This is a genomic window from Streptomyces sp. NPDC091280 (genome assembly GCF_044768565.1).
In the GTDB taxonomy this organism is placed as follows: domain Bacteria; phylum Actinomycetota; class Actinomycetes; order Streptomycetales; family Streptomycetaceae; genus Streptomyces.
This window is the reverse complement of sequence record NZ_JBIVUZ010000007.1, coordinates 288,135-514,637: the sequence shown is the minus strand read 5'-3', so window position 1 is coordinate 514,637 and position 226,503 is coordinate 288,135. Positions and strand designations below refer to the sequence as shown.

Genomic DNA, 226,503 nt, shown 5'->3' with positions numbered 1-226,503 from the left:
GCGCCGCGATCGTCAACCAGTCCTCCGCCGCCGCCTACATGGCCAGCGGCTACTACGGCCTGGCCAAGATCGGCATCAACCACCTCACCGCGTCGCTGGCCGCCGAACTCGGCGGCCGGGGCATCCGCGTCAACGGCATCGCACCCGGCCCCACCGACACCGAGGCCACCGCCACCGTCGTACCGGTCGAGTTCCAGCAGCGGATGACCCAGGCCCTGGCCATCAAACGGATGGGCACCCCCGGCGACCTGACCCCGACCGTGCTCTTCCTGCTCTCCGACGACGCCGGCTGGCTGACCGGACAGACCATCAGCGTGGACGGCGGACAGGTGGTGCGGCTGTGACCCGACTGCTCATCAACGGCGAACTGGTCGACGGGCAGGGGACGTTCCCCTCCCTCAACCCCGCCACCGGCGAGGTCTACGGCCACGCCCCCGAGGCCACCACCGCCCAGGCCGAAGCCGCCGTGGCCGCCGCGCGGACCGCCTTCGACACCACCGCCTGGTCCACGGACGTACAGCTGCGCATCCGCTGCCTCGACCAGCTGCACCAGGCGCTCCTCGACCACGCCGAGGAACTGCGCGAGCTGACCATCGCCGAGGTCGGCGCGCCCCGCATGCTCACCTACGGCCCCCAACTCGACGACCCCGTCAAGCTGGTGCGCTACTACGCGGACCTGCTGCGCAAGTACCCGCTCACCGAGGAGCTGGGCGAGGTCGAGATCCGCGGCCAGCGCCACCGCCGCTGGACGGAGAAGGAGGCCGTGGGGGTCGTCACCGCGATCACCGCGTACAACTACCCCAACCAGCTCGCCCTGGCCAAGCTCGCCCCCTCGCTCGCCGCCGGCTGCACGGTCGTCCTCAAGGGCGCCCCCGACACCCCGCTGACCACCCTGTTCCTCGGCCAACTCATCGCCGAGCACACGGAGTTCCCGCCGGGTGTGGTCAACGTCCTCACCTCCTCCGGTGCCGACGTGGGAGAGACGCTCACCACGCACCCGGACGTCGACATGATCACCTTCACCGGTTCCACCGCGACCGGCCGCCGCGTGATGGAGGCGGCGAGCCGTACGGTGAAGAAGGTCTTCCTCGAACTCGGCGGAAAATCCGCGATGATCATCCTCGACGACGCCGACTTCGCCACCGCCGCGATGTTCGCGGCCGGCACCATCTGCTCCCACTCCGGACAGGGCTGCGCGCTCACCTCCCGGCTGCTGGTGCCCAGGGAGCACCACGACGAGATCGTCGAGAAGGTGGCCGCGGGCCTCGCCCGCATCCCGCTCGGCGACCCCGCCGACCCCAAGACCTTCGCGGGCCCGCTCATCAGCGAGGTCCAGCGCGAGAAGGTCGACGGGATGGTGAAGCGGGCCGTGGCGGCGGGAGCGACCCTCGTCACCGGCGGCGAGAAGGTCGATCCCGGCTTCTTCTACAAGCCGACCCTCCTCACGGGCGTCGACCCGGACAGCGAGATCGCCCAGGACGAGATCTTCGGCCCGGTCCTCGTGGTCATCCCCTACGACGACGAGGACGACGCCGTACGCATCGCCAACAACTCCGTCTTCGGTCTCTCCGGAGGCATCCAGAGCGGTGACGACGAGCGGGCCGTCGCCCTCGCCCGCCGGATCCGCACCGGCACCTTCAGCGTCAACGGCGGCAACTACTTCTCCGCCGACGTGCCGTTCGGCGGCTACAAGCAGTCGGGCATCGGCAGGGAGAGCGGACCCGCGGGACTTGAGGAGTTCCTGGAGACCAAGTCCTTCGCGATCGTGGTGCGGTCATGATGCCCCTCGACGGGATCCGCGTCCTCGAAGTCGCCATGTACGGCTTCGTGCCCTCGGCGGGAGCCGTCCTCTCCGACTGGGGAGCGGATGTCATCAAGGTCGAGCACGCCGTCACCGGCGACCCGCAACGCGGCCTCCGGCAGACCGGCACCATGCGCGTCGAGGGCGACCCCAACCCCAACGTCGAGCACTCCAACCGCGGCAAGCGCAGCCTCGGCCTCGACATCTCCAAGCCCGAGGGCAAGGAGGTGCTCTACGAACTCGCCCGGCACGCCGACGTGTTCCTGACCAGCTTCCTTCCCGGCCACCGGGACAAGTTCGGCATCGACGTCGACGACATCCGTACCGTCAACCCCCGCATCGTCTACGCCCGAGGCAGCGCCTTCGGACCGCGCGGACCGGAAGCGGGGAAGGGTGGCTACGACATGACGGCGTTCTGGGCCCGCGCCGGCACCGCCGCGAGCATCACGCCCGAGGGCACCGACGGCATCATCAACCCGCCGTCACCGGCCTACGGCGACACCATCTCCGGCACCAACCTCGCCGGAGGCATCGCGGCGGCGCTCCTGAAGCGCGAACGCACCGGCGAACCCTCGGTCGTGGACGTCTCCCTGCTCGGCAGCGGACTGTGGGCGATGGGCCACGCCACCGCGCTCTCCCTGCACCTCGGCAAGCCCTGGATCCCGCCGCCCGTCGGCACCCACGGCTCCGTCGCCAACCCCCTGTCCGGGCTGTACGAGACCTCCGACGGCCACCACCTGGCGTTCGTCATGATGCAGCCCGGCAAGTTCTGGGCCGATGTGTGCCGGCACATCGACCGGCCCGAACTCGTCGACGACCCCCGCTTCGACACGGCCGAGCATCTCGTGGCCAACACGGCGGAGGCCGTCAAGATCCTGCGCGAAGTCATCGCCACCCGCACCCTCGCGGAGTGGAGCCGGCGCTTCGCCACCCTCGCCGGGCCCTGGGCCCCGGTGCAGGACTCCCTGCAAGTGGGCGACGACCCGCAGATCAGAGCCAACGAGTACCTGCTGCCGGCCGGAGAACTCGAACTGGTCAGCAGCCCCGTGCAGTTCGACGTGGCGCCGCCTCAACTCGGCCCCGCACCCGAGTTCGCCGCCCAGACCGAGGAGATCCTCCTCGAACTGGGCCTCGACTGGGACCGCATCCTCGCGCTCAAGGCGGCCGGCGCCGTCACCTGACCACCCGACAGCGGGACTCACATTCTCAACGAGGAGAACCGATGAGACGCTTGCTCATCCCCGCGCTCGTCCTGGCCCTCGCGGCCGCGGCCGGATGTTCCGGCCGCACCAAGTCCGCGGACACCAGCAGCCCTTCGACCACCGGAGCCGCCGACACGGCGAGCGCCGACTTCGGCTCGCTGAAGTCCGTCTGCGGCAAGGGCACCGCCAAGTCCGTCACCAGCCAGGGCGTCACCAGCTCCGACATCAAGGTCGGCGTCTTCACCGACGTCGGGTTCACCAAGAACCCGGAGTTCGAGAACGCGGCGAAGGTCTTCACCTCCTGGTGCAACGCGGCCGGCGGCATCAACGGCCGCAAGATCACGCCCGTGACGCACGACTCGGCGCTCATGCAGGTCAACCAGCAGATGATCTCGGCCTGCCGCACCGACTTCTTCGAGGTGGGCGGCGGCGCCGCCCTCGACGGCCTCGGCGTCAAGACCCGGCTGAAGTGCCTGCTGCCCGAATTCCCCGCCCAGGTGACCTCCGAACTCGGCGCGGACCTCCAGGTGCTGACCCAGGGCGCCTCGGTCGGCTACTCGCCCTACGCCGGCTACTACTCCTGGCTGCTCAAGGAGGCGTACCCGGCCTCGGCGAGCGGTATCGGCATCATCTCCGGAGACGTACCCATCACCAAGGCACTCTCCGCCCAGGACGGGGAGACCCTGGTCGCGATGGGCGGCAAGGTCACCTACTCGGACCTCTACCCGGCCCAGGGTGTCTCCGACTGGACGCCGTACGCCCAGTCCATCAAGTCGAAGAAGGTCAAGGGGCTCGTCTTCCTCGGCGACTTCACCCAGTTGTCGAAGCTGGAACAGGCGCTCACCAACATCGACTACAAGCTCGACTGGATCGACGCCAACAACAACGCCTACGGCCCCGCCTTCCTCAAGCTGGCCGGTACCGCGCTGGGCACCCAGACCAACTTCGCCTCCATCGACGGCACTTACCCGCTGGAGAAGGCCGACGAGAACCCGGCGACGAAGCAGATGGTCGCCCTGTTCAAGAAGTACGCGCCCGACGCGCAGATCACCCTGCCCGCCGTGCACGCCTTCTCCGCCTGGCTGTTGTTCGCCACCTCGGCCCGCGACTGCGCCGAGCTGACCCGCAGCTGCGTCCTGGCCAACGCGAAGAAGCAGACCGAGTGGACCGGCGGCGGACTCCAGGCTCCGGTCGACCTGGCATCGCCCGACCAGCCGGTGAAGTGCTTCAACGTCGAGAAGGCCACCACCAGCGGCTGGGTGCCCGCCGACTTCAAGCCCACCGACGGCGCCTACCGGTGCGACGCGCCCGCCTACAAGTTCAAGGGGAACTACGGCAAGCCGCCGACCCTGGCCGACGTGGGCAAGTCGCTGTCCGACCTCAAGTAACCACGCCACACCCCCCGTTCACCAGGCAGGAAGGAAGGACCGTGAAGGTACGAGTCGACCCGGAGCGCTGTCAGGGCCACACGCTCTGCGCGATGCGCGCACCGGACACCTTCGAACTCAGCGAGATCGACGGACACTCCTCGGTGGTGGCGGAGGAAGTCCCCGCCGACCAGGAGGCGGACGTCCGCGAGGCGGTCCTGTCCTGCCCGGAGCGGGCGATCTCCCTCATCTCCTGACCCCCCACGTCATCCACCGAGCAGGAGAGGACTCCGCATGACCACGGAAGAAGCGGCCGTCGACGACGACGGTGGCCGCAAACACCACCTGGTGCACTTCGACCGGCACACCCCCGACTACCGCGACCGGTTCGAGGACATCACCCACGAACTCCACGGCACCTGCCCGATCGCCTGGACGGAGGCCCACGGCGGCCACTGGGTCGCCAGCGGCAACCGCGAGGTGTTCGAACTCGCCAGGTCCGCCGAGTTCCTCTCCAACGACCACGACGTGAAGGGGGAACGGCGCGGCTACAAGGGCATCTCCATCCCCCCGCCGCCCCGCGCCCGCGAGGCCCAGGGCGGCTTCCTGGAGATGGACCCGCCCGACCAGCGGCACTACCGGCAGACCCTCAACCCGTATCTGTCGCCGGCCGCGATCCAGCGCTGGATCCCGTTCGTCGACGAGGTCGTGCGCGCCAGCATCGACGAGAAGATCGAGTCCGGGTCCATCGACTTCGTCGACGACCTCGCCAACATCGTCCCCGCCGTACTCACCCTGGCGATGATGGGCATCCCGCTGGAGCACTGGACCATCTACAACGAACCGGCCCACGCCTCCGTCTACACACCGCCCAACTCACCCGACATGCAACGGGTGCTGGAGCTGAGCCGCAAGATGGGCATGGACCTCATGGCCCAGCTCGCGGAGATCCGCAAGAACCCCCGCCCCGGTCTGGTGGACGCGCTGGTGCGCGCCGACATCAACGGCCGCAACCCGGACGACGGCGAACTCCTCGGCGTCTGCGCCCTGTTGATCGGCGGCGGCTTCGACACCACCACCGCGCTCACCGCGCACTCCCTGGAATGGCTCTCCCAACACCCGGAGGAGCGCGCCCGGTTGAGCAGGGACCGCAAGACCCTGCTGGACTCCGCGACCGAGGAGTTCCTGCGCTTCTACACCCCGGCGCCCGGCGACGGCCGTACCATCACCGCCGACTGCGAGATCGCCGGCACCCGGTTCAAGGAGGGCGAACGCCTCTGGCTGTCCTGGGCGATGGCCAACCGCGACCCGTCGGTCTTCCCCGACCCGGACCGCATCGACATGGAACGCAAGGGCAACCGGCACAGCAGCTTCGGCCTCGGCATCCACCGCTGCATCGGCTCCAACGTCGCCCGCACCGTGTTCAAGCGGATGGTGACGGCCGTCCTGGACCGCATGCCCGACTACGCGTGCGAGCCCGCGGGCGCCGTGCACTACGAGACCATCGGCGTCATCCAGGGCATGCGCCACCTCCCGGCCACCTTCACCCCGGGCCCGCGGCTCGGCGCCGGACTCGACGAGACCCTCGCCGAACTCCAGAAGGTCTGCGACGAACAGCGCCTCGCCGAACCGGTCACCGTCCGCAAGTCCACGGCCCGGATCGACACATGACGGACACTCAGCGCCCCGGCCCGGTGATCACGGAGGAGAACGCCTTCTTCTGGACCTCCGGCGCGGACGGCCGGCTGCGGCTGACGGAGTGCGGGTCCTGCGCGGCCCTCATCCACCCGCCGCAGCCGGTCTGCCGGTACTGCCACGGCCACGACATGGGCGTCCGGGCCGTCTCCGGCCGCGCGACGCTGATCGGCTTCACCGTCAACCACCGCTTCGCCCTGCCCGGCCTGCCCGCACCGTACGTGGTCGCGCAGGTCGCGGTGGAGGAGGACCCCCGGGTCCGGCTCACCACCAACGCCGTCCAGTGCGAGCCGGACGAGCTGGAGTTGGGCATGCTGATGGAGGTCGTCTTCGAACAGGTCGAGGACGCCTGGCTGCCCCTGTTCCGCCCGGCCGCCGACCGGCCACCGCCCCGCCCACTGCCGCTCGGCGAGGAGGAGACCCTTCAACTGCCGCGCCGCGTACGGCCGATGGTGACCACCGAGAAGTTCGAGGACAAGGTCGCGATCACCGGAGTGGGCGCCTCCGAACTGGGGCGCCGTCTGCTGGTCCCGCCGATCTCCCTCACGGTCCAGGCCTGCGAACGCGCCATCGCGGACGCGGGACTCACCGCGGCCGACATCGACGGCCTGGCGACCTACCCCGGCCCCACTCCGCACGGCGGGTTCAGCGAGGGCGGGGTCACCGCCCTGGAATCCGCCCTCGGCCTCGAACCCACCTGGTACAACGGCGGCGGAGAGACCTTCGGCCCCGGCGGTTCACTGGTCTCCGCGATGCTCGCCGTCGCCGGCGGCCTCGCCCGCCATGTGCTGTGCTTCCGTACGGTCTGGGAGGCGTCGTACGGCGAACTCGTGCGGCGCGGACGCATCGCGCAGGACCCGCCGCGCCAACTCGACGGCTGGATCAAGCCGTTCGGCGGCATCTCGGCGGCACACACCCTCGCCCAGAACGCGCAACGCCACTTCCACCGCTACGGCACCACCCGCGAGACCCTCGGCTGGATCGCCCTCAACCAGCGGGCCAACGCGGCGCTCAACCCCACGGCGGTCTACCGCGACCCGCTCACCATGGACGACTACCTGGGCGCCCGCCCCATCACCACACCCTTCGGCCTCTACGACTGCGACGTGCCCTGCGACGGCGCGGTCGCCGTGATCGTGTCGGCCGTGGACACCGCCCGCGACCTGGCCCAGCCGCCGGTCTTCGTCGAGGCCGTCGGCACCCAGCTCCTGGAACGGCTCGAATGGGACCAGAGCACCCTCACCCACGAGCCCCAGGTCCTGGGCCAGTCGGCCCACATGTGGTCGCGCACCACGCTGCGCCCGCAGGACGTCGACGTGGCCGAACTCTACGACGGCTTCACCTTCAACTGCCTGTCCTGGCTGGAGGGGCTGGGCTTCTGCGGGATCGGCGAGGCCAAGGACTTCCTGGACGGCGGCAAGAACATCGCCCGGGACGGCGTACTGCCCCTGAACACCCACGGCGGACAGCTCTCCCACGGCCGTACCCACGGGCTGGGCCTGGTCGAGGAGGCGATCGTCCAACTGCGCGGCACGGCCGGGCCACGGCAGGTGCCGGGCGCGCGGATCGCCGCGGTCAGCACCGGCGGCCTCGCCCCGAGCGGTGTGCTCCTCCTGCGGGCGGACGGATGAACCCACGCACCACGGAGGTCGGTTCGCACGTCGTCGACGTCGACGGCATCCCCATGTCGGCGCTGCTGTGCGAGGTCCCCGAACCACGCGCGGTCCTCGTCGCGCTGCACGGGGGAGCCGTGACCTCCCGCTACTTCGACTACCCCGGCCGGCCCCGCCTGTCCCTGCTGCGCACCGCGGCGGCACTCGGCTTCACCACCGTCGCCATCGACCGTCCCGGATACGGGAGTTCGGCCCCGCACGGCGCGGGCATGGCCTCCCCCGCGCGACGCGTCGACCTCGCCTACGGAGCGGTGGACCGGCTGCTCGCCTCCCGGCCGCGCGGAGCGGGACTGTTCCTGTGGGCGCACTCGATCGGCTGCGCGCTGGGCGTCGGCATGGCGGGCGACGAACGGCGCGGCGACCTGCTCGGCCTGGAGATCGCCGGCACCGGACGCCACCACGCGCCCACCGCCGTCGAGATCCTGGACTTCAGACGGCGCGACCCGGCCGAGCCGAGGCCGCCCGGACCCGGACTGCGCGACCTGCTGTGGGAGCCCTCGCGGCTGTACCCGGCCGAGGTCGTCGGCGCCGCCCCCATCCAGTCGCCGGGCCCGCCGTACGAGGCGACCGTGGCGCGCCGCTGGCCGAAGGAGTTCGCCGAGGCCGCCGCCCGCGTGCGGGTCCCCGTGCACTACACGCTCGGCGACCACGAGCGGGTGTGGCGCTCGGGGCCCGAGGCCATGGCCGACATCGCGGGACTGTTCACCGCCTCGCCCCGGGTCGTCACCGACGAACAGGCCGAGAGCGGCCACAACCTGAGCATCGGGCGCACCGCGACCGGATACCACCTGAAGATCCTCTCGTTCGTCGAGGAGTGCGTCCTTGGCCAGGAGGACGACGGGATCGACCGTCTGCCGAGGAGGGCCGGATGAGTGACGCCGACAACGCCGTACTGCTGCTCGTACGCGTGGCCGTCGGACTCGTGATGATCATGCACGGGCTGAACCACTGGCGCGGCGGCGGCCGGATCGCGGGCACCGCCCGCTGGTTCACCGGTCTCGGCCTGCGGCAGGGGGTGCTCCAGGCGTGGATGAGCGTGCTCACCGAGGTCGGCGCGGGCCTGTTGCTGGTCCTCGGCCTCCTCACCCCGCTGGCCTGCGCCGCCGTGATCTCCGTGATGCTGGTGGCCGGCCTGCTCGCCCACCGGCCCAACGGGTTCTTCGTCTTCAAGGACGGCTACGAGTACGTCCTCACCCTCGCCGTCGTCGCCCTGGCCCTCGCGGTCCTCGGCCCCGGCCGCTGGTCCCTCGACCACGCCGCCGGTGTCGGGTCGACCGGCTGGACCGGTGGAGGGATCGCGCTCGCCGTGGCCGTCGTGGCGACCGGGGGACTGCTGGGCACGTTCTGGCGACCGGAGCCGAAGGCGGCCACGGCGGAAGCGGCGGCCGACGACACCCCCGAGGACGTCGACCAGGAGGCCCGCTGATGCGCGTCGGATTCATCGGGCTGGGCAACCAGGGCGCCCCCATGGCACGCCGGATCATCGAGGCGGGCCACCCCACGACGCTCTGGGCGCGCCGCCCGGCCACCCTCGCCGCCTTCGCGGACACCGGAGCGCAACGGGCCGCGTCCCCCGTCGAACTGGCCGCGGCCAGCGACCTGGTGTGCGTCTGTGTCGTCGACGACGCCGACGTCGAACAGGTCGTCACCGGCGAACAGGGCGTACTGACCGGCCTGCGCCGGGGCGGAGTCGTCGCCGTGCACAGCACGATCCACCCCGACACCTGCCGGCGGCTGGCCGAACGCGCCAAGGTCCACGGCGTGTCCGTGGTCGACGCACCGGTCAGCGGCGGCGGACGAGCCGCCGCGGAAGGCCGGCTGCTGGTGATGGCGGGCGGCGAGTCCGGCACGGTCGCCTACTGCCGCAAGGTGTTCGAGACCTTCGGCGACCCCGTCGTCCACATGGGCCCGCTCGGCTCGGGACAGATCGCCAAACTCCTCAACAACCTGCTGTTCACCGCGAACCTGGCGACCTCGGCCGACACGCTCGCGCTCGCGCCGCGGTTCGGCATCGACCGCGCCGCCCTCGCCGAGGTCGTGCTGCACGGCAGCGGGGCGAGCTTCGCGCTCGACCGGGTGAAGGCCGGCGGCGGCAGCCTGGACCGACTCGCGGAGCGCGCCGGACCGCTGCTCCACAAGGACGTCAGGCTGCTGGCCGACCTCGCCGACACGGCGGGCGCCCCGACCGGCACCGTACTGGCGGCGGCCGACGGGGCCCTCGCCCAGATGGGACAGGAGCGCCTCACCGGCCCCGCAAGTCCCGCTCCACGAAAGTGAAAACGACCTTCTTGCGACTAGAGAAGATTGATATCGTCGCTCGTCGTCAGACTGGTGACGGAAGGGAACCGTGCACACCGTGAAGGACTTCGAGGCGATCGACTTCTTCCAGGACGACGAGGTCGTCGCGGACCCCTATCCCTATCTGGAGGCCATGCGCGGCAAGTGCCCGGTGCTGCGCGAACGCCATCACGACGTGACGATGGTGACCGGGTACGACGAGGCGATCCAGGTCCTCAACGACGCCGACACCTACTCGTCCTGCCTCTCCGTCACCGGGCCCTTCCCCGGGTTCCCGGTCCCGCTCGACGGCGACGTCGACGTCAGCGCGCTGATCGAGCAGTACCGCGACCGGCTCCCGATGAGCGACCAGCTGCCGACGCTCGACGCGCCGCTGCACACGGACCACCGCGGACTGCTGATGCGGCTGATCACCCCGAGGCGCCTCAAGGAGAACGAGGCGTCGATGTGGCACCTCGCCGACGCCCAGCTGGACGAGTATCTCGCCCCGGGCGAGGGCGACTTCATCTCGGGGTTCGCCGGCCCCTTCACCCTGCGGGTCATCGCCGACCTGCTCGGCGTGCCCGACGAGGACCGCAACTCCTTCGTCGAAGGACTCGAACACCAGCCGCGGGGCGGCATCGGAAGCACGGACGGCGAGGTGGCGTACTCGCCGCTGGAGTACCTGTACGGGCAGTTCTCGGCCTACGTCGAGGAGCGCCGGCGCGCACCCCGCGAGGACGTGATCACCGGTCTCGCCACCGCGAAGTTCGCCGACGGCTCGACCCCCGACGTCGCCGACGTGGCCCGCGTCGCCACCAACCTCTTCGCCGCGGGCCAGGAGACCACCGTCCGGCTGCTGAGCAACGCCCTCAAGCTGATCGCCGAAGACCCCGAATTGCAGCGGCTGTTGCGCACCGAACGCGACCGCATCCCGAACTTCATCGAGGAGACGCTGCGCACCGAGAGCCCCATCAAGGGCGACTTCCGGCTCTCCCGCGTCCCCAGCACGGTGGGCGGTGTCGACGTCCCCGCCGGCACCACCCTCATGGTCCTCAACGGCGCCGCCAACCGCGACCCGCGCCACTTCGAGGACCCCGAGACCTTCGACCCGGCCCGCGCCAACGCCCGCCACCACCTCGCCTTCGGCCGCGGCCCGCACACCTGCCCCGGCGCCCCGCTGGCCCGCGCCGAGGCCCGCGTGGGCATCGAGCGCATCCTCGACCGGACGACCGACATCAGGATCTCGGAGCGCGCGCACGGACCCGCCGAGGCACGGAACTACCGCTACCTGCCGACGTACATCCTGCGCGGGCTGACCCATCTGAACCTGGAGTTCACGCTCACCGAGGAGTCCGCGCGATGAAGGCCTCCGTCGACCCGGACCGCTGCCGGGGCCACGGAATCTGCTGGTCGATCTGCCCCGAGGTGTTCGACCTGACCGACGACGGATACGCCGAGGTCCTGCTGCCCGAGGTCCCCGCGGAGCATCAGGACGCGGTCCGTTCGGCTCTGGGCAGCTGCCCGGAGCGTGCGATCACCCTGAGTTGAGGAGAACAGGCACATGCCCAAGGGCTACGTGATCGTGACCGAGGCCATCAAGGACCCGGCCGGGATGGCCGCCTACGGCCGGGCGGCGGGTGCGTCGATCGTCCAGGCCGGCGCGTCCGTCCTGGCGGTCGACGCCGGGCCGGAGGTCCTGGAGGGCGAATGGCACGGCGACCAGACCGTCATCCTCGAATTTGAATCCGTGGAAGCCGCGCGGGCCTGGTACGAGTCGGCGGAGTACCAGCGGGCGAAGCCCCTGCGGCACGCCGCGGCCGAGTCGCACGCCGTGCTCGTCACCGGCTTCGAGATGCCCTCTCCGGGCGCCTGAGATGGAACTGTCCTGCGGCCTGCCGCCGGGCCCGGACTTCACGGAACTCGTCGTGCTGGCCGAGGAGTTGGGCTATTCCCGGGCGTGGATCCACGAGTCGGCCCCGGTGTGGGAGGACCCGTTCGTCCATCTCGCGCTGGCCGCCGGACGGACCACGCGCATCGGCCTGGGCGCGGCCGTCCTCGTGCCCGAGCAGCGCTCGGTGATGGCGATGGCGTCCGGGATCGCGACGATCGCCCGGGTCTCGGACGGACGCTTCCGGGCCTGCTTCGGCACGGGCTTCAGCGCCCGTCTCGCCATCGGCCGACGCCCCATGCCGATCACGGCGCTCGGCGAGTACGTCCGGGCGCTGCGCGGCCTGCTCGCGGGCCGTACCGTGACCGTGGACGGCCGCCCGGTCCGCATGCTGCACGCGGCCGACCGGGCCGCCGCCCGCCCCCTGGACGTCCCCCTGTGGCTCAGCGTGTTCGGCCCCCGGGGCGCGGCGCTGGCCGGTGAGGTCGCCGACGGTGTCATCGGGCCGGTCCATCCGACGCTGCCGACCGCCACGATCGTGTCCGGGACCGTGCTCGACCCCGGCGAGGACCGGGGATCGCCCCGGGTGCGCGAGGCGATCGGCCCACGACGACTCGGCGCCTGGCACGGTGCCTACGCCACGCACGGTGCCGAGGCCGTGGACGCGCTGCCGGGCGGCGCGGCCTGGCGGAAGGCGCTGGAGGCGCTGGCGCCCGAAGGCGAACGCCATCTGCTGGTCTTCGAGGGCCATGACACCGAACTCACCGAACGCGACCGCGAACTCCTCCCGTACATCGACGTCGACTCGATGGTCGCGGAGGCGTCCGGCATCGACGCCCAGCTCGCCTCGCTCGCCGCGAGCGGATTCCAGGAGATCGTCTACACGCCCTCCGGACCCGACGTGGCACGCGAACTGCGCGCCTTCGCCGCGGCCCACCGGCCGGCCGCCCGCTAGACATCCCGTCCCGGATGGCCGGAAGGGTCGCCCCACCGCCACGGCAACCGTAGGGTCACCACCGTGTTGCCGAGGTGGAAGGGGTTCTCAATGACGACGACCCGACACGAGGAGATCCTGGTGGCCGCGCTCGCGGTGTTCGCCGAGCGCGGCTACAAGAAGGCATCCATCGACGCCGTCGCCGAGCGGGCCGGGCTGACCCGCCAGGGCGTCCTGCACTACTTCCCGAGCAAGAAGCGGCTGCTCCTGGCCCTCGTCCAGCTCCGCGAGGACCTGGCCCGCGAACACCTCGCCGCCCTCCACGCGGACGCCGGCAAGGACCTGCCCGGGCTGCTCGCCGAGGTCATCACCTACGACCACAAGAACCCCGGTCTCGCCCAGATCCACAGCGTCCTGGTCGCCGAGGGGGTCACCGGCAGCGACGAGGCCCAGCGGTTCTGTCACGACTACTACCGGTCGATCCGGGACCACACCGTCGGGCACCTCACCGCCCTCTACGGCGACCGGCTGCCCAGCGGACTGACTCCCCGGGCAGCCGCCACGGCCGTGGTCGCCATGCTGGAGGGGGTCCAGCAGCAGTGGCTGCTCGACGGGGAGCAGACCGACTACCCGGAGATCGTCCGCGAGGTCATGGGCGTGCTGCTGGGGCCCAGGCCTGTATGAAATCGGCCATCGCCGTGACGCTCTCGGGATGCAGGCTCACCGCGTCCGGTCGCACCCGGAGATCCACGGTGACACCGGAGCGGGCCGCGCGGGCGGCGAACGACAGCGAGTCGTCCAGCAGCGGATCGGTCCCCGCCACCAGGAGCTGGATCGGCGGCAGCCCGTGCAGATTGGCGTGCAGCGGGCTCAGCAGCGGGTTGGTCCGGTCGGCGCCGGCCGCGAACCGGGCCGCGTGCAGCCGCAGTTCGTCGAAGTCGAAGCCGGGGTCGGCGGCGGCGTTGAGCAGCAGACTCGGCGCGTCCAGCGTCAGGTCGAGCAACGCCGAACTCAGCACCGCGCACTCCGGCTCGCGCGCCCCCATGTCCCGCAGCCGTACCAGCAGGGAGGCCGCGAGTCCGGCCCCCAGCCGCTCACCGGCCAGCGCCACCGGGCCGCGGGCCTGGCAGGAGCCGTACACGGCGTGCACGTCGTCGAGCGCGCCCGGGAACGACGACCGGTAGCGCGGGCAGACCACGACCGCCCCCGTGCGCAGCGCGAGTCGCTCGGCGAGGTCCACCGCCGACTCGGGCGAACCCGACAACTGCCGGTCCCCGTGCAGATACAGGATGACGAGATCGCTCGGGTCCGGCGGCCGGACGATCGGCCCGACCGGACTCGACTCGACCCGCACCCGCCCGTCGTCGGCCCCCGCCCGAGCCGTCCGGGCTCGTACGTCGGTCAGGTCCGCGCTCGCTCCGGTCGCCCCAACTCGTGTGTCACCCACGGGACATCACCCTCTCCGCTGCCTGCCAGTGCTCGTCGGACACCCAGAGCCGGGCGAAGGCGCGGGCCGCCTCCTCCTCCGGGACGGCTCCGCTCATCACGCGCTTGATCTCCCGCGCCGGGTTGGTCGCCAGCGACCGGGCCAGGGTGCGCCAGCCCTCGGCGAACTCCGCCCGGGGCAGCACCAGATCGAGCAGTCCGACCCGCTGCGCCTCGGCCGCGCCGAGCACGGTCCCGGCGCCGGCGAGCATCAACGCCCGTCCCCTGCCGACCAGTCGGGCCAGCCGCTCGGCCCCGCCCCACGCCGGCATGATGGCCAGGGCCGTCTGGTTGAAGCCGATCCTGATGTCGTCGGCGGCGACCCGGATGTCGGCGGCCACCGCGACCTCGGCGCCGCCGCCGAACGCGTGCCCGTTCAACGCGGCGATCACCGGCCCGGGGAAGTCCGCGATGCGGTCGCAGATCCCCCGCATCCGCAGGGCCATGGCCATGGCGTCCTCCTCGGTCCGGATCGTGCTCAGCTGCTTGAGGTCGCCGCCGGAGACGAACGCCCGGTCGCCGGCGCCCGTGACGACCAGCGCCTTGGCGCCCGAGGCCGCGTCGAGCACCTTGTCCAGTTCGTCCATCGTGGTCGGCGCGATGGCGTTGCGGGCCTGCGGGCGGTCTATGGTGATGACCGCAAGACCCTCGTCGAGTTCGAGATCTACGTCCATGGCCTCAGTCCTCGTATACGACAGTGACGTGCGGCGCGGTCGGCTCGCCCTGGCAGGTCAGGACCCAGCCCTCGGCGATCTCGTCCTCGTCGAGCGCGTTGTTGACACGCATCTTGGCCTCGCCTTCGGTGACTTGGGCGATACAGGTGGCGCAGTTGCCGGCCTCGCACGAGAACGGCGGGGCCAGACCTGCCCGACGCGCGCTCTCCAGAAACGTCTCGCCGGAACGCTGGGCGAGCGTGTGCCGCCTGCCGGAGAGCACGAGCGTGAGCGTCCCCTCCCGCTCGGGGGTGTCCGCGGGCGGTGGATCGGCGGCCTGCGCGAACCGCTCGACGAAGATCCGCTCCGGGGCGACGCCGTGGGCGAGCAGCGCGTTCTCCACCAGCTCCATGAAGGGCGCGGGCCCGCAGAGGTAGAAGTCCGCGTCCGTGTCGCCGCCCGTGAACTCCCGTATCCGCTCGGGCGTGACGAAGCCCTCCCGGTCGTCGAGATGGTGCCGGACCTCGAACCGTCCGGGGTGGCGCCGCGCCAGCTCGTCCAGCGCGGGGCCGAAGATGACGGCGTCCGCGTCCCGGTCGGCGGAGAGCACCCGCACCGGGCGGCCGGTGCCGGCCAGCGCGGACTTGGCGAGCGAGAGGACCGGGGTGATCCCGCTGCCCCCGCAGAACGCCACCACCGGCACGGCGCCCGCCGGGTCCGTGCCCGTCCGGCCCGCCTCCGCCCCGCCGTCCTCCCGCAGACAGAACACCCCTGCGGGCAGCGTCGTTTCGAGGACGTCACCGGGGGCCAGATGGTCGTGCATCCAGTTGGACACCAGACCGCCCGGGACCCGCTTCACCGTGGTCATCAACTCGGCGTCCACCTCCGGCGAACTGGACATCGAGTAACTGCGCAGCGTGCCGCAGGCCTTGATCGTCACGAACTGGCCCGCCCGGTACGGGAAGGGCGCGTCGAGTACGTACGTCCGGGTGTCGGGCGTCTCCTGGATGATCCGGGTGATCCGGACCGGGTGGAACCCGTGGTCTCGTCCCATGTATGGAATTTACCTTCTCGCTCTGAGAGAGTGCAATTCTCAATGACGAGAGGAAGTTCCTGTCGTGCGAACTGTCCCCGCTGAACTGGTCAGGCGCTACGAGGCGGAGGGGTGGTGGACCGGGGAGACGATCGGTGACCTGCTCGCGCGGGGACTGGAGGCCGCCCCGGGAACCGCGTTCCGGGTGCACTCGGCGGTACGGCCCTGGGAAGGCACCTTCGCCGAGGTCGAGCTGACGGCCCGCAGGCTGGCCGCCGGACTGCGCGAGCGGGGCGTGGGCCCCGGCGACGCGGTGGCGCTGCAACTGCCCAACTGGATGGAGGCCGCCGCCGTCTTCTGGGCCTCGGCGTTCCTCGGCGCGGTCGTGGTGCCGATCGTCCACTTCTACGGACGCAAGGAGGTCGGCTACATCCTGGACACGGTCGATCCCAAGGTCTTCGTGACGGCCGACCGGTTCGGGCATCTGCGCCACGACCCCGAACTCAGCGCGAAGATCCCCGTGGTCGGCGTCGTCGGGCGGGACTTCGAGGACCTGCTCGCCGACGGACCGCTGGCCGGCGTCCTGCCCGCCGACCCGTCCGGACCCGTGCTGATCGCCTTCACCTCCGGAACGACCCGGGATCCCAAGGGAGTCGTGCACAGCCACCGCACCCTGGGCTTCGAGACCCGCCAGCTGGCCGGCCGCTACCCGCCCGACCGCGGCGACCAGCTCACCTCCGCGCCGGTCGGTCACTTCATCGGCATGGTGAACGCCTTCCTGATCCCCGTCCTCGACGGCAGTCCGGTCAACCTCGCCGACACCTGGGACCCGGGCCGGGCCCTGGAGCTGATGGCCCGCGACGGACTCACGGTCGGCGGCGGCGCGGCCTACTACATGACGAGCCTGCTCGACCACCCCGACTTCACGCCCGCCCACCTCCGGCACATGAAGTACGCGGGCCTCGGCGGCGCGGCCGTCCCCAACGCGGTCACCAGACGCCTCGCGGACTTCGGCATCACGGTCTTCCGCGCCTACGGCAGCACCGAGCACCCCTCGATCACCGCCTCCAGCCACACCGCGCCCGAGGCCAAGCGGCTCTACACCGACGGGGACGCGCTGACCGGAGTGGAGATCCGGCTCGCCGAGGACGGCGAGATCCTCAGCCGCGGCCCCGACCTCTGCCTCGGCTACACCGACGACGCCCTCACCGAGCGCGCCTTCGACGCCGACGGCTGGTACCGCACCGGCGACATCGGCGTGCTCGACGAGGACGGCTATCTCACCATCACCGACCGCAAGGCGGACATCATCATCCGGGGCGGCGAGAACATCGGCGCGCTGGAGGTGGAGGAGGTCCTCCTCGCCCTGCCGGCCGTCGCCGAGGCCGCCGTCGTGGCGGCGCCGGACGCCCGCCTGGGCGAGCACGCGGCGGCCGTCGTACGACTGCGCCCCGGGCACCCCGAGCCCGGACTCGACGACCTGCGCGCCCACTTCGCGGCGGCGGGCCTGGCCCGGCAGAAGTGGCCCGAGGAACTGCACGTCGTCGACGACTTCCCGCGCACCGCAAGCGGCAAGGTCCAGAAGTTCGTTCTCCGCAAGGATATTGCCGCGCATCAAGAGTGAGAATAGGATTCTCGCAATCTGCGAAGGAGGATCTCATGCCATCGCGTGTGCCGCCGTATCCGCTGTTCGACGCGGACAACCACCTGTACGAGACCGAGGACGCGCTCACCCGGTACCTGCCCAAGCAGTACGCGGGCGCCATCCAGTACGTGCAGGTCAAGGGGCGTACGAAGATCGCCATCCGCGGTCAGATCAGCGACTACATCCCCAACCCCACCTTCGAGGTCGTCGCCCGTCCCGGCGCCTGGGAGGACTACTTCCGCGAGGGCAACCCGGAGGGCAAGTCCCACCGGGAGCTGTTCGGCGAGCCGATGCGGTCGATCCCCGCGTTCCGCGAGCCGGGACCGCGCCTGGAACTCATGGACGACCTGGGCATCCAGCAGACCCTGATGTTCCCGACCCTCGCCAGCCTGGTTGAGGAACGCATGCGGGACGACCCGGAGCTGATCCACGTCGTCGTGCACGCCCTGAACCAGTGGCTGCACGAGACCTGGCAGTTCAACTACAAGGACCGCATCTTCACCACCCCGGTGATCAGCCTGCCGATCCTCGACAAGGCCATCGCCGAACTGGAGTGGTGCCTGGAGCGCGGAGCACGGGCCATCCTCGTCCGGCCCGCCCCGGTCCCCGGCTACGGCGGCTCGCGGTCCTTCGCGCTGCCGGAGTTCGACCCCTTCTGGAAGCGGGTCGAGGAGGCGGGCGTACTGGTCGCCATGCACTCCTCCGACAGCGGCTACTCCCGCTACTCCAGCGACTGGGAGGGCAAGAGCCAGGAGATGACGCCGTTCCAGGCGCAGGTCTTCCGGATGATGTCCGAGTGGCGCCCGGTCACCGACGCCGTGGCCTCCTGGGTGTGCCACGGAGCCCTGTTCCGCTTCCCGGAACTGAAGGTCTCCGTCATCGAGAACGGCTCCTCCTGGCTGCTCCCGCTGCTCGACCAGCTGGCGAGCACCTACAAGAAGCAGCCCAGGGGCTTCCTCGGCGACCCGGTGGAAGAGGTCAGGAACCGCATCCACATCAGCCCGTTCTGGGAGGAGGACATGGCCGCCCTCTCCGAGGTCGTCGGGGTGGAGCGGGTCCTGTTCGGGTCCGACTACCCCCACCCCGAGGGACTGGCCGACCCGGTCTCCTACATCGACGCCCTCCAGGGCATGAAGCAGGCCGACCAGGCCAAGATCATGGGCGGCAACCTCGCCCGTCTGATCGGCGTATGACCTGGGAGAGCATCCCGCAGATGGTACTGAGCGCGGCCGACCGCTTCGGTGACGCCGAAGCCGTGGTGGACGGCCCGCTGCGCCTCACGTTCGGCGAGCTGGTCGAACGGGTGCGTGTGGCTGCGGGAGCGTTCGCGTCGGCCGGGGTGGAGCAGGGCGACCGGGTCGCCATCTGGGCGCCCAACTCCGCCGAGTGGATCGTCGCCGCCTTCGGTCTGATGACCGCGGGCGGTGTGGTGGTGCCGGTCAACACCCGCTTCAAGGCCGACGAGGCGCACGACATCATCGTGCGCAGCGGCGCGAAGGCCCTCCTCGTCCAGGAGGGCTTCCTCGGCCTGGACTTCAAGGCGCCGCCCGGCGTGCCGGTCATCGACCTCAAGTCCGGCTTCCTGGCGAGCGGTTCACCCTTCGAGCGCAAGGTGACCGGCGACCAGGTCAGCGACATCGTCTTCACCTCGGGCACCACCGGCCGCCCCAAGGGCGTCCTGATGACCCACGCCCAGACACTCCGCCTGTACGCGGAGTGGTGCGACCTCGCCGGGGTCAGGGAGGGCGACCGCTATCTGATCGTCAACCCGTTCTTCCACATCTTCGGCTTCAAGGCGGGCATGGTCGCGTCGCTCATCCGCGGCATGACCATCCTGCCCGTACCGGTCTTCGACGTGGACCACGTCCTCGACCTGGTCGAGCGCGAGCGGGTGACGGTCCTGCCCGGCCCGCCCACGCTCTACCACTCCCTGCTCAACGACCGCGGCTCAAGGGACCTGTCCTCGCTGCGCGTCGCGGTGACCGGGGCGGCCGACATCCCCGTCGAACTCGTCCGCCGGGTGATGACCGAACTGCCCTTCACCTCGATCATGACGGGCTACGGCCTGACCGAGGCGGGCACCGCGACCGCCACCCGCCCCGGCGACTCCTTCGAGGACATCGCCACCACCGTCGGCACCCCCTGCGACGGCGTCGAGGTCCGCATCGCCGACGACGGCGAGGTGCTGGTCCGCGGCTACAGCGTGATGCGCGGCTACTTCAACGACCCCGAGGCGACCGCCCAGGCCATCGACCAGGACGGCTGGTTGCACACCGGCGACCTCGGCACGCTCGACGAGCGCGGCTATCTGCGGATCGTCGGCCGCAAGAAGGACATGTTCATCGTCGGCGGCTTCAACGCCTACCCGGCCGAGATCGAGGGCTTCCTGATGGAACACCCGGCGGTCGCCCAGGCCGCCGTGATCGGCGTCCCCGACGAACGGCTGGGACAGGTCGGCAAGGCCTTCGTCGTCCTCCGACAGCCGCTGGGCGCCGACGAGTTGATCGAGTGGAGCCGGCGCCGGATGGCCGGGTTCAAGGTGCCCCGGACCGTGGAGTTCCTGACGGAACTGCCGCTGAACGCCACCGGAAAGGTGATGAAGGACCTCCTGCGATGACGCCTCCCACACCGCCCCAGGGCGACGCCCAGGTCCGGACCGCGTCCGGCCTGCCCCTCAAACCGGTCTACGGCCCCGACGACGTCGGGGCGAAGCCGCCCGCGCCGGGCGACTTCCCCTTCACCCGCGGCAACTACGCCACCGGCTACCGGGGACGGCTGTGGACCCTGCGCCAGTACTCCGGCTTCGGCACCGCCGAGTCCTCCAACCGCCGCTACCACTACCTCCTCCAACAGGGCGGCACCGGCCTCTCGGTGGCCCTCGACCTGCCCACCCAGTGCGGCTACGACTCCGACGACCCCGAAGTGGGCGAGGAGGTCGGCCGGGTCGGCGTCGCCGTCGACACCCTCGCCGACGCCGAAGTCCTCTTCGAGGGCATCCCGTTGGACCGGATCAGCACCAGCTTCACCATCAACGGCACCGCCGCGATCCTGCTCGCCTTCTACGTCGCCGCCGCCGAACGGGCGGGCGTGCCACGGGCGAAACTCACCGGCACGATCCAGAACGACATCCTCAAGGAGTACGCCTCCAGGGGCACTTGGATCTGGCCCGCCGACCCCTCCCTCCGCCTGATCGCCGACACCATCGAGTTCTGCGCCGCCGAAGTCCCGCGCTTCAACGCCATCTCGGTCGCCGGCTCGCACTTCCGCGACGCGGGCGCCAACGCCGTCCAAGAGATGGCGTTCACGCTCGCCGACGGGGTCACGTACTGCGACACGGTGCTCGCCCGGGGCCGGATGACGATCGACCAGTTCGCCCCGCAGGTCTCCTTCTTCTTCTACACGCACGGCGACTTCTTCGAGGAGATCGCCAAGTACCGCGCCGGACGCAGGCGTTGGGCGACCATCGTGCGCGAGCGGTACGGCGCCGACAGCGACAAGGCGGCCATGTTCCGCTTCGGCTGCGTCGCCGGAGGCGCCTCCCTCTACGCACCCCAGGCCCAGAACAACACCGTCCGCGTGGCCTACGAAGCCCTCGCCTCGGTCCTCGGCGGAGTCCAGTCGATGTTCACCGCCGCCTGGGACGAGCCCTTCGCGCTGCCCAGCGAGGAGTCGGCGACACTCGCGCTGCGCACCCAGCAGATCCTCGCCCACGAGACGGGAGTCGCCAGGGTCGCCGACCCGCTCGGCGGCTCGTACTTCGTCGAGGCGCTCACCGACGCCACCGAGGCGCGCATCGTCGAGATCATGGAGGACCTGGAGCGGTACGGGGGCATGGTCCGGGCCATCGAGGACGGCTATCTCCAGACCCTCATCGCCGACGAGGCCTACCAGACGCACCGCGAGGTCGAGGCGGGCACCCGGCCGGTGGTCGGCGTCAACCGCTTCGTCTCCGACGAACCGCCGCCCGACCTCGCCACCTACGAACTCGACGCGGAGGGCCGCGACCGGCAGCTCAAGCGCCTCGCCGACGTCAAGGCCACCCGCGACGCGGCCCTCGTCCGCACCCGCCTGACCGAACTGGCCCGCGCCGCGGAAGGCACCGACAACCTCATGCCCGTCCTGATCGACTGCGCCAACGCCTACTGCACGGTGGGCGAGATGGTCGCCGCGCTCAAGGCGGTCTGGGGCGAGTTCCAGCAGCCGGTGGTGTACTGATGAACTCCCGTGTACTGGTGGCCAAACCGGGCCTCGACGGACACGACCGCGGAGCCAAGATCGTCGCCAGGACCCTGCGCGACGCGGGCTTCGAGGTGATCTTCACCGGGATCCGGCAGCGCGTCGACGACATCGTGGCCGTCGCCGTCCAGGAGGACGTGGCCGTCGTCGGACTCAGCATCCTCTCCGGCGCGCACCTGGCCCTCACCACCCGCGTGATCGAGGCACTGCGCGCCACGGGCGCCGAGGACATCGCCGTCGTGGTGGGCGGCACCATCCCACCGGCCGACGTACCGAAACTGCTGTCGGCCGGAGCCGCCGCCGTGTTCCCCACGGGCACACCGCTCGACGCCCTCGTCACCGGGATGCGCGCCCTGACATCCGTCACCTCGCCATGACCCGGCGGCAACCCGAAAACCTGGAGGCAGCGTGCGCATCGGAGTGATGATCGGGCCCGAGCGCGGGGACCCGGTCCGCAAGGTCACGCGCATGATCGACGACGTGACATGGGCCGAGAAGGCCGGCTTCGACACCGTGTGGGTGCCGCAGATCCCCACCGACTTCGACGCCCTCACCGCGGTCGCGCTGATGGGCGCGCGCACCGAGCGGATCGAACTGGGCACCGCTGTCGTGCCGTTGCAGGCCCAGCACCCCATCGCGCTGGCCCGGCAGGCCATGTCGGCCCAGGCCGCGGCCGGCGGCCGGCTCGCGCTCGGCCTCGGACCGTCCCACCACTGGATCGTCCGGGACATGCTCGGGCTGCCCTACGAGAAACCGGCCGCGCTCACCCGCGACCATCTCGACGTCCTGGACGCCGCCTTCGCCGCGACGGGCGGCGTCGACGTCGAGAACGACTCCTTCACCGTCCACAACCCGCTCACCCTCACCCCCGTCTCCCGGCTCCCGGTCCTGCTCGCGGCCCTCGGCCCGGTCATGCTGCGGCTCGCCGGGGAACGGGCCGACGGAACCGTGCTGTGGATGGCCGACGAACGCGCCGTCGCCGAACACGTCGTGCCCCGCATCACCAAGGCCGCCGAGAGCGCCGGCCGTCCGGCACCCCGGATCGTCGCGGGTATCCCGGTCTGCCTGTGCGGCCCCGATCAGGTGGAGGAGGCCCGCGAGCGCGCCAACCGCATCCTCGGCGAGGCGGAGATCTCGCCCAACTACCAGCGCCTGCTGGACTACGGCGACGCCCGCGACATCGGCGACCTGTGCGCGGCCGGCGACGAGAAGGCCATCGCCGCCCGCTTCAAACGGTTCGCGGACGCCGGGGTCACCGACCTGTCCGTACGGCTGCTGCCCATCGGCGACACCCGCGAGGAACTGGTCGCCTCCAAGTACCGCACCCGCGACATGCTCGCCGCCCTCGCCGCGGACCTGCGATGACCGCCGGACCGCTGGACGGCATCCGCGTCCTGGAGGTAGGCCACATGCTGGCCGGCCCCTACGCCACGATGATGCTCGCCGACCTCGGCGCCGAGGTCACCAAGATCGAGCCGCCCGGCGGGGACATCTCGCGCCAGGTGAGCGACGCCTACTTCGCCAGCCTCAACCGCGGCAAACGCAGCGTCCGCCTCGACCTCACGACCGCCGATGGACAGGCCGCACTCGGTGAACTCGTCAGCGGCGCGCACGCGTTGCTCGTCAACCTCAAGCCGTCGGCGATCCACCGGCTGGGCCTGACGTACGACGTGCTGCGGAAGTGGAACGAGCGGATCGTGTGCGTCGCGCTCACCGGGTACGGACTGGCGGCCGGCGACGAACCCGCCTTCGACTACGTGGTGCAGGCGGCCACCGGCGTCGCGGCCCTCACCGGCGACCCGGACGGTCCGCCCACCCTCCCCGGCTACTCCTCCGCCGACAACTCCTCAGGCCTGACGGCCGCGTTGGGGCTGCTCGCGCACATCATCTCCGGGCGCGGCGGCCAAGTGGAGGTGTCCCTGCGGGATGTGATGCTGTCCCAGCTCAACTACCGCGCCTCCGCCTACCTCAACGAAGGGGCCGAACCGCGCCGACTGCCGCTCGGCGCCCACTCCTTCTACGTACCGGCCCAGCTCTTCCCCACGGCCGAGGGCTACTTGGCGCTGTTCATCACCCACGACGGCTTCTGGAAGTCCTTCTCCGCCGAGGCGGGCCTCCAGGGATTTCCCACCATGGCCGAACGGGCGGAGCGCCGTGCGGACGTGCTCGCCGCCGTCACCGCCGCCCTGGCCGCCGACACGGCCGCCAACTGGGAGGCGCGGCTGCGTCCCCTCGGGGTACCGGCCGCCGCCGTACGGACGCTGCCGCAGGCGCTGGCGGCCACCCCGGAGGCCGTGGTGCGGGCCGGGGACTTCCGGCTGGTGCGCAGCCCGGTCCGGGTGGCCGGGTACGAGCCCGAGTACGGGCCGCCGCCGCGCCTCGGCGAGCACGACGTCTCCGGGGCGGTGGGGGAGTCATGAGGGCCGAGGACCAGTTCCATCTCGGGCTCGTCGTCGAGGACTTCGAGGCGACCCTGGCCGAACTCACGGCCGCCTTCGGGTACGAGTGGTGCGCCGAGATCGGAGGCGCGGTGCCGCTGACGCTGCCGACCGGGAACGCCGTGCTCGACATCAGCTGCGCCTACTCCCGGACCCTCCCGCGACTGGAGATCGTCCGCCGGATACCGGGCACCCTGTGGGAGCCGGTGGCCGGCGGCGTGCACCACGTCGGCTACTGGTCGGACGACGTGGACGAGGACACCGCCGAACTCACCCGTCAGGGCTTCGTGATCGAGGCGCGCCGGGCCGGGTCCGGCGGCGCGCCCTTCGCCTTCCTGCGCGGTCCGAGCGGTCTGCTCGTGGAACTTGTGGACCGGGTGGCCCGGCCGGGACTGGAGAGGTACTGGACGCACACAGGAGGCACCGCATGACGACCGTGGGCATCGCCACCGGGGCCGGGCGCGGGATGGGACTCGCCTGCGCCCGGCGTCTGACCGACCTGGTGGACACGCTGCTGCTGGTGGACCGGGACGAAGCGGCGGTGACCGCCGCGGCGAAGGAACTGTCCGCCGCGGACGGGGAGGTGCGGGTCGAACCCTTCGTCCTCGACGTCACCGACCCGGCCGGACTCGCCCGACTCGCCGCCCGCACAGCCGACTTGGGTACCCTCAGGGCCGTTTCCCACGCCGCCGGGATCTCGCCCACGATGGCCGACTGGCGGCGCGTCCTCGACGTCGACCTGGTCGGCACCGCCCGTCTTGCACAGGCCCTGCGCCCGCTCGCCACCGAGGGAACGGCACTGGTGTGCTTCGCCTCGATGGCCCCGCTGCTCGGCGACCTGGAGCCCGATCCCGCCGTCGCGGCGCTCCTCGACGACCCGCTCCAGGACGGCTTCCCCGACCGGCTCCGGGACGCGCTCGGACCCGCCGTCGAGAACACCGGGCTCGCCTACGCGTGGGCCAAGCACGGAGTGCACCGGTTCGTACGGCGGGAGGCGGTGCGGCTCGGGCCGTACGGCGCCCGTGCCTGTTCCGTCTCGCCGGGGGTCATCGACACCCCGCAGGGGCGGCAGGAGGCCTCGGCCCAGCCCGCCATGGCCGCGCTGGTGGAACGGACGCCGCTCGGCCGGACGGGACGCGCCGAGGAGGTCGCGGCGGCGGTGGCGTTCCTGCTGTCGGACGAGGCCGCCTTCATCTCCGGGATCGACGTCCTCGTCGACGGCGGGGTGTGCGCGGCGGTCCGCTGACACCCTGCCCCGACCCGCCGCGTCAGCGCCGACGCCCGCTGCGGCGGGCGGACCAGCCGGTCCCGAGGCCGGCCGAGTGCGCGGCGAGGAAGGCCAGCCCGAGGAGCATGAGGCTCGTCGGGGTGAAGACCAACTGGGTCGACGTCTCGGTGACCCGGATCAGGAAGGCGATGACGAAGAGCGCGGCAGCCGCGAAGGCAAGCATCTGAGAACCCCTAGGAATGGACGACGAGCCACCGGTGACCCCGGCGGCTCGTCGTTCCATGTGCCCCCGACACGGCCGATCAGTCGTGCCCGGCACGCACCGCGCGTCCGGGCCCGACCGCCCTTTCAGACCAGGGACTCCGAGCGCTGGACGGTACCGGTGAGGCCGGTGGCGTCCTGGCCCGCCAGCAGGACCGCGGCCCGCGCCATCGCCTCCGGCGGCTCCACCATCTCCGGCGGGATGTCCCGGCCCCCGGAGCCCGCCTGCCATCCCTCCGTCAGCACCACCCGCGACGGAGCGAGGCAGTTGACCGCGATGTTGTCCTTCCGCAGGTCGGCGGCGAGCCCCAGATAGAGGCGCTCGACCGCCGCCTTGGACACCCAGTACGCGTTGGCGCCCCGGTCCGTCATGCCGACCCCGCCGGTCGTCACGGCCACCAACGACCCACCGCCGCGCGCCCGTACGTGCGGAATCACCGCCTTCGTCACCAGGAACACCCCGGTCAGATTGACGTCCAGACACAGCTGCCAGCGCTTGAGCGGGGTCGACTCGACCGGGCCGAGCCACAGCACCCCGGCGTTGGCGACGAGGATGTCGATCCCGCCGAACTCCGCGACCGCGGCGGCGACGGCCGAGTCGACCGACGCCTCGTCGCTCACATCGCAGGGCACCGGCAGCGCCCGCCCGCCGGCCGCCGTGATCCGGTCCGCGACCGAGTGGATCGTGCCGGGCAGCCGGCCCTCCCGCTCGGAGCGCGCGGCGACCGCGACCGAGGCGCCCGCCTCGGCGAGCGCCAGCGCGACCGTACGGCCGATGCCCCGGCTGGCGCCCGCGACGAAGGCGACCTTGCCCTTCAACGAGCCGTCCACGCCCGCGAGTTCACCCACGCCGGTCACTTCGGCGGGAACCGGAGGGCGCCGTCGAGCCGGACGACCTCGCCGTTGAGATAGTCGTTCTCGACGATGTGCTGCACCAGGCCCGCGTACTCGGCCGGCAGCCCCATGCGCTTCGGGTACGGGATCTGCGGCCCCCAGTAGGCCTCCAACTGGTCGCCCGCCTTGCCGTAGGCCGGTGTGTTGAAGGTGCCCGGCGCGATCGTGACGACCCGGATGCCGAGCGGGGAGAGGTCGCGCGCGGCGACGAGGGTCATGCTGACGACCCCGCCCTTGGCCGCGGCGTAGGGGAGTTGGCCGATCTGCCCCTCGTACGCGGCGATCGACGCCGTGCTGACGATGACACCTCGGCCGCCGTCCCGCGGCTCCTGGCGGGCCATCGCGGCGGCGGCCAGGCGCAGCACGTTGAACACACCGGTCAGGTACACGTCGATCGTCTTGCGGAAACCCGCGAGGTCCAGGGGGGAGCCGTCCTTGCCGACCAGCCGGCCGCCGCTCGCCGGGCCGCCGTGCGCGTCCACCGAGATCCTGAGCGGTCCCGCCGACTCGGCCTCGGCCAGCGCCGCCTGGACGTCGTCCTCGACGGTGGCGTCGGTGCGCACATAGCGCACCCCCAGCTCCTGCTCCAGGGCCTTGCCCTTCTCGTCGGCCAGATCGGCCACGACGACCTTCGCTCCCGCCGCGTGCAGGCGACGGACGGTGGCCTCGCCCAGGCCACCCGCTCCGCCGACGACGACCGCGGAGCTCCCACTGATCTGCATCAAGGATTTCCTCTCTTGCGAACAGCGCTCTAGTGAGAAGAGAATAGCATTCTCATGAACATAACCATGATTCTGGAGATGGTGGCCTCGGGCGGCGACCGACTCGTGGTCACGGCGAACGGCCGCTCGCTGACCGCCTCGGAACTGCTCGCCCGTGCCCGTACCGCCGCGCACCGCTTCCGAGGGGTCCCGGCCGTGCTCTATCTGAGCCCCAGTCACCTCGCCTACCCGGTGGCCCTGTTCGGCGCCGCCCTGGCGGGGATCCCGTTCATCCCCCTCAACTACCGCCTCGGCGGACATCAGTTGGACCGCCTCCTGGCCCGCCATCCCGGTGCCCTCGTGCTGCGCCCGGCCGACCTCGACGCCCTGCTGAGCGCCGAAGAGGACGCCGCCGTAACGGAGTTGCCCGAGGCCCAGGACCAGGACCACGACGCGGTCGCGGTGGTCCTCTACACCAGCGGCACGACCGCCGAGCCCAAGGCGGCCCTGCTGCGCCACCGCCACCTGATGGCCTACGTGCTCAACACCCAGGAGTTCGGCTCCGCCGACGAGGACGACGCGGCACTGGTGGCCGTACCGCCGTACCACGTGGCCGGGTTGATGAACCTGCTGACGAACCTCTACTCGGGCCGCCGCCTCGTGTACCTCTCCGCCTTCGACGCGGGGGAGTGGCTGGCGACCGCGCGCCGCGAGCGCGTCACGCACGCGCTCGTCGTCCCCACCATGCTGGCCCGCATAGTCGCCGAGGTCCCGGCGGACGACGCCGGCACACCCACCCTCCGCAGCCTGGCCTACGGCGGTGCCAGGACCCCGCGCCCCGTGGTGGAACGGGCGCTGCGGATCTTCCCCGAAACCGGGTTCGTGAACGCCTACGGCCTGACCGAGACGGCCTCCTCGGTCGCGGTGCTCGGGCCCGACGACCACCGCGCGGCACTGGCGGCGGCCGACCCGGCCGTACGGGACCGGCTCGGTTCCGTCGGGCGGCCGTTGCCCGGAGTGGAGATCGAGATCCGCGATGCCGACGGACGACCGGCCGGTGCCGGGGACACCGGGCTGGTCTTCGTGCGCGGCGAGCAGATCTCCGGCGAGTACGGCGGACGCAGCGCACTCGACGCGGCGGGCTGGTTCCCCACCCGGGACCGGGGCCGGCTGGACGCCGACGGCTACCTCTTCATCGAGGGCCGCGCCGACGACACCATCATCCGGGGCGGCGAGAACATCGCTCCCGCGGAGATCGAGGACGTCCTCGTCGCCCACCCAGGGATCGTGGAGGCCGCGGTGATCGGCGTGCCCGACCCCGAGTGGGGGCAGCGGATCGTGGCCGTCGTGGTCGGCGAGGGCGACCCGGCGGAGGTCCGCCAGTGGGTCAGGGACCGGCTGCGCTCCTCCAAGACCCCCGACACGATCGTGTTCCGCGCCGAACTGCCCAAGACCGAGACCGGAAAGCTGCTGCGCCGCACCCTGCTGGCCGAGTTGGAGACCACCCATGCCTGAAGCAGTCCTCGTGTCCGCCCTGCGTACCCCCGTCGGCACCGCCGTCAAGGGCACCCTCCGCGACACCACCGCGTTCGACCTGGCCCACCACATCGTCGCCGCCGCCGCGGCGGGGCTCGACCCGGACGCCGTCGACGACGTGATCCTCGGCGAGGGCCTGTACGGCGGCGGGGTCGTGGCCCGGCACGCGGCACTGACCGTCGGACTCACCGCCGTACCCGGTCTCGCCCACAACCGGCACTGCGCCGCCGGTCTCGCGGCCGTGCAGAGCGCGGCGGGCAGCATCCGCGCGGGCATGGACGAACTCGTCGTCGCCGGCGGCGTCAACTCGGCCTCCACCTCCCCGAAGCAGCGGTTCCGGGTGGACGGGGAGTGGGTCGAGCCGTGGAGCCCGCCCACGCACCCCGACCGCCCCGACGCGCCCAACCTCGACATGTCGATCACGGTCGGCTGGAACACCGCCGTACGAGCGGGCCTGAGCCGCGCCGACATGGATGCCTGGGCGCTGCGCTCGCACCGGAACGCGATCCGCGCGATCGACGAAGGCCGTTTCGACGCCGAGCTGGTGCCCATCGACACACCGCACGGCCTGTTCTCCGTCGACGAACACCCCCGCCGCACCACGAGCCTGGAGAAGCTGGCCTCGCTCAAGCCGCTGCACCCCGAGATAGACGGCTTCTCCATCACGGCGGGCAACGCCGGCGGCGCCAACGACGGTGCCGCGGCGCTGGTGGTGGCCAGCGACCGGCTCGGTCTGCCCGCGCTCGCCGTCGTGCGCTCCTGGGCCTCGGTCGGCGCCGACCCCGCCGAGACGGGCCTCACCCCTGTGAAGGTCATCCCCAAAGCCCTTGCCCGCGCGGGACTTTCGACGTCCGACGTCGACCTCTTCGAGATCAACGAGGCCTTCGCCGCCGTACCCGTCGCCGCGGTGAAACTCCTCGGGCTCGACCCCGACCGGGTGAACGTCAACGGCAGCGGCTGCTCCCTCGGCCACCCGGTCGCCGCGACCGGCGCCCGGATGCTGGTCACGCTGGTGCACGAACTGCGCCGCCGGGGCGGTGGCATCGGCGTCGCCGCGATGTGCGCGGGCGGCGGCATGGGCTCGGCCACGGTCATCGAGGTGCCCGCGCCGTAGCGCCCCGGTACCCGGACGCCGTGCGGACGTACGCCGTACGGACGGACAGCCGACGCGATGGATCCGATGGAGGGGAATTCCGTGGTGAGTCTGAAGGACAAGGTCGTGCTCGTCGCCGGCGCGGCCACCGGGCTGGGCGCCGCGTCCGCCCGGCGGCTGGCGGACGCGGGCGCCAGGGTGGTCGTCGCCGACCTGGACCCGGACGGCGCGCGGGCGACCGCCTCGGCCATCGGTGCCGCCGGCGGCGAGGCGGTCGCGGCGGGCTTCGACATCGCCGACGAGACCTCGGTCGGCGACCTCGTGCGGACCACCGTGCGGACGTACGGCGGTCTGGACGCCGTGCACGTCAACGCGGGCGACATGGGCGCGGTCTCCAAGGACACCGACGTCGTCGACATGGACCTCGCGGTCTGGGACCGGACCTTCGCCGTCAATCTGCGGGGCCACATGCTCGTCACCCGGTACGCGGTGCCCGAACTCCTCGCCAGGGGCGGCGGCGCGATCGTCTACACCTCGTCCATCGCCGCCTTCACCGGCGAGGCAGCGCGTCCCGCCTACTCGGCGACCAAGGCGGGCATCAACGCCCTCGCCCGCCATGTCGCCTCCCGCTGGGGCAGGGAGGGCATCCGCGCCAACGCCGTCGCGCCGGGCCTGATCCTGACGCCCGCCATCCAGGAGGGCGCCGAACCGGCCCTCCTGGAGAGCCTGCTCTCCCGCACCCGCAGCACCCGGCACGGCCGCGCCGACGACATCGCCGCCATGGTGGTCCACCTCGTGTCCGACGCGGGAGAGTGGATCAACGGGCAGGTCATCAACGTCGACGGCGGCACGGTGATGCGCTGAAGTCCCTTACGGGGAAGGGCTGTCAGGCGGCGTCGCGGAACCGCAGCAGGGCCTCCTGCGCGAACGAGGCGACCAGGGAGCCCCGCGCGGTGAGGACGTCGCCGCGGCCGTAGCAGCGGCCGTGGGCGAGCAGCGGGCTCTGCTGGCGCAGGAGCAGCCAGTCGTCCGTCGTGAACGGGCGGTGGAACCACACCGTGTGCGCGGTCACGGCGGACGAGAACGCCGTCCCCGAGTCGCGCTGGGTGACCCCTTCCAGGGGGCGCAGCGCCGTGCCGATCAGGCTCAGATCGCTCGCGTACGCCGTCAGCGCCGGGGCGAGTTCCGGGGCGACGGCCGGGGTGCGCATCCACAGGTCGTACTCGGGCGGCTCCGACTTCGGCGAGTCCACATCCGCGATGGCCCGGGTGTCCCACGGGAGCAGCGAGAGGTCCACGTCGTGCTCGGCCCTCGGCACCGGCGGCATCGGGAAGGCGAGTTGCTGGTCGGGACCCTCCTCGTGCGCGTGCAGCGACACGGCCGCCACGGCCGCGACCCCCTGCGTCTGACGCGCCACCACCGTCAACGTGGCGAAGGAGCCGCCCTCATGATGGCGCGTCACCTCGTAGCGCACCGGCTCCTGCGGCCGTCCCGCCCGCGCGAACTGCACATGCAGGCTCTTGACCGCCTTGCCGGGGCAGGCCAGTTGGGCGGCCCGGACGCTCTGCGCGAGCAACTGGCCGCCGAAGATCCGGTGATAGCCGAGTTGTTGGTTGCCGCCCTCGAAGACGTCACCGGGCCGGGCGTCGAGGTCCAGGCAGGAGAGCAGGTCGCTCCACAGATCGGTCACTGATGTCACTCCTCGGGTCGGTCAGAGGTGGACGAGCCGGGGCGCGGACCGTCCGGTCCGCAGCAGCGCGCCCGCCTCGCGCGTCAACTCGCGTGCGCTGCCCAGCAGTCCGTCCAGCACCATGGCCCGCCGTACATGGCGGTGCAGTTCGTGCTCGGCGGTGAATCCGATGCCGCCCAGGACCTGCTGGCAGTGCCGGGCCGCCGTCAGCGCCGCCTGCCCGGTCGCGGCCTTGGCCAGTAGGGCGCCCAGTTCGTCGGTGCCGGCCACGAGGGTGGCCTCGGCGCCGTCGAGCGCCACCAGGGTCTCGGCGAGCCGGTGCCGCACGGCCTGGAAGGAGGCCAGCGGGCGGCCGAACTGGGTCCGGTCCACGGCGTGTTGGCGGGCCAGCGCGAGCATGGCGCGGCCGGTCCCGAGCAGCCACCAGCCCAGCGCCACCCGCCCGGCGGCGAGCGGGACGGGGGCCCCGGCGGGCACGGGACGCAGGGGCAGCTCGGCGTCCAGGGCAGCCCCCGCCACACGGTCCTGGCGCTCCCAGAGGACCCACGTACCGCCGGTGTACGGCAGCGGGAGCGTGCCGCCCACCGGACGGCCCGCCGCACTCAGCAGGACGTCGTTGAGGAGCGGTGCCTGGGCGCCCGTCTCGCCGAGCAGGCGGAAGGCGAGCGGTACGGCGGTGTCCGGCTGCTCGGCGAGCAGTTCGGCCCAGCCCAGGTCGGCCAGGGCCGCGTCCAGCGTCTGCCCCGACGCGGCCGTCATCGTCTTGCGGAGCGTCTCGGCGAGCAGGTCCCGTTCGGCCGCGTCCACGGCTACTCCCTCCCCAGGTCGAGCAGTCGGCGCGCGATGATGTTCCGCTGGATCTCGGCCGTACCGCCGTAGATGGTCGCCGCCTTCGCGTACAGGTACTCCGAGCGCCACGGCGTGTCCGTCAACTCCAGTACGCCGGGCAGCAGATCGCGCACCGTCTCGAAGAGGCGCTGCTCGGCGGTGGCCAGCAGCACCTTGTCGACCGAGGTCTCCGCGCCCAGGTGCCGGCCCTCGGCCAGGCGTCGCTGGGTGGCGTGGGAGCGGCAGCGGACGGTGTGCAACGCCAGGTAGGCGGCGCCGAGTTCGGCGTCGTCCGGGACGCTGGTCTCGGCCAGCAGGCGGTCGAGTCGCGTGTAGAGATGGGCGATCCGGTGCCAGAAGCAGGTGGAGCGCTCGTGCGGCAGCAGGTCCATCGCGAGCCGCCAGCCGTCGCCGGGGCGGCCGAGCATCCGCTCGGCGGGCACGGCCACGTCGTCGAAGAACACCTCGGCGAACTCGTCCACGCCGTGCATCGTGCGCAGCGGCCGGACGGTGATGCCGGGGGTGTCCATGTCGACGAAGAACGCGGTGATGCCGTTGTGGCCCGGCGCGGTGCGGGTCAACAGGACGCAGCGGGCCGCGAATTGAGCCAGGCTCGTCCACACCTTCTGGCCGCTGATCACCCAGTGGTCGCCCTGCGGGACCGCCCGTGTGGTGAGGGAGGCGAGGTCGCTGCCGGAGCCCGGTTCGGAGAAGCCCTGGCACCACTGCTCCCGGCCGCCGAGCAGACGCGGGACCATCTCGGCGGCGAGCGCGGGAGGGGCGTAGGAGATCATCGTCGGGGCGAGGACCTCGATCATCGAGTAGATGCCCGGCTCGGCCAGCTGCCTGGTGGCGACCTCCTCGCCGAGCACCGCTCTCAGCACCGCGGGCCCGCCGAGCCCCCTCACCTCGGCGGGCCAGCCGTACCGCATCCAGTCCGCGTCGTACAACGCCCGGCGGACCCGGGCGAGTTGGGCGACCTGGGCGTCCAGGGAGTGGTCCGGGCCGGGGGACAGGTCGTGCTCGTCCAGCCAGCCGCGCAGGTCCGAGCGGAAGTCGGCGGCGTTCGAGTAGCCGGGTGGCGAGGGGGTGTTCATGTTCCCGGACGCTGATAGGCGTGCGGGCGGCCCGAGTCGTGCGCTCCGCTGCGGCGGATGAACGTCATCGCGCGGGTGCGCAGCCGCCATCCCTCGTCGGTGCGGACGTAGGTGTCGTTGTAGTAGCCGATCCGCATGTCGTGCGTGGCGTGGTCGACGAAGCACAGCGGCTGGGTGCCGGTGGCCGTGTCGCCGGACAGGTCGACGGCCGGCGTGCCCGTGAGGAACAGCCCCTTGGGGGCGGCGGCCACCAGCGCGGGGAACTCGTCGAGGCCGTAGGAGTCCCCGAAGGCGCTGTAGGTGCCGTCGGGTGTGAAGACCGCCAGCACTCCGTCCAGGTCGCCGCGGGTGATGCACACCGCGTAGCGGGCCAGGAGCTGCTGGATCTCCATGAGGTCGTCGGTCGGACCGGGCGGAAGAGCCGGGACAGGCAAGGAGGACAAGGACTTTCCACCCTTCACCATGAGCGAGAATGGCATTCTCTCAGATGAGTGGCAGATTTCCATGCTGCGTGAGCCGTCGTCAACAGTCTCTGTCTGAATGGTTGATTCTCCGTAGATGAGAAGCTAGTTTCCAGCGATGGAGAGGGGAGATCCGACGCGATGGACCAGTTCCTCACCTTCGGAATCGTCGGCCTGAGCACGGCCGCGATCTATGCCGTCATCGGCAGTGGGCTCGTGCTCACCTACACCACCACCGGTGTGTTCAACTTCGCGCACGGCGCGGCCGGCATGCTGTCCGCGTTCATGTACTGGCAGCTGACCGTCGGCTGGGGCTGGCCCGTTCCGGTCGCCCTGGCCGTGGTGCTGCTCGTGCTCGCCCCGGGCTTCGGGCTGCTCGTCGAGCGCTTCGTGCTGCGTCCCGTCCAGGCCCTCGGCGAAGCCGAACGCCTGGTCATGACCGTCGCGCTGCTCAGCGGACTGATCGCGGCGGCGCGCTGGATCTGGGACCCGAACGTGGCCCGCCCGCTGCCGATGTTCTTCGCCGACCGCAAGCCCTTCCACCTCGGGCCGGCCGTCATCACCTGGCACCAGGCGATCACCATGGCGGTGGCCGTCGCCGTCGCGATCGGCCTGCGTGTGCTGCTCTACCGCACCCGCGCCGGAGCCGAGATGCGCGCGGCCGTCGACGACCGGGCCCTCGTCGGCCTCACCGGCGCCGACCCGGTCCGCGCGGGCCGGGTCTCCTGGATCCTGGGCACCCAACTGGCCGCGATCGGCGGCATCCTCATCGCGCCGACCGTCACCCTCGACGCCGCCCAGCTCTCCCTGCTGATCGTCAGCGCCTACACCGCAGCGGTCTTCGGCAGACTCCGCAGCCTGCCGCTCACCTTCCTCGGCGCCGTCGTCGTCGGCTGCATGGAGAGCTATCTGACCGGCTACCTCCCGCAGAACCAATACCTCCCCGGCCTGCGGCTCGCCGCCCCCGCCCTCCTGCTCTTCCTCGCCCTGCTGGTGTTCCCGCACCGGCGCCTGCGCGGCCGGGAACGGCGGCTCGCCCGGGTACCCGTGCCGAGCGCGCGCGGCACCCTGGTGTTCGCGGCGGCCGTCGTCGCCTTCGGCGCGATCCTGGCCTCCCTCCTGGGAGAGGCCGACCTCATCACCTACGGCGCGATCTTCTCGCTGGGCGTGGTGGCCCTCTCCTACGTGCCGCTCACCGGCTACGCCGGACAGGTCTCCCTGTGCCAGCTCAGCATGGCCGGCATCGGCGCGGTCGTCTGGGGACACCTCGGCGCCCACGGCCAACTGTGGGCACTGGGCGCCGCGATCCTCGTCTCGGCGGCGGCGGGAGCACTGGTCGCACTGCCCGCGCTGCGCCTCTCCGGCGTGTATCTGGCCCTGGGCACCGCCGCGTTCGCCGTCATCCTCGACCGCTGGATCTTCACCATCCCGGCCTTCCACGTCCTCGGCCTGCGGATCGCCCTGTTCGACCAGGGCTCGGTGGACATCTCGGGACCCCACCTCCTGGGCCTACGGCTGGACAGCGGACGGGACTCGATGGTGTTCGCCGCCGTCTGCCTCGCCCTCGCCTCCATCGGGGTGGCCGCCCTGCGCCGCAGCCGCTTCGGCCGACGGCTGATCGCCCTGCGCGACAGCGAGGCCGCGTACGCCACCCTCGGCGGCAACCTCCTGGTCGCGAAGGTCGCGGTGTTCGCCCTGGCCTCGGGCATCGCCGGGCTCGGCGGGGCGCTGTACGGAATGCAGCAACGCACCGTCACCGCCGACCAGTTCAGCCTCATCGCGGGACTGCCGATCTTCCTGGTCGCCGTGGTCGGCGGACTCGGCGCGGTCGGCAACGGCCTCTTCGCCGGCACCGCCTTCGCCGGCCCCACCAACGCCCTGATCGCCGTCGCCCCCGGCACCGCGAACCTGGTCGCCCTGCTCCCCGGGCTGGCCGGTATCGGACTCGGCCACAACCCCGACGGCATCGTCTCCCGCTTCCGCCGCCAGTGGGAGCCCCTGGCCCGCGACCGCATCGCCCTGCCGGCACTGCTCTGCGCCCTCGCCCTGGCCTGGGCGCTGCGCTTCGGCGGGGTGATCAACGACTGGACGTACTACGGCGGTTCACTCCTGCTCGCCGTGGCGCTGCGCACCTGGGCCGACGCCCGGCAGAGCGCTCCGGCCGAGCCGGAGATCCCCGTCGAGTGGTGGGGCGTGCGGCGTGCGTGGCGCCCCGAGGACAAGGAGGTGCTGGCCCGTGGCGTCACTGCAGGTTAGTGGAGTGACCGTGTCCTTCGGCGGCAACCGTGCCCTCGACGGGGTCGCGCTGACCGCCGAGGCGGGCCGGGTCACCGGGCTCATCGGCCCCAACGGGGCAGGGAAGAGCACCCTGTTCGACGTCGCCTCGGGACTGCGCAGGCCCTCCTCCGGACAGGTCCGCCTCGACGGCCGGGACGTCACCCGGTCCCGGCCCTCCGCGCGCGCCCGGCACGGACTCGCCCGCACCTTCCAACGCCTGGAACTCTTCGGCCGGTTGAGCGTGCGCGACAACCTCCTCGTCGCCGCCGAACTGGGCCCCGAACGCCGTCGCGCCGACCGGGTCGTCAGCGAGATCCTGCACCGCCTCGATCTCACCGGCATCGCGGACACCTCACCCGACGCCCTCCCCACCGGAGTCGGCCGCCTGGTCGAGGTCGGCCGGGCGCTCGCGATCCGTCCGAAGGTGCTCCTCCTCGACGAACCCGCCGCCGGACAGGACGCCGAGGAGACCGAACGCTTCGCGCAGCTCCTGCGCGCCCTCACCGAGGACGGCACCGCCGTCGTCCTCGTCGAGCACGACATGAGCCTGGTGATGGCCGTCTGCGACGAGGTGTACGTCCTCGACCTCGGCAAGATCATCGCCGTGGGACCGCCCGAAGTGATCCGCAGCGACGAAACGGTACTCGCCGCCTATCTGGGGGACGCGTGAGCGCACTTCTCGAACTGCGCGGCATCCGCGCCGCCCATGAACGCATCACCGTCCTGCACGGCGTCGACCTCGACGTCGCCGCCGGACAGGTGGTCGCGCTGCTCGGGCCGAACGGCGCCGGAAAGACCACCACGTTGCGCGTCGCCGCCGGGGTCCACCCCGCCGAATCGGGCCAACTCGTCCTCGGCGGAAGGGACATGACCGGCGCCGACCCCCGCGACCTGGCCCGCGCCGGAGTCTGCCTCATCCCCGAAGGACGAGGCGTCTTCCCGAACCTGTCCGTCCGCGACAACCTCCTCATGATGACCTTCACCGGCCGCGGCCGGGAGGAGATCGAGGAGATCGCGTTCGCCCGCTTCCCCGTCCTGGCCCGGCGCGCCGGGCAGGCGGCGGGCACCCTCTCCGGGGGCGAGCAGCAGATGCTCGCCCTCGCCCGCGGCCTCGCCACCGACCCTGCCGTCCTGCTGCTCGACGAACTCTCCATGGGACTGGCCCCGTTGATCGTCGGCCGCCTCTACGAACAGGTCGCCGAGATCGCCCGGCAGGGCGTGGCGGTCCTGGTGGTCGAGCAGTTCGCCGCCGCGGTCCTCGACATCTGCGACCACGCCGCCGTCCTCGTACGCGGCCGGGTCGAACGGCAGGGCCACCCCGACGGCGGCCTGCGCGCCGAACTGTCCGCTCTCTACCTGGGGAGTTCCACATGACGTCCACCGAGACGCGAGCGGACCGCTTCGTCCGCGAACTCACCGTCCTGAAAATCCCGGACCCGGCCGCCGGAAGGGCCGCCCTCTGGCTGCGCCTGGGCGCCGCCCTGATGACGATCGGCGTCGTCCTCGGCGTGTGCGCCTACTTCATCTCGCACAACACCAGCGACCCGCTCGTGCAGAACGACGCGCTCACCCTGGGCCTCGCCGCGGTCGCCGGCAGCGTCGTCGGCTCCGCCCTCTTCCTGCGGTACTCGCTCACCGGCTTCCTGCGGTACTGGATGGCACGCCAGTCCTACGACGTGGAACTCCTCGCCGACCGCCTGCTCGAAAGGGAACTCCGCCATGACCCCACCGGCACCGACGCCGCGCCCCGGTGACCAACTCGCCAGCACCGTCTGCGGCACCCGCGTGGTCGTCATCCGCGCCCCCGCCGACACGCACCCGCGACTGACCTGCGGCGGCAGCCCGTTGGTGCCCGCGGCCGACGCGCCCGCGGCGCGGCCCGGACCGGCCGGCACCACCACCCTCATCGGCAAGCGGTACGTCGACGCCACCGGGACGCTCGAACTGCTCTGTACCGCCTCCGGAGCGGGCGAACTCACCTGTGACGGCGCCCCCATGACCCTGAAGGCCGCCAAGCCGCTGCCCGCCTCCGACTGACCGACCCACCCCCGTAAGGAGCCGTCATGGACCGCGACGACCTCATCCTCATCAGCGTCGACGACCACATCATCGAGCCGCCCGACATGTTCGTGAACCACCTCCCCGAGCGCTACAAGAAAGACGCGCCCCAACTGGTCCACCGGGACGACGGAACCGACGTGTGGCAGTTCCGCGGCACGACCATCACCAACTCGGCGCTCAACGCCGTGGCCGGCCGCCCCAAGGAGGAGTACGGCGTCGAACCGCAGGGCCTCGACGAGATCCGCCCCGGCTGTTACGACGTGCACGAACGCGTCAAGGACATGAACGCGGGCGGCATCCTCGCGCAGATGAACTTCCCCTCCTTCCCCGGCTTCTCGGCCCGGCTCTTCGCCACCGAGGACGCCGACTTCTCCCTCGCGCTGGTCCGCGCCTACAACGACTGGCACATCGACGAGTGGTGCGCCGCCTACCCGGGCCGCTTCATCCCGATGGCGCTGCCCGCGATCTGGGACGCGGAACTGTGCGCGGCCGAGGTGCGAAGGGTCGCCGAGAAGGGCGTCCACTCGCTCACCTTCACCGAGAACCCCGCCGTCCTCGGCTACCCGAGCTTCCACGACCCGTACTGGAACCCGCTGTGGCACGCGCTGTCCGACACGGACACCGTCATGTCGGTGCACATCGGCTCCTCCGGCCGGCTCGCCGTCCCGGCCGCGGACTCGCCGCCCGACGTGATGATCACGCTCCAGCCGATGAACATCGTCTCCGCCGCCGCGGACCTCCTCTGGTCACCCCCGGTCAAGGAGTTCCCGAACCTGAAGATCGCCCTCTCCGAGGGCGGAACGGGCTGGATCCCGTACTTCCTTGAGCGCCTCGACCGCACCTTCGAGATGCACTCGACCTGGACCCTCCAGGACTTCGGCGGCAAGCTGCCCTCCGAGGTCTTCCGCGAGCACTTCCTGACCTGCTTCATCACCGACAAGCTGGGCGTACGGCTGCGGCACGACATCGGCATCGACAACATCTGCTGGGAGGGCGACTACCCGCACAGCGACTCCCTGTGGCCGGACGCCCCCGAGCAGCTGCACGACGTGATGACGAGCTGCGACGTCTCCGACGAGGACACCCGGAAGATCACCTTCGAGAACGCCATGCGCTGGTACTCCTTCGACCCCTTCGCGCACATCCCGCGCGAACAGGCCACCGTGGGCGCCCTCCGCAAGGCGGCCGAGGGGCACGACGTCACCACCCGTTCGCGCAGTCACCAACTCATCGAGCCCGCCGAGAAGTTGGAGGCGTTCCGCTCCAAGGCCCGGGCGGCCGTGGCGGCGGCCCGATGAGCGACCTGGTCCTGACGGAACGGGTCGGCGCCGTGCTGGTGGCGACCCTGAACCGTCCCGAGGCCCGCAACGCCATGAGCCCGGAGCTGATCGACGACCTGTCGGACGTGCTGCGCGAGGCGGACGCCGACCCGGCGGTCCGGGCGATCGTCCTCACGGGCGCCGGAACGGTCTTCTGCTCCGGCATGGACCTCAAGGCGTTCGCGAAGGGCGGCGGCCGGTTCGACGGCCTGGTGTGGTTCTTCCGCGAGGGCATCGCCACCCCGGTGATCGCCGCCCTCAACGGCTCGGCCCTCGCCGGCGGCTTCGAACTCGCCCTGGCCTGCGACCTGGTGGTCGCCGCCGAGGACGCCAAGCTGGGCATCGCCGAGGTCAGGCGCGGCCTGTTCGCGGCCGGCGGAGGCACGACCCTCGCCGACCGGGTGCCGTTGGCCGTGGCCCTGGAGATGGGGCTGACCGGCGACCTCGTCACCGCGACGGACGCCGGCCGGTTCGGCCTGGTGAACCGGGCCGTACCGGCCGCAGAGGTGCGGGAGACGGCGCTCGCCCTGGCCGGACGCATCGCCGAGAACGGCCCGCTCGGCGTCGCGATGACCAAGAAGCTGATGCGGGAACGCCGTTGGGCCGAACCGGAAGAGGTCGAGTCGGTGTTCAGAAGCGCCGACGCGGCGGAAGGGGCGCGGGCCTTCGCCGAACGCCGTCCTCCGGTGTGGACCGGGAAGTGAGGCTCAGGACCGGACCGCCTCCTGCGGGCCGGCGGTCACGTCCTCACCGCGACTGATCCCGTCACTGTCGCCGATCTCGTCGACCAGCCCCCAGCGCAGTGCCTGTCCGGCGCTCAACTCCGCGCCGGACAGGGCGAGATAGGCGGCGCGCTCCCTGCCGATCCGGACCGGGACGCTCGCCGTGCCACCCGCGCCCGGGATCAGCCCCATCCCGATCTCCGGCAGCCGGATCACCGTGTCCGGCGCGGCGACCACCCGGCCCGCGAAGGCCGCGAGCTCTATCCCCGCGCCGACACACGCCCCGTGCAGATGCGCGGTCACGCGCGGAGCGCACCGGTGCAGCAGCGCGGCCGGGCTGCGGCCCACCCGCACCAGATGGGCCCGCGCCGGATCACGGGACGTACCGAACTCGGCGAGGTCGCCCCCGCTGCAGAACGCGGGACCGTTGCCGTACAGGTCGACGCGGGTGATCGACGGGTCGGCCACGGCCACGTGGAGCGCCTCGCACAGCGCGTCCCGGGTCGCCGCGTCGAACGCGTTGCGCACCCAGGGCCGGTCCAGCGTGACGGCCAGCCGCGAACCCTCGCGGGCGAGTCGGACGGGAGTCTCGGCCGGGCGGTGGGCGCGTCGGGGAGCGGCGGCCAGCCAGGACCGGAAGTCCGCTCCGCCCTGGAGGGTCGAATAGGCCAGGGATTCGAGCACCAGCCGGTCCGGGACCGCGAGCCCGCCGCCCATGCGCAGCACCTGCACCAGCGCGAGGGACGCGGCGGGCCGACTCGCGACGATCCGCCCCAGCTCGCGAGCCGTCGCACGCGGATCCGCGCACCCCACCCATGGCGCGGGAGGTTCGGGGGCGCCGGTGAGCAGGACGTCGTACCCGTCGATCGGGTCCTTGGGGGCGGTGGCCACGCCGATCACGACACGGTCGCGGGCCTCCGGTTCCCGGGCGGGGGCGCGGTCGAGGTCGACGATCACGAAGGGCGACTCCACGGTGATCTCCCTCCAGGTGTGGACCGGAGTGTAATTTGAGATCACCTGTGGAGAGAAGGGGGTTCGGATGAGCGAGAACCACACTCTCCGCGCCTGGACGGACACGGTCGAGCCGTACCTGGCCCCCCTCTCCGCCGCCGCCCGCTCGTTCACCGCGCTGACGGGCGTACCGGTGGATCTGCCCGACGCCCTGTTCCTCCGGGCCCGACTGGCCGGTCTGGAACGCCCGGGGAGGACGTCGGCCAACGGTTCCTGCCGGCTTCTGCGAGCCGCCGACGGGTGGACCGCGGTGAACCTGGCCCGCCCCGACGACCTCGCCGCCGTACCCGCGCTGCTGGCCCTCCTCGGCTCACCGGACGACCCCGAGGGGCTGCGTGCGGCCGTACGACGGGTCGCCGCCGCCGAGGCGGCCGAGGCGGCGCAGTCGCTGGGCATCGCCGCCTCGGTACCCGGATCGGTCGCCGCCGACGCACGGCCCGCGGTGCGCGCCGAGCGGTGGGGCGAGCGTCGGACGCGCGCACTGGCCGGTCTGCGGGTCGTCGACTTCTCCGCGCTCTGGGCGGGACCGCTGTGCGCGCGGCTGCTGGGGCTGGCGGGCGCGCGGGTGGTCAAGGTGGAGAGCGCGACACGACCGGACGGCGCGCGCCTCGGGTCGCCCGCCTTCTACCGCTGGCTGCACGACGGCCACGACAACGCGGTCGTGGACTTCGTCCCCGGCGCGCTGGACGCACTCGTCGCCGAGGCCGACGTCGTCATCGAGGCGTCACGCCCGCGCGCGCTGCGTCGACTCGGGCTCCGGGCCGAGGAGTTCCTCGCCGCGCGCCCCGGCCGCGTCTGGGTCGGCATCACCGGCTACGGACGCGAGAGCGACCGGATCGCCTTCGGGGACGACGCGGCCGTCGCCGGCGGACTGACCGGCCTCGACCCGGACGGCGACCCCGTCTTCCTCGGTGACGCGCTCGCCGACCCCGTCACCGGCGTCTTCGCCGCCCACGCCGTGGCCCGTTCCCTTGCCGGGGGCGGCGGGGAACTCCTCTGCGCCTCCATGGCGGCCTGCGCCGCGACCCTCGCCGCGACGCGCCGACCGGTCCGCCCGCCGTGCTGATCAGGAACGTCGAGGTGGCGGGCCACGGACCGGCGGTGGACGTACGGATCGAGGGCGGGCGGATCGCCGGGATCGGGACCGGGCTGACGGGGCGGGCCGAACTCGACGGCCGGGGCGGTGCGTTGCTGCCCGGTCTGCACGACCATCACATCCACCTCGCCGCACTGGCCGCCGAAGCCGCCTCCGTGCGGGTCGGGCCGGCGGACGTCCGGGGCCGCACGGCGTTCGCGGCGGCCCTGACGTGCGGGCGGCCGGGGGAGTGGGTGCGGGCCGTCGGCTATCACGAGGCCGTGGCGGGGGAGTTGGACCGGTGGACGCTGGACGCGCTCGTCGCCGACCGGCCGGTCCGGGTGCAGCATCGCACCGGCGCGCTGTGGGTGTGGAACAGCGCCGCGCTCCGGGCGGCAGGCCTGGAGGGCGACGGACGGTTCTGGCGCGAGGACGAGCGGCTGCGCGGCTTCGTGCCGCCCGTACGGCTGGACCTGGAGGGCGTGGGGCGCCGGGCGGCGGCACTGGGTGTCACGGGGTTCACCAACGCCGATCCGCACCCCGCCGCCGGGCTCACCCAGCTGCTGTCGGTGCTCCCGCAACGGCTGCTGGTGATGGGCGTCGACGAGCCCGTGAAGCTGATGCTCGACGATCCGACCCTCCCCACACCCGCCCAACTCGCCCGCACCATCGCGGAGATCAGACCCAGACCGGTCGCCGTGCACTGCGTGACCCGGGTGCAGCTGCTGGTGACCCTCCTCGCCCTGGACGAGGCGGGTCCCGTCGACGGCGACCGCGTCGAGCACGGGTCGGTGATCCCCGCCGAGACCATTCCCTGGCTGCGACGGCTCGGGGTGACGGTGGTGACCCAGCCGCACTTCCCGGTCGAGCGACGCGAGGCGTACGCCACCGACGTGGACGCCGACGACCGTCCCCACCTCTACCGCTGCCGCACCCTGATCGAGGCCGGCATCCCCGTCGCGGCCGGCACCGACGCGCCGTACGGGACCGCGGACCCCTGGGCGGTCATGCGGGCGGCGACCCGGCGCGACGACGGCGAACGGCTCCGACCCGAGGCGGCGCTACGGCTGTTCACGGGTGAACCCCGACACCCCGCCCGCACCCGCCGGTTGACGGTCGGCGCGGTCGCCGATCTGTGCCTGCTCCATGTGCCGCTGCGCGAGGCGCTGCGCACGCTCTCCGGTGAACTGGTGCGCGCCGCCTACGTGTCGGGCCGCCCCGTCACGCCCGAGTGACCTACACGCTGTACCCGCCGTCGACCCCCAGCGCCTGCCCGGTGATGAACCCGGCCCGGTCGGAGGCGAGGAACGCGACCGCCTCCGCGATGTCCGTCGCGTCGCCGAAGCGCCGCAGCGGAATATTGCGCCGGGTGACGGCGAGCGCGGCCTCGTCCAGTTCGCCGGAGCTGATCAGCCGGCCCGCGATACCGTCGTTGAGCATGCCGGGCGCCACACAGTTCACGCGGACGCCGTAGCGGCCCTCCTCGGCGGCGAGCGCCCGGGCGACTGCCTCTACGGCGCCCTTCGCGCCCGAGGACAGTCCGTCGCGTACCGGGAAACGGCGGGTGGCGACGGTCGTCACGGCGACGATGCTGCCCCGGCTCGCCCGCAGCGACGGCAGCGCGGGATGCGCCAGATTGAAGAACGCCACGGCGTCGCCTTCGAGTTGGGCGCGGTACTCGCCCGGCGTCACCCTGCTCAGGTGCCGCATCGGCACGTGCGGGCCCGAGGCGTACACCAGGGTGTGGATGCCCCCGGCCGCCTCGGACACGGCCTCGGCCGTGGCGGACTCGTCGGTCAGGTCCAGCCGCATGGACCGCACTCGACGGCCCAGCTTGGTCACCTCGGCGGCGACGGCGTCGGCCGCCTCCTGGTTGGCCCGGTAGGTGAGGACGATGTCGCTGCCCCGCTCGGCGAGGAGCCGGACGACCGCCGCCCCGATACCGCCCGAGCCGCCCGCCACGAACGCGACACCTGCTCTGCTGGAGAAGTCCGGCACCGTGACCGCCTCACAATCCGAGGGACTTGGCGATGATGACCTTCATGACCTCGCTGGTTCCGGCGTAGATGCGGGTGATGCGCGCGTCCGCGTAGAGCCGGGCGATGGGGTATTCCAGCATGTAGCCGTAGCCGCCGAACAGTTGCAGGCAGCGGTCGACCGCGCGGGCCTGCATCTCGGTGCAGAAGAGCTTGACCTTGGCGGCGTCCGGTCCGCTCAGCGCACCGGCGACGAGTTCGAGCACGGCCCGGTCCAGCATGGCCTGCGCGGCCTCGATGTCGGCGGCCACCGCGGCGAGTTCGAACTTGGTGTTCTGGAAGGACGCGACCGGTTTCCCGAACGCCTTGCGCTCCTTGACGTAGGAGATCGTGGCGTCCAGGGCCGCCCGCGCCTGCGCGACCGAACCCACCGCCACCGTCATCCGCTCCTGCGGCAGGTTGTGCCCGAGGTAGCCGAACGCGGCGCCCTCCTCGCCGAGCCGGTTGGCGACCGGGACCCGCACGTCGTCGAAGGCCAGCTCCACCGTGTCCTGCACCTTGATGCCCAGCTTGTGCAGCACCCGGCCCCGGGTGAAACCGGGCATGCCGTCCTCGACGACCAGCAGGGTGAGCCCCGCGCGGCGGTCGTCCGGGTCGGTCGACGTCCGGGCCACGACGATCACCAGGTCGGCGAGGAGTCCGCCGGTGATGAAGGTCTTCGCGCCGTTGAGGACGTAGGAGTCCCCGTCGCGCACGGCCGTCGTGCGGATCCCGGCGAGATCGGAGCCCGTGCCCGGCTCGGTCATCGCCACGGCCGTCAGCAGCTTCCCGGAGGCCAGGCCCGGGAACCAGCGGGCCCGCTGCTCGTCGTCGGCGTAGGTGAGGAAGTACGGCAGGACGACGTCGAGTTGGGTGCGGACCGTGCCCAGCGTCACCAGGGCGCGGGCCGCCTCCTCCTGGAGGACGACGTTGTAGCGGTAGTCGGCGAGGCCCGCTCCGCCGTACTCCTCGGGCACGGCCGTGCCCAACAGGCCGAGCGCGCCCAGCTGTTCGAAGAGGGTGCGGGGGAGCTTGCCGGTCTCCTCCCACTCGGCGTAGTGCGGGACCACCTCCTTGCCGATGAAGTCCCGGGCGAGCCGGCGGAAGGCCTCGTGGTCGTCGGTGAAGACGTCTCGGCGCACAACAACCCCTGTCAGGAAGCGAGTTCGACGACGGTGGCGTTGGCGGTGCCGCCGCCCTCGCACATGGTCTGAAGGCCGTAGCGGATGCCGTGGTCCCGCATGTGGTGCAGCATGCGGGTCATCAGGACGGCGCCCGACGCGCCGAGCGGATGCCCGAGCGCGATGGCGCCCCCGAGCGGATTGAGGAGGGCGGGGTCCGCTCCGGTCTCGGCCAGCCAGGCGAGCGGGATCGGCGCGAAGGCCTCGTTGACCTCGAAGACACCCACGTCGGAGAGCGCCACTCCGGCCCTGCGCAGCACCTTCTCGGTCGCCGGGATCGGCCCGGTCAGCATCAGGACCGGATCCGAACCGGTGACCACGCCCGCCCGGTAGCGGGCGATCGGCGTCAGCCCCAGCTCACGGGCCTTCTCCGGCGTCGTCACCAGCAGGGCCGCCGCGCCGTCGGAGATCTGCGAGGAGTTGCCCGCGTGGATCACCCCGTCCTCCTGGAAGGACGGCTTCAGCTTCGCGAGAGTGGCACCGCTGGTGCCTCGGCGTACACCCTCGTCCGCGCCCACCGCCCCCGCGCCGGTGGCCACCGGCACGATCTGCGCGTCGAACGCCCCGCCGTCCTGCGCCGCAGCCGCCCGCTCGTGGGACAGCGCGGCGAACTCGTCGAGGACACTCCGGCCCAGTCCCCATTTCCGGGCGATCAGCTCGGCCGAGACACCTTGGTTGAAGGAGAAGTCCGCGTAACGGGCGAGGACTTGGGGACCGTACGGCGTCCCGCCGGCCCGGGAGGCGCCGAGCGGCACCCGGCTCATCACCTCGACGCCGCCCGCCACCACGACGTCCTGCTGACCGGACATGACCGCCTGGGCGGCGAAGTCCAACGCCTGCTGGCTCGATCCGCAGGCCCGGTTCACCGTGGTCCCCGGGACGGTCTCCGGCCAGCCGGCGGCCAGCACCGCGTAGCGGGCGATGTTGCTCGACTGGTCGCCCAGCTGACCCACGCAGCCCCACACCACGTCGTCGACGACCTCGGGATCGATGCCCGTGCGGTCGACGAGGGCCCTGAGGACGAGCGCGGAGAGGTCGGCCGCGTGCACACCGGCCAGTCCGCCGTTCCGTTTGCCGACGGCGGTGCGGACCGCCTCCACCACCACTGCCTCACGCATCACGTGTCCTGTCCTCCGTCGCTCTGGGCGCCGGGGTCCGGGGAACCGCCCAGCGGCCGGTGTAGTGCGGCGCGCGCCGCTCCGTGAACGCGGCGTACGCCTCCGGGACGTCCGCCGTCGCGAAGTTCATGGCCTGCGCCCGCGCCTCACCGGCGAGGGCCTCGCGCAGTGTGCGGTCGGCGCCCTCGTTCAGGAGCGCCTTGTTCTGCGCGAGCGCGACCGGGGCCCCGGCGACCAGCCGGGCGGCCAGGTCGTCCACGAAGGCGTCGATCTTGTCGGCGTCCACCACCCAGGTCACCAGGTTCAGGGCGCGGGCCTCCTCGGCGTCGATGGTCTCCGCGAGCAGCGCCAGCCGTTTCGCCTGCTGGAGGCCCACCAGCTTCGGCAGCAGCCAGGAGCCGCCGCAGTCCAGGGACAGGGCACGGCGGGCGAAGATCTGCGAGAACGTGCTGTCCGGCGTCGCCACGACGAAGTCGCAGCCCAGGGCGAGGTTCCAGCCCGCGCCGACCGCCACGCCGCCCACCTTGGCGATCGTGGGGATCGGCAGCTCGTGCAGCAGCAGCGTGACGTCGGTCAGGGTCCGCATCCGGTACAGCGGATGCTCGTCGCTGACGCCCTTGCGGATGTCGGCCCCGGAGCAGAACGCGCCGCCCGCACCGGCCAGGACCAGCGCGCGTACCGTACGGTCGCCGCCCGCCGAAGCGAGCGCCGCCCGCAGGGCCTCCCACAGCTCGGCGTCGATGGCGTTCTTGCGCTCCGGCCGGTTCAGCGTCAGCGTCCGTACGCCGTCGGCGTCGCTCGTCAGCAGCACCGGCGGCCCGCTCATCGCACCGCTCCCGCCGCCCGCAGAGCGGCGATCTCCCCGCCGGTGAGGCCGAGTTCGGCGAGTACGGCGTCGGTGTGCTCGCCGAGCGCGGGAATCGCGCCCATCGGCGGGTCGTACCCGTCGATGACCGGGGGCGGCAGCAGCGCCGGTACCGGACCGGACGGTGTGTCGATCTCCCGCCACCGGTTCCGGGCCTGGAGATGCGGGTGGGCGATGACGTCGCGGGGTGTGTTGTAGCGGGAGTTGCCGATCCCGGCCGCGTCCGCGCGGGACTGCACCTCGGCGAGGTCGTGCCGGGCGCACCAGGCGCTGATCTCCGGCTCCAGCAGGGCGCGGTGCTCCACCCGGCCGGCGTTGCTCCGGAAGCGGGCGTCGTCCGCGAGATCGGGCCGGTCGAGCAACTCCCGTGCCAGGCGCTGCCATTCACGGTCGTTCGTGGTCCCCAGGATCACCGTGTGGCCGTCGGCGGTGCGATGGGCGCCGTACGGCGCGACGGCCGGCGAACTCAGGCCGAGCGGCTGCTGCTCGATCCCGGAGTGGCGGGTGTAGGTGAGCGGATAGCCCATCAGCTCCGTCATCGTGTCGAACAGGCTCACCGCGACCGACGAGGCCGCCGGACCCACCCCGCGTTCCCTGCCGCACAGCAGCGCGACGACCGACAGCGCGGCGTAGAGGCCGCTGCACACGTCGGCCATCGGCGGGCCGGGCTTGGCCGGTGCGCCCGGGTTCCCGGTGACCGCGCACGCTCCCGACTCGGCCTGCACCAGCAGGTCGTAGGCCCGTTTGTGGGAGAGGGGGCCGCCGGGGCCGTAGCCGTCGATCTCCACGGCGACGAGTTCGGGGTGACGGGTCGTCAAGTCGGCGGGGGAGATGCCGAGTTTGGCCGTGGTGCCGGGCGTGAGGTTGGAGACGAGGACGTCGGCGCGCGCCAGCAGGCGGTGCAGGACGTCCATCCCGCCGGGTGTCTTCAGGTCCAGGGCCACCGACTCCTTGCCCCGGTTGACCCAGACGAAGTGCGCCCCCAGCCCCTTGACGACGTCGTCGTAGTGGCGGGCGAAGTCGCCGCCCTGGGGGTTCTCCACCTTGATGACGCGGGCGCCGAAGTCGCCCAGCGTACGGGTGCACATCGGGGCGGAGATCGCCTGTTCCAGCGCGACCACGGTGATTCCGGCCAGCGGCCCGGTTGTCGTCGTCATCTCAGCCCACGGCCGTGAAGCCGGCGCGGAGTTCGTCCTTCAGCACCTTCTGGCTCGCGTTGCGCGGGAGTTGACCGATGAAGCGGACGTGCCGGGGCACCTTGAAGTTGGCCATGTGCTCCCGCGCCCAGGCGATGACGTCGGCCTCGGTCGGGGCGCGGTCCGGCGGCGCGACCACGAAGGCGCAGCCGACCTCGCCGAGGCGTTCGTCGGGAACGCCGATCACGGCGACCTGCTGGACGCTCGCGCAGCCGAGCAGCAGCTTCTCTATCTCCGCCGGATAGGCGTTGAAGCCGCCCACGATGTACATCTCCTTCTTGCGGTCGACGACGGCGAGGTTGCCGTCGTCGTCGAGCCGTCCGATGTCCCCGGTGTGCAGCCAGCCCTCGGCGTCGATCGTCGATGCGGTCGCTTCGGGGTCGTCCCAGTAGCCGCGGGTGACGTTGTAGCCGCGCACGAGGATCTCGCCGTCGAGCCCGATCGGGACGTCGAGCCCGTCGTCGGCGACGATGCGGACCTCGACGTCCGGGATGGCGTGTCCCGTGGTGCGGGCGACCGTCTCCTCCGCGTCACCGACCCTCGTCGTGGTCACCAGCGCCGTGGACTCGGTGAGGCCGTAGGCGCTCATCACGATGTCGAACGACAACTCCGACTTCATGGCGCGGATCAGCGACTCCGGGATCGTCGTCCCGCCCGTCATGGAGACCCGCAGCGAGGTCAGGTCGTGTGCGGCGCGGTCCGGGTGGTTGACCAGGTCGTGGAAGATCGTCGGCGGCCCGAGGAGGATGCTCACCCGCTCGCGGGCGATGAGGTCCAGGGCCCGGCCCGCGTCGAAGACGGCCATGGGAATGACGGTCACCCCGTGCATCAGGGAGGCCAGCCACCCCGCCTTGTAGCCGAAGCAGTGGAAGAACGGCGGGATCACCAGGAAGGTGTCGGTGGCCCGGAACGTGTACTCCTCGGCCATCCACCCATAGGCGCGCAGCGACTGGCCGTGCGTGAGCATCACCCCCTTGGGGTGGCCCGTCGTGCCGGACGTGAACATCACGTCGGACACGTCGTCCGGCGTCAGGCGGCCGATCGACTCGTGGGCGGCCGACGCGGGGACGCCCTCTCCCGCGCGGAGGAAGTCGTCCCAGGCCAGTTCGGCGGCTCCTCGCGGGCCGAGCACGGACACCGTCCTGCGCAGGGCCGGCAGATCCGGATCGGCCTTGCGGAGTTCGCCGATGTAGTCGTTGCCGAGGAAGGGCGAGGCGAACACGGCGGACGCCCCCGACTTCCGCAGGATGTACGAGATCTCCCGCGCCTTGAACCGGGTGTTGAGCGGCACCAGCACGCCCCCGGCGCCGTGGATGCCCAGCGCGGCGAAGATCCACTCCGCCGAGTTGGGGGCGCACAACCCGACCCGGTCCCCGGGCTCGATGCCGAGCGCGACGGTCGCGCGGACCGCGTCGACCATCCGCTCCGCCAGCTCCCGGAACGTCCACCTGCGGTCCCCGTCGATGAGTGCCGTGGCGTCCCCGAACCGTTCGGCCGCGAGCCTGATGACGTGCGGGATGCTCAGGAATTCCTCGTCGTAGCGCATCAGTTGGCTCCAGGGCTAGCCGTTCGAAGGGAGATGCAGGATCCGCTTGGCGATGATGTTCCGCTGGATCTGCGACGTGCCGCCGTAGACGGAGGCGGCTCGGGAGTAGAGGTAGTCGCCGAACAACTCGCCGCCCTCCGAAGCCAGTTCGGCCGGGAACACCTCAAGGGCCGTGTCGTAGAGCCGTTGTTCGGTCCTCGTCATCAGCAGCTTGTCGACGGACGACTCCGGGCCGGCGACCTTCCCGGCGAGCCGTTCGGCGGTACGGCGGCGGGCGTGCGCCACCAGGACCTCGTAGTCCACGACACACCGCCCGATCCGCGACAACAGCCCGTCGGGCAGCGACCCCCGGTGCTCCGAGGCATGGCGCCGCAACCGCTCCACGAGCAGCCCGTACTTCGAGATGTGCCCGGTGTCGAGAGCGTTGCGCTCGTACGACACCGTCGTCATCGCCAGCGCCCAGCCGACGCCCTCGGCGCCGACCCGCTCGGCCTCCTCGATACGGACGTCGTCGAGGAACAGCTCGCAGAACTCGTCGTCGCCGTTGGCCGCGCGCAGCGGCCGTACCGTCACCCCTGGGCGGTCCAGGGGCAGGACGAACGCCGAGATCGACCGGTGGGACGGTGCCGCGCGGTCGGTGCGGGCCAGCAGCAGACACAGGCCGGAGTACTGGGCGTAGCTGGTCCACAGCTTCTGGCCGCGCACCGTGTAGTGGCCGTCGTGCCGCGCGGCGAAGGTGGTCATGCCCGCCAGGTCGGAGCCGGCGCCCGGTTCGCTGAAGCCCTGGCACCACACGTCGTCACCGGCCAACATCCTCGGCAGGAAACGCAGTCGCTGCTCCTCCGAGCCGAACTCCAGGAGGGCGTGCGCGAGATAGCCGATCCGGGGGACGCCCGGGGCCCGGCAGGCACCGAGTTCGTCGCTGATCGCGACCTGGTGCAGCGCGGTCAGGCCTCGGCCGCCATACCGCTCGGGGACGTCGAGGCCGACCCAGCCGCCCGAGTGCAGCAGTTGGTGCCAGCGGTGCAGGAACACCGGTACCGGTTCGCCCGACTGCCGTTCGGGGAGCGGGTGTTCGGCCAGCCAGGCACGGAACTCCCGGCGCAGCCGGTCCAGGTCGGCCGGGTCGCCGAAGTCCAGCGGGGTGTCGGTCATCGCGGCACCTCCGGTGCGGCCAGCGCGGGCAGCAGGTCGTCCGTCGTGGCGAGCAGCGTCGCGCCCAGGCGGACCTTGCGCAGATACAGGTGCGCGATGTGCTCCCAGGTCTGGGCGATGCCGCCGAAGACCTGCATCCCGGCGTACACCGCCTCCAGCGCCGAGGAGTTGACCTCCGCCTTGGCGACGCGCGCCGCCCGCAGGGCCCGTTCCGGCGGTTCGTTGTCGAGGCTCCAGGCCGCGTAGTGCGTGACACTGGTGCCCGCCTCCACCAGGACCGTCGCGTCCGCGAGGAGATGCTGCACGGCCTGGAAGGAGCCGATGGTCCGCCCGTACTGGCGGCGGACGCGGGCGTACTGGACCGCCTGCTCCAGCAACGAGCCCGCCGCGCCCACGAGTTCGGCGGTCACGAGGACGAGTGCGTAGGCCTCCCAGCGGAGCCGGTCCGGTGCGGTCAGCCGGCCGAGGACCTGGACCGGGGCATCGGAGGGCACCGCGCGCACCGAGCGGACCAGGTCCGTGCTCGGTGCCGCCGGACCCAACCCGACGCGGGAGACGGTCCCGTCGGCGGTGACGCACAGCGCGCTGTCGGCTCCCTCGCTGTCCCACGCCACGAGGTCCGCGAACTCCGTATCTGGGAAGCGGAGTTCGCGGGTGAGCGCGACGGTGGGCGTTCCTGGCGAGGTGTCGTCGCCGAGCAGCCGGAGCAGCTCCGGAGCGAGCAGGACCGTACCGAGCAGGGACGTCGTGAGCGGGTGGCGGCCGTGGTCCTGCGCGAGCAGCGCGCACTCCTGGGTGGTCGCCGCCGGGGGAGTGGAGCGTCGCAGCTCGCTCAGACCCATGTCGTCCAGGGCCTGTTGGGCGGCCGTGCGGGTCGCCGGCTTCACCTCGTCGGCCGAGGTCACGCCGTACCGGGGTGCCAGCGAGCGCACCGTCTCGCGGACGAGGGCGAACTCCTCGCGGTCCACGCTCAGCGCTCCTCAGGGGGGTTCGCGCGCCGCTCGGCGCGGGCCGCCAGCTCGGTGATGATGCGGATGTGGTCCGGGTTGGTCATCGTGGCCCGCTCGGCCATCAGGGCCGCCTCCATGCCCCCGCGCGAGACCTGCTCGACGACCGCCGCGAGGGCCAGCTTGGTGGCGCGCAGGGCCTCGGCGGGCTGGGCGGCGAGCCGGTGGGCCAGGGCGAGCGCCTCGCGCATCAGCTCGTCGGGCGGGACCGTGCGGTTGGCGAGGCCGAACTCGACCGCCTTGGCCGCGGGGATGCGGTCGCCGGTGAAGAGGTACTCCTTGACCCGCAGCAGGCTGGTGAGCAGCGGCCACAGGGTGACCCCGCCGTCGCCCGCCACCAGGCCGACCGACACGTGCGGGTCCGCGAAGTAGGCGTCCTCGGCGATCAGTACGAGGTCGCAGGCCAGGGCGAGGCTGCATCCCAGGCCCACCGCCGGGCCGTTGACGGCGGCGATCACCGGCAGCGGGAAGCGGATCATCTCGGTCTGGATGGTGCGGTCGATCCGGATGGACCGCTCCCGCAGCTCCGGGTCGGTGTGGTGGCGCAGGAGATGGTCGAAGTCGCCGCCGGCGCTGAACGCCCGTCCCGCGCCCGTGAGGACGACGGCCCTGGCCTTGGGGTCGTCCGCGAGTTCGCGCCACACCTCCGACAGGCGCCGGTGCAGCTCCTCGGACACGCCGTTCAGCCGGTCGGGGCGGTTCAGGGTGACGATGCGGACGTCTCCGTCGGCGGCCACGGTCAGCGCGGAACTCACCTTGCTCATACCGTGATGGTATTAAAGGTCAGACCGAAACTGTCAATGGTGTTGCACGAAGAAGAGAATCACATTCTCATCATGGATGGGTTCGCTTCTCGGATTCAGTTCCCGGGATCGGTCAGCTCCACGCCGTCCCGGCGGTCCACCTCGGCCGCCGCCCGGGCGAAGCCGCACACGTGGCGGGTCATCCGTCGCAGCGCCGCCTCGCTGTCGCGGTCCCGGATCGCCTCGGTGATCCGGGCGTGCGCACGGGCCGTGAGCTCGCGGATGTCCGCGTCCATGAACTGCTCGATGTCGGTGGCCGCGTGGATCGACTGCGAGAGGGCGCTCATGAAACCGATGAGAAGCTCGTTCTCGCCCGCCCGTGCCACGGCGTTGTGCCAGTGGACGTTCGCGCGCAGGAACCGCTGGATGTCGTCCCCGGCCGCGACCAACTCCTCGTGCGCGCCGTCCAGTTCGGCGAGGTCGGCGTCGGTGCGGCGCCTGGCGGCCAGCGCGGCGCACGCCGGCTCGATCGCCTCGCGCGTCTCGTGCAGGTCCTCCAGCCGGATCCGCTGTCCCCGGATCACCAGCCGCACGGTGCTGGCGAGCGATTCACGGCCGGGCCGGTGCACGAAGGCGCCGCCCCCGCGCCCCGGCCTGATCTCCAGGAGCCGTTCGACCTCCAGGACGCGCAGCGCCTCGCGGACCGTCGCGCGGCTCAGTCCCGTCTGCTCGACCAGTTGGCGTTCCGGCGGCAGCGCCATGCCCTCGGTGAACTCCCCGGAGAGGATCCGCTCGCGCACCTCGGCCGCCAGCACGTCCGACGCCTTGGGGACGGTGAGCGGATCGAAGCGCGGCCGGGGCGCACCGGCCGCGGCGCGCCCCCGGGCGGTGCGGGAAGGGTGTTCGGCGCTCTGCACAGGTTCGGGCCTCTCGTCGCGGGCCGCGCTCTTCGGCCACTTTGGCTGAACCATTCAACACAGCACGCCCGCCCCCTGTCATCTCACCGAGCCGCCGCTCACATCACCATGCCGCCGTCCACCGGCAGCACCTGACCGGTGATGAAGGAGGCCGCGTCCGAGGCCAGGAACACGAAACTCCCCGCGATCTCGGCGGGCTCCGCCCACCGGCCCAGGGGGATCCGGGCGAGCATCTGGGCCGCGAACCTCTCGTCGGTCCGGATGGTCCGCGTCATGGGCGTGGCCGCCAGCGGGGCGAGCGCGTTCACGAGGACGTGCCGGCGCGCCAGTTCACGTGCCAGGGACTTCGTCAGACCGATGATTCCGGCCTTCGCCGCCGAGTAGTTGACCTGCCCCAGCGTGCCGACCAGGCCCGCCGAGGAGGTGACGTTGATGATCCGCCCCTTGCCGTCCTCGGGCAGGAACGGCAGCGCGGCCTGCGCGCAGTGGAAGCTCCCCATCACATGGATGTCGAGGACCCGCCGGAACGCCTCCTCCTCCAGCTTGTCGAACATGGCCGGGGCGATCACCCCGGCGTTGTTGACCAGGATGTGCAGTGTCCCGTCGGCGAGCGCCGCCGCGCGCGCCACCGCCGTGTCGGCCGCGGCCCGGTCCCGTACGTCGAGGGCGGCGCTGTCGGCCGTCAGGCCCGCGGCGGTGAGCTTTTCGGCGACGGCCGCCGCGGCCGACCCGTCCACGTCGGTGACCAGCACCGCGGCACCCGCGCGGGCCAGCGCCTCGGCGACCGCGGAACCGATGCCGCCCCCGGCGCCGGTGACCAGCGCCGAGCGGCCGGTGAGGTCGAACAGCCCTGTGCTGTCGGTCATTCAGTAGCTCCTCGGGAGTCCCAGCGTGTGCGATCCCAGGTAGTTCAGGATCATTTCCTGACTGATCGGCGCGATGCGCATGAGGCGGGCCTCGCGGAAGTAGCGGGACACGCCGTACTCCTCGGAGTAGCCCATGCCCCCGTGGGTCTGGAGCGCCCGGTCGGCGGCCGTGAACCCGGCGTCCGCGCACAGGTACTTGGCGGTGTTCGCCTCCCGCCCGCAGGGCTTCCCGTTGTCGTAGAGCCAGGTCGCCTTGCGCAGGACGAGTTCGGCGGCGTCGAGGCGGGTCAGGGAGTCCGCCAGCGGGAACTGGATGCCCTGGTTCATGCCGATGGGGCGGCCGAAGACGACCCGCTCCTTCGCGTACCGGACGGCCTTGTCGAGCGCGGCCCGGCCGATGCCGAGGGCCTCGGCCGCGATCAGCATGCGCTCCGGGTTGAGGCCGTCCAGGAGGTAGCGGAAGCCCTGGCCCTCCTCGCCGACGCGGTCCTCGACGGGGATGCGCAGGTCGTCGATGAAGAGTTCGTTCGAGGTGACGGCGTTGCGGCCCATCTTCGGGATGGGCCGGACGTCGATCCGGTCGCGGTCGATGTCCGTCAGGAACAGGGTCATCCCGTCGGTCTTCTTCGCGACCTCGTCGGCCCTGCTGGTGCGGGTCAGAAGGAGGATCTTCTCCGACTCCATCGCCTTGGAGATCCACACCTTGCGGCCGCTCGCGACGTAGTGGTCGCCCTCGCGTCGCGCGTACGTCGTGATGCTCGCCGTGTCGAGCCCGGCGCCGGGCTCGGTGACGCCGAAGCAGACGTGCAGGTCACCGTCGGCGATGCGCGGGAGTGTCCGCCGCTTCAGTTCCTCGGAGCCGTGCACCACCACGGGATGCATGCCGAAGATGGACAGATGGATGGCGCTGGCGGCGTTCATGCCGCCGCCCGACCGTGCCACCTCTTCGAGGAGCAGGCTCGCCTCGGTGATGCCGAGGCCGTGGCCGCCGTACTCCTCCGGGATCGTGATGCCGAGCCAGCCGCCGCCCGCGACGGTCTCGTAGAACTCCGTCGGGAACTGGTGCGCCTGGTCCTTCTCCATCCAGTACTGGTCGTCGAAGTCGCGCAGCAGTCCGGCCACGGACTTGCGGATCGTTTCCTGGTCCTCGGTCAGTTCGAAGTCCATGCACGGAACCCTTCTCCGTTTAGGATGCGAAACATATCAAAGGTCAGACCGAAACTGTAGAGGTCCGCCGAGGGGGTGACAGCCGGCCGCTTACCGTCGAGTAATATCGCGCGGCAGGCCACTGGAGGAGGAACCGTGCCACGGTCCGAACGCTCGTCCCTGCTGCTCGCCGGTCTGCTGGCGACCGCGGGAGTCGCCCACTTCGCCGCACCGAGACAGTTCGACGCGATCGTCCCGCGCGCCCTGCCGGGATCACCCCGGTCCTGGACGTACGCGAGCGGCGCCGTCGAACTGGCGCTGGCCGCCGGGATCGCCGTACCGCGCACCCGGCGCACGGCGGCGCTCGCCGCGGCGGCGTTCTTCGTGGGCGTCTTCCCCGCCAACGCGCAGATGGCGCTGGACTGGCGGGACCGCCCGGCCCCGCAGAAGGCGGTGGCCCTCGGCCGGCTGCCCCTTCAAGTGCCCCTCGTACTGTGGGCACGCAAGGTCGCGAAGAATGGGGAGGAACGGTCATGAGTGATCGCTTGAACGTCGGCGACAAGGTCGAGGACTTCACGCTGCCGGACGAGACCGGCACGGAACGCAGCCTCACGGAACTGCTCGCCGAAGGGCCCGTGGTGTTCTTCTTCTACCCGGCCGCCCTGTCCCCCGGCTGCACCGCCGAGGCCTGCCACTTCCGCGATCTGGCCGCCGAGTTCGCGGCCGTCGGCGCCCGGCCCGTCGGCATCAGCGGCGACACCGTCGACAAGCAGAACGAGTTCGCCGGGAAGAACACCCTCGGCATGCCGCTCCTCTCGGACGTCGACGGCACCGTCCGGACGCTGTTCGGGGTCAAGCGCGGCTTCTCGCTGGCACCCACCAAGCGGGCCACCTTCGTCATCGGCGAGGACCGCACCGTCCTGGAGGTCGTCTCCAGCGAACTGCGGATGAACACCCACGCCGACCGCGCCCTCGCCGCCCTGCGCGCCCACCGGAAGTGACACCGGGGCCGCAAATGCCGTATCGCGGTTGATGCGGCGCCGTACAGGGACCATCCTGGACGATATGGAGCAGGCCTGCGCCACGGCGGTCGTCGATGCCCGGGGCATCGTCAGGGGGTGGAGCGAGGGCGCCCGCGCGCTGACGGGATACCCGGCCGAGGAGGCCGTGGGCCGGCCGGCCGCGGCACTGCTCGCCGAACCCCCCGCCGCCGCGGTCCTGGCCGCGCTGGCGGGCCCGGTGGTCCTGCGACACCGCGCCGGCTCCCCGCTCCCGGTCCACCTGCGGGCCTGCGCGGTGCTCGGCGCGGACGGCGCGCCGGACGGCTACGTCCTCACCGCCGAGACCCCCGCACCCGGACCGGACCTCGCCGCGCGGGCCTTCGAACAGGCCTCGATGTCCCTGTCCGTCTTCGACACCCGGCAGCGCTACCTCCGCCTCAACGACGCCGCCTGCCGCGTGATGGGAGTCCCGGAGGACGTCCTCCTCGGCCGCTACTTCCCCGAGAGCGTCGAGGACGCCGAACACAGCCGGGGCTTCCTCCGCAATCTGCGCCAGGTCGTCGAGACGGGCAGACCCGTCCGCTACGACAGCTGGGCGGGCGCCCCCGCCATGAACCGGGAACACGCCTGGAGCATCGAGATGTGGCCCCTCCGGGACCCCTCCGGCGAGCTGACGGCGGTCGCCCTCGCCGCGTTCGACAGCACCGAGCAGTACCTCGCCCGGCAGCGGCTGGCCCTGCTCAACGAGGCGGCGACCCGCATCGGCACCACTCTCGACGTGGTGCGCACCGCCGAGGAACTGGTCGAGCTGCTCGTGCCGCGCTACGCCGACTTCGCCAGCGTGGACCTGCTGCCGTGGGTGCTCGGCGCCGACGAACCGCCGCAGGACCCGGACAGCGAGATCGTGCTGCGCCGCGTCGCCCACGGCTCCGTCACCGAGGGCGCCCCGGACGCCGCCGTGCCCCTCGGCCAGGCCGATGTCTACCCGGTCTCCTCACCGCCCGTACGGGCCCTGCGCGAGGGACGGGCGGTGCGCGGCCAGGCGGGTGAACCCGACTTCGTCCGCTGGGTGGAGGACCGCAACGCCCGCTCCCCGGAAGGCCGTTCGTACCGCGAGGGCGTCCATTCGATGATGGCGGTGCCGCTGCGGGCGCGCGGCACCACCCTCGGTGTCGCGGTGGCCGTCCGCATGGCGCACCCGGACGACTACGCGGAGGACGACGCCGTACTCGCCGAGGAACTGGCCAGCCGGGCCGCCGTCTGCATCGACAACGCCCGCCGCTTCGCCCGCGAACGCAGCACCGCCCTCGCGTTGCAGCACACCCTGCTGCCCAGAGGCCTGCCCGGACAGGCCGCGGTCGAGGTGGCCCACCGCTACCGGCCCTCCGGTTCGCTCGCGGGCATCGGCGGCGACTGGTTCGACGTGATCCCGCTCTCCGGCAGCCGGGTCGCCCTCGTCGTCGGTGACGTGGTCGGCCACGGCATCGCCTCCTCGGCGACCATGGGCCGCCTGTGCACGGCCGTGCGCACCCTCGCCGACGTGGACCTGCCGCCCGACGAACTCCTCACCCACCTCGACGACCTGGTCACCCACCTCGCGACCGACGACACCGGCGACGAGGTCGCGGAACTCGGCGCGACCTGCCTCTACGCCGTCTACGACCCCGTGTCGCGCCGTATCGCCATGGCCGCCGCCGGACACCCGCCGCCCGCGCTCGTCCTGCCCGACGGAAGTGCGAGCATCGTCCCCATGACGGCCGGACCGCCCCTCGGTGTCGGCGGACTCCCTTTCGAGGCAGTGGAGTTGGAGCTGCCGGAGGGTGCGATCGTGGCGCTGTACACGGACGGTCTGATCGAGGACCGGGACCGCGACGTCGACCACGCCACCGCCGAACTGTGCGGCGCGCTCACCGCCTCCGCCGAATCCCTGGACGCGCTCTGCGACTCGGTGCTGAAGGCCGTGATGCCGGAGGAACCGAGCGACGACGTGGCCCTGCTGCTGGCCCGCACCCGCGCCCTGGGCGGCGACCGCGTCGCCACCTGGGACATCGAACCGGACCCCGCCCATGTGGCCGGAGCCCGGCAGGCCGCCACCGACCAACTCGCCGCGTGGGGACTGGAGGAGGAGGCCTTCGTCACCGAACTCGTCGTCAGTGAACTGGTCACCAACGCCATCCGCTACGGCCAACCGCCCATCCAGCTCCGCCTGATCCGCGACCGCGCCCTCATCTGCGAGGTCTCCGACGGCAGTTCGACCTCACCGCATCTGCGCCGCGCCCACGCCTACGACGAGGGCGGACGCGGACTGCTCCTCGTCGCCCAGCTCACCCAGCGCTGGGGCAGCAGACAGACCGGCGGCGGCAAGACCATCTGGGCGGAGCAGCCGCTGCCGCCCGACTGACCGGACCGCTCACTCGAAGGGGCAGCCCGGATTCGGCGCGTCCTCCGAGAACGGCGCTCCGTGCGGCAGGACGTACAGCACGTCCAGGACGAGCGGAGTGCTCCCCAGGTTGCGGCCGATGTGCACGTTGCCCGCCCCGGCCGGCTCCTGGATGGTGCTGCCCCTGCGGTAGACGCCGTCGGAGGCGCAGCTGGAGTCGAAGTGGCTGAGCGTGCCCTGCTTGACGATGCCGTACAGGGGGCCGTCGTGGTAGTGCCAGCCGGTGGCCTGACCGGGCGGAATGGTGATCTCGCGGACCGTGTAGTCGGTGTCGCCGATCGTGGTCTGGCTGATCAGCCGGGCGGTGACCCCGGGTCCGGCGGGGGTCGCCTGGGCGGTGCCACCGGCCAGCAGGGCGGCGGTGGTCACCGCTCCGGTCACGGCGGTGCGGAACGCGGTGCGCATACGGGAACCTTCCGGTGGGATCTTGTGTCTCCGCCGTGAACATAGAGGCAGGGAAGGCGAGTTGGGGGCGGAAACACGCGACTTCCCCGGGGAGTCTCAGAATTCCTCGTGCGTCTCCGGGTCCCCGCCCAGGCGCTGCGGCGCGTGCTCGCCGAGGGCCGCCAGCTGGGCCGGGCCGAGTTCGAAGCCGAAGATGTCGAGGTTGGCGCGCTGCCGTCGCGCGTCGGCCGACTTGGGGATCGGGACGGCCCCCAGCTGGGTGTGCCAGCGCAGCACCACCTGCGCTGGGGTGACACCGAAGGCCTCCGCGACCGTCACCACGGTCGGGTCGTTCAGCAGCTCGGAACCGCGGCCGAGCGGACTCCAGCTCTCGGTCAGAACACCCTTCGCCGCGCCGAAAGCGCGCAACTCGTCCTGCGGGAACAGCGGATGCAGCTCGATCTGGTTCACGGAGGGCAGCACACCGGTCTCCTTCTCCAGCCGCTCGATGTGGCCGGGCGTGAAGTTCGAGACACCGATCGACCGGACGAGACCGTCCTCACGGAGCTTGATCATCGCCTTCCAGGAATCGACGAACTTGCCGACGCGGGGCAGCGGCCAGTGGATCAGATACAGGTCCACGTACTCCACGCCGAGCCGGGCCCGGGACTCCTCGAAGGACGCGAGGGTCTCGTCGTGGCCGTGGTGGCGCCCCGGCAGCTTCGTCGTCACGACGATCTCCTCGCGCGGCACACCGCTGCGCGCGATGCCCCGCCCGACACCGGTCTCGTTGCGGTAGTTCGTCGCCGTGTCCACCAGGCGGTAGCCCATGCGCAACGCGCCGTCGACGGCCTCCTCGGCCGTCGCGTCGTCCATCGGCCAGGTGCCCAGACCGATGGCGGGGAGCTTCGTTCCGTCGTTGAGCGTGTGCGCCGGGATGCTGATCACGGTCGACCTTCCCTTGGATGTGCGGTACAGCCAGTATGGGCGAGCGGGGGTCGGGCCGCCTCGTGCGGTGATCGCCGTCACGATCTTCCTTGGAACCCGTACGGCCTGGGTACGACCCGATACGGACGACCGACCGGGCAGGGACGACGACGGAGCGCGCATGACGACGGACAACGGCAGCGGTACGACACCCAGCGGCAGCGGTACGACAGCCGGCGGCGGCGGTTCCGGTACGGCGGACGAGCGGGCGCGGGCGGCCGGCGTGGAGGTCAGGCCGGCCGCCGGGCACATCGGGGCCGAGATCACCGGGGTCGATCTGGCCGGTGACCTCGACGACGCGGTGGTGGCCGCGATCCGGGCGGCCGTGCTGCGCTGGAAGGTCGTGTTCTTCCGGGACCAACGGCTCGACCACGCCGCTCATGTGGCGTTCGCGCGCAGGTTCGGCGAACCGGTCGTCCTCGGCCGGCGCGGCAGCGCCTCACCGGCCGGTTTCCCCGAGGTCGAGACCACCGCGGACCGGCTGGAGCTGGGCGGCCGGTTCGGCATGGAACACGAGGAGTGGCTGGAGCGGCGCCGGCACACCCTGCTGCGCGGCTGGCACTGCGACCACGGCGCCCGCATCGACCCACCGGCCGCGACGATCCTGCGCGCCGAGACCGTCCCGCCGTACGGCGGCGACACCACCTGGTCGAACCTGGCCGCCGCCTACGCCGGACTGTCGCAGCCCGTAAGGGAGTTCGTGGACGGGCTGCGGGCCGAGCACCGGCTCGGCGTCGGCTACCAGCCCCGGCCCGGCGACGACGCCTACGTCCGGCATCTGCTCGACCACCAGGTCGCCTCGGAACACCCGCTGGTCCGGGTGCACCCCGAGACGGGGGAGCGGGTGCTGTTCGTCAACGGCTACTACCTGGAGCAGATCACCGGGATCTCGCGCGCGGAGAGCGCCGCGGTCCTGGAGCTGCTGCTCGCGCAGGCGACCCGCCCCGAGTACACCGTCCGGTTCCGCTGGGAGCCGGGCAGCGTGGCCTTCTGGGACAACCGGGCCACCATCCACCTCGCTCCCGGCGACAACGCCCACCTCGGCTTCCCCCGGACCATGCACCGGGTGATGCTCACCGGCGACATCCCGGTCGGCGTCGACGGCAAGCCGTCCGAGCCGGTCGTCGGCACCGAGCCCGGCCGCTGGTGACACCGCGGGGTCAGCCGGCCGGCTTCCAGCCGAGCGCCGGTCCCAGCACGGTCGCCATGTCGGTGAGGATCTGCACGTAGTCCTCGTGCTCGAAGGTGAACGGCAGCGCGAACGCCACCTCGTCGACCTCCCTGAACGCGGCGTGCGCGCCCAGCAGTTCGGCGATCTCCTCGGAGGTGCCGACGATGTCCGGCGCGAACATCAGCCGGGCCGGGCCCTGCGGCGACGTGGTACGGGGAGTGCGCCTGCGGGCGAACTCCTCGTACTTCAGGCGCTGTTCGGGCGAGGCGGAGTCGGTGGGGATGACCACCAGCCCCTGGGAGACGCGGGCGGCCTCCCCGTCCGGGTGGTGGGCGCGGAACGTGCGGATGTGGGAGAGCTGGATCTCGGCGAAGTCCCTTGACTCGTCCGGCCCTTCGGCCTTGACGACACTGCTCGTCAGGAAGTTCATGCCGTGCTCGCCGGCCCACCGCGCCGAACTCGCGCTGCCGCCGCCGTACCACAGGCGGCGGCCCAGCCCGGGGGAGTGCGGCTGCACCCGGTCGGAGAACACCTCGAAGCCCTCGACGCCGCTGAAGTCGGTGGCCGGTTCGCCCCGGACGAGGTCGAGCAGCCGCCGCACCCGCTCGTAGCTGAAGTCCTCGCTGTCGGCCGTGTCGGGGTACAGCGCCTCCTTGACCTGTGCGTAGTGCATCGGCGGGCCGACGCTGACGCCCGGGTTGATCCGGCCGCCGGACAGGATGTCGACGGTCGCCAGGTCCTCGGCCAGGCGCAGCGGGTTCTCCCAGCCGAGCGGGATCACCGCCGTGCCCAGCTCGATCCGGCTGGTGCGCTGGGAGGCCGCCGCCATCACCGCGACGGGGGAGGAGATGCCGTACTGGAGATGGCGGTGGCGCAGCCAGGCGCTGTCGAAGCCGAGCCGCTCGCCGAGTTCGATGATCTCCAGCGTCGACTCGTGGCCCCGGCGCGGATCGGCCTCGTCGAAGAGGCCGATGGTCAGGAAGCCCAGCTTCCGCAACGGGCGTGAGGTGGGCGGCACGGGCTCCTCCGGCGGTCGTACGTCAGTTCTGTTCTGTCCTGATTGTGGCAGGTGAACATTGCGGGAGTGTGATCAGCGCAGCGGGATGACGACCTCGTCCTCGACCGGCGGGTCGATCTCCTGGGCGCGGTTGCCGGTGGCCGCGAAGCAGCGCAGCCGTATCGCCTCCGGGGTGACGTCCAGCCGGAGGAAGCATTTGAAGAACGGCGGGCTGTACGTCACCGAGCCGGGCGAGAAGAGCTGCGTGTAGATCTTGCGCACCGGGAGCCGGAAGCGCGAGGTGCGGTCGGGACGGCCGCCCGCGCCCAGCAGGCTCGCGACCAGCCGGATCCGCCGGGTGATCCGGACCGGCGGGCCCGGGGCGCGGGTCGGCGGGATGCCGAGCCGCTCGCGGATCACGGCCGACGCCTCGGCCTCGGTGAGGGTGAAGAAGCGGCGCAGCCGCAGCCGCCGGCCGTACAGCCGGCTGTAGAAGGCCAGCGAGTCGCCGCGCAGCGGATAGCAGCGGAAGTCCGCCTCGGTGACGTTGCCGATGTCGACGCGCGGCACGGTGTGGGTCGCGTGCATGAACGCGCCGCCGCCGCCCGAGACCACGTACTGGAGGACCCGTCCGTCGTCCAACCGCACCGGATAGCGCTGGTAGTTGTGGATGTCGCCGCCGATCGCCGCCACGAAGTGATGGTCCGGATCGCGGACGACGTCGTCCACCGTGCCGCCGCCCTCGATGGCACAGGGGTCGTACTTTCCGTCCACGTACAGGGGCGAGCCGGTGACGAGGATCTTCGGCGTCGGTCCCTTCGCCACCTCCCGCAGCCAGGCGCCCTGTTCGGCGTCGATCGTGCCCAGCAGACCGGTGTCGATACCGATGATCCGCACCGGCCCCGCGTCGATCGCCCAGTACGGGCCCGGCTGGATTGCCTGTTGGAGCGGCGAGGAGCGCAACTCCCGTTCCTTGTTGAGGTGTTCGCCGTCGGTCTGGCGGGGGTGGTGCCACAGCAGCGAGCGCCACCAGGCCCGGGTGAGCGGGCGCGGCCCCGACTCCGGCGCGGGCAGCGCGGGCGCGTCGTCGCAGAAGACGCGCATGAAGCCGCCGAGGCCCTCGTACCAGTCGTGGTTGCCGGGTATCGCGTAGATCGGCGCGGGATAGTCCTGGTACGGGCGGAAGAACTTCGTGCCGTAGTCGTCGGCGGTGCCCACCGGATAGATGACGTCGCTGGCGACGACCGCGAAGTCCGTGCCCTGACTGACCTTCAGAAACCCCGGCACGACGGCGTACTGGGGATCGTCGCCCTCGCCCGTGTCACCGATGACCATGAACGAGAAGGTGTCCGCGTCGTCGCGCCGGATCACCTTGTCGGCGGGGGCGCCGGCGGCCGTGCGCTGCGCCACCCAGCGGCTGCGGGTGTCACCGGTCGGGTCCCCGAACCAGGAGGCCAGCACACCGTTGCGCGCGGACCACAGGGTCCTCGGGTCGAGCCACGAGACCTTCTTGACATGGGTCGGCATCAACTGCCGGTACGCGCCGCGTTCCGCGCCGCCCCAGCCGGCGCCTTCGGGGGTGTCGCGTGAGGATTCAACCACCTGTGCACCGTAACAACGGGCCACGGCCGGTCCGGCGGCAGGGGCCTGACAACATCAACGCGACGACGCTCAACCGAAAGGCCCCCGCATGCCCGGCGAAGCCGACTTCATCGATCTGCTCCCCGACCCCGAACTCCGGTCGGACCGGCTGCTGTTGGGCATCCGTCACTTCGACGAACCCTTCCTCGTCACCGTCTCCCTCTCGCAGGGCCTCGGCTCCAGCGACCTGTGGCTGGACCGGGGGCGGGCGGGCAAGGCGCGGCTCGCGGAGTTCCGGCGGATCGGCGACCGGGTCCTGTTCGCCGTCCGCAACAAGCACTTCCGCACCTCCGGAGACGAGGCCGCCGTACGGGCCGGGGACGAGTCGTTCGCGCTGTCCGTGGTGTGGAGCGGACCCGTCCTGCGGGAGGAGAACGGCGCGGTGGTCGTCGACGCGACCGGCCTGGTCCTCGCCGACCACGACCGGGTCGCCGAGCATCTGCGCGCACAGGAGCAGGGCGACCACACGATCGACGCGTCCGCGAGCCTCCCGCTCCTCGCCGACAGCCGCACCGGCCCGCGCGCCGTCCGGCTGCCCGCGCTCCTCACCTTCCGGGGCCCGGGGCGGGGCAAGGCCCTCCAGGCGGTGGCCGCCGACCCGCGCGCCGTCACCGTCGTCCAGCAGCTCAACCTGATGCGGCTGCCCGCGACCCCGCTGCCCGTCCGCCGCTACCACCCGGCCTCCGGCGGCTACGGCATCGGCTACGCCGACCACGGCCTCGTCGGCCGCGCGGGCACCCAGGTCAAGATGCAGCCCCGCTTCCGCGCGGAACCCGGCGGCGCCCCGATCGTCTTCCAGGTCGACCCGGCCGTCCCCGAACCGTTCCGTTCGGCGGTCGTCGAGGGCGGCAACTGGTGGCAGCCGGCCTTCGCCCGGATCGGACTCCCGGACGCCTACCGCGTAGAGCCCGGCGGCGCCGGCTTCGACCCCTACGACCCCGAGGTCAACGGCGTGGTCTGGGTGCACCGTTCGGGCCGCGGCTGGTCCCTCGGACAGGGGCTGACCGACCCGCGCACCGGCGAGATCCTGCACGCCCGGGTACGGCTCGGCTCCCAGCGCGTCGAGCAGGTCCGCGCGCTCGGCGAGGCCCTCCTCGCCCCCTACGGCCACCCTGACGAGGCCGAACGACTGGCCGCCGTGGAGGAGTTGGTGCTAGCCAGGCTGCGCCAGCTCGCGGCGCACGAGATCGGCCACGCCCTCGGCTTCATGCACAACTTCGCCGGTACGGGGCACCCCGAGCCGTCCGTCATGGACTATCCGCACGCCCGGGTCCGTGTCACGGAGCAGGGCGATCTCGATCTCTCCGCCGCGTACGGCACGGAACTCGGGCCGTGGGACCACTACTTGGTCGCGCACGCCTACGGACGGTTCGGTGAAGGCGAAGGCGAAGGCGAAGGCGAAGGACAAGCTGAGGGCGAGGGCGAGGCCGTCGCGCTCGCCGCACTGCGCCGCTCAGCCGCCGAGGCCGGGCTCGCCTACGTCTCCGACGAGGACGCCCAGGGCCCGCACGCCGCGCACGCCGACGCCGTGCCCTGGGTCGGCGGAGGGGACGCCCTCCAGTCGCTGGAGACGATGCTGAGGGTCCGCCGTATCGCCCTGGACGGCTTCTGCGCCGGGGTGCTGCCGCCCGACCGGCAGACCGGCGAACTGGAGGAACGCGCCGCGCTGTTGCACCTGCTGCACCGGCACGAGGTGGCGGCCGTGGCCAGGCTGGTGGGCGGGGTGCGCTACGCCTACGGCCTGGCGGGCGAGACCGGCCGGGGCGCCGAAGCCGTCGACGCGGCCACTCAGCACACAGCGCTCGCCCGCCTCGCCGGACTGCTGCGCGCCGAACAACTCGCCCTGCCCCAGGCGGTGTTGGACACGCTCACCCCGCCCGCCATCCGCTACGGCCGGACGGAGCAGTACCTCGACACGGGCGCCGGGCGGGTCTTCGACCCCTTCGAGGCGGTACGGGCCGCGACCGCCCTGGTGACCGAGCAGTTGCTGGACCCGGCCCGGCTCAACCGGGTCGCCTGGCAGCACGCGGCGGACCCCGCCGTGCCCGGTGCCGCGGACATCGTCGACGCGCTCCTCGCCACGACATGGCGCCGCGGCGACCCGGTGTCCGGCGAACTGCCCGGCGGGGCGGCCGTGCAGCACACGGCGGACTGGACCCTCCTGAACCACCTGCTGACCTTGCTCGGCGACACGGCGTTGCACACCCCGGTGCGTATGGCGGTGCGCGGCGCCGTGCGGCGGCTCGCGACCGAGCTGCGCTGCCAGGGCGACGAACACGCCGATGAGGCGGGGGAGTTGATCCGCGCCTTCCTGGCCGATCCCGGCTCGGTACGGCTCGATCCGCCGCCTCGGGTGCCGCCGGGCGCGCCCAACTGAGTCCGGCGTCTACCGGGGTCGGCGGCGGCCGGTGCTCGCACGCGGCGTGAAGGCCGCTTCGGGCTCCGGTGCCGTGTGCGTGTCGGCGGTTCGGGGGCCGACGGGATGGCGGGCGAAGGACCGGTCCCAGGTGCCCTCGCCCATCACCAGCAGCGGGTCGAACATCACGACGACCCCGGCCAGCAGCAGGAAGATGACCGGCCCCAGCAGCATGGGCAGCAGCAGCGAGGTGGCGGAGTCACCCGTCCACGCCCCGCCGGTGCCGTGCAGATGGACCCGCACGGCGGCCATCGCCGTGTAGTGCATTCCGGACACGGCCACGCCCATCACCAGGCTGGCGCCCAGACTCGCCAGGAAGCCCCGGATGGAGACCGCCGCCCACAGGGCCGCCGTCGCGGCGACGATCGCGATCGCCACGGACAGCGCGACCGTGCCGGTCCGGTACTCGATGGTGCCGTCCAACCGCAGGGCGGCCATGCCCAGATAGTGCATCGCGGCGACCCCGAGGCCGGTGATCACGCCCGCCGCCGAGAGCGTGCCGGGGGTGGCGCCGCGATAGCCCACGGCGAACACCCCGACGGCGACCATGACGATCGCCACGGCCAGACTCAGCACCGTGAGGCCGGCGTCGTAGCCGATGCGGGTCTCCTCGACCTGGAAGCCGATCATGGCGATGAAGTGCATCGTCCAGATGCCGCAGCCGATCGAGGTCGCGCCCAGTGCGAGCCAACCCGCCTTCCAGGAATGTTGGTTGTGCAGGGACCGCACCACGCAGCGCAGTCCCAGGGCACCTCCCAGGCAGGCCATCAGATAGGCCGCCACCGGAGTCACCGCGCCGTAGCGGAACCCGTCGATCGTGCCGTTCATGAGCCAACTCCCCCCAGAGTCCCGGCTTCCTGTGGGGGGAGTATGTACGAACCGGGGCCGGGCCGCGCACCTCTTTCACAGCTGTTCTTGACGAAGTCTCTAATTTCAGGGCCCACTTGCGACCCATCGGGGGAGATACGCGGACAGATCCGTCCGGTGGCCGGTGGCCGGTGGTCAGGGCTGCTGCGGCTTCTCGCGGTCGATGAAGTCCTTGGCCTTGTCCTGCGCCATGTCGACCTGCTTGGCGTGCTTGCCGCCGGTGCGCTCGTCGATCATGTCACCCGCCTTGTCGACGGCCTGCTTGGCCTTGTCGGAATTCTGGCCGAGCATTCCCTTGACCTTGTCCATGAACGACATGGCTGTCCTCCTTCGGACGTGCGTTGGCCCTCTCAGCATCCCCCGCGTGCGCGTGGGCCGCATTTCGGTGCCGACGGGGGCCGATCGTCACAGATCGTGAGTGGCCGGTCCGCGACGCCGGCCGGGCCGGGTGACAGAGGGAAAACCCTTGAGTGCCCCGGGCTCGCGTGACATGGACGGGTCAACGCTGTCATCCTCCACGCAGTTACCCCACGGATCCTCCATGGATCGGTCAAAGTTCGGTCGGCCCCGCACAGCTCAGCTCTCCCGGACAGCAGACCCGGCTGTCCGGTCTGTCACCGGCCGCGTCCGCGGCCGTCGCAGGAGGAGTACGAGTGAGACGCATCCCCCGCAAGCGGACCGCGGTTGGAGCCCTGATCTCCACCGCCGCGCTGCTCGCCGTCGGCATCCAGTCGGTTCCGGCGAGCGCGAAGCCCGCGTCCCCCCACCCCAGCCCGCTGCGCACCGGCAGCCTGGAGGCGAAACTCACCCCGGCGCAGCGCACCGCCCTGGTGAAGAGCGCCTCGGCGAACAGCACGAAGACCGCCCGCACCCTCGGCCTCGGCGCCAAGGAGAAGCTGGTCGTCAAGGACGTCGTCAAGGACAACGACGGCACCGTCCACACCCGCTACGAGCGCACCTACGCTGGTCTCCCCGTCCTCGGCGGCGACCTCGTCGTGCACACCCCGCCCGCCGCGCAGGCGACCGGCACGGTGAGCGCGACCTTCAACAACAAGCACACCCTCGCGGTGCCCTCCACCACCGCGTCCGTCGCCAAGTCGGCCGCCGAGACCAAGGCCCTCACCACCGCGAAGGCCCTCGACGCCAAGGCGCCGAGCACCGACAGCGCCCGGAAGGTCATCTGGGCGGGTGACGGCACCCCGAAGCTCGCCTGGGAGACGGTGATCGGCGGCTTCCAGGACGACGGCACCCCCAGCCAGCTGCACGTCATCACCGACGCCACCACCGGCAAGGAACTCTCCCGCTTCCAGGGCATCCAGACCGGCACCGGCAACACCCAGTACAGCGGCACGGTCTCGCTGAGCACCACGCTGTCGGGTTCGACGTACCAGCTGTACGACACCACGCGCGGCGGCCACAAGACGTACAGCCTCAACAACGGCACGTCCGGCACCGGCACCCTGATGACGGACTCCGACGACGTGTGGGGCACCGGCTCGGGCTCCAACACCCAGACCGCGGGCGCCGACGCGGCCTACGGCGCCCAGGAGACCTGGGACTTCTACAAGGACACGTTCGGCCGCAGCGGCATCAAGAACGACGGCGTCGCCGCGTACTCGCGCGTCCACTACAGCACGGCGTACGTCAACGCCTTCTGGGACGACAGCTGCTTCTGCATGACGTACGGCGACGGCTCGGGCTCCACGCACGCGCTGACCTCGCTGGACGTGGCGGGCCACGAGATGAGCCACGGTGTCACCTCGAACACCGCCGGGCTCAACTACACCGGTGAGTCGGGCGGGTTGAACGAGGCGACCTCCGACATCTTCGGCACCGGCGTCGAGTTCTACGCCAACAACTCCACCGATGTCGGCGACTACCTCATCGGCGAGAAGATCGACATCAACGGCGACGGCACGCCGCTGCGTTACATGGACAAGCCGAGCAAGGACGGCTCCTCGGCCGACAGTTGGTACTCTGGGGTCGGCAACCTCGACGTGCACTACTCCTCGGGCCCGGCGAACCACATGTTCTACCTGCTCTCCGAGGGCAGCGGCACCAAGGTCATCAACGGCACCACCTACACCAGCAGCACCTCCGACGGCGTGGCCGTCGCGGGCATCGGCCGGGCCGCGGCCCTGCAGATCTGGTACAAGGCGCTGACGACGTACATGACGTCCAGCACGAACTACGCCGCCGCCCGCACCGCCGCGCTCAACGCGGCGGCGGCGCTGTACGGCACGAGTTCCGTGCAGTACGCGGGAGTCGGCAACGCCTTCGCCGGCATCAACGTCGGCAGCCACATCACCGTGCCGACCAGCGGTGTCACGGTCACCAACCCGGGCAGCCAGTCCTCCACCGTGGGCACGGCGGTCAGCCTCCAGGTCGCGGCCAGCTCCACCAACAGCGGCTCGCTGACCTACGCGGCGACCGGACTGCCGACCGGCCTGTCGATCAGCAGCTCCACGGGCGCCATCACCGGCACCCCGACGACGGCGGGCACCTACAGCACCACCGTGACCGTCACCGACAGCACCGGGGCGACCGGCACCGCGTCCTTCACCTGGACCGTCAGTTCCAGTGGCGGGGGCGGCAGTTGCACCTCCACGCAGCTGCTGGGCAACGCCGGCTTCGAGTCGGGCAACACCACCTGGACCGCGACGAGCGGGGTCATCACCAGCTCCAGCAGCCAGGCGGCCCGCACCGGTTCGTACAAGGCCTGGCTCGACGGCTACGGCTCGACCCACACCGACACGCTGTCCCAGTCGGTGACGATCCCGAGCGGCTGCACCGGGACGACGTTCACCTTCTACATCCACATCGACACGGCCGAGACCACCACCAGCACCGCGTACGACAAGCTGACGGTCACCGCCGGTTCGACCACCCTGGCCACCTACTCCAACCTCAACGCGGCCAGCGGCTACGTCGCGAAGTCCTTCAGCCTGTCGGCCTTCGCGGGCACCACGGTGGCCCTGAAGTTCAGCGGGGTCGAGGACTCCTCGCTCCAGACCAGCTTCGTGATCGACGACACCGCCGTCACCACCAGCTGACCGGTTCCACCTGTTCCGTCCGGCACCCCGCACGCGCCCCCAGGCGTGCGGGGTGCCTCCGGTTCGTCCGGCTCAGCTCAGCGGGTCCAGCGTCAGATAGGCCTGCTGCGGGTTCCCGTCGTTGACGAGGGACTCGTGGGCGCCGACGTCGTCGAACGCGAAGGCGTACGCCTTGCCGTCGGCCATCTGCGCGTGGACGTCGCGCGCGTACTGGTTGGTGACCGGGTCCACGTAGAAGTTCGCCGAGGTGGTGTCCGGCTGGTTCGCGTTGACCAGGAGCGTGGAGCGGTTGAAGCCCGCGCACAGCGTGCGTGAAATCGGGCCGCGTACCAGGTCGTTGGGCGCGTCGAGGTTTTTGTAGCAGCCGAAGACGCTGGCCGCGTCCGGCTTCTGGAACGTGGTGACCACCGCCCCCGAACCGTTGGTGAAGTTCATGACGCCGCCCGACACCCGGCCGTAGTACTTGGTGTTCGGCTGGTCGGCGAACGGTGTCACGGTCAGGGTCGACGACGCGTACTTCGCCCAGACGCGGTTGATGTAGTCGTCCAGCACGGTGCTGGGCAGGGCACCCGTCTCGATGCCGTATCCCGGTGCGAGCGCGCGCAGCACCGTGCCGTCGGAGCGGGTCTGGATCAGGCCGGCCCAGCCGCCGGACTGTCCGCGCAGCGCGTTGAAGAACCCCGTGTAGCCGCCGGACTTGAGGTGCCCGGTGGTGGCGGTGCTCCCGTCCGACCGCTGCACCCCGACCGCGTAGGGGGCCGAGAACATGTCCACCTGGGTGCTGTTGATCCACAGCCCGGAGTCGTTGAGCGTGTACTCGGACCAGTTGAAGAGGATGTCGCGGTTGGGGTCGGTCGGGTTCTGCACGGCCGGCTGCACCAGGCCGCCCGTGGTCAGCTTGAACACCAGTTTCCGGCCGTAGGAGAAGTAGAGGCGGCCGGAGAACTTGGGGATCCGGATCGTGGTGGACTGCCCGGCCGCCGGTCCCGGGATCGAGGCGTCCGGTGCCGGGGTGGGCGGGTTGCCGCCGGCGGGCCAGGCGTGGAAGGTGCCGTTCGCGTCGGCCCAACCCTGTTGTCCGGTCGCGAGGTTGGTGCCGAGGTCGTAGAGGTAGACCGCGTCCCCGCGCCCCGAGTTGTTGGTGATCTTGAGCGGGATCGTGGCGGGCACCGCCGCGTCCGCCGTCAGGGGTGTGGCCAGCGCGAGCATCGTGGCCACCGCGGTCGCGGTTCCGAGTCGGCGCAGGATTCTGCCGAGCACTGCTCACCTCCGTGTGGGGGTGTACGGATGATTGGTCCGTACCTGTTTGAGAGCGCTCTCAGAGTCCCGCCGGGTCGCGTGCATGTCAATGAGCGGGGCGAAAGGTGCCCACGGCGACTCGCGCCGTGGGCACCAGGGTCGGATCAGGAGACGCGGTCCTCGTTCAGAAGGTGCGCGCCAGCAGATCGAGCAGCGCGGCCCAGTGCCGCTCGTCGGCCTCCGCGCTGTACGACGAGGTGTCGGCCTGCGTGTAGCCGTGGTGCGCGCCCGGATAGACCTCGCAGCGGTGCCGGACGCCCGCCGCGGTGAGCGCGTCGTCGAACCGCTTGATCTGGTCCTCGGGCAGCCCCGGGTCCTGGTCGGCGTGGCCGAAGTACACCTCGGCGGTGATGTGCGCGGCGGCCAGGTGCGGGCTGTTGGGGTCGTCGGTGGCCAGCCGCGCGCCGTGGAAGCCGCCCACCGCCGCCACCCGGTCCGGGTGGGCGCCCGCGGTGTAGACCGCGAGCCGGGCCCCCATGCAGTACCCGGTGACCGCGACCGGACCGTCGGCGGCCACGGGGGACTCGGCCAGCCAGCGCAGATAGGCGCCCGCGTCCCGCTCGACCAGGTCGGGCGTCAGCCCCTGCATCAGCGGGCCGACCAGCCGGAAGATCTCCGGCCGCGCCTCGGGGTCGATGAACTCGGGCAGCTCCACCACCGGCGCCCGGCCGTTGCGGTAGAACACGTTCGGCACGAGGACCGTGTAACCGGCCGCGGCCAGCCGGTCGGCCATCGACTTCAGGTGCGGACGCAGTCCGAAGGCGTCCTGGTAGAGCAGCACGGCCGGATGCGGGCGCCCGTCACCGGGATGCGCCAGATAGGCGTCGGCGACGCCGTCCTCGGTGGGGATGTCCACGGCGGTGCCCTGTACTGCGGTCATGGCGGGGATGCCTCCCGGCGGTTCGGCTCCGGGCCGGCAGCCGGCCCGGAGCGGCGTGTTCCGGTCATCGTGGCACGCCTGCCCGCGGCCCCGCCGCCGGGGTCACTCGAAGCGGGAGACGTCCCCCGCGCCCTTGCGGACGATCTCGGCCTCGCCGCTGGAGAAGTCGATGACCGTCGTCGGTTCCGTACCGCAGTCCCCGGAGTCCACCACCGCGTCCACCACGTGGTCGAGCCGGTCCTTGATCTCCCAGCCCTGGGTCATCGGCTCCTCCTCGTCGGGCAGCAGCAGCGTGCTCGACAGCAGCGGCTCGCCCAGCTCGGCGAGCAGCGCCTGGGTGACGACATGGTCGGGGATGCGCACGCCCACGGTCTTCTTCTTCGCGTTCAGCAACTGGCGCGGCACCTCCTTCGTCGCCGGGAGGATGAAGGTGTAACTGCCGGGCGTGGACGCCTTGATGGCCCGGAACACGTCGTTGTCGATGTGCACGAACTGGCCCAGCTGGGCGAAGTTCTGGCACACCAGCGTGAAGTGGTGCCGGTCGTTGAGCTGCCGGATCGTACGGATCCGCTCCATGCCGTCGCGGTTGCCGAGCTGGCAGCCCAGCGCGTAGCAGGAGTCGGTCGGGTACGCGATCAGCGCACCCGAGCGGACACTGTCCGCGATCTGCGAGACGGTGCGCGGCTGCGGGTTGTCCGGGTGCACGTCGAAGTACTTGGCCACCCGCCGAGCTTATGCCGTACGGCCACGGGTCGCCGCGCGGGCCCTCATGTCACCCGGTTCGCACGGGCGTACCCCGGCGAAACCGGGGAAGCCGACAAGTGCGCTCGGGGCTCTCCCCCGAACCCGGGCGGCACGGCTCCGCCTGCGGCTCCCCTCCGAGGCCGCGGCGGAGCCGTTCCAGCACCCGGCGTGCGTAGGCCACGGCCGCGGGGACGCGCCCGGCACCCGTACAGGCCGTCCCCGTTCAGCCGCGCAGCCGTACCGGGATCTCCTGCCAGCCGAAGGCGATGAAGGACGGCACCTGGCGCAGGGCGTCCGGGGCGACGGCCAGGCGGGCCCCCGGGAAGCGGTCGAAGAACGCGGGGAGCGCGGTCAGCGCCTCCACCCGGGCGAGCGGCGCGCCGATGCAGCGGTGCACCCCGATGCCGAAGGACAGATGGTCGTCGGCGCCGCGGGCCGCGTCGAAGACATCGGCGTCGGGGCCGTAGTGCGCGGGATCGAGCCCGGCCGCCGCGTACGTCGTGATGATGGCGTCCCCGGCCGGGACGGTGACGCCGCCGACGGTGAGGTCACTGACCGCGAACCGGAGCGGCAGCGAGGCGATGGACGGGTGCACACGCAGCGTCTCGTCCACGACCGCGTCCCAGGCGATCTTCCCGGCCCGCGCCTCCGCCAGCTGCTCGGGCCGCCCGAGCAGGGCGACGATCGCGTTGCCGATGAGGTTGACCGTCGTCTCGAAGCCCGCGCCGATCACCAGCAGCAGGGTGTACAGCAGCTCCTCGTCGCTGAGCCGGTCGCCGTCCTCGTCGCGCACCCGGATCAGTTCCGTGGTCAGGTCGTCGCCGGGATGCTCGCTGCGATGGGCGATCAGCGCGGGCAGTACGGTGCCGATCTGCCGCTGGACGGACGCCGCGTGCTCCGGGCTCGGGTCGGAGGTGTCCATGATGGCCGCGATCAGCCGCCCGGTGTCGTCCACCAACTCGTCCGGCACACCGAAGAGTTCGCAGATGATCCGCATGGGCAGGGGCTGGGCGAGCGCCGCGCGGATGTCGACCACCTCGGCGTCGTCCGAGGCCACCGCGTCCAGCAGCTCCGTCGTGATCGCCTCCACCCGGGCCCGCATCGCCTCGGTGCGCCGGTGGGTGAAGCTCGGCGCCACGAGCTTGCGCAGGCGGGCGTGGTCGGCGCCGTACGTGGAGAGCATGTTGACGACGCCGATCCAGCCCAACACCCAGCCCCAGGAGGGGTGTTCACCCATCTCGGGCCACAGGCGCCAGTGCAGCCGCGGATCCCGGCTGACCCGCGGGTCGAGGATCAGCTCCTTGAGGGTGTCGTAGCCGGTGGGCGCCCAGGCGGGGATGCCGCCGGGCAGTTCGACGGGCACGATCGGGCCGAGGGCACGCAGCGTGGCGGTCTCGGCGGCCATGTCGGCGCCGAACGGGTCGAGGGCGATGCGGTCGGACACGGTCACGACGGGTCTCCTGGCTGGTCGGGGGTGCGCGGGCCGAACCGGACGGGCAGCGAGGTGAGCGAACGGTGGAAGGGGCCGGGACGCCAGGTCAACTCCGCGCGCTCCACCAGGGGTTCGAGGTCCGGCAGCCACTGCGTGAGCCGCTCGATCGCCTCCGTCGCGATGAGCAGCGTGTGCCGCTTGACCGGGCAGGCGTGCGGACCCGCCGACCAGGAGAGGTGCGAGGCGTCCTGGGGATGCCGACCGGTGACCACCTCCTGCTCGGCGAAGTGCGCGAGCGCGCCGTACGAGACGACGACCGGGGTCGTCGGCCTGATCCACGCGCCGTGGAAGGTGACGGGTGAACGGGCGTAGTGGATGCCGTAGTTGGCGAGCGGCGTCTCGTGGTGCAGGACCTCCACGACGGCGTCCATGACCGGGCGGGCGCCACTGGTGAGCGTGGAGTAGTAGACCGAGGTGCCGAGGATGCGGGACAGCGCGTTGGACACCAGGTTCGCGGTCGGCTCGTGACCCGCGCCCAGGGTGAGGAACACCTGCCAGGTGACCTCCTCCGGGTCCAGCCCGGCCGGATGGTCGAGCAGCCAGCTCGTCAGGTCGTCGCCGCGCGTCTTCGCCTTGGCGGCGATGAGTTCGAGGACGTAACCGCCGAACTCGGCCTCGCCCGCGGCTGCCTGGGCCCCGCCCTCGATCATCATGCCCAGCGCCCGGTCCAGCCGCTCGCTCTGGCTCTCGGGCAGTCCGAAGAGGCTGTTGAAGACCAGCGCCATCAGCGGCCGGGCGAACTCGCCCACCAGGTCGGCCTGTCCGCGCGGCCCGAACCGGCTCACCAGGACATGGACCGCCCGGTGCACCCGGGCCCGCAGGTCGTGCGGTTCGATCCGGTCGAAGGCGTCGATCAGCGCGGCCCGGTAGCGGATGTGCGCGGCGCCGTCCGCGAACAGGGAGTTGGGCCGCCAGCGCATCATCCCGAGGACCGGCGAGTCCTCGGCGACCGTCGTCTCCCACGGCCGGGGATCGTGCGAGAACGTCTCGGTGTCGCGCAGCAGGTCCAGCGCCGCCCGCCGCTCGGTGACCACGTACGCCGGTACGCCCGGGGCGAGTTCGGCCCAGCCGACCGGACCCTGGGCGCGCAGGGCGGCGTAGTAGCCGTAGGGGTCCAGCGCGAAGCCGTCCTCCCACAGCCGGACGGGGCGGGTCGGGGATGCAGTGGTCACCGGGGCTCCGGGGGGTCGCGGTCGATCAGGTGCTGGACCAGGGCGAGCAGCGCGTCCATCGCGGAGTTCGCGTCCCGGGCGTCGCAGGTCACCAGCGGAGTGCCGGGCGCCAGGTCCAGGGCGGCGCGCAGTTGCTCCTCGCTGTGGTGGCGGGGCGCGTCCGGGAAGGTGTTGAGGGCGACGGCGTACGGCAGCCCGCTCTCCTCGACCAGCCCGAGCATGTCGAAGGAGGCGTCGACGCGTCGGCTGTCGACCAGCACCAGCGCCCCGAGCGCGCCGTGGGCGATGTCCTCCCACAGCGCCCGGAACCGCTCCTGCCCGGGTGTGCCGAAGAGGTACAGCACGATCCCGCCCGGCAGGCTGAGCCGCCCGAAGTCGATGGCGACGGTCGTCGTCGACTTCTCCCGCACCCCGTCGAGATCGTCCACGTGGACGGACGCCTCGGTCAGCCGCTCCTCGGTGTGCAGCGGCCGGATCTCCGACACCGCGTCGATCAGCGTGGTCTTGCCCACCCCGAACGGGCCGGCGATCAGGATCTTCACCAACTCCCTGGCGGTGTCCGGCAGATGGATGCCGCTAGTCGTGCTTGAGGGCGCGTAGGCCATCGGCCACTCTCTTCAGCAGGTCGGGGTCGAAGGTCTCGGCGGGCGGGATCGGGGCGCGCGCGAGCACCAGGTTCAGATCGAGGAGACCGGCGGCCAGCACCCGCACGGCGGAGACCGGCAGCTCCAGCAGGGCCGCCGCCTCCAGCACCGTCAGCGAACCGCCGTACAGGGCGTCCAGCAGGGCGAGTTGGGCCGCCGGCAACCCGGCCGGCACGGGCTCGCCGCTGCCGGAGAGCACCGTCAGCCGCTCCAGTTGCGAGCGGCTGGGCCGGGCCACCCCGCCGGTCGACAGATACGCGGGGACCAGGGGACGGCCGCCGCGGCGGCCCGTCATGCCGACGCGCCGCCGTCAACTCCCCGCGGAGCGGCGGCCATCGCCTTCTCGCCCAGGCGCGCCACCTGCGAGTGCACCCGGTGCGCGAGCAGATCGAGCCGCACCTCGGTGTCGCCGTAGGCCGCCACACACGTCCCGTGATCCGTGGGGACGATGAGCACGTACCCGTGGTCCGACTCGATCACCACCTGCCGGATCTCGGCGTCCTCCCGGTCGGCGAAGGCCGCCGCCGCGGTACGGCACGCGCCCTGCACCGTGCTGGTGATCGCCGCCACCCGCTCGCCCGAGGCCTGGGACAGCGCGTCGGTGTACCCGCGCACCAGCCCGTCCCGGGTCAGCAGCACCGCGGCCACCACGTGCGGCACCTCCAGGATCGGATCGAGCACCCAGGCCGTGTCGCCCCCATCGCGGCTGATCATCTAGCCGCTCCCCCCTCGTAGTCGTTCCCGTGATCGTCCTGATCGACATCGTGCGCCGCCGGTCTGGGCCCGGCGGAGTCCTCGGCCGCGGCGCCCTGGCTCGCGGCGCGCGCGGAGGCGGTGCCGGACTGGAGCGCGCCGAGCGCGGCGGCGGCCTCCTCCGGGCCCCGCTCCGGTGGTGCCGGGGCGGTCGGCGTCTTCCGGGCGGCGGGGGCGCTCCGCGCGCTCGCGGCGGCGACCGCGTCGCGCCGGCGGCGGCGCGGGAGTCCGCCGGTGTCGGGCACCGCCTGGTGCCCGGGTACGTCGGCCGGGGCCCGTTCGTCCGGCTCGGAGCCGTAGGAGTGCGTCGGCGCGGGCGTGGGCGCCCGGGTGGGAGCGGGGGCCGGGCGGGTGGAGCGCGCCGCGCCCGCCGCGGCCGGTCGCCGCTCGGGGTCGATCCGGCTCAGGAGGTGGCTGTCGATCCGCAGGACCGCGCGCACACCGCCGTAGGGGGAGGGCGAGGACACGTCGACACCGAGGTCGAACTGCCGGGTGAGGCGGCCGATCGCGGCGAAGCCCATGCGCGGCGGATCGCCCAGGTCGGTGAGCAGGACCGGGTCGCTGCCCGCCACCGTCCGCCGGGCGTGCTCGCGCTCGTCCGGGGTCATGCCCAGGCCCGCGTCGTCGACGGTGACACAGACGCCGTGGTGGACGTGCTCCAGGTTGACCACGACCTCGGTGTCCGGAGCGGAGTGCCGCAGCGCGTTGTCGAGCAGCTCGGCGGCGATGATCGCGACCGGTTCGACGGCGTGCGAGACCAGCGCGGTACCGGCTTCGAGATGGTTGTACACCCGCACCCGGTGGTATCCGGCGAGCCGGGCCTGCCCGCCGGTCACCGCCTCCACGAGATGCGAGTCCTCCCGGGCCAGTCCGACCCAGGCCCCGCACACGACGGCCGTCACCTGCGCGCGGCGCAGCGACTGCTCGTTCTCGTGGTCGAGCATGAACAGGGTCTGCGCCAACTCCGGGTCGTCGTAGCGCTGTTGGAGCGCGCGCAGGGCGTCCTGCAAGCGGTACAGCGCGGCCTGGATCTCCCGGGTGGCCCCGCGCATCCCGGCCTGCGCGGCGGCGTCGATCCGGGTGCGCTGCGAGGTCAGCTCGGAGCGCACCGCGCCGAGCACGTTCTCCAGGGCGATCCCGAGGGGCGAACCGACGAACTGCGGCTGCGCCGGTCCCGGCACGGTCACCCGTGGATGCGTCAGCTGCCGGGCGACGGCCGGAATCCGCTGGACGGCCAGATGCTCGGCCTCCGCCGCCAACGCCGCCTGGACACCGGCCAGTCGGTCCCGCAGCTCCGCGATCTCCGCGTGCTGCACGGCGCGCCTGCGCCGCGACCGCAGCAGACCGGCGCCCAGAGCGAGCGCGGACAGCGTTCCGGCGGCGAGCGCACCGGTCACCAGGTCCGGTAATTCGGTCATCGAATCGAGTCCAAGCGCAGTCGGGCAGGGCTGAGTTCGAGCCCCTGAGGCGGGGTGCCCGGAGCACAGTACACACCGTCATCGACCGCTCTCGCACGGTGTAACAGGAGTTCCCTCCGAAACTGACAGACCTCTGTTCACTTCTGTGCCAACTGTCTGAAATGGCGTGTGGACAAAGGGAGTTGAGGGACCTCAGCCGTTCGGCAGAATCACCGCGCGGCCCTTGACCGTCCCGGCGTGCAGGCGTTCGTAGGCGAGCGGGGCCTCGTCCAGCGAGAACGTCTCCGTGTGCACGGACACGACGCCGGACCGGGCCAGCGCCAGCACTTCGGCGAGTTCGCCGCGGCTGCCCCAGTAGGGCGCGTGGACCGACACCTCGAAGGCCGACTGCCCGAACCCCACGGGCAGGGTTCCGCCGCCGATGCCGACGATCGCCACCTCGCCCTCGACGGCCGCGACCGCGCCCGCCGTCCGGACGGTGGGCTCCGCGCCGACGAAGTCGAACACCGCCTCCGCGCCGAGGCCCGCGGTCAGTTCGCGGACCGCCTTCACGGCGTTCGCATCCGACAACACCGTCTCGTGCGCGCCGACTTCACGGGCGAGGCGCAGCTTGTCCTCACTGACGTCCAGCGCGATCACCCGCGCCGACGTCAGCGCGCGCAGCAACTGCACCGCCACATGGCCCAGTCCGCCGGTGCCGATGACGACCGCCGTCGAACCGGGCACCAGCTTGGGCAGCGCCCGCTTGATCGCGTGGTACGGCGTCAGACCCGCGTCCGTGAGCGGCACCGCGGCGACCGGGTCGAGCCCGTCGAGCGGGACCAGGTGCCGGGGGTCGTCCACGAGGAGGTACTCGGCCATCGCACCCGGGGCGCCGAGTCCCGGCGGCCGGATTCCCAATTTGTCGGCGCGCAGGCAGTAGTTCTCCTTGCCCTCCGCGCACTTGGCGCACCTGCCGCAGCCCCAGGGCCCGTACACCGCGACCGGGTCGCCCTCCCGGACGCCGGTGACTCCGGCGCCCAGCGCGGCGACCGTGCCCACGCCCTCGTGGCCCAGGGTGAGCGGAAGGTCGTAGGGGAAGCTCTCGGCGGGCCAGCTCATCACGGCGATGTCGGAGTGGCAGACGCCGGCGGCGGTGACCTTCAACAGGACCTGGCCGGGGCCGGGTTCGGGGTCGGGGACGGTGACCACCTCGGGGGCGGCGCCGATCGCGCGGTACTGAAGTGCCTTCATGACAGGGCTCCTTTCCGGGGCTCAGACGGCGGTGTAGGCGCCGTCGACCAGGTGGTAGCCGCCGTGCACGAACGAGGCGCGGTCGGAGAGCAGGAACACGATCAGCTCGGCGACCTCCTCGGGGCGCCCGAGGCGGCCCGCGGGGTGCAGGGCGACGAGACCGTCGTAGGCGGACCGGTCCATGCCCTGGAGCAGCGGGGTCTCGATGAAACCGGGGCCGACCGCGTTGACGCGGATGTTCTTCGCCGCGTATTCGGCGGCGGCCGTCTTGGTGAGGCCGACCACGCCGTGCTTGGCGGCGACATACGCGGCGGAGCCCGCGAAGCCCGTGGAGCCGAGGATGGAGGAGACGTTGACGATCGCGCCGCCCCGGCCGCCCGCCTCGATGGCCGGGAGTTCGTGGCGCAGCGAGTAGAACACGCCGTCGAGGTTGGTGCGGACCACGCGGTCGTAGGCCTCGATGTCGTACGCGCCGGTCGGAGCGCTCGGGCCGCCGATCCCCGCGTTGTTCACGGCCAGGTCGAGGCCGCCGAAGGTGGCGATCGCGAAGCGGACGGCCGCTTCGACGGACTCCGGGCGGGTCACGTCCAGTTCGACCGCCGCGGCGGCGAGGCCCTCCGCCGTCAGCTCGGCGGCGGCCTTCTCGGCGCCCTCCGCATTGAAGTCGGCGACGACGACACTCGCGCCGCCCGCGGCGAGGCGGCGGGCGGTGGCCAGGCCGATGCCGGAGGCGGCGCCGGTGACGAGGGCGGTCTTGCCGGAGAACTCGCTCGCGTAGTCGGTGATGGTGCTCATGGTGTGCTCACTGTTCGGTAGTGCTTCGGGAGGCCGCGTCGACGGCCTCCCCGATCAGGGCGTCGTAGGCCCGCTCCACCAGGGCGGCGAGGTCTGCGGCTCCCGAGTCGTGCTCGTCCGCGCGGCGGGCCCAGATGCGCAGGGCGGCCGTGAGGACTCCGGCGGCGGCGTCGACCACGACGGCCGGGCGCACGTCCCGGACGTCGTCGGTGCCGAGCCGGTCGGCGAGGATGCGGATCGACTCCTCCTGGGCGTCGACCCGGATGCGTTCGTAGGCGGCGAACAGGGCGGGCTCGCGGTCCACCAGGGCCAGCAGCCGCCGCATGCGCGGCCGTAGGTGCCAGGCCGGGTTCTCCCGGTCGGCGAGCCAGGCGCGCACGGCCCGGCGATAGGCCAGCAGCGGGGGCTCGGCCGCCGGGCGGGACCGCAGCAGGGCGTTGATGCGGTCGCCGTCGCCCCGGACGAAGTCGAGCGCCGCGTCCTCCTTGCCGGTGAAGTGCCGGCTGAAGGTGCGCCGCGTGACGTCCGCGCGCTCCGCGACGGCCTCGACCGTGGTCGCGGCCAGACCGCTCTCCAGGATCAGGTCCAGGGCGGCGGTGGCCAGCGCGTCACGGGTCTGGCGTGCCTTGCGCTGCCGCCGGTCCACCGAGGCGGTGGCGGCCGGTCCGGTGGGGGGCTCCGTTGCCTTCATGCTCCCGACCGTACACCCATGATGTCCCATGGGGACATGAGGCCCGGTGAGACTTGTGTCCCAATGGGACGTGAGCGTGAATCGATTGCTCTCACGCTCGATTCCGCTGCCATCTCTTGCCCCGGCGGAACTTTCGGTCGTATGGTCCGGACATTCCGTCGCCGACCTCACCGGGGTGTTCCATGGACCGCACTCGCCTGAAGGACCTGCTCGCCCGGGAGAGCGCCGAGGCCGAGCGGCGCAACCCCCGCTCGAAGGCCGCCTACGCGCGTGCCGAGCACCTCTTCGGGCGGGTGCCGATGACCTGGATGAACAAGACCGCCGGAGCCTTCCCCCGCTACCTCGACACCGCCCGGGGCGCCCGCGTCACCGACATCGACGGCCACGAGTACATCGACTTCAGCCTCGGCGACACCGGAGCCATGGCCGGGCACTCGCCCGCCGTGGTCGCCGAGGCCGTGCGCCGCAGGTTCGCCGAGCAGGGCGGAGCCACGGCGATGCTGCCCACGGAGGACGCCGAATGGGTCGGCGCGGAACTCACCCGCCGCTTCGGGCTCGCCCGTTGGAGCTTCTCGCTGACCGCGACGGACGCCAACCGCTGGGCGATCCGGCTCGCCCGCGCCGTCACCGACCGCCCCAAGATCCTGGTGAACAGCTACAGCTACCACGGCAGCGTCGACGAGTCGCTCATCGTCGTCGGACCCGACGGCCGGGGCGCGGCCCGCCCCGGCAACGTCGGCGCCCCCTGCGACGTCACCCTCACCAGCCGTGTCGCCGAGTTCAACGATCCCGCCCAGCTGGAGCGGGAGTTGGCGCACGGCGACGTCGCCGCCGTCCTCATGGAACCCGCGCTCACCAACATCGGCATCGTGCTGCCCGAGCCCGGCTACCTGACCGCCGTCCGCGAACTGACCGCGAAATACGGCACGTTGCTCATCATCGACGAGACCCACACCTTCTCGGCCGGGCCGGGCGGCTGCACCGCGGCCTGGGACCTCGCACCCGATCTGCTCACCATCGGCAAGGCGATCGGCGGCGGCATCCCGGCCGGTGCCTACGGCCTCTCCGCCGAACTCGCCGACCGGCTGCTCGGCCGCGCCGACCTCGACCTCGTCGACATGGGCGGGGTCGGCGGCACCCTCGCGGGCAACGCGCTCTCCGTCGCCGCGATGCGCGCCACCCTCGAACACGTGCTGACCGACGCGGCGTTCGCCCACATGGCGAAGCTCTCCGAACGCTTCGCGGCCGGAGTGCAGCAGGGCATCGACGCCCACGCGCTGCCCTGGACGGTGAGCCGCCTCGGCGCCCGCAGCGAGTACCGCTTCGCGTCCCCGGCGCCCCGCACCGGAACCGAGTCCGAGGCGGCCGGCGACCCCGAGCTGGAGGACTTCCTCCACCTCTACCTCGCCAACCGGGGCATCCTGCTCACCCCGTTCCACAGCATGGCGCTGATGTGCCCCGACACCACCGAACAGGACGTCGACACCCACACCCGGGTGTTCGCCGAAGCCCTCGCCGAACTGGTCGGCTGACACAGGGAGTTGGAGAACAAGCACGTGGACGACATCGACCGGGCCATCCTGCGCGAGCTCCAGACCGACGGACGTATCGCCTACGCCGATCTCGGACCGAGGGTCGGCCTGTCCGCGTCGGCCGCCCGGCAGCGGCTCCAACGCCTCCTGGACTCCAAGGCGGTTCAGGTCGTCGGGGTGACCGACCCGATGGCCATGGGCGGGCAGGCCATGGCCATGCTCGGCATCGAGACGGACGGCGACCCGCGCGCGGTCGCCGACCAACTCGCCCTGCGCGACGAGGTGGTGTACTCCGTGCTCACCTCCGGGGGCTTCGACCTGTTCGCGGAGGTGGTCGCCCCGGGGCCGCGCGACCTGCTGGACTTCGTGAACGACGTGGTGCGGCCGATCGAGGGGGTCGCGAGCGTCCGGTCGTTCCCGTACTTCGGCATCCACACCCACCGGTTCCTGTGGGACGTGGGGTGAGCGCCGACTGAACGCGGGCCCGAGATGCCGGAGCGTTCCCGCGGGCGTCTAATGGGGATGTCCGAAATGTCCCCTGGCGGAAAAGGCCGAGGTCATGACGCCCACGGATTCCAGTGCAGGGGGCAGCGGAGCCGCAGCCAAGGGGGTGCTGCGGCGGCTGGGGGAGTGGTGCGCGCGGCACTTCGTGATCGTGATCGTGGCCTGGCTCGTCGCGCTGGCCGCGCTCCAGGTCCTCAACAGGTCCTTCGGGGGCGACTATTCGGACGACTTCTCGCTGTCCGGCGTACAGTCCCAGCACGGTCTCCAGGTCCTGAAGGACCACGACCCGGCGGCCGGCGGCTACAGCAGCCAGATCGTCCTGCACGACAAGGACAAACAGCTCACCTCGCTGAGTTCCCAGATGTCCGAGACGGTCGGCGACCTCCAGAAGCTCCCGCACGTCCTGTCGGTGCAGAACCCGCTGCCGCAGCCCGGCACACAGGCACCGGCGTCCTCCGGCCCCAACGTCGGCCCGCTGTCCTCCGACGCCAAGACCGGGTACATCACCATCCGCTTCGACGTCCAGCCGTCCACTCTCGGTGACGGCTACCTCCACGGCGTCGACACCTCCGTCCAGCCGCTGCGCGCCGCCGGCGCCCAGGTCGAGTACGGCGGACCGCTCGGCGAACTCGCCCGGCCCGCAGCCGACGACAAGATCAGCGAACTCATCGGGTTCGCCGTGGCGATCGTCGTCCTGCTGATCGGCTTCGGCAGCGTGATCGCCGCCGCGATGCCCCTGGTGACCGCGCTGATCAGCGTGATCGGCGGGCTCGCCTGCCTCGGACTGCTGGCGGCGGCGTTCACCTTCGCGACGGTGTCACCGACCCTCGCGACCATGATCGGCATCGGGGTCGGCATCGACTACGCCCTGTTCCTGATCACCCGGCACCGGCAGAACCTCATGAACGGCGGCGACCCCGTGCGCGCCGCCGGACAGGCCACCGCCACCAGCGGCCGGGCCGTCCTCGTCTCCGGCTGCACGGTGATCATCGCGCTCGCCGGACTGTTCGTGTCCGGCGTGCCCTTCATCGGCAAACTCGGGCTCGCGGCGGCCGTGACGGTCGTCTCCGCGGTGATCGGCGCGCTCACCCTCGTGCCCGCCCTGCTCGGGCTCATCGGCAGCCGCATCGACCGCTACCGGGTGCGTCGCCCGGTCGCCGAGACCGACGCCGAACCGGGCAGCGAGCCCACCGGCACCTGGCACCGCTACGCGCAACGCGTGGAACACCGGCCGTGGACCTTCCTCGCGGCGGGCATCGCGACCGTGGTCGTCCTCGCCATCCCGGTCTTCTCGATCCAGCTCGGCCACATCGGCGACGGCGCCGACCCCACCTCGTTCACCGACCGGCGCGCCTACGACCTGATGACCGACGCCTTCGGGCCCGGCTCCAACGGCCCGCTCACCGTCGTCATCGACCAGACGTCCGTCCCCTCCGCCCAGCGCCAGGACCTCGCCACCCAGGCGCAGAAGACCCTCGACGGCGTGCAGGGCGCGGCCAAGGTCACCTCCCTGACGGCCACCAAGGACGGCGACGTCCTGGTCGGCACCGTCTACTCCCAGCAGTCCCCGCAGAGCGCCACCACCACCGACCTCACCAACCGGCTCGTCCACGACACCCTCCCGGACGCCGTCCACGGCACCTCCGCGAAGGGGTACGTCACCGGCACGACGGCCGCACAGGTCGACTTCCGGGACATCGTGTCGAGCCGGCTGCCCCTGATCATCGGCGTGGTCGTCGCGCTGGCCTTCCTGATCATCCTGGCCGTCTTCCGCGGCCTCCTCGTCGCCCTGAAGGCCGCCGTCCTCAACGTCCTCTCGATCGCGGCCTCCTACGGTGTCGTCGTCGCCGTCTTCCAGTGGGGCTGGGGAGGCCCCGCGCTGGGCGTCTCCGGCAAGGTCCCCATCGAGAGCTACGTCCCGATGATGATGTTCGCGATCATCTTCGGCCTGAGCATGGACTACGAGATCTTCCTGCTCTCCCGCGTCCACGAGGCCTGGCTGCGCACCGGAGACGCCGAGGCCTCCGTCGCCCACGCCCTGGAGATCACCGCGCGGGTCATCACCTGCGCCGCGCTGATCATGGTGAGCGTCTTCGCGGCCTTCGTCCTCAGCGACAACATCGTGGTCAAGATGCTCGGACTCGGCCTGGCGGTGAGCGTGCTCATCGACGCCACGGTCGTACGGCTGCTCATGGTGCCCGCCGTGATGACGCTGCTGGGCCGGCACGCGTGGTGGACACCGCGCTTCCTGGACCGGATCCTGCCGCACATCGACGCGGAGGGGGAGCACGAGGGGGCCTGAGGGGCTGAGCGGCCGAGGCCCGAGGGGCTGCGAGCCTGAGGCCCGAGGGTCACTCGCCGGGCGTCAGGACGAGCATGGTGACGTCGTCCCGGATCTCCTCCGAGTGGCTCAGCACATCGGCCCACACCCGCTCGGCCAGGTCGGCCGGGTCCGAGTCGGCGAGCGCGGCCAGCCGCCCGGTGAACGGGTAGAAGGCGCCGGAGGTGTCCCGTGCCTCCCACACCCCGTCGGACGCCAGGAACAGCCGGTCCCCGGGCAGCAGCGGCACGGTGACCGCGCCGAGCGGCCCCGAGTCGGCCAGACCGAGACCGAGCGGGGTCCACGGCACGATGTCGATCTCGGTGACCCGCCCCGCGCGCAGCAGCACCGGAGCCGGATGCCCGCACGCCACGATCCGCACCGCCCGCGCGTCCGCCGAGAACTCCAGCAGCACGGCCGTGGCGAACAGCTCCGCGTGCGGCGACCGCGCGGAGTCCACCACCAGCCTGCGGTCGAGCCGCGCCGCCACCGACTCCAGCTCCGGCCGGTCGAGGACCGCCTCGCGGAACGCCCCCAGCAGCGAGGCCACCGTCGCCACGGCCGACAGCCCGTGCCCCTGCACATCGCCCATCACCGCCCGCACCCCGAACGGCCCGTCCCGCACGTCGAAGAAGTCACCCCCGACCAGCGTCCCGCGCTGCGCCGCCCGGTACAGCCCCGCGCACCGCACCCGCCCCACCCGCTCCGGCAGCGGCGGCACCACGGCCCGCTGCGCGGCCTCGGCGACCGTGCGCTCCAGATCGAGCTGGGCGTCGCGACGGCTGCGTACGAAGGAGATGAACACGCTCAGCATCGCGACGAAGCAGATCGTCAGCACGTCCGTGTTGCCCGGATCGTTGAGCTGGAAGGCCGGAACGGTCAGCAGGGCCACGCTCAGCACGCCGAACAGGACGGTCGCCAGGGGGCCGTACGACAGCCCGGCCAGCGGTGGAATGGCGCCCAGCACGAAGCCGATGTCCAGCGGGCCGGGGCTGACCAGCGTCGCCACCCCGACCCCCGCCACCAGCACGCTCGGCAGCGCCCGCACCCACAGCGGCGCGGGCGCGCCCCGCAGCCACCCCCGCCGGGCCGGCTCCCGGTTCCGGCGCGACACCGGCACACGCACCTTTCCCACACCACCACGCTCCTACGACCGGACCCGGCCCGCACGCCGAGCGCCCGACCGGCCCCCGGAAGGGCGTGAACGCGGGTGGTCAGCCGCCGACCATCTCCTCGGCCCGCGCCAGGATCTCCGTGACCCGCTGTCCGAACGCCGCGTCGCACGGGTGCGGCCGGCCCGTGCGGACGGCCTCGCCCAGCGCGTCGGCGGCCCGGACCAGGGCGGACACCGCGTCGCCGGAGCTGTCCGGAAGGCCGCTCACGCCGGTCGCGCCCCGGAGTTCGACGGCGACGCCCGCCGCCTCGGGCGGTGCGGTGAGGCTCAGCGTGAGGGTGCTCGTCGCACCGTCCGTGTGGTCGAGGACCAGGACGGCCGTGTCCCCGGGACCGCGCACGGCCGCCGCCACCGTGCGGACGTCACCGAGCACCGGCAGCAGCACCGACAGCGCGTGCGGGCCTACGTCCCACAGCGCGCCCTTCTCCTGCCGCCAGGGCGAGGCGGCGAACGGACTGTCGCTGGTGAACACCGAGCCCAGCCACTCGGCCCGCGCGGTGAACCAGCCCCCGGCGGCGGCCTGTTCGGCGATCCACGCCTCCGTCTCCGGCTGGAAGCGGGAGGTGAAGAACACGACCGACGCGACCCCGGCCTCCCGCACCGCGTCGACCACCGCCCGCCCCTGCTCCACGGTCGGCGCGAGCGGCTTGTCCAGCAGCAGGTGACGGCCCGCCCGCGCGGCCCGCACCGCCAACTCGGCCTGCACGGACGGCGGAAGGGCCACGGCGACGGCGTCCACGTCCGCGATGAGGGCGTCGGCGTCGTCGTAGGCCGGTACGCCGTACTGGTCCGCCAGTTCCTTGGCGGCATCGGGGCGGCGGCCCCACACGCCCGCGAACTCCCATTCCGCGTGCCCGGCGAGGGCGGGGGCGTGGGCCAGCTGTGCCCAAGGGCCGGTGCCGAGCAGTCCGATGCGCATGGCGCTGCCTCTCCACGGGTCGGGTCCGACGAGCGGACCTGGTGGCGGCCGGAGTCGGTGCGACCGGCCGGTCGCCGGTGAGCGTGCCACACGAACCGGGCAGGCGCGCAAGCCCTTCCCGCGACGCACCGATTGAGCAGTTCCGCTGCTGGATGCGTTCGATTTCTTCTATTGGACCTGCGGACCCGGGCCGGAGAGGCTGGAGGGTGCGTCCTGTTCCGCCGCGGCCCGACCGGTCGCCGGGCGGTGCGGGACGGCACGGTTCTGTGTGACGGCCGGACGACCGGAAGAGGAGCACGAGCAATGGACACCCGCCGTATCGGTGACGTCGAGGTCGGAGCGATCGGCCTGGGCGGTATGCCCATGTCGATCGAGGGACGCCCGGACGAGGCCCGCTCCCTCGCCACCGTCCACGCCGCCCTGGACGCGGGCGTGACGCTGATCGACACCGCGGACGCCTACCACCTGCACGCCGACGAGGTCGGACACAACGAGACCCTGATCGCCAAGGCCCTCGCCACCCACGACCGCGGGGCCGACGTCCTGGTCGCCACCAAGGGCGGCCATCTGCGCCCCGGGGACGGCAGTTGGACCCTCGACGGCAGCCCCGAGCACCTCAAGGAGGCCTGCGAGGCGTCCCTGCGCCGGCTCGGCGTGGAGGCCATCGGGCTCTACCAGTTCCACCGCCCCGACCCGAGGGTCCCCTACGCGGACTCCGTCGGCGCGATCCGGGACCTGCTCGACGCGGGCAAGATCCGGCTGGCCGGGATCTCGAACGCGAACCCGGAGCAGATCCGGCTCGCCGACGACATCCTCGGCGGACGGCTGGTCTCGGTGCAGAACCAGTTCTCCCCGGCCTTCCGCTCCAGCGAACCGGAGCTGAAGCTGTGCGACGAACTCGGCATCGCGTTCCTGCCCTGGAGCCCGCTCGGCGGTATCGCCCGCGCCGGTGAACTCGGCTCCGCCTACGCGCCGTTCGCCCGCGTCGCCGAGCGGCACGGCGTCAGCCCGCAGCGGGTGTGCCTGGCCTGGATGCTCGCCAAGTCCCCGGTCGTCGTCCCGATCCCGGGCGCCAGCCGCCCCGAGACGATCCGCGACTCGGCCGCCGCGCCCGAACTGGTCCTGTCCGCCGCCGAGTTCGCGGAACTGGACGCCGTCTGAGAAGACCCGGCACGAGAGGCACGGGCAGGCGGGCAAGACGCTCAGAAAGCGCTTGTCCGCCGGCCGGTCGCAGGGGGAGCATCACCGTCCATGGCGTCCTTCACCGAGAAACCGCTCGACCACCGCTACCGCGACGAACACCCGATCCGCACACTCGCCTACCTGTTCCGCGCCGACCGCCGCCGACTGTCCGTGGCCGTCGTCGTGTTCACGGTCAAGCACAGCCCGATCTGGCTGCTCCCGCTGATCACCGCCTCCATCATCGACACGGTCGTCCAGCACCAGCCGGTCAGCAGACTCTGGATCAGCACCGGCGTCATCCTGTTCATCCTGCTGATCAACTACCCGCTGCACGTCCTCTACGTCCGCCTCCTCTACGGCAGCGTCCGCCGCATGGGCACCGATCTGCGCTCGGCCCTGTGCACCCGGATGCAGCAGCTCTCCATCGGCTACCACTCGCGGGTCAGCGCCGGAGTGCTCCAGGCCAAGGTCGTACGGGACGTGGAGACCGTCGAGCAGATGGTCCAGCAGACCGCCGAGACCGGGCTCGGCGCGATCACCGTGCTCACCGGCGGCCTGGTCATCATCGCCTTCCGCACCCCGGAGTTCGTGCCCGTCTTCGTGATCGTCGTGCCGGTCGCCGCGCTCCTGGTGTCCCGGCTGCGGGCCCGCCTCCGCACCCACAACGAGCACTTCCGTCACGAGGTCGAGACCCTGTCCTCGCGCGTCACGGAGATGACCCGCCTCATCCCGGTCACCCGCGCCCACGGCCTGGAGGGCAAGGCGCTGCGCCGCATGGACGGCACCCTGCGGCGCCTGCTCACCTCAGGAAACCGCCTCGACCTCCTCAACGGCCGCTTCGGCTCGCTGGCCTGGGTCGTCCTCAACGTGGTCGGCGTCCTGGTCCTGGCCGGCGCGGCCCTGGTGTCGTACTACGGCGTCTGGGGCGTCACCGCCGGTGACGTCGTCATGCTCAGCGCCTTCCTGACCACCCTCACCAACTCCACCACCACCCTCACGGGCCTGGCCCCCGTCATCACCAAGGGCCTGGAATCGGTCCGTTCGGTCGGCGAGGTGCTCCAGGCACCGGAGCTGGAGGACAACGAGGGCCGGACGGAGGTCACCGCGGTGCGCGGAGCGGTCACCTTCCAGAGCGTCGGCCACGCCTACGACGGCGACCAACTCCGGCCCGCCGTGCACGACTTCACCCTCACCGTCGCACCCGGCGAGACCATCGCCCTGGTCGGCGCGTCCGGTGCGGGCAAGTCCACCGTCCTCAACCTCGTCATCGGCTTCATCCGCCCCACGACCGGCCGCATCCTGCTCGACGGCACCGACATGAACACCCTCGACCTGCGCACCTACCGCCGCTTCGTCTCGGTCGTCCCCCAGGAGTCGATCCTCTTCGACGGCACGATCCGCGACAACGTCGCCTACGGCATGGACGACGCCGACGAGGAGTCGGTGCGCGCGGCGCTGCGGGACGCCAACGCCCTTGAGTTCGTGGACAAGTTGCCCCAGGGACTGGAAACCCTGGTGGGTGAGCGCGGGGCCCGGCTGTCCGGTGGCCAGCGCCAACGGCTCGCCATCGCGCGGGCGTTGATCCGCGACCCGAAGGTGCTCGTGCTGGACGAGGCGACCTCGGCCCTCGACACCCGCTCGGAGGCACTCGTCCAACAGGCCCTCGCGCGGCTGCTGCACGGCCGTACGACCTTCGTCGTGGCGCACCGGCTGTCCACCGTCCGGGGCGCCGACCGGATCGTGGTCATGGGCGACGGGGAGATCCTCGAAGTCGGCACGCACGACGAACTCCTGCGCCGGGGCGGGGCGTACACGGCGCTGCACAGCGGGCAGGTCGCCTGAGCTGATCTCGTGGCCGGGTGAGTGATCCGGTGTCGGCCGGGTACCCGGAGCGCACAACGAGAGAGGGGCGCTCCGTGCTCGTGCCGGACCCGAAGGCCGTCAGGAAACTGCTCACCCGGTACGCGGTGCTCCGCATCGCCCACGCGGAGCGGCAACGCCCGCAGACGGCGGCCGAGTTGAACGACGTCAGCTACACCCTGTGCGTGATGACGGCCACCACCGACATCCGGGCGGCCATCGCCAAGGCCGACGCCCTGCTGGCGGCGGCCCGCGACACGACCGCCGCCGACCGCGCCCTCGCTTAGGTCGTGTCCGCGAAGTCCCGCCTGCCTCGCGACGCCCGGCACGCACGCTCGCCGCACCGCCCGAAAGCCCAAGTACGTCCAGTACGAGGGCTTCCGGGCGGCGCAGCGATCGCACGCACCGGACGCCGCGAGGCCCGCCCTCCGGGCGGACGACGGGACTTCGCGGACACGACCTAGCCCCCTCAGGACAGCGCCCCTTCGCGTGCCGCCCTGCCGTGGAACGCCGAGCGGTACGCCTGCGGGCTGGTGCCGACCACCTTGCGGAAGCGTTCGCGGAACGCGGTGGGGGAGCCGAACCCGGCCTGCTGGGCGACCCGTTCGATCGGATGGTCGCTGTTCTCCAGCAGGTACTGGGCGCGCCGGACCCGGGCGCGCAGCAGCCACTGGAGCGGTGTGCTGCCCGTCTGTTCGCGGAAGCGGCGGCTGAACGTCCGCTCGCTCATGCCTGATCGCGCCGCCAGCGCGCCCAGGGTGACTTCGTGGGAGAGGTTGTCCTCGATCCACCGGAGGAGCGGTTCCAGGGTCGAGCCCTGCGGGACGGGTGGGTGCGAGTGCACGATGAACTGGGCCTGCCCGCCCTCGCGTTCGAGCGGCATGACCGAGAGGCGGGCCGCGTCGGCGGCGACGGCCGAGCCGAAGTCCCGGCGGACGAGGTGCAGACACAGATCGAGCCCGGCGGCGGCCCCGGCCGAGGTGAGGATCTGTCCGTTGTCGACGTACAGCACGTCCGGTTCCACCTCGACCAGCGGGTACGAGCGGGCCAGCAGGTCGGCCGCGATCCAGTGGGTGGTGGCGCGCAGTCCGTCCAGCAGCCCGGCCTCGGCGAGCACGAAGGCACCCGCGCAGATCGACACGATGCGGGTGCCCGCCGCTGCCGCCTCCCGCAGCGCCGCCAGCACCCGCGCGGAGGGCGGCCCGGCCCGCTCCGAGCAGCCGGGCACGACGACGGTGTCGGCGTCCGCCAGCGCCTCCAGCCCGTGCTCGACCCGCAGCGCGAGCCCGTCCGTCCGCACCTCCGGCGTCTCGCCGCACACCCGGACGCGGTACGCGCGACGGCCGTCGGGCAGCCGGGTGCGGCCGAACACCTCCATGGGGGTCGCCATGTCGAACGGCACCACATGATCGAGGACGAGGATCGCGACGGAGTGCATGAACATCACGATAGACAGATTCCCGCCAGCGCGGTGACGCAGGTTTCGGTCCCCAGGGCCTGATCACAGCGGCTGGCGGGAATCCGTCGGAAGCTGTCGATCCAGCCTCTGTCGAAGGCCGCCGGGACATCCCTAGCCTGGGCCGGTGACCAAGATCCTTCTCACTCTGCACGTGCTGGCCGCCATCGTCGCGGTCGGCCCCGTGACCGTGGCCGCCAGCATGTTCCCGCCGGCGGCCCGCCGCGCCCTCACCGGCGGCGACGGTCCCGACGCGGGGGTGACGACCGTACGACTCCTGCACCGCATCTGCCGCCTCTACGGCGCGGTCGGCCTCGCCGTGCCCCTCTTCGGCTTCGCCACCGCCGCCGCGATGGGCGTCCTGGGCAGCGGCTGGCTCATCGCCTCCATCACCCTCACCGCCGTGGCCGCCGGTCTCCTGATCGCCTTCGTGCTGCCGCGACAGGACGAACTCCTGGAGGAACTCGGCGCGGGCAGGTCCGTGGAGCGGGCCGCGACCGTGCGTCTGGCCATGTTCACCGGCATCTTCAACCTGCTGTGGGCCACCGTCACCGTCCTCATGATCGTCCGCCCCGGCTCGACCACCGGCGCCTGACCGGTCAGCCCGTGGCGCGGACCAGCAGGAGTGCCACGTCGTCGTCCGGCTCCGGGCGCAGCGCGCCCAGCAGCATGTCGCTCGTCTGCTCCAGCGGGCGCCGGGAACTCTGGAGCAGCCGCGTCAGCGTGCGCAGCCCCACGTCGATCGACTCGCCCCGGTTCTCCACCAGCCCGTCGGAGTACAGGGCGAGCAACGCGCCCGTGGTGAAGGGCACTTCGGCGGTCCCGAAGTCCACCCCGCCGACACCGAGCGGTACTCCGCCGGGGATGTCGAGGAGTTCCGCGCCGCCGTCCGGGCGGATCAGGACCGGCGGCAGATGGCCCGCGCTGGACAGGGCGCAGGTGCCCCGGCCGAGGTCGACCACGCCGTACGCGCAGGTCGCCATCGTGTCCAGGGAGCCGGTGAGATCGTCGAGGTGGTGCAGCAACTCGGCGGGCGGCAGGTCGAGTCGGGCCAGCGCGCGGGTCGCGGTGCTCAACTGCCCCATGATGGCGGCGGCTTGGACCCCCTTCCCCATCACGTCCCCCACCACGAGCCCGGTCCGCCCCGGCCCCAGCGGCAGCACGTCGTACCAGTCGCCCCCGACCTCGCTCAGGGCCGGCAGATAGCGGGCGGCGATGTCGAGCCCCTCCTGCCGGGCCGGGGCCGGCGGCAGCAGGCTGCGTTGCAGGGTCAGCGCGGTGGTGCGCTCACGGCCGTAGAGACGGGCGTTGTCGATGCAGATGGCGGCGCGCGCGGCGAGTTCCGAGGCGAGGACGCGGTCCTGTTCGTCGAAGGGCCGCTCGTTGACGGTGCGGTAGAGGCTCAGCGTGCCGAGCACCTCGCCGCGGGCGATCAGCGGGACCGCGAGGTAGGAGTGGACGCCCGCCGCGCGCAGCGTCTGGGCGGCGCGCGCGTCCCTGGCGATGCGCCGCATCATCGGCGGATCCACCCGCGCCAGCAGGACGGGACCGGCCTCGCGCACGCACTGGGTGATGACGCGGTGCGGGCCGTAGGTGGCCAGTTCGCCGACCGGGTCCGCCGCGTGGATCGCGTCGGTGAGGTATCCGGCGGCGACGGCCAGCGCCCGGAACTCGACCTGCGCGTCCCCGGTCACCGGAGTGATCCCGCCGTGCGCCACGACCGACTCCAGTACGTCGACGGCCGCCAGGTCGGCCACCTGCGGCACCGCCACGTCGGCCAGCTCCCGCGCGGTCTGCTGGAGGTCCAGCGTCGTCCCGATCCGCACCCCGGCCTCCGCCACCACGGACAGGTGCTGGCGCGCCTGCGCGACCTCGGCCGCCGCCTGCTCCCGCTCGCTGACGTCCAGGACGGCCATCGCGAGACCGAGCACCCGCCCCTGGGCGTCCTCGATGCGGTGGTACGACTCCGAGTACGCCCGATCCACGACATCGGCCGCGGTACGGCCCACGGTCTGCTGGTCGAGCAGCGGCTTGCCGGTGATCAGCACATGCCGCATCCGCGACTCGATGGCCGCCACGTCCAGGTCCGGCAGCACCTCGCCGACCCGGCGCCCGACGACGTCCGACGCCGGGACGCCGTTCATGCGCTCCAGCGCCGGGTTGACCGTGACCCACCGCAGATCGGTGTCGAAGACCGCGATGCCCACCGGTGTCTGCCGCACCAAACTGTGGGACAGCGCCAGGTCCCGTTCCACGCCCCGTACCGTCGTGGCATCCGCCGCGAGACCCAGCAGATGCGCGTGGCCGTGGCTGTCGCGCAGCCGCATGGTACGGAACTCCACGGGCCGCTCCGTGCCGTCCCGGTGCAGCAGCGGGAAGACCCCCGCCCAACGGGCACCGGAGCCCACCTGGGCGAACAGCTCGCGCGCCCGGGCCCGGTCGTCGGGCGACACCAGCAGCAGGTCGGCGCGCTGCGTCAGCGCCTCCTCGGGGGAGTAGCCGAGCAGCTGCTCCGCCTCCGGACTCCACAGGGCGATGTACCCGCCGGCGTCCAGCACCACGGCCGCGACCCGCAACAGGTCCAGCAGCCCTCCCGAGGCGGTGCTGACACCGTCCCCGGCACCGTAAGCGTCCATCCCGGCCGCTCCTTCCGACGGGGCACGGCACCGTCAGGATCCGAACCGCGGGTCATCCGATTACGGCACAGCCCGGCGCACCCGGCAACACCGTGAGCAGGGGGACCGCACGGGGCCGGATGGAGCACGTACCCGTGCGGACGCCGACGGGCCCCCGGATTCTGGTCGTGCCCTGCCCCCACTGCCCCAGGACACCCGATGCCCCTGCCGCTCCGTCTCGTCTCCCTCCTGGTCGCCGGCTGTGTCGGCGGCCTCGTGCCCGCGTCGCCCGCCGCGGCCGACGACCACTCCTTGCAGCGCGGCCTCGACGCGCTGGTCGCCGCCCCGGACGGCCCGCCCGGCGTGATCGTCGTGCTGCGCGACGGCGACCGGCAGCGCGTCCTGCGCGCGGGCACCGCCGACCTCGCCACCGGCCGCCCGCTCGAACCGGCCGACCACACCCGCACCGCGAGCACCAGCAAGGCGTTCAGCGGGGCGGTGGCCCTGAGCCTCGTACGACAGCACCGGCTCTCCCTCGACGACACGATCCGCCGGCGGCTGCCCCGACTGCCCGCCGCCTGGGGGTCGGTGACCCTGCGGCAGCTGCTCCAGCACACCAGCGGGCTCCCGGACTTCAGCCAGAGCCCGAAGTTCCGCAGCATCATCCAGGCCGACCCGCACCACCACTTCGACTCGCGGCGCCTGCTCGACTTCGTGGCGGGCGAACCGCTGCGGTTCCCGCCCGGCTCGACGTACCAGTACTCCAACTCCGACAACATCGCCGTCGCGCTGATGGCGGAGGCCGCGACCGGCGCGCGCTACGAGGACCTGCTGCGCCACGACGTGTACCGGCCGCTGGGCCTGCGCGACACGAGCCTGCCGCAGGGGTACCGGATGCCGGAGCCGTACATGCGCGGCTACGCGGTCGGCGGAGCGTCGGGCCCCGAGGACGTCAGCGAGACGATCGGCATGTCGGGCGTGTGGGCGTCCGGCGGCATCACCTCCTCACCCCGCGACCTGGCCACGTTCATCGGCGGCTACGCGGCCGGAGCGCTCACCTCACCGGCGGCGGTGCGGGAGCAGCGGCACTGGATCCCCGGCGCCTCCGAACCGGCCGGACCCGGCCGCAACAGCGCCGGGCTGGCCCTCTTCCGCTACGAGACCCGCTGCGGGGTCGTACTGGGACATACCGGCAACACCCTTGGTTACACACAGTTGATGGCGGCGACCCCGGACGGCCGGCGGGCGCTCACTTTCTCATTGACAACTCAGGTGAACGAGACGGGGAACGCCGCTCTGCTGCGCCAGGTGCGCGCGGTCGAGGAGGACGCCGTGTGCGCCCTGCTCGGGACATACGGGTCATAGCGCCTCGTGGCGCCGCTCCTGACCCGGGAGGTGCGCCGCGCCCGCCTCAGGCGAACCGTTACTGCTCAACCGGCCGTACTGTCCGCCCCGTTGACGAGCCCCTCCCGCTCCGGGGCGGCGGGCAGGGCCAGCCACTCCGCGATGGTGCGGGCGATCGGCTGGCCGGTGTCCGCCTCCACGAAGCCGAACTGGCCCGACTGGTTGCATTCGAGGAACCACCAGGTCCCGTCGGCGTCCTCGGCGAAGTCGAAAGCGCCGTAGGCGAGTTCGGCCTCGCGCAGATACGTCCGCACGGCCTCGGCGATACGCGCGGGGACCTCGGTGGGGTGCCAGGGCTGCGCGGGGGTGGCGAAGCGGACGTCGACCTCGGCCGGGTCGGCGTCCGGGGCGGTGGCCGTGCGGGCGGCCAGCATCCGGTTGCCCACCGCGGTGAGCCGGATGTCGGCGCGCTTGGCGACCCGCCGCTGGAGCAGGGTGGGCCCGAAGGCCACGGCCGCGAAATCGGTGTCCGGCGCGACCCGGCTGGTCGGCACCGCGCGGGGCGGATCCTGCGGGTGGGCGCCGGAGACCGGTTTGACCACCAGGTCCGGGAAGCGGCGCGAGAACTCGCGGGCGGCCTGCGGGAACGTGGTGATCAGGGTGGCGGGCACCGGCAGTCCGCTGCGCTGGGCCAGCCGCAGCTGCCAGGGCTTGTGCCGGGCGCGGCGGGCCGCGTCGGGGTGGTTCATCCAGCGCGCGCCGGAGCCGCGCAGCATGCCGTACAGCGCCTGGGAGGCTTCCTCGGTGAGCCACGCGGAGGGCTGCGGTGCGCGGGTCGCCGGGGTGCCGGGTCTGCGCACCCAGATGGAACGCAGTCCGCTCACGCTCACCAGCCGTCCGCCGGCCGCGAGATGGCCGCGGAAGGCTCCGTGGACGTACTCGCCGGAGAGCGCGACCCCGCCGGTGAGGTCGGCGGGATCGATGCGGACCACGGGGACACCGGCCGCGTGCAGATGCACCATCACCAGGTCCGCGGTGACGTCCTCTTCGCAGGTAAGGACCAACACGGTCATTTTCGTCGTTCCGTGTTCAGTCGTCGAAGTGAGTCTTCGATCCCGCGGTGGACGTCGTGGTCCCCAGTTCTCTCAGCAGAGCGAGATCATGGGCGGCGACCCGTCCGTCGGCGAGCACGTTCAACTGCAGTCCGGAGTCGTAGCTGTACGGAGTGGTGAGCTCCAACTGTGCTGCCGGGCGAGCGTAGTTGAGCGCGAACGGTTGCATCGTCTCTCCCTCGTCGGTACTGCCTCGTGCAAGCGGTGGCCACCCCGCGAGGTCGCTTGGCCCGCTGACTTCCGTCTGCTTCCAGAGACTTATACGAATCGAACGAGTGAATGGTTTCCTTACTCTGCGTAGTCAAAGTAAGAAAGGTAAGGCGCGCGCCGGGTTCAGCCGAGGTCTCCCGGCCGCCCCTCCTCCTGCTCCCCGAGGGACTTGCGCATCGAGCGCAGGGCCAGGAGGAGGACGGCGATGTCGTCCAGGTACACGGGATCGGGCATCAGGTCGGTCGGCAGCACGAAGTAGAGGACGGCACCCCAGAAAACCCATTTGGGGCCGGTCGGAAGCCCTGCGCGCCGCAGTCCGCGGCGCATCCGGACGAGCCGTACGAGCACTCCGACGGCCACGGCGAGCAGCGCCACCGCGAGCACCACGGCGACGACGATCACGGTTGTGGTCGAATCCACGGGCTCCCCTTTTCCGGTCCGGCCGCACGACATGTGCCCCTATCCGGATGCCCTGTTCGGGCTCCGGTATTGCCGACGAGGGGAACATCACACCCGAACGCCCGGAACGGTCTTGACAGTCGAGTCCGCCCGGTCGGGCGCTGGTACGTTTTCACCATGAGCGCGACCGCCGGGGCGGGACCGGGAACCCATGTACGGATCGCTCTCGACGCCCCGCCGCGCGTCGCGAGCCTCGGCGTCGGTGTGCACGGCACGGTGAGCCCGCGTGACGTGTTCCGGCTGCCCGACCTCTGGCAGCTCCATCTCTACCGGTACGAGGCGGAGTTGACCGTCGACGGGGTGCCGCACGCGATTCGGCCGGGCCATGTGAGCCTGGTGCCGCCGGGCGCGCTGGTGCGCTTCCACTACCGGGGGCGCTCCGAGCATCTCTTCGCCCACCTGGAACTCCCCTCCGCCGGTGAGCGGTTGACCGTTCCGGTCATGCAGGACGCCGGTACGCAGACCCCCGTGCTCACCGACCTGATGCTGCGGGCCGTCGCGGCGGCGCCGCGCAACTCCGCCCGCGCGGCGGCCGAGTTGTGGACCGTGCTGTGGCGTGTGGCCGACCTCGCGACCCCGGCCGCCGGCGACGCACCCGGCCCCCACCCCGCGCTGGCCCTCGCCGTCGCGTACGTCGAATCGCACCTGGCGACGCCGTTGACGGTGCCCGAGGTGGCCCGCGCGGCCGGCGTCTCGCACAACCACCTCACCCGCGTGTTCCGCGCGGAACTCGGCACCACGGTCGTCGCCTACATCAGGCACCGCCGCCTGGAACGCGCACGGCACCTGCTCCGCGAGTCCACCCTGTCCGTTCCGGCTATCGCGGCGGCCGTCGGCATCGGCGACCTCCAGGCCTTCAACAAGGCGTGCCGACGCGAACTGGGCGCCTCGCCGCGGGCGGTGCGCGGCGGCGGTGGGTGAACGCGGTCCACCGTGGTGCGGGCCGGTGCCGCGCGCCCCGGCCCGGCGCCGCGCGGCCATGTGCGGGTGCCGTGCGGTCAGTCCCGACCCGCCCCCCGGTACAGCTCCAGCTCGCCGTCCAGCTCCACCGCCAGCACCGTCGCCCGCTCGTCCACGTCGGTGGCGCCCGGGGCGTCGATCCACGTCACGCCCGGGACCTCGCCGAGGCCGCCGATCACGTCGTGGCCGAGTTCGGTGCCCGTGCCGAGCACCGTGACGCGCTTGACGGGTGTCCGCAGGCCGCGGACCGAGACCGACTCGCGCGGCGGGTCGAAGCACACGAGGTAGAGGGTGCGGCGGTCGGCGGACAGGGTGCTCGGTCCGTAGTGGTGTCCGGCGGGCAGACCGGCCGTCGTGCCGTAGACCGACTCGGAGTGCCGGGCGATCCACACGCCGAGACCTTCGAGGCGCTCCGCCTGCGCGGGCGGGATCGTCCCGTCCTCCATCGGGCCCACGTCGAGGAGCAGGTTGCCGCCCATCCCGATGGTCTCCGTGAAGTAACGCACCAGCTGCCGCACCGACTTGTGGTGCTCGTCGGCGTGCTGGAAACCCCATGAGTCGTTGACCGTGAGGCACAACTCCCAGGGCCCGTCCGGGGCTTGCAGCGGAACCCCCTGTTCGGGCGTCGCGTAGTCGCCGTGGCTCAGCATGCGGGCGTTCAGGACGATGTCGGGGTTCCCGGCGAGGATCAGCTCCGCCAACTTCCCCATGCCCCACTGCTCTTCGGCGCGCTCCCACTCGCCGTCGAACCACAGCAGGTCGGGCCGGTAGCGGGACACCAGCTCGCCGACCTGGCCGTCGCGGTAGGCGAGGTAGCGTGCCCAGGCGGCCGGGTCCTCCTCGCCGGGCCGGGCGGAGGCGTAGGGGTTGGCGCGCAGTTCCTCGTCCGGCGGTCGCGGGTGCGTCGTACTGGCGTAGTCGGGGTGGTTCCAGTCGGAGTGGGAGTAGTAGAGCCCGACCTTGAGGCCCTCCTCCCGCAGCGCGTCGGCGTAGGGGCCGAGCAGATCGCGGCCGGCCGGGGTGCGGTTGACCACGTTCAGGTCGCCGTGGGCCGAGTCCCACAGGGCCACCCCGTCGTGGTGCCGTGCGGTGAGGACCGCGTACCGGGCTCCGGCTCGCGCGAACAACCGTGCCCAGTCGCGCGGTTCGTAGCGCGCGGCGGTGAAGCCCGCCAGCTGGCGCATGTATCGGTCGTGCGGGACCTCGCCCGTGTAGAACGACCAGGACTCCGGCACACCGTCGACGGCGTAGATCCCGTAGTGGACGAAGATGCCCAACTTGGCATCGCGGAACCAGGGTTGCATCGGCATACCGCCAAGCTAGGCCGCGGGACGCCTCGGCGCGTGGGCGGTGATCACCACTGGTGGTCCATTCTCACCCGTGTCGGTGCGCGGCCCCCACCACTCGCGTGACGGGGGCCCAAGGCCGGAGGGCGACCGCCTACCGGCCCTCCGGCGAGCGGTCGTCGTCCCGCGACGGGTCGACCCGGTCGCCGTCGGCCGGTGGTGTCGCGGGGCGCAGTGCCTTCGTCGCGTCCCGCAGCCGGCCGAAGGTCCGCTGGAACGGGGAGCCCGCGGGCGGGGGAGCCGCGCCGGGCACGACAGCGCCGCCGGACTCGCGCAGCGCGGCCAGTGCCTCGTTGGCGCGGTCGGCGGACTCCCGGTACAGGTCGCGGGACTTCGTCATCGCTTCGAGCGCCTCGGCGTACATGGCCACGAGCCTGCGCTCCCGGGCCAGTTCCTCCTCCAGCGTCATCAGGCTCCACTGCTCGCGCAGCGCGGTGAGCGCCTCCGCGCCGCCCTCCGGCAGGAGGCGCGCGGAGGCCGCGTAACGGCACAGCACGTCCACGAGTTCGGTGGGCTCGGAGCCGTCGAGGAAGACGCTGCGCACGGAGAAGTCGCTGACGTCGTAGCCGGGCGCGGCCGGGTGGGTGGGCAGCACCACGGCACCGCCGCGCGGCACCTGGAAGTCGAACTCGCGCAGCAACGCCCAGTTGACGGAGCGTAGTTGGTCGGGTGTGGCCCGGTGCTCCACCACGCGGTCCCGCAGACTCGCCGGCAGCAGTCCGGCCAGCGGGCGACGGCCGCGCGCGTCCGGGGTCATCGCCTCGTGCACGACGAGGTGCACGCTCCAGCCGTCCTGCGCGCAACCGCGGAACAGCCGCCGTAGATCCTTCTCCTCGGACGGCAGTGGATTGACCGCCCGCAGGCGCAGCCCCGGGACCGGAGCGTGGTCCCAGCCGGCGTCCGCGTCCTCGGGCCAGAACACGGTCGCGGGGGAGGGCCACCGGGGGTCCCAGGCCCGCTCGGCCTCCGCGACCAGGACCCATTCGCGCCCCTCGGCCGAGGTCGGGGCGGCCGTGGGCGAGCCCGGTTCCGGCCGCGCCGGAAACGTGAGCCGCGCCCGCACGGTCACCGTCCCCTCGACCCGCCACCGGGCCTCGAAGACCAGTTCCCCGGGATCATGGCCCTGGTCCTCGTCCGGTTCCATGTGGTCGTCGATGACCTCGCGGTCCTTGAGTCGCTGCAACTGTCGCCGTACGACACCGGCCGCGTCCTGGGACCCGACGTGGCGGCCACGAGCCAGCCACACCGTGTGGGGGATCGTGGGCGGAGCTGTGGAGGAGTTCGACATAGGCCAATCTGCCGGCGGGGGCGGGGCTGACCCACCAGTATGGGCGTCGGAGATCTTGGTGGGTCAAGCGGGGGTCGGAGAGTCCCGTATGCCCGGAATTCTCGCGCTCCGGCGTGAGCGTACGCGCGGGGTGTGATCGGTCCACTCCGGGTGGCGGGGTTTCACACGTGCCTTTGACATGGCCCGGTCCCCAGAATGGTGGCGCGGACGGGACCCGCCCACCATCCGCTCGGGGTGGGTCCCGCCCGTATGTCCCGCACCGCACCCGTCACCGCCGCCGGCGGTCCGGCCGCGACGGCACGCCCGGCCCGGCCGGCGGCGCGCTGAATCCGGCCGGCACCGACCGCGCGCCCGCCGGGGCGGACGCCTCCAGCGGGACGACCGTCTCCTGGCGCGGCGGCCGGGTACGGGGCACGGGCTTGCCGACGACCCGGGTGTGCGTCATCAGCGAGGCACAGGCCGCGCAGACCTCGGCCAGGGTCCACACCTGGCCGACCGCCGGATCGTGCCGCAGCACGAGCAGCACCGAGCCCGAACAGTCGACCCGGGTCCCCTCGTGCGCCGCACACCGCTGGCGACGGCAGCCGCAGGCCGCGTCGGGGCGTACGGTCGCCGCTCGGACATGGGCCGCCGCATGCGCTTCGGCGAAACGGCGCAGGGCCGGGATGTCACGCGACCGGACGGGCATGCCGCACCCGGAGGAGCAGCTGACCGACGCGGTGCGGTCGCGGTGACCTGTGATGCGAATAGTCCAGGTACGCCCTGGTCGACGGGCTGACGGGGCGTCAGGGTACGCGAGAGCCAAGACCACAGTTCCTTTGAGTGGAGGTGTTCACGCGGAAGAGGCGCTGAGTTAAGAACTACCCGTCGTGGGTCACTTCACAGCATTTACGGACCCCGAGTATTCGTTCGATCCCGTCGGCCCCCTGCGCCCGCCCCGGCGCCCGGTTGTTGGCCTCCGGGTGCGGGAGCACACTGATCCCATGGATCCGGCCCGCGGGGACGACGACGAGCGCGCGCTGATCGAGCGCGCGTTCCGGCAGGCGTCGTTCTCGATGTCGGTGTTCGACGCCGCCCAGCGGTACCTGCGGCTCAACGCCGTGGCCTGCGAGGTCATGGGGCTCGGTGAGGAGGTGCTGCGCGGCCACGCCTTCCCCTACGGCCTGCCGCCGGACGTCGACCAGCTGGGCACCCTCCAGGCACTGCGCGATGTCGCGGCCACGGGCAAACCCGCCCACTACGAGAGCTACACCCGCGCCCCCTCCGGAATCCGCGAGCACGCCTGGAACCTGGAGCTGTGGCCGGTCCGGGACGAGCGGGGCGAGGTCCGCGCCGTGGGCATGGCCGGCTTCGACAGCAGCGAGCAGCACTGGGCCCGGCAGCGGCTCGCGGTGCTCGACGAGGCCGCCGTCTCCGTCGGCACCACCCTCGACCTCGACCGCACCGCGCGGGAACTCGCCGAACTGGTCGTCCCGCGGTTCGCCGACTTCGCGAGCGTGGACCTGCTGGAGGCGGTGATGCACGGCGACGAGCCCGAGGCGGGCGGCCCGGACACCGACGTCGTGCTGCGCCGGGTCGCGCACCTGTCCACCGAGGAGGGGACCCCGGAGGCCGTGATCGGCCTGGGCGCCAGCGACGCCTACCCGCCGTACTCGCCCCCCGCCCGCGCCCTGCACACCGGCCGTCCGGTGCTCAGCGGGAGCGGCGACCCGGACTTCGACCGGTGGATCGCGGGCGTCCCGGCGCGGGCCGCGCGGATGGGGGGAGCCGTCGTGACCTCACTGCTGGCGGTGCCGCTGATCGCGCGCGGCACCACGCTCGGGGTCGCCGTGCTGCTGCGCACCCGGCCCGACGCCTTCACACAGGACGACACCGCGCTGGCCCGGGAGATCACCGGCCGGGCCGCCCTCTGCGTCGACAACGCGCGCCGCTACACCCGGGAGCGCTCCACCGCGCTCACCCTCCAGGAGAGCCTGCTGCCGCGCGGCACGTCCCCGCAGTCGGCGGTCGACGTCGCCTGCCGCTATCTGCCCACCGACTCGCGCGCCGGGGTCGGCGGCGACTGGTTCGACATCATCCCGCTCTCCGGAGCCCGGGTGGGCCTGGTGGTCGGTGACGTGGTCGGCCACGGCATCCAGGCCTCCGCGACCATGGGACGGCTGCGCACCGCCGTCCAGACCCTCGCCGACGTCGACCTTCCGCCCGACGAACTGCTGGCCCACCTCGACGACCTGGTGCTGCGGCTCGGCGACGACGAGAACGGCGGGCGGGCCGGTGTCGGCGGCACCGGGGCGACCTGCCTGTACGCCGTCTACGACCCGGTGTCACGGACGCTGAGCGCCGCCAGCGCCGGTCACCCCCCGCCCGTCCTCGTGCTGCCGGACGGCACCACGGACGTGGTCGACATCGGCGTCGGCCCGGTCCTGGGCGTGGGCGGCCTGCCCTTCGAGACCACCGAACTCGAAGTGCCGGAGGGCACCCTCGTCGCCCTGTACACGGACGGACTCGTGGAGGCCGCCGACCGGGACCCGGACCTCGGCATCTCCCGGCTGCGCGAGGCCCTGGCCGGATCGCGGTCCACCCTGGAGGACCGCTGCGACCAGGTGCTCTCCGCGCTGCTGCCCCAGCACCCGGCCGACGACGTGGCCCTGGTGCTCGCCCGCACCAAGGCACTCGACGCCGAGCACGTCCAAGTCTGGGACCTGGCAGCCGACTTCGAGGGCGTCGCCCAGGCCCGACGCCTGGCAACCGCCCAACTCGACGCCTGGGGACTGACGGAGGAGGCCTTCGTCACCGAACTGGTCGTCAGCGAACTCGTCACCAACGCGATCCGCTACGGCGCCGAACCGATCCAACTCCGCCTGATCCACGACCGTACGCTCATCTGCGAGGTCTCCGACGGCAACTCCACCTCGCCCCATCTGCGCCGGGCCCGGATCTACGACGAGGGCGGCCGGGGCCTGCTGCTGGTCGCCCAGCTCACCGCCGACTGGGGCACCCGGCACACCGCGACCGGCAAGACCATCTGGGCCGAACAGACGCTGACACCGCCCGCCTGACCGTTCCGCACGGTCAGTGGGGATAGGCGCGCGGTGGCCGCTGCCGGGGCAGCTCGTCGCGGAACTCCGCGATACGGGAGCTGACTTGGCGGATCAGCGCGGTCGGCGCCAGCCGGTCGAGGTAGAGGTTGCGGCGGGCGAGCCCCGGGGCGTCGACGCAGAAGTACAGGGACATCAGCGGATTGATGAACAGCTCGCTGCCGCGCGTGCGTTCGGTGAAGCGGACATCGCCGAAATCCCCGCGTACGGCGGCGGCGACGGAACCGTTGACAATGCTCGGGTACTCCGGCGTGGACTCCTGCGCGTGGGCCACCGCGTCCAGGTACAACCGCCCCTCGCGGCTCTCGCGCGGGAGGGAGAACGCGCCGAGGTAGGCGCCCGCGCGCTCCAGCGCGGCCAGATTCTCCAGCACCAGCGCGTGGTTGACCCCGTGGTACGCGTCGACGCCGAAGCCCAGGCACGCCACCAGCCGCACCGGCACGTCGTCGAGCCCGTCCACGGCGGCGAGGCTGACCATGTCCTCCTCCGGTGTGCCGAGCCCGTGCTCGTCGCCGCGCATCAGGATGTCGGTCCCGCCGTCGACCAGCACCACGGCGTCGACACCGCCCAGGTGGTCGATCAGCGCCCGGTAGGCCGCCCGCAGCGGCTGCGCCCCGGTGCGCGGGAAGGCGTAGACGGTGGACGGCATGTCGTGCAGCCGGAGCCACCGGGCGAGGGAACGCTCGGGGAAGTAGTCCCCCCGGGCCTCCGTGTCGGGGCCCACCGCAGCGACGTCCGGTTCCACCCACACGTCCTGGTCGAGGCCGTACAGATCGGCGAAGGACAGGTTTGCCAGGTGCACCTGCTTGCCGGCCGCGCGCAGGGCGAGCGCCAGGGGCAGCCCCGCGTACACGTCGAAGCCGCCGCCGGCCCCGGCGACGAGGATGCGGCGCGCGTCGCGCAGACGGGAGAAGAACGGGGGTTCGAGGAGGGAGAACACCGGAGGACGTTAACAGCCCCGTACGCCATGATGGACGGGTGGACTTCGAGCCGTACCGGGGCGAGTTGGTGGCGTACTGCTATCGCATGCTGGGCTCGTTCCACGAGGCCGAGGACCTGGTGCAGGACACGATGCTGCGCGCGTGGAAGGCCCGCGAGCGCTACGACCCGAGCCGCGCGTCCGTCCGCACCTGGCTGTACCGCATCGCCACGAACGTCTGCCTCACCGCCCTCGAAGGCCGCGCCCGCCGCCCCCTCCCGTCCGGCCTCGGCGCGCCGGGCGACGACCCCGGGACCCCGCTCACCCCGGCGGCCGACATCCCCTGGCTCCAGCCCTTCCCCGACGCGCGCCACGACATGGAGGCGCGCACCGACATGCGGCTCGCCCTGGTCGTGGCCCTGCAAGAGCTCCCGGCGCGGCAGCGGGCCGTGCTCGTGCTCCGCGAGGTGCTCCAGTTCAGCGCCGCCGAGGTCGCCGACCAGCTCGACACCACCGTCCCGGCCGTCAACAGCGCACTCCAGCGGGCCCGCGCCGCCCTCCCGGACATCGGCGACGGCCTCGCGGTCGCCGAACCCGACGACCGGGAGGCGCGCGAGGTCGTCGACCGCTACCTGCGGGCCTTCGAGGCGGCCGACGTCCCCGCCCTCGTACGGCTCCTGGCCGACGCGGTCGTCCTGGAGATGCCGCCGATCCCGCTCTGGTTCCGGGGCACCGGGCACTACGGCGCGTTCATGCGTCGCGTCTTCGAACTCCGGGGCACCGACTGGGCGTTGCGACCGCTCACGGCCAACTCGCAGCCCGCGCTGGCCGCTTACGCGAGCGATCCGGACGGGGGCCGGTGGCTGCACAGCGTCCAGGTGTTCACGGTCGCCGGCGGCCGGGTCACCCGCAATGTCGTGTTCACCGAACCGCGCGTCCTGGCGTCCTTCGGGCTCCCGCCGCGCATCTCCGCGGACCTGCCGCCCGTTCCGCGATGAGTTCGGCCGAGCCCGCCGGTAGGTACCGGTGAGCATCGACCGAAAGGACATGGACCATGAGCGTCACCGTCATTCAGTTCACCACCCTGGACGGGGTGGTCTCCGACCCCGACGGGTCCGACGGCACCCCGTACGGCGGCTGGCTCCTCCGCTACGGCCGTGCGGAGATCGAGGGCGACAGGTTCCGGCTGGCCGGCCTGCTGGACGAGGGCGTGCTGCTGCTCGGCTGCGGCACGTGGGAGGCGTTCGCGCGGCTGTGGCCGGGCCGCGAGGGCCCGTTCGCCGACCGCATGAACGCCGTCGCGAAACGGGTCGCCTCCCGCACCCTGACCGATGTGTCGGCCTGGGCGAACTCGACCGTCCTCGACGGGGATCTCCTCGACGCGGTGAAGCGCGAGCAGCGGGAGGTGATCGTCATGGGCAGCCTGAGCGTCGTCCGCACCCTGATGGCACAAGACCTGGTCGACGAGTACCGGCTCATCACCTTCCCCACCGTCCTCGGCGCCGGCGAACGGCTCTTCGCCCCGGACGGCCCGGCCGCGCACCTGGAGTGCCTGGAGGTGGAGAAGCCGGGGGCCACCGTGTTCGCCCGGTACGGCAGGGCCGCGCGCTGAGATGCGAAGGGCCCGGCGGTCAGCCCGCCGGGCCCTTCGACGTCAACCGCTCAAGGCTTACGCGCCGCTCGCCCGGAGCATGTCCTCGCGCTCGACGATCTTCACGCGCTCACGGCCCTGCGGCTCGCCCAGCGCCTTTTCGGCGGCGTCCAGCCGGTACCAGCCGTCCCAGGTGGTGAAGCGGACGTTCCGCTCGGCGAGGAACGCCTCCACGGCCTCCGGGTCGGGCGCGACGGGCGTGTGCAGCCGGCCGCCCGCGTGGTCGGCGAGCAGATTCGCGACCGTCTCGTTGGCATCGCCCTTGGTGTGGCCGATCAGACCGACCGGGCCGCGCCGGATCCAGCCCGTCACATACGTCGACTGGAGGTGCTCGCCGGTCTCCTGAATGACCCGGCCGCCCTCGTCCGGGACCGTGCCCGAGTCGATGTCCCAGGGCAGCTTGGGGAGCCGGTCGGAGAGGTAGCCGACCGCGCGGTAGACGGCGGTGACGTCCCAGTCCTTGAACTCGCCGGTGCCCTTGACGTTGCCGGTGCCGTCGAGGGCGGTGCGCTCGGTGCGCAGCCCGACGACCCTGCCGTCCTCGCCGAGGATCTCCGCCGGGGACTCGAAGAAGTGCAGGAACAGCTTGTGCGGGCGGTCGCCGACATCGCGGATCGCCCAGTTCTCCAGCGTCTTGGCGACCATGTCGGCCTGCTTGTTGCCACGCCGGGTGGCGATCGAGCCCTCGTCGTAGTCGATGTCCTCGGGGTCGACGACGACCTCGATGTTGGGGGAGTGGTCCAGCTCGCGCAGCTCCATCGGGGAGAACTTCGCCTGCGCGGGGCCGCGGCGGCCGAAGACGTGGACTTCGAGGGCCTTGTTCGCCTTGAGGCCCTCGTGGACGTTCGGCGGGATCTCGGTCGGCAGCAGTTCGTCGCCGGTCTTGGCGAGCACGCGGGCCACGTCGAGGGCCACGTTGCCGACACCGAGGACGGCGACCTTCTCGGCCTCCAGCGGCCAGGTGCGCGGGACGTCCGGGTGGCCGTCGTACCAGGAGACGAAGTCGGCGGCGCCGTAGGAGCCGTCGAGCTCGATCCCCGGTATGGACATCTCGCGGTCGGCGGTGGCCCCGGTGGAGAAGATCACGGCGTCGTAGAAGGAGCGCAGGTCGTCGAGGCTGATGTCGGTCGGGTAGTCGACGTTGCCGAAGAGGCGGATCTGCGGCTTGTCCAGGACCTGGTGGAGGGCGGTGATGATGCCCTTGATGCGCGGGTGGTCGGGGGCGACGCCGTACCGGATCAGGCCGAAGGGCGCGGGCATCCGCTCGAAGAGGTCGATGGACACGCCGGGTTCGGCGGCCACCTCGGACTTGAGCAGGGCGTCGGCGGCGTAGATCCCGGCGGGGCCGGCTCCGACGATGGCTACCCGCAGGGGGCGCGGCATGATCAGGTTCCCTTCGAGTGAGGACAGGCGACTCGACGGGAAGCCTAAGCTAAGGCATGCCTAACCCAGTACACGGGTCCGATCTATGACCTCATAAGACCGACTTATGGGGTGTCCAAAGCGGTCGCATGATGCGGGCCGGGGTCCTCAGCCGGCGGGCCGGATGTGCACCACGTCCTGCGCGACCTCGGGCGGGGTGGCGAGCAGCTGCACCATCACCCGGGCGACGGTCGCCGAGGGGAGCGGCTTCATGGCGCCCACCCTGGTCAGATAGCCGTCCGCCTCCCACACCGGCGCGGCACGCTGGCGGTCCTCGCCGGGGAAGTTCTCGATGAAGGCGCTGTCCGAGATGGAGCCCAGGATCACCAGGGAGACCCGGATGCCGTCGCCGCGCAGCTCCTTGTGCATCGCGGCGGTGAAGCCGTTCAGGCCGTGCTTGCTCGCCGCGTACATGGCCATCAGGGGCATGTGGTCGAGAGTGATCTCGGAGGAGATGTTCAGGATGTCGCCGCCCCCGGCCGCCCGCAGCAGGGGCACGGCCGAGCGGATCGTGTGGATCGGGCCGAGCAGATTCGTGCCGACACAGGCGTGGATGTCCTCGTCGGCGGTCTCCTCGATGGCGCGGATGCGGGCGACACCGGCGCTGTTCACCAGGATGTCCACCCGCCCGAACCGCTCCTCGACCTGAGCGAAGGCGGCCCGCACGCTGTCGCCGCTGCTGACGTCGGTCGGGATGGTCAGCACCTGCCCCGCCATCTCCCGCGCGGCCGACTCCAGCCGGTCGGCACGCCGGGCGAGCAGCACCACCCGCGCCCCGCTCTCCGCGAGCTGCGCCCCGACGGCCCTCCCCACACCGGTCGAACCCCCGCTGATCACCGCGACCTTGCCCTGCATCGTGCCTGCCATGACGGCCTCCCCGGCGAGACGTGACGATCGGTTGAGAGGCTACCTCTCGCGAATTGAGAATGCCATATCCGTACGTCGGGGTGCGGGCCCCGAGCTACGGGCGGGCGCGGCGGAGCCGCTCTGGTGACGGGGCGGCCGGGTCGCTAGGCTGCGCGCCGGAAGCGGGATCGTCGACGCGTGGGTGGCTGGGCAGCGCGTCCCTCCGACGTGCCCACGGGAGACGCCGATGGCGTACCGATCCCTTCTCCGCGTGCCCGGAGCGGGCTTCTTCCCGCTCGGATTCCTCGCCCGCCTGCCCTACGCGACCTCCTCGCTCGCCACGCTCGTCCTCGTCCGGGCCGCCTTCGACAGTTACGCCTTCGCCGGGCTCGCCGCCGCCGCCCAGGGCATCGCCAACGCGCTAGGCCGTGTCCGCGAAGTCCCGCCTGCCTCGCGACGCCCGGCACGCACGCTCGCCGCACCGCCCGAAAGCCCGAGTACGCCCAGTACGAGGGCTTCCGGGCGGCACGCCGATCGCACGCACCGGACGCCGCGAGGCCCGCCCTCCGGGCGAACGACGGGACTTCGCGGACACGACCTAGGCTCCCCGGCCGCCGGAGCGCTGGCCGACCGCTACGGCCACCGGCTCGTCGGCGCCCTCTGCGCACTCGCCAACGCCGGTGCCCTGACCGGCCTCGTCGTCGCGAGCCACACCGGTCGCCCGTCCACCATCGCCGCCGCTGCCCTGGCCGGACTCACCCAACCGCCGGTCGGCTCCCTGGTCCGCGTCCACTGGTCCCGCCTGCTGCGCGCCCGCGAGCGGACCGACCTCGTCCCCACCGCGCTGTCCTACGAGGCGAGCGTCGACGAGATCAGCTTCGTCGCGGGCCCGGCGCTCGTCGGACTGCTCACGGCCCTCGGCCCCACGGCACCGACCCTGGCGGCCGTCGCCCTGCTCCTCCTGGCCACCCTGCCCTTCGCCCTGTCCCTCGCCCCCGGCCGGACCGCTCCCCGACCGGTGCCGGGCACCTCACGAACTCCCTTGCCCCGCCTGCCCCTTGCGGTCATGTTCCTCGCCATGGCCGCGATGGGCACCGTCTTCGGCGCCGTACAGACCGGTGTCACCGCCTACGCGGAGGCCCGCGGACACCCCGGCGGCGCGGGACTCCTCTACGCCCTCTTCGGCGTCGGCAGCGCCCTGGCCGGTGCCGCCTGCGCCTGGCTCCCCGCCCGCTTCACACCCCACCACCGGTACGTGACCTTCGCGGCGACCCTGCTGCTGGGCACCCTCGTCCTCCTCGCCGGGTACGACCTGCACGCCGTCCCCGCCGCGATGGCCGTCGCCGGTGTCACGGTCGCCCCGTACATGATCAGCCTGTACGCGCTCACCGAACGCCTCGCACCGGCCGACCGCGCGACCGCCGCCCTGACGATCCTGTGCGCGGGCGGCCCGCTCGGCACCGCCACCGGGCAGGCGCTGAGCGGTCATCTGGCCGACCGGCACGGCCCGGCCGGAGCCTTCCTGCCGGCGCCGCTCGCGGCGGGAGCCGCGCTGCTGCTCGCCGTCACGGTGGTTCTCGCGGACCGGCGGCGCACCTCCCGTCCGGGCCCGGCGACCGAACGGCGCGCGACGGGCGGATGACCATCGACGCGGGGCGTTGCGGTCGGGTCCAGGACGCCTGAGGCTGAGGGAATGCGCCCGGCCACGAGGAGGACACACGATGGCGACGAACGGTGACGCGCCGGACGCCGAACGGCGACGGCTGGCCGAGGCCGACGACTCCGGGGTGCCCTGGCGCCGTTGGGGCCCCTACCTGAGCGAGCGCCAGTGGGGCACCGTACGGGAGGACTACAGCCACAGCGGTGACGCCTGGTCCTACTTCACCCACGACCAGGCCCGCTCCCGCGCCTACCGCTGGGGCGAGGACGGCATCGCGGGCGTCAGCGACGACAAACAGCGGCTGTGCTTCGCGCTCGCGCTGTGGAACGGCCGCGACCCGATCCTCAAGGAGCGGATGTTCGGCCTCACCAACTCCGAGGGAAACCACGGCGAGGACGTCAAGGAGTACTACTTCCACCTCGACAGCACACCCACCCACTCGTACATGAAGTACCTCTACAAATATCCGCAGGCGGAGTACCCCTACGAAGACCTCAAGGCCACCAACAGGGCACGCGGGCGCGGCGACTTCGAGTACGAGCTCCTCGACACCGGCATCTTCGACGAGGACCGCTACTTCGACGTGTTCGTCGAGTACGCCAAGGCGGGCCCCGAGGACCTGCTGATCGAGATCACCGCCCACAACCGGGGCCCCGACGAAGCCCCGTTGCATCTGCTGCCGACCCTGTGGTTCCGGCACACCTGGTCCTGGGCGGGCGGCACCGCCGTCCCGTCCCTGCGGCAGGAACACGACGGCACAGTCCGCGCGGACCACGCCGAGTTGGGCCCGCACCGGCTGTACCACGACGCCGGGGCACAGGCCCTGTTCACCGAGAACGACACCAACAACGAGAAGATCTTCGGCAGTCCGAACGCCTCCCCGTACGTCAAGGACGGCATCGACCGGTACGTCGTCCAGGGCGAGAGCGCCGCGGTCAACCCCGACCGGACCGGCACCAAGGCCGCCGTCCACCACGTGCTCACCGTCCCGGCCGGGCAGAGCGCGACCGTCCGCCTGCGCCTCACCGCCACCGAACTCCCCGACTGGACCGGCGACTTCGACACGGTCATGGACCAACGCCGTGCCGAGGCCGATGAGTTCTACGACGGCTGCACCCCGGCCGACGCGGGAGCCGACGAACGGCGGCTGGTGCGGCAGGCCTTGGCCGGGATGCTGTGGAGCAAGCAGTACTACTACCTCGACGTCGAGCGCTGGCTGTCCGAGCACGGCGTCGACCCGCTCGCCTCCGACCCCCGGGTGCGGAACAGCAACTGGTACCACATGGTCAACGACGAGATCATGTCGATGCCGGACACCTGGGAGTACCCGTGGTTCGCGGCCTGGGACCTCGCCTTCCACACCGTCGCCCTGTCGATGGTCGATCTCACCTTCGCCAAGGGCCAGTTGGACCTGCTGCTGCGCCGTCTCTACCTCCACCCCAACGGCCAGATCCCGGCCTACGAATGGAACTTCGGGGACGTCAACCCGCCCGTCCACGCCTGGGCCACCCTGTTCCTCTACGAGTTGGAGAAGCACCGCACCGGCAAGGGCGACCGCGCCTTCCTGGAGAACGCCTTCCAGAAGCTGATGAAGAACTTCAGCTGGTGGCTCAACCGCAAGGACACCGACGGCAACAACGTCTTCCAGGGCGGCTTCCTCGGCCTCGACAACATCGGCGTCTTCGACCGCAGCGCGCCGCTCCCCACCGGCGGCCATCTCGACCAGGCCGACGGCACCGCGTGGATGGCGCTGTACTGCCAGAACCTCCTTGAGATCGCCATAGAACTGGCCGTCGACAACCCCGTCTACGTCGAGCAGGCGCAGTCCCTGTTCGAGCACTTCGCGTGGATCGCCGTCGCCATGAACCGCATCGGCACGGACAACGCGAGCCTCTGGGACGAGGAGGACGGCTTCTTCTACGACGTGCTGCGGCTGCCGGACGGCACGGCGACCCGGCTCAAGGTGCGCTCCCTCGTCGGTCTGATCCCCCTCGCGGCCACCAGCCTGGTCGGTGGCTGGGCGGACCAGCGCTTCCCCGAACTGGTCGCGGGAGCAATGGAGTTCATCGAACGCCACCCGGCCGTGGAGGCCACCATCTCCTCGCACGAGGCCATGGGCCCGAACGCGGACGGCCGCTATCTGTTCGCCCTCTTCGGCGAGGACCGGCTGCGCCGCGTGCTGTCCCGGATGCTCGACGAGGACGAGTTCCTCGGCCCGCACGGCATCCGCTCGCTCTCCCGCCACCACGCCGAGCACCCGTACACCTTCGACGTGCACGGGGAGACCTACGGCGTCCGCTATCTGCCGGCCGAGTCCGACTCCGGGATGTTCGGCGGCAACTCCAACTGGCGCGGCCCGGTGTGGTTCCCGGTCAACCTGCTCCTCATCCGCGCCCTGCTCAACCTGCACGCCTTCCACGGCCCGGAGTTCACCGTCGAATGCCCCACCGGCTCGGGCCGGCGGCTCACGCTCTACGAGGTCGCCCGCGAGATCGCCGACCGCCTCACCGCCACCTTCCTCAGCGACGCCGACGGACACCGGCCGGTGCACGGCGCCCAGGCCAAGTTCGCCAAGGACCCGCACTGGAAGGACCTGATCCTCTTCTACGAGTACTTCCACGGCGACAACGGCGCCGGCCTCGGCGCCTCCCACCAGACCGGCTGGACCGGCCTGTCCGCCGTCACCGCCACCCTCTTCCACACCCTGGGCGACGCCGAGTGGTCGGCCCGGGGCCGCGAGAGCCTGCGCCCGACCGGCGACCGGGAGGAGCCACTGTCATGACCGCCTGGCCCGAGCACCCCGTCATCTACGAGATCAACACCCTTGTCTGGCTGGGCGAGTTGAGCACCCGCTACGGCCACCCGATGACCCTCGGCGAGGTGCCCGCGCCCGCCTGGGACGAGGTCGCCCTCCGAGGTGTCGACGCCGTCTGGCTGATGGGCGTGTGGGAGCGCAGCCCGGCCGGACTGGAGATCGCCCTGCGCGACGAGTCGTTGCAGGCATCTTTCCGGGCGGCGCTGCCCGACCTCCGCCCGCAGGACGTGGCCGGCTCGCCCTACTGCGTCCGCGACTACGTCGTCGACGCGTCGCTCGGCGGGCCGCCGGGACTGGCCGAGGCCCGGGCCCAACTGGCCGCGCGCGGCGTCCGGTTGATCCTCGACCACGTCCCCAACCATGTGGCCCCCGACCACCCCTGGCTGACCGAACGCCCGGACTGCCTGATCCAGGGCACCCCGGACGACCTCGCCCGCGACCCCGGCGCCTTCCTGGAGGCGGGCGGGAGGGTGTTCGCGCGGGGCCGCGACCCCTACTTCGCGCCCTGGCCCGACGTCGTCCAACTCAACGCGTTCAGCCCGGAGTTGCGCACGGCGGCCGTGGACACCCTGGCCGCGATCGGCGACCAGGCGGACGGCGTGCGCTGCGACATGGCGATGCTGCTGATGACCGACGTCTTCGCCAAGACCTGGGGCACACGCGCGGGCCCGGCACCCGCCGAGGACTTCTGGCCGTACGTCGTCCCCAGGGTCCGCGAGCGCCACCCCGACCTGCTCTTCGTCGCCGAGGCGTACTGGGACCTCGAATGGGCCTTGCAGCACCAGGGGTTCGACCACTGCTACGACAAACGGCTCTACGACCGGCTGCTGCACGAGGGAGCTGACTCGGTGCGCGGTCATCTGCGGGCCGACCTCGGCTACCAGCGCGGCCTGGTCCGCTTCCTGGAGAACCACGACGAACCCCGGGCCGCCGCGACGCTGTCACCCGAGCGGGAACGGGTGGCGGCGGTCACGATCGCCACGCTGCCCGGCGCGACCCTCTGGCACGAGGGGCAGTTCGAGGGACGCCGGGTACGCCCGCCGGTCTTTCTCGCCCGCCGCCCCGACGAGCCGGTCGACACCCAACTTCAGTCCTTCTACCGCGAGTTGATCGCCGCCGTCGGCTCCTCCGGGATGCGTGCGGGAGGGGAGTGGCAGTTGCTCGACTGCACCGGCTGGCCCGACAACCCCTCCCACGAGAACCTGATCGCCTGGTCCTGGACGAACGATTCCAGCCGCCAGCTGATCGTCGTCAACCTCTCCGAGCAACCGGCCCAGGGCAGAGTCCGCCTCCCGTGGAGCGACCTGCGCGGCGGCACCCACCACCTCACCGAACTGATGTCCGGCACGACCTACGACCGGGACGGCGACGAACTCCTCGACCTCGGGCTCTACGTCGAGCTGGCGGGCCTGGGCCGGCATCTGCTCGCGGTGCTGCCCGGATCTTGACCTGTGGCCAACTGGTGAAGGATTGACGGGAGTTGTGAAAGGTGACAAGAATTCAGCTTGCTTCGCTGTGGCTTCGCTGAGCGAAGCATTCGCGGGCGGTCCGGTCGCGCACACCCTCGATCGTCTCCTCGGCGTGCGCCCACCGTCCGCGCTCTGCCACCTCCCACACCTTTCACCATCGTCGAGGCTCACTTTGTCACGTTCGAGACACCTCCCCACCCTGTCCGCCCTCGCAGCAAGCGCGTTCATAGCCGCCGCCACCCCCGTGCTCGCGGCCGGTACGGCGAGCGCCACCGAGAACGACGCGTGCCAGTCCGCCACCGTGCAGTACCGCATCGTCGGCAGCGACGGAAACGTGGTCGGCGCCGACTGGACCTCGCAGGGCGGCTTCCACCAGTGGAACACCGTCCCCGGCACCGTCGAGGTCCGGCTCGCACCCGGCCAGAGCGTCGGCGCCGGCTGCAAGTACCCCGTCTCCCTCGCCGAATACACCACCGAGGGACCCAGCTGGTACAACTCCGGCCACCAGACCATGGTCGACAAGTCCACGGTCTACCTCACCGCCAAGGACGTCGCCGGCGCGGACGACTCGGGGCGCACCTGGCAGAAGCTCAACGTCAAGTCGCCCGACTGCTACGGCCAGATCGACCTCTACGGCGACGACGTGGCCTACGACGGCGGCACGGGCGAGGGCCACGGCCCGCTCCCCTACGAGCCCGACAACATCGTGACCCCGTACCACCTCATCGCGGCCTGGAACGGCGGCGACAAGGCGTGCACGCCCAGCACCCCGGACTCGCCCACCCCGACGCCGACCCAGCCGGCCTCGGCCCCGCCCGCGACGCCCTCGACCCCGGCCGGCAGCACGCCGCCCGCCGACGAGACCACCCCGCCGCCCAGCCCCAAGCCGTCGACGACACCGCCCACCTCCGCGCACGTCCCGCCGCTGAAGTCGACGCCCTCGCCCTCGCCGAAGCCCACGCCCGAGGGCGGCAAGCAGCCGCTGGCGGAGACCGGTTCCAACGCGCCGGTCGGCCTGCTCGCCGGTGGCGCGGCCCTCGTCATCGTCCTGGGCGGCGGTGTGGTCTACGCGGCCAGCCGCGCGCGTCGCTCCTCCTGACCCGGCCGATCCGGGCACGCCCGGTGTGAACCGGGAGCCCCGCCCCGTGGAACGCCACGGGGCGGGGCTCACTCGACAGGGCCCGGCTCACTCACGGCCGGGGCCAGGGCCGCCCGCCGAGCCTCTCGATGTCGGTGTTGAAGCGTCGTAGAAACGCGGCGAAGGCGGCGATGTCCGTCTCCGACCAGTCGTCCATGATCTCGTCCAGGGACCGCACGAGACCCTCGCGCTCCTCGTCGAGCATGCGCGCGCCCAGCTCCGTGATGCGGAACTTGCGGGCCATGCCGCCCCGCGGGTCGGGGATGCGCTCCACCAGTCCGGAGCGCATGGCTGCTGCCGTCTGCCGGTTGAGGGTGGACGTGTCGAGCCCGAAGGCATCGCTCAACTCGCCGATCGACATGGGTCCTTGGACGCGGATGCGGCTGAGCAGGATGTAGGCGCTGCGCTCCAGTACGCCGTCCTTGCGGCGCCCGCCCTTGTGCGAGAGCAGTCCGTGCCGGCTGAGGAGCATCTGCTCGTACTCGATCTCGCGCGTACGCCTGTCCATCGGTCCGCTGCCTCCTGCTTCCCGCCGATACCGCCACCGGGTCCTGCGGTCCGGGGCGGGCCGGCCCATCCTCCCACGACGATATGCATCATCCCGATCACATGGTCGATACATATGATGTGTACGATGCATACTCCTTCACCTCCCGACTGAACAGACATGCCGAGGAGTCCCGTCATGGACGCCCCCCAGCCCACAGCCCGCGCAGGCGGAGTGGTCGCCACGCTGGCCTTCGCCGGCACCACGGCCGCGATCATGCAGACGCTGGTCACCCCGCTCATCGCCGACCTCCCGGAGATGCTGCACACCTCGTCCTCGAACGCCGCGTGGGTGATCACCGCCACCCTGCTGGTGGCCGCGGTCTGTGTGCCGGTGGTCGGCCGCCTCGGCGACCTGGTGGGCAAGCGCCGCATGCTGCTCGCCTGCTCCGTCCCGCTGATCGTGGGCTCGGTGGTGTGCGCGCTCTCCTCCTCCGTCGTCCCGATGATCGTCGGACGCGGACTCCAGGGCATGGGGATGGGCATGGTCCCGCTCGGCATCGCCCTGCTGCGGGACGTCGTGCCGCAGGAGCGGCTCAGTCCCTCCATCGCGCTCGTCAGCGCCTCCATGGGCATCGGCGGCGGTCTCGGTCTGCCGATCGCCGCGGCCATCGCCCAGTACGCCAACTGGCGTGCCCTGTTCTGGGGTTCGGCCGCCCTCGCCCTGGTGGTCGCGGCGCTGATCTGGTTCCTGATCCCGGACGTACCGGCCGCCGCCAAGGGTCAGCGCTTCGACGCCCCCGGCGCGCTCGGCCTCGCCGTCGGCCTCGTCTGCCTGCTGCTGGGCATCTCCAAGGGCGCCGACTGGGGCTGGGGCTCGGCCACCGTGCTCGGCCTGTTCGCCGTCGCGATCGTTGCCTTCCTGGCCTGGGGCGTATGGGAACTGCGCACCAGCGACCCGCTGATCGACCTGCGCACCACCGCCCGGCCCCGGGTCCTGATCACCAACATCGCCTCGGTGTTCGTCGGCGTCGGCATGTACTCCAGCATGCTGGTCGTGCCGCAGCTGCTCCAGTTCCCCGCGGCCACCGGCTACGGCCTGGGCCAGTCGATGCTGGCGGCCGGCCTCTGGATGGCCCCCGGCGGCATCATGATGATGATCGTCTCCCCGCTCGGCGGAAAGCTCACCAACGCCCGCGGCCCGAAGTTCACCCTCATCAGCGGCGTCCTCGTCATCACCGCCGGCTACGCCCTCTCGATGGGCCTGATGGGCTCCGCCTGGGGCCTGATGCTCGTCTGCATCGTCATCAACAGCGGCGTCGGCCTCGCCTACGGCGCCATGCCCGCGCTCATCATGAGCTCGGTCCCGCTCTCCGAGACCGCCGCCGCCAACGGCTTCAACACCCTCATGCGCTCGCTCGGCACGTCGATCGGCGCGGCCGTCATCGGTGTCGTCCTGGCCCAGCTCACCGACACGGCGGGCGGCTACACCTTCACCTCCGAGAGCGGCTTCCGCACCGGCCTGCTCATCGGCGGCGGCGTCGCCCTCCTCGCGGCCCTGGTCGCGGCCATGATCCCGGCCGTACGCCAGACCGCGCCGGACGACGAGAAGCAGCCCGAACAGCCGGTCACCGCGCTCAAGGGCGCCGGGGTCGAATCCTGACCCGAGCGGTCCGAACCCACGGGGGACACACCGCCCGGCACCGAGCGACCGGAAGACCGGTCATCGGCGCCGGGCGGCGCACTGTGCGGTGCGCTGCTCAGACCACGGTCAGGACATCGGCGGGGAGCACGGGAGGCGGCCGGTCGGACGCGGAGCGCCAGTCGCGCAGACCCCGGTCGAAGGCGAACGGTCCGGCACCCGCGCCGATCATGGCCAGCACCTCCTCGCGGGCCTCGCCCACCGCCCGGTGATCGGCCTCGCCGACCACCCCGAGCCGCCGGCCGTGGGCGTACTCGTCCTCGTCCTTCCAGTCACAGCGCGACAGATCGGGCGCGACCACCAGGTCCAGCAGGAGGTCGAAGGTGTCGAAGCCGACGGGCGTGCGGCGCATCGGCCGTTGGAAGTTGACGTACCAGTGGCGCAGCCGGTGCTTGCCCGGGACGTCGTCGTAGAAGGCGTTGACGCTGAACCACCGGTCGGGCGGGACCCATTGGAGGTGGGCGGTGTCGCGCCAGGTCCAGTGGCCGAGCCGCCAGGTGCCGGTCGCCAGGTTCGGCAGGGCCCGCAGGCGGACGCTCTCGTCGCCCGTCGTCATCCAGTCGATCCACGTCGTGGGGACCAGCAGCTCCGCGCCCGGGCGGCACCCGAGCACGAGCGCCTCCGAGGTGTCCTCCAAGACCCGTAGGGCGTGGGCGCTCCACACCTTCCGGCGGAAGACGTCCCGTCGTACGGCCGTCTCGCCCGGCTGGAATACCGGCATGCCCGTCTCCGCGCTGCCGGCCCGGGCCGGTCAGATCGCCAGGATCGCGCGCACCCGCTTGCCGCCCCCGGTGAGTGGGGTGACGTCGAGGCGGTGCGCCAGGCAGCGGACCATGGCGAGGCCGCGTCCGCTCTCGGCCTCGGCCGTCAGCGGCCGTACGCGGGGCGGGGCCGGGTTGTCGTCGTAGACCTCGACCGTGACGCGCTCGTCGGACAGTTGCAGGCGCAGCCGGCACTCGCCGCGGCCGTGCTCGGTCGCGTTGGCGACCAGCTCGGACACGATGAGTGTCGCGTCGTCGATCTGCTCCTCGTCGACCCGCGCCATCCGGCTGCGCGAGCGGGCGAGGAACTCCGACGTCAGCCTCCGTGCCTGACCCGCAGCCGCGGCCTCGTCCGGCAGCAGGTACTCCACGCGTACGGAACGCCTATGGGTACGCCGATGCGCACGCATGGCGAATCACTTCCCCTCCTAGGACACCCGGTATCCCCGCGGTGTCACCGCACCGGGGCCGCTGCATGTCTTGCGCGGCGGGTCCTGCACTCTTCATGTGCCCGGAGTCGATGATCGCCAACCGGCCCGCGTCCGATGGTTGTCGCCGATCAGGAAATGTCAGTTCTCGGAATCAATTGGGTAAAGGGGCGGACACTTCCGAGGGGTTGCCTGGCAGCCTTGCGATGTCCAAGGTGGGGGAGGGACCCCTGCGCGGAAGGCGAGGGCGGCTCCGGATGCCGCGACGCCGTTGGAGTGGACCATGGCCGCAACGAAGCCACAGCGCAGTCTCTCCGTGCTGACCTGGCTGCCCGCCGCGGTGATGGCGGTCGTCGCCGTCGGGGACCTCGTCACCGGCCCCGGCATCGGCTTCCTCCCGCTGGCCTCCCTCGGACCGGCCTTCGCCGGACTCGTCGGCGGCTGGCGCCGCACCGCGTGGTTCGGCGCGGCGGCCCTCGCGCTCTGCGTCGGACTCGGCCTCTACGACGGCCTCTTCCAGGAACGCAGAGGTTTCCTGGCGATGGTGTCGGTGGTCGGCGTGACCGGCGCGGGCATCGCCGCCGCCGTGATGCGCGGTCGCCGCGAGGCCGAACTGGCCAGCGTGCGGTCCATCGCGGAGGTCGCGCAACGCGTCCTGCTGCGCCCGGTGCCGCTGACCGCGGGACCGCTCCAGGCCGCCGTGTCCTACACCTCCGCCGTCGCGGAGGCCCGGATCGGCGGTGACCTCTACGAGGTGGTCGCCTCCCCGCACGGCGTGCGCGTCATCGTCGGCGACGTACAGGGCAAGGGCCTGGCCGCGGTCGAGACGGCCGCCGTGGTGCTCGGCGCGTTCCGGGAGGCCGCCCACGACGAACCCGACCTGGTGGGACTCGGCGAACGCCTGGAACGCAGCGTCTCGCGCGTCCTGTCCGACGAGAAGTTCGTGACCGCCGTCCTCGCCGAGATCGGCACCGACCACGAGGTGATCTTCCTCAACTACGGCCACCCGCCCCCGATGGTCGTCCGACGCAACGGCACCGCGGACTTCCCGGCCCCGCCCGCCTACGCCCCGCCGCTCGGCCTCGGCGGCGCCCACGGCAGCGAGACCCCGAAGCCGTTCTCCGTGCGCTTCGCGCCGGGCGAGCAACTGCTGCTCTACACCGACGGCGTCACCGAGGCCCGCGACGAGGAAGGCACCTTCTATCCGCTCGGTGAGCGGGCGCACCTGCTGAAGGAACCCGACGCGCAGAGCGCGCTGGACTCACTGCGCGAGGACCTGGTCCGTCACACCGCCGGCCCCCTCCACGACGACGCCGCGATGCTCCTGCTGCGCTATCACGGGCACGCGGAGACGACGGAGACGGCACGGCAGACCACGGGAGGGGCGTCGCCCCTCGGGTGAGCTCCGCGGTACGGGAGGACCGCCCCAGGGGCGCGAAAACTCCGTTGCGGGCCGGGTGCCGTCACCCGACAGTGGATCCATGACCGCACCCACCCCCGCGCCGCCCGGCCCGCGCGTCCGCCCGGCGACACCCGACGACGCGGCGGCGGTGTGCGCCCTGCTCAACGAGGTCGACCTGCTGGAGATCGGCCGCCCGGACACCGAACTCGCCGAGGTCCAGGCCGACCTGAAGCACCCCGAGGTGGACCTGGAGCACGATTCCTGGCTGCTGTTCGAGGGCGCCCGCCTGATCGGCTACGGCCTGCTGTGGGACGACTCGGGCGGCGAGCGCATCGACATCGACCACTACATCCTCCCGGGCCGACTGCCGGGCGCCCTGCACCTGTTCGACGTGATGGAGGCCAGGGCCGCGGCACGCGCCGCCGCGAACGGGGCGTCCCGCGCGGTGGTGCATCTGCACCTCACCCTGGCCCCCACCATGGACCTCCCCGCACTGCGCGACCGGGGCTGGAAGCCGGTCCGCCGCTACAACGTGATGACCCGTCAACTCTCAGCCGAGGCGGACGTGTTGCCCGCCCCACCGCCCGGCGTGACGCTGCGCCCCTGCCTGGAGGAGGCGGACCGCCGACGCGCCCACGCGATCCTCCAGGAGGCCATGACCGAGCACTTCGACTTCCAGTACCGCACGTACCCGCAGTGGCTGGACGACATCGACGCCGGGCGCGTCGACTGGTCGCTGATCTGGATCGCCCACGTCGACGGCATCGGGGACGCCGCGATGCTGCGCACCCACGACGACCGCGCCTCCATGGCCTGGATCGGCAACCTCGCCGTCCTGCGCCAGGCCCGCGGCCGGGGCCTGGGCAGTCACCTCCTGCGGTACGGCTTCGGCCACTACGCGACGCTGGGCCGCGACCGCGTCGGCCTGGGCGTCGACACCGACAACACGAGCAACGCGCTCGCGCTGTACGAACGGCACGGCATGACCCTCGACTTCGGCGTCGACACCTGGGAGTTGACCCTCCCCGTCACCCGCGGGTGAACGACTTGAAGGCGTGGCTGAAGTACCAGGTGTCCTGGGCGATCCCGGAGCAGTCGTTGGCGCCGCCGGTGCCCACGCAGCCGCCGTTGTCGCGCTGGAGCGCCCAGAAGGAGAGCGTGTTGATGCCCCGGGCCTCGGCCCACTTTCGCACCGTGACGGCGTTCTGAGTGGTGAAGGTCTCCGCCGGGCCGAAGTCGTCGATGCCGGGCATCTCGGTGACGCCGATCGACTTCCACAGCCTCGCCGGGTTCTGCTTCGGGTGGAGCGCGGCGAGTTGGGCGTGCAGTCCGGCGGCGGCCGTCTCGGTGTCCTTGGCCATGTCGTGGGTCGCGCCGTCGTAGTAGTCGAACGTCATGATGTTGACGACGTCGACGCGCGCGCCGTTGTCGACGGCGTTCTGGAGCAGCGCCACGCCGTTGGGCGCGAGACCGGTGGTGGTGGTCGGCAGCGTGTAGGAGAACTCCACGCTGCGGCCCGTGCGTTGGGCCCAGCGCTGCACCTTGGCGATCGCCTTGTTGCGACGGTCGATGCCCGCGGTGTTGTTGATGGAGTCGGCCTCGATGTCGAGGTCGATGCGGCTCACGCCGTAGGTGGTGACCAGGCTCTCGTAGACCTTGGCGATGGCGTCGACATCGGTGCAGCTGTCGGCCAGTTCGGTGTTGGTGGTGTCCGCGCCGTAGCCGCCGAAGGACGGGATGACGTTGCCGCCGCGCGCCTGGATCGTGGCGATGTCCTTGCCGAAGGTCGACTTGGCGATCGGCTGGGCGGGCTGGCCGTTCCAGTACGCCGTGCACGAGCCGGGCGCCTCTGTCTGCAGGAACGCCATCGTCAGGTACTTGTTGCCCGAGGCCGCGGCGAGCGCGGCCGGGCTCTCGCCGGTCCACGCCTCGAAGTACGGCGCCGCGACATGATCGGGCATGGGCCGCGCGCGATGGTCCGCGTTCGCGGCACTCCCACCGAGGGCGACGAGCCCCGTGGACAGGGCGGTTACGGCCGCGCAGGACAGCGACGCGCGAAGAGGCCCAGGTCGTCTCATATGACGCTCCCATGTCGAAAGGAGAGAAGCCGCCCCGGACCGGGGCGAACAGCGACCATATTTGGTTTAGACCAATCGTCTGTCAAGGTTCTTTACAGTGAACTGACCTGGAGGGCGCGGGAATTCGGCGTGGGCCGTCCCGGGTCAGTGGTGGTGCCCGTGGTCCTCGTGCTGCTCGCCGTGCTCGGGCGAACCGCCCATCATCCGCAGCATCGCCGGGCCGCCGCTGCGCAGGAACCGTACGACCAGACTGGCGGCCAGCAGCAGGAAGGCGATGTTCAGCCAGGTCGTGTAGTTCCAGGTGATCCCGTCGTCCGGGATCCTCGCGTCGGCCTGGTCGGGGATCAACCCCAGCCCGCCGAAGGCGAATTCCACGACATAGCCGGCGAAGGCCATCGCGGCGAAGAAGGTGACCAACAGGAAGCCGGCCGTGCGGGCGCCGTAGTACTTCCGGTAGATGTTCAGGATCGGCAGGATCAGCAGATCGGCGTAGAGGAAGGCGATCACCCCGCCGAAGCTGATGCCGCCCTTCCAGAGGACCACCGCGAGCGGCACGTTGCCGATCGAGCAGACGAAGGTCGCGACGGCCACCAGGGGGCCGACGAGCGGGCCGACCAGCTTCGCGGCGAGCGGGTGGTCCGCGAGGAAGAACGTGTGCCAGAAGCCGTCCGGCACCCAGGCGGCGATGGCCCCCGCGATCAACAGGCCCGCCACCAGGTCGCGCAGGATCGCCGCCCACTCCATCACGAAGATGTGCGCGACGGACGTGAACCCGTCCCGCGAGAACAGCCGTCGGACGAAGCTTCCCTCGCCGCCGATCGACATGTCCATCGCGGCATGTCCCTCCATGGATCCGGCCAGCCCGCGCTCGGCCTGCTCCCGCGCCTGGTCCAGCAGTCGCCGGCGCAGGAAGAGCCGGAACAGCACGGCGAGGACGACGATCATGATCGGTCCGCCGACGAACTCGGCGGCGGTGAACTGCCAGCCCATCAACAGGGCCAGGATCACGCCGAGTTCGACGACCAGATTGGTGGAGGCGATCTCGAAGGCCATGGCCGCGGTGAAGTTCGCGCCCTTGCGGAACAGGGAGCGGGCGAGTGCCACGGCCGCGTACGAACAGGACGACGAGGCCGCACCGAGCCCGGCGGCCAGCGCGAGCGTGCGCGGCCGGTCGTCACCGAGCAGCCGTACGACCGTCGACCGGCGCACCACCGCCTGCACGACGGCGGAGAGCGTGAAGCCGAGGACGAGCGCCCAGGTCACCTCCCACGTCATCGAACCGGCAATGGACAACGCGTGCCCGATCGCTCCCATGAACCGCCCCTCTCCGGAGTGCGCCTGGCCCGGACTATACCCCTAGGGGGTATTGAGCGCACGTGAGGTGACGGTGGTGGCGCGGCGTGGGGTGTGGGGTGTGGGGTGTGCCGGGCGCGTGAGTGCCGTACGCACTCACGCGCCCGGACGTCAGTTCGCCGGGCGGCGGATCACCGCGACGTCCCTGGGGGAGAGGAGCGGGAAGCCGTCCTCGCCCGCGGTGCCGACCAGGAGTTCGCCGGACAGGCCCGTCAACGGCACTGTGCGGTCGGTGCGGTTGACCAGGAACAGGTAGCGGCTGTCGGCGTCGCGGCGCACCGTCAGTTCGACGTCTCCCCGTGCTCCGTCCGGGAGTTCGCTGCCGACGCTGGCCGGTGCCAGCAGCTGGGGGAGGAGGCCGGTGAGGCCCTCGCGGCCCAGTCGGGTGGAGACGTAGGCGGCCGAACCGCCGCCCACCGTACGGCGGGTGACGGCGGGGCGGCCGGCGTAGGCGCCGCTGCGGTAGTGGGCCAGCACCTCCACCTCCGGGTCGGTCACCGTGATCCGGTCGGTCCACAGGGAGCCGTCGGCGGTGCCGTCGAGGTCCAGCTCGACCGTGTCGCCGTCGAGCAGCGGGCCGAACTCCTCGATGCGGATGCCCAACAGGTCGCGCAGGGCGCCCGGGTAGCCGCCGAGCCAGATGTGGTCGTTCTCGTCCACGACACCGGAGAAGTACGTGGAGACCAGGTGGCCGCCCTGCTCGACGTAGCGCGTGAGTTCCTTGGACAGGGCCGCCGGGACCATGTGCAGGACGGGTGTGATGACCACGTCGTAGCGGTCGAGGGCGGTCTGCGCGGTGACGACGTCGGCCCGTACGCCGAGGTCGAGGAGGGCGGAGTACCAGTCCAGCGCCTCCTGGCGGTAGTCGAGCCGGTCGGTGGGGTGCGAGTCCTGCTCGCTGGCCCACCAGGACTCCCAGTCGAAGACGATGCCGACCCGGGCCGTCTCCCGGTCCGTGCCCGCGATCGGGGCCAACGTCCGCAGGGTGCGGCCGAGTTCGGCCACCGCGCGGAAGACCTCGCTGTCCGCGCCGGCGTGCGGGACCATCGCGGAGTGGTACTTCTCGGCACCGGCCGCCGACTGGCGCCACTGGAAGTAGCAGACGGCGTCCGCGCCGTGCGCGACGTGCAGCAGCGAGTCGCGGGCCAGGTCGCCGGGGCGCTTGGCCACGTTGACGGGCTGCCAGTTGACCGCGCTGGTGGAGTGCTCCATCAGGAACCACGGGCGTCCGGCGGAGATCCCGCTGACGAGGTTCGCGGAGAAGGACAGCTCGTCGCGGTCCTGCGAACCGGGCGTCACATAGTGGTCGTTGGAGACGAAGTCGATCTCGGCGGCCCAGTCGGCGTAGTTCATGCCCTTGGTGTTGCCCATCACCATGAAGTTCGTGGTGACCGGCACGTCCGGCGTGATCTCGCGCAACAGGTCGCGCTCCGCGCGCAGATGGTCCTTGAGCGCGTCGGAGGAGAAGCGCTTGAAGTCGAGCTGCTGGGTCGGGTTCGGGAACGACGCGGCCAGCCGGGGCGGCAGTATCTGCTCCCAGTCGCTGTACCGCTGCGACCAGAAGGCCGTGCCCCAGGCCTGGTTGAGCGTGTCGACCGTGGCGTAGCGGGCGCGCAGCCAGTCGCGGAAGGCGCGGGCCGCGTCGTCGGAGTAGTCGTAGATGTTGTGGCAGCCGAGCTCGTTGGAGACGTGCCAGGCCACCAGCGCGGGGTGGTCCGCGTAGCGCTCGGCCAACTTCCGTACCAGGCGCAGCGCGTGCTCGCGGAAGACCGGCGAGGTGGGACGCCAGTGCTGACGGCCGCCGGGCCACAGGGTCTCGCCGGAGGCGGTCACCGGCAGGATCTCCGGGTGCTCCGTGCTCAGCCACGGCGGCGGGGACGCGGTCGCGGTGGCCAGGTCGACGCCGATGCCGCCCGCGTGCAGCAGGTCCATGACCTCGTCGAGCCAGCCGAAGTCCCATACGTCCCGGCCGGGTTGGATGCGGGCCCAGGAGAAGATCCCCAGCGAGACGATGTTGACACCGGCCTCGCGCATCAGCCGGATGTCGTCGTCCCACACCTCGCGAGGCCACTGCTCCGGGTTGTAGTCGGCGCCGTAGGCGAGGCGGGGCGTGGCGTCACCGTCCGGCCCGTGCCGCAGGTTGGACAGGAGGGTGGAGATCATGGCGGTCCTTCCGGAACTGCACGGGTGGGACGAGTCGATGGTGGATCCGGGCCGGCCGCCGCCGGGCGAGTGCTGCCCGGCGGCGGCTCCCGAGAAGGTGCCGGTCAGGTGCGACCGGCTACTTCGAGCGGGTCACTTGGAGACCGTGAAGCCCTGCTCGTTGCCGTACTTGATGGAGGCGTCCTGCCAGCTCTTCAGACCCTGGGCCAGCGTGGTGCCCGAGATGTAGGCCTTGCCGACGGTGTCGTTGAAGATCGAGTTGGCGTACTGCTGGAAGGGCAGGTACGACCAGTCGGAGGAGACCTCGGCCGCGGACTGGGCGAAGATCTGGTTGGCCTTCTGCCCGCCGAAGTACGCGAACTCCTTGTTCAGGAACGCGGAGGACTGGAGCTGCGCCTTGGTCGCCGGGAAGGCGCCCTGGTCGACCCGGGTCTGGACACCGGCACCCGAGTTGGCGTACTCGACGAACGCGTAGGCGAGTTCCTTGTTCTTGCCCAGCGCGGGCAGGGTGAGGGAGCTGCCGCCGTTCTCCGCGCTGGCCTTGGCGCCCGCGGTCCACTGCGGCATCGGCGCCGCGCGCCAGTCGCCGGAGGCACCGGCCACACCGCTGACGAAGTTGGCGGGCATCCAGGCACCGGTGGTCAGGGTGGCGATGGTGCCGTCACCGAGGCCCTTGTACCAGTCGTCGGTCCAGCCGTTGATGGGCGAGACGAGCTTCTCGTCGAGGAGCTTCTGCCAGGTGTCGGTGTACTTCTTGGCGCCCGCGTCCTCGAAGTTGACCGTCACCTTGGTGCCGTCGACCTTGTAGGGGCGCGAACCGGCCTGCCACAGCATGCTGGTGGTGAAGCCCGCGTCACCGGCGTCGTTGGCGATGTACGCCTTGGGGTCGGCCTTGTGCAGCTTGCGGGCCGCGTCGACGTACTCGTCCCAGGTGGTCGGGACGGCGATCTTGTACTTGTCGAAGACCTTCTTGTTGTAGAACATCGCCATCGGGCCCGAGTCCATCGGCAGGCCGTAGACCTTGTCGCCGTCGCTCACCGCGTTCCACGGGCCGGCCGTGTACTTGGAGGCCAGCTTGTCGGCGCCGTAGGGGGCCAGGTCGGTGAGGCCCTTGGTCAGGGAGTACTGGCTGACCGCGAAGTACTCGACCTGGGCGACGTCCGGGACGCCCTTGCCGGCCGAGATCGCGTTCGACAGCGCGGTGTAGTGCTTGTCACCGGACCGGTCGCTGACCAGGTTGATCTTGACCTTCGGGTACTTCTTCTCGAAGTCGGCCGCGACCGTCTTCAGCGTGGGCTCCCAGGCCCAGACCGTGACCGTGCCGCCCTTCTTCAGGGCCGCCTGGATGTCCGAGGCGGAGACGGCCTTGGTGCTGGAGCTGTCGTCGTCCGAGCTGCCGCACGCGGTCGCGCCCAGGGAGAGGACGGACAGGAGGGCGAGGCCGCGCAGCAGGCGGCCGGTGGTTCTGCGCATGGAGGTGCTTCCACTTCTTCGTGGTGGGACTTTTCGAGGGTTGGGTTATTCCTTGACGCTTCCGGCCGCGAGACCGGACTGCCAGTACTTCTGGAGCAGCAGGAAGGCCGCGATCAGCGGCACGATGGTGAGCAGCGAACCGGTGATCACCAGGTTGAAGATGACGTCACCGCCGATCGTCTGGGCCTGCGAGTTCCAGGCGTCCAGGCCCAGGGTCAGCGGGTACCAGTCGGGGTTCTTGAGCATGATCAGCGGCAGGAAGTAGTTGTTCCAGGTCGCGACCGTGGTGAACAGCAGGACCGTGACGACACCGGGGGCGAGCAGCGGCAGCGAGACCTGGAAGAAGGTGCGGATCTCGCCCGCTCCGTCGATCCGGGCGGCTTCGAGGAGTTCGCCGGGGATGGCCTCGGTGGCGAAGACCCACATCAGGTACAGGCCGAACGGCGACACCAGGGACGGGATGATCACCGCCCACGGGGTGTCGGTCAGGCCCATCTTGCTGAACATCAGGAACGTCGGCACCGCGAGGGCCGTACCGGGGACCGCGACGGCGCCGATGACCACGGCGAAGATGCCGCGCTTGCCGGGGAAGTTGAACTTCGCCAGCGCGTAGCCGCCGAGGATCGCCAGGAAGGTGGCCCCGCCGGCGCCGAGCACGACGTAGAGCAGGGTGTTCAGCAGCCACCGTACGAAGATGCCGTCGTGGTAGGTGAACGTGTCGTGGATGTTCGACCAGAGGGCGAAGTGGTGCGCGAACCACAGGCCGTTGGAGTCGGCGAGCCCCGACTGGGTCTTGGTGGAGCTGATGACCAGCCAGATCAGCGGCACCACGGCGTAGACCATGATCAGACCGGTGAGAACGGTCAGCAGCACGCTGCGCCTGGGGCGCCCGGGGCTGTGCTTCTTGCGGGGGGTGCGCAGCCGGGGCGCGCTCCGGGAGCCGCCGCCGGACGGTGCCGTCGCCGAGGCGGAGGCGGTGGTGACGGGGGTGCTCATGGTCAGGCTCCCTTGCGCATGCCGCGAAGCTGCACGACATAGGCGATGACCATGGTGATCAGGCCCATGATGATCGCGACCGCCGCGGAGTAGTTGTGCTGCTGGCCGTTGAAGGACAGCGAGTACGTGTAGAAGTTCGGGGTGTAGTCCGTGGTGATGGCGTTGCGCGCGATCGGCCGCAGGATGCTCGGCTCGTTGAAGAGCTGGAAGCTGCCGATGATCGAGAAGATCGTCGCGATGACCAGCGCGCCGCGGATCGCGGGGAGCTTGATGGCGGTGATGACGCGGAACTGCCCGGCGCCGTCGATCTCCGCGGCCTCGTACAGCGAGTTCGGGATGACCCGCAGCGCGGAGTAGAAGATCAGCATGTTGTAGCCGACGAACTCCCAGGTCACGATGTTGCCGATCGACGCCAGCACCAGGTGGGTGGAGAGCGGGTCGGGCAGTGTGACGCCGAAGGCGCTGTTGATGTCGCCCACCAGACCGAACTGGGTGCCGTACATGAAGCCCCACATCAGGGTGGCGACCACCGCGGGCACGGCGTACGGCAGGAAGATCGTGATCCGGAAGAAGTCCCGGCCGAAGAGCCGGCCGCTGTCCAGGGCGAGGGCCACGAACAGGGCGATGCCGAGCATGATCGGCACCTGGACCAGCAGGAACAGCGAGACCCGCTCCAGGGAGGACCAGAACTGGTCGTCCTGGAAGGCCTGGGTGTAGTTGTCCAGGCCGACGAAGTGGTTTCCGCCGATGAGCTGGTCCCGGTACAGGCTGAGATAGATCGAGTACACGATCGGAGCCAGGAAGACGAAGGCGAAGACCGCCGCGAAGGGGCCGATGAAACCCCACCCGGTCCAGGAGCGGCGGTCCCGTTTGGCCGTTGGCCGGACCGGGGGCCGTGTCTCGGCCACGGGGGGCTGAAGCGTCGTCATGTAGTTCCTCGCTCGTCCATCTCGGAACCGGCGTCACACGCCGTCGCGATGGTTGCGTAAACATCCAGGTCCGAGACGGTCTCGGCCTGTTATGTTTACGTAAACATCTGATGGCGGCATGTCTACACTGCCCCAATGTCGGTGGTCAAGGGCCGTTTGGTGAAACGTGCCCCACGCAATCGGATCGATAGGGGAGGGAGACGGGTGGACACAGCGCAGAGTGCCTCGGCCGGCACCGAGGAGCCCCGCAGACGCGGCGGAAAACGGTCCGTACGGCGCGCCCCGAGCGCGTCCATGGCCGATGTCGCACGACTGGCCGGCGTTTCCTCGCAGACCGTGTCGCGGGTGTCCAACGGTTACGCGGGTGTGAACGAGGAGACCCGGCAGCAGGTTCTCGCCGCCATGAAGGAACTCGGCTACCGGCCCAACAGCGCGGCCCGCGCCCTCAAGCGCGGTGAGTTCCGCACCATCGGCGTGATCACGTTCAACCTCTCCACCACCGGCAACATGCGCACCCTGGAGGCCATCGCCACCTCCGCCGCGCACGAGGGCTACGCCGTCACGCTGCTGCCGGTCGCCGTCCCCACTCAGGACGAGGTGCGCGGCGCCTTCTCCCGGCTCGGCGAACTCGCCGTGGACGCCGTCATCGCGATCATGGAGGTCCACCTCCTCGACGCGGCGACCATCTCGCTGCCGCCACACGTCCAGGTCGTCGTCGCCGACTCCGACGCGGGCGACCGCTACAGCGTGGTCGACACCGACCAGAACGGCGGGGCACGCGCGGCCGTACGCCATCTCCTCGACCTCGGCCACCGCACCGTCTGGCACCTCGCCGGACCCCAGGAGTCCTTCGCCGCCCAGCGCCGCGCCGACGCCTGGCGCGCCGAACTCACCGACGCGGGACGGCCCGTGCCCGCCGTGGTGCGCGGCGACTGGTCCGCCGAGTCCGGCTACCGCGTGGGCCTGGACCTCGCCCAACAGACCGACTGCACAGCGGTGTTCGCGGCCAACGACCAGATGGCCCTGGGCCTGCTGCGGGCCCTGCACGAGCGCGGGCGGCGCATCCCCGAGGACGTCAGCGTGATCGGCTTCGACGACATCCCCGAGGCCGGTTCCTTCCTGCCGCCCCTGACCACCGTCCACCAGGACTTCGCCGAGGTCGGCCGGCTGTGCGTGCAGGGTGTGCTGCGGCGCATGCGGGAGCGCGGCGACCAGCACGGCACCACCCTGGTGCCGACCGAACTCGTGGTGCGCGCCAGCACGGCGGCGCCCGCTCTCGCCGGGGACGAGTAGCGGGCGCGGGATCGCTCCGGCCCGCCTGAACGGGCGGGCCGGACAAGGGAGTTGCTCAGGCCGTCGTCTCCGGGCGGCCGGGCCGGGACCAGTGGGTGTGGAAGCTGCCGGAGCGGTCGGTGCGCCCGTAGGTGTGGGCGCCGAAGAAGTCGCGCTGCCCCTGGAGCAGGGCGGCCGGCAGCCGTTCGGCGCGCAGCGTGTCGTAGTGCGACAGCGCGGCGGAGAACGCCGGGACCGGGATGCCCCGGCGGGCCGCCGAGGCGACGACCTCGCGCCACGGGACCTGCGCGTCGCCGATCTCGCGCGCGAAGGTCTCCTCGCCGAGCAGGCTGACCAGCCCCGGGTCGGCCGTGTAGGCGGCGCGGATGCGGTTCAGGAAGGAGGCGCGGATGATGCAGCCGCCGCGCCAGATCCCGGCGACCGCGGCGAGGTCGATCGACCAGCCGTACTCGGTGGCCGCGTCCTGGATCATCTTCCAGCCCTGGTCGTAGGCGATGACCTTCGAGGCGTACAGCGCCTGCTCGACCTGGGCGGTGAAGCGCTCGGCCTCGGTGCGGCTGAGCGGGGGAGTGGTGCCGCCGGGCAGCCCCCGGTAGGCGGCGCGCAGGTCCGCCTGGCTGGAGGAGGCGCGGGCGAAGGTGGCCTGGGCGATGGCGGTGACCGGCGAACCCAGCTCCAGTGCGGTCTGCACGGTCCAGCGCCCGGTGCCCTTCTGGCCCGCCGCGTCCTTGACGATGTCGACGAACGCCCCGCCGGTCTCCGCGTCGGTGTGCGCCAGGACCTCGGCGGTGATCTCGATCAGGTACGAGCCGAGCCGCCCCTCGTTCCAGCGGCGGAAGACGTCCGCGATCTCGGCGGGCGGGTAGCCGCCGACCTGGCGCAGCAGGTCGTAGGCCTCGGCGATGAGCTGCATGTCCGCGTACTCGATGCCGTTGTGCACCATCTTCACGAAGTGCCCGGCGCCGTCCGTCCCGATGTGCGTGGAACAGGGCTCGCCGTCGACCTTCGCGCTGACCGACTCGAACATCGGACCCAGCACGGCGTACGACTCCGCCGAGCCGCCCGGCATGATCGACGGGCCGTTGAGCGCGCCCTCCTCGCCGCCGGATACCCCGGCGCCGACGAAGTGCAGGCCCTGTTCGCGCAGGGCGGCCTCACGGCGGCGGGTGTCGGCGAAGTGCGCGTTGCCGCCGTCGATGATCATGTCGCCGGGCTCCATCAGCGCGGCGAACTCGTCGATGACGGCGTCGGTGGCCGGACCGGCCTGCACCATGATCATCAGGCGGCGGGGGCGTTCGAGGGCGGCCACGAACTCCTCGGCCGTCTCGGCCGGGACGAAGGCACCCTCGTCGCCGTACTCCTTCATCAACTCGTGGGTGCGGTGCGGCGAGCGGTTGTGGACGGCGACCGTGTAGCCGTTGCGGGCGAAGTTGCGGGCCAGATTGCGGCCCATCACACCCAGGCCGGTGACGCCGATCTGCGCGGTGGCGTCGGCGGCGGAGCTGTTCGGTGCGGATGCGTTCATGGGGTGCCTGTTCTCCGAATTGGTGACGTGGCGGGTCGGCGCGGGGCGCCCATGACCGCTGGTACGTGCGCGATGGCGGATTGACTCGAAATTCCGCGTGATTGGGAGCGATCTTGTCGACCGCCGCACGGCGCGGACCGCCGGATGCGAAGATCGCTGCCCTGGGAGGGAGCGGCCATGGGCGAGACACGGGTGCGGTGCGCGACGTTCAACGTGCTGCACGGTCAGCTGATCCGTCCCGACGGCCGTCCGGCGGCCACCCGCCCCGAGGACCCCGCGGAGCCCCTCGCCGAGGCCGTCGCGTCCCTGGACGCCGATGTGCTGGCCCTCCAGGAGGTCGACCGCTTCCAGGAACGCTCCGGCCGCCTCGACCAGGCGGCGGTCGCCGCCGAGGCGCTGGGCGCCCGCGACTGGCGCTACGCGACGGCCCTGCACAGCCGTTTCGTACCGGACCGCGGCTGGGTAACCGACCCGTCCCAACCCGCGCTGCGCGTCCACGGCCCCGACGCCCTGGAGCCCGAACTCCCTTCCCAGGGTGTCGCGTTGCTCACCCGGCTGCCGGTCCGCGAATGGCGGGTGCTACGGCTCTCCCCGGGCCCGCTGGCCGTGCCGCTGAGGGTCGCCGGGCGGGCCGCTCCCGTGCTGGCCCGCGATCAGCCCCGGGCCGCGCTGGCCGCCGTACTGGAAGGCCCGCAGGGGCCGTTCACCGCGGTGGCGGTGCATCTGTCCTTCGTGCCGGGCTGGAACATCGGCCAGCTCCGCGCCGTGCGCCGCTGGATCGAGGAGCTGCCCCGACCCCGGGTGCTGATGGGCGACTTCAACTTCTTCGGCGCCCTTCCCCGGCTCACCCTGAACGCGACCGCGCCACGCGGCTGGCGGAGTGCGGCCCGGCAGGCGACCTTCCCCTCGCACCGGCCGCTCGTCCAGCTCGACCACATCATGACGGCGGGGCTCGGCGCGGACGCGGTGGGGGCGGTGGACGTGCCGCGGGCGGAGATCTCCGATCACCGGCCGCTGGTGGTGGACCTGTCGCTGTGAGTCAGTTCCACAGCGGGTAGGTCACGGTGTGCTGGAACTTGTCCGGCCGCGCCCCGGGGTACGTGAGGGTGATCTCGCCGTACTGCCGCAGCCCCGGATGCCGCTTCCAGGTCTGCGCGGAGTCCAGCCGCACGGTCACCGGGAAGGAGTGGAACCTGCCTGCCGCGCAATAGGGTTTGCAGTCGTTCACCACGTTCACGCCCGTGGCCGTCGCGGAGTCGGCGTTCCAGTCCGTCCAACGCAGCTGTGTCAGACGGCTGTTGCCGTCGCCGCAGGCCAGCATGAAGTCGGTGGGACGCACCTCGGGATGCCACAGGCAGTCGACCAGCACGGTGTCCCGGAACTGCCGGTGGGCGGTCACCGGCGCCGTGTCCTGGGCCGCCGACGAGGTGCCGACGGCCGGCCCGAGCAGGGCGGCGGCACAGAGCGTGACGACTCCGACCATGGTGTGCTTGTACATGTCCGCTCCCGGCCGCCCGATCGTCCTCGTCGCCCCGCACCCGCACCGGCGGTGGCCCGCCTGCCGGGGCGCGGTCGTCGTGTCCCTCTCGACGCTACGACCGTGCTCCAGGATGCACCACTCGTACGGGCCGCCGGCACGGTTGGCCGGGAGTGATCCGAGGTGTGCGGTCGGGGCCGGGAAATGCCCGGCCCCGACCGGATCACGCGGGGCGTACGGCGCCCCGGATGGCGGCGGAACCGGCGTAGAAGATCGACTCCTCGCGGATCGGAGTGCCGGGGCTCGGCGCGTGGATCATCAGTCCGTTGCCGGTGTAGAGGCCGACGTGGTCGACGCTGTCGTAGAAGAAGATCAGGTCGCCGGCGCGGATGTCCGTGAGCGGGACGAGGGCGCCCGAGCCCGACTGTTCCTGGGCGGTGCGCGGGAGCAGGACGCCCGCGGCCTTCCAGGCGGCCTGGGTGAGGCTGGAGCAGTCGTACGCGTCCGGTCCCGCCGCGCCCCACAGGCAGGGCCTGCCGATCTGTGCGCGCGCGAAGGCGAGGGCGGTGGCGGTCTTGCTCTGGGTGCCGGCGTCCGGTGCGGTGGGGGCGGGAGCGGGGATCACCGCGACGGGCGCCGGGGCCTGGACCGGAGGGAGCGTGACTTCCGGCGCCGGGGGCGCGAGCGTGGGGGCGACGGACGGTGCCGCGGCGAACGAGACCTCGGGGGCGGGGGCGGTCGGCTGCCACTGCTGCTCCGGCGGGCGCCAGGACGGCTCCGGCGCGGGCTGCCAGGCGGGCTGGGGCGAGGGCTGCTGCGGGATCAGCGGTATCTGCCCGGTGGACCAGACCGGTTGCTCGGCCACGACCGGCATCTGCCCCGTCGACCAGAGCTGTTGCTCGGTCACCGCAGGGAACTGACCGGTGGACCAAGTCTGTTGCTCCGCCACCACCGGCATCTGGCCGGTCGCCCAAGGCTGTTGCTCGGTCACCACGGGCATCTGGCCTGTCGACCAGGGCTGTTGCTGGGTCACCACGGGCATCTGCCCCGTGGACAACGCGGCCTCCGGGGTGGACCAGGCCGTCTCCGGGGGCGGCCAGGTGGCGCCCGTCGGCGTGGCCTCGGTGCGCGGCGAGCCGATCGACGGGAGCAGATCCAGGCTCGCGGTGAGCGGGTCGAACGCCGCCGCGGGGGCGGTCGCGAACTGCTGTGGTGCCATGACGCGCGAGGCCGGCATCTCGACGGCCGGAGCGGGCGGTACCGGCGGCAGGTCGAGGACGGTCGCCGTCGGCGTCTGCGCCATCTGGGCCTGAGCCATCTGTGCCATCTGGGCGAGCTGCGACATCTGCGGCGGCTGCGGTGCTTGCGCCTGCGGCACCTGCGTCTGCGTCATCTGTGCCAGCTGCGGCATCTGTGCCGTCATGGGCGACTGCTGAGCCTGCGGTGCGGCGGGCGGCAGCGCGGCGATGGGTGCCGGGGCCGACTCCGGTGCGGAGGGCGTGAGTTGAGGTGCGGTGGTGGTGCCCATGGTCAGCTCGGCCATGGCGCGGCCGGACTGCGCTTCGAGCGCACGGCCGGCGCCCTCGGGCTCAGGACGCCGTTCGGGCCGCTCGGAGCGTTCGGGGCGGGACTCGGCCGGGCGGGCCTGCGCCCTGCCGGGCGGCAGGGCCGCCGGTACGGTCGGGCCCAGCTGGGTGCGGGCGCGGTCGAACAGCTGCCGGGTGACGGCTTCGACGGCGGGGTCGGAAGGACGTGACGCGCTGGGGCGGGATTCGACGCGCTTGCGCGGTTTCCCCGACATCGCACGCGTGGCGTTGTAGGTCCCGGTGGCCGTCTCGGCCCTGTCGTAAAGGGAGTTGATCCGCCGCTGGACTTCGTCACGGCTGGGTCGGTCTTCCACGGTGGGGCCACTGCCTCCGGTGCGCGTACCTCGTTCTGCCGGCATGGCAGACGTGCTCCTTCCGTATCGCGCCTACCGGGTTAGCTGTCGGGTTCGGGCGGCGATCACGGAAGGTTTGCCCTACGACCCTTGCCCACAGGGGCAGTTGGGTCGATTCACCCCAAGTCGGTTGGGTCCCCGGCTCCGGTTGCCGCGAGCGGCGCGCCGGACTCAACGCAAGCCGCGCGGCCCGGCGCTGATCGCCGGAGTAGGTCGTACGGCCTGAGCGTCAACTTAGCCAACGTGTGTGCCTCGTGTGAAGGTTGAAGCGCGATATGTCCGATACGTTTTTGTGACCTTTACCTCGCCCTGGTGCACCGAAGGGCCGGGTGGCCGCCGGGTCGGGTGATCCATAAGAGGTCGCTATGAATTTCTGGGACGGTTGAACACACCGGGTTCCGGCTCCGTATTGGGTCGGGGGATTTCCATGCCGGGACGAGCCGGGCCGACCGATACGCGTAGGAGCAACTTCCTTGGCACGCAACACGCGCAGACGCCCCACGGGCGCACGACGCGCGACGATGGCAGCAGTCGCCCTGATGCTGGGCGGCGGAGGACTGGTGGCGGCGAACGTCTACGCGTCGGCGTCCGAAGGCGGTTGGGGCGGTGACTCCGCCCAGCAAGGGTCTCCGGACGCGGCGTCGCGCGGCGCGACGATCGACTGCCCGGACATCGGCACCCAGTTGACGACGGTGCCCGCCGGGGCGAAGACCGACGTCGACAAGGAACTCGCGCTTCTGGACCAGCAGATAACCGAGGCCTACCAGAAACTCCAGGACTCCAGGGACGCCATCCGGCAGGACGCGTCCTTCGCCGACAACGCGATCATGAATCCGCTGAAGGAGAAGCGGGCCGCGACCATCGGGCGGATCGACGACGCCATCGGGCGCGTCGGGGACCGGCCGCAGGGACTCGACGCGCTCGCCGCGTGCACCCTGATCGCACCCAAGAACGACACCGGCGACCAGGGTGACCAGGGTGGCGACGGCGGCGATCAGAGCGCCGGTTCCAGCGCGAGTGCCAGTGCCGGCGGCCAGGGCGGTCAGGGCCAGCAGGGCAACGGGCAGTCCACCAACGGGCCCGTCGCCTCGGACTACGCGGACATCACCTCCGTACAGCCGAACGTGAACGCTCCGCAGGAGCAGGCCAACGCCTCGCGCGGTACGTTCGTCACCGCCTGCGGGGTGAACGCCAACGGCCTGTTCAACTCGGACAACGTGATCGTCGCGCCCGGTGTCTCCAACGGCGCGCACCACTTCCACGACTACATCGGCAACCAGTCCAACAACGCCTTCGCGAGCGACCAGGATCTGGCGAACGCCGACACGAGCTGTGAGAACCCGGGCGACAAGTCCACTTACTACTGGCCCGTGTTGCGCCTCCAGAACGGCAAGCAGGAGAGCGACGCCGACAAGCCCGGCGGCGGCACCGAGGGCAACTCCGGTGAGATCGTCACGGCCAAGCAGGTCACGCTGACCTTCGAGGGCAACCCGCAGAGCAAGGTCGTCGCGATGCCGCGCCTGCTACGCATCATCACCGGCGACGCGAAGGCCTTCGTCAACGGCCCGGCCAACGCCAACGCCTCCTGGAGCTGCACCGGGTTCGAGGACCGGCAGCTCAAGGACAAGTACCCGCTGTGCCCGGCGGGCAGCGACGTGGTGCGCACCTTCAAGTTCCAGAGCTGCTGGGACGGCCGCAACATCGACAGCGCCAACCACCGCACCCACGTGGCCTTCGAGGCCGCGGACGGCGCCTGCCCGGCCGGCTTCGAGGCCATTCCGCAGCTGGTGCAGCGGATCGTCTACGCCGTCGACGCGCCGAGCCTCCAGGACGGCGGCAAGACGACCCCGCTGTTCGCGGTGGACTCCTTCCCCGAGCAGCAGCACAAGCCCGTCACCGACCACGGCGACTTCATCAACGTCTTCGACGAGGGCCTGATGAACGACATGGTCACCTGCATCAACAACGGCCAGAAGTGCGGCGCCGGCACGGACAACGACCCGGGATCGGGCGGCGGTTCGGGCAACGGTGGTGGCAATGGCGGCGGCAACGGCAACGGCAACGGCAATGGTGCGGGCGGCGGTTCGGGTGAGCCGCAGGAGTCCCCGACGGCCACTGAGTCCGCTACGCCGACGGCCACCGCGACCGCGTCCGACGAGCCCGCGGGGAACGGCGGCAACGGCGGGAATGGTGGGAACAGCGGAAACGGCGGCAATGGCGGCAACGGTGGCGGCGACGACCAGCCCACCGCCGAGCCCACCACGAGCGCTCCGGACACCGCGACCACCGACCCCGGTTCACTGACCACCGCGGTCGCGATCCCCAAGGCCGACACGAAGACCGAGGGCGCCAAGTCGACGCCGACGCAAGGCGGTTCGGACGACAACGCGGCCACCGGCGGTGAGGTCGGGAGCGCCGTGCAGACACCGCCCGACACGTCCTCGGGCGGCGAGAGCTACGCGGCCGTGGGCCCGAACCAGCCGCAGGCGCAGGGCGGTCTGGCCGAGACGGGCGCGAACCTGTGGCCGGCGATGGCCGGAGCGCTGCTGCTCGTCGCCGGATTCGTGGTGCTGTACCGGGGCAAGCGCAGCACTCGCTGACACCCCCGCCCGGCTGTGACCGACGACGGCCCGGCCGCCCCCTCACGGGGGTGGCCGGGCCGTCGTGCGTACCGCGTGGCCGGACGGTCAGACGGCCGGTGCCGGGTACGTCGGGTACTCGACCCCGGAGACGTGCTGCACGACCCGGACGACCTGGCAGGAGTAGCCGAACTCGTTGTCGTACCAGAGGTAGAGGATGGCGTTGTCGCCGTCGACCTTGGTGGCGCCCGCGTCGATGATCGAGGCGTGGCGCGAGCCCATGAAGTCGCTCGACACGGCGTCGGGGGCGGTGGTGAAGTCGATCTGCCGCTTGAGCGGGGACTTCAGCGAGACGTCGCGCAGGTGGTCCAGGACCTCGGTGCGGGTGGTCTCGCGGCCGAGCCGCAGGCTGAGGATGGCGATCGAGACGTCCGGCACCGGGACCCGGATCGAGCTGCCGGTGATCGGCGCCTTGAGGTCCGGCAGCGCCTTGGCGACGGCGGACGCGGCACCGGTCTCGGTGATCACCATGTTCAGCGGCGCCGAACGGCCGCGACGGTCGGCCTTGTGGTAATTGTCCAGCAGGTTCTGGTCGTTGGTGAACGAGTGCACGGTCTCCACATGGCCGCGCAGCACACCGTACTCGTCGGCCATCGCCTTCAGCGGCGGCACGATCGCGTTGGTGGTGCAGGACGCGCAGGACAGGATCTGCTCGTCCGGCTTGATCGTGTCGTGGTTGACGCCGTGCACGATGTTGGGGACGTCGCCCTTGCCGGGCGCGGTCAGCACGACCTTGTCGATCCCGGGCCGCAGATGCTGCGAAAGCCCTTCCCGGTCACGCCACTTGCCGGTGTTGTCGATGAGGATGGCGTCCTTGACGCCGTACGCCGTGTAGTCGACCTCGGAGGGGTCGTTGGCGTAGATCACCTTGATCTCGTTGCCGTTGGCGACGATCGTGCCGCTGGCCTCGTCGACGGTGATCGTGCCCTGGAACTGGCCGTGGATCGAGTCGCGGCGCAGCAGCGAGGCGCGCTTGACGATGTCCTGCTCGCCGCCCCGCCGTACGACGATGGCGCGCAGCCGCAGTCCGTTGCCCGAGCCGGCCTTCTCGATGAGCAGGCGGGCGACGAGACGCCCGATGCGGCCGAAGCCGTACAGGACGACGTCACGTCCCTCACGGAACGCGATCTTGTTGGCGCCGGTGGCACCCGCGACGGCCTCGGCGGTGAACTGCTCGGCGGTCAGGCCGCGTTCGTCGCCCCGGTGGGTCGCGGCGAGCATGCCGATGTCGATCTGGGAGGGACCCAGGTCGAGCGTGGTGAGGGCCCGCAGATACGGCAGGGTCTCGGTGACGGAGAGTTCCTCGCCGTCGATCTGGCGGGCGAACCGGTGGGTCTTGAGGATGCTGACCACCGACTTGTTGACCAGGGAGCGGCTGTGCAGCAGGACCGTGACGTCCCGCTCGCGGTGCAGCTTCCCGATCATCGGGATCATCGACTCCGCGATCTCCTCACGGTTCTTCCAGTTGGTGAACGAGTCCTCGTTGACAGGCACAGGTTTCTCTTTCGAGCTAGACGGCGCTCATATGCTAACCCGCTGTTCATCCGTTCTTCGGACGGGGGTGCCGCCCGGCCCCTGGGCCGCCGCCAGAAATGCCGTGAGGGCCCTGCCGACGCTCGTCGGCAGGGCCCTCACGGGGGTGGTACTGGTGTCGCTCAGTGCTGGTGCCGGCCCCTACGAGTCCTGGGGCACGCTGCCGCCCAGCAGCGCCGACGCGTTCTCGAACGGCGTGAGCGTGTGCACCGGCACGGCCTCGGGCACGGCGTGGCAGGTGAAGCCGAGCCGGGTCATGGCCCGGACGACCTCGCCGCTGGTGAAGTCGCGCGGGTCCTGCCGGGTGACGAGCCGCCCCACCTGCTTCACGGGGTAGCGGCGCCGCCCGATGGTCACGGACTCACCCGTGACCAGCTCGGGCTTGATGCCCTTCATCGTCTCCAGCACGCCCTGCTTGGTGAGCTCGAAGGGATACCGGGCGATGACACAACGCATGTTGCCTCACAGAGAGAAGGAGTGACCGTCCGAACAGGCCCGTGGAGAGCCGGAGTTGAGCGCTGCGAGCCTCAGGCCGCCGGGCCGAACGACGAGCGTCGCTGCCCTCGGCCCGCGCCGCCGCCGGCACTGTTGCCGCCGTTGCCGCGACGGGCCGTGCCGCCGCCGGTCCGGCCCTCGGTGGAGGGACGGCCGCCACGACGGCCGCGCGACGACGAGGAGGTGCCGCGGCGGGTGCGCTCGCGCTGCTCCACGACCGGTGCGGCGATGACGACCGGGACGCCGGAGGGGGCCTGGGCGCCCGTGATCCGGGTCAGCTCCTCCTCGCCCGACCGCACCGAGGTGACCTCCGGGGTGACACCGGCCGCGGTCATCAGGCGGGTGAAGTCACGGCGCTGGTCGGGAGTGACCAGCGTGACGACACTGCCGGACTCGCCCGCACGGGCCGTACGGCCGCCGCGGTGCAGATAGTCCTTGGGGTCGGTGGGCGGGTCGACGTTGACGACCAGGTCGAGGTTGTCGACGTGGATGCCGCGGGCCGCGACATTGGTCGCCACCAGCGCCGTCACGTGCCCGTCCTTGAACTGGGCGAGGGTGCGGGTGCGCTGCGGCTGGGACTTGCCGCCGTGCAGCCCGGCCGCGCGGACGCCGTTGTTCAGCAGGTGCTTGACCAGCTTGTCCACCGCGTGCTTGGTGTCCAGGAACATGATGACGCGGCCGTCGCGTGCCGCGATCTCGGTGGTCGCCCGCTGCTTGTCCGTGCCGTGGATGTGCAGGACGTGGTGCTCCATCGTGGTGACCGCGCCCGCGGAGGGGTCGACGGAGTGCACGACGGGGTCGGTCAGGTAGCGGCGGACCAGGAGGTCCACATTGCGGTCCAGGGTGGCCGAGAACAGCATCCGCTGCCCGCCCGGCTGCACCTGGTTCAGCAGGCCGGTGACCTGGGGCATGAAGCCCATGTCGGCCATCTGGTCGGCCTCGTCGAGGACGGTGATGGTGACGTTGTCCAGCCGGCAGTCGCCGCGGTCGATCAGGTCCTTGAGCCGTCCCGGCGTGGCGACCACGACCTCCGCGCCACCGCGCAGCGCCCCGGCCTGGCGGCCGATCGACATACCGCCGACGACGGTCGTCATCCGCACGCTGACGGCGCGGGCGTACGGGGTGAGCGCGTCGGTGACCTGCTGGGCCAGCTCGCGGGTCGGGACGAGGACGAGCGCGAGCGGCTGACGCGGCTCGGCCCGGCGGCCCGCCGTACGGGCCAGCATCGCGAGGCCGAAGGCGAGGGTCTTGCCCGAGCCGGTCCGGCCGCGGCCGAGAACGTCGCGCCCGGCAAGGGAATTGGGGAGAGTGGTCGCCTGGATCGGGAACGGGACGGTGACGCCCTCGTGGCCGAGCGCGGCCAACAGCTTGGCGGGCATGTCGAGTTCGGCGAACGACTCCACGGCGGGCAGACCCGGGGTCACCGTCTTCGGGAGCGCGAACTCGCCCTGCGGCGCGACCGGTCGGCCGCTGCCGCCCTTGGAGCGACGCGGAGCGCCGGAGCGACTGCCGGCCGGAGCCGCCGAACGGTAGCCGGCGCTCTTTCCGGATTCCGGATTTCCATTGCGCTTTCGCGCGAAGCGATCATTCGTACGTGCGCGGTTCAATGTGGAACCTTCCTTGATATGGCACGTATCAAGGAATTCCCGCGGTGATTGAGCGGCGCAGAGAATCGCAAGAACGAGCCGGTGGCTTCGGCGGAATAAGGCCGAAGCATGGAAAATGCAGCGAGCTGGGGCCCGCACCCCAAGGTGCGGGCCCCAGCTGCGAAGTCGATGTCCGTGTTACGCAGGGACGATGTTCTCGGCCGTCGGGCCCTTCTGGCCCTGCGCGATGTCGAAGGTCACCTTCTGACCCTCCTGGAGCTCACGGAAGCCCTGGGCGACGATGTTGGAGTAGTGGGCGAAGACGTCGGCGCCGCCGCCGTCCTGCTCGATGAAGCCGAAACCCTTTTCCGAGTTGAACCACTTCACGGTGCCGCTGGCCATTTTGTTCTCCTTCGGGGCGGTCAGCGGAGTCCGCACTGTGCGGGCTCCGTGTCGCCGTGATGATCACCCCGCCGGAAAAGAATCCGGACACACAAAAAAATGCTCCACCGCTTCGGAGGGCGGTGTGGGCATCTGAAGGGTTTGGCAACCACAACTGCAACTGAGATCAAGAGTAGCACGGCGCGATCGTGAGTGTGCGGCCGTGAATTCCGTTTCTCATGCCGCGAACATAGATATTCGCTGATCCGGGCGCGATGCGGGAGTGCGGCCGATGCGGCCCGGACCCCTTCGAGGAGTTCGTCGAAGGGGTCCGGGCCGCACACCGTGTGGACGGCTCACCACGGCCGTTCACCGTGCGCCGGGTGCCGCTGCGGTCTCAGGGCTTGACGGGACGCCCCCGGCCCCACGCCCACGCGAGCCGGTCCGCGCCGGACTGGTTGGTCGTCGCGAGCCAGGGACGGGCCGCGTCGCCGATGAGCTTCTGGATCGAGTACGTGTCGTCGGTGCGCAGACCGGGCCAGTACACGGAACCCATGCCGAGCTTGCGGAAGGTGTCGGTGTCGGCCTGGATGAAGTTGACCGAATTGTCGGTGGGCGTGGGCACGTTGTAGTTCAGGCCCGTGGTCATCGGGGCGCCGAACTCGTCGGCCACCGTACGGTTCGCGCAGGTGCCGAGCCGCTCCTTGAGGTCGCTCACCCACTGGTCGTAGGTCGCGTAGTCCTTCCAGAAGCCGTAGTGGTGCAGGGAGAGGTAGGTGCCCTTCAGGCGCGGGTCGGCGCAGACCGTGGTGACGTGGTCGTTGTAGCCGGCGCCGCTCACGAACACCCGGTCGCGCGGCACTTGGGAGTAGGTGTCGAGCCACTTGGCGGCGATGTCGGCCCACTCGGTGTCGGTGTAGCCGTGCGGCTCGTTCATCGGCTCGAAGTAGACCCGCTGGTTGTGCTGGTACGCCTTCACCACGGTGTTCCACATGGGCCAGTACGTGGCCTGGTCGTCGATGAAGCCGTCCTTGTTGGCGCCCGTCCCCTCCCAGTACGACACGATGACCTTGAAGCCCTGGGCCGTCGCCGCGTCGATGACACCGCGGTACGACTTCCAGTAACTGCCGTTCACCGTGTACGGGTTGATGGGCAGCCGCACCGTGTTGGCGCCGAGGTTGGCGCGGAAGGCCGCGATGACACGGGTCGCCTTGGTGTACGTCTGGGCGTAGGTGTCGGTGAGCGACAGACCGGACAGGACGACCGGGTCGTCGGCGTAATTGTCGCGCGGGTCGGCCCAGTTGACGCCCTTGAACTGGGACGTGTTCTTGCTCGGCGCGGCGGAGGCGGGAGTGCCGGCCAGCGTGGTGCCGGTGACCGCGGCGATCGCGACGGCCACGAAGGTGGCGCGCAGACGGGTTCTGGCGGGGATGGTGCGCATCGACTTGCCCTTTCAGGTATGGCGGCTCGGCGCATGGCGGGGCATGCGTGCGGCTGAGCGGCCGTCGGAACAGAGACCGGGCGGGACGGCGGTGTCGGCTCACCGTCTCCGGGCCCGGTGGGCTCGGTGTGGGGGAGTAGGGGAGTGGGGTGCGGCTGTCCCGCTGCTCGCTGGGAGCCTCCTGTTCTCCGTCCAGCACCGGCCGCGTCGAGATGTTTGCGTAAACATCCTTGGGTCGGAAGCCTGACCGGATCTGTCGGCCGGCTCGGCCCTGGAGATGTTTACGCAAACATGGCGGCGCCGGAATCGTGGCATCCGGCACCGCCGTCGTCAAGGTTTCCCGCACGTAACGTCGTTGGAGGTGCGCGGAGCCGCTACGGCTTGATGCCCACCCCGGTCCACAGGCTGACCTTGGCGTCCGTGGGCGCGTCCGCCTCGGAACGTTCCTCGCTCACGGGCTCGGGGCGCCAGCGGTGCGCGACCGCGACGCCCGGGTCGAGCAGCTCCAGCCCGGTGAAGAAACGCGCGACCTCGTCCTGGGTGCGGACCTTGACCGGTGTCCCGCCCGCCTCGTAGATCGCGACGACCTTCGCCCAGGCCTCCGGGTCGAAGTCCGCGGTGACGTGGCTGATGGCCAGGGCGCTGCCCGAGGGGAGGACCGACAGCAGCCGCTCCACGATGCCGTACGGGTCCTGTTCGTCGGTGACGAAGTGCAGCAGCGCGTTGAGGGACAGCGCGATCGGCTGGTCGAAGTCGAGTATCTCGGCCACTTCGGGGGAGTTGAGCAGCATGTCGGGGGAGTTGACGTCCGCCTGCACATACGCGGTGCGGCCCTGCTTGGTGCTGCGCATCAGACGCTCGGCGTACTTCAGCACCAGCGGGTCGTTGTCGGCGTAGACCACCCGGGCCTCGGGCACCACGGACTGGGCGACCTGGTGCAGGTTCGGCTCGGTGGGTATGCCGGTGCCGATGTCGAGCCACTGGCGGATGCCGTGCTCCCGGGCCAGGGCGCGGGTGGCGCGGTGCATGAACGCGCGGTTCTCCCGGGCGGCGACGAAGACGCCGGTGAAGACACCCGAGACCGACTCGGCCGCCTGCTTGTCGACCTCGAAGTGGTCCTTGCCGCCCAGGTAGTAGTCGTACATGCGGGCGGAGTGCGGCCTGCTGGTGTCGATGTCCCGCGTGGCGTGGGGGTTGGTCATGCTGTCCCTCTCAAGTGGTGTTCATCGGCGTCTCGGGCAGGTCGCAGCCGGGCCGGCTCCAGGTCCTCTCGCCCGTGGTTCTGGTTCAGCCGGCCATCAGATGGTCGGCCAGGCCGCGCTTGACCCCGGCGACGAACGCGGCCATCTCCTGCGGCGTGTAGATCAGCGCGGGTCCGGCGGGGTCCGTCGACTGGCGCAACGCGACGCGGCCGTCGGCGAGTTGCTTCGTCTCCACGCACTGACCTCCGTTGGGACCGCTCCAGGGGCATTCCCAGCCCTGCTCCCCGAGGTTCGAGGCGGGCATCCCGTTGTAGACCGTGTCGTCGGTGGTGGTCATGAGTACTCCTTGCGCATGCGGTTCAAGAGCGCCCTGCTGTCCGCGGACGAGGTCAGCAGCGCCATCCTGTTGTGCGCCTCCAGATGGGCCGCGACGTCGGATCGCTGGTCCAGGTACATGGAGGCGGAGAGGATCTCGCTGTAGACGATGTCGGGCAGCTCCGGTTCCTCGAACCGGAAATAGGTGAAGGGTGCGCACGCCCCCACGTGGGCACCCGCCGAGAACGGGACGATGTCGACACTGACGTGGTCCAGTTCCGAGACTTCGAGGAGCCGGTCTATCTGGTCCCGCATCACGGCGGGACCGCCCACCACCCGGTGGAGCACGGCTTCTTCCAGCACCGCCCACAGCGTGGGCGAGTCCGGCCTCTCCAGCAGACTCTGGCGGCGCAGACGTAACTGCACCCGCCGTTCGAGATCTTCGTCGTTGTCGTTCGGGAACCCGCCGCTCAGTACGGCACGCGCGTAGTCGTACGTCTGGAGAAGCCCCGTGACGTAGTGAGGTTCATAGGTGCGCAGGGTCTTGGCGCCGGTCTCCAGGCTCACATAGGCGGTGAACCAGCCGGGCAGCACATCACGGAAGTCGTGCCACCAGCCGGGCCGGTTGGCGCGCTCGGCGAGGGCGACGAACTCCTCGATCTCCTGCTCGTCGGCGCCGTAGGTCTCCAGGAGCTTCTCTACGTAGAGCGGTTTGAGGCCGACCTCGGCCTTCTCCAGGCGGCGGATGGTCAGGGACGTGACCCGCAGGGCCCTGGCGGCGTCGTCCAGGGACACGCCCGCGCCCTGCCGCCGGTCCTGGAGCCGACGGCCGAGGATCATGCGCAGAACCGTGGGAGCACCGGCGCCGGTGCTGCCCGAACGAGTTTCGCTCACGCCCAACCTCCTGAGGGACTGTCACCGGCGCCAGTCTGACAGCGACTTGCTGTTGTCGCCAGACAGAAATCGGCGTTCTGTAATTATCAGGGAGCCGGTTGCAGCTTGAACTGACCTATGGGCATAGTTACTTGTGTCAGTGATCTAGGCCTCCTGCCGGAACACCCCTATTCCGGCACGCCTGTTGCCGATGAACCGCGTCTCCCGCCTGCGCCCGCCCCCGATGGAAGGCGAACCACCGTGTCCCCCCACACGACTCCCTCCCCGCAGCTCTTAGACGTCGTCAGTCCCGACCTGGCGCACTGGCTGGAACTCCCGGCGCACCGCTCGGGCGTCCGGGTCGCCCGCCACTCGATGGGCGCGCACCTGGCCAAGTGGGACCTCCCCGAGAGCGTGCGCGACGACGCGGTGCTGCTCGTCTCCGAGCTGGCCACCAACGGCGTGTGCCACACACCCAGCGCGCGGCTCCTGTGCGGGGTCGGGCTGGTCGACGAGCGCTCGCTGCGCATCGAGGTGCACGACCACGACTACACCGGCCGCGGCCTGCCCCGCCGCGAGCCGTGTGCCGACGACGAGAGCGGGCGGGGGCTGTTCATCGTGCAGGCGCTCGCGGACACCTGGGGGGTCGACCGCTCGGGCCTCACCGGCGGCAAGGCCGTCTGGGCCATGCTGTCGACCGGGCGCTGATCGCGGGCCATGGAGGGGGAGGGGACGTCCGCGGCCTGTTCAGGTGGCCGCGGGCGTCAACTCGGCCAGCAGCAGGGTGCGGTCGTCGGCTCCGGGCGCCGCGCCGGGGGAGTGCAGCAGCCGTCCGCACAGCGTGGTGAAGGCGTCCGGGCCGCCGGGCGGCGCGGGTTCGGCGGCGGCCGTGTCGAGCGCCTTGGCCAGCCGGGCGATCTCCTGGTCTATGTCGGCGTGCCGGGACTCCACCAGCCCGTCGCTGTAGAGCAGCAGCAGGGACGGCTCGGAGACGGTCAGTACCGCGGCCTCGTAGTTGCCCGTGCCGAGTCCCAACGGCAGTCCCGCGCTGGCGAGTACGGCGGGCGCCGCCGGTCCCCCGGGACCGCGCAGCAGCGGCGGCGGATGCCCGGCGCCCACCAGGGTGCAGGTGTGCGAGCGCGCGTCCCACTCGGCGTAGATGCAGGTGGCGAAGGACGCGCCCGGGGTGTCGCAGGCCAACTCGTCCAGACGGCGCATCAGTTCGGCCGGTTCCATGTCGAGCCGGGCCAAGGTGCGCACGGCGGTGCGCAGTTGGATCATGGCGACGGCGGAGTCCGGACCGTGCCCCATCGCGTCGCCGACCACCAGACCGACCCGGCCGCCGGGGCGGGGCAGGACGTCGAACCAGTCGCCGCCGATGATGTTGCCCTGCCCGGCGGGAAGATAGCCGTGGGCGATACGGCAGCCGGTGAACTCCTGGGCCGGGTCCGGGAGCAGGCTGTTGCGGATCGCCAGCGCGGTGCGGCGCTCGCGTTCGTAGCGGCGCGCGTTGTCCAGGGCCACCCCCGCCCGGGCCGCCAGCGACTCCACGGCCACGGCCTCGCCGGGCAGGAACGGCTCCCGCTGCGGGCCGCGGGTACAGGCGATGAACCCCACGATGGAGCCGCGCAGTTGGAGCGGGACCACGAGGAAGGACGCGGTGCGCAGCAGATCGTCTATGCGCCGCGCGTCCCCGCCCGCGGAGGCCAGCAGCCGCTGCGAGGTGTGCGTGTCCACCCCGTCGAGCACCTGGGTGTGCCCGGTGGCGAGAGCGCGCGCGTACGGCGTCTCGCGCGGGAAGACGATCACCTCGCCGACCGGCAGCACACCGTCCCAGGTCTCCTGCGCCTCCGCGCCCACCCGCACCGCGAGTCGACGCGCCTCGATCTGGGCCGGTTCCCCGGACGGCGCGGTGTTCTCCTCAAGCACCCACCGCTCCAGCAGATACACCGACGCCGCGTCGCAGAACCCCGGGGTCAGCGCGTGCACGACATGCGTGCCGGTCAGCCGCAGATCGAGCTCCGAGCCGATCACGTCCGCGGCCGGGGCGAAGGCCTGTCTGCGGCGTGGGGGGCCGGCAGGGAGTGCGTCACCGTGGTGACTGCGCGGTTCGTTGCGCAGGGTCGTGCCTTTCCGGGTGGGGACCGGCCGCGTGGCATGAGGCATGCGGTCTGCCGTGCGTTCGACGGCAATCATATGATGACTCGTCAAGGATCTTCGGATGAAGAGGAGTTGAGGTGCCGGGTAGCGCGGGTCTGCCGCAGGGGATCGACCCCGACAAAGCGAGTGTCGCCCGGATGTACGACGCGATGCTGGGCGGTGAACACAACTTCGCCATAGACCGCGAGGCGTTGGCCGCGTTCACCGCGATCGACCCCCAGGTGCGCACCCTGGCCCGGGCCAACCGCGACTTCCTCGGCCGGGCCGTGCGCTTCCTCGTCGCCTCCGGGGTACGGCAGTTCATCGACCTGGGCTCGGGCATCCCCACCCAGGGCAACGTCCACGAGGTCGCCCAGGCGGCCGGGCCCGGCGCCCGCGTGGTCTACGTCGACAACGACCCGGTGGCCGTCGCGCACAGCGCCTCCCTGCTCGCCGACAACCCGGACGCGGACATCGTGGACGGCGACATCCGGCGACCGGAGGAGGTCCTGTCCGCCCCGCAGCTGCGGAAGCTGATCGACTTCGACCAGCCGGTCGCCGTCCTGATGATCACGATCCTGCACTTCATCACGCCCGACGAGGACCCGGCCGGCATCGTCGCCGCGTTCCGTGACGCGCTGCCCGGCGAGGGCTGGCTGGCGCTGAGCCACGCCACCAACCAGGACCGGCCGGACACCGCCGCCGCCGTGGGCAAGCTGTACCGCTCCAAGGCGACCTCGCCCGTCACCGCCCGCTCCCGCGACGAGATCAGCGGCCTGTTCGACGGCTTCGACCTCGTCGAACCCGGGCTGACCTACGTCCCTCTGTGGCGCCCGGACGCCGAGGACGAGATCCCGGAGAACCCCTCGGAATACTGGGTCTACGCGGGCGTCGGCCGCAAGGCCGGGTGAGGCGGCGCGGGCCGCGGCGCCCGACGGCGGACCGAACGGCATATGCCCGTTCCGGATTTGACCGAACGAGGAGGAATGAGCCGCGAGAACCGGGGCAGGGGCCTCTTGTCGGTAGTTCGTTCGAGCGAATGGGGTGGGCGTTATGGGAGCCGTGACGGCAGCGAAGGCACCGGCCACGGCAGGGCGGCGGGTGGCGGCCGAGGAGTCACTCCCGTTGATCGCGGAGCCGTCGAAGGTGAGCCCGAAGGACGCGCGTGAGCTGTCGCGCCAGTTCTTCGACCGGCTGACCTCGCTGGAGGAGGGCACCCACGAGTTCCAGTACGTGCGCAACACCCTGATCGAGATGAACCTCTCCCTCGTGCGCTACGCGGCGGCCCGCTTCCGCAGCCGCAGCAACAACGAGATGGAGGACATCGTCCAGGTCGGCACGATCGGACTCATCAAGGCGATCGACCGCTTCGAACTCAGCCGGCAGGTCGAGTTCACCTCGTTCGCCGTCCCCTACATCGTCGGCGAGATCAAGCGCTTCTTCCGTGACACCAGTTGGGCCGTCCATGTGCCGCGCCGGCTCCAGGAGGCCCGCGTCGAACTGGCCAAGGCGACCGAGGAACTCCGCTCCCGCCTCGGCCGTACGCCCACCACCCGCGAACTGTCCGAGCTGATGTGCCTGACCGAGGAAGAGGTCATCGAGGCGCGCAAGGCGTCCAACGGCTACACCTCCTCCTCGCTCGACGCCGCGCTCAGCTCCGACGCCGGCGCCGAGGGCGAGACCGTCCTCGCCGACGTCATCGGCGAGGACGACCCGGGCCTCGAACTGGTCGACGACCTCAACTCGTTGGCCCCGCTGATCGCCCAACTCGACGAGCGGGAGCGGCGGATCATCCACATGCGCTACGTCGAGGAGCGCACCCAGGCCGAGATCGGCGAGGAACTCGGCATCTCCCAGATGCATGTGTCCCGCCTGATCAGCCGGATGCTGCGGCGCCTGCGCGCGGGGCTGCTCGACCCCGCGGTCGCCTGACGGGTCCTGCTGCCCAACAATCCGGTCTGTTGGGTGAAATCACCCTCCCCGGACACCCGTTCCGCGGGACTCTCTTACTGTGACCGGACCGGCACCCTGGGTGCCGGTCCGGCTGTGACAGGGTGTCGGAAGGGGGAGCCGTGGCGTGGCGGAGCGAGGAGTTCGGGGAGTCGCACGAGGGCATCGTGGGGGCGACACTCGCCGATGGCAGTGAGCCCAAACCCGTGTATCTGGACGTGGGCAGTGGCACCAACGGATTCCACACGCAGGAGTGGTGGGCGTATAACGGCTGGCTGGGCCGCCCCAAGGCGGCGGCCTGGCGGGCCTCTTGTGTGTGCGGCTGGCGCGGCGAGAGCCATCCCATCGACTGGGACCAGGTGGACCACCGCGACCTGGACGACCTGGACACGTCCGACGCGTACGAGGACTGGTGGGAGCACATCAACGCGGTCGAACGCCGTACGGTCCCGCTGCCGGAGGAACTCTCCGATCTCATGGAGCAGTTGGAGGAACGGCTCGACGCGCTCGCCGAGACGGCGCCGGTGGCCGCGCTGAAGGCGGTGGCCATGCTGGAGCGGATGGCGGTCCGGGTCGGCAGGGAGGCCGCGTACGGGGTGCGGGCCGACGACGTCTCGGGCGAGGCGCTCGGCAAGGCACTGGGCCTCAGCGTGAGCCGGGCCCGCTCCCGGCTCGACCGCTACCTCCGCCCTTACTGAACCCGCACACCTCCGGCTCCTACTGAACCGGAACGGAGCGGGGGCGGGGACGCAGGGCAGCCGCCGGGCCGTGCCAGACTTGGCGCGCCGCTCGCCCTGGCACCGTCGTTCCCGCACCACACCGAGGTTGTCCGTGACCAAGCCCCCGGCCCGCGTCCCCCGGCGGAGCAACGCGCGCTCCAACCGCGAACGCATCCTGGCCACGGCCCGCCGGGAACTGGGCCGGAACCCGGACATCACCCTCGAAGAACTCGCCCGTGCCTCCGGTGTGGTGCGGCGCACCCTGTTCGGGCACTTCCCGGGCCGGGAGGCGCTGTTGGAGGCACTGGCAGAGGAGGCCGCGCAGACGCTGCGGGCAGCGCTGCCGGGCGACCCGGAACCGGGGGAGCCGGAGTCGGCCGACCGGGCGTTCGCGCGCTTCGTCCTGTCCATGTGGACCGTCGGCGACCGCTACCGGCTCCTGCTGGCCCTGGCCCGCCGCGACCTGGGTGTCGAGCGGGTGACCGGGATCCTGGCACCGGCCCGCCGCACCGCCACCGCCGTCCTGGACCGGGGCCAGCGCGACGGCGTCTTCCACACCCAGCTGCCCGCCGCCGTACTCAGCGCGGGAGTCGAGGCCATGACGATCGCGCTGCTCGAAGAGGTCAACTCCGGGCGGCTGGAGGACGACGGCACCCACGCGGCCGTCGCCACGCTGATCGCGGCCGGTGTGCCGGAGAAGCGGGCGCGTGACGTGGTGGACGAGATCGCGGGGGCGACCCGTACCGCCACGGACGACTGAGCCCGCGCTCCGTCGACGCACGCGCGCCGAGTCCTGGGGCACATCGCGGCCGGTCGGACCATCGTGGATAAACTGGCACAGTTCCGCCTCGGCGCCCGCTCCCTCGTCCGCTCGGAGAACACCGTGGCCGCCCCGCGCGGTGCCGGGATCGCCGGCGGTTGAAGCCCACTTCACGAAATCGACGGTCCTGCCTGTGCACGCTCCGGACACCGCCCTCACCCCCGAACCGGCCGACACGGCGCCGCGCCGCACCCGGCGCCTGCTGCGCGCGGTGGTGATCACGGTCCTGCTGGCGCTGTTCTCCACCGAACTGGTGCTGGGCTGGCCGTCACTCGCCGCCGCCCTGTCTCAGCTGCGCGCGCCCCGGCTGAACTGGTTCGCCGTCGCGCTCGTCGCCGAGGTCGCCGCCATGGGCTCCTACGCGCGCATGCAGCGCAGGCTGCTGCGCTCGGCCGGGGTGAACGTGCCGATCCAACGCCATGTCGCCCTCGCCTACGCGGCGCACTCGCTCAGCGTCACACTGCCCGGCGGCCCGGCGTTCTCTACCCACTTCAACTACCAGCAGATGCGCCGCTTCGGGGCCACGCCCGCCATCGCCTCCTGGTGCATCGCACTGTCCGGCATCCTCTCCGCGGCGGCCCTGGCCGTCGTCACCGCGGTCTCCGCCATCGCCTCCGACGGCAGCCTCCAGTGGCACAGCCTGCTCACCCTCGGTCTGGCCGTCCTGCTGCTCACCATCGGCATCCGGCGCATCACCCGCCACCCGGAGAAGGTCGAACCGGCGACCCGGGCCGCGCTGGCCAGGGTCAACAAGCTGCGGCGCCTGCCCGAGACCCAGGGCCTGGACCGGATCCGCGGCTTCGTCGAGCAGCTGCGCTCCGCCCGGCTGCGGCCCCGGCACGCGGTCGCCGCCGCCGTCTTCGCCGTACTCAACTGGCTGCTCGACGCGGGCTGTCTGTGGCTGTGCTTCCACGCCATCAGCGACACCCGGATCAGCAACGCCCAGCTGCTGCTGGCCTACTGCGCGGGCATGGCCGCCGGCACCCTCACGATCATCCCCGGCGGCCTCGGGATCATCGACAGCGCGCTGGTCCTCGGGCTGGTCACGGGCGGGGTCGCGACCAGCACCGCCATCGCCACGGTCGTGCTCTACCGGATCATCAGCTTCGGGTTCATCATCGGCGTCGGCTGGATAACGTGGCTGGTCATCCGCCGCCACAACCGCCGTGAGCCGGCCGTACCGGCAGACACGGCAGACGCCGACGGTGCCCAGGAGGACAGGGGTCCCCTGGGCACCGGCGCCGGTACGCCGGCGGGTCGCTAGCCGAGTGCGAAGTCGTCGGCCGTGACGGCGGACTGGCCGTACCAGCCGTGGACGAAGACGGTGACCGTCCCGCTGGCGCCGGTGGTGAAGGTCACCGACAGCTGGTTCCAGCTGGTGCTGGTCGACCAGGTGCTCGCGGAGGCACCGCCGCTCACTCCGAGGTAGGCGTACGGTCCCTGCACCCAGGCGGTGAGCGTGTAGCTCTTGTTCGGGGTCAGGGTGACGGTCTGGTCGCATTCGCCGGTGCTGCTGGCACTCGGCGTGACCTGAAGGCTGTGGCTTCCGCTGTGGACGGGGCTGGAGACCACCGCGCTGCCGCCCGTGCAGGTCCACGGACTGAGACTGCCGGTCTCGAAGCCCGCGTTGGTCAGCGAGCCCCCGCCGCCGCCTCCGCCACCGCTGCCGGTCACGGTGAGCGTGTAGGTGGCGCTGTGGCTGCCGGTCGCGGCGGTGCCGGTGACCGTGATCGGGTAGCTGCCCGCGGCCACGGACGATCCGACCGTCGCCGTCAGCGTTGAACTGCCCCCGGACGTCACGGAGTTGGGGCTGAACGAGACGCTGACGCCGGAGGGCGCCCCGGACGCGGAGAGGCCGACGGACTCGGCGCTGCCCGAGGTGACGGCGGTGGAGACGGCCGAGGTCGCCGTTCCGCCTTGCGCGACCGAGCCGGAGCCCGGCGACAGGGACAGCGAGAAGTCGCTCGTGGTGCCTCCGCCGCCGCCCGAACCGCCCGTGTAGGGCACGAACGCGTCGGTGAACGCCAGGCTGCTCTGGCTGATCTGACTGCAGGTGGGCAGGGAGTTGGCGTTGCCGCCGCACGCCTGGTCGCGCGTGATGGCCCAGAACGCCAGTCGGCCGACGCTGTTCTGCGCGGCGAAGCTCTCCACCGTGCGGGCGTCCGCCAGGGTGAAGGTGGAGCCGTCGTCGTTCTTGCCGATCATCGGGGTGATGCCGAGGTTGGCGTAGGTGTAGCCGGGGTCGACCGACTGCATCTGCGCCAGCGTGGCCTTCGCCGCGGAGACCGCGGCCTGCCCCATCTCGGTGCCGGTGCCCGCGTAGTAGTCCATCGCCATGATGTTGAGCACGTCGATCTTGATGCCCGCGTTCTTGGCGGCCTTGACGATGTTGACGCCGTCGCCGGTCAGCCCGCTCGGCAGCACCGGCAGGGTCATGGAGAACCTCAGGTTCGGGTTGGCCGCCTTGAGGTCCTTCATCGCCTGCATCTGGCGGGCCGCCGCGGCGGTGTCCGCGATGGCGGCGCCCTCGATGTCGAAGTCGAGCTGGGTGACGCCGTAGTCGTTGATGATGGCCTGGTACCCGGCGTCGATGCTGCTCTGCGTCGAGCACGTCCAGGCCAGTGGCTCGCCGCTGGCGCCGCCCGAGGAGATGACGACCGACGCGCCCTCGGACTTCGCCTTGGCGATCAGGGGGTCGGTGAAGGAGTCGTTGCCGATGGGGAGGGTGTCGCCCCAGATCTGGTTGCAGCCGACGCCGAGGACGAAGGCCGCTGTGTACGCCTTGAGTTGGTGTCCGGTGATGGCGGTGTCGAGCAGTCCTTCCTGACTGTTCGACATGTCGACGTAAGGGGCCACGGAGTAGACGCTGCTTCCCGCGGCGCTGCTCGCGGGGGCCAGGGCGACGGTGACGCCGGTGACCGAGAGCGCGAGGGTGCACACGGAGGCCGCGAGTCTTGCCAGGCGCATGACAGATCCCCTTTCGGGGGTGCCTATGGGGAGGGGGAGTTGTGGGGGGTGGAGCGCGAAAGGCTTTGGTACATACCAAACAACTCGCCGGGTCCTCCGTCAAGAGGACTAGACCAACGGACTCCCGCGGTCTGCTCTGTCCTGGCGGCGAACCCGACCGTACACTGACAAGTCACGGTAACGGGGGCGTTGTTGATCGGGGGGAGTCATCATGTCCGGTGACCATTACGGCGGTTATCAGGGGTATCAGGGCTTCGCCGTGCCGCCCATGCCCACGTCGCCGCCGCCCGCGCCCCCGGACCGGCTGAGATCCGCGGCCGTCGGACTGCTCAACCTCAGTGGCCTGGGCCTCGGTTACGCGCTCATGCGCCGCCGGCTGCTGACGGCCGTGTGCTGGACCGCGACCGCCGTCCTGCTGCTGGTCGCCCTGCCCGCCGACCCGGACGGCGTCCCGGGCCCGCTCGTCGTGCTGTACGTCGTGTTCCTCGTCCTCGCCGCCGTCCACGGCGCGCTCGTCGGTCTGCGCACCCGGCTGGCCTGGCCCCCGTCCGCGCCCCTCGCGACCGTGCTGGGCCTGGTGCTGCTCGCCGTACCCGCGGGGGGAGTCGTGCTGTACGACGGCGCGCGCGACGAGGCGACCCAGCAGATGCTCCTCGACCGGCTGGAGAAGGCCGACCAACTCGTCGCGGACAGCGGGCAGTCGGCGTTCTCCACGGCCGAACCCCACTACCGCCAGGCGCTGGGCGTGTACGACGACCTCACGACCGCGCACTCCGGATCACGGGCGGCCGGCAAGGTCCCCGACCGGCTGAAGACCTTCTACACGACGGTCGCCGGGGCCTACGCGCAGAAGAACTACTGTGACGCGATACCCCAGTTGAAGTATCTGCGGACCGTGCCGGGCACCATCGGCAAGAAGCAGCTCGGCACGCTGGCCACCTGGCCCGACGACCGGCTGGCCACCTCCCTGTACGAATGCGCCTCCACCTCGCTGGCCGCACAGAGCGCGACCTGGCCCACGGACTTCGGGGATCTGCTGACCACGTTCCCGCAGTCCTCCCAGGCGGGCCAGGTCGAACCGGCCGTCAAGGCCGCCGTCACCAAGGCGGCGCAGGGCGTGAGCGGCGGCCAACCGTGCGCCGCCGTCGAGCAGTTGAAGAGCCTCTCCACCCAGATCGGCACCCTGGAGGGCGGACCGGCGGGCGTGTCCGACGCGCTCGGCGCGGACGCCACACGGGCCGGCGGCCAGGCCGCCGCCGGGACCTATCAGTGCGGTGTCTCGCAGTACAGGTCCGGCGACTTCGACTCGGCGCTCAGCACGATGAACGACTTCGTGAAGAACAACACGCACGACAAGAACCGGGCCCGCGCCAAGAAGATCGCCATCGCCGCAGAGGTGGCCCAGACGGTCCCCGCGGCGGGCAAGAAGCTGCCGACCACCGCCTCCGGCGGCAGCATCTCCGTCACGGTCAAGAACGACAGCCCCGACGACATCACGGTCCTCTACACCGGCCCGGTCACCGGCAGCTTCACGCTCAAGGCCTGCGGCAGCTGCACGACGTACTCCCTGACCAGCACCCTGTTGACCGGCTTCAAGCCGTGCAGCGGCGGCAAGAACTACCCGCAGAAGACGATCAGCCTGCCCACCGGCACCACGTACTTCGTGCACCGCCCGGACAGCTCGACCGCGACCCCCGCCTCGGACACGGCCAAGCTCAGGTCGGGCTACATCTACACGGAGTGCGCCTACGCGACAGGGGGCTTCGGCACCGGCTGAGTCCCGAGGGGCCGTTGTGGGGCATGCCGGTCCGGTGATCGGCTCGTGACCCGGGACAATCGTGCCCATGACGGACGACAGAGACGATCCCGAGGGCCGTTTGGACCGGATCGAACGGCTGCTGGCGGAGAGCGGGCGCGATGTGGTGCCCGCGTGGCGGCGGGTGACGCGAGGGGAGACACGGTGGGCCGTGTCGGCCGTCATCCTGGTGGCGGTCGCCGTGCAGCTGCTGCTGCCGCACCGGCTCGCCTTCCATCCCTACTGGCTGCTACCCGCTCTCGAACTCGCCCTGATGATCGGCCTGTTCGTCGCCAATCCCCGGCGGATCGAGCCCGGCAAACGGTGGCTGCGCTGGCCGAGCCTGTTCCTCACGGCTGTGATCACCCTGGCCAACGGGTGGGCGGCGGTCCGGCTGGTGGCGGGTCTGGTCAGAGGCACCGAGGCGATGGACGCCGGGCCGCTGCTGCTCACCGGCGGCGGTATCTGGCTGACGAACGTCATCGTGTTCGCCCTCTGGTACTGGGAGTGGGACCGCGGCGGTCCGCTGGAGCGGGTCATGGGCCACCGCCGGTACGCCGACTTCCTCTTCGTCCAGATGCAGAGCCCGGAGACCGCGCCGGCGGACTGGGAACCGGCGTTCCTGGACTACCTCTACCTGTCGTTCACCAACTCCACCGCCTTCAGCCCGACCGACGTGATGCCCCTCTCGCGCTGGGCGAAGATGCTGATGATGGGCCAGTCCTCGGTCTCCCTGGTGACCGTCGTGCTGGTCGTCGCGCGGGCGGTCAACATCCTGCGCTGAGCGTGGCCGGCGACGCCGGGCGGACCCTTCCCTTGGCCCGCCCGGCGCCGCCGCCGTGACCCGCTGATCCCGCCGGATCAGCAGGAGCCCTCGTCCTGCCAGGGGCCCCACTGGGAGGCACCGGGCACCTCGTTCTGGGTCCACCACTTGGCCACCCAGTTGTGACCGCCGTACGACACCTCGTTGCCCTGCGTGTAGACGGCCGTGGCACTCCACGCGGACTTGCACGAGCCGGGGGTCGGCGTGGGCGTCGGGGTCGGGGTCGAGGTCGGCGGGGTCACACCCGCGAACTGCACGGAGTACTTGGCGAAGTCCCAGGCGTTCTGCGCCACGCTGGAGCAGGTCCCGGACGTCGTACCGCCGTTGTCGACCGGACTGCACGGCCGGTCGCGGTTGAGCGACCAGAAGGTGAAGCGGTCCATGTTGTGGCTGGTGGCGTAGTTCAGGACCGTCTGGAAGTCGGCCTGGGTGAAGTACTCGCCGGTGTCGCTGCGCCCGTTCATGCCCGAGAAGCCCTCGTGCGCGTACGCGGTCGCCTGGTCCCAGCCGAACGTGGACTGGAGGATGGAGTTGAAGTTGGTGAGCGCGCCGGTCTGCGAGGCCGCGCCGTTGAAGCCGCCGTCGAAGGGCATGATGGAGAAGTTGTTCGGGGTGAACCCCTGCGACTTAGCCTCCAACAACATTTGTTTGCCGAACCAGCCTGTGCCGTCCGCCGTGCCGGCCGTGGTGACGGAGACGTAGAGGCCCGGGTTGTTCTGCTGGAGGATCTTCGCCGCGCCGATCTCGTTGTGGACGGCCGCGGTGTTCTCGTACTCCGGCTCCTCCAGGTCGAAGTCGATCGCGTGCAGGCCGTACTTGGTGATGACCTGCTGGTACGCCGCCGCGGTCGAGGCCGGGTCGGCGCAGGACTGGCCGAGCTTGGTGCCGCCGTAGCCGCCGATCGAGACGGAGACGTCGCCGCCCTTGGCGCGGATCGTGTTGATGACCGACTGGACGGCGGTGTCCGAGGAGACCGGTGAGGTGCCTCCCCAAGTGGGGGTGCAGCCACCGCCGTTGGGGGCGAGGACGAAGGCGAGCTGGAAGGCCTTGAGGCCGGTGGCGTCCATGATGGTGCCGGCGTCGGGCGGGTTGTTGTCCGTCGGCATCAGGTAGGGGGCCGCGGCGTACCAGCGGTTGCTGAGCGCGGTGGCCGCGCTCGGCGCGCCCTGGGCGTCGGTCGCGACCAGCGCGGTCGTGCCCGCGGCGGCGAGCGTCACGGCCACCGCCGCGCCGAGACATGCGCGAAGACGTGTCACGTTGTGCCTCCGGTGAAGTGGGGGAGGCGCCCAGCTTCTGGCGGTGTCGCGGCCACGTCAATGGATTGGACTGGACCAAGTGGCACTTTGGACTAGACCATACGATTTCTTTACCGTCGGCCCGGTGGAGCGCGTCGCGCGACACGTTTGCGACTAGTGTCCCGGCTCACATGGCGTTATAGGGGCGACGCCGACACCATGGTGCACGTCACCGGCAGGCTGAAGGGATCGGGAATGTTCCGCAAGGTGCTGGTCGCCAACCGTGGAGAGATCGCGATTAGGGCGTTCCGCGCCGGCTATGAGCTGGGCGCGCGAACCGTCGCGGTCTTCCCCCACGAGGACCGCAATTCGCTGCACCGGCTCAAGGCCGACGAGGCCTACGAGATCGGTGAGCCCGGACATCCGGTCCGCGCCTATCTCTCCGTCGACGAGATCGTGCGCGCCGCGCAGCGCGCGGGAGCGGACGCGGTCTACCCGGGCTACGGGTTCCTCTCCGAGAACCCCGAACTCGCCCGCGCCTGCGAGGAGGCGGGCATCACCTTCGTCGGCCCCAGCGCCCGCATCCTGGAGCTGACCGGCAACAAGGCCACCGCCGTCGCCGCCGCCCGCGCGGCCGGCGTACCCGTGCTGGGCTCCTCCGCGCCCTCCACGGACGTCGACGAACTGGTGCGCGCCGCCGAGGAGATCGGCTTCCCGGTCTTCGTGAAGGCCGTCGCCGGCGGCGGCGGACGCGGGATGCGCCGCGTCGAGGACCCGGCCGCCCTGCGCGAGTCCATCGAGGCCGCCGCCCGCGAGGCCATGTCCGCGTTCGGCGACGCCACGGTGTTCCTGGAGAAGGCCGTCGTCGACCCCCGCCACATCGAGGTGCAGATCCTCGCCGACGGCGAGGGCAACGTCATCCACCTCTTCGAGCGCGACTGCTCGCTCCAGCGCCGCCACCAGAAGGTCGTCGAATTGGCCCCCGCGCCCAACCTCGACCCCGAACTGCGCGAGCGCATCTGCGCCGACGCCGTCCGCTTCGCCCGCGAGATCGGCTACCGCAACGCCGGCACCGTCGAGTTCCTCCTCGACCCGCACGGCAAGCACGTCTTCATCGAGATGAACCCGCGCATCCAGGTCGAGCACACGGTGACCGAGGAGGTCACCGATGTCGACCTGGTCCAGGCGCAGTTGCGGATCGCCTCCGGTGAGACCCTGGCCGACCTCGGCCTCTCCCAGGACACGGTCACCCTGCACGGCGCCGCTCTCCAGTGCCGTATCACCACCGAGGACCCCGCCAACGGCTTCCGCCCGGACACCGGCCGCATCAGCGCCTACCGCTCGCCCGGCGGCTCCGGCATCCGCCTCGACGGCGGAACCACCCACGCCGGTACGGAGATCAGCGCCCACTTCGACTCCATGCTGGTCAAACTCACCTGCCGGGGCCGGGACTTCACCACCGCCGTCAACCGGGCCCGGCGTGCCGTCGCCGAGTTCCGCATCCGCGGTGTGGCCACCAACATCCCGTTCCTGCAAGCGGTGTTGGACGATCCCGACTTCCAGGCCGGGCGGATCACCACCGCGTTCATCGAGCAGCGCCCACAGCTGCTGACGGCCCGCCAGTCCGCGGACCGCGGCACCAAGCTGCTCACCTACCTCGCCGACGTCACGGTCAACAAGCCGCACGGCGAACGCCCCGACCTGATCGACCCCACCACCAAGCTGCCGCCCGTCCCCGCCACCGAACCCCCGGCCGGATCACGGCAGTTGCTCGCCGAACTCGGACCCGAGGGCTTCGCCCGCCACCTGCGCGAATCGCCCACCATCGGCGTCACCGACACCACCTTCCGCGACGCGCACCAGTCACTGCTCGCCACCCGCGTCCGCACCAAGGACCTCCTCGCGGTCGCACCCGTCGTCGCCCACACCGTGCCGCAACTCCTCTCCCTGGAGTGCTGGGGCGGCGCCACCTACGACGTGGCGCTGCGCTTCCTCGCCGAGGACCCCTGGGACCGGCTGGCCGCACTGCGCGAGGCCGTCCCCAACATCTGCCTCCAGATGCTGCTGCGCGGGCGCAACACCGTGGGCTACACGCCCTATCCGACCCAGGTCACCGACGCCTTCGTCCAGGAGGCCGCCGCCACCGGCATCGACATCTTCCGCATCTTCGACGCGCTGAACGACGTGGGTCAGATGCGCCCGGCCATCGACGCCGTACGTGCCACCGGAACGTCGATCGCCGAGGTCGCCCTCTGCTACACCTCGGACCTGTCCGACCCGCGCGAACGGCTCTACACGCTCGACTACTACCTCCGCCTCGCGGAACAGATCGTCGAGGCGGGCGCCCACGTCCTCGCGGTCAAGGACATGGCTGGCCTGCTGCGCGCGCCCGCCGCCGCGACCCTCGTCTCCGCGCTGCGCCGCGAGTTCGGTCTCCCGGTGCACCTGCACACCCACGACACCGCGGGCGGCCAGCTCGCCACCTACCTCGCCGCGATCCAGGCCGGCGCGGACGCCGTCGACGGCGCCGTGGCGTCCATGGCGGGCACGACCTCGCAGCCCTCGCTCTCCGCGATCGTCGCCGCGACCGACCACTCCGAGCGCCCCACCGGCCTCGACCTCCAGGCCGTCGGCGACCTGGAGCCGTACTGGGAGAGCGTCCGCAAGATCTACGCCCCCTTCGAGGCGGGCCTCGCCTCCCCGACCGGGCGCGTCTACCACCACGAGATCCCCGGCGGCCAGCTCTCCAACCTGCGCACCCAGGCCATCGCGCTCGGCCTCGGCGACCGCTTCGAGGACATCGAGGCGATGTACGCCGCCGCCGACCGCATCCTCGGCCACCTGGTGAAGGTCACCCCCTCCTCCAAGGTCGTCGGCGATCTCGCCCTGCACCTGGTGGGCGCCGGAGTCTCCCCCGCCGACTTCGAGGCGTCCCCGGAGCGCTTCGACATCCCGGACTCCGTGATCGGCTTCCTGCGCGGCGAGTTGGGCACCCCGCCCGGCGGCTGGCCCGAGCCGTTCCGCACCAAGGCACTCCAGGGCCGCGCCGCCCCCAAGCCCGTACAGGACCTCTCCGTCGAGGACCGCACGGCCCTCGACAAGGACCGCCGCGCCACCCTCAACCGGCTGCTGTTCCCCGGCCCGACCCGCGAGTACGAGACGCACCGCCAGACCTACGGTGACACCAGCGTCCTCGACAGCAAGGACTTCTTCTACGGCATCCGCCCCGGCAAGGAGTACACGGTCGACCTGGAACCGGGTGTCCGGCTCCTCATCGAGCTGGAGGCCGTGGGCGAGGCCGACGAACGCGGGATGCGCACCGTGATGTCCGCCCTCAACGGACAGCTCCGGCCCATCCAGGTCCGCGACGCCGCCGCGGCCTCCGACATCCCCGTCACCGAGAAGGCCGACCGCACCGACTCCGGCCATGTCGCCGCCCCGTTCGCGGGCGTGGTCACCCTCGCGGTCGAGGAGGGCGACGAGGTGGAGGCCGGTGTCACCGTCGCGACCATCGAGGCCATGAAGATGGAGGCGGCGATCACCGCGCCCCGGTCCGGCCGGGTCTCCCGGCTCGCCATCAACCGCATCCAGCAGGTGGAGGGCGGCGACCTGCTCGTCGAGCTGAGGTAGGCGCGGCAGCGGCGACAGGCCCACCCCCGGGTGACCGGATCAGTCCGGTCCCGGACCCGATGCGGCCTGTCGCCGCCGCACCCGCGCGGCCCATCCTGAGGACATGACCCGAGCACTGATCGTCATCGACGTCCAGGAATCCTTCCGCGCCCGCCCGCTGTGGGACACCATCTCCGACCCGAAGATCGCCGAGCAGGCCGACCGCCTGGTCCGGCTGGCCCGCCGGGCCGGGGACCTCGTCGTGTGGGTACTGCACTCCGAGCCCGGCAGCGGCGACGTCTTCGACCCCGCCCTCGGCCATGTCCGCCTCATCGACGGACTGGAGCGCGCGGAGGGCGAACCGCTGATCCACAAGACCTCGCACAACGCCTTCACCACCACCAACCTCCAGCAGATCCTCACCGAGCACGGCGTCCGCGAGATCGTCGTCTGCGGTATCCGCACCGAACAGTGCGTCGAGACCACCACCCGCGTCGCCAGCGACTTCGGCTACCAGGTCACCTTCGTCACCGACGCGACGGCCACGAACCCCATCCCGCACCGCGACGCCCCCGCCGACCAGAGCGTCGCCGACCTCCTGGCCGACCCCCGCACCCTGCCCGCCGACGAGATCATCAGGCGCACCGAGTACGCCCTCGCCGGCCGCTTCGCCACCATCGCGACGGTCGCCGAACTGGAAGCCGCCGCCGCGTCTCGGGCATGATGACCGGATCGTGAGCCACGTCGTCTTCTTCCTGGTACCCGGAGTCCATCTGCTGGACCTGGCCGGCCCCGCGCAGGTCTTCTCCACGGCCGCCGACTTCGGGCACCCCTACACGCTCTCCTACGTCGCCGAGCGGCCCCGGGTCACCAGTGCCCAGGGGCTGCCGCTGGAGACCGGGCTCGACTGGCCCGAGCTGGGCCCCGAGGACCTGATCGTGGTGCCCGGCTGGCGTTCGCTGCGGCTCGCGCAGGGCCCCGCGATCGGCCCCGCGCCCCTGCGGGCCCTGCGGGAGCACCACGCGCGCGGCGGAACGGTGGCCAGCGTCTGCGCCGGAGCCGACGCGCTCGGCCGGGCCGGGCTCCTCGACGGCCGCCACTGCACGACCCACCACGACGTGCAGGAAGAACTCGCCCTGCGCCACCCGAAGGCGACGGTCGTCCGAGACGTCTTGTTCACCACCGACGACCGGGTCGTCACCTCGGCCGGCATCGCCAGCGGCATCGACCTCGCCCTGCACCTGATCGCCACCCGGCACGGCCCCGCCGTGGCCGCCCAGATCGCCCGGGACATGGTCGTCTACGCCCGCCGCAACGGCCACGAACCGCAGACCAGCGCGATGCTGCGGCACCGCTCCCACCTGGACGACACCGTGCACCGCGCCCAGGACCTCATCGACTCCCGCTTCGACGAACCGCTGCCGCTGCCCGCCCTCGCCTCGGCCGTCGGCGTCAGCGAACGAACCCTGACCCGGCTCTTCACCCGGGCCACCGGACTCACCCCGCTGCGCTATCAGCAGACCCTCCGCCTCGAACGCGCCGAGCACCTCATCAGCCACGGCACCACGATCGACACCGCCGCCCGCTCGGTCGGCTTCGAGGACGCGCGCATGCTGCGCCGGCTGCGCGCCCGCGGCCAGTGATCGAGAGGTGGCGCCCCGTCCTGTCGAGGCGCCACCCGACGACGTATGCCCTCAGGGCCGACCGGTGCCGGGAGACACGGCCGACCGGTGCGAACTAGGCGGCCGTACCGCCCGCGTAGTCGCTCTTGAAGGTGGTCTCGATGGTGGTGGCGACGGACTGGGCCACGCCCGTGCCGGTGAGGATGATGCCCAACTCCCGGTTGTTGGAGAGGGAGTTGCTGCTGATGTTCATCGAGCCCGCCTCCACCTCCTGGGTGGACAGACCGTAGTCGGCGACCATGGCCTTGGCGTGGATGTAGAAGCCGTTCGGGTCGGAGTACCCGACGACCGTGCCGCCGGCCGCCTTGATCGCGGACACCTCGCTGGCGTAGCTCGACGGGGTCTCCAGCACCACCCGCACCGTCACGCCTGCCTTCGCCCTGGCCACGATCGCGTTGACCACCGTGCTGTCGCTGAACTCCAGTTCCTCGACGTCGAGCGTCTTGGTGGCCGCGTTGATCACGGTGAGGAGGCGGCTGCGGGAGTCGGTGGGGGACCAGAGCAGATGGTCGCCGTCGGTCGGGGTGATCGAGGTGCCGGCGTAGTCGGCGTTGAACACCTTCTCGATCGCGGCGACGTCGCGGGTGTCGTCGGTGAAGACGCCGTAGTCGCGGCCGGTCGTGTAGTACTGCGAGGTCAGATTGCCCGTCAGGACAAGGGACTTGGTGTCGTCGACCGTGATCGTCTTCTGGTGCGTGTAGACGAAGCTGGACGGCGACCAGACCACGCCGACGCCCGCGTTCGTCAGCGCGGTGTACGCCGAACTGTTCGCGGACTGGTGCGCGTTGTCGAGGACCACCCGCACGGTGACGCCCTTGTTCGCCAGGGCTATCAGGTCGTTGACGGCGGTGGTGTCCTCCAGCTCGTACATGGTCATGTCGAGCGAGGAGGTGGCCGAGTTGATGAAGTCGTAGATCGTCGGCTCGCTCGTGGTCTGCGAGAAGGCGAACGCGGTGTACGTCGCCGCGTCGGCGGGGACGGCGGTGACGAAGACGGCGGCGCCGGCCACCAGGGTGACGCCGGCACGGCCGAGGAACGTCCTCAACATGCGTGACTCCTAGTCGAGTTGATGCCCACGTGGGGGGTGGTGAGCGTGGGCATGACACCACGCGCGTAGAACGCTGAGGAAGAGAACCTCGGTGAACTCGCGATTACCGCCGTCGAGCAGGAGTGGACAAAGAGGACTTCACGCAGGTGGGAGCCGGTTCATGGGGTCCCCGTGAGTTCGCAAAAACTTCGTTGTCGCGGTCGTGGGCAGGCCGGCGAAGCCCTCAGCCCGCGGCCGGCTTCCGCAGGACCTCCGGCCGGGTGAACCCATGGCTCCGTTCCACCTTCGCCACGTGCGGCGTGCGGTCCCGCTACCACTCGGCCCGCCCACGTCGCAAGGACGGTCAGGCGCGTGCGTCCGGCGCGCAGCCCCGCAGGATGAACGCGATCACCTCGTCCAGGCCCTGTGCCGCGACCTCAGAGGTGAGCATGCCCGTCGCGGCCAGGTCGGCGTAGCCGTGGAGCGTCGCGAAGACCGGGACGCCGACGCGGTCGAGCGGGCCCTCGCGCACCTCGCCCCGGCGCTGCCCCTCCACCATCAACCGCTCGATGAGCTCGGACCAGCGCCCGGTCGCCTCCAGCAGGGCGGCGGAGGCCTGCGGATCGTGCTTGATCGAGTACATCAGGTCCAGCAGCGCGGCATTCTCCAGGCAGAAGCCCACGTACGCGCGGACCACCGCCTCCAGCCTCCCGCGGTACGACTCGCCGGCGTCGGCCTGTGACGCCCGCATGGCGTCGGTCATCCGCTCGTAGCCGGTCAGCGCCAGCGCGTCCAACAGCGCCTGCTTGTCCTTGAAGTGGCGGCTCGGCGCGTTGTGGCTGACCCCGAGATCGCGGGCGAGTCCGCGCAGCGACAGGGCGGCGGTCCCCTGCTCCCGAAGCGTCTCCTCGGCGCGGGTCAGCAGGGCGGCGCGCAGGTCTCCGTGGTGATAGGGGCGGGGGCGGGTCGGCATGGCGGGGAGTGTACCGGCGATGTGTGTGCGGCCCACGTTGTTGACCGTGTCACCATTGTTGACGCCGTCCACACCGGCTGCCCGTGGCCCCTGTCCGGACCCCTCTGGGGCAACTCCCGCCGCCGCACGTCGAGTTCAGCGTGGCCGCCGCTGTACGACATCGGCGAGCACCGTGCTCACCAGCTTGCCGACGGCCGACGCGGTCGGCGGGTCCGAGGCCCGGTCGGCGAACAGGAGGTGCCCGCCCCCGACCAGGGAGAGGGTGAGCGAGTCGATGTCCGCGTCGGCCGCGATACGGCCCCGGGCGCGCTCGTCGGTCAGATAGCCGGAGACCGCCGTCGTCACCTCGGCGAGGATGGCGATCCCGCCCCCGGGCCGAGCCTGCCGCAGCCGTGCGCGCAGCTCGTCCCGGAAGGTGATGAGCGGGATGATCGCCACCGGCACAGGACCGAACAGAGTGGTCAAAGCGGCCGTGAGGTTGTCGGCCACGGTGCCGGAGCCGGCCGCGTCGCGCAGCGCCCGCGCGTCCGTCTCCAGCCGCGCGGCCCGGTCGAGGACCAGCTCGGCCAGGAAGGCGTCGAAGTCGGTGAAGTGCCGGTGCAGTACGCCTTTGGCGCAGCCCGCCTCGTCGGTGACGGCCCGGCTGGTCAGTCCGTCCGCGCCGTCCCGCAATAGCACGCGTTCGGCGGCGTCGAACAGCTGCTGCCGCGCATCACGAAGGTGGACCCCGGTCGGCACTCGTCGATCCTCTCCCGCGCCAGTCCACTGGCACCCATTGGCGTGTGGGCGCTTGCCCACTAAGGTGAACGCATGCCCACTTTACCGCCCGAGCGCCCCTCGCCGACCCCGCTCCACCAGGCCCGGAAGATGGCCGAGTCCTTCGGCACGGACGCCCGACGCTACGACCGCGCGCGCCCCGCCTACCCGGACGACCTGGTGTCCCGCCTCGTCGCGGGGAGCCCGGGGACGGCCGTGCTCGACGTGGGCTGCGGCACCGGCATCGCGGCCCGCCAGTTCCAGGCCGTCGGCTGCACCGTGCTCGGCGTCGACCCCGACGCGCGGATGGCCGAGGTCGCACGGGACCGCGGCCTGCCGGTCGAGGTGGCGACCTTCGAGGCCTGGGAACCGGGCGGCCGGATGTTCGACATGGTGACCGCCGCCCAGTCCTGGCACTGGGTGGACCCCCTCGCCGGGGCCGTGAAAGCGGCCCGCGTGCTGCGCCCGAACGGCCGCCTCGCGATCTTCGGGCACGTCTACGAGCCGCCCGCCGAGGTCGCCGAGCCCTTCGCCGCCGCCTACCGGCGCGTGGCGCCCGACGCGCCGTTCAACGAGGGGCCGGCCCGCCGTCCCCTGGAGATGTACCGGGCGGGCTACGCGAGGGTCGCCGAGAGGATCGCCGAGAGCGGGCGGTTCGACGCCCCGGAACAGGCGCGGTTCGACTGGGCGCGGTCCTACACGCGCGACGAGTGGCTGGAACTCCTCCCCACGACCGGCGGCCTCACCCGCCTCGCCCCCGCCCAACTGGCCGAGATCCAGAGTGAGGTGGGCCGCGCGATCGACGGACTGGGAGGCCGCTTCACGCTGGACTGCACCACCCTCGCCGTCATCGCCGCACGCGCCGACACTTCCCTTTGATCCGCTTTGCCCCGCCCCTTTTCGAAGGGCGGGCTCCAGAGCGTTGCTTTCCGAAGATCCCGCTCGTTGATCTCCGCATGCAGTGAAGCGGTGCCCGAGCGGCATGGAGGCGTGGATCGACAGTGGTGCCCGGCGGCCTCCCGTGGGCAGGCGAACGGAGAGCCCTGTGCGCATGAGTGACCTTCAGCGGTGCGAGATCCGTCCCGGACGACTCGTCGAGTGGACGCTGCACCCGGCGGCCGTAGGAGCGGCGCGGGCGCTTCCCGACGACGCGCGGCCACCGGCCTATGTGCAGGAGTCCCATATCCGTACGGCGCGTACGGTGCGCGAGGACGGGCTGTTCGTGCCGACCTGGCTCGGTACCGCCTTCGACCTGCCGGGGCGGATCGAACTCGACGTGCTCCAGGGCGCGTTGCGGTCCTGGATGCTCCGGCACGAGACCCTGCGCAGCGGCTTCCGGTGGGCCGGTGACGAGATGCGCCGCTTCACCCTGGACGCCGACGCGGTGGTCCTGCACCGGGAGGACGTGGGCGACTTCGCGGACGCGGGGACGCTCACCCGGTATCTGCAGGACCGTTTCGATGTCACGGCGGACGCGCTCACCTGGCCGAACTTCCTCTTCACGGCGGTCGTCCGCCCGGACTGCACGAGCGTGTACCTGGCGTTCGACCACAGCAACGTCGACGCCTACTCGCTCCACCGGATCGCCGGGGAGGTGCACGAGCTGTACGCGGCCGGGCTGGCCGGGACATCGGTCGAAGCGGCGCCCGTCGCCAGCTACATCGACTTCTGCGCGGACGAACGCACGGACGCCGACCGGATCGACGACACGCACACCGTCGTCTCCCGCTGGCGCGAGTTCATCGCCCGCTGCGACGGCAAACTGCCCAACTTCCCCGTCGACCTCGGCCTCGACCCCCAAGGGCCGCTGCCCACACAGAAGTTCCTCCAGGAGATGCTGACCGACGGCACCGAGGCGGCGGCCTTCGAGGCGTACTGCCGCCCGTACGGCGGGAGCCTCGTCGGGGTCCTGGCGGCCGTCGCCCTCGCCGCCCGTGAGATCAGCGGCCTCGACGTGTACCGCACGGTCGTGCCCTTCCACACCCGGGCCAAGTCCCGCTGGGCCGACTCCGTCGGCTGGTACGTGGGCGGCGCGCCGATCGAGATCCCCGTCGAGGACGCGCGGGACTTCGACGACGCCCTGCGGATGGTCCGCGCCACCCTCCGCGAGAACCGCCCCTTGGCCCGCATGCCCATCGCCCGCGTACTGCGCCTGCTGGGCGCCGACTTCCGCCCCACGTCCCCCGACCTGTACTCGATCGTCTCCTACGTCGACTCGCGCGCCCTGCCCGGTTCGGAGCGCTGGCAGGAGCTGAAGGCGTACGGGCTGATCCGGGTGTCGTACGGCGATCAGGTGTGCGCGTGGGTGACCCGGGTCCACGAGGGGCTCCAGTTCGCCTGCCGCATCCCGGACAACGACATCGCGGACAAGAACATGCGGCTGTGCATGGAGCTGGTGGGGGAGCGCCTCGTCTCGGTGGCCCGGCGGGCGTTGGCCGTGCGGGTGTAACCCCCCGGCCCACCCGGCGACGGTCGCGGGCCGCCCATGCCGGGGCTCAGATCAATGATCGGCGGACTTCGCACATCGTGGTTAGGGTGCGTGGATGGAGCGGATTCTGGTGGTGGGGGCGACGGGCGCGGGCAAGTCCACGCTGGCCCGGAGCGTGGGCGAGCGGCTGAAGGTGCCCTACCACGAGATGGACGCCCTGTACTTCACCGGTCCCGGCTGGGCCGTCAACGAGCACCTGACCGACGACGTGCTGCGGCTCACCGCCGAACCCCGCTGGATCATCGATTCGATCGGCTCGCCCGAAGTCCGCGATCTGCTCTGGGAGTCGGCGGACACGGTGCTCTGGCTGGACTACGGGCGAGGCGTGATCATGCCGCGCGTGCTGCGCCGCTCGCTCCGCCGCACGGTGACGCGCGAGCGTGTCTTCGGCGGCAACCGGGAGACCTGGGCGGGCTGGCTGAGCCGTGAGCACCCGGCGTGGTGGGCCTGGTCCCAGCACGCGGGCAGACGGAGCGAGATCGCGCGCCGGACGAACGACCCGCGTTTCGCCCCGCTCTCCGCACTCCGGTTCGCCCACCCCCGCGAGACCGCGGCCTGGTTCGCGTCCCTGGGCTGAGCCGTCAGAGGAAGGGGGTGCCCGCGTCGAGCCCGGAGAGGACCCGGCCGTACAGCTCCAGGTTGGTGGCGGGGTTGACGAAGGAGTGGACGCTCAGCGCGTGCAGATCGCGGACCGCGCGCTGCACGGGGACGTCCTGCCGCAGGGAGGAGGCGCCCGACGCGGACGCGATGAGGTCCACGGCCTCCTTGCACAGCCGGGTCGCGTAGCCGCTCCGCGCCCGGATCTCGGCGCGCCGCTCCTGTGTGTACGGCTCGTCGTGCTCGGCCGCGGACTCGATCCGGGCGACGAACTCGCGGGTCAGCAGTTCGGCGCAGGAGATCTTCAACGCGGCCTCGGCGACCTGGAGATGGGTGACACCCGCCTCGTACTGCCGCTCGTGGAAGGTGTACGTGATGCCCCGCCGGTGGATGCGCTCGGTGAACTCCGCGAGCGCCGCCCGGGCCAGGCCCAGCGCGTTCGGCGCGGTCCAGGCGCAGAACAGCGTCAGGACCGGCATCCGGTAGAACGGGTCGTCGGCGTTGGCCTTGGAGGCGGAGCCGCCCCCGAGCAACTGCCCCAGGGGCAGCACCCGATGGGCGGGCACGAACACGTCCCGTGCGACGACACTGTTGCTTCCGCTGCCCGCCAGCCCCGACACGTACCAGTCGTCGAGGATCTCCAGCTCCGCCATCGGTACGGCCGTCCACAGCACCTCGGGCGGTCCGTCGGCGGACGCGACCCGGGCCGTCAGCAGATGCCAGTCGGCGTTCTGGCAGCCGGTGGCGAAGCGCGAAGTCCCGTTGACCACATAGCCGTTGTCCGTCGCCACCGCGACCGCGTCCGGGACGAGCGTGCCGCCGATCCGCACGTCCGGGCCGGTGAAGATCTCGTCCTGGGCCTCGTCCGGGAACAGCGCGGCGATGTAGGAGCACCCCGCATGGTTCAGCGCCATGAACCCGGTCGAACCGCACCCGGCGGCGATCTCGCCCAGCACCTCGACCTGCGTGCTCAACCGGCTCTGGTAACCCCCGTACCGGCGTGGGACGTTCATCCGGTACACCCCGGCGTCCGTCAGCGCGGACACCACCTCCGCCGACACCCGCCGCTCCTGCTCGGTGCGCAGCGCCCGCTCACGGAGCAGCGGTCGCATCTCCCGCACGCGTTCGACGAGACCGGCATCGGACGGGAGCGGAGCCATGAGGGACCTCCCAGCGCTACGGGCCCTCACCGTGACGCGGAACGCGCGAGGTGTCAACGCCCTTGTTCAGTCGGGGGAGTTGAGGGACCGGTAGAAGGCGAGGTGCCGACGGGCCGCGGTGTCCCAGGTGTGGCGGGCGGCCAGTTCCCGCCCGGCGGTGCGGCGCGCCGGGTCCTCGACGACCAGGGCGTGGCCCAGTTCCGTGGCCAACTCCTCGTGCGTGGAAGCGAATCGGGCGGCACCCCCGAACACCTCGCGCAGCACGGGCAGATCCCGCACGACCAGCGGCACCCCGGCGGCCAGCGCCTCCATCGCGGCCAGCCCGAAGCCCTCCTTGAGCGACGGGAAGGCGAACACGTCCGCCGCGGCGACCAGCGACGGCAGCTCGTCCTCCGCGACCTGCCCCAACACGACGGGCTCCACGGCGAGTTCGGCGGCCCGCGCCTCCCAGGCCGCCCGGTAGTCGCGGTAGTCGAAGAGGGTCTCCCCGCCCGCGATCACCAGCCGGACGTCGGGACGGGCGGCGCGCAGCAGGGCGTAGGCCTCCAGGAGGTCCAGCGAGCCCTTGCGCGGCTCGATGCCGCCCACGGTCAGGACGTACGGGCCGAGCCGGGAGCGCCAACCCGCCCGCGCGGCCGGGTCGGTGACCGCGAAACGGTCGTAGGCGACCCCGTTGGGAATGACCCGCGCCGCGATGCCCCAGCCCTCCGCCAGCTCCCGCGCGACCGCGTCCGACACGCACAGGTGGGCGTACGGCTCGACGATCGCCCGCTCGTGGCAGGCGGCCAGTTCGGGGGTGGTGAAGTGGTCGAGGTGGTGGACCGTGCGGACGCAGCGGCCGACGGCGTTGGCGCTGATGCAGTCCTGGGCGTGGACGATGTCGTAGGGCGTGGGGTCGAAGGCGGCGCGCAGGGTGGTGATGGAGCGCAGGACGCGGGCGCCGACCGTCTCGCCGGGCGAGCCGTCCGGGAACGGGACGATCTCGACCCGTACCGCCGGGTCCACCGGGCGGTGGAAGCCCGCGTCGCCGCCCCGGCCCAGGGTCCACACCGTGACGTCCTCGCCCAGCGCCGCCAGGGCCTCCGCCAGGGCGAGGGTGTGGACGACCCCGCCGCGCGGCCGGGTCGAGTAGCTGAGCAGGGCGATCTTCACGTACGGGACTCCCGGTAGGCGTCGGGACGGCGCTCGTCGAGGTGGCGCAGCACGCGGCGGGCCCGGTCGGTCTCGGCGGCGACGTCGATCTCGGCGACCGCGAGACCGGCCTTGGACCAGGTGCGGGCGAGGATGTCGCCGCCGGGGCCGACCACCTTGGCCTGGCCGAGGAAGCGCATGCCGCCGAGGGCGCCGGTCTGGTTGGAGGAGGCCAGCACGACCTGGTTCTCGGCGGCGCGGGACTGGTCGTAGAGGTCGAAGAGCCGGGCCTGGCGGTCCTGGGCCATGCGCGGGGCGCGGTTGGTGATGCTGGTGGGCCAGGCGGACAGACAGGCGAGGATCTCGGCGCCGTCCAGGGCCAGCGAACGGGCCGACTCCGGGAAGGTCTTGTCGTAGTCGATGAGCATGCCGATCCGGCCGACCGGTGTGTCGAAGGCGTCGAAGCGGTCCCCCGCCGTGTACGCGGCGACCTCGCCGGCCGGGAGGTGCACCTTGCGGTGCCGGCCGAGGACACCGTCGCCGCTGACGCACACGGCCGCGTTGTAGCGCTCGGTCCCGCCGTCCTCGCAGTAGCCCACGCACACCACCATCTCGGCCGCCAGCCGGGCGACCCGGAGGATGAGCGGGTCGTCGGGCTTGAGGGCCGGAGGCAGCGCCTCGGGGTCGGGGTGGCGCAGGTCGGCCAGGTAGCCGCCGAGCGCGGCGTCGGGCAGCACCAGCAGATCGGCGCCCGAACCCCGGGCGTCCTCGATGAGTTTGCCGACGCGCGCGAGGTCGAACTCCAGGTCGCGGCCGAAGTGGGCGGCGGCGGCCGCGATCCGGACGGTGCTCATACGGTGACTGCTCCCGGGGCTGGGCCATAGGTCTCGGGCCGCCGGTCGCGCAGGTGTCCCATCGACCGGCGGGCGGTCTCCAGAGCCTGGGCGACGTCGAGTTCGGCGACGGCGATGCCGGAGGTCACGCCCGTGTCGGCGAGGATCTCGCCGCCCGGGTCGACGACCTTGGCACTGCCGACGAAGCGTAGCGACCCGAAGGTGCCCGACTGGTTGGCGGACAGCCACACGATCTGGTTCTCCAGGGCGCGGGCCCGGTCGAACAGGTCGAAACGCCGCTTCCAGCGGTCCTGTTCCAGGTCCGCGCTCGCGTTCGTCCGCGCCCCCGGCCACGCCGACACGCACACACCGATCTCGGCGCCGTCCAGGGCCAGCGCCCGCGCCGACTCCGGGAACGCCTTGTCGTAGCAGATCATCATGCCGATCCGGCCGACCGGTGTGTCGAAGGCGTGGAAGCGGTCGCCGGAGGAGTAGCTCGCGTCCTCGCTCAGCGGCTGGTGGACCTTGCGGTGGTTGCCGAGGACGCCGTCGCCGCTGACGCAGACGACACTGTTGTAGCGGGCGTCCCCGGCTGCCTCGCAGTATCCGGCCACGACCGTCAACTCGCCCGCCAGCGAAGCGAGTCGGCGGATCTCCGGGCCGTCGAGGGCGAGCGCGGGCGGCCCTTCGTCCAAGGCGTCCTCGTCGTCCAGGCTCAGCAGGTATCCGCCGAGGCACGCCTCCGGCAGGGCCAGGAGCCGTACGCCCTGCTCCCGGGCCTCCTTGACCAGCCGTTCGGCGATCGTGAAGTCCTCCTCCAGATCGCGGCCGAACTCGGCGGCCACGGCCGCCATCCGCAGCGTGCTCATGCCGTCCCCATTCCGGTCACCGTCGAGGTGACCGCCTCGGTGATCTCTCCGTCCGGCCAGCGCAGCCCGACCCCCTGCCCCGCGGTCAACTCCCCGCACACGGCGCCGATCGCGGGCCCCGCCGGCAGCGGTGGCGCGTGCGGCTCGTCGGCGGTCAGCATCGCGAAGCCGGGGAAGCAGGTCAGCCAGTCGCCCATGGACGCGCCCGCCGGACGGGGCACGGCGGCGACGTCGAGCACCGCCCCGCAGCCGCTCGCCTCGGCGAGCATCCCCAGCGTCCCGGCGATCCCGGCCATCGACACGTCCTTCGCGGCGGCGGGCCGCGCGACGGCCACCGCCCTTGTCATCGCGCGGAGTTCCTCGCCGCGACGACGGGTGGTCGAGTCCCACTGACGGCCCCGGTAGCCGGCGCGCCAGCCGCCGCCGAGGTCGGCCGTGAGCCGGACGGCGTGCCCGGGACGGCCGCCACCGCCCGGTACCGGCCGTCCGGTGCGGCCCAGCGCGGTCACCGACAGGGCGGCGGGGACGCCGAGTTGGGTGTGCCCGCCCAGCACCGGGACGCCGTAGGCCCGTGCCGCCCGGGTCAGTCCGGCGAGGACCAGGGCGGCCTGCGCCGTGTCACGCGCGCCGATCGCGTCCAGCAGGCCGACCGGTGAAGCACCCATCGCCGCCAGGTCGTTGACGTTCACCAGGACCCCGCACCAGCCCGCCCACTCCGGGTCCCGCTCCACCATCGACGGCACGATCGCGTCGCACGCGGCGATCACATCGGTGCCCGGCACGGGCGCGCCGTCGTCGCCGCCGAAGCCGGGCGGCGCGGGCAGCTCGGCGAGCAGACCGCCCAACGCGGCCTTGGTGGCGGCGACTTGAGCCGCGATCCGCGCGACGGGCCACCGCATCAGCAGGTGCGGGGCGTCGGCCACCCGCGTCGCGCGCACCGGCCGCCAGCCGAGCCGCCGGAACAGCACCTCGTTGCGGGCCTGCACGGTCGCGTCGAAGCGCAGCGCGCCCTCCGCCTCCGCCCGTGCGCAGGCGGCCCGGACCAGCGCCGCGCCGATACCGAGCGGGCCGCGAGCCTCCGGGGCGACGACCAGTCGGCCGCCCTGCCACCAGCCCAGGTCGATCCCGTCGTCGACCGGTCCCAGCCGGACCCCGCCGACCACCGTGCCGTCCGCGGCCTTGGCGACCAGCACGACGGTACGGGGGTCGGTGTCACGGTCGTCGAGGTCGTCGCCGCTGAACAGTCGCTGCTCGTGCACGAAGGTGTCGGTGCGAAGCCGTCGGTAGGCGGCCAACTCCGCCTTTCCGTCGGCCTGTTGGATATGGAACGCGGGGCGGCGGGCGAGGGTGCTGCGGTCGCCGAGCAGGGCCAGGATGTCCACCGGGCCGTCCGCCGCGAGCGGTGCCGTCGAGCCGTCGAGGTACATGGCGTTCACCCGCCCGCGGCGCGCAGCACACTGCACGCGCCGCAGGCCGCGCAGCCCGCCTTCTGGTCCGCGCCGCTCATCCCGGCCGCCCGCAGCCGGGCGGCGACGCCTTCGGTGACGTACGTCAGGAGTTCCGCGCTCGGCGCCGCGATGCCGTCCCGTGCGGCGAGCGTGCCCGCCATCGGCCGGAACGGGACGACGAACGGATACACCCCCCGGTTGATCAACTCACCGGCGCCCGCGATGAGTTCGTCGGGACGCTCGCCGAGCCCGACGAGCAGGTACGTGGAGACGCGGTTCGGCCCGAAGACCCGCACCGCCTCGTCCCACGCGGCCTCGTACTCGGTGAGCGGGACGCTCGACTTGCCCGGCATCCAGCGCCGGCGCACCTCCTCGTCGAGGGACTCGACGTGGATGCCGATCGCGGTGGCCCCGGCGTCGTGCAGGGCGCGGATCCAGGCGAGGTCGCCGGGCGGTTCGCACTGCACCTGGATGGGGAGGCCGGGCACGGCCGCCAGGACCGCGCGGACGGACCGTACGAGAGCGCGGGCGCCCCGGTCGGGTCCGGTCGTCGTGCCGGTGGTCATGACCAGCTGCCGTACGCCGTCCAACCGGACGGCGGCCTCGGCGACTTCGGCGAGCTGGGCCGGAGTCTTCGCGGCGACCGTCGCGCCCGAGCGCAGGGACTCCTCGATGGTGCAGAAGCGGCAGCGGTCGGACTCGGCGTAGCGGATGCAGGTCTGGACGACGGTGGTGGCGAGGACGTCGGCGCCGTGCAGGCGGGCGATGTGCTCGTAGGGGACGCCGTCGGCGGTGGTGAGGTCGTAGAACTGCGGGCGGTCCACGGCCGACAGGGTCAGGCCGGTGTCGTCCTCGCCGAGCCACACCCTGCCGTCCCGTAGGGAGTAGGGGCTCTCGGGGTTGGTGGGCAGCGCGGCGTTGGCACCGTCGACGGGACCGTGCCCGATCAGAAAGTGACCGTCGTCGCTCGGTCCCGCGCCGTCCGGCCGCCGCACCGGAGCGTCCGACCGGACGCCGTGGAGGGCGAGTTCGGCACGGGTCATGATCCGCACGTCCACCGCTGTGTTGGTGCCAACGCTCACGGCCCGCCCCTTACAGCTGGTAGGTGGAGTTGATGATGGCGCCCTTGCGCGCGTAGTGGATCAGCGCGTCCTGGACGTCGAGCGGGTGGGTCGGGATGACGCCCTCGATGAGGTCCTCCTCGCGGGCGCCGTGCAGGGAGAGGCCGAAGCGGCAGCAGAAGACCTTGCCGCCTTCGGAGATGAACGTCTTGAGCTGGTTGTTGATGTTGTGCTCGCCGGGGAAGGCCGAGTTGCCGGTGGTCGGGAAGCCGCGCGTGGCGAGGCAGTTGAGGGAGCCGGGGCCGTAGAAGTAGATGGCCGTCTCGAAGCCCTTGCGCAGTGCGCGGGTGGCCTGGAGGACGGCGACGAAGGAGACCGACGACTCGTGGGCGATGCCGTGGACGAGCGTGAAGTACGTCTCCCCGTCCTCGGCCTTGTAGTCGGGGAACACCTTCGTGGAGCCGTAGATGCTGGTGCCCTCGGGGAGCGAGGGGTGGGGGATCTCGTTGAGGGACTTCTGCTCGATCTCGCTGAGTTCGACGGTTTCGGACATGGCTGTCTCCTTGTGCGTACCGGACTTGGGAAGGGGGTCGGTCAGTCGTAGAGCGCGGCGAAGGTGTCCCGGAAGACCAGCTCGCCGAGTGCGCCGCCGCCGGTCGCCTCGGCGAGGCGGGCGTACTCGCCCGTGAAGTCGCCCCACGGCTGGTCGCTGGCGAAGAGCACCCGGTCGTGGCCGATGCCGCGGCGCTCGATCTCCTGGGCCAGCCAGCGGGGAGTGAAGCCGATGGCCCAGGAGAGGTCGGTGTAGACGTGCTTGCCGGCGGTGATCCAGTCGAAGAACCGGGAACCGGCGAGCTTGATGTGGCCGCTCATGCCGCCGCCGAAATGCACGAGATGGACGGGGACCCGGTCGGCGTACCAGTCGACCAGATGGCCGACCTCGTCGATGTCGGAGGCGGCGCCGGGGGAGGTGTGGACGTGCACCACCAGCCCGTGCCGGGCCGCCACGGCGAAGATGCGGTCCAGGTGCGGGCGGCAGGCCGGGTCGGTCGGACGGCCGCCGAGCAGGAAGCTCAGCTTGAGCGCCTTCACCCCGCGCTCACCCGCCAACGCCAGGGCCTGGGCGGTGCGTTGCTCGTCCTCGGGGCGCGGGGACACCCACAGTCCGGCCCGGATGCGGTCGTCGGTCTGGGCGGCCTCGATCGCCAACTCGTTGAAGGAGAACGCGATCGAGGGGTCGGGCACGCCGTAGTTCGGGATGACCAGGGCGCGTTCGGTGCCCTCCGCGTCCAGGTCGGCGATGAGCTGCCGGACCGTGGCGCGGGCGGTGGTGTCGGGGTTGACGGGCGGGCCGCCGTAGAAGGGATGGGCGGGCAGGACGCCGATGTGGCGGTGTGCGTCGAAGACCATGGTGGTGAGTTCCTCAGCCGATCGGCAGGGCCGAGGCCAGGTCGGTGGGGGCGCCGGTGAGGGTGCCGCACACGTCGGCCAGGCGGCGCGAGGCGTCGATGTGGTCCGCGAGGAACTCCGCGTCCCTGCCCACCGCTTCGAAGCGTCCCGAACCCCACGAGTGCTGCCAGGGCAGACCCAGGAAGTACAGGCCGGGGACGCTGGTGGCGCCGCGCCAGTGCATCGGGTAGCCGCGGCCGTCGAAGACCGGCGCCTCGATCCAGCGGTGGTCGCGGCGGAACCCGGTCGACCAGACGACCGAGGTGATGCCGGTCCGCTCCAGGTCGAGTGCGCGCGGCCGGTCGTCCGGTTCCCACACGGGTACGTACCGCGGTTCGTCCGGCGCGGCGATGCCCCGCGCGGTGATGTGGGCGTCGATGGCGTCCTTGATGCCCTCCGCCACCGCGTCCGCGTGGTCGAGGTTCACCTTGAGGTCGTCGGCGAACTCCAGTGCCGTGCCGCCGACTTCGGTGAGTCTGCCGTACAGCCGCATGCCGTCGCGGGCGAAGGCGCGCAGGTCGATGTCACGGCCTCCGTCGCGTCCGGTGACGTAGTGGTTGACGCGCATCCGGACCGCGCCGGCGTCGTCGAAGTCGTCGATGCTCTTCGCGTAGTGGCCCATGTCGTCGAGCCAGGCCACGCAGTCACGGCCGCGGTAGAAGCGGGCCACGCGCGGAGCGCTGCCCACGGACAGGTGCACCTGGCGTCCGGCGAGGTGCAGGTCCTCGGCGATCTGGCAGCCGGACTGGCCGGTGCCGACCACCAGCACGGCGCCCGGCGGGAGTTGGGCGGGGTTGCGGTAGCGCGAGGAGTGGACCTGGGTGACGGAACCGGGCAGCCGCTGGGCCAGGGGCGGGACGGAAGGGGTGTGGTACGGGCCGGTCGCGATCACCACCTGGTCGGCGGTGAAGTCGCCCTGCGCGGTGGCGAGTTCGAAGACCCCGCCGGGCGCGCGGCGCAGCCTGGTGACCGTCACGCCCTCGACCAGCGGCGGCCGGAACCGGGCGACGTAGTCCTCCAGGTACCGCACGATGTCCTCGCGGACCATGAACCCGTCGGGATCGTCGCCCCGGTAGGGGTGACCGGGCAGTCTGCACTGCCAGTTGGGGGTCACCAGGCAGAAGGAGTCCCAGCGCCGCTCGCGCCACTCGTGGCCGACCCGGTGGGCCTCGACGACGACGTGGTCGACACCGCGTTCGCGCAGCTCGTGGCTGACGGAGAGCCCCGCCTGGCCACCGCCCACCACGGCGACCGGGAAGTGCGCGCCGGCCAGGCGGATCACCGGGTTCACCGCGGACTCCCGTCGGCGCCCAGGAGCGCCTCGACCGTGACCTCGGCGCCGCTGACGTCGCCGTACGCGGCGGCCGTCCGTTCTATGCGGGCCAGTTGGTCCGAGGCGCCGGTGCAGTGGAAGCCGAACTTCTCCCGCACCCGCTCACCGGCGATACCGAGTGCCGTACGGCTGCGCTCGACGAATTCCGCGAGCTCGTACGAGGAGCCTGGAACGAAGTAGTCCTCGACTATCGTGGAGGGGGAATAGCAGCGCTGGGTCAGACCGTCGGGCCAGCGCACATCGAAATACATCTCGGGCATGACATCCTCCATGCCGTGCGCCGAGGTCTTGCCACCTCGCCGCTCTCCATGGCGACCAACTTCAGCCCTGTGGATTTCCGAACGAAGTCATCGGGAACAAAGGGGAGTTGCGAAAAACTCACCGTTGCCGCAGAGGCAAACCCGCTATTCGGTGAGCCTGGTGGCCGATTCCGCGGACGGCCACTGCGCGAGCGAGATCATTCCCAGCACCCGGTGGATCAGGTAGTACGCCAGCGGCAGTTCGGCGAAGACCGCGAGAGCCGTTGCCGACCAGACGGCCGAGGTGCCGAAGGCCAGCGACACGTCGAACCACGCGTCGCAGATCAGCAGCGTCGCCGAGAAGACCGCCGCCACGATGACGGCCCGGTGCCGCCGCCAGCCGAGCAGCGCGGTGGCCGCCATCGAGAGCACGAGCAGGACATCGAACCCGACCCAGGTCACCCGCCACTGGTGGACCTCGTAGGCGGACGGCAGCGTGACCGCCAGCAGAATCGTCCAGGGGATCAGTCCCACGGAGCAGACGGTGAGCAGTTCCAGGGTGTGCCGCCGGTGCCGACGTACCCGCTCCAGTGTGTCGGGGGGCGGCGCCAGCGGGTCGGGCACCTGGCGTATGTCGGTCTTCGACGCGTCGTTCACGTTGACTGCTCCGCTCTCAGGAGTCCGGTGCTGATCCGGTACGCAAAGGCTAAAACAGCCCTGCGCCGCGCTCTCTTCCCGAGGGGCGCAGAGGGGCGCCGACGCGGATTCCGTGCTTCCGGATCCCGTCATACCGGATGGATCATCCCGATAGCGGATGAACGGGGCGCCGGGCTAGACTCGCGCAACCTACGACGCTGGGAAGGTCCGGCATGCGACGGTGGGCCGAATTCGTGCTGCGGCACCGCAAAGCGGTGGTCGCGTTCTGGGGTCTCGTGCTGATCGCCGGCATCGCGCTGGCCGGCCGGACCACGGACCGGCTGACGATCGACTTCTCGCTGCCCGGCCAGCCCGGCACCGTGACCGCCCACAAGATCGAGAAGGCCTTCGGCAGCGGCGGCGACACCAATCCCTATCTCGTCGCGGTCACCCTGCCGGCCGGGCAGACCGTCACCGGCCACGAGGCCGATGTCGGGCGGGTGTTCACCGCCGCCGGCACGGCCGCTCCGGGCCTGCGGGTGATCGACGAGGCGAACACCGGGGACAAGGCGTTCCGGACGAAGGACGACCGCACCGCCTACGCGCTGGTGTTCTACCGCTTCAACCCGTCCCCCAGCCAGAAGGCGCTGACCGAGCCGATCCGGACGGCGGCCGAGAAGGCCGTCCCGGCGGGCGCGACGGTCGGGGTCACGGGCGAGGACCCGCTCGCCACCGGCGGCGACGACGGAGGCGGCCCCGGCGTCCTCGGCGAGACCCTGCTCGGCGCCGTCGGCGCGCTCGCCGTCCTCGCCTTCGTGTTCGCGTCCTTCCTCGCCCTGCTGCCGCTGCTGGTGGCCGCCGTGTCGATCCTCGCGACCTTCGTGATGCTGCTGCCGCTCACCTACGCGACCGACGTGTCCTTCATCGTGCAGTTCCTGGTCGCCCTCATCGGCCTGGGCGTCGCGATCGACTACTCGCTGCTCTTCGTCACCCGCTGGCGCGAGGAGCGCGACCGCGGCCGGGACAACCACGACGCGGTCGTCGTCGCGATGGAGCACGCCGGACACGCCGTCGTCTTCAGCGGCGTCACGGTCGCCATCGGCCTGCTCTCCCTGGTCGTCCTGCCCGTCCCGTTCCTGCGCAGCATGGGCTACGGCGGCGCGCTCATCCCGCTCGCCAGCGTGCTGACGACCCTCACCCTGACCCCCGCGATCCTCGGCGGCATCGGGCCGAAGGTCGACTGGCCCAAGATCCGGCACGAGAACCGCGCGAGCCGCTTCTGGATCCGCTGGACCACCGCCGTCGTACGGCGCCGCTGGATCGCGGCCGGCGCCGCGCTGGCCGCCCTCGCGGCCCTCGTCGGCGTCTTCCTCGGCATCAAGATCGGCCTCGCCTCCTCCGCGTCCCTGGCCAAGAGCGGCCCGGCCTACGAGACCCTCCAGACCCTGGAACGCGGTGGCGTCCCGACCGGCGCGCTCACCCCCATGGAGGTCCTGGTCAGCACCGACCGGGCGAAGCCCGTCGCCGCGGCACTCGCCAAGGTCGACGGCGTGAGCAGCGTGTTCGTGCCGACCGGACCCGCAGGCAACCGCGGCGGACAGAGCATCGTCGTGGTCGTCCCCGACACCGAGACCGTCAACTCCAAGAGCGTCGACGTCGTACGACGGGTCAGGACCGCCACCGAGCACCTGCCCGGCGCCATCGGCGTCGCCGGGGTCGGCGCGGCCCAGATCGACTTCCTGCACGCGGTCTACGGCAACTTCCCGCTGATGCTCACGATCATCGCGCTGCTGACGTACATCCTGCTCGTGCGCGCCTTCCGGTCGCTGCTGCTGCCGCTGAAGGCGGTGCTGCTCAACCTGGTCTCGCTGGCGGCGACACTCGGCCTGATGGTCCTCTTCTGGCAGGACGGCCACGGCTCCCAGGCGATCTTCGGGATCGCCGCCACGGGCGCCGTCACGTTCTGGATCCCGATCATGATCTTCGCGTTCCTGTTCGGACTGTCCATGGACTACGAGGTGTTCATCCTCACCCGCATCCGGGAGGAGTACGACGCCGGCCTGTCCACCGACCAAGCGGTGGTCGAGGGCATCGGCCGCACCGGCCGCCTCGTCACCAGCGCCGCACTCATCCTCTTCCTCGCCTTCGCCGCGCTCGCCTCGGGACCGGGCACCGACCTCAAGACCCTGGCGACCGGTCTCGGCATCGGCATCCTGCTGGACGCGACCATCGTGCGGATGCTGCTCGTGCCGTCCCTGGTCTCCCTGTTCGGCGGCTGGAACTGGCACCTGCCCGCCTGGGCGGCCCGCCCGCTGCGGGTCCAGCCGTCCGCCCCGCACCCGGAGGGCACCGGGGCGAAGTCACCGACCGGCTGAACCCCCGTTCCAGGGCGCCCTGTCGAAGCGGAACGGCACGAGGACGTCGGGGCGGCGGCCGGTGCGGACGTAGTCGGCGAGGGTACGGCCGGTGACCGGGCCCAGCGTGACGCCGAGCATGCCGTGCCCGGTCGCCGCGAACACGTTGTCGTGCCCCGGGACGCGGTCGACGACCGGCAGCCCGTCCGGCAGGAAGGGCCGCCCGCCCACCCACGGATCGCGGATGAGGCTCACCAGGTCGTCCGGGTCCTCGAACCAGCGGCCCAGATAGTGCCGGCTGGCGAGAGCGACCGCGACGATCCGGCGCCAGTCCAGCCGGTTGTTGTTGCCGCTGAGCTCCATCGTCCCGCCGATGCGGGTGGTGGCCCCGATCGGCGAGGCGACGGCCCTGCGCTCGCCGAAGTACAGCGTGTGCCGGGGCGCCCGCTCCAGGTCGACCGAGAAGCTGTAGCCCTTCCCGGCCTGCAACGGCAGCGGACGGCCGAGCGGGCCGAGCAGGTCCGAGGAGCGCGTGCCGGCCGCGATGACGGCGGCCGAGCAGGGGATCTCACCGGTCGCGGTGCGCAGCGCGGTGACCCGGCTTCCCTCCGTCCGGAACCCGGTGGCCTCCGTGTTCTCGTGGACCTTCACCCCGGACGCGGCGAGCGCCTGGCCCAGGGCACGGGCGAACGCCGCCGGATCGACCACGCCCTCGCCCTCCACCAGATACGCGGCCCGCACCCGGTCGGACAGCGCGGGGTCCAGGAGGCGGGCCTCGTCGCCCGTGACCACGTCGCCCGGCAGCGGGTAGCGGCCGTGCGCCATCTGCCGCTGGACGGCGAGATGGTGGCGCGCCTCGGCGGGGGAGAGGAAGGCGTGCACCATGCCGGGCCGGGTCAGCCCCGTCTCGACTCCGGCCGCCCGCAACCCGTCGAACAGGTCGAAGGTGCCGCGGTTCAGCTCGGCGATGGCCGTGTAGCCGTGCCGGAACGCGGCCGGGGTACTGCTGCGCCAGAACCGCCACAGCCACCGGACGAACGCCGGATCGGGCAGCGGCCGTAGATACAGCGGCGAGTCCGGGCGGCCCAGGGAGCGCAGCGCGTAGCGCACCACGCCGGGCGCGGGGACCGGCGTCGAATGGCTGAGGCAGATCCAGCCCGCGTTGCCCCGGGACGCCCCCGAGCCCAGCGCGCGCCGCTCGACGACCTCCACTTCGAGGCCCGCCTCGGCCAGGTAGTAGGCCGTGCACAGTCCCACGACCCCGCCGCCGACCACGACGACCGGGCCTTCGCGGCCGGTCATGACGTCGTCCCGTAGGCGGCGAGGAAGGCGCGGGTGCGGGCCTGTTCGGGGCGGTCGATGACCTGTTCCGACGGCCCCTCCTCGACGATCCGGCCGCCGTCGACGAAGACGACACGGTCCGACACCTCGCGGGCGAAGGGGAGTTCATGGGTGACCAGCAGCATCGTCATGCCGTCGGCGGCCAGTTCGCGCATCACGCTCAGCACCTCGCGGGTCGCCTCCGGGTCCAGGGAGGACGTGGGTTCGTCGAAGAGCAGCACTTCGGGCCGGAGCGCCAACGCCCGTGCGATGGCGACGCGTTGCTGCTCTCCGCCGGAGAGCCGGTCGGGCAGGGCCAGACCCCGGTGGGCCACCCCGACCCGGCGCAGCAGGGCCACGGCCCGCTCCAGGGCCTCCGACTCCGGTACGCCGGCCTTGCGTTGGGCGACCACGACGTTCTCCACGGCCGTGAGGTGCGGGAAGAGGTTGAAGCGCTGGAAGACCATGCCGACCGTGCGGCGCAGCCCTGGCAGGTCGCGGCAGACCGTGCGCCCGTCGCGGTGCACCACCTCCCCGGCGACCTCGACCGTGCCGCGGTCGGGCCGCTCCAGCAGGTTCACGCACCGCATCAGCGTGGTCTTGCCGCCGCCGCTCTGCCCGATGACGCTGACGATCCGGCCCCGCCCGACCTCAAGGCTCACGTCGTCGAGCACGCGCCGCCCGTCGAAGGACTTGCTGAGCCGCTCGATCCGAACGACCGTGTCGGCGTGGGGAGTTGAGTCGGTCTTCGAGGTGATGACGGGCTCGGTCATACGGCCGGCTCCTTCGGGTTCGCCGGGATGAGCAGGTCGGCGGCGAGCAGCGCCCGTGCCGTACGCACCCTGCGCCGCCGCCACGGGGAGAGAGGGACGCCCGCGCGCACCTTGCGCTCCAGCAGCAGGAGGAGCTGGGAGAGCGGGTAGCACAGGGCGAAGTAGATGGCGGAGATGACGAGGTACACCTCCAGGGCCCGGAAGGTCGCCGAGGTGATCAGCCGGCCCTCCGACATCAGCTCGGCGGCGGAGACGGTCACCAGCAGCGAGGTGGACTTCAGCAGGTCCACCAGCATGGTGTTGGTGCCGGCCAGCGCCTGGCGGACCGCCTGCGGCAGCACGATGTGGACGAAGATCCCGAGCTTCCCGATGCCCAGCGCCTCACCGGCCTCGGTCTGCCCCTCGTGCACCCCGCTGATCGCGGAGCGGAAGATCTCGGACAGATAGGCGGCGTAGAAGACGACGAGGCTCAGACAGCCGGCGGTGAACACGTCCAGCCGGATGCCCGCCGAGGCCAGACCGAAGTAGGTCAGGAAGATGATGGCGAGCAGCGGGATGTTCTTGAACAGCTCGGTGTAGACGGCGGCCAGGGCCCGCGCGGGCCATGCCCTGCTGAGCCGCAGCAGCGCCACGACCAGACCCAGCAGCACCGCGCCGACGAAGCTGACCACCGTGTACGAGATCGTCCGCCACAGCGCGTCGATCAGGTCGGAACGGTAGTCGGACCAGGGGACTTGGAAGAGCTGCGACATGTCGGCGCCTCACTTCCCGATGGACGGCGGTGTCCAGTCAGCCGGTCGGTCCACACCGCGCCGGGAGGTCGCGACATCGGCGGCGGGCCTGAGGAACTGCTGCGGATCTCCGCCGTACTTGGTGACGAGCTTCGCCAACTCGCCGTTGCGGTACATCGCGTCGATCTGCGCGGAGATCGCCCGCTCCAACTTCGTGGCGCTCTTGGGGAGATAGAAGCCCGTCTGGTACGGCTCGAAGTACTGGAGGGCCGGCTTCGCCTCGACCTCGGCGGCGGTCGGCGGGGTCAGGTACTCGGTGGCGATCTTCAGGTCCGGGCGCTGCTTCTGCGCCGCGATGATGATCAGCGGGTCGAGGAAACCTGCGTCGATACGGCCGGCGCCGAGGTCGTCGAAGACACCGTTGGCGTCCGGGTAGGCGTGCAGCTTCGCGCCCGGCACGGCCTGGATCGACTTGACCCACACATAGCCGTCGACCGTGCCGAGGTTCAGGCCCTTGAGGTCGGCGACCGTCCGGTACGTCTTGCCGCTGCGTACGGCCATCGCCGGGGGCGAGTAGTACGGCGGATCGGTGAACAGCCCCTGTTTCTGCCGGTCGGCGGACCAGGCGACCCCGCCGACGGTGATGTCGACACGGCGGGACTGCACCCCGGCTAGCATGCCCGCGAAGTCCGTCACCTGGGGCTTGATGTCGAGCCCCAGCTTCTCGGCGACATACGTGAGGATGTCGCCGTCCAGCCCGACGATCTTCCCGCCCCGCACGGTGGTGTAGGGCGCGTACGGCTGGACGGCCACCTTGAGGACACCGGGTGTGAGGGTGCCCAGCGCGGCGGTCTTCGCGGAGACGTTCTTCGGGGCGTCGTCGCCGCCCGAACCACAGGCGGCGACGGTGGACAGCAGCAATGTCGCGGACAACGCCACGACGAGCGAGCGCACACGGATCATCGGCACGGGCCTTCCGTATCGGCACTGAAGGGACCCGCCGTTCACCGCGCTGTGCCCTCGGCGGGAAGTGATTGGGCCCAAACGCTAGGCACCGACCGGCCGTCCGTCATCGTCCACTTCGTACGAAGTTATGGCCGGATTCATGCGGTCCGCTGTACGGTGCGTCCAATCCGGTCGGCCCGCGAAGGGAGGAAACCCCGTGCTCAGCCCGTCACTCGCCCAGGAGATCGCCGGGGACACCTCCGCTGTCATCGGCTTCAACGTGCTGATCACGGACGCCGAGGGGATCGTCATCGGCAGCGGCGACAGCAGCCGCGTCGGCAGCTTCCACGAGGCCTCCGTCGACGTCGTCCGCACGAAGGAACCGGCCACCCACAGCGCCTCCCAGGCCCAGCTGCTGCGCGGTGTACGGCCGGGCGTCACCCTCCCGCTGATCACCAACGGACAGGCCGTGGGCACCGTCGGCATCACCGGCACCCCCGCCCAGGTCCGCCGCTTCGGCCTGCTCGTCAAACGCCAGACGGAGATCCTGCTCCGCGAGTCCGTGATGCTCCGCTCCCGGCTGCTGGCCGAACGCGCCGCCGAGAAGCTCCTCGCCGACATCGCGTCCTACGACCCCCAGGTCGTCGAGGGCGACTTCCTGGTGTTCCGCGGCGCCGAACTCGGCTACGACCTGCGTCTGCGGCGGGTCGCGGTGGCCTTCGAGGTGAGCGTGCCGCACTCCGCGCCCCGCCGGCCGGGCGGCACCCAGACCCGGGACATGGCCCTGGTCCGCTCCGAACTCCTGCGCACGGTAGGCGAGTTCTTCGCCGATCCGCAGGACATCGTGGCCTCCACCGCGCCCGGCTGGATCGGCGTGCTGCACCGGCTGCCCGCCGGACGCTCCACCGCCTCCCTCCTCGCCGACTGCCGACGCGTCACCGACCTCATCGCCGCCCAGGACGGTCTCGCGGCCCGCGCCGGCATCGGCGAGACCGCCACCGCCGTCGGCGGGCTGCACGACTCCTACCAGGACGCGTGCGACGCGCTGCGGCTCGGTGCCCGGTTCGCCGCCACCGATCCCGTGCACCTCATCACCGACCTGCGCGTCCACCAGGTGGTGACGGCGGTGGGCCAGTCGGCGCGCCGGCGGCTGCTGGAACTCACCGCCGCCGAACTGCGCGCCCAGCCGGACTGGCCGGCCCTGCGCGACACCGTCACCGCCTGGTGCGAGAGCGGCTTCAACCTCGTGCGTACCGCCGAGGCCCTGCACATCCACCGCAACACCGTCGTCTACCGGATGAACAAGATCGAGCAGATCACCGGCCGCCCGCTGCGGGAGTACCGGACGGCCATGGCGCTCTATCTCGCCTGCCTGGCCGACCGGTTGGGGCACTGAAGGGATCCCCTCACGCGCCCCCGGCCCGCGCGCGGAGCATGCGGCTCACCTCGTCCGAGCGCTCCAGGAGCGTGGTGCGGACCACCGGCACCGCCTCCTGGGACGCCTGCCGGGCCCGCTCGATGTACTCCGGGCCGATGGCGTGCAGCGGAAAGAGGCGATGCGTGTAGCTCATCGCCTGGAGCATGCCGCCCTGGTGCAGCTTGGGGATCGCCTCCAAGTAGCGCTCGGCGTACGGGGCCAGCAGCTCGTCCTGGCCGGGGCGCCAGAAGGCCGTCGCCACCGCGCCCACCGAGTTGACGGGGACGGCACGGTCCTCGACCAGCCGCTGCCAGACCTCCGCCTTCGTGTCGGCGTCGGGCAGCGCGGCCCGGACGGTGAGGGCACGGATCCAGGCGTCGGGGTCCGGGTCCCGGGCGAGCAGCCGCTCGGTCTCCGCGACGACGTCCCCGCCCAGTTCCGCGTCGCGGACCAGCGCACGCCAGTGCAGGTCCACGTCGGCGCCCGCCCGCTCCCGGAGCCGGTCGAGATCGTCCCGGGTCGTCGCCGTACGGGCCAGCCCGCGCAGCGCGACCTGGCGGCGGCCGAGGTCCTCGGCCAGCCGGACGCAGGCCGCCGCCACCGCGGCCGACAGCGCGGTCCGCTCGGCGGGCGGCGCCCACAGTTCCGCGATGTCCGCGGCGAGGGTCAGATACGGCTCGATCACCGCGTCGGACGTCTCGGCCGCCAGCGACGCGGTCAGGCACCGCCCCGCCTCCACCGCCGTGGCCTCGCCGGTCGTCAGCATGTCCCACACGGTGGCGGCGGCCACGCCCCGTGAGATCGCCGTGGGCAACCGGGCCGCCGTACGGAACAGCGCGTCCCGGCCGGCGGGGTCCGGGCGGGTCGTCGCGAAGGTCAGGTCGTCGTCGTTGATCAGCAGTACGTCGGCGGCCGGGAGGCCGGTCACCGGGGTACGGGTCTCGGTCACCTCGACCCGCACCAGCGCCCGGCGTTCCAGCGCGTCGCCGTTCGCCGCGTACGCGCCCACCGCCAGCACCTGCGGGCGCGGACGCCCGGCGGCCACCAGGGTGAGGGTGTCGCCGTCGCGCTCCAGCGAGAAGCGGTCGGTGCCGGCCGTCGCCAGCCAGGCCGTGCGCCAGGCGTCCAGGTCGCGGCCACTTGCCCGCGACAGGGAGTCGATCAGGTCCTGGAGCGTGGTGTTGCCCCACGCGTGGCGGGCGAAGTAGGCGGCCATGCCGGTCCTGAAGTGCTCCTCGCCGACATACGTCTTGAGCTGCTGGAGGACGGACGCGCCCTTGGGATAGGTGATGTTGTCGAAGATCGACGCGGCCTGGGCGACGTCGTGGATGGGCTGGTGGATCGGGTGCGAGGCGGGCCCCTGGTCGGACAGGTACGCGCTGATCTTGCCGTTCATCAGATGGCTCGCCCACGCGTCGGTGTGCCGGGTGGCGCGCTCGGCCGCCCAGTGGCAGGCGAACTCCGCGAACGCCTCGTTCAGCCAGAGGTCGTCCCACCAGCGCATGGTGACGATGTTGCCGAACCACATGTGCGCCATCTCGTGCAGCAACACCCTTGCCAGCAGGACGTGTTCGGCGGGGGTCGGGGCGGCCCGCCGCAGGAACCCGTCCGACCACGTGACACAGCCGTAGTTCTCCATCGCCCCGCCGAACTCGGGCATGAACACCTGGTCGTACCTGCGCTGCGGGAACGGCATCGCGAAGGCCTCGGCGTAGAACGCGAGGCCCTGACGGGTGAGGGTGAACAACTCCTCGGCGTCCCGGTCGAGGACCTCGGCCAGCGAACGGCGGGCGTACAGGCCCAGGTCGTGGCCGTCCACCTCGCGGCGGACCTCGTGGAAGGGGCCCGCGTTGATGACCGTGTTGTACGTGGACAGGGGCGGGGTGTCGGGGAAGGTCCACCGGCGGGCCGTGCCCGACTCCGTCACTTCCGCGTCACCGGAGTTGCTGGTGACGGTCCACGCGGCCGGGGCCGTGACGGTGAAGGCGTGCGGGGCCTTGAGGTCGGGCTGGTCGAAGCAGGCCCACACGAACCGTGCCTCGTCCGGCTCGAAACTCATCCACACATACACCTCGCCGTCGCCGGGGTCCGTCGCCCGGTGCACGCCCTCGCCGACGGTGGTGTCGGCCTGCACGCTCTCCACGCGCAGCACGTTGCGCGCGGCGAGACCGGGGAGTCGGATCCGCCCGTCCTCGCCGGGGCCGACCTCGACGCCGTTCAGCGTCGCGCTCAGCACCCGGGCCGCGCAGTCCACGAAGGTCGTCGCGCCCGGCTCGCGGCAGGTGAACGCCACGGTGGAGACGCAGCGGACCTCCGGCCCCTCGGGCAGCGCGGTCAGATCCACCGCCACGTCGTAGCGCTCGACCGCGATCAGCGCGGCCCGGTCCTCGGCTTCGGCGCGGGTCAGGCTTCGGATCCCCATGTGTCCTCCCTCGGCAGACAGCGGCCGTAAGCGTATGACGGAGATCGCCGGGGAGCGGCGGGTTTTCGGCGCCCCGCCGCCCCCCTGCGGTCACCGCCCCCGCAGGCCCATGCCGATCACCCGGGCGGTACGGCGGGCGGCCTCCGCGAGCCGTTCCAAGTGGTGTGCCGGATCGGTGAGGACGCACAGCGCAGCCAGCGGCGTGCTGCCCGCGCCGAGCAGTGGAACCGCCGCGCAGCACACCCCGCTCACCACTTCCTCCCGGTCGAACGCGGCACCGCGCTCGCGGATCGCGGCGGCGTCCCGCGCCCAGGACGGGGGCAGCGGCCCCAGCAGCGATGCCGACGCGGCCGTGGCCACCAGGACCTTGCCCGCCGCGGTGAACCACGGCCAGGTCATCCGGGGCTGGAGCGGATCGGGCCGTTCGGTGTCGTCGGGACGCCACTCGACCATCAGCGTCTCGCCCTTCCACAGCACGGCGATCCCCACCGTGGTTCCCGTCAGCTCCGCCAGCCGGCGCATCGGTTCCCTGGCGGCGGTCCGCAGCCGGGGGTGCGGCTGCCAGGCACGGCCGAGGCGGAACATCCCCGGGCCCACCCGGTAACTCCCCCCGCACCGCTCGACCGCGCCCAGGTCCGCCAGCTGTTCCAGCAGCCGGTACGCGGTCGTCTTGGGCAGCCCGCAGTCGGCGGCCAGCCTGGTCGGCCCCGCCTCCGTGGCCTGTTCCACCGCCTCCAGCAGCGCGAAGGCGCCCTCCAGCACGCTCCTGCCGCCGGCGCTTCCCGTGGCGGCCGGTAACGCGTCCGGCCGCCGTACCGGCACCCGTTTCCCAGGTGCCATCACGTCGTCTGTGATCACACTTCTCGCCCCCGTTTGCCTGTTGCGCAGCCGCCAGGCGACGGCCCTGCCGTCCTGAGTCGACGGGACGCGGTCGACGCCCCGCCCGTGCCCCAGCAGATTCGCACCGGTGTGTGACGGGAAACCTTGTCGAAGGCTTGTCGCGCCGCGTACACGTCCGTGAAAGAAAGGAGGAGGCTTTGTGCAGGGGGTGGCGCACACGATGGTGGACGTGCAGTTGCTGGGGCCGGTGGAACTGTCGGCGGCGGGACGCGCGGTGGAGGTGGGCCCGCCCCAACGCCGCACCGTGATGGCCGCGTTGGCCGTGGACGTCGGCCGGCCCGTCCCGGTGGACGTGGTCATGGAACGAGTCTGGGGCACCCACTTCCCGGACGGCGCGCGCGGCGCCGTGCACGCCCATGTCACCCGGATCAGGCGGGTGTGCGAGCAGGCCGCCAGGACCGCCCGCGAACCGCTGTCCGTGGTACGGCGCTCCGGCGGCTACCTCCTGGAGGCGCGCCCGGACCAGGTGGACGTCTACAGATTCCGGCAGTTGGTGGACCAGGCACGCGCGGCGGGCCCGGCCGGCCCCGAGCGCGCCCGGCTGCTGCGCGCGGCGCTGGACCTGTGGCGCGGGGAGCCGCTGTCCGGGCTGCACGGGCAGTGGGCGGCCCGGATGCGCGAGGCCTGGCGGCGCCAGCACCAGGACGCCGCCGTCGGCTGGGCCCGCGCGGAACTGGGCCACAGCGACCCCGCGTCCGTCATCGCCCCGTTGACCGGCCTGCTCGGCGAGTACCCGCTCGCGGAACCCGTCGCCGAGGCCCTGATGCGGGCCCTGCACGAAACAGGCCGCAGCGCGGAGGCACTCGACTGCTACGCGGCCGTCCGCAAACGGCTCGCGGAGGAGCTGGGCACCGACACCGGTCCGGCCCTGCGCCAGCTCCACCAGACGATCCTGCGCGGCCACCGCTCCGGCCCGGCCGAGCGCCCCAAACCGTCCGGGGCTCCCCGGTCGGCCGAACTCCCCGCCCAACTCCCCATGGGCGTACGGGGGTTCACCGGCCGCGACGAGGAACTGACCAGACTTGAGGCGATCCTCGCCTCGATGGAGGGCGAGTTCGCCGCCGTGGTGATCTCGGCGGTCTCCGGGATGGCGGGGGTCGGCAAGACCGCGCTCGCCGTGCACTGGGCCCGCCGGGTCGAAAGCGCCTTCCCCGACGGGCAGTTGTACGTGAACCTGCGCGGCTTCGACCCGCAGGGCGCGGTGATGCCGCCCACCGAGGCGGTCCGCGGCTTCCTGGACGCGCTGGGGGTACGGCCGGACCGGGTGCCGCCCGGCCTGGAGGCCCAAGTCGGCCTGTACCGCAGCCTGCTGACGGGACGTCGGATGCTGGTCGTGCTCGACAACGCCCGCGACGAGGAGCAGGTGCGCCCGCTGCTGCCCGGCGCGGTCGGCTGCATGGCGCTGGTGACCAGCCGCAACCGGCTCACCGGGCTGGCCGCGACCGAGGGCGCCCATCTGCTCGCGGTCGACCCGCTGACCCCGGACGCGGCACGCGACGTCCTCGCGGAGCGGCTCGGTAGCGGCCGGGTGGCCGCCGAACCGGAGGCCGTCGCCGACGTCGTCACCTGGTGCGCGGGACTGCCACTGGCCCTCGCGGTCGTGTCGGCCCGCGCCGCCGCCCAGCCACGACGGCCCCTCGGCACGCTCGCCGAGGAACTCCGCGAGGCGGGCGGCCGGTTGGACGCGCTCGACGGCGGCGAGGAGGCCAGCCAGGTACGGGCCGTGTTCTCGTGGTCCTACAGCGCGCTCAGCCCGGCCGCCGCCCGGCTGTTCCGGCTGCTGGCCCTGCACCCGGGCCCCGACCTCGGACAGCACGCGGCAGCCGCCCTGGCCGGCACCCCGCCGGAGCGCGTCCGAGGGCTCCTCGCCGAACTGACCGGCGGACACCTGCTGGTCGAACACGCTCCGGGGCGGTACGCCTTCCACGACCTGTTACGCGTCTACGCCGGGGAGCTGGTGGCCGCGTACGACGACGAATGGGAACGGCGGGCCGCGCTGCACCGCATGATGGACCACTATCTGCACTCCGCGCGCGCGGCCGACGTCCTGGTCACCCCGCAGCCCAACCCGGTCGCCTCCGCCGCGCCGAGAGCGGGCGCGAATCCCGTGCGGCCCGAGGACTACGGCACGGCGCTGGCCTGGCTGGTCGCCGAACACCCCGTACTGCTGGAGATCGTGCGGCAGCCGCCACCGGGCTTCGACGCCCATGTGTGGCGACTGGTCACCGTCCTGACCACCTTCCTCGACCGGCACGGCTACTGGGAGGCGCTGCTGACCGCGGGCCACAGCGCGCTCGCGGCGGCGGAACGCGAGGGCGACCTGGTCGGAAGAGCGGGCGCCCACCGAGGACTCGGCCTGGCCCTCGACCGCCTCAAGAGCCCGGAACCGGCCCGGGAGCACTACTTGCGGGCCCTGGACCTCTTCGCCGAACTGGGCAGCGACGCCGGACAGGCCCGTACCCACCAGCATCTCGCGCGGATGTCGGGAGCCCAGGGCAATCCGGGACTGGCACTGGAACACGCCTACCGGAGCCTGGAGCACTACCGCGCGGCGGACGACCCGGCCGGACAGGCCGCGGCACTCAACCACATCGGCTGGCGCGAGGCCCACCTCGGCGAACACCTCAGCGCCCTCGCGCACTGCGAGCAGGCCCTCGAACTCGCCCGCGCCGCCGAAGACGTCGACGGACAGGCCCACATCTCCGACAGCCTCGGCTACATCCACCACCAACTCGGCCGCCACCAACAGGCGGTCGACCGCTACCGGGAGGCGGCGGCCCTGTTCCGCGCCACCGGGGAGCGCCGTAGCGAGGCCGCCTGTCTGCGCTGCCTCGGCGACAGCCACGACAGCGCCGGCCAGTCCGAGGCCGCCCAGGAGGTCTGGGCCCGGGCTCTCGCCCTCACGGTCGAGCTGGGCCTGCCCGCCGACGACCCCCTGCGCACCGCCCTCCACGACCGGATCAACGGACTGCCCCTGCCGTAGGCTCTGCCGTCACCGCCCCCCTCGGCGACGGCGCGGGTTCCTGGCCCGGCGCGCGCGGCAGGCTGCGTCGCGACCGCACCGGTCAGGATCCGAGAAGCGGAAAATCCCGCGCCACCCCTAGCGTGACGTCCATGGACGTCACCGCGCATCGACGCCGCAAGCGGACGTACCGCCGGAAGCTTGATTAGATCGAGTCGGGCGATGACCGCCGAGCGACCGTCGGCGGCCCGGCGCAAACGGAGGGAAGGCACGATGAGCAAGGCCACGAGGACGGACACGCAGCCATCCGCGCTGCACGCTGCCGACAGCCACGACCTGATCCGCGTGCACGGGGCGCGCGAGAACAATCTCAAGGACGTCAGCATCGAGATCCCCAAGCGCCGTCTGACCGTGTTCACCGGCGTCTCCGGCTCGGGCAAGAGCTCCCTCGTGTTCGACACGATCGCCGCCGAGTCGCAGCGGCTGATCAACGAGACCTACAGCGCCTTCGTCCAGGGCTTCATGCCGACGCTCGCGCGCCCCGAGGTCGACGTCCTCGACGGCCTGACCACCGCGATCATCGTCGACCAGCAGCGCCTGGGCGCCGACCCACGCTCCACCGTCGGCACCGCCACCGACGCCAACGCCATGCTGCGCATCCTCTTCAGCCGCCTCGGCAAGCCGTACCTCGGCTCGCCCAAGGCGTTCTCCTTCAACGTCGCCTCCATCAGCGGCGCGGGCGCGGTCACCATGGAACGCGGCGGACAGAAGGTCAAGGAGCGCCGCAGCTTCAGCATCACCGGCGGCATGTGCCCGCGCTGCGAGGGCCGGGGCTCGGTCACCGACCTCGACCTCACTCAGCTCTACGACGACTCCAAGTCCCTCGCGGAGGGCGCGATCACCGTCCCCGGATACACCGGCGGCGGCTGGAACTCGCGCCTCTACATCGAGTCGGGCTTCTTCGACCCCGACAAGCCGATCCGCAGGTTCACGAAGAAGGAACTCCAGGACTTCCTGCACCGCGAGCCGACCCGGATGAAGATCGCGGGCATCAACATGACCTACGAGGGTCTGATCCCGCGCATCCAGAAGTCGATGCTCGCCAAGGACCGCGAGGGCATGCAGCCGCACATCCGCGAGTTCGTGGACCGGGCCGTCACCTTCACCGTCTGCCCCGACTGCGACGGCACCCGCCTCAACGAGGGCGCCCGGTCCTCGAAGATCGAGGGCATCAGCATCGCCGACGCCTGCGCGATGCAGATCAGCGACCTGGCCGCATGGGTGCGAGGACTCGACGAGCCGTCGGTCGCGCCGCTGCTCACCGCGTTGCGGCAGGCCCTCGACTCGTTCGTCGAGATCGGGCTCGGCTATCTCTCGCTGAACCGCCCGGCGGGCACCCTGTCGGGCGGCGAGGCGCAGCGGGTGAAGATGATCCGCCACCTCGGCTCCTCCCTCACCGACGTCACCTACGTCTTCGACGAGCCGACCATCGGCCTGCACCCGCACGACATCCAGCGCATGAACGACCTGCTGCTGCGCCTGCGCGACAAGGGCAACACCGTGCTCGTCGTCGAGCACAAGCCGGAGACCATCGCCATCGCGGACCATGTCGTCGACCTCGGGCCGGGCGCCGGTACGGCGGGCGGCACCGTCTGCTTCGAGGGCACCGTCGAGGCACTGCGCACCGGCGGCACCATCACCGGCCGGCACTTCGACGACCGGGCGTCCCTGAAGGAGTCGACGCGCAAGCCCACCGGCGCCCTGGAGATCCGGGGCGCGGCGACCAACAACCTCCACGACGTCGACGTCGACATCCCGCTCGGGGTCCTCGCCGTCATCACCGGAGTCGCGGGCTCCGGCAAGAGCTCACTCGTGCACGGCTCGATCCCGGCCGGCGAGAACGTGGTCTCGGTCGACCAGGGCGCGATCCGTGGCTCCCGCCGCAGCAACCCGGCGACGTACACCGGACTCCTCGAACCGATCCGCAAGGCCTTCGCCAAGGCCAACGGTGTGAAGCCGGCGCTCTTCAGCGCCAACTCCGAGGGCGCCTGCCCCACGTGCAACGGCGCCGGCGTCATCTACACCGACCTGGCGATGATGGCGGGCGTCGCCACGACCTGCGAGGAGTGCGAGGGGAAGCGGTTCGACGCGTCGGTGCTCGAATACCGCTTCGGCGGGCGTGACATCAGCGAGGTGCTGGCGATGTCCGTGACCGAGGCCGAGGAGTTCTTCGGCGCTGGCGAGGCCGCGACCCCGGCCGCACACAGGATCCTGACCCGGCTCGCCGACGTCGGCCTCGGCTACCTCAGCCTTGGCCAGCCGCTGACCACCCTCTCCGGCGGTGAGCGCCAGCGCCTCAAGCTCGCCACCCACATGTCCGAGAAGGGCGGCGTCTACGTCCTGGACGAGCCCACCGCCGGGCTCCACCTCGCCGACGTCGAGCAACTCCTCGGCCTGCTGGACCGGTTGGTCGACTCCGGGAAGTCGGTCATCGTCGTGGAGCACCACCAGGCGGTCATGGCCCACGCCGACTGGATCATCGACCTCGGCCCCGGCGCCGGACACGACGGCGGCAGGATCGTCTTCGAGGGCACACCGGCCGACCTGGTCGAAGCGCGCTCGACGCTGACGGGGGAACATCTGGCGGCCTACGTCGGGGCGTGAGGGCGCTGTCCGTCAAGGGCCCGGCAGGAGCGTGTCAGGTGGCAGGCAGCCCGTACACACGGTCGAAGTGCTGGGCCACGATGTGACCGGCTCCGTCGCAGGAGATCTGCCAGTCGTTGACACCGGTCTCGCGGCCGTCGGTGAAGTTCCACAGCAGCCGGCCGGAGGCGGTGTCGACGGCGTAGAAGCCGTTCTTGTTCTCGAAGGCGGGCACGTAGACGGTGTTCGGGCCCACGGCGATCGGGCTGTCGACGTTGAGCCGCGGGGTCGGGCAGAACCAGCGGCGGATGCCGGTCGCCGCGTTGAAGGCGTAGACGCCGTAGGGACTCGTGCCGGTGGCGTAGACGGTGTTGCCCGCCGCGCCGAGGGAGGCGAACAGACCCTTTTCGGCCATCGCCCGCCAGCGGAGTTTTCCGGTGCTCAGGTCCAGGGCGATGAGTTCCGAGCCGATGGCGAAGACGGTCCGGCCCAGTACCGCGAGTCCGGGCCGGAGGTCGTAGCCCACCGGGTGCCGCCAGCGCAGGGTGCCGCCGTCGGCGGTGTTGCGCACGGCGATGTTGCGCAGTCCGTCGGCGTAGACGAAGTAGTCGGCGGTGACGACCGGTTGCAGCGGGATGCCGACGTCCTCCGGGCTGATGGGGATGACGACGGCCTGGCGGGCGGTGAGGTCGACGCCGAAGACCGCGTTGGTGGAGGTCGCCACGCCCTGGTCCGCCGACCGGCGGTGCAGGCTGGCGCCGAGGACGGACACCGCGTAGCCGTCGTAGGTGCCGAGCAGCTGGTCGAACTGGAAGGTCTGGCCGAAGTCCATGGTGAAGCGCTCGCTGCCGTCCGCCGGGTCGACGCCGATCACGGTCGAGCCGGTGCCGAGGGCGATGGCGGCGCCGTAGGTCAGCAGGACGGGGGTGGGGGAGAGGCTGATGCCCTCGTAGACCCACTTCGCCCGGGAGCCGCCCGCGAGATCGAGGCAGACCATGTTCCCCGGACGGGCCTTGAGCAGGGCCGTGCCGCTGTTGAAGGCGGCCGGGGTCTGGAGGAACGGGCCGCCTCGGTAGACCCAGGTCGGCTCCGGGGCCGGGCCGAGCGGGCGTCCGGCCTGTCCGTCCGTTCTTCGGCGCGCCGCCACGAGAGCCGCGCCCCCGGCCACGGCCGTCGCCGCGGTGGCGGCGAGCACCACGCGGCGCGACACGGGAAGCCGTCCTGAGACGCGGCGGTGCCCCGGCTTGAGCGGGCGTCCCGCGGCCGGTGCGGGGGGAGGGACGGAGGGCGCTCCCGCCCGCGGTCCGAAGGCGGTCCCGCTGCCGGAGGCGCCGTCCGGCTCGGGGTACGTTCCGGCCTTCTCGTCGTCCGCTTCGGCCTCGTCGCCCGGGGCGGTGTTCTCCATCGTCCGCACGAGGAGGTCGAGATCCGCGGCGGCGGCACGGTGGTCGGCGATGGCGGCGGTCACCGGCGCGGGCAACCAGCCCTCGGTCAGCACCTGTTCGGCGCCGCCGGGCGCGCAGGCCGCGGAGAGGCGGTGCGGGTCGATGCGCAGCGCCGGGTCCTTGGCGAGACACAGGCTGATGATCTTGTCCAGTGGCTCGGGCACCGCACCGAGGTCGGGCGAACCGTGGACCACCTGGTAGAGGACGGCCGCCGACGCGCCGCCGCTGAACGGCGGCCGGCCGGAGGCGGCGAAGGCGAGGACCGAGCCGAGACAGAACATGTCTCCCTCCGGTCCCATCCGCTCGCCGGTGGCCTGCTCGGGACACATGTACTCAAGGGAGCCGAACAGGGTGCCGGATCCGGTCAGTTCGTAGCCGTCACGGGCCCGGACGATGCCGAAGTCGATGACGCGCGGGCCGTCGGCGGCGAGCAGCACGTTGGACGGCTTGAGGTCGCGGTGCACCAGGCCCGCCGCGTGCACCGAGATCAGCGCCTCGGCGATGCCCGCGCCGAGGGCGAGGACCGTCTCCACCGGCAGCGGCCCGTGGTCGGCGACGGCCTCGGCCAGGGTGGGGCCGGGTATGTAGGTGGTGGCGAGCCAGGGCGTCTCGGCGTCCGGGGCCGCGTCCAGGACGTGTGCCGTGTAGGTGCCGCCGACCGCAGCCGCGGCGGCCACCTCGCGGCGGAAGCGGGTGCGGAACTTCTTGTCCTCGGCCATCTCGGGGCGGATGACCTTGACCGCGACCGTGCGGCCGGCCGCCGAGGTGGCCAGATAGACCCGGCCCATGCCGCCCGTGCCGAGGCGGGCCACAAGGCGGTAGGGACCCAACTGCTGGGGATCTTCTGGGCGCAGTGGCTTCATGCCCTCAGCCGCCTGTTCTCGGTGGAGGCCGAGCGGGTGTTCAGCCCGCTGTGTGTGGGGGAGAGACCCGGACAGGTTTCTGGGGACAGATTAGAGGCTGGAGTGACGGGTGGGGTCAATTCCTCGTAGCCGTTCATCTGCGGCCGGAGGCGGCTGACCGGTCCTCCGGCCGCTTCCCCAGGGCCATATGACGGAGCGTCAGAACTCGGGTCACCTGTGGGCCGTCCAGCGGAAACAGTGCGTGATGCGCAACAGGGACGGGGTGGGCCCGCCGTCGTGGCCGGATACCTCCGATGTGCTCAAGGTCACCCGGTCCTCTTCGTCGTCCATGGCGGTTCGGGCGCCTCGGTGTGGTCCGTGCCGGGTCGGCAACGCTCGTACCGGTGACGGTTTTTGTGGGCAGTGGTGCCGAAGTATCGATTCGGCTAACACCTATCCGGGTTGTGCAGGAAATGTGTGAACGCCGTGATTGAATCATGCACAACTCGGCCTGGTGGCTTGAACTCGACCGTTCGGTTCCCCGTGTCCTGTCTCCGTTCGCAGGATGTCCGCGCGCTCGTGCACGTCCGCCCGGCCGAGCCGGTACGAACGTGCGGCAGGGGCGGGAGTGGTCGATCCGCGCGTGCCCCTGCCGTGGCGCACCCTGTGTCCCCGCGCGTCTCCCGACCGGAGGCCCGCGACCGGCGCGGCCCGGCGGTCTCCGTGGCCCGTCGGACGACAGCGTGCGCACGTCACCGTGCCGGCCACCGCGACTGCGGTGCCGCCTGCCGTCACGTACGTGAAGGGAACCCTCGATGACCGCCACCGTCTCCGACTTCTACTACGGCGCAGTGACACCTGTCGCCGCCTACCTGATGGCCTGCCTGGGCGCGGCCCTCGGGCTGCGCTGCACGACCCGTTCGCTGCGCCGGCCGCAGCACAGAGCCCGGTGGCTGGCCATGGGCGCCGTCTCGATCGGCTGCGGCATATGGACCATGCACTTCATCGCCATGATCGGCTTCAGCGTCCAGGGCGCGCTGGTGAACTACGACACCACGAAGACGCTCCTGAGCCTCCTCGTGGCCATCGTGGTGGTCGCCGTAGGCGTGTTCCTCGTCGGCTACCGGGGCGGCTCACCGCTGAACCTCGGTGTCGCGGGCGTGGTCACCGGACTCGGTGTCGCCGCCATGCACTACCTCGGCATGGCCGCCATCGAGACGAACGGCACCCTGCACTACAACCCGACGACCGTGGTGCTGTCCGTGGTCATCGCCGTGGGCGCCGCCACCGCCGCGCTGTGGGCGGCGGTCTCCATCCACGCGCTGTGGGCGAGCCTCGGCGCGAGCCTGGTCATGGGTGTGGCGGTGACCGGCATGCACTACACCGGCATGGCCGCGGTCTCCGTGCACCTCACCCACCAGGCCGCTTCCACGCAGTCCTCGGCCGACCTGGTCGCGTTCCTCCTGGTCATGCTGGCCGGCCCGCTGATCGTCCTGCTGATCGCCGCCGTGATCGTCATGTTCGACCCCGACATGATGCTCGGGGACGATGTGCCGCTGGTGCAGACGCCCGCGCCCGCCCCGCTGTTCGGCGGCGACCCCGGCTTCCCGGCGCAGCAGCCGGCCCAGCAGTCGCAGTCGCGCACCTCCTGGTGACCTGATCCCGGAGACCCCCGAACACCCACGGCCGTCCGGGCCCGTCCCCGGGCGGCCCTCCCCGCGCTCAGTGCTCGCGGCTGCCGTTCTCCGCGGCGGGAGTCCGGGCACCGTCCGGCGCCGCGTCCCCGGTCCTGGCCTCCAGCGCGCGCACCACGGCCACCATGTCCTCGCCACCGTGTCCGCGCGCCACGGTCTCGGCGAAGAGGGCGTGGCAGACGTCGAGGAGCGGCGAGGCCAGCCCGGCCCTGCGGGCGGCCTCCGCGATCAGCCGGTTGTTCTTCAGCACGTCCGTGGCCGCCGCCTGCACGGCGAAGTCACGGTCCACCAGCTTGGGCGCCTTCACCCGGGACACGGCACTGGCCAGCGGTCCCGCGTCCAGCACCTCCCGCAGCAGACGCTGGTCGAGCCCGTGCCGCTCGGCGAAGTGGAACGCCTCGGCGAGCCCGGTGACCTGGGTGATCAGGAACAGGTTCACCGAGAACTTCATCAGCAGCGCCCCCGGAACCGCACCGCAGCCGAACGACTCCCGGCACACCGGAGCGAGCAGCGGCCGTACGGCCGCCACGGCGTCGGCGTCCCCGGCCAGCATCCCCACCAACTCGCCCCGCTCCGCCGGGACCCGGGACCCGGAGACCGGGGCCTCGACATATCTCCCGCCCGCGATGCGGACGTCCTCCTGGAGGCCGGCCGAGTACTCCGCCGAGGTCGTGCCCATGTGGACGACGGTGTGTCCGGCGACGCGCGCGGCGAACCGCGGGGTGCCACGGCCGAGTACGGCGTCCACCGCCGCCTCGTCGGCCAGCATCAGGAACACCACGTCGTCGGCCCGCTCGAAGACCTCGTCGGGGTCCGCCGCGACCTCGGCCCCGGCGGCCCGCAGCGGTTCGGCCCGGCCGGGCGTGCGGTTCCACACCACGAGGGGTGTTCCGGCGCGGGCGAGGTTGAGTGCCATGGGCTGCCCCATGACCCCGAGGCCGACGAAACCCACGTATGCCACGACACACCACCGTCTCCGTCCGGGGCGAGGCCGGAGTGTTCGTCGCCCGCGTCGCCCTTGCTCATGACCGTCGTCATAGTAGTGGTCTCTATGACGACGGTCATAGAGTGGAGTCCGGAGGGCGTGAGCCCGGGAAGCGTTGGCCCCGAGGGCGGCGTGTGTGCGACGGTGACGGAGGCGGGTCGGAGATGGCGGCGGCGGAGGTGTCCCGGTACGGGGCGCGCGAGCGGATGGTCTTCAGCGCGGCGCAGCTCATCCGGCGCGACGGGGTCGCCGCCACCGGAATGCGCGATGTCGCCGTCCACGCGCAGGCGCCGCGCGGTTCGCTCCAGCACTACTTCCCGGGCGGCAAGGAGCAGTTGGTCAACGAGGCCGTCGGCTGGACCGGCCGCTACGCGGGCCGGCGCGTCGACCGGTTCCTGGCCGCGCTGTCCGAGCCGACGCCGAGCGGGCTGTTCGGTGAGATGGTCCGCCAGTGGACCGACGAGTACGAGGCGGTCGGCTTCGCGGGCGGCTGTCCGGTGGCCGCCGCCACGGTGGACCGCGCGGGGGCCGGCGAGACCACGCGCGAAGCCGCCTCCGCCGCCTTCGCCACCTGGAGCGGTTCGATCGCCCGCGCCCTCACCGGGATGGGAGTGCCCGAGGAGCGAGCCGAAGCCCTGGCCACCCTCATGATCAGTGCCCTGGAGGGCGCGATCCTCGTCGCCCGCGCCGAGCGGGACGTCCGCGCCCTGAGGACCGTGGCACGGGAACTCGGCCCCCTGCTCGACGCGGCGGTGCGCGAGGACACCCGACCCCGCGCCGAGGACCATCCGTCGGAGCACCGTTGACCAGCGTGTCAAGCATTTCGACCTGGTTCACAAGGCACGGCAGCCGCACTCCCGCCGCCCTACGATCGCGCGCATGCTGATGCGTCGGACATTTCGGTTGATCATCGTGCTCGCCGTGGCCCTGGCCGGAGCGGTCGGGGGCGGCGCGGACACGGCCACGGCCCAGGGCGGCCGGTCCTCGCACGACCGGCAGCTCCTCTTCTACAACCACTCCTACGGCGTCTTCGACCGGGAGACCGCCGACGCCGTCGAACACTCCGACTACCTGCGGGAGTTCGCCAATTTCCAGGTCCGCACCACGACGGGAACCGGTGGACAGACCTGGACCGGCCGCTACCTTACGGGCCGCGAGACCTACCTCGAACTCTTCGGCGTCGGTGACGTCGCCGGCCAGGACGGCACGCTCGGCTCCGCGGGGCTGGGACTGTCGACCGAGCGGGCGGGGGACCTCGCGACAGTCACCGCACGGCTGAAGGACGAAGGGGTCGCGGACCCCGTCGCGTTCCTCCAGACCCGGGACTTCGGCGACGGCGTGCCCGTGCCGTGGTTCGATGCCGTCCTCACCGCCACCGAGTACGACGCCTTCGGCGCCTGGGCGATGGAGTACCGGCCGGAGTACTTCGCCGACCCGCGCGGCAACACCGAGCCGCCGAGCTTCCCCGGTGACGTCGGCCGTGAGCGCTACCTCTCCGACGACTACCGCACCCACCTCATGCGGGACGTCACCGCCGTACGGATCGCGGTCACCGAAGGCGATCTGGCCGACACCGTGCCGCTGCTGCGGGCAGGCGGGTTCACCGTCCGGACACTGGCGGGCGGTGGGGTCCTCGCGGCCGGCGGCGGCACGACGATCCGCCTCGACGCCGTACCGCGCGAGAACGCGGGCATGCGGCGGATCGACCTGTCGCTCAACCGGCACGTGCGGGACCGGCACGTGGAGCGGATCGGCAACTCGACCCTGACGGTCGGCCCCGGCAGCCGGGCGGTGTGGACGTTCGCCCGCAACGGCACCCGGTAGGGGCCCGGACGGACCCCGTCCCGCGCTGTGTGATGCTGACGTCATGACTGCTCAGGACCAGGTCTCCGTCGTCCGCCGGCCGGCCGGGGAACTCTCCGCCGAGGACGGCACGGCCGCCCTGCTGACGGCCTACCATCTGCGCACGGAGGCCGAGAAGGGCCGTGCCGTCCCCGACGCGGACGGTCTGCCGGACCGCTACCGCGCCGAGATCTCGGACCCGCGGACCGCCTTCGCCGACGACACCGTGCTGCTGGCGCTCAGCGGCACCACCCCCGTGGGCTGCCTGATGGTCACCGCCCCCGCCGACGGCCGCTCCGAGATCAAGCGGCTGTGGACGGACCCCGCACACCGGGGCCGCGGCATCGCCTCGGACCTCCTGCGCGCCGCACTCGCCCACGCCGCCGAGAACGGCACGGACACCCTGCGGCTGTCGGTGTGGAACTGGCGCACCGGAGCCGTCGCCCTCTACGAACGGTTCGGCTTCACGGCCACCGAGTCCTGGGACGACCGCGACCAACTGGTCTGCATGGAACGCGCCGTGTGAGCCGTACCCCGCGCGAGGGGTACGGCTCACAACTCCCTTTCTACGACTGTCCGTTCGGACCCGTCTGGGTGGTCTCGGGTGTTTCGGCGGGGGTGGGCGGCCGACCCGTCGGGGCCGTTGCGGGGCCGGGCTCGGACTGGTGGCCGCCGCGCAGGGCCGAGGCGACGGCGGAGACCAGCGCCATGCCCGCCGCCACGCCGAAGACGATGGTCAGGCCGTGGTGGAACGGGCCGGACACCAGCCGGGGGAAGAAGGAGTGCCCGGTCAGTACGGCACGCTGGGCCGCCGAGACCTGGTCCAGGACGCCGTTGGCGGAGAGCAGGTGCTGAATGGGGTTGTTGCCGAGGAACGTGGCGAACAGCGTGCTCACCGGCGGCAGCGACGCGGCCTGCTCGGCGGCGCCCGCCGGCACACCGTGCGCCTGGAGCCCCTGGCTCAGCGTCCCGGGCAGCGAGGAGGCGAGCCCGGAGACCATCAGGGAGAAGAACACCCCGATGGACAGGGCGGTGCCCGAGTTCTGGAAGGTGGAGCGCATGCCCGAGGCGACACCCCGGTACTCGCTGGGCACGCTGCCCATGATCGAGGACGTGTTGGGCGCCGAGAACATGCCCTGCCCCAGCCCGTTGAGCAGCAGCAGCGCCGCGAACATGCCGTAGTCGAAGTCGATGGGCAGGGCCAGCAGGCCGACGAAGGACAGGGCCACGAGGACGAGGCCGACCGTCGAGAACATCCGGGCGCCGAACCGGTCCGACAGATATCCGGACACGGGCCCGGCGACGAGGAAGCCGACCGTGAGCGGAAGCATGAAGATGCCCGCCCACAGCGGGGTGTCCTCGTAGTCGTAGCCGTGCAACGGCAGCCAGATGCCCTGGAGCCAGATGATCAGCATGAACTGGAGCCCGCCGCGCGCGATGCTCGTGAGCAGCGCGGCCAGGTTGCCCGCCGCGAAGGCACGCACCTTGAACAGGGCCAGATTGAACATCGGTTCGGCGATGCGCGTCTCGACGAAGCAGAAGATCAGGAGCAGGACGACTCCGCCGATCAGGCCGCTGAGCACCCACGGGTTTCCCCAGCCGGTGGCGCTGCCGCCGTAGGGCTGGATGCCGTAGGTGATGCCCGCGAGGAGGATTCCGGCGCCGGCCGCGAAGGTGAGGTTGCCGAGCCAGTCGATGCGGCCGGGGCGGCCCGCCGAGGTCTCGCGCAGGCTCAGGTACGACCAGATGGTGCCGGTGATGCTGATCGGCACGCTCACCCAGAACACCGCGCGCCAGTCGACGACGGCCAGCAGCCCGCCGGCGAGCAGACCGAGGAACTGGCCGGCGAGGGCGGTGATCTGGTTGACGCCGAGCGCCATGCCGCGCTGCCGGGCGGGGAAGGCGTCGGTGAGGATGGCGGCCGAGTTGGCGGTCAGCATCGACCCGCCGAAGGCCTGCACGATCCGCCAGAGGATCAGCCACATCGCGCCCGCCCCCGCCCGGAACGGGTCCAGGGACAGCGCGACGGACGCGCACGCGAAGATCAGGAAGCCGATGTTGTAGATCCTCACCCGGCCGAACATGTCACCGAGCCGGCCGAGCACGACGACCAGCACCGCCGACACCAGCAGATAGCCCAGGATCATCCACAGCAGATAGCCGATGTTGCCCGGCGCGAGCGGATCGAGGCCGATGCCCCGGAAGATCGCGGGCAGCGAGATGATCACGATGGAGGCGTCCATCGTGGCGATCAGTACCCCGAGCGTGGTGTTCGACAGCGCGATCCACTTGTAGTTCGGGCCCGGGGGAGTGTCCTTGCGGCGGGCCGGGCGCACGGCACCGAGCAGGGACGGGCGCTTCGGTCGCGGTCGGGCCCCTTGTCCTTCGCCGGGTATGTGCGCGCTCTCGGTCACAGCCGCTCCGCAAGTCGGTCGAGGAGGGGGAGGGCGGACGCCAGCGCCGCGCGCTCCTCCCCGGTGAACTCGTCCAGGACGACGGCGAGGCGCTGCACCGACTCCGAGCGCCGCTCGGCCAGCATGGCGCGTCCCTCGTCCGTGATCGCCAGGATGCTCCGCCGCCGGTCCGCGGCGTCGGGGCTCCGGCGGACGAGCCCGCGCTGTTCGAGCAGCGCGAGCGTGCTCGCCATCGCCTGCGGGCGCACCCGCTCCAGTTCTGCGAGGGACGAGGGCGACTCCGAGCCGTCCCGTGCGAGCCGGGCCAGCACGGAGACCCCGGAGAGCGAGACGTCCCCCACGGCGTGGGCCTGACGCAGCCGCCTGGTCACCCGCCCGACCGCGAGCCGTAGATCGGACGCGAGTCGCGTGGTGTCGTTCGTACTGTCCACCTTCACGGTTACTAACACTAGATTTAACAGCCTGAACTGCTCAATCAATTGTTAGTAAATTGCGCGAGGAGATCACCGATGGCGCGAGGCCGTCCCGCGGGACTGTTCGTCGGACTGTGCACCCTGGACGTCATCCAGCTCGTGGACCACCCACCGGGCGCCGACGAGAAACTCACCGCGCGCGACCAACTGGTCGCCGCGGGCGGCCCGGCGGCGAACGCGGCGGTTGCCTTCGCCCACCTGGGCGGTACGGCCGCGCTGCTGACCGCGATCGGCCGCCACGCGTTGGGAGCCGCGGCGACGACGGACCTGAACGCGTCGGGAGTGACGGTCACCGACCTGGCCGCCCACTCCCTGGAACCCCCCGCCGTCTCCTCGGTCCTGGTGACCGAGGCCACCGGGGAGCGCGCCGTCGCCTCGACCAACGCGACCCGGCACCGGCTCGCCCCGCCCGACGATCTCGACGCGCTGCTCGCGGCCTGCGACATCGTCGAGTTCGACGGCCACCACATGGAACTCGCCGTGGCCACGGCCCGCGCCGCACGGGCCGCCGGCCGTACGACCCTCTTCGACGGCGGCAGTTGGAAGCCCGGCACCGAGACCCTGCTCCCCTTCATCGACGTCGCCGTCTGCTCGGCCGACTTCCACCCGCCCGGCACGGACACACTGCGGTTCCTGCGGCAGCAGGGGGTCGCCTGGTCGGCGGTCAGCGCGGGAGCGGCGCCCATCGTCTGGGCGGCCCCGGACGCCGAAGGCACGGTGGACGTGCCCACGGTCCGGGTGGCCGACACGCTGGGCGCGGGAGACGTCCTGCACGGCGCCCTCGCCCACCACCTCGCGCGGCGGGCCGCTCGCCCGACGACGGAGCACTTCGTGGCCGCGCTGACCGCGGCGGCCGAGGTCGCCTCACGGTCCTGCACGTCGTTCGGCACCCGGGCGTGGACGGCGGGCCGGGGCCCGAGCTGAGCACGGCACGCCCTCGTCCCGTCGGAACCTTGCCTCACAGCTCAACGTGCTTACACTGAGCCGCTGTTGATCTTCACGGGAGGAAAGTATGACGCGCACGCCGTCTCGACGTACCGCTCTGCGTGGCCTGGTGGGGGCCTCCGCCGTGGTCGTCGGCTTCGATCCACTCACCCGCGCCTGGGCGGTGACCGACTCCGGGTCGGCATTGCAGGGGGTGCCGCGGCTCGACGGGACACTGGTCACCGACGACGCCTCGCTCACCGCGGACTCCGACGACTTCGGGCACATCGTGCACCGCAGGCCGGCCGCGGTGCTACGGCCCGGCTCCGTGCGGGACGTCGTCGCGATGGTGCGGTTCTGCAATCTGCACGGCCTGCGCGTCGCCCCGCGCGGACAGGGCCACGGCACGAACGGGCAGGCGCAGGTCGAGGGCGGGCTCATCATCGAGACAACGCCGCTGGCCTCCATCGGGGCCGTACGGAAGGGCAGTTCGCACGTCACGGTCGGTGCGGGCGCGAAGTGGAGCGACGTCGCCAAGGCCACCCTTGCCCACGGTCTGACCCCGCCCGTCTTCACCGACTACCTCGAACTCTCCGTCGGCGGCACCCTGTCCGTCGGCGGCATCGGCGGCCAGACCCACCGGCACGGCGCACAGGTCGACAACGTCCTGGAACTCGAAGTCGTCACCGGCGCCGGGGAGTTGCTCCGCTGCTCCGCCACCCGGCACCCCGACCTGTTCCACGCCGTGCTCGCCGGACTCGGACAGTGCGCGGTGATCGTCGGCGCCACCCTGCGCCTGGTGAAGGCCCCGGAGACCGTACGGCACTACCTCCTGCCGTACTCCGACCTGCGGACCTTCCTCGACGACCAGCGCCTCCTGGTCACCGAGGGCCGCTTCGCCTACGTCGAGGGACAGGTCGGCGCGGACACCGCCGGATCGTTCGACCAGTTCACCATCGAGGCCGTCGCCTACGGGCCGCCCGTGGGGGACACCCCCGACGACGCCACGCTCCTGAAGGGGCTGCGCCACACCGCGTCCGGCGTCCAGACCGCCGACCTCGGCTACTACGACTTCCTCGACCGGCTCGCCCCCTCCGTCGCCGCGCTCAAGTCCGCGGGCCTGTGGGCCTACGCCCACCCGTGGCTCAACCTGCTGCTCCCCGGCCACCGGACCGCCGACCTCGCGGCCACCCTCCTCGACGAGCTCACCCCGGCCGACCTCGGACCGGGCGTCGTACTCCTCTACCCGGTGCTCCGCGACCGCCTCCACACCCCGCTGCTGCGCGCGCCCGACGACCCGGTGCCGTACCTCTTCGCCGTCCTGCGGACCACCGCGCCCGAGGACACGGCCACCGTCCAGCGGCTGCTGAACGCCAACCGGTCCGCCTACGACCTGGCCGACGCGGCGGGCGGCACGAACTACCCGGTCGGCTCCATCCCCTTCGAACCCGCCGACTGGAGAAGGCACTTCGGGCCGGTGTGGAGCCGCTTCGCCGCCGCCAGGAAGACCTACGACCCGAAGGGGATCCTGGTGCCCGGACAGGGCATCTTCTGACCGAGGAAGCCGCGCCGGCCGGGCGGCGGACCGGCTAGCGCGCCTCCTCGTGACGGCGGCGCGGTGCGGACGTCCGGCCCGACGCGGTGGTCCCACGGGAGGCCGCGGCGCGGGCCGGACCGTCCGGGAGCGTGAAGGCGAACAGGGCGGTCACCGCGGCGAGGGCGGCCAGGGCGAGATAGGCGTGCTGGTAGGCGGAGACGGGCGGACTCGCCGCGGCTCCCGCCGGTGTGCTCAGCACCAGGGCCGTGGTCACCGCCGCCGGGGCGAAGGCGCCGCCGGTCTGCCGTACGACGGTGTTGAGCGTCGACGCCTGGGCCAGGTCCTTGCGGGAGACGGTCGCCAGCGAGGCCACCGTGGTCGGCATGAAGACCCCGCCCATGCCGACGCCGAGCAGGAACATGTACGCACGGAACGTCCACAGGCCGGTGCTCTGATCGCAGGTGGCGAAGAGCAGCAGGACCCCGCTCACCATGGCCAGGCCGCCGCCGATGATGATCCTGGGACCGACCCTGGAGTACAGGATCCCGGCGATCTGCACGGTCAGCAGCACCCCGAAGGCCTCGGGGAAGGTGCTGGTGCCGGACTCCAGCGCCGAACGGCCCTGCCCCTGCTGGAGAAAGAGCGGGCCGAGGTACATCGCGCCCAGGATCGGCACCAGGCCCACCAGGTTGATCAGATTGGTGTCCCGGAAGAGCCGGTCGGCGAAGAGCCGCAGCCTCAACAGCGGTTCGGCGACGCGCAGTTCGAAGAGGACGGCGGCGATGAGCAGGACCGCGCCGAGTACGAGGGCGGTGACGACGCTGGCGGAGGACCAGCCGCGGTTGGGGCCCTCGCACACCCCGAACATCACGGAGCCCAGGGCCGCCGCGCTCAGCAGCAGCCCGGTCAGGTCGAACCGGCCCGGCCGATGACCCCGGTGCTGGGCCAGGAAGACCGCTCCGAACACCACGGCGGGCAGGCCCAGCGGCAGGTTGACGTAGAACACCCAGCGCCAGGACAGATGGTCCACCAGCAGGCCGCCGAGGATCGGCGCGACGGCCGGGGCCAGCTGCTGCGGGACGATCATGTACCGGGAGATCCGCACCTGCTCCCAGGAGTTGAAGGTGCTGTAGAGCAGCGAGGACGCGGCGGGGAAGAGCAGCCCGGCGGACAGGCCCTGCACCGCGCGGAAGGCGACGAGCTGACCGAGGTCGGCCGCCGCGCCGCACAGCAGTGACGAGCCGAGGAAGCCGCCGAGCGCGGTGAGCAGCACGCGCTTGGCGCCGAACCGCTCCACCAGCCAGGCGGAGGCGGGGATGGCCATGGCCAGACAGACCGGATAGACCACGACCACACCGTCCAGCGCGGCCGTGGTCAGCTGGAACGTGCGGGCGATGGAGGGGAGCGCGACGGTCGTGATGGCTCCGTCGACGATCGCGATGAACGTCACGCAGACACACATGACGGGCACGACCAGACGCTGGCCCGGGCGCGGGCGGAGGCGTATTCGGGCGGCGAGGGGGACGGAGCGAGCAGGGGAGACGGGGGAGCCGGAAGAGTCGGAGGAGACGGGACGGCGTCGGAACAGCAGCACATGCTGAGCATACTCACTATGTGGGTGCTCATAGGTTTCGGGCGAGGATCTAGAATCGGTCCTCACGGTGAAACGGGGAACGTCATGGCAGTGCACGGCAGCAGCGACATCCTGGTCGACGAGCTCTACGAGACGACGCACCGGCTACGGCAGTTCGTGGAGACCCGGCTGCGCGCCAACGGCGCCTCGGTCGCCCGGCTGCGCGCCCTGCGGATGCTCGCCCACGCCGAACAACCGCTGCGTATGCGGGACTTGAGCGAGATGACCGGCGTCGCGGCCCGGACCACGACCAGCATCGTCGACAGCCTGGAGCGCGACGGGCTGGTGGAGCGCGTCCGGCATCCGCACGACCGGCGCGCGTTCCTGCTGCGCCTCACCGACAAGGGCCGGGAGTGCCATCGCGAGGCCGAAGCGGTGGACGGCCAGGCGCTCGCGGAGGCGACATCCGACCTGGGCGCGGAGGACCGCGCACAACTGCGCGCCCTGCTCGCGCGCATCCGCGAGGCGACGTCCTGAGACCGGGCCCGCAGGCTCGGCGGCGAAAAGCCGGCAGTGGGAGGGCCGGCTCTCGGTCGGCCGGTGTTCGCTACACGGGCGTATGGCCCTCCAGGTAGGTCCGCACCGGCGCGGGCAGCCCGCTGTCGATGGCCTCGGCGAAGGGTGCCCACCGCAGCTGTCCCGCCGTGAGCTGGGCCTCCCCGGAGGGATCCTCGCTCAACAGGTGACACACCACGGCGGGCGATCCCGCCACTCCGGACCCCGACGCAGGTTCCAGCAGGCTCGACCCGTCCACGAGATAGCCGGTGAGTTCGTAGACCGCGCGCGCGGCGGTGGCCTGTGCCGTCTCGGCCTCCTCGGGCACACCGGACGGCAGCCCCCAACCGCCCTGCGCGTCCACCAGCAGCAGCCGGCCGTCGTCCACGACGACCGCGTCCACCGAGCCCTCGGGGGCCTGCTCCAACGCCATCTCCGCACCGTCCCTTCGCACAGCGCGACCGTCCGGCCGCGTCCGACCCCGTTTCCTACCCGGGAGACATCGGTTCACGCGGCTCCGGCCGCACTCCAGGCGTGAGGGGCGGGAACCAGGCCGCGCCGCCGGGCGTTCCTCACTCACACGGGAAGTGGTGACGTCCTGTCAGGGAGGGGGGCCGGATGGACCCGGTGTCGGTAGGACTGCTCGCGGCGCTGGCCGGCGGTGCGGGCGGTGAGCTGGGACGACAGATGTGGACGGGCCTCACTGTTCTGGTGCGGCGCCCGCTGCGCCGGGGCGACGGCGGTTCCGGTGGGCCCCTTCCCGGCGAGGACGAACTGACGCGGCTTCAGCAGGCCCCCGGTGACGGGACCCGGGCCCACGCGCTGAGCACGGCCCTGGCGGTACGCGCGGCCCTCGACACCGAGTTCGCCACCGCCCTCGCCGCCTGGCACGAACAGGCCAGGCTCGTGCGCATCGGCGGCGGTTCGGTCAACAACACGATCAGCGGCGGCAGTTACTACGCCCCGGTGCTCCAGGGCCGCGACTTCCAGGGCGCCACCTTCAACGTCCCGGCGCCACCACGGCCCGACCAGGCCGTCACGGGGGAGTGAGGGGAGGGGCTGGAGGGTGCGGCGGGCTCAGGACGGCCGTCCGCCGAACTGCCAGTTGTGCACCTCGATCTCGGCATAACGGTCCTGGGTCAGCACGGCACGGGCCGCCCGCGCGTCCGCTGCCCGCAGCAGAGCCGCCGTGCCCAGCCAGCGGGTGCCGTCGTCGGACAACAGCGGTCCGTACGCGATCAGTTCACCCGAGTCGGACGGCACCGCCAGGTCGGCCGCCGGACCGCTGCCGAGGCCGAGCACCAGATAGCGGTCGCCGCCGGTCCGGCCGCCGGGGAAGTCCCACATCGTGCGCCCCAGCGCGTTGTGCCAGCGGCGCAGCAGCACGTCACGGTAGACACCGGCCTGGTAGTTCGGCTCGTCGAAGGCGAACGCGCGGGCGGCGGCCGGCGAGGGCAGGTCGAGGATGTGCACGCTGCCCGTGGGGACGCCGTCGTCGGAGAGGGTCGGCCCCCGGGCGATCATCTCCCGCGCGTACCCGTCCATGTAGGACCAGTGCCGCTCCGTCAGTTCCGCGCGCAGGGCGAGGGAGCCGGGCCGGTCGCGATGGTGGCAGAGGAACTCCATGATCAGCCGATGGTCCGTTCCCCGGCGGTTGCGGTTGCGGTTGCGTTGGCCGTCTTGGCGAGGGTCGTCAGGAAGTCGACGAGCGCGGCGTTCACCTCGTCGGGGCGTTCCTGCTGGGTCCAGTGTCCGCAGGCGGGCAGTTCGAGGGGCTCGCGCACCAGGTTGGGCATCACGTCGGGCAGCTGCGCGATGAGTTCGGCGGCACCGGGGAACGCGGGGACGAGGTCGCGGTCGCCGTACACGTACAGCGCGGGCGGGGTGACGACGGCGTTGTGCCAGGGCGCGGTCAGCTCCCAGTTGCGGTCGAGGTTGCGGTACCAGTTCAGCGGGCCGGTGAAGCCCCCGGCGAAGCTCTCGGTGAGTGCGTCGAGATGTTCCTCGGTGAGCCAGTCCGGCAGCACCTCGGGATCCTCCATGGCCGCGAGCCAGCCCCGCCCGGAGGGGACCAGCGGCTGCATGATCTCGCCGGCGGGGGAGGCCGTGGCGGAGGCGGAGTAGAGGAACTTGCGGAGCGTGGTGCGGATGTCCGCGTCGAACTCGGCGTCGGCGACCCCGGGACGCTCGAAGTAGTTCCAGTAGAAGCGGCCCCCGAACCGCTCCCGCGTCACGGCCAGCGGCGGGTGCGCTCCGCGGAAGGGCGGCGGCACGCTCAGACCGGCCACCCCGAGCACCAGGTCCGGGCGCAGCAGCGCGGTGTGCCAGGCGATCACCGCACCCCAGTCGTGTCCGACGACGTACGCCTGCCGCTCGCCCAACTCCTGGATCAGACCGACGACATCGCCGACGAGATGGAGGACGCTGTACGCGTCGACCGCCTCGGGCCGGTGGCTGCGGCCGTAGCCCCGCTGGTTGGGGGCGACCACCCGGAAGCCCGCGTCGGCCAGCGGCCCGAACTGGCGGTGCCAGGAGTGCCACGACTCGGGGAAGCCGTGCAGGAGCACCACCAGCGGGCCTTCGCCCTGCTCGGCGATCTCCAGCCGTATGCCGTTCACGTCCACCATGCGCTGCGCAACCATGCGGGTGAGCCTACGTGCCGTCGACATCACCGAGTCGCGCACCCTCTTCGTCCTGCTCCTGGTAGGAGTAGCGCTGCTCCTTCCAGGGATCGGCGATGTTGTGGTAGCCGCGCTCCTCCCAGAATCCGCGGCGGTCCTCTGTGAGGTACTCGACGGCGCGCAGCCACTTGGGGCTCTTGTAGCCGTAGAGGTGCGGCACGACCAGCCGCAGCGGGAAGCCGTGTTCGGCGGTGAGGGGCTCGCCGTTGTGATGGGTGGCCAGCAGGGTCTGCACCGCCGTGAAGTCGGCCAGGCGGAGGTTGGCGGAATAGCCGTACTCCGCCCAGGCCATGACATGTGTGACCTCCGGCGCGGGCGGCACCAGGTCCAGCAGCGCGGTGGCCGGGATGCCGTACCACTCGTGGTCGGTGGAGGTCGGGCCGGACGCGCAGTGCAGGTCGGCGACGGCCGTGACATGCGGCAGGGGCGCCAGTTCGTCGAAGGTCCAGCTGTGCTCGGTGCCGTCGGCGGTCGCGCCGTGGACCCGCAGGTTCCAGCGGTCGGGGCGGAACCGGGGGACGGGGCCGTAGTGCGAGACCGGCCAGCCGTGTACGAGGCGCTGGCCGGGCGGGATGCGGCGGGCCGGGTCGGCGGCGGCCTCGGCCGTGCCTTGTCGGTCGCTTGCCACGCGGGACGTCCCTTCTTCGCCGGTCACCCGGGTACGACTACCTCTCCCGAGCAGCGTAGGCGCTCCCGGCCGACGCGGCCGAGGCCGGGTCCGGGTGCGCCGGTACGCGTCGCCGCCGCGCGCGGCACGGGCCCGGGACCGAGGCCGCGCCGGCGGGCTCCGGGCGGCTCAGACGGTCGCCAGGGAAACTTCGGTCGACTTGATCAGCGCGACGACCGGTGAACCGGCCGCCAGACCGAGGTCGCCGACCGCGTCCTTGGTGATCGCGGCGGTCAGCTCGCCGCCGTCGACCGTGACCTTGACGACGGCCATCGCCCCGCCGGTCGCGACCTCGCTCACCGTGCCGGGCAGCTGGTTGCGGATGGACAGCCCCTCCACCCGGCCGGTGGCGAGCGCGACCTCGGTGGACTTCATCATGGCGCGTACGGCCCTGCCCTCGGCGAGCCCCAGGTCCCGCACGGCCTCCAGCGTGATCGCGGCGGTCAGGTCCTGGCCGCCGTCGAGGCGCACCTTGACGGTCGCCATCACCGCGCCGGGCACGACGGCCGTGACGGTGCCGGGAATCTGGTTGCGGATGCTCAAGGTCATGACGGAACGCCTCACAAGGGAAAGTTGCGTATTGCCGGATTTGTCACCGGCTGTGCCTCCACAAGCTAGCCGCTCCGGCGGCGGTTCGCGGGCGACCGCCCCCGGTGCGCCCGACATGCGGAATCCCGTTGCCGACGATGATCGGGCTGGTTAGGTTCGGGCCATGGCTGATGACGAACCCACGCGGGCCGCGCACCTGCTCGATGCCCAGGCCAAGGCCGAACTGCTCTTCGCGGCGATCGAGGAGCGCGGGCTCGTGGCGCCCGGCGCGGGGGAGCGCGCGGTCAGCGACCGGATCCGCGACCTCGCGAACGAGATGTTCGGCACCACCAAGCACTGGCACAAGCGGATCGTGCGCTCGGGACCGAACACGCTCGCGCCGTACAAGGAGAACCCGCCGGACCGCGTGATCGGCGCGGACGACATCGTCTTCGCCGACTTCGGGCCGATCTTCGAGGAGTACGAGGCCGACTTCGGCCGTACCTTCGTCCTCGGCGAGGACCCCGTCAAGCAGCGGCTGCGCGACGACCTGCCGAAGGTGTTCGCGGCCGGCCGGAGCTTCTTCGAGAGCACGCCGGACATCACCGGCGAGCGCCTGTACGCCGAGGTCGTGCGGCTCGCCGAGAAGGCGGGCTGGGAACTGGGCGGCTGGCACGCCGGACACCTGGTCGGCGAGTTCCCGCACGAGACCATCGAGGGCGCGCACGTCGAGTCGTACGTCACCCCGGAGAACAGCACGCCGATGCGCCGCACCGACAAGGCCGGCCGGGCCTGCCACTGGATCCTGGAGGTCCATCTCATCGACCGGGAGAGGCAGTTCGGCGGCTTCTACGAGGAACTGCTCACCCTCTGAGGCGGGAGAGCCGCCCGGAATCCGCTGGGACTCGGCCGGTGCGGCAGGCATAGTTGATCCATGGGGACCGTCGCGGCGCTGTACCGCTATCCGGTGAAGTCGATGGTCGGCGAGGCCGTGATCGCCGTGGCGGTCACCGAGCGCGGGCTGTCCGGCGACCGCGTGTACGCCGTCCTCGACGGGACGGGCGCGGTCGGCAGCGCCAAACACCCGCGCAAATGGGGCGAGTTGTTGCGCTGCCGGAGTCGCCTCGACGACTCCGGCGTGGTGCGGGTCGTCCTGCCGGACGGCACCGCCCTCCCGGTTGAGGACCCGGACCTGGACGGGGAGTTGTCCAAACTGCTGGGCCGCCAGGTGTTCCTGTCGGCCGTCGTGCCCGAGGACAGCCGGCTGGAACGCGCGGTGCCCGAGTACGAGGGCGGGGTCCCCGACTCCGTACGGGAGTCGGCGACCGTCGATGTCACCGGGGAGAGCATCACCACGGGCGGGGTCGCCCCGGGGACGTTCTTCGATTTCGGCCGGGTCCATCTCGTCACCACCGCGGCCCTGGACCGGATGCGCGCCATCCGCCCCGAAGGGGACTTCGACGCCCGCCGCTTCCGGCCGAACCTGGTCGTGGACACACCCGGGGGCCCCGGTTTCCCGGAGGACGCCTGGGTCGGGTCGTGCCTGCGGGTGGGGGAGGCCCTGTTCCGGGTCCTGGTGCCGACGCCCCGCTGCGTCGTCCCCACCCTCGGCCACGACGAACTGCCGCCGGACCCCGGCATCATGCGCGCGATCGCCCGGGAACACCGCGTACCGGTCTTCGACCTGGGCCGGCTCTCGTGCCTGGGCGTGTACCTGGACGTCCTGGAGGCGGGGACGGTACGGGTGGGCGACCCGATCTCGTTGCGGGACGCCGCCTGACCGGGTCGACGGGACGGCACGGAGTGGTCGCTTCGCGAAGCCGGTGGCTTCCGCAGGTCACGGGACGGGATCCGGAGCCCCCTCACCGAGATACGCGCGCTCCAGCAGACCGGGATCGGCCGCGAGCCGTCCGGCCGAGTCGCTGAGGACCGTCGTGCCGTGGACCAGGACCACCGCCCGGTCCGCCACGTCCAAGGCCAGCCGGACGTGCTGCTCGACCAGGACGACGGCCGCGCCGGTGTCCTCGGCGATCCGTCGCACGACCGGCAGCAGTTCCTCGACGATGACCGGTGCCAGGCCCATGCTCAGCTCGTCGACGAGCAGTACGCGCGGATCCTGGATCATGGCCCGGCCCAGGGCCAGCATCTGCTGCTCGCCGCCGGAGAGTTGACCGGCCGCGACCTTCAGCCGTTTCCCCAGCGCCGGAAAGAAGTCGAGCACCTGGTCGACCGTGCTGCCCTGCCGTCGCCGCGCGAGCGTGAGGTTGTCCCGCACGGTCAACTGCGTGAACAGGGAACGGTCGTCGGGCACGAGGACCAGTCCCCGCCGGGCGGCCTCACGTGCCCGGCCGCTCCGGATCTCCCGGCCGTCGAGGGCCACACTCCCGCCCAGGCGCGGCAGCAGACCGGCGAGTGTCGTCAACAGGGTCGTCTTTCCCGCCCCGTTGGGCCCCAGCAGGGCCACGACCTCACCCGGCGACAGCGTCAGGTCGAAGCCGCGGACCACCGGCCGCCCCTTCGTGTAGCCCGCGTCCACGCCCTCGCACCTCAGCGGCTCCGGTCCGGTCACTGGACGACCTCCCCACGTATCCGCGTCGTGTCGTCGTCGCCCTGTGCGGCGCCGAGGTAGGCGGTCGCGACGCGGGGATCCGCCTTGATCTCGGCGGGAGTTCCGTCCGCGATCACCTTTCCGATGTCCAGCACCACGATCCGGTCGCACACGTCCAGCACCAGCCCCATGTCGTGGTCGATCAGCAGCACGGTCACGCCGTCGGCCCGCACGGCCCGCAGCCGGTCGCCCAGCCAGCGGCTCTCGGAACTGTCCAGACCGGCCGCCGGCTCGTCCAGCAGCAACAACCGGGGGCGGCCCGCCAGGGCGCGCGCGATGGACACCAACTGCCGCCTGCCCTGCGAGAGTTCACGGGCCGGCTGGTCCCTGAAGCGGCTCAGGTGCAACGTCTCGAACAGGCGGTTCCGCAGCTCCGGCCCCTGGACCGCACCGACATGGTCGCCGCCGTGCCGGGCCGCGGCCTCCCCGACCAGCACGTTCTCCTCGACGCTGAGATCCTCGTAGAGCTCGATGCCCTGGAAGGTGCGGCCGAGTCCCGCCCGGCCGCGCTGGTGCGGTTTCAGGGACGAGATGTCCCGGCCGTCGAACTCGACGGTTCCCGTGCTGCGGTGGTAGCCGCTGACCGCGTCGAGCAGGGTGGTCTTCCCGGCCCCGTTCGGCCCGATCACGCCGACGATCTCGCCCGAACGCACCTCGAAGGAGACGGAGTCGACGGCCACCACACCGCCGTAGCGCACCCCGACCCCGCGCACCGAGAGCACCACCTCGCCCGGTTCGGGAACCGGGGGACGGGCGGCCGGCCCCGACGCGGTCAGCGCGTCGGCGTCCTGGTCGTCAGAGCTGTCCCCGGTGTCCCCGGTGTCCACGGCGGCCGGGCGGCGCGCGCGCCGCAGCCGCGCCGCCAGTTCGTGGGCCGGGCCGACGACGCCCTCGGGGTTGGTGATCACAGTGAGGACGAGACCGATGCCCATGATCACGTCGTACCACTCGCCCAGCGACAGGGCCCGGTCGAGCAGTACCGGCAGCAGACCGCCGGCCCCCATCACCCCGGCCACCAGACCGCCCGACAGCGCGGTGACACCCGCCAGGTACGCGGTGGCGAACAGGCCCAGGCCGCCGATCGCGGTGAACATCTCGGCGTCGGCGACGGTCTGTTGGTAGCCGAGGAGGGCGCCGCCGAGCCCGGCGACGAACGCGCCGATCGCGAAGGCGACGATCTTCGTGCGGGCGACGTCGATGCCGGCCGCCGCGGCCGACCGCTCGTTGGCGCGCACGGCGAGCATCGCCGCACCGAGCCGACTGCGCCGCAGCCCCGCCACGCCGAGGCCCACCAGCGACAGCACCAGCAGACACAGCAGCGCGAAGGGCAGCCGTGGATAGTCCTCGCCCGAGCCGATGCCCAGGTCGAGGCCGAACAGGTGCGGCGAGGGGATCTTGGAGCCCCCGAGGCCGCCGTTGAGGTCGGGGTTGCGGAACCAGAAGGCCTCCAGCGCCACCGCCAGCGCGACCGTGACCACCGCGGCCGGCAGACCGCGGATCCGCAGCGCGGGAAGCCCGATCACGACCCCGATCACCATCGCCACCAGGGCGGCCAGCAGCGGGGCGAGCGGAAAGGGTATACCCCATCCCGCGCTCAGCTTGCTCAGGCTGAACGCGCCGACCCCCGCCAGCGTCAGCTGCGCCAGCGAGATCTGCCCGGCGAACCCGGTGACGACCACCAGCGACAGCGAGATCACCGCCAGGGTCAGCGAGGTGATCACGGCGGCCCGAATACTGCCGTGGGTGGCCAGCAGCACGACGACACCCAGGGCCGTGCTCACGACGGCCGGGACCAGCACCCGGTCCGGGCGCGGGGCCCGGCCGAGCGCCTGCTGCACCAGCGAGCCCCGGGTGGGCAACGGCCGTCCCCGCACCACCAGATAGGCCAGGATGACGGCCAGCGGCACCAGTTGGGCAAGTCCGGTCTGGGGCAGCCACGACCACTTCCCCTGGAGGAACTGCACCTCCGACTGGAGCATCCCGATCACCAGCCCGGCGCCCACGGCCGGGATCAGCGCGGTGAAGTTGCCGACCAGCGCCGCCGCGAGGGCCGGCACGATGAACAGCGTGTACGACACCGGGACCAGGGGCACGATCGGCGCGATGAGGATGCCGGACAGACCGGCGATGGCCGAGCTGAGCGCCCAGTTCGCGACGGCGATCCGCTCCGGTGACAACCCGCTGACCAGCGCGCCCCGTTCCGACTCCGCGACCGCCCGGGCCGCGAGCCCGAACCGGGTCAGCCGGAACACCAGCGCCAGCACAACGGTCAGGACGACGATGACGGCCGCGAACCACAGCCGGTCGCCCGGGATGAGCGAACCGCCCCAGGACACCGGGTCGTTGGGCAGGATGGCCTTGACCGAGACCGCGCCCGTACCGACGGCGGCGGCCAGCACGGCCTGGATCACCAGCATCACCCCGATCGAGGCGACGGCCTTCGCGACCGGCGGCGCGGTCCGCAGCGGCCGGAAGACCAGCCCGTACAGCACGACCCCCAACAGGGCAGCGCACACAAGGGAGATGACCACCGCCGGGAAGAGCCCGAGCGGTCCGCCGAGCCCGACCTTCTTCGGCAGTCCCGGCAGCGGCACCAGCAACTGGCCCTGGCGCAGGAACGCGTAGGTGTACGCGCTGTACAACGCGATGGCGCCGGTGGCGAAGTTGACCACCCCGGAACCGCGATAGGTGAGCACCAGTGCCAGCGCGAGCGCGCCGAACACCGCCCCACTGCCCAGCCCCAGCAACAGAAACACGACGTACTGGCTCATCGGCGAGACCGTCCCTCCTGGTTGCCCGGGCTAGTGCGCGAACAGCGAGCTGGGGTCGACGACCCGCAGTTGGCTCACCTTGCCGTCGGACACCGTGCCGGTGACCTCCTTCGCCGAGCAGGCGGCGGGCAGTCCGGGTACCGCCTTGGAGTCGCAGCTGAAGGTGATGCCGTGGCCGGCCGGCAGGACGACGTCCTTCGCCGAGCGCAGTGCCGCCGTGATCGTCTTCGAGGAGACCGTGCCGGTCAGCCCGTGCAGGGCGCGCACCAGGCCGAGTACGCCCTGATAGCCGATCGCCGCGTACCCCTGGGTCGCGGTGTCGGGGCTGTACTCCTTCATCACCTGCCGGAAGAGCTGCGCCTCCGGGTCGTCGCTCGCGGCGTCGAAGCTGCTGAAGACCTGGACGCCGTCCATGCCCGCGCCCACCGCCTGGACGACCTCGGGGGACACGCACGACTGGACGGTCATCCGGGCGATGCCCGCGCCGAGGGTGCTCATGGCCTGGAGCACGGAGGTGCACACGGTGGGGTCGGCCACCACGGCCACGGCGTCGGGCTTGTTCCGCAGCGCCGCGCTCACCTGCGGAGAGGCGTCGGGAGTGCCCGCGGCCACCGTCACGATCCGCAGCCCGACGCCCGCCTTGGCGAACACCGGCTTGCCGATGGCCTCGATGCCGCTGACCGCGGCCGGGGCGTCGATCACGAACGCGGCGACGTTCTTGTACCCCTTCTCCTTGGCGTACGCGGCCATCGACGTCATGGTCGTCGGGAAACCGCCCGTCCAGGAGAAGGCGTTGGCGGTGGTGCCCTCGGAGTTGCTGGCCGCGATGGCGGTCGCCCAGGGGATGCCCGCCTTCGTCACGATCGGCACCATGGAGTCGCCCAGGCCGCTGCTGGTGAGGACCACCGCGTCGACCTTCTGCTCGACCATCTGGTTGGCGCAGTCCCGGGCCGTCGCCGGTTCCTCCTTCGTCTTGCAGATCGTGAGGGCGATGGGCCTGCCCGCGATGCCGCCGAGGTTGGCGTTGGCGTACTTCATCGCCGCCTCGGCGGCCTCGCGGGTCTCGGGCTGGCTGATCGCCGAGCCGCCCTCGTTGGTGATGAGCCCGATCCTGACCGGAGTTCCGGTGGCCTTGTGACCGGGGAACGCGCTGGCCAGCGCGGCCGGGATCCGTGTGCCGGCCGCCGTGGCCGTGCCGCTCGCGCCGCCGCCGCAGCCCGCGAGCAGCACAGTGGTCGACACCAGCGCGAGTGACACGCGCGCCCGGGGTGTGGAGAGTGCCCGTCCGACCGACTCGATCATGTCCGCTTCCCAACGTGTCGGCGAGTGCCCGGCACTCGCAGCGATCAGCGGACGGCGGCACCGCGCGGCGGGACCGCCGTCCGAGAAAGTGAAGAGAGAGCCGCGAGCGGATGTCGAACGGCACGAGGGCCGGGTGCCGCGGCAGACCATGTCGGCCGGCGTGGCGTGGACGTCACGACCGGCGACGAGACGGACCGGCTCACCCGCGGCTCCCCGCAGTACCGGCCCGTGAGCAAGAAGAGTATACGTAATTGCAGTCGGCCGGAATGGGTCGTACGCGAGCTGTTGTGGTTGTCCGCCGTTCGGTCGCCGTCGTGCTTGTAATGAGGGGACGGAATGGTGAGGTTGAGCCAGCGGAGGCTGGGTCTGCGGGGGTCGGGTCAGCGGTCGCGGTGGACCCAGCCCGCGTCGTGCCAGTACGTCTCCAGGTTCTCCATCGGTTCCGGCCAGGTCTCCGCGTAGGTCACGCCCTCGGCGCCTGCCGTCATCAGATAGGGAGTTCCGGCCTTGCTGATCCAGAACTCGCCGGGTCCGACCGTGCGGCTGCCCTCGGTCCCGTCCTCGCCCCAGGCGACGTGGAACTCCCCGCCGAAGACGATGATCAGCTCGTCGAGGTTGTGGTGGTGCCGGGGCACCGCGAAGTGCGGGGCGCAGCGCAGCCCGTTGATGTTGAACGACGGGTCGACCTTGGTCGACCACCACATGTTGCCCTTGAAGGTCTGCTCCATGTCGACCGGAGCGTCGGCCAGCAGACCGCCTCCGTGCCACAGATACGTGGGTGCGGACTGGTCGACCGGCAGCTCGATCCAGCCCTCGTCCGACAGCAGGTTGAAAGACTCGATTCCCATGAAACCGATACTGGGCAGCGGGGCTGGGCGTGTCATACGTGAATCCCGTTGGCCGGGACCTGTCGGCGACACCGCCTCCGGCCGTGCGTACGGTCACCGCGTGACTCTTACCTTCGGTGATCTGGTGGAAGACGCGGACTGGGTTCCCATGGGCCTGGAACAGCAGGGCCATCCGCAGTACTTCTGGAACGACGGCGGTCTGCTGCGGGACGCGCCCGTGGACTTCGCGGCTACCTTCGACGGCGCGATGTGGGTGACCACGAAGCCGATCGACATCCCGCGCTTCAACCGCAACCCGCTGCGCGTGCGGCCGAACTTCACGGTGCCCCGGCACCACCACAACGTCGACGAGATGCTCTTCGTCTTCGCCGGCGAATACCACATCGAGCACTACGAGTCGGGCGAGCCGCAGACCGTGCGGGTGGGCCCGGGAGACGTGTTCCTCAGCCGGGCCGGCACGCCGTACACGATGACGGCGGGGCCCGAGGGCGTCACCTACATCGAGACCTGGCCCAAGCCGGTACGGGAGTTGGAGACGTACTGGCACGACGTCGGCTGGGTCCGGCGGTAGACCGCCGACACGATCGTGTCCCGGCTCGTGCGAGCCGGGACCACGGATCGGACGCCGGACGGGTCGGTCCGTCCAACGGGTCAGTCAGTCCAGAGGAACCGGTCGGCGACCCGGTGGTGGTTGTAGATGGTCATCTCCTGCTCCTCGCTCAGCCGGTGGCCGTCGAAGCTGGGGGAGTGCATGCCCACCGTGACCTCCTTGGCGTTCATCAGGTCCTGGGTGAAGATCTCCCCGAGATCGGCCTCGCGGAAGTCCTCGAAGTACTGCGGCTGGAAATCCCGCTTCTTGTCGTAGTCGGCGACCGGGACCTGGTCCAGGCTGAAGATCTCGAAGACACAGCGGTCCGGGTCGAAGCCGTCCGGCCGCGCCCGGTAACCGAAGACCGAACCCTGGTTGGGCAGCAGGATCGTGTTCGGGAACACGTTCCACGCCGTACCGGCCTCCGCCCACTGCTGGGGCGTGATGTCGGGCCAGTCGTAGCCCTCGGCGAGCGACAACTCCTTGTACAGCCGCATGTAGTACTGACCGGCGGTCATCCCCTCCGGCACCTCCGCCGTCTTCAGCGCCTCGGCCGCCCGCCAGCTCCGCTCGTTCTCCAGACCGCGCATGTCGTCGGCGATGTACTGCACGCTCAGCGCGACGCTCAGCCGCTCGTCGGTCACCCCGCCCGTGCCCCGGTTCGCCGGGTCCTTGGCGGTGTCCTTCTTCTTCGGGCCGACACTCGAATAGTGGGCGTGCCGCTCGTACACGGTCGTCGGCGCCCACATCCGGTTCTCAAGTTCCTTCATCGAGGCGATGTTGGTGTTCGACTTGTCGAAGCGGTACAGCTGCGGATGCGTCCCCGCCACGTGATACGCCTCAAGGAACCCGTCCAGGGCGGTCTTCCAATTGCACGGCAGCGGAACGCTCTTGTGCCACCGGTAACGCATGTGCTCGAACTGGAACGGCGCGAAGATCCGCGGGATCGGGTCGAGGTATTCGAGCAGCGGCTTCGCGTCGGGGTCCATGTTGATGAACACGAACCCGCCCCACTGCTCGGCCCGCACCCGCACCAGACCGAGGTCGTCGTCCGAGCGCGGCACGAACTCCTCGCGGTCCAGGACCAGCCGGATCGAACCGTCCAGGTTCCAACGCCAGCCGTGGAAGGGGCAGATGAGGGAACCCACCCGGCCCCGGCCGCGCGCCAGCCGCGTACCGCGATGCCGGCACGCGTTGAAATAGGCGCGGATCGAGTCCTTGGCCTCCCGCACGATCAGGATCGAATGACCACCGATCTCGTACTCGACGAAACAGCCGACACCCGGCAGTTCCTCCACCCGGCAGGCCATCAACCAGGCCCGGGTGAACACCTTCTCCAGCTCCAGCTTGAGGAACTCGGGGTCCAGATAACGCCCCTTGGGCACGAAGGCACGCGAGAGCCGGTACTTCTCCGGGACCTTCTCGGGCGGCACATCGCCCTCGAACCACGGGACACGGCGGACCACTTGGGGCTCAACCACGGCAGACACCGATCACCACTCCTCCACTCGACATACGGGTACGGCTCCGGCGGGCCGCACGGTGAGGTCAGCCGGCGTCGGGCCCGGCGACCTCGGTCCCGTCGGCGCGCCGCACCACGTGGATGCAGTTGCCCGGGCACTCGTCGGCGGCGTCGATCACGTCCAGGCGCAGCCGCTCCGACACATCGGCCTGCGCGCCCTCCGGCGTCAGCAACTCCCCGTCCGGGGCGTCCTTGACGTAGGCCAGCCCGTCGTCGCCGAACTCGAAGACGTCGGGGGCGTACTGCGTGCACAGGCCGTCACCCGTGCACAGCTTCTGGTCGATCCACACCCGCACCTCATCGCTCACGGG

At 71.6% G+C, this 226,503-nt stretch carries 205 protein-coding genes, 1 pseudogene and 1 riboswitch (1 of these 207 cut by a window edge); of the genes and pseudogenes, 93 read left to right on the top strand and 113 right to left on the bottom strand.

Annotated features, from left to right (window positions below):
- From ACIQPR_RS23510 to ACIQPR_RS23440, 15 genes are all read left to right on the top strand, one after another.
- Nucleotides 1-344, top strand: the final stretch of a protein-coding gene (locus ACIQPR_RS23510; protein WP_403651368.1) for an SDR family oxidoreductase. It extends 388 nt beyond the left edge of the window; the window shows 344 of its 732 coding nt (coding positions 389-732); its start codon lies off the left edge, out of view; it ends in the stop codon at nt 342-344.
- Nucleotides 341-1,780, top strand: coding sequence for an aldehyde dehydrogenase family protein (locus tag ACIQPR_RS23505; RefSeq protein ID WP_403651366.1), 1,440 nt, complete (start codon nt 341-343; stop codon nt 1,778-1,780). Before ACIQPR_RS23510 ends, ACIQPR_RS23505 begins: the two co-directional genes overlap by 4 nt.
- Nucleotides 1,777-2,982, top strand: coding sequence for a CaiB/BaiF CoA transferase family protein (locus ACIQPR_RS23500; protein ID WP_403651364.1), 1,206 nt, complete (start codon nt 1,777-1,779; stop codon nt 2,980-2,982). Before ACIQPR_RS23505 ends, ACIQPR_RS23500 begins: the two co-directional genes overlap by 4 nt.
- A gap of 41 nt (nt 2,983-3,023) precedes the next feature.
- Complete coding sequence (locus tag ACIQPR_RS23495) at nt 3,024-4,391, top strand: ABC transporter substrate-binding protein (RefSeq protein WP_403651362.1); 1,368 nt, start codon at nt 3,024-3,026, stop codon at nt 4,389-4,391.
- A gap of 41 nt (nt 4,392-4,432) precedes the next feature.
- On the top strand, nt 4,433-4,627 hold the full coding sequence (locus tag ACIQPR_RS23490; protein WP_019069976.1) for a ferredoxin: 195 nt from the start codon (nt 4,433-4,435) through the stop codon (nt 4,625-4,627).
- Between the two features lie 37 nt (nt 4,628-4,664).
- Nucleotides 4,665-6,041: a cytochrome P450 gene (locus ACIQPR_RS23485; RefSeq protein ID WP_403651360.1), complete on the top strand. Its 1,377-nt coding sequence runs from the start codon at nt 4,665-4,667 to the stop codon at nt 6,039-6,041.
- On the top strand, nt 6,038-7,696 hold the full coding sequence (locus ACIQPR_RS23480; RefSeq protein WP_403651358.1) for a thiolase C-terminal domain-containing protein: 1,659 nt from the start codon (nt 6,038-6,040) through the stop codon (nt 7,694-7,696). The genes ACIQPR_RS23485 and ACIQPR_RS23480 overlap by 4 nt, the downstream gene beginning before the upstream one ends.
- On the top strand, nt 7,693-8,610 hold the full coding sequence (locus ACIQPR_RS23475; RefSeq protein WP_403651356.1) for an alpha/beta hydrolase: 918 nt from the start codon (nt 7,693-7,695) through the stop codon (nt 8,608-8,610). The genes ACIQPR_RS23480 and ACIQPR_RS23475 overlap by 4 nt, the downstream gene beginning before the upstream one ends.
- Nucleotides 8,607-9,164, top strand: coding sequence for a DoxX family protein (locus ACIQPR_RS23470; RefSeq protein WP_403651354.1), 558 nt, complete (start codon nt 8,607-8,609; stop codon nt 9,162-9,164). Before ACIQPR_RS23475 ends, ACIQPR_RS23470 begins: the two co-directional genes overlap by 4 nt.
- Nucleotides 9,164-10,015, top strand: a complete 852-nt coding sequence (locus ACIQPR_RS23465; RefSeq protein WP_403651352.1) for an NAD(P)-dependent oxidoreductase — start codon at nt 9,164-9,166, stop codon at nt 10,013-10,015. The genes ACIQPR_RS23470 and ACIQPR_RS23465 overlap by 1 nt, the downstream gene beginning before the upstream one ends.
- Nucleotides 10,016-10,085: 70 nt before the next feature.
- Nucleotides 10,086-11,381, top strand: a complete 1,296-nt coding sequence (locus ACIQPR_RS23460) for a cytochrome P450 (protein ID WP_403651350.1) — start codon at nt 10,086-10,088, stop codon at nt 11,379-11,381.
- Nucleotides 11,378-11,566 carry a ferredoxin gene (locus tag ACIQPR_RS23455; protein ID WP_403651348.1) on the top strand — a complete coding sequence of 63 codons (189 nt, stop codon included), beginning with the start codon at nt 11,378-11,380 and terminating at the stop codon, nt 11,564-11,566. Before ACIQPR_RS23460 ends, ACIQPR_RS23455 begins: the two co-directional genes overlap by 4 nt.
- Nucleotides 11,567-11,579: 13 nt before the next feature.
- Nucleotides 11,580-11,891, top strand: a complete 312-nt coding sequence (locus ACIQPR_RS23450; protein WP_403651346.1) for a DUF1330 domain-containing protein — start codon at nt 11,580-11,582, stop codon at nt 11,889-11,891.
- A gap of 1 nt (nt 11,892) precedes the next feature.
- On the top strand, nt 11,893-12,861 hold the full coding sequence (locus ACIQPR_RS23445; protein WP_403651344.1) for an LLM class flavin-dependent oxidoreductase: 969 nt from the start codon (nt 11,893-11,895) through the stop codon (nt 12,859-12,861).
- A 90-nt stretch (nt 12,862-12,951) separates the two neighbouring features.
- Nucleotides 12,952-13,524, top strand: coding sequence for a TetR/AcrR family transcriptional regulator (locus ACIQPR_RS23440; RefSeq protein ID WP_403651343.1), 573 nt, complete (start codon nt 12,952-12,954; stop codon nt 13,522-13,524).
- On the opposite strand, the gene ACIQPR_RS23435 is transcribed toward ACIQPR_RS23440, so the two are convergent.
- The 3 genes from ACIQPR_RS23435 to ACIQPR_RS23425 are packed head-to-tail and all read right to left on the bottom strand — an operon-like array spanning nt 13,490 to nt 16,032.
- A complete protein-coding gene (locus tag ACIQPR_RS23435) occupies nt 13,490-14,287 on the bottom strand; it encodes an alpha/beta hydrolase fold domain-containing protein (protein ID WP_403651341.1) in 798 nt (265 codons plus the stop codon). The two genes, ACIQPR_RS23440 and ACIQPR_RS23435, sit on opposite strands and share 35 nt — an antisense overlap.
- Nucleotides 14,280-14,999 carry an enoyl-CoA hydratase/isomerase family protein gene (locus ACIQPR_RS23430; RefSeq protein WP_403651339.1) on the bottom strand — a complete coding sequence of 240 codons (720 nt, stop codon included), beginning with the start codon at nt 14,997-14,999 and terminating at the stop codon, nt 14,280-14,282. The genes ACIQPR_RS23435 and ACIQPR_RS23430 overlap by 8 nt, the downstream gene beginning before the upstream one ends.
- 4 nt (nt 15,000-15,003) lie before the next feature.
- Nucleotides 15,004-16,032, bottom strand: a complete 1,029-nt coding sequence (locus tag ACIQPR_RS23425; RefSeq protein ID WP_403651337.1) for a 2Fe-2S iron-sulfur cluster-binding protein — start codon at nt 16,030-16,032, stop codon at nt 15,004-15,006.
- 64 nt (nt 16,033-16,096) lie between these two features.
- Between ACIQPR_RS23425 and ACIQPR_RS23420 the strand changes: the two genes are divergently transcribed.
- The 9 genes from ACIQPR_RS23420 to ACIQPR_RS23380 are packed head-to-tail and all read left to right on the top strand — an operon-like array spanning nt 16,097 to nt 25,576.
- Complete coding sequence (locus tag ACIQPR_RS23420) at nt 16,097-17,635, top strand: AMP-binding protein (RefSeq protein WP_403651335.1); 1,539 nt, start codon at nt 16,097-16,099, stop codon at nt 17,633-17,635.
- 35 nt (nt 17,636-17,670) lie between these two features.
- Nucleotides 17,671-18,849, top strand: coding sequence for an amidohydrolase family protein (locus ACIQPR_RS23415; RefSeq protein ID WP_403651333.1), 1,179 nt, complete (start codon nt 17,671-17,673; stop codon nt 18,847-18,849).
- The gene (locus tag ACIQPR_RS23410; protein WP_403651331.1) at nt 18,846-20,273 is read left to right on the top strand and encodes a FadD3 family acyl-CoA ligase; all 1,428 of its coding nucleotides are present in this window, start codon (nt 18,846-18,848) and stop codon (nt 20,271-20,273) included. Before ACIQPR_RS23415 ends, ACIQPR_RS23410 begins: the two co-directional genes overlap by 4 nt.
- On the top strand, nt 20,270-21,871 hold the full coding sequence (locus ACIQPR_RS23405; protein WP_403651329.1) for a methylmalonyl-CoA mutase family protein: 1,602 nt from the start codon (nt 20,270-20,272) through the stop codon (nt 21,869-21,871). Before ACIQPR_RS23410 ends, ACIQPR_RS23405 begins: the two co-directional genes overlap by 4 nt.
- Entirely contained in the window at nt 21,871-22,269 is a 399-nt protein-coding gene (locus ACIQPR_RS23400) for a cobalamin B12-binding domain-containing protein (protein WP_403651327.1), read from the top strand. The genes ACIQPR_RS23405 and ACIQPR_RS23400 overlap by 1 nt, the downstream gene beginning before the upstream one ends.
- 31 nt (nt 22,270-22,300) lie before the next feature.
- Entirely contained in the window at nt 22,301-23,257 is a 957-nt protein-coding gene (locus ACIQPR_RS23395; protein ID WP_403651325.1) for an LLM class F420-dependent oxidoreductase, read from the top strand.
- On the top strand, nt 23,254-24,312 hold the full coding sequence (locus ACIQPR_RS23390) for a CaiB/BaiF CoA transferase family protein (protein WP_403651323.1): 1,059 nt from the start codon (nt 23,254-23,256) through the stop codon (nt 24,310-24,312). The genes ACIQPR_RS23395 and ACIQPR_RS23390 overlap by 4 nt, the downstream gene beginning before the upstream one ends.
- Nucleotides 24,309-24,761 (top strand): VOC family protein, encoded by a 453-nt coding sequence (locus ACIQPR_RS23385; RefSeq protein WP_403651321.1) that lies wholly within the window; start codon nt 24,309-24,311, stop codon nt 24,759-24,761. Before ACIQPR_RS23390 ends, ACIQPR_RS23385 begins: the two co-directional genes overlap by 4 nt.
- A complete protein-coding gene (locus ACIQPR_RS23380; RefSeq protein WP_403651319.1) occupies nt 24,758-25,576 on the top strand; it encodes an SDR family oxidoreductase in 819 nt (272 codons plus the stop codon). Before ACIQPR_RS23385 ends, ACIQPR_RS23380 begins: the two co-directional genes overlap by 4 nt.
- A gap of 22 nt (nt 25,577-25,598) precedes the next feature.
- Here ACIQPR_RS23380 and ACIQPR_RS23375 read toward each other — a convergent pair whose 3' ends face one another.
- From ACIQPR_RS23375 to ACIQPR_RS23365, 3 genes are all read right to left on the bottom strand, one after another.
- On the bottom strand, nt 25,599-25,781 hold the full coding sequence (locus tag ACIQPR_RS23375) for a hypothetical protein (RefSeq protein WP_403651317.1): 183 nt from the start codon (nt 25,779-25,781) through the stop codon (nt 25,599-25,601).
- A gap of 125 nt (nt 25,782-25,906) precedes the next feature.
- Nucleotides 25,907-26,668 (bottom strand): SDR family NAD(P)-dependent oxidoreductase, encoded by a 762-nt coding sequence (locus ACIQPR_RS23370; protein WP_403651315.1) that lies wholly within the window; start codon nt 26,666-26,668, stop codon nt 25,907-25,909.
- Between the two features lie 5 nt (nt 26,669-26,673).
- Entirely contained in the window at nt 26,674-27,435 is a 762-nt protein-coding gene (locus ACIQPR_RS23365) for an SDR family NAD(P)-dependent oxidoreductase (protein WP_403651313.1), read from the bottom strand.
- Between the two features lie 66 nt (nt 27,436-27,501).
- On the opposite strand from ACIQPR_RS23365, the gene ACIQPR_RS23360 reads away from it, so the two are divergent.
- The 3 genes from ACIQPR_RS23360 to ACIQPR_RS23350 all read left to right on the top strand — a co-directional run bounded on the left by ACIQPR_RS23360 (nt 27,502) and on the right by ACIQPR_RS23350 (nt 30,907).
- Complete coding sequence (locus ACIQPR_RS23360; RefSeq protein ID WP_403651311.1) at nt 27,502-28,929, top strand: class I adenylate-forming enzyme family protein; 1,428 nt, start codon at nt 27,502-27,504, stop codon at nt 28,927-28,929.
- A complete protein-coding gene (locus ACIQPR_RS23355; RefSeq protein WP_403651309.1) occupies nt 28,922-30,064 on the top strand; it encodes a thiolase family protein in 1,143 nt (380 codons plus the stop codon). The genes ACIQPR_RS23360 and ACIQPR_RS23355 overlap by 8 nt, the downstream gene beginning before the upstream one ends.
- Before the next feature lie 81 nt (nt 30,065-30,145).
- Nucleotides 30,146-30,907 (top strand): SDR family NAD(P)-dependent oxidoreductase, encoded by a 762-nt coding sequence (locus tag ACIQPR_RS23350; protein WP_403651308.1) that lies wholly within the window; start codon nt 30,146-30,148, stop codon nt 30,905-30,907.
- 22 nt (nt 30,908-30,929) lie between these two features.
- Here ACIQPR_RS23350 and ACIQPR_RS23345 read toward each other — a convergent pair whose 3' ends face one another.
- The 4 genes from ACIQPR_RS23345 to ACIQPR_RS23330 are packed head-to-tail and all read right to left on the bottom strand — an operon-like array spanning nt 30,930 to nt 34,050.
- Nucleotides 30,930-31,733, bottom strand: a complete 804-nt coding sequence (locus ACIQPR_RS23345; RefSeq protein ID WP_403651306.1) for an acyl-CoA thioesterase — start codon at nt 31,731-31,733, stop codon at nt 30,930-30,932.
- 21 nt (nt 31,734-31,754) lie between these two features.
- Nucleotides 31,755-32,540 (bottom strand): acyl-CoA dehydrogenase family protein, encoded by a 786-nt coding sequence (locus ACIQPR_RS23340; RefSeq protein ID WP_403651304.1) that lies wholly within the window; start codon nt 32,538-32,540, stop codon nt 31,755-31,757.
- 2 nt (nt 32,541-32,542) lie between these two features.
- The gene (locus ACIQPR_RS23335; protein WP_403651302.1) at nt 32,543-33,658 is read right to left on the bottom strand and encodes an acyl-CoA dehydrogenase family protein; all 1,116 of its coding nucleotides are present in this window, start codon (nt 33,656-33,658) and stop codon (nt 32,543-32,545) included.
- A complete protein-coding gene (locus tag ACIQPR_RS23330) occupies nt 33,655-34,050 on the bottom strand; it encodes a nuclear transport factor 2 family protein (RefSeq protein ID WP_200711230.1) in 396 nt (131 codons plus the stop codon). The genes ACIQPR_RS23335 and ACIQPR_RS23330 overlap by 4 nt, the downstream gene beginning before the upstream one ends.
- Nucleotides 34,051-34,260: 210 nt before the next feature.
- Here ACIQPR_RS23330 and ACIQPR_RS23325 point away from each other — a divergent pair, with 210 nt between their 5' ends.
- From ACIQPR_RS23325 to ACIQPR_RS23295, 7 genes are read left to right on the top strand one after another with little or no spacing between them, the layout of a single operon-like run.
- The gene (locus tag ACIQPR_RS23325) at nt 34,261-36,375 is read left to right on the top strand and encodes an ABC transporter permease (protein ID WP_403651300.1); all 2,115 of its coding nucleotides are present in this window, start codon (nt 34,261-34,263) and stop codon (nt 36,373-36,375) included.
- Nucleotides 36,356-37,066, top strand: a complete 711-nt coding sequence (locus ACIQPR_RS23320; RefSeq protein ID WP_403651298.1) for an ABC transporter ATP-binding protein — start codon at nt 36,356-36,358, stop codon at nt 37,064-37,066. The genes ACIQPR_RS23325 and ACIQPR_RS23320 overlap by 20 nt, the downstream gene beginning before the upstream one ends.
- The gene (locus ACIQPR_RS23315; RefSeq protein WP_403651296.1) at nt 37,063-37,770 is read left to right on the top strand and encodes an ABC transporter ATP-binding protein; all 708 of its coding nucleotides are present in this window, start codon (nt 37,063-37,065) and stop codon (nt 37,768-37,770) included. The genes ACIQPR_RS23320 and ACIQPR_RS23315 overlap by 4 nt, the downstream gene beginning before the upstream one ends.
- The gene (locus ACIQPR_RS23310; RefSeq protein ID WP_403651294.1) at nt 37,767-38,150 is read left to right on the top strand and encodes a hypothetical protein; all 384 of its coding nucleotides are present in this window, start codon (nt 37,767-37,769) and stop codon (nt 38,148-38,150) included. The genes ACIQPR_RS23315 and ACIQPR_RS23310 overlap by 4 nt, the downstream gene beginning before the upstream one ends.
- Nucleotides 38,116-38,433 (top strand): hypothetical protein, encoded by a 318-nt coding sequence (locus tag ACIQPR_RS23305; RefSeq protein WP_403651292.1) that lies wholly within the window; start codon nt 38,116-38,118, stop codon nt 38,431-38,433. The genes ACIQPR_RS23310 and ACIQPR_RS23305 overlap by 35 nt, the downstream gene beginning before the upstream one ends.
- 26 nt (nt 38,434-38,459) lie before the next feature.
- Nucleotides 38,460-39,755: an amidohydrolase family protein gene (locus ACIQPR_RS23300; protein ID WP_403651290.1), complete on the top strand. Its 1,296-nt coding sequence runs from the start codon at nt 38,460-38,462 to the stop codon at nt 39,753-39,755.
- Nucleotides 39,752-40,480 (top strand): enoyl-CoA hydratase-related protein, encoded by a 729-nt coding sequence (locus tag ACIQPR_RS23295; protein ID WP_403651288.1) that lies wholly within the window; start codon nt 39,752-39,754, stop codon nt 40,478-40,480. The genes ACIQPR_RS23300 and ACIQPR_RS23295 overlap by 4 nt, the downstream gene beginning before the upstream one ends.
- A 3-nt stretch (nt 40,481-40,483) precedes the next feature.
- On the opposite strand, the gene ACIQPR_RS23290 is transcribed toward ACIQPR_RS23295, so the two are convergent.
- Complete coding sequence (locus ACIQPR_RS23290) at nt 40,484-41,470, bottom strand: enoyl-CoA hydratase/isomerase family protein (protein ID WP_403651287.1); 987 nt, start codon at nt 41,468-41,470, stop codon at nt 40,484-40,486.
- Between the two features lie 67 nt (nt 41,471-41,537).
- Between ACIQPR_RS23290 and ACIQPR_RS23285 the strand changes: the two genes are divergently transcribed.
- Both ACIQPR_RS23285 and ACIQPR_RS23280 read left to right on the top strand, forming a co-directional pair.
- Entirely contained in the window at nt 41,538-42,575 is a 1,038-nt protein-coding gene (locus tag ACIQPR_RS23285; RefSeq protein WP_403651285.1) for a CoA transferase, read from the top strand.
- Complete coding sequence (locus ACIQPR_RS23280) at nt 42,569-43,819, top strand: amidohydrolase family protein (RefSeq protein WP_403651283.1); 1,251 nt, start codon at nt 42,569-42,571, stop codon at nt 43,817-43,819. Before ACIQPR_RS23285 ends, ACIQPR_RS23280 begins: the two co-directional genes overlap by 7 nt.
- 1 nt (nt 43,820) lies before the next feature.
- On the opposite strand, the gene ACIQPR_RS23275 is transcribed toward ACIQPR_RS23280, so the two are convergent.
- The 12 genes from ACIQPR_RS23275 to ACIQPR_RS23220 all read right to left on the bottom strand — a co-directional run bounded on the left by ACIQPR_RS23275 (nt 43,821) and on the right by ACIQPR_RS23220 (nt 56,360).
- Complete coding sequence (locus tag ACIQPR_RS23275; protein ID WP_403651496.1) at nt 43,821-44,546, bottom strand: SDR family NAD(P)-dependent oxidoreductase; 726 nt, start codon at nt 44,544-44,546, stop codon at nt 43,821-43,823.
- A 46-nt stretch (nt 44,547-44,592) separates the two neighbouring features.
- Nucleotides 44,593-45,741 carry an acyl-CoA dehydrogenase family protein gene (locus ACIQPR_RS23270; RefSeq protein ID WP_403651281.1) on the bottom strand — a complete coding sequence of 383 codons (1,149 nt, stop codon included), beginning with the start codon at nt 45,739-45,741 and terminating at the stop codon, nt 44,593-44,595.
- A gap of 11 nt (nt 45,742-45,752) precedes the next feature.
- Nucleotides 45,753-46,898, bottom strand: coding sequence for a thiolase family protein (locus tag ACIQPR_RS23265; RefSeq protein ID WP_403651279.1), 1,146 nt, complete (start codon nt 46,896-46,898; stop codon nt 45,753-45,755).
- Nucleotides 46,891-47,724, bottom strand: a complete 834-nt coding sequence (locus ACIQPR_RS23260) for an enoyl-CoA hydratase/isomerase family protein (protein ID WP_403651277.1) — start codon at nt 47,722-47,724, stop codon at nt 46,891-46,893. Before ACIQPR_RS23260 ends, ACIQPR_RS23265 begins: the two co-directional genes overlap by 8 nt.
- Nucleotides 47,721-48,920: a CaiB/BaiF CoA transferase family protein gene (locus ACIQPR_RS23255; protein ID WP_403651275.1), complete on the bottom strand. Its 1,200-nt coding sequence runs from the start codon at nt 48,918-48,920 to the stop codon at nt 47,721-47,723. Before ACIQPR_RS23255 ends, ACIQPR_RS23260 begins: the two co-directional genes overlap by 4 nt.
- A gap of 1 nt (nt 48,921) precedes the next feature.
- Nucleotides 48,922-50,505, bottom strand: coding sequence for a FadD3 family acyl-CoA ligase (locus tag ACIQPR_RS23250; protein WP_403651273.1), 1,584 nt, complete (start codon nt 50,503-50,505; stop codon nt 48,922-48,924).
- A gap of 15 nt (nt 50,506-50,520) precedes the next feature.
- Nucleotides 50,521-51,660, bottom strand: a complete 1,140-nt coding sequence (locus tag ACIQPR_RS23245; RefSeq protein ID WP_403651271.1) for an acyl-CoA dehydrogenase family protein — start codon at nt 51,658-51,660, stop codon at nt 50,521-50,523.
- Nucleotides 51,657-52,628, bottom strand: a complete 972-nt coding sequence (locus tag ACIQPR_RS23240; RefSeq protein WP_403651269.1) for an acyl-CoA dehydrogenase family protein — start codon at nt 52,626-52,628, stop codon at nt 51,657-51,659. The genes ACIQPR_RS23245 and ACIQPR_RS23240 overlap by 4 nt, the downstream gene beginning before the upstream one ends.
- A gap of 2 nt (nt 52,629-52,630) precedes the next feature.
- Nucleotides 52,631-53,431 (bottom strand): enoyl-CoA hydratase/isomerase family protein, encoded by an 801-nt coding sequence (locus tag ACIQPR_RS23235; protein WP_403651267.1) that lies wholly within the window; start codon nt 53,429-53,431, stop codon nt 52,631-52,633.
- 95 nt (nt 53,432-53,526) lie between these two features.
- Nucleotides 53,527-54,381, bottom strand: coding sequence for a FadR/GntR family transcriptional regulator (locus ACIQPR_RS23230; RefSeq protein WP_403651265.1), 855 nt, complete (start codon nt 54,379-54,381; stop codon nt 53,527-53,529).
- Between the two features lie 44 nt (nt 54,382-54,425).
- Nucleotides 54,426-55,193 carry an SDR family NAD(P)-dependent oxidoreductase gene (locus tag ACIQPR_RS23225; protein ID WP_403651263.1) on the bottom strand — a complete coding sequence of 256 codons (768 nt, stop codon included), beginning with the start codon at nt 55,191-55,193 and terminating at the stop codon, nt 54,426-54,428.
- Complete coding sequence (locus tag ACIQPR_RS23220) at nt 55,194-56,360, bottom strand: acyl-CoA dehydrogenase family protein (protein ID WP_403651261.1); 1,167 nt, start codon at nt 56,358-56,360, stop codon at nt 55,194-55,196.
- Between the two features lie 135 nt (nt 56,361-56,495).
- On the opposite strand from ACIQPR_RS23220, the gene ACIQPR_RS23215 reads away from it, so the two are divergent.
- The 3 genes from ACIQPR_RS23215 (at nt 56,496) to ACIQPR_RS23205 (ending at nt 59,741) form a co-directional block, all read left to right on the top strand.
- Complete coding sequence (locus tag ACIQPR_RS23215; RefSeq protein ID WP_403651259.1) at nt 56,496-56,876, top strand: DoxX family protein; 381 nt, start codon at nt 56,496-56,498, stop codon at nt 56,874-56,876.
- Nucleotides 56,873-57,340 carry a peroxiredoxin gene (locus ACIQPR_RS23210; protein ID WP_403651257.1) on the top strand — a complete coding sequence of 156 codons (468 nt, stop codon included), beginning with the start codon at nt 56,873-56,875 and terminating at the stop codon, nt 57,338-57,340. Before ACIQPR_RS23215 ends, ACIQPR_RS23210 begins: the two co-directional genes overlap by 4 nt.
- A 64-nt stretch (nt 57,341-57,404) precedes the next feature.
- On the top strand, nt 57,405-59,741 hold the full coding sequence (locus ACIQPR_RS23205; protein WP_403651255.1) for a SpoIIE family protein phosphatase: 2,337 nt from the start codon (nt 57,405-57,407) through the stop codon (nt 59,739-59,741).
- Between the two features lie 9 nt (nt 59,742-59,750).
- Here the strand turns inward: ACIQPR_RS23205 and ACIQPR_RS23200 are convergent, their stop codons facing one another.
- Nucleotides 59,751-60,185, bottom strand: a complete 435-nt coding sequence (locus tag ACIQPR_RS23200; RefSeq protein ID WP_403651253.1) for a cupin domain-containing protein — start codon at nt 60,183-60,185, stop codon at nt 59,751-59,753.
- Between the two features lie 96 nt (nt 60,186-60,281).
- Nucleotides 60,282-61,112, bottom strand: coding sequence for an aldo/keto reductase (locus tag ACIQPR_RS23195; protein WP_403651251.1), 831 nt, complete (start codon nt 61,110-61,112; stop codon nt 60,282-60,284).
- Between the two features lie 160 nt (nt 61,113-61,272).
- On the opposite strand from ACIQPR_RS23195, the gene ACIQPR_RS23190 reads away from it, so the two are divergent.
- Nucleotides 61,273-62,301 (top strand): TauD/TfdA dioxygenase family protein, encoded by a 1,029-nt coding sequence (locus ACIQPR_RS23190; protein ID WP_403651249.1) that lies wholly within the window; start codon nt 61,273-61,275, stop codon nt 62,299-62,301.
- A 10-nt stretch (nt 62,302-62,311) separates the two neighbouring features.
- Here the strand turns inward: ACIQPR_RS23190 and ACIQPR_RS23185 are convergent, their stop codons facing one another.
- Together ACIQPR_RS23185 and ACIQPR_RS23180 are read right to left on the bottom strand one after the other, a co-directional pair.
- Nucleotides 62,312-63,340, bottom strand: a complete 1,029-nt coding sequence (locus ACIQPR_RS23185; RefSeq protein WP_403651247.1) for an LLM class flavin-dependent oxidoreductase — start codon at nt 63,338-63,340, stop codon at nt 62,312-62,314.
- Nucleotides 63,341-63,412: 72 nt separating this feature from the next.
- The gene (locus ACIQPR_RS23180) at nt 63,413-64,921 is read right to left on the bottom strand and encodes a metallophosphoesterase family protein (RefSeq protein ID WP_403651245.1); all 1,509 of its coding nucleotides are present in this window, start codon (nt 64,919-64,921) and stop codon (nt 63,413-63,415) included.
- Nucleotides 64,922-65,009: 88 nt separating this feature from the next.
- Here ACIQPR_RS23180 and ACIQPR_RS23175 point away from each other — a divergent pair, with 88 nt between their 5' ends.
- Complete coding sequence (locus ACIQPR_RS23175) at nt 65,010-67,337, top strand: zinc-dependent metalloprotease (RefSeq protein WP_403651243.1); 2,328 nt, start codon at nt 65,010-65,012, stop codon at nt 67,335-67,337.
- Nucleotides 67,338-67,346: 9 nt separating this feature from the next.
- On the opposite strand, the gene ACIQPR_RS23170 is transcribed toward ACIQPR_RS23175, so the two are convergent.
- Both ACIQPR_RS23170 and ACIQPR_RS23165 read right to left on the bottom strand, forming a co-directional pair.
- A complete protein-coding gene (locus tag ACIQPR_RS23170) occupies nt 67,347-68,204 on the bottom strand; it encodes an MHYT domain-containing protein (RefSeq protein ID WP_403651241.1) in 858 nt (285 codons plus the stop codon).
- 174 nt (nt 68,205-68,378) lie between these two features.
- A complete protein-coding gene (locus tag ACIQPR_RS23165) occupies nt 68,379-68,561 on the bottom strand; it encodes an antitoxin (protein WP_403651239.1) in 183 nt (60 codons plus the stop codon).
- Nucleotides 68,562-68,896: 335 nt separating this feature from the next.
- Between ACIQPR_RS23165 and ACIQPR_RS23160 the strand changes: the two genes are divergently transcribed.
- Nucleotides 68,897-71,296, top strand: coding sequence for a M4 family metallopeptidase (locus ACIQPR_RS23160; RefSeq protein ID WP_403651237.1), 2,400 nt, complete (start codon nt 68,897-68,899; stop codon nt 71,294-71,296).
- A gap of 72 nt (nt 71,297-71,368) precedes the next feature.
- On the opposite strand, the gene ACIQPR_RS23155 is transcribed toward ACIQPR_RS23160, so the two are convergent.
- From ACIQPR_RS23155 to ACIQPR_RS23100, 12 genes are all read right to left on the bottom strand, one after another.
- Nucleotides 71,369-72,505, bottom strand: a complete 1,137-nt coding sequence (locus tag ACIQPR_RS23155; RefSeq protein ID WP_403651494.1) for a glycoside hydrolase family 64 protein — start codon at nt 72,503-72,505, stop codon at nt 71,369-71,371.
- 214 nt (nt 72,506-72,719) lie between these two features.
- Entirely contained in the window at nt 72,720-73,475 is a 756-nt protein-coding gene (locus ACIQPR_RS23150) for a dienelactone hydrolase family protein (protein ID WP_403651235.1), read from the bottom strand.
- 102 nt (nt 73,476-73,577) lie between these two features.
- Entirely contained in the window at nt 73,578-74,198 is a 621-nt protein-coding gene (locus tag ACIQPR_RS23145) for an L-threonylcarbamoyladenylate synthase (protein WP_403651233.1), read from the bottom strand.
- A gap of 244 nt (nt 74,199-74,442) precedes the next feature.
- Nucleotides 74,443-75,669, bottom strand: coding sequence for a cytochrome P450 (locus ACIQPR_RS23140; protein WP_403651231.1), 1,227 nt, complete (start codon nt 75,667-75,669; stop codon nt 74,443-74,445).
- The gene (locus ACIQPR_RS23135; RefSeq protein WP_403651229.1) at nt 75,666-76,883 is read right to left on the bottom strand and encodes a cytochrome P450; all 1,218 of its coding nucleotides are present in this window, start codon (nt 76,881-76,883) and stop codon (nt 75,666-75,668) included. The genes ACIQPR_RS23140 and ACIQPR_RS23135 overlap by 4 nt, the downstream gene beginning before the upstream one ends.
- Nucleotides 76,880-77,488: a GTP-binding protein gene (locus tag ACIQPR_RS23130; RefSeq protein WP_403651227.1), complete on the bottom strand. Its 609-nt coding sequence runs from the start codon at nt 77,486-77,488 to the stop codon at nt 76,880-76,882. Before ACIQPR_RS23130 ends, ACIQPR_RS23135 begins: the two co-directional genes overlap by 4 nt.
- The gene (locus tag ACIQPR_RS23125) at nt 77,460-77,822 is read right to left on the bottom strand and encodes a DUF742 domain-containing protein (protein ID WP_403651225.1); all 363 of its coding nucleotides are present in this window, start codon (nt 77,820-77,822) and stop codon (nt 77,460-77,462) included. Before ACIQPR_RS23125 ends, ACIQPR_RS23130 begins: the two co-directional genes overlap by 29 nt.
- Nucleotides 77,819-78,241 carry a roadblock/LC7 domain-containing protein gene (locus ACIQPR_RS23120; RefSeq protein WP_359603926.1) on the bottom strand — a complete coding sequence of 141 codons (423 nt, stop codon included), beginning with the start codon at nt 78,239-78,241 and terminating at the stop codon, nt 77,819-77,821. Before ACIQPR_RS23120 ends, ACIQPR_RS23125 begins: the two co-directional genes overlap by 4 nt.
- Complete coding sequence (locus ACIQPR_RS23115; RefSeq protein ID WP_403651223.1) at nt 78,238-79,698, bottom strand: ATP-binding protein; 1,461 nt, start codon at nt 79,696-79,698, stop codon at nt 78,238-78,240. The genes ACIQPR_RS23120 and ACIQPR_RS23115 overlap by 4 nt, the downstream gene beginning before the upstream one ends.
- 192 nt (nt 79,699-79,890) lie before the next feature.
- Nucleotides 79,891-80,931 carry an NAD(P)-dependent alcohol dehydrogenase gene (locus tag ACIQPR_RS23110; protein ID WP_403651221.1) on the bottom strand — a complete coding sequence of 347 codons (1,041 nt, stop codon included), beginning with the start codon at nt 80,929-80,931 and terminating at the stop codon, nt 79,891-79,893.
- Nucleotides 80,932-80,952: 21 nt separating this feature from the next.
- Nucleotides 80,953-81,726 carry an SDR family NAD(P)-dependent oxidoreductase gene (locus ACIQPR_RS23105; RefSeq protein WP_403651219.1) on the bottom strand — a complete coding sequence of 258 codons (774 nt, stop codon included), beginning with the start codon at nt 81,724-81,726 and terminating at the stop codon, nt 80,953-80,955.
- A 7-nt stretch (nt 81,727-81,733) separates the two neighbouring features.
- Nucleotides 81,734-82,417, bottom strand: coding sequence for a TetR/AcrR family transcriptional regulator (locus ACIQPR_RS23100; protein ID WP_403651217.1), 684 nt, complete (start codon nt 82,415-82,417; stop codon nt 81,734-81,736).
- A 182-nt stretch (nt 82,418-82,599) separates the two neighbouring features.
- On the opposite strand from ACIQPR_RS23100, the gene ACIQPR_RS23095 reads away from it, so the two are divergent.
- From ACIQPR_RS23095 to ACIQPR_RS23085, 3 genes are all read left to right on the top strand, one after another.
- Nucleotides 82,600-83,949 carry a transaminase gene (locus tag ACIQPR_RS23095; protein WP_403651215.1) on the top strand — a complete coding sequence of 450 codons (1,350 nt, stop codon included), beginning with the start codon at nt 82,600-82,602 and terminating at the stop codon, nt 83,947-83,949.
- Between the two features lie 24 nt (nt 83,950-83,973).
- Nucleotides 83,974-84,414, top strand: a complete 441-nt coding sequence (locus ACIQPR_RS23090; protein ID WP_403651213.1) for an Lrp/AsnC family transcriptional regulator — start codon at nt 83,974-83,976, stop codon at nt 84,412-84,414.
- Between the two features lie 94 nt (nt 84,415-84,508).
- Nucleotides 84,509-86,755: an MMPL family transporter gene (locus tag ACIQPR_RS23085; RefSeq protein ID WP_403651211.1), complete on the top strand. Its 2,247-nt coding sequence runs from the start codon at nt 84,509-84,511 to the stop codon at nt 86,753-86,755.
- A 49-nt stretch (nt 86,756-86,804) separates the two neighbouring features.
- On the opposite strand, the gene ACIQPR_RS23080 is transcribed toward ACIQPR_RS23085, so the two are convergent.
- Nucleotides 86,805-87,908 (bottom strand): PP2C family protein-serine/threonine phosphatase, encoded by a 1,104-nt coding sequence (locus tag ACIQPR_RS23080; protein ID WP_403651209.1) that lies wholly within the window; start codon nt 87,906-87,908, stop codon nt 86,805-86,807.
- 79 nt (nt 87,909-87,987) lie between these two features.
- Nucleotides 87,988-88,866 carry a Gfo/Idh/MocA family protein gene (locus ACIQPR_RS23075; RefSeq protein ID WP_403651207.1) on the bottom strand — a complete coding sequence of 293 codons (879 nt, stop codon included), beginning with the start codon at nt 88,864-88,866 and terminating at the stop codon, nt 87,988-87,990.
- A gap of 303 nt (nt 88,867-89,169) precedes the next feature.
- Here ACIQPR_RS23075 and ACIQPR_RS23070 point away from each other — a divergent pair, with 303 nt between their 5' ends.
- From ACIQPR_RS23070 to ACIQPR_RS23060, 3 genes are all read left to right on the top strand, one after another.
- Complete coding sequence (locus ACIQPR_RS23070; RefSeq protein WP_403651205.1) at nt 89,170-90,027, top strand: aldo/keto reductase; 858 nt, start codon at nt 89,170-89,172, stop codon at nt 90,025-90,027.
- A 90-nt stretch (nt 90,028-90,117) separates the two neighbouring features.
- The gene (locus ACIQPR_RS23065; protein ID WP_403651203.1) at nt 90,118-91,890 is read left to right on the top strand and encodes an ABC transporter ATP-binding protein; all 1,773 of its coding nucleotides are present in this window, start codon (nt 90,118-90,120) and stop codon (nt 91,888-91,890) included.
- A gap of 74 nt (nt 91,891-91,964) precedes the next feature.
- Nucleotides 91,965-92,195: a DUF5133 domain-containing protein gene (locus tag ACIQPR_RS23060; protein WP_403651201.1), complete on the top strand. Its 231-nt coding sequence runs from the start codon at nt 91,965-91,967 to the stop codon at nt 92,193-92,195.
- Between the two features lie 182 nt (nt 92,196-92,377).
- Here the strand turns inward: ACIQPR_RS23060 and ACIQPR_RS23055 are convergent, their stop codons facing one another.
- Nucleotides 92,378-93,346 (bottom strand): GlxA family transcriptional regulator, encoded by a 969-nt coding sequence (locus tag ACIQPR_RS23055; protein ID WP_403651199.1) that lies wholly within the window; start codon nt 93,344-93,346, stop codon nt 92,378-92,380.
- Nucleotides 93,347-93,491: 145 nt separating this feature from the next.
- Here ACIQPR_RS23055 and ACIQPR_RS23050 point away from each other — a divergent pair, with 145 nt between their 5' ends.
- On the top strand, nt 93,492-93,959 hold the full coding sequence (locus ACIQPR_RS23050; protein WP_403651197.1) for a hypothetical protein: 468 nt from the start codon (nt 93,492-93,494) through the stop codon (nt 93,957-93,959).
- 4 nt (nt 93,960-93,963) lie between these two features.
- Here the strand turns inward: ACIQPR_RS23050 and ACIQPR_RS23045 are convergent, their stop codons facing one another.
- Nucleotides 93,964-96,000: a SpoIIE family protein phosphatase gene (locus tag ACIQPR_RS23045; RefSeq protein ID WP_403651195.1), complete on the bottom strand. Its 2,037-nt coding sequence runs from the start codon at nt 95,998-96,000 to the stop codon at nt 93,964-93,966.
- A gap of 198 nt (nt 96,001-96,198) precedes the next feature.
- Here ACIQPR_RS23045 and ACIQPR_RS23040 point away from each other — a divergent pair, with 198 nt between their 5' ends.
- Entirely contained in the window at nt 96,199-97,344 is a 1,146-nt protein-coding gene (locus ACIQPR_RS23040; RefSeq protein ID WP_403651193.1) for a serine hydrolase domain-containing protein, read from the top strand.
- A gap of 65 nt (nt 97,345-97,409) precedes the next feature.
- Here ACIQPR_RS23040 and tgmB read toward each other — a convergent pair whose 3' ends face one another.
- The 3 genes from tgmB to ACIQPR_RS23025 all read right to left on the bottom strand — a co-directional run bounded on the left by tgmB (nt 97,410) and on the right by ACIQPR_RS23025 (nt 99,065).
- Nucleotides 97,410-98,396 carry an ATP-grasp ribosomal peptide maturase gene (tgmB, locus tag ACIQPR_RS23035; protein ID WP_403651191.1) on the bottom strand — a complete coding sequence of 329 codons (987 nt, stop codon included), beginning with the start codon at nt 98,394-98,396 and terminating at the stop codon, nt 97,410-97,412.
- Nucleotides 98,397-98,412: 16 nt separating this feature from the next.
- Entirely contained in the window at nt 98,413-98,604 is a 192-nt protein-coding gene (tgmA, locus tag ACIQPR_RS23030; protein WP_019070092.1) for a putative ATP-grasp-modified RiPP, read from the bottom strand.
- Between the two features lie 164 nt (nt 98,605-98,768).
- Nucleotides 98,769-99,065, bottom strand: a complete 297-nt coding sequence (locus tag ACIQPR_RS23025) for a YkvA family protein (RefSeq protein ID WP_019070093.1) — start codon at nt 99,063-99,065, stop codon at nt 98,769-98,771.
- 156 nt (nt 99,066-99,221) lie between these two features.
- On the opposite strand from ACIQPR_RS23025, the gene ACIQPR_RS23020 reads away from it, so the two are divergent.
- Complete coding sequence (locus ACIQPR_RS23020; RefSeq protein WP_403651189.1) at nt 99,222-100,025, top strand: helix-turn-helix domain-containing protein; 804 nt, start codon at nt 99,222-99,224, stop codon at nt 100,023-100,025.
- 77 nt (nt 100,026-100,102) lie between these two features.
- On the opposite strand, the gene ACIQPR_RS23015 is transcribed toward ACIQPR_RS23020, so the two are convergent.
- From ACIQPR_RS23015 to ACIQPR_RS23005, 3 genes are all read right to left on the bottom strand, one after another.
- A complete protein-coding gene (locus ACIQPR_RS23015) occupies nt 100,103-101,374 on the bottom strand; it encodes an alpha-L-fucosidase (protein ID WP_403651187.1) in 1,272 nt (423 codons plus the stop codon).
- A 130-nt stretch (nt 101,375-101,504) separates the two neighbouring features.
- The gene (locus ACIQPR_RS23010) at nt 101,505-102,698 is read right to left on the bottom strand and encodes a hypothetical protein (protein WP_403651185.1); all 1,194 of its coding nucleotides are present in this window, start codon (nt 102,696-102,698) and stop codon (nt 101,505-101,507) included.
- Between the two features lie 268 nt (nt 102,699-102,966).
- Entirely contained in the window at nt 102,967-103,386 is a 420-nt protein-coding gene (locus ACIQPR_RS23005; protein WP_403651183.1) for a hypothetical protein, read from the bottom strand.
- A gap of 295 nt (nt 103,387-103,681) precedes the next feature.
- Here ACIQPR_RS23005 and ACIQPR_RS23000 point away from each other — a divergent pair, with 295 nt between their 5' ends.
- A complete protein-coding gene (locus ACIQPR_RS23000) occupies nt 103,682-105,757 on the top strand; it encodes a SpoIIE family protein phosphatase (protein WP_403651181.1) in 2,076 nt (691 codons plus the stop codon).
- Between the two features lie 13 nt (nt 105,758-105,770).
- Here the strand turns inward: ACIQPR_RS23000 and ACIQPR_RS22995 are convergent, their stop codons facing one another.
- Nucleotides 105,771-106,736 carry a DUF1152 domain-containing protein gene (locus ACIQPR_RS22995; protein WP_403651179.1) on the bottom strand — a complete coding sequence of 322 codons (966 nt, stop codon included), beginning with the start codon at nt 106,734-106,736 and terminating at the stop codon, nt 105,771-105,773.
- Between the two features lie 38 nt (nt 106,737-106,774).
- Between ACIQPR_RS22995 and ACIQPR_RS22990 the strand changes: the two genes are divergently transcribed.
- Both ACIQPR_RS22990 and ACIQPR_RS22985 read left to right on the top strand, forming a co-directional pair.
- A complete protein-coding gene (locus tag ACIQPR_RS22990) occupies nt 106,775-107,713 on the top strand; it encodes a sigma-70 family RNA polymerase sigma factor (RefSeq protein ID WP_403651177.1) in 939 nt (312 codons plus the stop codon).
- Between the two features lie 56 nt (nt 107,714-107,769).
- Nucleotides 107,770-108,327 (top strand): dihydrofolate reductase family protein, encoded by a 558-nt coding sequence (locus ACIQPR_RS22985; RefSeq protein WP_403651175.1) that lies wholly within the window; start codon nt 107,770-107,772, stop codon nt 108,325-108,327.
- Between the two features lie 57 nt (nt 108,328-108,384).
- On the opposite strand, the gene ACIQPR_RS22980 is transcribed toward ACIQPR_RS22985, so the two are convergent.
- Together ACIQPR_RS22980 and ACIQPR_RS22975 are read right to left on the bottom strand one after the other, a co-directional pair.
- A complete protein-coding gene (locus ACIQPR_RS22980) occupies nt 108,385-109,749 on the bottom strand; it encodes an FAD-dependent oxidoreductase (RefSeq protein ID WP_403651173.1) in 1,365 nt (454 codons plus the stop codon).
- Between the two features lie 147 nt (nt 109,750-109,896).
- Nucleotides 109,897-110,655, bottom strand: coding sequence for an SDR family oxidoreductase (locus ACIQPR_RS22975; RefSeq protein ID WP_403651171.1), 759 nt, complete (start codon nt 110,653-110,655; stop codon nt 109,897-109,899).
- A gap of 226 nt (nt 110,656-110,881) precedes the next feature.
- Here ACIQPR_RS22975 and ACIQPR_RS22970 point away from each other — a divergent pair, with 226 nt between their 5' ends.
- From ACIQPR_RS22970 to ACIQPR_RS22955, 4 genes are all read left to right on the top strand, one after another.
- Nucleotides 110,882-112,276 carry an MFS transporter gene (locus tag ACIQPR_RS22970; RefSeq protein WP_403651169.1) on the top strand — a complete coding sequence of 465 codons (1,395 nt, stop codon included), beginning with the start codon at nt 110,882-110,884 and terminating at the stop codon, nt 112,274-112,276.
- A gap of 79 nt (nt 112,277-112,355) precedes the next feature.
- On the top strand, nt 112,356-115,076 hold the full coding sequence (locus ACIQPR_RS22965) for an MGH1-like glycoside hydrolase domain-containing protein (RefSeq protein WP_403651167.1): 2,721 nt from the start codon (nt 112,356-112,358) through the stop codon (nt 115,074-115,076).
- Complete coding sequence (locus ACIQPR_RS22960) at nt 115,073-116,557, top strand: alpha-amylase (RefSeq protein WP_403651165.1); 1,485 nt, start codon at nt 115,073-115,075, stop codon at nt 116,555-116,557. The genes ACIQPR_RS22965 and ACIQPR_RS22960 overlap by 4 nt, the downstream gene beginning before the upstream one ends.
- Nucleotides 116,558-116,750: 193 nt before the next feature.
- Nucleotides 116,751-117,677: a hypothetical protein gene (locus ACIQPR_RS22955; RefSeq protein ID WP_403651163.1), complete on the top strand. Its 927-nt coding sequence runs from the start codon at nt 116,751-116,753 to the stop codon at nt 117,675-117,677.
- A 91-nt stretch (nt 117,678-117,768) separates the two neighbouring features.
- On the opposite strand, the gene ACIQPR_RS22950 is transcribed toward ACIQPR_RS22955, so the two are convergent.
- Complete coding sequence (locus ACIQPR_RS22950; RefSeq protein ID WP_403651161.1) at nt 117,769-118,224, bottom strand: MarR family winged helix-turn-helix transcriptional regulator; 456 nt, start codon at nt 118,222-118,224, stop codon at nt 117,769-117,771.
- A gap of 177 nt (nt 118,225-118,401) precedes the next feature.
- Between ACIQPR_RS22950 and ACIQPR_RS22945 the strand changes: the two genes are divergently transcribed.
- Nucleotides 118,402-119,865, top strand: coding sequence for an MFS transporter (locus tag ACIQPR_RS22945; protein ID WP_403651159.1), 1,464 nt, complete (start codon nt 118,402-118,404; stop codon nt 119,863-119,865).
- A 97-nt stretch (nt 119,866-119,962) separates the two neighbouring features.
- On the opposite strand, the gene ACIQPR_RS22940 is transcribed toward ACIQPR_RS22945, so the two are convergent.
- Complete coding sequence (locus tag ACIQPR_RS22940) at nt 119,963-120,625, bottom strand: DUF402 domain-containing protein (RefSeq protein WP_403651157.1); 663 nt, start codon at nt 120,623-120,625, stop codon at nt 119,963-119,965.
- 30 nt (nt 120,626-120,655) lie between these two features.
- Nucleotides 120,656-121,075, bottom strand: a complete 420-nt coding sequence (locus tag ACIQPR_RS22935) for an ATP-binding protein (RefSeq protein WP_403651155.1) — start codon at nt 121,073-121,075, stop codon at nt 120,656-120,658.
- A 301-nt stretch (nt 121,076-121,376) separates the two neighbouring features.
- Here ACIQPR_RS22935 and ACIQPR_RS22930 point away from each other — a divergent pair, with 301 nt between their 5' ends.
- Complete coding sequence (locus tag ACIQPR_RS22930; RefSeq protein WP_403651153.1) at nt 121,377-122,495, top strand: PP2C family protein-serine/threonine phosphatase; 1,119 nt, start codon at nt 121,377-121,379, stop codon at nt 122,493-122,495.
- A 79-nt stretch (nt 122,496-122,574) separates the two neighbouring features.
- Nucleotides 122,575-123,537, top strand: coding sequence for a GNAT family N-acetyltransferase (locus ACIQPR_RS22925; RefSeq protein ID WP_403651151.1), 963 nt, complete (start codon nt 122,575-122,577; stop codon nt 123,535-123,537).
- Here the strand turns inward: ACIQPR_RS22925 and ACIQPR_RS22920 are convergent.
- From ACIQPR_RS22920 to ACIQPR_RS22895, 6 genes and pseudogenes are all read right to left on the bottom strand, one after another.
- Nucleotides 123,527-124,573 (bottom strand): annotated as a pseudogene (locus ACIQPR_RS22920) (chitinase); the annotation flags it as partial. The gene ACIQPR_RS22925 and the pseudogene ACIQPR_RS22920 overlap by 11 nt on opposite strands.
- 144 nt (nt 124,574-124,717) lie before the next feature.
- Nucleotides 124,718-125,887 carry a permease gene (locus ACIQPR_RS22915; protein ID WP_403651149.1) on the bottom strand — a complete coding sequence of 390 codons (1,170 nt, stop codon included), beginning with the start codon at nt 125,885-125,887 and terminating at the stop codon, nt 124,718-124,720.
- A 150-nt stretch (nt 125,888-126,037) separates the two neighbouring features.
- Nucleotides 126,038-128,089 carry a beta-galactosidase gene (locus ACIQPR_RS22910; RefSeq protein ID WP_403651147.1) on the bottom strand — a complete coding sequence of 684 codons (2,052 nt, stop codon included), beginning with the start codon at nt 128,087-128,089 and terminating at the stop codon, nt 126,038-126,040.
- Nucleotides 128,090-128,221: 132 nt separating this feature from the next.
- Nucleotides 128,222-129,562 carry an ABC transporter substrate-binding protein gene (locus ACIQPR_RS22905; protein ID WP_403651145.1) on the bottom strand — a complete coding sequence of 447 codons (1,341 nt, stop codon included), beginning with the start codon at nt 129,560-129,562 and terminating at the stop codon, nt 128,222-128,224.
- A gap of 45 nt (nt 129,563-129,607) precedes the next feature.
- Nucleotides 129,608-130,558, bottom strand: coding sequence for a carbohydrate ABC transporter permease (locus tag ACIQPR_RS22900; protein WP_403651143.1), 951 nt, complete (start codon nt 130,556-130,558; stop codon nt 129,608-129,610).
- A gap of 2 nt (nt 130,559-130,560) precedes the next feature.
- Entirely contained in the window at nt 130,561-131,487 is a 927-nt protein-coding gene (locus ACIQPR_RS22895) for a carbohydrate ABC transporter permease (RefSeq protein WP_403651141.1), read from the bottom strand.
- Between the two features lie 204 nt (nt 131,488-131,691).
- Between ACIQPR_RS22895 and ACIQPR_RS22890 the strand changes: the two genes are divergently transcribed.
- A complete protein-coding gene (locus ACIQPR_RS22890) occupies nt 131,692-132,780 on the top strand; it encodes a LacI family DNA-binding transcriptional regulator (RefSeq protein WP_403651139.1) in 1,089 nt (362 codons plus the stop codon).
- 55 nt (nt 132,781-132,835) lie between these two features.
- Here ACIQPR_RS22890 and gndA read toward each other — a convergent pair whose 3' ends face one another.
- Nucleotides 132,836-134,305, bottom strand: a complete 1,470-nt coding sequence (gene gndA, locus ACIQPR_RS22885) for an NADP-dependent phosphogluconate dehydrogenase (protein ID WP_403651137.1) — start codon at nt 134,303-134,305, stop codon at nt 132,836-132,838.
- Between the two features lie 177 nt (nt 134,306-134,482).
- Between gndA and ACIQPR_RS22880 the strand changes: the two genes are divergently transcribed.
- A complete protein-coding gene (locus ACIQPR_RS22880; protein WP_403651136.1) occupies nt 134,483-135,343 on the top strand; it encodes an endonuclease/exonuclease/phosphatase family protein in 861 nt (286 codons plus the stop codon).
- 1 nt (nt 135,344) lies between these two features.
- Here ACIQPR_RS22880 and ACIQPR_RS22875 read toward each other — a convergent pair whose 3' ends face one another.
- Both ACIQPR_RS22875 and ACIQPR_RS22870 read right to left on the bottom strand, forming a co-directional pair.
- The gene (locus tag ACIQPR_RS22875; RefSeq protein WP_403651134.1) at nt 135,345-135,803 is read right to left on the bottom strand and encodes a hypothetical protein; all 459 of its coding nucleotides are present in this window, start codon (nt 135,801-135,803) and stop codon (nt 135,345-135,347) included.
- A 202-nt stretch (nt 135,804-136,005) separates the two neighbouring features.
- Nucleotides 136,006-137,727 (bottom strand): NlpC/P60 family protein, encoded by a 1,722-nt coding sequence (locus tag ACIQPR_RS22870; protein ID WP_403651133.1) that lies wholly within the window; start codon nt 137,725-137,727, stop codon nt 136,006-136,008.
- Between the two features lie 8 nt (nt 137,728-137,735).
- Nucleotides 137,736-137,894, bottom strand: a riboswitch (cyclic di-AMP (ydaO/yuaA leader).
- A 348-nt stretch (nt 137,895-138,242) separates the two neighbouring features.
- Between ACIQPR_RS22870 and ACIQPR_RS22865 the strand changes: the two genes are divergently transcribed.
- Nucleotides 138,243-140,321 carry a DUF1996 domain-containing protein gene (locus ACIQPR_RS22865; protein WP_403651493.1) on the top strand — a complete coding sequence of 693 codons (2,079 nt, stop codon included), beginning with the start codon at nt 138,243-138,245 and terminating at the stop codon, nt 140,319-140,321.
- Nucleotides 140,322-140,408: 87 nt separating this feature from the next.
- Here ACIQPR_RS22865 and ACIQPR_RS22860 read toward each other — a convergent pair whose 3' ends face one another.
- The 8 genes from ACIQPR_RS22860 to ACIQPR_RS22825 all read right to left on the bottom strand — a co-directional run bounded on the left by ACIQPR_RS22860 (nt 140,409) and on the right by ACIQPR_RS22825 (nt 148,207).
- Entirely contained in the window at nt 140,409-141,854 is a 1,446-nt protein-coding gene (locus tag ACIQPR_RS22860) for a glyceraldehyde-3-phosphate dehydrogenase (RefSeq protein ID WP_403651131.1), read from the bottom strand.
- A 180-nt stretch (nt 141,855-142,034) separates the two neighbouring features.
- A complete protein-coding gene (locus ACIQPR_RS22855) occupies nt 142,035-142,349 on the bottom strand; it encodes an SCO5918 family protein (protein WP_403651130.1) in 315 nt (104 codons plus the stop codon).
- A gap of 71 nt (nt 142,350-142,420) precedes the next feature.
- Nucleotides 142,421-143,995: a DEAD/DEAH box helicase gene (locus ACIQPR_RS22850; RefSeq protein ID WP_403651128.1), complete on the bottom strand. Its 1,575-nt coding sequence runs from the start codon at nt 143,993-143,995 to the stop codon at nt 142,421-142,423.
- Nucleotides 143,996-144,172: 177 nt separating this feature from the next.
- A complete protein-coding gene (locus ACIQPR_RS22845) occupies nt 144,173-144,376 on the bottom strand; it encodes a cold-shock protein (RefSeq protein ID WP_366315437.1) in 204 nt (67 codons plus the stop codon).
- Nucleotides 144,377-144,752: 376 nt separating this feature from the next.
- Entirely contained in the window at nt 144,753-145,796 is a 1,044-nt protein-coding gene (locus ACIQPR_RS22840) for a glycoside hydrolase family 5 protein (RefSeq protein ID WP_403651126.1), read from the bottom strand.
- 374 nt (nt 145,797-146,170) lie between these two features.
- On the bottom strand, nt 146,171-146,998 hold the full coding sequence (locus ACIQPR_RS22835) for an SAM-dependent methyltransferase (protein ID WP_403651125.1): 828 nt from the start codon (nt 146,996-146,998) through the stop codon (nt 146,171-146,173).
- A gap of 85 nt (nt 146,999-147,083) precedes the next feature.
- A complete protein-coding gene (locus ACIQPR_RS22830) occupies nt 147,084-147,335 on the bottom strand; it encodes a DUF397 domain-containing protein (RefSeq protein WP_403651123.1) in 252 nt (83 codons plus the stop codon).
- Nucleotides 147,332-148,207, bottom strand: coding sequence for a helix-turn-helix domain-containing protein (locus ACIQPR_RS22825; protein ID WP_403651121.1), 876 nt, complete (start codon nt 148,205-148,207; stop codon nt 147,332-147,334). Before ACIQPR_RS22825 ends, ACIQPR_RS22830 begins: the two co-directional genes overlap by 4 nt.
- A 240-nt stretch (nt 148,208-148,447) precedes the next feature.
- Here ACIQPR_RS22825 and ACIQPR_RS22820 point away from each other — a divergent pair, with 240 nt between their 5' ends.
- Nucleotides 148,448-148,894: an ATP-binding protein gene (locus tag ACIQPR_RS22820; protein WP_403651119.1), complete on the top strand. Its 447-nt coding sequence runs from the start codon at nt 148,448-148,450 to the stop codon at nt 148,892-148,894.
- Between the two features lie 39 nt (nt 148,895-148,933).
- On the opposite strand, the gene ACIQPR_RS22815 is transcribed toward ACIQPR_RS22820, so the two are convergent.
- Nucleotides 148,934-150,352 carry a PP2C family protein-serine/threonine phosphatase gene (locus ACIQPR_RS22815; RefSeq protein WP_403651117.1) on the bottom strand — a complete coding sequence of 473 codons (1,419 nt, stop codon included), beginning with the start codon at nt 150,350-150,352 and terminating at the stop codon, nt 148,934-148,936.
- A 71-nt stretch (nt 150,353-150,423) separates the two neighbouring features.
- Here ACIQPR_RS22815 and ACIQPR_RS22810 point away from each other — a divergent pair, with 71 nt between their 5' ends.
- The 5 genes from ACIQPR_RS22810 (at nt 150,424) to ACIQPR_RS22790 (ending at nt 155,078) form a co-directional block, all read left to right on the top strand.
- Entirely contained in the window at nt 150,424-151,236 is an 813-nt protein-coding gene (locus ACIQPR_RS22810) for an SAM-dependent methyltransferase (protein WP_403651115.1), read from the top strand.
- Nucleotides 151,237-151,378: 142 nt separating this feature from the next.
- Nucleotides 151,379-152,257, top strand: coding sequence for a SigB/SigF/SigG family RNA polymerase sigma factor (locus tag ACIQPR_RS22805; protein WP_403651113.1), 879 nt, complete (start codon nt 151,379-151,381; stop codon nt 152,255-152,257).
- A gap of 140 nt (nt 152,258-152,397) precedes the next feature.
- Nucleotides 152,398-152,973, top strand: a complete 576-nt coding sequence (locus ACIQPR_RS22800; protein ID WP_403651112.1) for a hypothetical protein — start codon at nt 152,398-152,400, stop codon at nt 152,971-152,973.
- Nucleotides 152,974-153,106: 133 nt separating this feature from the next.
- A complete protein-coding gene (locus ACIQPR_RS22795) occupies nt 153,107-153,754 on the top strand; it encodes a TetR/AcrR family transcriptional regulator (RefSeq protein WP_403651110.1) in 648 nt (215 codons plus the stop codon).
- Nucleotides 153,755-153,947: 193 nt separating this feature from the next.
- Entirely contained in the window at nt 153,948-155,078 is a 1,131-nt protein-coding gene (locus ACIQPR_RS22790) for a YbhN family protein (protein WP_403651109.1), read from the top strand.
- On the opposite strand, the gene ACIQPR_RS22785 is transcribed toward ACIQPR_RS22790, so the two are convergent.
- Nucleotides 155,075-156,781 carry a carbohydrate binding domain-containing protein gene (locus tag ACIQPR_RS22785; RefSeq protein ID WP_403651107.1) on the bottom strand — a complete coding sequence of 569 codons (1,707 nt, stop codon included), beginning with the start codon at nt 156,779-156,781 and terminating at the stop codon, nt 155,075-155,077. The two genes, ACIQPR_RS22790 and ACIQPR_RS22785, sit on opposite strands and share 4 nt — an antisense overlap.
- Before the next feature lie 211 nt (nt 156,782-156,992).
- Here ACIQPR_RS22785 and ACIQPR_RS22780 point away from each other — a divergent pair, with 211 nt between their 5' ends.
- Nucleotides 156,993-158,558, top strand: coding sequence for a hypothetical protein (locus ACIQPR_RS22780; protein ID WP_403651105.1), 1,566 nt, complete (start codon nt 156,993-156,995; stop codon nt 158,556-158,558).
- A gap of 67 nt (nt 158,559-158,625) precedes the next feature.
- Nucleotides 158,626-159,360: a hypothetical protein gene (locus ACIQPR_RS22775; protein WP_403651104.1), complete on the top strand. Its 735-nt coding sequence runs from the start codon at nt 158,626-158,628 to the stop codon at nt 159,358-159,360.
- A 77-nt stretch (nt 159,361-159,437) separates the two neighbouring features.
- Here ACIQPR_RS22775 and ACIQPR_RS22770 read toward each other — a convergent pair whose 3' ends face one another.
- Nucleotides 159,438-160,655 carry a chitinase gene (locus ACIQPR_RS22770; protein WP_403651102.1) on the bottom strand — a complete coding sequence of 406 codons (1,218 nt, stop codon included), beginning with the start codon at nt 160,653-160,655 and terminating at the stop codon, nt 159,438-159,440.
- Between the two features lie 234 nt (nt 160,656-160,889).
- Between ACIQPR_RS22770 and ACIQPR_RS22765 the strand changes: the two genes are divergently transcribed.
- From ACIQPR_RS22765 to ACIQPR_RS22755, 3 genes are all read left to right on the top strand, one after another.
- On the top strand, nt 160,890-164,264 hold the full coding sequence (locus tag ACIQPR_RS22765; protein WP_403651491.1) for a pyruvate carboxylase: 3,375 nt from the start codon (nt 160,890-160,892) through the stop codon (nt 164,262-164,264).
- A 103-nt stretch (nt 164,265-164,367) separates the two neighbouring features.
- Nucleotides 164,368-164,967 carry an isochorismatase family protein gene (locus ACIQPR_RS22760; protein ID WP_403651100.1) on the top strand — a complete coding sequence of 200 codons (600 nt, stop codon included), beginning with the start codon at nt 164,368-164,370 and terminating at the stop codon, nt 164,965-164,967.
- A gap of 10 nt (nt 164,968-164,977) precedes the next feature.
- On the top strand, nt 164,978-165,886 hold the full coding sequence (locus ACIQPR_RS22755) for a GlxA family transcriptional regulator (RefSeq protein WP_403651098.1): 909 nt from the start codon (nt 164,978-164,980) through the stop codon (nt 165,884-165,886).
- Between the two features lie 94 nt (nt 165,887-165,980).
- Here the strand turns inward: ACIQPR_RS22755 and ACIQPR_RS22750 are convergent, their stop codons facing one another.
- The 3 genes from ACIQPR_RS22750 to ACIQPR_RS22740 form a co-directional block, all read right to left on the bottom strand.
- Nucleotides 165,981-166,973 (bottom strand): phospholipase D-like domain-containing protein, encoded by a 993-nt coding sequence (locus ACIQPR_RS22750; protein WP_403651096.1) that lies wholly within the window; start codon nt 166,971-166,973, stop codon nt 165,981-165,983.
- 343 nt (nt 166,974-167,316) lie between these two features.
- Nucleotides 167,317-167,925, bottom strand: coding sequence for a TetR/AcrR family transcriptional regulator (locus ACIQPR_RS22745; protein ID WP_403651095.1), 609 nt, complete (start codon nt 167,923-167,925; stop codon nt 167,317-167,319).
- 135 nt (nt 167,926-168,060) lie between these two features.
- Nucleotides 168,061-168,663 (bottom strand): TetR/AcrR family transcriptional regulator, encoded by a 603-nt coding sequence (locus ACIQPR_RS22740; RefSeq protein WP_403651094.1) that lies wholly within the window; start codon nt 168,661-168,663, stop codon nt 168,061-168,063.
- Nucleotides 168,664-168,735: 72 nt separating this feature from the next.
- Between ACIQPR_RS22740 and ACIQPR_RS22735 the strand changes: the two genes are divergently transcribed.
- From ACIQPR_RS22735 to ACIQPR_RS22725, 3 genes are all read left to right on the top strand, one after another.
- The gene (locus ACIQPR_RS22735; protein WP_403651092.1) at nt 168,736-169,560 is read left to right on the top strand and encodes a class I SAM-dependent methyltransferase; all 825 of its coding nucleotides are present in this window, start codon (nt 168,736-168,738) and stop codon (nt 169,558-169,560) included.
- A 172-nt stretch (nt 169,561-169,732) separates the two neighbouring features.
- Nucleotides 169,733-171,130, top strand: a complete 1,398-nt coding sequence (locus tag ACIQPR_RS22730) for a condensation domain-containing protein (RefSeq protein ID WP_403651091.1) — start codon at nt 169,733-169,735, stop codon at nt 171,128-171,130.
- Nucleotides 171,131-171,224: 94 nt separating this feature from the next.
- On the top strand, nt 171,225-171,746 hold the full coding sequence (locus ACIQPR_RS22725; RefSeq protein ID WP_403651089.1) for an AAA family ATPase: 522 nt from the start codon (nt 171,225-171,227) through the stop codon (nt 171,744-171,746).
- 4 nt (nt 171,747-171,750) lie between these two features.
- Here ACIQPR_RS22725 and ACIQPR_RS22720 read toward each other — a convergent pair whose 3' ends face one another.
- The 11 genes from ACIQPR_RS22720 to ACIQPR_RS22670 form a co-directional block, all read right to left on the bottom strand.
- Nucleotides 171,751-172,926 (bottom strand): acyl-CoA dehydrogenase family protein, encoded by a 1,176-nt coding sequence (locus ACIQPR_RS22720; protein ID WP_403651087.1) that lies wholly within the window; start codon nt 172,924-172,926, stop codon nt 171,751-171,753.
- A gap of 66 nt (nt 172,927-172,992) precedes the next feature.
- Nucleotides 172,993-174,078, bottom strand: a complete 1,086-nt coding sequence (locus tag ACIQPR_RS22715) for an MSMEG_0565 family glycosyltransferase (RefSeq protein WP_403651085.1) — start codon at nt 174,076-174,078, stop codon at nt 172,993-172,995.
- Entirely contained in the window at nt 174,075-174,911 is an 837-nt protein-coding gene (locus ACIQPR_RS22710) for a carbon-nitrogen hydrolase family protein (RefSeq protein ID WP_403651084.1), read from the bottom strand. Before ACIQPR_RS22710 ends, ACIQPR_RS22715 begins: the two co-directional genes overlap by 4 nt.
- The gene (locus ACIQPR_RS22705; protein WP_403651082.1) at nt 174,908-175,759 is read right to left on the bottom strand and encodes a carbon-nitrogen hydrolase family protein; all 852 of its coding nucleotides are present in this window, start codon (nt 175,757-175,759) and stop codon (nt 174,908-174,910) included. The genes ACIQPR_RS22710 and ACIQPR_RS22705 overlap by 4 nt, the downstream gene beginning before the upstream one ends.
- Complete coding sequence (locus ACIQPR_RS22700; RefSeq protein ID WP_403651080.1) at nt 175,756-177,186, bottom strand: MSMEG_0567/sll0787 family protein; 1,431 nt, start codon at nt 177,184-177,186, stop codon at nt 175,756-175,758. The genes ACIQPR_RS22705 and ACIQPR_RS22700 overlap by 4 nt, the downstream gene beginning before the upstream one ends.
- Before the next feature lie 5 nt (nt 177,187-177,191).
- Nucleotides 177,192-178,289: an MSMEG_0568 family radical SAM protein gene (locus tag ACIQPR_RS22695; RefSeq protein ID WP_403651078.1), complete on the bottom strand. Its 1,098-nt coding sequence runs from the start codon at nt 178,287-178,289 to the stop codon at nt 177,192-177,194.
- 10 nt (nt 178,290-178,299) lie between these two features.
- On the bottom strand, nt 178,300-178,821 hold the full coding sequence (locus tag ACIQPR_RS22690; protein ID WP_403651076.1) for an MSMEG_0572/Sll0783 family nitrogen starvation response protein: 522 nt from the start codon (nt 178,819-178,821) through the stop codon (nt 178,300-178,302).
- A gap of 41 nt (nt 178,822-178,862) precedes the next feature.
- Nucleotides 178,863-179,678 carry an amidohydrolase family protein gene (locus ACIQPR_RS22685; protein ID WP_403651074.1) on the bottom strand — a complete coding sequence of 272 codons (816 nt, stop codon included), beginning with the start codon at nt 179,676-179,678 and terminating at the stop codon, nt 178,863-178,865.
- Nucleotides 179,679-179,691: 13 nt separating this feature from the next.
- Nucleotides 179,692-181,008, bottom strand: coding sequence for an MSMEG_0569 family flavin-dependent oxidoreductase (locus tag ACIQPR_RS22680; protein ID WP_403651072.1), 1,317 nt, complete (start codon nt 181,006-181,008; stop codon nt 179,692-179,694).
- Nucleotides 181,005-181,310 carry an MSMEG_0570 family nitrogen starvation response protein gene (locus tag ACIQPR_RS22675; protein ID WP_403651070.1) on the bottom strand — a complete coding sequence of 102 codons (306 nt, stop codon included), beginning with the start codon at nt 181,308-181,310 and terminating at the stop codon, nt 181,005-181,007. The genes ACIQPR_RS22680 and ACIQPR_RS22675 overlap by 4 nt, the downstream gene beginning before the upstream one ends.
- Before the next feature lie 144 nt (nt 181,311-181,454).
- Nucleotides 181,455-181,946 (bottom strand): hypothetical protein, encoded by a 492-nt coding sequence (locus ACIQPR_RS22670; RefSeq protein WP_403651068.1) that lies wholly within the window; start codon nt 181,944-181,946, stop codon nt 181,455-181,457.
- Nucleotides 181,947-182,158: 212 nt separating this feature from the next.
- Here ACIQPR_RS22670 and ACIQPR_RS22665 point away from each other — a divergent pair, with 212 nt between their 5' ends.
- Nucleotides 182,159-184,300, top strand: a complete 2,142-nt coding sequence (locus ACIQPR_RS22665; RefSeq protein ID WP_403651066.1) for an MMPL family transporter — start codon at nt 182,159-182,161, stop codon at nt 184,298-184,300.
- Here ACIQPR_RS22665 and ACIQPR_RS22660 read toward each other — a convergent pair.
- Genes ACIQPR_RS22660 through ACIQPR_RS22645 form a run of 4 tightly spaced genes read right to left on the bottom strand, consistent with a single transcriptional unit; the run spans nt 184,286 to nt 188,066 of the window.
- Nucleotides 184,286-185,581 (bottom strand): NAD(P)/FAD-dependent oxidoreductase, encoded by a 1,296-nt coding sequence (locus ACIQPR_RS22660; RefSeq protein WP_403651064.1) that lies wholly within the window; start codon nt 185,579-185,581, stop codon nt 184,286-184,288. The two genes, ACIQPR_RS22665 and ACIQPR_RS22660, sit on opposite strands and share 15 nt — an antisense overlap.
- Nucleotides 185,578-186,372 carry an amino acid ABC transporter ATP-binding protein gene (locus ACIQPR_RS22655; protein WP_403651063.1) on the bottom strand — a complete coding sequence of 265 codons (795 nt, stop codon included), beginning with the start codon at nt 186,370-186,372 and terminating at the stop codon, nt 185,578-185,580. Before ACIQPR_RS22655 ends, ACIQPR_RS22660 begins: the two co-directional genes overlap by 4 nt.
- Nucleotides 186,369-187,124 (bottom strand): amino acid ABC transporter permease, encoded by a 756-nt coding sequence (locus ACIQPR_RS22650; RefSeq protein WP_403651061.1) that lies wholly within the window; start codon nt 187,122-187,124, stop codon nt 186,369-186,371. The genes ACIQPR_RS22655 and ACIQPR_RS22650 overlap by 4 nt, the downstream gene beginning before the upstream one ends.
- Before the next feature lie 9 nt (nt 187,125-187,133).
- On the bottom strand, nt 187,134-188,066 hold the full coding sequence (locus tag ACIQPR_RS22645; RefSeq protein ID WP_403651490.1) for a substrate-binding periplasmic protein: 933 nt from the start codon (nt 188,064-188,066) through the stop codon (nt 187,134-187,136).
- Nucleotides 188,067-188,265: 199 nt separating this feature from the next.
- Here ACIQPR_RS22645 and ACIQPR_RS22640 point away from each other — a divergent pair, with 199 nt between their 5' ends.
- The gene (locus ACIQPR_RS22640; RefSeq protein ID WP_403651059.1) at nt 188,266-189,444 is read left to right on the top strand and encodes a CdaR family transcriptional regulator; all 1,179 of its coding nucleotides are present in this window, start codon (nt 188,266-188,268) and stop codon (nt 189,442-189,444) included.
- 10 nt (nt 189,445-189,454) lie between these two features.
- Here ACIQPR_RS22640 and pepN read toward each other — a convergent pair whose 3' ends face one another.
- Both pepN and ACIQPR_RS22630 read right to left on the bottom strand, forming a co-directional pair.
- Complete coding sequence (gene pepN, locus ACIQPR_RS22635; protein WP_403651057.1) at nt 189,455-191,887, bottom strand: aminopeptidase N; 2,433 nt, start codon at nt 191,885-191,887, stop codon at nt 189,455-189,457.
- 90 nt (nt 191,888-191,977) lie between these two features.
- Nucleotides 191,978-192,727, bottom strand: coding sequence for an IclR family transcriptional regulator (locus ACIQPR_RS22630; RefSeq protein ID WP_403651055.1), 750 nt, complete (start codon nt 192,725-192,727; stop codon nt 191,978-191,980).
- 199 nt (nt 192,728-192,926) lie between these two features.
- Here ACIQPR_RS22630 and ACIQPR_RS22625 point away from each other — a divergent pair, with 199 nt between their 5' ends.
- Together ACIQPR_RS22625 and ACIQPR_RS22620 are read left to right on the top strand one after the other, a co-directional pair.
- Complete coding sequence (locus ACIQPR_RS22625) at nt 192,927-195,770, top strand: BTAD domain-containing putative transcriptional regulator (RefSeq protein WP_403651053.1); 2,844 nt, start codon at nt 192,927-192,929, stop codon at nt 195,768-195,770.
- 252 nt (nt 195,771-196,022) lie between these two features.
- Nucleotides 196,023-198,413 carry an ATP-binding cassette domain-containing protein gene (locus tag ACIQPR_RS22620; RefSeq protein WP_403651051.1) on the top strand — a complete coding sequence of 797 codons (2,391 nt, stop codon included), beginning with the start codon at nt 196,023-196,025 and terminating at the stop codon, nt 198,411-198,413.
- 34 nt (nt 198,414-198,447) lie between these two features.
- Here the strand turns inward: ACIQPR_RS22620 and ACIQPR_RS22615 are convergent, their stop codons facing one another.
- Complete coding sequence (locus ACIQPR_RS22615) at nt 198,448-200,700, bottom strand: PQQ-binding-like beta-propeller repeat protein (protein ID WP_403651050.1); 2,253 nt, start codon at nt 200,698-200,700, stop codon at nt 198,448-198,450.
- A 794-nt stretch (nt 200,701-201,494) separates the two neighbouring features.
- On the opposite strand from ACIQPR_RS22615, the gene ACIQPR_RS22610 reads away from it, so the two are divergent.
- Complete coding sequence (locus ACIQPR_RS22610; RefSeq protein WP_403651049.1) at nt 201,495-202,334, top strand: MHYT domain-containing protein; 840 nt, start codon at nt 201,495-201,497, stop codon at nt 202,332-202,334.
- 67 nt (nt 202,335-202,401) lie between these two features.
- On the opposite strand, the gene ACIQPR_RS22605 is transcribed toward ACIQPR_RS22610, so the two are convergent.
- Nucleotides 202,402-203,334 carry an NAD(P)-dependent oxidoreductase gene (locus tag ACIQPR_RS22605; RefSeq protein WP_403651047.1) on the bottom strand — a complete coding sequence of 311 codons (933 nt, stop codon included), beginning with the start codon at nt 203,332-203,334 and terminating at the stop codon, nt 202,402-202,404.
- Nucleotides 203,335-203,522: 188 nt separating this feature from the next.
- On the opposite strand from ACIQPR_RS22605, the gene ACIQPR_RS22600 reads away from it, so the two are divergent.
- The 3 genes from ACIQPR_RS22600 (at nt 203,523) to ACIQPR_RS22590 (ending at nt 205,726) form a co-directional block, all read left to right on the top strand.
- On the top strand, nt 203,523-204,164 hold the full coding sequence (locus ACIQPR_RS22600; RefSeq protein WP_403651045.1) for a TetR/AcrR family transcriptional regulator: 642 nt from the start codon (nt 203,523-203,525) through the stop codon (nt 204,162-204,164).
- A 97-nt stretch (nt 204,165-204,261) separates the two neighbouring features.
- Nucleotides 204,262-205,182, top strand: coding sequence for a DUF5829 family protein (locus ACIQPR_RS22595; protein ID WP_403651488.1), 921 nt, complete (start codon nt 204,262-204,264; stop codon nt 205,180-205,182).
- 43 nt (nt 205,183-205,225) lie between these two features.
- Nucleotides 205,226-205,726: a GNAT family N-acetyltransferase gene (locus tag ACIQPR_RS22590; RefSeq protein ID WP_403651043.1), complete on the top strand. Its 501-nt coding sequence runs from the start codon at nt 205,226-205,228 to the stop codon at nt 205,724-205,726.
- A 40-nt stretch (nt 205,727-205,766) separates the two neighbouring features.
- Here the strand turns inward: ACIQPR_RS22590 and ACIQPR_RS22585 are convergent, their stop codons facing one another.
- Nucleotides 205,767-207,614, bottom strand: a complete 1,848-nt coding sequence (locus tag ACIQPR_RS22585; protein ID WP_403651042.1) for an MFS transporter — start codon at nt 207,612-207,614, stop codon at nt 205,767-205,769.
- A complete protein-coding gene (locus ACIQPR_RS22580; protein ID WP_403651040.1) occupies nt 207,611-208,051 on the bottom strand; it encodes a MarR family winged helix-turn-helix transcriptional regulator in 441 nt (146 codons plus the stop codon). The genes ACIQPR_RS22585 and ACIQPR_RS22580 overlap by 4 nt, the downstream gene beginning before the upstream one ends.
- Nucleotides 208,052-208,123: 72 nt before the next feature.
- Between ACIQPR_RS22580 and ACIQPR_RS22575 the strand changes: the two genes are divergently transcribed.
- On the top strand, nt 208,124-209,011 hold the full coding sequence (locus ACIQPR_RS22575; protein ID WP_403651038.1) for a PfkB family carbohydrate kinase: 888 nt from the start codon (nt 208,124-208,126) through the stop codon (nt 209,009-209,011).
- A gap of 88 nt (nt 209,012-209,099) precedes the next feature.
- Nucleotides 209,100-210,566, top strand: coding sequence for an FAD-binding protein (locus ACIQPR_RS22570; RefSeq protein ID WP_403651037.1), 1,467 nt, complete (start codon nt 209,100-209,102; stop codon nt 210,564-210,566).
- A 34-nt stretch (nt 210,567-210,600) separates the two neighbouring features.
- Here the strand turns inward: ACIQPR_RS22570 and ACIQPR_RS22565 are convergent, their stop codons facing one another.
- Nucleotides 210,601-212,010 carry a DHA2 family efflux MFS transporter permease subunit gene (locus tag ACIQPR_RS22565; RefSeq protein WP_403651486.1) on the bottom strand — a complete coding sequence of 470 codons (1,410 nt, stop codon included), beginning with the start codon at nt 212,008-212,010 and terminating at the stop codon, nt 210,601-210,603.
- A gap of 216 nt (nt 212,011-212,226) precedes the next feature.
- Here ACIQPR_RS22565 and ACIQPR_RS22560 point away from each other — a divergent pair, with 216 nt between their 5' ends.
- Nucleotides 212,227-212,658, top strand: a complete 432-nt coding sequence (locus ACIQPR_RS22560; RefSeq protein WP_403651035.1) for a MarR family winged helix-turn-helix transcriptional regulator — start codon at nt 212,227-212,229, stop codon at nt 212,656-212,658.
- 70 nt (nt 212,659-212,728) lie between these two features.
- On the opposite strand, the gene ACIQPR_RS22555 is transcribed toward ACIQPR_RS22560, so the two are convergent.
- The gene (locus tag ACIQPR_RS22555; RefSeq protein WP_403651033.1) at nt 212,729-213,109 is read right to left on the bottom strand and encodes an NUDIX domain-containing protein; all 381 of its coding nucleotides are present in this window, start codon (nt 213,107-213,109) and stop codon (nt 212,729-212,731) included.
- Nucleotides 213,110-213,294: 185 nt separating this feature from the next.
- Here ACIQPR_RS22555 and ACIQPR_RS22550 point away from each other — a divergent pair, with 185 nt between their 5' ends.
- On the top strand, nt 213,295-213,726 hold the full coding sequence (locus ACIQPR_RS22550) for a hypothetical protein (RefSeq protein ID WP_403651031.1): 432 nt from the start codon (nt 213,295-213,297) through the stop codon (nt 213,724-213,726).
- A gap of 27 nt (nt 213,727-213,753) precedes the next feature.
- Here the strand turns inward: ACIQPR_RS22550 and ACIQPR_RS22545 are convergent, their stop codons facing one another.
- From ACIQPR_RS22545 to ACIQPR_RS22530, 4 genes are all read right to left on the bottom strand, one after another.
- Nucleotides 213,754-214,302, bottom strand: coding sequence for a YciI family protein (locus tag ACIQPR_RS22545; protein ID WP_403651030.1), 549 nt, complete (start codon nt 214,300-214,302; stop codon nt 213,754-213,756).
- Between the two features lie 2 nt (nt 214,303-214,304).
- On the bottom strand, nt 214,305-215,318 hold the full coding sequence (locus ACIQPR_RS22540) for an alpha/beta fold hydrolase (RefSeq protein ID WP_403651029.1): 1,014 nt from the start codon (nt 215,316-215,318) through the stop codon (nt 214,305-214,307).
- Between the two features lie 10 nt (nt 215,319-215,328).
- Nucleotides 215,329-215,985 carry a molybdopterin-dependent oxidoreductase gene (locus ACIQPR_RS22535; RefSeq protein ID WP_403651027.1) on the bottom strand — a complete coding sequence of 219 codons (657 nt, stop codon included), beginning with the start codon at nt 215,983-215,985 and terminating at the stop codon, nt 215,329-215,331.
- Nucleotides 215,986-216,153: 168 nt separating this feature from the next.
- Nucleotides 216,154-216,573 carry a molybdopterin-binding protein gene (locus ACIQPR_RS22530; RefSeq protein WP_403651026.1) on the bottom strand — a complete coding sequence of 140 codons (420 nt, stop codon included), beginning with the start codon at nt 216,571-216,573 and terminating at the stop codon, nt 216,154-216,156.
- Nucleotides 216,574-216,736: 163 nt separating this feature from the next.
- Between ACIQPR_RS22530 and ACIQPR_RS22525 the strand changes: the two genes are divergently transcribed.
- Nucleotides 216,737-217,426, top strand: a complete 690-nt coding sequence (locus tag ACIQPR_RS22525) for a M24 family metallopeptidase (RefSeq protein ID WP_403651024.1) — start codon at nt 216,737-216,739, stop codon at nt 217,424-217,426.
- Between the two features lie 60 nt (nt 217,427-217,486).
- Complete coding sequence (locus ACIQPR_RS22520) at nt 217,487-218,332, top strand: MOSC domain-containing protein (RefSeq protein ID WP_403651022.1); 846 nt, start codon at nt 217,487-217,489, stop codon at nt 218,330-218,332.
- 57 nt (nt 218,333-218,389) lie between these two features.
- Here the strand turns inward: ACIQPR_RS22520 and ACIQPR_RS22515 are convergent, their stop codons facing one another.
- From ACIQPR_RS22515 to ACIQPR_RS22500, 4 genes are all read right to left on the bottom strand, one after another.
- A complete protein-coding gene (locus tag ACIQPR_RS22515; RefSeq protein WP_403651020.1) occupies nt 218,390-219,121 on the bottom strand; it encodes an ABC transporter ATP-binding protein in 732 nt (243 codons plus the stop codon).
- A complete protein-coding gene (locus tag ACIQPR_RS22510; RefSeq protein ID WP_403651018.1) occupies nt 219,118-221,931 on the bottom strand; it encodes an ATP-binding cassette domain-containing protein in 2,814 nt (937 codons plus the stop codon). The genes ACIQPR_RS22515 and ACIQPR_RS22510 overlap by 4 nt, the downstream gene beginning before the upstream one ends.
- 30 nt (nt 221,932-221,961) lie before the next feature.
- Nucleotides 221,962-223,233, bottom strand: a complete 1,272-nt coding sequence (locus ACIQPR_RS22505) for an ABC transporter substrate-binding protein (RefSeq protein WP_403651017.1) — start codon at nt 223,231-223,233, stop codon at nt 221,962-221,964.
- Between the two features lie 380 nt (nt 223,234-223,613).
- On the bottom strand, nt 223,614-224,081 hold the full coding sequence (locus ACIQPR_RS22500) for a hypothetical protein (protein WP_403651015.1): 468 nt from the start codon (nt 224,079-224,081) through the stop codon (nt 223,614-223,616).
- A 100-nt stretch (nt 224,082-224,181) separates the two neighbouring features.
- On the opposite strand from ACIQPR_RS22500, the gene ACIQPR_RS22495 reads away from it, so the two are divergent.
- Nucleotides 224,182-224,652 carry a cupin domain-containing protein gene (locus tag ACIQPR_RS22495; RefSeq protein ID WP_262060166.1) on the top strand — a complete coding sequence of 157 codons (471 nt, stop codon included), beginning with the start codon at nt 224,182-224,184 and terminating at the stop codon, nt 224,650-224,652.
- Nucleotides 224,653-224,732: 80 nt separating this feature from the next.
- On the opposite strand, the gene ACIQPR_RS22490 is transcribed toward ACIQPR_RS22495, so the two are convergent.
- Entirely contained in the window at nt 224,733-226,160 is a 1,428-nt protein-coding gene (locus tag ACIQPR_RS22490; RefSeq protein ID WP_403651013.1) for an SRPBCC family protein, read from the bottom strand.
- Between the two features lie 58 nt (nt 226,161-226,218).
- The gene (locus ACIQPR_RS22485) at nt 226,219-226,500 is read right to left on the bottom strand and encodes a ferredoxin (protein WP_245607994.1); all 282 of its coding nucleotides are present in this window, start codon (nt 226,498-226,500) and stop codon (nt 226,219-226,221) included.
- Nucleotides 226,501-226,503: the final 3 nt, after the last annotated feature.

What these genes read in the sequence shown, in the direction of transcription:
- ACIQPR_RS23500 (WP_403651364.1), top strand. Translation starts at nt 1,777, where the DNA reads ATGATGCCCCTCGACGGGATCCGCGTCCTCGAAGTCGCCATGTACGGC.
- ACIQPR_RS23495 (WP_403651362.1), top strand. Translation starts at nt 3,024, where the DNA reads ATGAGACGCTTGCTCATCCCCGCGCTCGTCCTGGCCCTCGCGGCCGCG.
- ACIQPR_RS23485 (WP_403651360.1), top strand. Translation starts at nt 4,665, where the DNA reads ATGACCACGGAAGAAGCGGCCGTCGACGACGACGGTGGCCGCAAACAC.
- ACIQPR_RS23480 (WP_403651358.1), top strand. Translation starts at nt 6,038, where the DNA reads ATGACGGACACTCAGCGCCCCGGCCCGGTGATCACGGAGGAGAACGCC.
- ACIQPR_RS23475 (WP_403651356.1), top strand. Translation starts at nt 7,693, where the DNA reads ATGAACCCACGCACCACGGAGGTCGGTTCGCACGTCGTCGACGTCGAC.
- ACIQPR_RS23470 (WP_403651354.1), top strand. Translation starts at nt 8,607, where the DNA reads ATGAGTGACGCCGACAACGCCGTACTGCTGCTCGTACGCGTGGCCGTC.
- ACIQPR_RS23465 (WP_403651352.1), top strand. Translation starts at nt 9,164, where the DNA reads ATGCGCGTCGGATTCATCGGGCTGGGCAACCAGGGCGCCCCCATGGCA.
- ACIQPR_RS23455 (WP_403651348.1), top strand. Translation starts at nt 11,378, where the DNA reads ATGAAGGCCTCCGTCGACCCGGACCGCTGCCGGGGCCACGGAATCTGC.
- ACIQPR_RS23450 (WP_403651346.1), top strand. Translation starts at nt 11,580, where the DNA reads ATGCCCAAGGGCTACGTGATCGTGACCGAGGCCATCAAGGACCCGGCC.
- ACIQPR_RS23445 (WP_403651344.1), top strand. Translation starts at nt 11,893, where the DNA reads ATGGAACTGTCCTGCGGCCTGCCGCCGGGCCCGGACTTCACGGAACTC.
- ACIQPR_RS23440 (WP_403651343.1), top strand. Translation starts at nt 12,952, where the DNA reads ATGACGACGACCCGACACGAGGAGATCCTGGTGGCCGCGCTCGCGGTG.
- ACIQPR_RS23430 (WP_403651339.1), bottom strand. Translation starts at nt 14,999, where the DNA reads ATGGACGTAGATCTCGAACTCGACGAGGGTCTTGCGGTCATCACCATA.
- ACIQPR_RS23425 (WP_403651337.1), bottom strand. Translation starts at nt 16,032, where the DNA reads ATGGGACGAGACCACGGGTTCCACCCGGTCCGGATCACCCGGATCATC.
- ACIQPR_RS23415 (WP_403651333.1), top strand. Translation starts at nt 17,671, where the DNA reads ATGCCATCGCGTGTGCCGCCGTATCCGCTGTTCGACGCGGACAACCAC.
- ACIQPR_RS23410 (WP_403651331.1), top strand. Translation starts at nt 18,846, where the DNA reads ATGACCTGGGAGAGCATCCCGCAGATGGTACTGAGCGCGGCCGACCGC.
- ACIQPR_RS23405 (WP_403651329.1), top strand. Translation starts at nt 20,270, where the DNA reads ATGACGCCTCCCACACCGCCCCAGGGCGACGCCCAGGTCCGGACCGCG.
- ACIQPR_RS23400 (WP_403651327.1), top strand. Translation starts at nt 21,871, where the DNA reads ATGAACTCCCGTGTACTGGTGGCCAAACCGGGCCTCGACGGACACGAC.
- ACIQPR_RS23390 (WP_403651323.1), top strand. Translation starts at nt 23,254, where the DNA reads ATGACCGCCGGACCGCTGGACGGCATCCGCGTCCTGGAGGTAGGCCAC.
- ACIQPR_RS23385 (WP_403651321.1), top strand. Translation starts at nt 24,309, where the DNA reads ATGAGGGCCGAGGACCAGTTCCATCTCGGGCTCGTCGTCGAGGACTTC.
- ACIQPR_RS23380 (WP_403651319.1), top strand. Translation starts at nt 24,758, where the DNA reads ATGACGACCGTGGGCATCGCCACCGGGGCCGGGCGCGGGATGGGACTC.
- ACIQPR_RS23375 (WP_403651317.1), bottom strand. Translation starts at nt 25,781, where the DNA reads ATGCTTGCCTTCGCGGCTGCCGCGCTCTTCGTCATCGCCTTCCTGATC.
- ACIQPR_RS23365 (WP_403651313.1), bottom strand. Translation starts at nt 27,435, where the DNA reads ATGCAGATCAGTGGGAGCTCCGCGGTCGTCGTCGGCGGAGCGGGTGGC.
- ACIQPR_RS23360 (WP_403651311.1), top strand. Translation starts at nt 27,502, where the DNA reads ATGATTCTGGAGATGGTGGCCTCGGGCGGCGACCGACTCGTGGTCACG.
- ACIQPR_RS23355 (WP_403651309.1), top strand. Translation starts at nt 28,922, where the DNA reads ATGCCTGAAGCAGTCCTCGTGTCCGCCCTGCGTACCCCCGTCGGCACC.
- ACIQPR_RS23335 (WP_403651302.1), bottom strand. Translation starts at nt 33,658, where the DNA reads ATGAACACCCCCTCGCCACCCGGCTACTCGAACGCCGCCGACTTCCGC.
- ACIQPR_RS23330 (WP_200711230.1), bottom strand. Translation starts at nt 34,050, where the DNA reads ATGGAGATCCAGCAGCTCCTGGCCCGCTACGCGGTGTGCATCACCCGC.
- ACIQPR_RS23325 (WP_403651300.1), top strand. Translation starts at nt 34,261, where the DNA reads ATGGACCAGTTCCTCACCTTCGGAATCGTCGGCCTGAGCACGGCCGCG.
- ACIQPR_RS23310 (WP_403651294.1), top strand. Translation starts at nt 37,767, where the DNA reads ATGACGTCCACCGAGACGCGAGCGGACCGCTTCGTCCGCGAACTCACC.
- ACIQPR_RS23305 (WP_403651292.1), top strand. Translation starts at nt 38,116, where the DNA reads ATGACCCCACCGGCACCGACGCCGCGCCCCGGTGACCAACTCGCCAGC.
- ACIQPR_RS23300 (WP_403651290.1), top strand. Translation starts at nt 38,460, where the DNA reads ATGGACCGCGACGACCTCATCCTCATCAGCGTCGACGACCACATCATC.
- ACIQPR_RS23295 (WP_403651288.1), top strand. Translation starts at nt 39,752, where the DNA reads ATGAGCGACCTGGTCCTGACGGAACGGGTCGGCGCCGTGCTGGTGGCG.
- ACIQPR_RS23285 (WP_403651285.1), top strand. Translation starts at nt 41,538, where the DNA reads ATGAGCGAGAACCACACTCTCCGCGCCTGGACGGACACGGTCGAGCCG.
- ACIQPR_RS23265 (WP_403651279.1), bottom strand. Translation starts at nt 46,898, where the DNA reads ATGCGTGAGGCAGTGGTGGTGGAGGCGGTCCGCACCGCCGTCGGCAAA.
- ACIQPR_RS23260 (WP_403651277.1), bottom strand. Translation starts at nt 47,724, where the DNA reads ATGAGCGGGCCGCCGGTGCTGCTGACGAGCGACGCCGACGGCGTACGG.
- ACIQPR_RS23255 (WP_403651275.1), bottom strand. Translation starts at nt 48,920, where the DNA reads ATGACGACGACAACCGGGCCGCTGGCCGGAATCACCGTGGTCGCGCTG.
- ACIQPR_RS23250 (WP_403651273.1), bottom strand. Translation starts at nt 50,505, where the DNA reads ATGCGCTACGACGAGGAATTCCTGAGCATCCCGCACGTCATCAGGCTC.
- ACIQPR_RS23245 (WP_403651271.1), bottom strand. Translation starts at nt 51,660, where the DNA reads ATGACCGACACCCCGCTGGACTTCGGCGACCCGGCCGACCTGGACCGG.
- ACIQPR_RS23235 (WP_403651267.1), bottom strand. Translation starts at nt 53,431, where the DNA reads ATGAGCAAGGTGAGTTCCGCGCTGACCGTGGCCGCCGACGGAGACGTC.
- ACIQPR_RS23230 (WP_403651265.1), bottom strand. Translation starts at nt 54,381, where the DNA reads ATGGTTCAGCCAAAGTGGCCGAAGAGCGCGGCCCGCGACGAGAGGCCC.
- ACIQPR_RS23225 (WP_403651263.1), bottom strand. Translation starts at nt 55,193, where the DNA reads ATGACCGACAGCACAGGGCTGTTCGACCTCACCGGCCGCTCGGCGCTG.
- ACIQPR_RS23220 (WP_403651261.1), bottom strand. Translation starts at nt 56,360, where the DNA reads ATGGACTTCGAACTGACCGAGGACCAGGAAACGATCCGCAAGTCCGTG.
- ACIQPR_RS23210 (WP_403651257.1), top strand. Translation starts at nt 56,873, where the DNA reads ATGAGTGATCGCTTGAACGTCGGCGACAAGGTCGAGGACTTCACGCTG.
- ACIQPR_RS23205 (WP_403651255.1), top strand. Translation starts at nt 57,405, where the DNA reads ATGGAGCAGGCCTGCGCCACGGCGGTCGTCGATGCCCGGGGCATCGTC.
- ACIQPR_RS23200 (WP_403651253.1), bottom strand. Translation starts at nt 60,185, where the DNA reads ATGCGCACCGCGTTCCGCACCGCCGTGACCGGAGCGGTGACCACCGCC.
- ACIQPR_RS23190 (WP_403651249.1), top strand. Translation starts at nt 61,273, where the DNA reads ATGACGACGGACAACGGCAGCGGTACGACACCCAGCGGCAGCGGTACG.
- ACIQPR_RS23175 (WP_403651243.1), top strand. Translation starts at nt 65,010, where the DNA reads ATGCCCGGCGAAGCCGACTTCATCGATCTGCTCCCCGACCCCGAACTC.
- ACIQPR_RS23170 (WP_403651241.1), bottom strand. Translation starts at nt 68,204, where the DNA reads ATGAACGGCACGATCGACGGGTTCCGCTACGGCGCGGTGACTCCGGTG.
- ACIQPR_RS23165 (WP_403651239.1), bottom strand. Translation starts at nt 68,561, where the DNA reads ATGTCGTTCATGGACAAGGTCAAGGGAATGCTCGGCCAGAATTCCGAC.
- ACIQPR_RS23155 (WP_403651494.1), bottom strand. Translation starts at nt 72,505, where the DNA reads ATGCTCGCGCTGGCCACACCCCTGACGGCGGACGCGGCGGTGCCCGCC.
- ACIQPR_RS23150 (WP_403651235.1), bottom strand. Translation starts at nt 73,475, where the DNA reads ATGACCGCAGTACAGGGCACCGCCGTGGACATCCCCACCGAGGACGGC.
- ACIQPR_RS23130 (WP_403651227.1), bottom strand. Translation starts at nt 77,488, where the DNA reads ATGGCCTACGCGCCCTCAAGCACGACTAGCGGCATCCATCTGCCGGAC.
- ACIQPR_RS23125 (WP_403651225.1), bottom strand. Translation starts at nt 77,822, where the DNA reads ATGACGGGCCGCCGCGGCGGCCGTCCCCTGGTCCCCGCGTATCTGTCG.
- ACIQPR_RS23120 (WP_359603926.1), bottom strand. Translation starts at nt 78,241, where the DNA reads ATGATCAGCCGCGATGGGGGCGACACGGCCTGGGTGCTCGATCCGATC.
- ACIQPR_RS23115 (WP_403651223.1), bottom strand. Translation starts at nt 79,698, where the DNA reads ATGACCGAATTACCGGACCTGGTGACCGGTGCGCTCGCCGCCGGAACG.
- ACIQPR_RS23110 (WP_403651221.1), bottom strand. Translation starts at nt 80,931, where the DNA reads ATGAAGGCACTTCAGTACCGCGCGATCGGCGCCGCCCCCGAGGTGGTC.
- ACIQPR_RS23105 (WP_403651219.1), bottom strand. Translation starts at nt 81,726, where the DNA reads ATGAGCACCATCACCGACTACGCGAGCGAGTTCTCCGGCAAGACCGCC.
- ACIQPR_RS23100 (WP_403651217.1), bottom strand. Translation starts at nt 82,417, where the DNA reads ATGAAGGCAACGGAGCCCCCCACCGGACCGGCCGCCACCGCCTCGGTG.
- ACIQPR_RS23095 (WP_403651215.1), top strand. Translation starts at nt 82,600, where the DNA reads ATGGACCGCACTCGCCTGAAGGACCTGCTCGCCCGGGAGAGCGCCGAG.
- ACIQPR_RS23085 (WP_403651211.1), top strand. Translation starts at nt 84,509, where the DNA reads ATGACGCCCACGGATTCCAGTGCAGGGGGCAGCGGAGCCGCAGCCAAG.
- ACIQPR_RS23075 (WP_403651207.1), bottom strand. Translation starts at nt 88,866, where the DNA reads ATGCGCATCGGACTGCTCGGCACCGGCCCTTGGGCACAGCTGGCCCAC.
- ACIQPR_RS23070 (WP_403651205.1), top strand. Translation starts at nt 89,170, where the DNA reads ATGGACACCCGCCGTATCGGTGACGTCGAGGTCGGAGCGATCGGCCTG.
- ACIQPR_RS23065 (WP_403651203.1), top strand. Translation starts at nt 90,118, where the DNA reads ATGGCGTCCTTCACCGAGAAACCGCTCGACCACCGCTACCGCGACGAA.
- ACIQPR_RS23055 (WP_403651199.1), bottom strand. Translation starts at nt 93,346, where the DNA reads ATGCACTCCGTCGCGATCCTCGTCCTCGATCATGTGGTGCCGTTCGAC.
- ACIQPR_RS23045 (WP_403651195.1), bottom strand. Translation starts at nt 96,000, where the DNA reads ATGGACGCTTACGGTGCCGGGGACGGTGTCAGCACCGCCTCGGGAGGG.
- ACIQPR_RS23040 (WP_403651193.1), top strand. Translation starts at nt 96,199, where the DNA reads ATGCCCCTGCCGCTCCGTCTCGTCTCCCTCCTGGTCGCCGGCTGTGTC.
- tgmB (WP_403651191.1), bottom strand. Translation starts at nt 98,396, where the DNA reads ATGACCGTGTTGGTCCTTACCTGCGAAGAGGACGTCACCGCGGACCTG.
- tgmA (WP_019070092.1), bottom strand. Translation starts at nt 98,604, where the DNA reads ATGCAACCGTTCGCGCTCAACTACGCTCGCCCGGCAGCACAGTTGGAG.
- ACIQPR_RS23020 (WP_403651189.1), top strand. Translation starts at nt 99,222, where the DNA reads ATGAGCGCGACCGCCGGGGCGGGACCGGGAACCCATGTACGGATCGCT.
- ACIQPR_RS23015 (WP_403651187.1), bottom strand. Translation starts at nt 101,374, where the DNA reads ATGCCGATGCAACCCTGGTTCCGCGATGCCAAGTTGGGCATCTTCGTC.
- ACIQPR_RS23010 (WP_403651185.1), bottom strand. Translation starts at nt 102,698, where the DNA reads ATGTCGAACTCCTCCACAGCTCCGCCCACGATCCCCCACACGGTGTGG.
- ACIQPR_RS23005 (WP_403651183.1), bottom strand. Translation starts at nt 103,386, where the DNA reads ATGCCCGTCCGGTCGCGTGACATCCCGGCCCTGCGCCGTTTCGCCGAA.
- ACIQPR_RS23000 (WP_403651181.1), top strand. Translation starts at nt 103,682, where the DNA reads ATGGATCCGGCCCGCGGGGACGACGACGAGCGCGCGCTGATCGAGCGC.
- ACIQPR_RS22985 (WP_403651175.1), top strand. Translation starts at nt 107,770, where the DNA reads ATGAGCGTCACCGTCATTCAGTTCACCACCCTGGACGGGGTGGTCTCC.
- ACIQPR_RS22980 (WP_403651173.1), bottom strand. Translation starts at nt 109,749, where the DNA reads ATGCCGCGCCCCCTGCGGGTAGCCATCGTCGGAGCCGGCCCCGCCGGG.
- ACIQPR_RS22975 (WP_403651171.1), bottom strand. Translation starts at nt 110,655, where the DNA reads ATGGCAGGCACGATGCAGGGCAAGGTCGCGGTGATCAGCGGGGGTTCG.
- ACIQPR_RS22970 (WP_403651169.1), top strand. Translation starts at nt 110,882, where the DNA reads ATGGCGTACCGATCCCTTCTCCGCGTGCCCGGAGCGGGCTTCTTCCCG.
- ACIQPR_RS22965 (WP_403651167.1), top strand. Translation starts at nt 112,356, where the DNA reads ATGGCGACGAACGGTGACGCGCCGGACGCCGAACGGCGACGGCTGGCC.
- ACIQPR_RS22960 (WP_403651165.1), top strand. Translation starts at nt 115,073, where the DNA reads ATGACCGCCTGGCCCGAGCACCCCGTCATCTACGAGATCAACACCCTT.
- ACIQPR_RS22950 (WP_403651161.1), bottom strand. Translation starts at nt 118,224, where the DNA reads ATGGACAGGCGTACGCGCGAGATCGAGTACGAGCAGATGCTCCTCAGC.
- ACIQPR_RS22945 (WP_403651159.1), top strand. Translation starts at nt 118,402, where the DNA reads ATGGACGCCCCCCAGCCCACAGCCCGCGCAGGCGGAGTGGTCGCCACG.
- ACIQPR_RS22940 (WP_403651157.1), bottom strand. Translation starts at nt 120,625, where the DNA reads ATGCCGGTATTCCAGCCGGGCGAGACGGCCGTACGACGGGACGTCTTC.
- ACIQPR_RS22935 (WP_403651155.1), bottom strand. Translation starts at nt 121,075, where the DNA reads ATGCGTGCGCATCGGCGTACCCATAGGCGTTCCGTACGCGTGGAGTAC.
- ACIQPR_RS22930 (WP_403651153.1), top strand. Translation starts at nt 121,377, where the DNA reads ATGGCCGCAACGAAGCCACAGCGCAGTCTCTCCGTGCTGACCTGGCTG.
- ACIQPR_RS22925 (WP_403651151.1), top strand. Translation starts at nt 122,575, where the DNA reads ATGACCGCACCCACCCCCGCGCCGCCCGGCCCGCGCGTCCGCCCGGCG.
- ACIQPR_RS22915 (WP_403651149.1), bottom strand. Translation starts at nt 125,887, where the DNA reads ATGGGAGCGATCGGGCACGCGTTGTCCATTGCCGGTTCGATGACGTGG.
- ACIQPR_RS22910 (WP_403651147.1), bottom strand. Translation starts at nt 128,089, where the DNA reads ATGATCTCCACCCTCCTGTCCAACCTGCGGCACGGGCCGGACGGTGAC.
- ACIQPR_RS22905 (WP_403651145.1), bottom strand. Translation starts at nt 129,562, where the DNA reads ATGCGCAGAACCACCGGCCGCCTGCTGCGCGGCCTCGCCCTCCTGTCC.
- ACIQPR_RS22900 (WP_403651143.1), bottom strand. Translation starts at nt 130,558, where the DNA reads ATGAGCACCCCCGTCACCACCGCCTCCGCCTCGGCGACGGCACCGTCC.
- ACIQPR_RS22895 (WP_403651141.1), bottom strand. Translation starts at nt 131,487, where the DNA reads ATGACGACGCTTCAGCCCCCCGTGGCCGAGACACGGCCCCCGGTCCGG.
- gndA (WP_403651137.1), bottom strand. Translation starts at nt 134,305, where the DNA reads ATGAACGCATCCGCACCGAACAGCTCCGCCGCCGACGCCACCGCGCAG.
- ACIQPR_RS22880 (WP_403651136.1), top strand. Translation starts at nt 134,483, where the DNA reads ATGGGCGAGACACGGGTGCGGTGCGCGACGTTCAACGTGCTGCACGGT.
- ACIQPR_RS22875 (WP_403651134.1), bottom strand. Translation starts at nt 135,803, where the DNA reads ATGTACAAGCACACCATGGTCGGAGTCGTCACGCTCTGTGCCGCCGCC.
- ACIQPR_RS22870 (WP_403651133.1), bottom strand. Translation starts at nt 137,727, where the DNA reads ATGCCGGCAGAACGAGGTACGCGCACCGGAGGCAGTGGCCCCACCGTG.
- ACIQPR_RS22865 (WP_403651493.1), top strand. Translation starts at nt 138,243, where the DNA reads ATGGCAGCAGTCGCCCTGATGCTGGGCGGCGGAGGACTGGTGGCGGCG.
- ACIQPR_RS22855 (WP_403651130.1), bottom strand. Translation starts at nt 142,349, where the DNA reads ATGCGTTGTGTCATCGCCCGGTATCCCTTCGAGCTCACCAAGCAGGGC.
- ACIQPR_RS22845 (WP_366315437.1), bottom strand. Translation starts at nt 144,376, where the DNA reads ATGGCCAGCGGCACCGTGAAGTGGTTCAACTCGGAAAAGGGTTTCGGC.
- ACIQPR_RS22840 (WP_403651126.1), bottom strand. Translation starts at nt 145,796, where the DNA reads ATGCGCACCATCCCCGCCAGAACCCGTCTGCGCGCCACCTTCGTGGCC.
- ACIQPR_RS22835 (WP_403651125.1), bottom strand. Translation starts at nt 146,998, where the DNA reads ATGACCAACCCCCACGCCACGCGGGACATCGACACCAGCAGGCCGCAC.
- ACIQPR_RS22830 (WP_403651123.1), bottom strand. Translation starts at nt 147,335, where the DNA reads ATGACCACCACCGACGACACGGTCTACAACGGGATGCCCGCCTCGAAC.
- ACIQPR_RS22815 (WP_403651117.1), bottom strand. Translation starts at nt 150,352, where the DNA reads ATGCCTCATGCCACGCGGCCGGTCCCCACCCGGAAAGGCACGACCCTG.
- ACIQPR_RS22805 (WP_403651113.1), top strand. Translation starts at nt 151,379, where the DNA reads ATGGGAGCCGTGACGGCAGCGAAGGCACCGGCCACGGCAGGGCGGCGG.
- ACIQPR_RS22785 (WP_403651107.1), bottom strand. Translation starts at nt 156,781, where the DNA reads ATGCGCCTGGCAAGACTCGCGGCCTCCGTGTGCACCCTCGCGCTCTCG.
- ACIQPR_RS22780 (WP_403651105.1), top strand. Translation starts at nt 156,993, where the DNA reads ATGTCCGGTGACCATTACGGCGGTTATCAGGGGTATCAGGGCTTCGCC.
- ACIQPR_RS22775 (WP_403651104.1), top strand. Translation starts at nt 158,626, where the DNA reads ATGACGGACGACAGAGACGATCCCGAGGGCCGTTTGGACCGGATCGAA.
- ACIQPR_RS22765 (WP_403651491.1), top strand. Translation starts at nt 160,890, where the DNA reads ATGTTCCGCAAGGTGCTGGTCGCCAACCGTGGAGAGATCGCGATTAGG.
- ACIQPR_RS22760 (WP_403651100.1), top strand. Translation starts at nt 164,368, where the DNA reads ATGACCCGAGCACTGATCGTCATCGACGTCCAGGAATCCTTCCGCGCC.
- ACIQPR_RS22750 (WP_403651096.1), bottom strand. Translation starts at nt 166,973, where the DNA reads ATGTTGAGGACGTTCCTCGGCCGTGCCGGCGTCACCCTGGTGGCCGGC.
- ACIQPR_RS22745 (WP_403651095.1), bottom strand. Translation starts at nt 167,925, where the DNA reads ATGCCGACCCGCCCCCGCCCCTATCACCACGGAGACCTGCGCGCCGCC.
- ACIQPR_RS22735 (WP_403651092.1), top strand. Translation starts at nt 168,736, where the DNA reads ATGCCCACTTTACCGCCCGAGCGCCCCTCGCCGACCCCGCTCCACCAG.
- ACIQPR_RS22730 (WP_403651091.1), top strand. Translation starts at nt 169,733, where the DNA reads ATGAGTGACCTTCAGCGGTGCGAGATCCGTCCCGGACGACTCGTCGAG.
- ACIQPR_RS22725 (WP_403651089.1), top strand. Translation starts at nt 171,225, where the DNA reads ATGGAGCGGATTCTGGTGGTGGGGGCGACGGGCGCGGGCAAGTCCACG.
- ACIQPR_RS22720 (WP_403651087.1), bottom strand. Translation starts at nt 172,926, where the DNA reads ATGGCTCCGCTCCCGTCCGATGCCGGTCTCGTCGAACGCGTGCGGGAG.
- ACIQPR_RS22710 (WP_403651084.1), bottom strand. Translation starts at nt 174,911, where the DNA reads ATGAGCACCGTCCGGATCGCGGCCGCCGCCGCCCACTTCGGCCGCGAC.
- ACIQPR_RS22705 (WP_403651082.1), bottom strand. Translation starts at nt 175,759, where the DNA reads ATGAGCACGCTGCGGATGGCGGCCGTGGCCGCCGAGTTCGGCCGCGAT.
- ACIQPR_RS22700 (WP_403651080.1), bottom strand. Translation starts at nt 177,186, where the DNA reads ATGTACCTCGACGGCTCGACGGCACCGCTCGCGGCGGACGGCCCGGTG.
- ACIQPR_RS22690 (WP_403651076.1), bottom strand. Translation starts at nt 178,821, where the DNA reads ATGTCCGAAACCGTCGAACTCAGCGAGATCGAGCAGAAGTCCCTCAAC.
- ACIQPR_RS22685 (WP_403651074.1), bottom strand. Translation starts at nt 179,678, where the DNA reads ATGGTCTTCGACGCACACCGCCACATCGGCGTCCTGCCCGCCCATCCC.
- ACIQPR_RS22675 (WP_403651070.1), bottom strand. Translation starts at nt 181,310, where the DNA reads ATGCCCGAGATGTATTTCGATGTGCGCTGGCCCGACGGTCTGACCCAG.
- ACIQPR_RS22665 (WP_403651066.1), top strand. Translation starts at nt 182,159, where the DNA reads ATGCGACGGTGGGCCGAATTCGTGCTGCGGCACCGCAAAGCGGTGGTC.
- ACIQPR_RS22660 (WP_403651064.1), bottom strand. Translation starts at nt 185,581, where the DNA reads ATGACCGGCCGCGAAGGCCCGGTCGTCGTGGTCGGCGGCGGGGTCGTG.
- ACIQPR_RS22655 (WP_403651063.1), bottom strand. Translation starts at nt 186,372, where the DNA reads ATGACCGAGCCCGTCATCACCTCGAAGACCGACTCAACTCCCCACGCC.
- ACIQPR_RS22650 (WP_403651061.1), bottom strand. Translation starts at nt 187,124, where the DNA reads ATGTCGCAGCTCTTCCAAGTCCCCTGGTCCGACTACCGTTCCGACCTG.
- ACIQPR_RS22645 (WP_403651490.1), bottom strand. Translation starts at nt 188,066, where the DNA reads ATGATCCGTGTGCGCTCGCTCGTCGTGGCGTTGTCCGCGACATTGCTG.
- pepN (WP_403651057.1), bottom strand. Translation starts at nt 191,887, where the DNA reads ATGGGGATCCGAAGCCTGACCCGCGCCGAAGCCGAGGACCGGGCCGCG.
- ACIQPR_RS22630 (WP_403651055.1), bottom strand. Translation starts at nt 192,727, where the DNA reads ATGGCACCTGGGAAACGGGTGCCGGTACGGCGGCCGGACGCGTTACCG.
- ACIQPR_RS22620 (WP_403651051.1), top strand. Translation starts at nt 196,023, where the DNA reads ATGAGCAAGGCCACGAGGACGGACACGCAGCCATCCGCGCTGCACGCT.
- ACIQPR_RS22615 (WP_403651050.1), bottom strand. Translation starts at nt 200,700, where the DNA reads ATGAAGCCACTGCGCCCAGAAGATCCCCAGCAGTTGGGTCCCTACCGC.
- ACIQPR_RS22610 (WP_403651049.1), top strand. Translation starts at nt 201,495, where the DNA reads ATGACCGCCACCGTCTCCGACTTCTACTACGGCGCAGTGACACCTGTC.
- ACIQPR_RS22600 (WP_403651045.1), top strand. Translation starts at nt 203,523, where the DNA reads ATGGCGGCGGCGGAGGTGTCCCGGTACGGGGCGCGCGAGCGGATGGTC.
- ACIQPR_RS22590 (WP_403651043.1), top strand. Translation starts at nt 205,226, where the DNA reads ATGACTGCTCAGGACCAGGTCTCCGTCGTCCGCCGGCCGGCCGGGGAA.
- ACIQPR_RS22575 (WP_403651038.1), top strand. Translation starts at nt 208,124, where the DNA reads ATGGCGCGAGGCCGTCCCGCGGGACTGTTCGTCGGACTGTGCACCCTG.
- ACIQPR_RS22570 (WP_403651037.1), top strand. Translation starts at nt 209,100, where the DNA reads ATGACGCGCACGCCGTCTCGACGTACCGCTCTGCGTGGCCTGGTGGGG.
- ACIQPR_RS22565 (WP_403651486.1), bottom strand. Translation starts at nt 212,010, where the DNA reads ATGTGTGTCTGCGTGACGTTCATCGCGATCGTCGACGGAGCCATCACG.
- ACIQPR_RS22560 (WP_403651035.1), top strand. Translation starts at nt 212,227, where the DNA reads ATGGCAGTGCACGGCAGCAGCGACATCCTGGTCGACGAGCTCTACGAG.
- ACIQPR_RS22555 (WP_403651033.1), bottom strand. Translation starts at nt 213,109, where the DNA reads ATGGCGTTGGAGCAGGCCCCCGAGGGCTCGGTGGACGCGGTCGTCGTG.
- ACIQPR_RS22550 (WP_403651031.1), top strand. Translation starts at nt 213,295, where the DNA reads ATGGACCCGGTGTCGGTAGGACTGCTCGCGGCGCTGGCCGGCGGTGCG.
- ACIQPR_RS22545 (WP_403651030.1), bottom strand. Translation starts at nt 214,302, where the DNA reads ATGGAGTTCCTCTGCCACCATCGCGACCGGCCCGGCTCCCTCGCCCTG.
- ACIQPR_RS22540 (WP_403651029.1), bottom strand. Translation starts at nt 215,318, where the DNA reads ATGGTTGCGCAGCGCATGGTGGACGTGAACGGCATACGGCTGGAGATC.
- ACIQPR_RS22530 (WP_403651026.1), bottom strand. Translation starts at nt 216,573, where the DNA reads ATGACCTTGAGCATCCGCAACCAGATTCCCGGCACCGTCACGGCCGTC.
- ACIQPR_RS22525 (WP_403651024.1), top strand. Translation starts at nt 216,737, where the DNA reads ATGGCTGATGACGAACCCACGCGGGCCGCGCACCTGCTCGATGCCCAG.
- ACIQPR_RS22520 (WP_403651022.1), top strand. Translation starts at nt 217,487, where the DNA reads ATGGGGACCGTCGCGGCGCTGTACCGCTATCCGGTGAAGTCGATGGTC.
- ACIQPR_RS22510 (WP_403651018.1), bottom strand. Translation starts at nt 221,931, where the DNA reads ATGAGCCAGTACGTCGTGTTTCTGTTGCTGGGGCTGGGCAGTGGGGCG.
- ACIQPR_RS22505 (WP_403651017.1), bottom strand. Translation starts at nt 223,233, where the DNA reads ATGATCGAGTCGGTCGGACGGGCACTCTCCACACCCCGGGCGCGCGTG.
- ACIQPR_RS22500 (WP_403651015.1), bottom strand. Translation starts at nt 224,081, where the DNA reads ATGGGAATCGAGTCTTTCAACCTGCTGTCGGACGAGGGCTGGATCGAG.